Source organism: Promicromonospora sp. NPDC050262, from assembly GCF_040655935.1.
GTDB lineage: Bacteria > Actinomycetota > Actinomycetes > Actinomycetales > Cellulomonadaceae > Promicromonospora.
Map to the genome: position 1 here is coordinate 54,796 of NZ_JBFAKX010000005.1, position 226,895 is coordinate 281,690.

Below are 226,895 nucleotides of genomic sequence, written 5' to 3' on the forward strand. Positions count from 1 at the left end.
ACGCTGGCGGCCATCGCCGCCAAGGCGGTCAAGGAGGTGGACTACCACCTGGACCACGCCACGCTCTGGACCGTGCGCCTGGCGCTGGGCACCGAGGAGTCGCGGCGGCGGATGATCGCGGGGCTGGAGGCGATCTGGCCGTTCGTGGACGAGCTGTTCGCCGCGGATCCCGCCGCCGACGCCGTCCCGGCTGCCGCCGTGGCGCCCGCCGGGCTGCGCGAGCCGTTCGACGCGCTGCTGCTGCCGGTGCTCGACCAGGCCGAGCTTCCCGTACCGGGGATCGCGGCCGTCCGCGGCGGCGGCCGCCTCGGGGTGCACTCCGAGGCGCTGGGCCCGCTGCTCGCGGAGATGCAGGTGCTGGCCCGGCGGCACCCGGGGGCGGTGTGGTGATGAGCGCCGTCGACAGTCCCGTCGAGCACGTCGCCCGCCCCCGCCCGGAGGCAGGGCCGGAGCGCGCCGTGTGGGATGCCGCGGCGACCGTCACCGACCCCGAGGTGCCGGTCCTGACCATCGAGGACCTGGGCGTGCTGCGCGGCGCGCGGATCGTGGACGGGTCGCCCGTCGTGGACATCACGCCCACCTACTCGGGCTGCCCCGCCGTCGACGCGATCCGCGACGACATCGTCGCCGTGCTTCGCGAGCGCGGCTACCCGGGGGCCCGCGTGGACGTGGTGCTCTCCCCCGCGTGGACGACCGACTGGATGAGCGACGCCGGCCGCCGCAAGCTCGTGGAGCACGGCATCGCCCCGCCGGGCCGCCGGGCCGGCGGCGTCGTCGCGCTGGGCCTGGGCGTCCGGTGCCCCCGGTGCGGCTCGCTGCACACGCGCGAGCTCGCACGGTTCGGCTCGACGTCGTGCAAGGCGCTGTACGTCTGCCAGCGCTGCCGGGAGCCTTTCGACCACTTCAAGGAGCACTGATGCCGGTCGCCGACACCGGTGTCCCCGCCGCGCCCGGCACGCGGCGTCGCGCCCGGTTCCACCCGCTCACCGTCGCGGCGGTGCGCACGCTGACCGCGGACGCCGTCGAGGTGACGTTCGACGTCCCGGACGACCTCGCCGACGCCTACTCCTACGCGCCGGGCCAGTACGTCGCGCTGCGCGCGCGGGTCGACGGCGAGGAGGTGCGCCGCACCTACTCGATCTGCCAGGCGCCCGTCCCCGGCTCGCTCAAGGTGGGCATCAAGCGCGACATGGGCGGGCTGTTCTCGCCCTGGGCGATCGACCACCTCGCCCCGGGGATGACGCTCGACGTGATGAGCCCCGAAGGCCTGTTCGTGTCGCACCGCCCGCCCGGCCAGGGCGGGCGCGTGGTCGGGGTCGCGGCGGGCAGCGGCATCACGCCGATGATGTCGCTCGTGGAGCACACGCTCGGCTCGGCGGCGGACAGCACCTTCGACCTGGTCTACTCCAACCGGACCACGACGGACACGATGTTCGTGGACGAGCTGGGCGACCTCAAGGACCGCTACCCCGCCCGGCTGGCCCTGCACCACGTGCTCACCCGCGAGCGCCGGGGCGCCGAGCTGCTCTCGGGCCGCCTCGACGCCGACCGGCTGCGCCGCATCGTGACGGCTCTGATCGGGCCGGACGACGTGGACGAGTGGTTCCTGTGCGGGCCGTTCGAGATGGTGCAGACCTGCCGGGCCGTGCTGGAGGAGCTGGGTGTGCCGCCGGAGCGGGTGCGGCACGAGCTGTTCACCACAGGCCGGCCGGAGCGTCCGACGGCGCCGTCCGGGGCCCCGCCGGCGTCGGGCGCCCCCGACGGCGAGTCGCACTCGATCTCCTTCCGGCTCGACGCCGCGACGTCGACCGTGACCAGTCCGGCCGGGGCGCGCGAGAGCGTGCTGAACGCCGCCCTGCGGGTGCGCGGCGACGTGCCGTTCGCCTGCGCGGGTGGCGTGTGCGGCACATGCCGGGCAAAACTGGTCTCGGGCACGGTGGAGATGGTGGAGAACTACGCGCTGGAGCCCGAGGAGCTGGCGCGTGGCTACGTCCTGACCTGCCAAGCGATCCCCACCAGCGAGGAGATCTTCGTGGACTACGACTCATGATCACGCTCACGATCGAGGACGAGATCGCCGAGGTGGTGCTCGACGCGCCCGGCCGGCTGAACGCCCTGGACGAGGCCGGGCTCGCCGAGCTGGACGACGCCTACCGGCAGGCGGAGGCCGCCGGCGTGCGGGCGCTGCTCCTGCGGGGCGAGGGCCGGGCGTTCTGCGCCGGCCGGGACATCTCGGGGGTCGACCCGGCGACGGACGACGCGCTGGGCTACCTCCGCAACCGGGTGACCCCGCTGCTGTGGCGCATGGCCGCGTTCCCGGCGCCGACGTTCGCCGCGGCGCACGGTGCCTGCCTGGGTGTGGGGCTGGGCCTGCTGATCGCCACCGACGTCGTCTACGTGGCCGACGACGCCAAGGTGGGCTCGCCGTTCGCGAATCTCGGGGCGACGCTCGACTCGGGCGGGCACGCGCTCTTCGTCGAGCGCCTGGGCGCGCACCGCGCGCTCGACCTGGTCTATACGGGCGAGCTGATGAGCGGGGCCGAGGCGGTCGCCGCCGGCCTCTTCTCCCGGGCCGTGCCCGGCCCGGAGCTGCTCGGGTTCACGCGCGACCGGGTCGAGCAGGTCGCGCGCGGGGCGACGAGCGCCTTCCTCGCCTCCAAGCGCCTGGTCACCGAGCTCCGTGACGAACGGATCGCGTTCTGGGCCGCGGTGGCCCACGAGAGCGAGGCGCAGGGCGACCTCAGCCTGACCGACGACTACCGGGAGGGCTTCGCCGCGTTCCAGGAGAAGCGGCGCCCCACGTTCACTGGCCGGTGACCTGGACGTTCCTGGGGCACGGCGTCACAGGCGGACGATCGCCGGGAGCGGGTTCTCGATCGCGTCCGCGACCGTGCGCATGAAGGCCGCCGCCGTGCCGCCGTCGCAGACCCGGTGGTCGAAGACGAAGGACATCTGCGTGATCTTGCGCGGCACGATCTGGCCGTCGACCACCCAGGGCCGGTCGATGATCCGGCCGAAGCCCAGGATCGCGACCTGCGGGTGGTTGATGATCGCGGCGCTGCCGTCGACGCCGAGGCTGCCGTAGTTGTTCAGCGTGAACGTGCCGCCGCTGAGCTCCCCGGGCGTGGACCTCCCGACCCGGGCCCGGGCGGTGAGGTCGCGCAGGGCCGTGTCGAGCTCGCGCGTGGTCATCGAGTCCGCGCCGAGCACGGCCGGGGCGACGAGCCCGGTCTCGCCCTGGACGGCGATGCCGAGGTTGACGGCGTCGGACACGACGATCTCGTCGCGCTCGGTGTCGAGCCGCGCGTTGAGCACCGGGTAGGCCTCCAGGCCGGCGACGACGAACCGCGCGATGTGGGCCAGCAGCCCGGGCCCGGGGTCGTCGGGCGTGCGGGTGGCCTCGCGCAGCTCCCAGAGCGCGGTGGCGTCGACGTCGACCCAGACGGTCGCCTCCGGGATCTCCGCGCGGCTGCGCGAGAGCACCCGGGACGCCGCCCGCCGGAAGCCGCTGAGCGGGATCCGGTGCTCGCCGGGAGCGGCCGGGGCGACGGCGGCAGCCGGGCTCGGTGCCGAGGCGGCCCGTGCCCGCTCGACCGCGGCGCGCACGTCCGACCGGGTGACGGTCCCGCCCGCGCCCGTCGGCGGGATCGCGGCGAGGTCCAGGCCCGCCTCGCGGGCCAGCCGCCGGACGATCGGGGAGATCACGCGGACCGGGCTGCTGTCGTGCGGGGGCTCGGGGTTCGCGACGCCGTCGTCGGCCGGGCCTGCGACCGCGGCAGGCACGGCGAGCGCAGCGGGCCGCGTCCCGCGGGGCCGACGCCGCCGCCCCGCGCCGGGATGCGCGGACGTCCCGTACCCGACCAGCACGTTCCCCGACCCGGCCTGCTCCTCGGTGCGGTAGGCCTCTGCCTGGGGGTCGGGCTGGGGGTCAGGCTCCGGGTCGGGGTCAGGCTCCGGCTCCGGGTCGGCCGAGATCGTGATCAGCGGCCTGCCCACCTCGACGCACTCCCCCTCGGCCGCGTGCAGCACGCCCACCCGGCCGGCGTACGGGCACGGCACCTCGACCACGGACTTGGCGGTCTCGACCTCCACCACCGGCTGGTCCATGGTCACGACGTCACCCTCGGCGACCAGCCACTGCACCACCTCGGCCTCGGTCAGGCCCTCGCCGAGGTCGGGCAGGAGGAAGGTCTGCTCGGTCGTGGTGCTGGTCATGCGTCCTCCCACTGCAGGTCGTCGACGGCGTCGAGGATCCGGTCGACGGACGGGAGCTGGAGGTGCTCCAGCTTGGGCGGCGGGTAGGGGATGTCGAAGCCCGTGACGCGCCGGACGGGCGCTGCCAGCGAGTGGAAGCAGCGCTCGCCCACCCGGGCCGCGATCTCGGAGGCGACGCTGGCGAACCCGGCCGCCTCGGCGATCACGACGGCACGCCCGGTCGACTCCACGGCCGCGCAGACCCCGGCGTCGTCGAACGGGACGATCGAGCGCAGGTCGACGACCTGGAGGCTGCGGCCGTCGCGCGCGGCCGCCTCGGCCGCCTCCAGCGCGACCGGCACGGACGGGCCGTAGGCGATGAGGGTGGCGTCGGTGCCCGGACGGCGCACGACGGCCGTGCCGATGCCCGGCCCGCCGCCGTCCGCCAGGGCCACCTCGCCCTTGGCCCAGTAGAGCTTCTTCGGTTCGAGGAAGACCACGGGGTCGGGCGAGGCGATCGCCTCGCGCAGGAGCCAGTAGGCGTCCGAGGGGTTCGACGGCGCGACGACGTGCAGCCCGGGCGTGTGCGCGTAGTAGGCCTCCGACGAGTCGCTGTGGTGCTCGACGCCGCCCACGCCGCCGGCGTACGGGACCCGGATGACCAGGGGCAGCTCGACGCGGCCGCGGGTCCGGTTCCGCATCTTCGCGATGTGGCTGACCACCTGCTCGAAGGCGGGGTACGCGAAGGCGTCGAACTGCATCTCGATCACCGGCCGCATGCCGTTCATCGCCAGGCCGACGGCGAAGCCGGCGATGCCGGCCTCCGCGAGGGGGGTGTCGAAGCAGCGGTCCTCGCCGAACTCGGCGGTGAGCCCGTCGGTCACCCGGAAGACGCCGCCGAGGGGGCCGACGTCCTCGCCGAGCACGAGCACCGTGGGATCCTCGGCCAGCGCGTCGCGCAGCGCCCGGTTGATCGCCTGGGCGGTGCTGAGCGTCTCGCGCTCCACCGCGGGGCTGGTGGTGGTCATCGGGGCGTCTCCTCTCGGCTCGGCTCGTCACGGCTCGGCTCGTCACGGCTCAGCTCGTCCCGGACCAGGGCGAGCTGCTCCACGAGCTGCGGCGTCGGCGTGGAGTAGACGAAGCGGAACAGGTCCTCGGGGTCCGGCACGACGTCCACGGCGATGCCGTCCCGGGTGTGCCGCGCGAGCCGCTCGGCGGCGTCGGCGTGGGCCGCGGCGCGCGCGTCGTCGAGCAGGCCCGCCCCGCGCAGGTAGGCGTCCAGCCGCAACAGCGGGTCCTTGGCCGCCCAGGCCGCGACCTCGTCGTCACCGCGGTAGCGGGTCGCGTCGTCGGCGTTGGTGTGGGCCTGCATGCGGTAGGTGCGGCCCTCGACGAGCTGCGGTCCCTCCCCGGCCCGCGCCCGCCCGACCGCCGCGGACAGGACGTGCAGCAGGGCCGCGAGGTCGTTGCCGTCCACCTGCTCGCCGGGCACGCCGTAGCCCACGCCCTTGTGCGCCAGCGACGGCGCGACCGTCTGCCGGGACAGCGGCACGGAGATCGCGTACTGGTTGTTCTGCACGAAGAAGACGACCGGTGCCCGGAAGACGGCGGCGAAGTTCAGCGCCTCGTGGAAGTCGCCCTCGCTCGTGGCGCCGTCGCCGCACATCGCCAGCACCACGGTGGACTCCCCGCGCAGCCGCGCCGCGTGCGCCACCCCCACGGCGTGCGGGAGCTGCGTGGCGAGCGGCGTCGCGAGAGGCGCGACGCGGCGCTCGTACGGGTCGTACCCCGAGTGCCAGTCGCCCTTGAGCAGGCCGAGCACCTCGACCGGGTCCACGCCGCGCGTCACGGCGGCCGCGGTGTCACGGTAGGTCGGGAAGAGCCAGTCCTCGTCGTCAAGCACCTGCGCGGCCGCGACCTGGCAGGCCTCCTGCCCGTACGACGACGGGTAGACGGCCAGCCGCCCCTGCCGCACGAGCACCGAGGCCTGCTCGTTGAAGCGGCGGGCGGTGACCATGCCCGCGAGCCCGCGGAGCAGGTCGTCGGCCGCGGGCAGCGCGGCCGTGTCGTCGACCGTGGGCCGGCCGTCCGGGTCGAGGAGCATGACCGGCTCGCGGGACGGCAGCATGAGATCTTCGTTGATCACCATGTAGATATACTGGTCAAAGTTCCATTCGGATTCCATCAACGGCGAGGATCCGAGAACCCGTCCAGTCATGACCGGGTCACACGATCCAAATGTCCAGCACAGAAGGGCCTGAGGGCGTGGTGGCGAGACAAGTGGCAGCGGGCCTCGACGACGTCGACCGGCGCATCATCGACGAGCTGCGCCGGGACGGGCGGATGTCCATGCGGACGCTCGCCGAGAAGCTGCACATCTCGCGGGCCAACGCCTACGTGCGCGTGCAACGCCTGGAGTCCACCGGGGTGATCCGCGGCTACCGCGCGGAGATCGACCCGGTGCTGGCCGGGCTGGGCACGTCGGCCTACGTGACGGTCAACCTGGACCAGGCGCAGTGGCGCTCGGTCCGTGAGGAGCTGCGCACCCTGCGCGGCGTCGAGCACATCGGGCTGGTCGGCGGGGAGTTCGACCTCGTCCTGCTCGTCCGCGCCCGCGACAACGCCGACCTGCGGCACCTGATCCTGGACCAGATCCAGGGCATGAACGGCATCGTGAACACCCACACGCTGCTGGTGTTCGAGGAGCCGGTGCCCGCGGGCCCGGCACCGGCGGCGCCGGCGAGCTGATACGGCCGGTCGCGGCGAGAGGGGACACTGTGTCGATGTCAGCCCGCCAGCCCACCAGCCACGACGTCGCGCGCGCCGCGGGGGTCTCGCAGTCGACGGTCAGCTACGCCCTGTCCGGCAAGGGCACCATCGCGCCCCGGACCCGCGAGCACGTGCTGGCGGTCGCGGCGTCCATGGGCTACCGGCCCAACCTCGCGGCGCGGTCGATGCGCACCCAGCGCTCGGGCCGGCTCGCCGTGGTCACCGGCGTGACGGTGGACAACCGGCTGCGCATGCTCACCGGCGCGGCGGAGGTCGCCGCCGAGGCGGGCTACGCCGTGGACACCCACAGCGTCGACGGGACCGCCGAGGCCCGCACCGAGCGCGTCGTCGACCTGGCCCGGGGCGGCCAGGTCGAGGGGGTGCTGACGTTCCTGCCCGTGGTCCCGGACGCGCTCACCCTCGACGAGGACTCCGCACCGGTCGTGGCCGAGACGGCCCTGGACGAGCAGCTGCGCACCACCGGCGAGCTCGCCGACGCGGGCCTGCTCGGCACCGTGATCTCGGCGCTGGTCGCGGCCGGCCACCGCCGGTTCCTGCACGTGGCCGGACCCGAGCACTTCGCCTCGGCCCGCTCCCGGCGCGACGTCTACCTCGCGGAGGTCGAACGCCTCGGCGTCGAGTCGCTCGGCGTCGTCGGCAGCGCCTGGTCCCCCGAGTCGGGCCGGGAGGCCGTGCTCGCCCTGCCCGACGACGCCCCGCCGCTCGCCGTGATCGCGGCCAACGACTACGTGGCGCTCGGCGTGCTGCGCGGGGCGGCGGAGCGCGGCTGGTCCGTCCCGGGCGACCTGGTCGTCACCGGCTGGGACGACGCCGACTTCAGCGCGTTCACGACGCCCTCGCTCACCACGATCCCCGTGGACTTCGTCGAGGCCGGACGGCGCGCGATGCGCCGGCTCGTCGCGGCGGTGCGGCACGAGGAGCCCCCCGCGCACACGGCGCCGCTCCAGCGCGTCGTGTGGCGGGAGTCGACGGGGGCGCTCACGCCCGCCGTCGTCCCCTGACGGCAGACCGGCCCTTGACATCCCGAGCACCGGACATGACGATGTTGAACCGTTGCATCATACGTATGATGCGGTCTGCGACGTCGCACCGTTCCGCTGGTCGGCGTCGTGACGCCGTCGTCCAACCGGAGGAAGCATGCTCAAGATCGGCATCGTCGGGACCGGCGGTATCGCCGGCGCGCACGCCGAGGGATACCGCCGCTTCGCGCAGGAGTGCGAGGTCGTCGCCGTCTGCGACATCGTCCCGGGCAAGGCCGCCGAGCAGCGCGCGCGGCTCCAGGTGCCCGGTGCGCGGGCCTACGGGAGCATCGAGGAGCTGCTGGCCGCCGAGCCGGACCTCGACCTGGTGAGCATCACGACGCCGCCGTCGACCCACGCGGAGCTGACGGTCACCGCGCTGCGGGCCGGGGTGGACGTGCTGGTCGAGAAGCCGATGGCGCCCTCGCTGGAGGAGTGCGACGCGATGATCGCGGCCGCCGCCGAGCACGGCCGCGTGCTGTCCGTCGTGGCGCAGAACCGCTTCCGGAACGACATGGCCACGCTCAAGGAGGTGCTGGACTCCGGCCTGGCCGGACCGGTCTCGCACGTCCAGGTGAACTCGGCGTGGTGGCGCGGCGCGGCCTACTACGACCTGTGGTGGCGCGGCACGTGGGAGTCCGAGGGCGGCGGCTGCACCCTGAACCACGCGATCCACCACCTCGACCTGACCCAGTGGATGCTCGGCGCGCCCCGCGCCGTCACGGCCGTGCTGACCAATGCCGCGCACGAGAACGCGGAGGTCGAGGACCTGTCCGTCGCCGTGCTCCAGTACGACCGGGCGCTGGCCGAGGTGACGAGCTCCGTGGTGCACCACGGCGAGGAGCAGGCGATCGTCGTGCAGGGCCGGGAGGCGCGCGTCTCGCAACCGTGGAAGGTGGTGGCCTCGGCCGCCTCCCCCAACGGCTTCCCCGCCCCCGGCGGCAACGCCGAGCGCGTCGCGGAGATCGAGGCGCTGGCCGCGGCCCGGGAGCCGCTGCCGCACGAGGGTCACAACGGGCAGATCGGCGACACGCTCGCTGCCGTCCGGGAGCGCCGCGAGCCCGCCGTCACCGGCGCCGACGGCCGCCGCGCCGTGGAGCTGGTGACCGCGATCTACCAGGCCGGGATCGAGCGGCGCACGGTGGACCTGCCGCTGCGGCCCGACGACCCGTACTACCGCACGGGCACACTGGTGGCACGTGCGCCCCACTTCTTCGAGAAGACCGCGTCGGTGGGCGACCTGCCCGGCGCGATCACCGTCGGCAGCAGCCAGGAGGCGATCTGATGAACGCGAGCAGCGGCGCTAGCTACGCACCCGAGCCGGTACCCGACCCCGTGGTGAGCGCGGGCGACTTCCCCTTCGCCGCGGTCCGGCTGGACCACGGCCACATCTACGGCATGGCCGAGGGCCTCCAGGCCGCGGGCGGCACCGTGAAGTGGGTGTACGACCCGGACCCGGCCAAGGTGGAGGCGTTCCGCGCCAAGTTCCCGGACGTGCGCGTGGCGCGCAGCGAGGACGAGGTGTTCGACGACGACGACGTGCGGCTGGTCGCCGGCGCCGCCGTCACCTCCGAGCGCTGCGCCCTGGGACTGCGCGCGATCGAGGCGGGCAAGGACTACTTCACGGACAAGGCCCCGCTGACCACTCTCGACCAGCTCGCGGCGGCCCGGGAGGCCACCGCGCGGACCGGCCGCAAGTACGCCGTCTACTACTCCGAGCGCATCCACGTCGAGGCGGCGGTCCTGGCCGACCAGCTCGTCGAGCGCGGCTCGATCGGCCGCGTGCTGCAGGTCATGGGCCTGGGCCCGCACCGCCTGGGCACCGGCCGCCCCGACTGGTTCTTCGAGAAGGACAAGTACGGCGGCATCCTGTGCGACATCGGCAGCCACAACTTCGAGCAGATGCTGCACTACGCGGGCGCCAAGGACGCGCAGGTGACGCACGCCGCCATCGCGAACTACAACCACCCGGAGCACCCGGAGCTGGACGACTTCGGCGAGGCCAACATCGTCATGGACAACGGCGCGGCGGGCTACTGCCGGGTCGACTGGTTCACCCCCGACGGCCTGAGCACCTGGGGCGACGGGCGCACGTTCATCCTCGGCACCGAGGGCTACATCGAGCTGCGCAAGTACGTGAACGTGGGCACCGACGAGGGCCCCGGGCATGTCTTCCTGGCCAACGGCGAGGGCGAGCACCACCTCGTCGCCAAGGGGAACGTGGGCTACCCGTACTTCGGCCGGCTCATCCTCGACTGCCTCGAGCGCACCGAGAACGCGATGACCCAGGAGCACGCGTTCAAGGCCGCCGAGCTGAGCGTCCAGGCCCAGCTCGCGGCCCGGGTGCTCACCCCGGACGCCGAGGGCGCCGGCATCGGCTGACCCTCCCTGGTGCGCCGGGCCCGGACCTCCGGGCCCGGCGCTCCTTCTGATCCGGCGTGGCGGCCGATCTATGCTGCTCCCGACCGAGAGGAGCAGCCGCGTGGCGACCGACGATCTGCCCGGGCAGGACCGGCTCCGTGCCGAGTGGTCCACGCACCGGCCCGCGGTGTTCGGCGCGGCGTACCGGCTGCTCGGGAGCGTGGCCGACGCCGAGGACGTCACCCAGGACGTCTGGCTGCGCGCAGTCGGCGCGAACCTGGACGAGGTACGCAACCTCCGGGCCTGGCTGATCACCGTCGCGGCCCGCCGGGCCTACGACATCCTCAACAGCGCCCGCCACCGCAGGGAGTCCTACGTGGGGCCGTGGCTCCCCGAACCCCTGCTGACCGGTCCGGACGCGGCCGAACCCGTGCTCGTCGACGAGTCGGTCACCGCGGCGATGCTCCTGGTCATGGAGAAGCTCAGCCCGCCGGAGCGGGTCGCCTTCGTGCTGCACGACGTCTTCGACCTCGAGTTCGCACGGATCGCCGAGATCCTCGACGTCACGGTGCCGGGCGCCCGGCAGCTCGCCTCGCGGGCCCGCCGGCGCGTGGCCGCCGAGAAGGACGCGATGCCACGCACGTCGCGGGTGTCGCGGGCGGAGCGGGAGCGGGTGCTCGATGCCTTCCGCGGCGCCTACGAGACCGGGGACCTGGAAGGACTCGTGCGCCTGCTGGACCCCGACGTCGTCTACGTCACCGACGGCGGCGGCAAGGTCTTCGCGGCGCGCAAGGCCGTTCTGGGTGGTCAGCGGGTGGCCGAGCTCATGGTGCGGGTCGGCCACCAGCGGCGGCCCGACCACATCGACCTGGTGGAGGTCGGGGGCGAGCTCTCGCTGGTGTTCCGTCGCGAGGGCCAGGTGTACTCCGTGGACACGCTGCAGATCGCGGACGGGCGGATCACTGCCTACCGCCGGGTCCTCAACCCGGACAAGCTCACCCGGGTCCGAGTGTGACGTCTCTGACCGTCACGTCCGGGCGGGCCACGTCGTCTCCCTGGCGGCCCCGGTGCCGCTCCGGCGCGCACCGACCCGGGCCGCACGACGACTCAGAGGAGAACCATGACCACCACGCAGCGCGTCGACATCGGCAAGCAGCAGCCGAACGCGTACAAGGCGCTGATCGCCCTGTCCGGGGAGGCCGAGAACAACGCCGTGTCGGCGGGGCTCGACCCGCTCCTGGTCGAGCTGCTGAGGATCCGCACCTCCCAGATCAACGGCTGCGCGTTCTGCCTGCGGCTGCACACGCGCGACGCCCTGAGGAAGGGTGAGAACCCCGACCGGATCGCCGTGCTGCCCGCCTGGCGGGAGACGGGCTACTTCTCCGACACCGACCGGGCTGCGCTCGGCCTGGCCGAGGCCATCACCCTGGTCGCCGACGGGCACGTCGGCGACGCCGACTACGCCGGCGCCGCGGCGGTCCTCACCGACGACCAGGTCGCGGCGGTCTCCTGGATCGTCACGGTGATGAACGCCTTCAACCGCGTGGCGATCACCAGCCGGTACACCGTCGCCTGAGCCTCAGGGCGTCGCGCGGGCGCCGGCCGTCACTCCGGCCGCGCGTCCGCGGCGGGCCGGCTCCGTCGTCCGACGGCGAAGCCGGCCGCGCCGCCGAGCAGGAGCGTGCCGGCGGACGAGAGCAGGGCCACGGTGCCGGGGGACGAGGTGCCGCCCGGCACGTAGGTCGTGTCGGACAACGGCGCGTAGGCGAACCAGCCGAAGGACGCCGGGCGGCTCCCCACCCAGGCCGCGGCGCCCAGCAGCGCGAGGCCGAGCACGACGAGAACCGCGAGGACGAGGCGCGAGGCGCGCTCGGGGCGGGGTGCGGGTGCTGTCATGCGGACCATCGTCCCAGACCCGTAGGCCGATGCCGTCTGGCGCCCGTCGTCGCCGGGACTCAGGTCACGCGGCCCGACCGGTGCTCGACCGCTGGACGTGTCGCAGACGGTCGTGATGCGGCAGCTGTGCGGGCGCGACGGCCTCCAACGCCCTGTCCAGCGTGTCCGATGTCAGGTCTTCCCTGCCGATGCGGGACTGGAGGCTGGTAAGGAACTGATCGGAGGCCGTGCGAAGCGGCACTCCGGCCTCGTTGGCGACGTCGAGCAGCATCTTCTCGGCCGTGCGCTCGTCGATCCCTCGCACCACGGCCACGACGCTCTTGGCTCGTTCGATGGCGACCTCACCGATGACGATCGAACGCGGCCCGTCGCGGGCCCCACGTCGCTCCGGCGACTGCCAGGAGGTGACGGACGATGACATGCGAACCTCCAGGTCCGACGGACCTGGAGCCGCTTCATGACTCCGTTTCCTCACCCTAGGCCTGATACGCACAATCGGGCAATACCCGCATTTCACGCCGACAAGGCGCATATCGGCAGGCCCGCTGGCCCGGAGTCAATCGGTCGTTCGTGAGCGCACCTCCGCGGCGGCCTCACGGCCATGCTCGGCGACCGACCGTGCCGCCTCCTTCGCCGCGTCCCTCACGGCTTCAGCACCCTCCCTCGCCGGCCCCTCCAGATCCTGCGCGATGTCGGACGCAGCCGACCTCACGTCGTCCACCAGCGGAGCCGTCTTCTCCTGGACCGCCGTGGCGGCGCGTTGTTCGCCGCGGCTGGACGGCAGGAGCGACGCGACGATCAGGCCCGCACCGAAGGCGACCAGACCGACCGCGAGAGGGTTGCCCTTCGTCTGCTCCCGGACGAAACGCGGAGCCGATCCGACGGTATCGCCGAGGGACGATGCTGTACGTCGAGCGGAGTCGGCGGCCGATGCGGCCGCCTCCCGTCCCCGGTCGGCCATGTCATGTGCCGCTCCTGGCGCGGTGTCCGCGGTCTCGTGTGACGTGCCCATGACCCGGTCCCGGACGTGCACCATGCCGGAGCGCATGCGGTCGGCCTGGCGCCGTGCCGCGTGGCCCGGGTGCACCTTGTCACCGAGTTCGTCGACGTCACGACTCAGCTCGGAGCGGGTGCGTTCGATGTCTGCTCGGATCTCCTCGGGGTCGCCGGCGCTCATGAGTTCTTCTCCTCGTGCCCTCGTAGGGCGTCTGGGATCTTCTTGACGGATTCGGCCGTCTGCGACAGGCCGTCGATGGCACGCAGCTCGGATCGCCCACGCGCGGCGAGCACCGCCGCGACCACGGCCCACACGGCCGCGACGACCAGAGCGGACCAGCCGCCGCCCATCAGGGTGCCGAGCGCCCACCACAGGGCGAGCGACACGAACAGCAGGACCATGTGGCCCGCCACGCCGGCTCCGCCGAACAGGCCGGCGCCTTTCCCTGCACGCCGTGCCGACTGCGCCGCTTCCGCCTTGGCGAGCTCGATCTCCTGGCGGACGAGCGTCGAGAGGTCGCGGCTGATCTCGCCGACGAGATGACCCAGGCTCGGTGGCGAGCCGTGGCCGGCCGACGCGGCCGCCTGCGACTCGTCCTGGCCTGTCGGCAACCGCGGCGCCGCGCCGGGCGGCGCCATGGGATCAGGGGCGCTCGACAAAGGTCTCACCTCCCGTGGTCTGCGGTGCTGCCGGGTCCGGCACCGACGGCGCGAAGACGGCGGGCGGCGTCCCCCCACCTTCCGTTCGGTCGTGCGCGGCCGGATCAGGCCGTTCCTCCCCCGTGCCACGATCCGAGGCGTCCTTCGCACCGCGCACGAACCGGCCCACCAGCAGGCCCGCTCCGGCCGCGAGCGCGACGAACAGCCCGGGCCGGCGCCTGGCGAAGTCCTCCACCTGGTGCAGGACGTCGACGGGTTCCCGGCCCTCGAACCACTGCGCGGCGCGGCCGGTCGCATCCGCTGCGTGCTGGACCAGGTCGGTCGCGAAGCCGGGGTCCTGGGCTCCGTCGGCCATCTGGCCCAGCTCATCCCCCAGGGCGCGGAGTCCGGTCGCCAGGTGCCGCTGCTGGGAAGCCGCCTGTGACCTGAGCTCGGTCCGTGTGCGGTCGACGAGTCCGCGGGTGCGATCCGTCGCCTCGTGAACCACGTCGCGAGCCCGTTCCTTCGCTTCGTGTGCCGTCTCCCGGCCGGCCTCGCCCACCTGCGAGGCAGCGTCGCCGATTCTCTCCCGGACGCCGGTGCTCCCCGCCTCGGCGTCTGCCGGGGTGCCTCCGGCCGGCCAGGTCTGCTCCGATCCAGCCGCTGTCCCGTGCGGAACGTTCGTCGCGCCCATGGTCGGACTCCTGTCGTCGTCCTCGCTCGGACGGACCGAGCGCAGAGCACCGACCGAGACGGCCCGTGCCCACCAGTGCGGCCGCTTCCTGACCACTCACCAACCTAGGACCGAGGCTGCCACTCGCAACCCGCGGGCACCTGGTCGAGCGCCTGCGAAAGCTCTAGGCACTGTCCTCGGACAGGATCTCCCTGACGTCACCCGGCGGAATGGGGGCCGCCAGGAACTCGTCGATCGCCTCAGTGGTCGGGACCAGCGTGACGTCCGGCGCCGCGAGGAGATGCACCAGCGAGTACGCGATGTCGCGAACCGCGATGTTCGCCTCGTTGGAGGCCCGTCGGAGCAGTTCGAACGCCTCGTCGCTCTCGACGCCGTAGACCATCATGAGGACACCTTTGGCCTGCTCGATCACGGCCCGTCGTTCGGCCGACGCCCGGATGGAGGCCGTCGCCTCGCGTGACGCCGCCTCGCGGTGCGACTCGGTGACGTCGAGGAAGTATCCGAAAAGCTCGGTGACCTGTCCTGTGCCGGGGTCGCGTCTCCCCTGCCCCGTGACCGCAAGCGTTCGAGTATTGCCCTGGGCGTCAAGGATGCGGTGCACCGAGCTGAACGTCTGTCCCGTCTCCGCCGCGCGCCGCAGGACGCCGTCCACACGCCCCCGGTCGTCCGGGTGCTTGTGGGCGAGGATCAGCGAGGTCGTGGGCACGATCTCGCCCGGCCGAAACCCATGCATCTCGTAGATCTCGTCCGACCATGCCCACTCGCCCGTCGCGAGATCAAGCCGGTACCGGCCCACCGGCGGTCGGCCGCCCCCGTCGAGCGCTCGCTCGATCTCATCATCGAGCGCCGGGCCGTCAGGCGTCTGCGCAGAACTCACGAAGCAGCCTCCAGTGCAAGGTCGAGCCGTTGGTGCTGTCTTCACGCTATGCCCGCTCCGCCGAGTCCACTACCCCTGCTGCTCCCGAGGTCGCGTCGAGCACACGTCAGACTGCCGGAGGGCAAGAGACAGGGCGCGTGCACGGCCTGGCGCTGCTCGCACCACCGGGATGCGTCCGTCGTCGGTCGGGGTGGTCGGCATCATGTAGGCCGGCCCGTGTGCTTGCGTCGGGTCAGCAACGGCTCGCGGCTTCGCGGTCGGCCGACAGGACTGACGGCGTCGAGCGCGCGCGCCAGCCCCTCCGGCGTGACTCCGGCTGCCTCCTGGGCTCGCACCGCGGCCATCACCTGGTCGGCGGCCGCGCGCAGCGTGATCCCCACGGCGCCCGCGGTTTCGCGCAATGTGTGCTCCGCAGCAGCCTCGTCCGCACCGCACACAGCCATGATCACGCCCTTGGCCTGCTCGATCACGGCCTGGCTGACAAAGGCCTGGTTCACGATCTCCTTCGACCGGCGGTTCAGAGCCTCCGTCTGGAACGGCGTCACGTCCACCACGTAGCCGGCGACCTCGGGGGAACCACCAGAACCGGTCCGGCGACCCTGCCCGGTGACGACGAGCGAATGAGCGCGCCCGTTCTTGTCCACGATGCGGTGTGCGCATGCGAACGGAATTCCCGTTCGCAGAGCCTCGCTGGCCGCGCGGAGAACCCGTGCCCGGTCGTCAGGATGCTTGCGGGCGAGCAGCACGTCCGGACCGGGCTCGACCTCATGCGGCTTCCAACCGTGCATGGTGTAGATCTCGTCCGACCACCACCAGTCCCCGGACGCCAGGTCGACGCGGTACCGACCGACCAGGAGGCTGGTACCGAGTCCGAGGGCAGCCGTCAGCTCGGCCGCCGAGACCGTCAGTCGTCCTGGCGGTGCCTGGCACCGGGAGTTCTCGACGGGGGCGAGGGGAACACGCGTGTCGAGCGACATGTGAACCTCCAGATCCGATCGGACCTGGAGCCGCTTCATGACTCCGCGGCAACGAGTGTAGATCGCCTCGCACGGATCGGACAGTCGTGCCGGGTGGACGGCGACGAGGCCTAGTCCGAGTCACCGAGGGAGAACTGGAGACGTTGGCCGAGCACGTCCTGCGCCACGGACAGCAGGCTGGTCGATCGCGTGAAGGCGCGTGCTCGGATCACCGCGAACGCATCCTCGGGGGAGATGCGCAGCTGGACGACAACCATCCCTATGGCCCGATGGATCTGGGTCCGCTCCGACCAGTCGAGCGATTCAGCAGCCCCCAGCAGTGCCGCCCCGACGGCATCGGCCACCAGTCCCAGGTCCTCCGCGCTACGTGTCTGTGGTTCAGCGGTCACATAGAGGCTGAGCACACCGACGACCCGGCCGGCCGCGCGCATCGGGGTCGCGTAGAGCGTCGCCTCGTCCACGATCGATCCGGCCAGCTGAGAGAAGACCGGGTAGTCGTCTGCCACCGGGTCGACGTGCATGACGATCAGCCGCTCCTCGGCGAGCGCCTGGTGCAGAGGGCCCACGCCCAGGACCTCCTGGAGCGACTCGAGCTGGTCGAACATCCCAGGTGTGCTGACGGCCAGCCGTTCTCCTGGCGCAGCCGACAGGGTGAGAGCCGCGCCTTCCGCCCGGAGGATGTCGACGCAGGCCTCGCAGAGCCTCATCGCCAACGGGTGGTCGGTATCGACCTTGGCGAGGGACCGCGCGAACAAGCCCAGCAGCTCTGTCCGGTCCAACCGGCCGTCACCACCTTCGCTCGGCTTCGGTCTCGCGCCGCAACCGTGTCCCTGACGGTTTGCTTGCCTGTCGCTCGTCGGTTCCCGGTCCGGATGGCGCGCGCACCACCCTACGACGGTACGGCTGCCGGGCGACGCTCGCACCAGCGCCGTGATCAACCGCTCGACGGACGAAAGCGCACGTCAGACCGGTGCAGCGGACACGTGCCAGGGCTCCGATCACGGACCAGGTGCCGGTCGAAACGTCACCCTGCCGCCCGGTGCGCGAGTCAAATCCGGCGGTGCTAGCCTGAAAATTCGGACCCCCCGCAACGCGACGACGCGCTGCTCGCACCTCCCGGGTCTATAGGGATTCAGCATGGACGACAAGCTCAAGATCGCAGCGGTCCTGCTCACCGGGTACCTGCTGGGACGAACCAAGCGCATGAAGCTGGCGTTGGCCGCAGCCGGCGCTCTCGCAGTCAGAGAACTGCGTGCCAACCCCGACCTCCTCAAGACAGGCAGCTCTGTCCTCGCCTCACCAGCGGTCAAGAAGCTCACCGACGAGCTGTCCGGCCGACTGGTCGACGCAGGAAAGACCGCCGTGGTCGCGGCAGCCGCCAAACGGGTCGACGGGCTCGTCTCCAACCTCGAGAAGCGCACGGGTGCACCACCTTCCGCGCGGGGGCCCGAGGAGGACGAACCCACCGACCAGCCGGACGAGTCCCCCGAGCCGGCTGACGAAGCCGGGGACGAAGTTCCACCTGAGGAGACCGAAGAGGAAGAGCCCTCGGACGAGCCGGACGAGCCAAACGAGCCGGACGACGAGCCGGCAGCGGCAAGGTCAGCTCCCCGGCAGCGGCGGTCGGAACCGAAGGAGACCTCCCGCTCGTCGCGCACATCCGGCGAGGGCGGATCGCGCAAGGCCACGTCCGGTGGGCGCGGCAAGAAGTCGTCGGGAACCGCATCAACCAGGAAATCGACAAGCGGGACCTCGACGAGAAAGCCGAGCTCCCGGTAGTTCGACGAACTCGGCACCGTGCGGCTGCGGCGCCGGGAAGGAGCAACTCCCATGGACAACACGTCGTCCGACACCAAGGCTGACGCCGGTCCGCAACCATTGGCTGCACTCCGGGAATCGGCTGGAAACTACGTCAAGTCACTTGCCAACCATGCAGTCGACAACCTGACGGACAAGGTCGGTGGGTTGACCGACCGCCTCACCCAGTACGCGAACGGGTCCGGCGCAGATGCCGGCGGGGCCAAGGCGGCCGCCGCCGCAAAGGGCGCCGAAGAGCTCGCGCAGGGCGCGTCGCCGGCCAAGGCGGGGCTGTCCGCCGCCGTCGCCGGTGTCAAGGAGAAGGTCACCGGAGTCTTCGGTGGCGGGAACGGCGGCGGAGACGGAGACGGCGGCACGTTCGACTTCAACAACATCGTCGAGTCCATCGACGTCGGAGCCCCGGTCGAGGTCGTCTTCAACGCGTGGACCTCGTACGAGAAGTGGCCCGAGTTCATGAAGAAGGTCGAGCACACGGAGCTCGACGAGGACTCGGGTGAGGTGCAGCTCAGGGGCAAGGTGCTCTGGTCCCATCGCCAGTGGGAGACCGTGATCACGGACCAGGTGCCGGATCGGCGCGTCGCCTGGAGCTCCACCGGGGAGAAGGGGCACCTGAGCGGGGTCGTGACGTTCCACCCGCTCGGCGAAGAGCTCACGCGTCTCGTCATCGTCGTCGCGTACTACCCGGACGGGTTCGTGGAGAAGACCGCGAACATCTGGCGGGCCGTGAACCGGCGGGTACGTCTGGAGCTCAAGTTCTTCGTGCACCACGTCATGACCGAGTCCGTCCTGCATCCCGAGGAAGACGAGGGGTATCGCGCGGAGATCCACGACGAGGAGATCGTTCGGAGCCACGAGGAGGTCGTCGAGGACGAGCGGGCCGACCGCGACGAGCAGGAGGAAGAAGACGGCGAGGAAGAGGCCGAAGAAGGAGAGGGCGAAGAAGAAGAGGGCGAGGACGTGGACGAGGACAAAGAGTCCGGGACCAGGCGGCGATCGCGATGACCACGGTGAGCACCCGGCCCCGGAGCACGGGGTACGTCGAGCGCCCGCCGTCCTCGTCGTTGGCTGACGTCATCACCATCATCCTCGACAAGGGCATGGTGATCGACGCCTTCATCCGGGTGTCGGTCGTCGGCATCGAGCTGATCACCATCGACGCCCGCATCGTCATCGCCAGCGTCGACACCTACCTGCGGTTCGCCGAGGCGACCAACCGTCTCGATCTCGCGCAGTCCGGCGGACGGGACCTGCCCGAGCTCATGGAGGACGTCTCGGAGAGCGGGGCGAAGAGCAAGACCAAGGGCGTGCTGTCGGGCGCCAAGGATGCCATCTTCGGCAAGGACGAGGACGAGGACGCTGACGAAGAGCAGGACCAGGACTTCGACCAGGACGAGTCTCAGGACGAGTCTCAGGACGAGGAAGACGAGGTAGAGGTCCCCGCGCGCAACCGAGAGCACCGTCGGCCCCGCCGGCGCGTGTCAGGGACGCGCAACACCTAGCAGACATCCCTTGTGGCGGACGGAGGAGCCATGCTGTACGTCTACGGGCTGGTCCTTCCCGACACCGACGTGCCCGCCGAGCAGGCGGGGCTCGGCGAAGGCGATGTGCACCTGGTCGGCCTCGGCGAGATCGCCGCGCTCACCTCCGAGGTCCCCGACGCGGAGGTGGTCGGGGTGCCCGCCGAGATACGCGCCTACACCGCGGTCCTCGACGGCGTGGCCGCCGCGCGTCCCGTCCTGCCGATGAGGTTCGGCACGGCCGTACTCGACGAGGAGGCCATGGCTGAGGCGTTCCCCGTCGATCGTCGGGGAGCACTCGCCGAGGACCTGCGCCGTCTGGATGGCCTCGCCCAGCTCACGGTCCGGGCGCGCTACGTCCAGGACGCCGTGCTCGCCGAGCTTGTCGCGGAGGACGCCGAGGTCGCAGAGCTGCGCGCCCTGCTCCAGGACCTCCCCACCGACGCGACGTACGACACCCGCATCCGCCTGGGCGAGCTCGTGGTCCGGGGGTTCGCCCGCAAGCGGGCACACGACGCCGCTCACATTCTCGACGAGCTCACACCGTTCGCGGTGGATGTCCGTGAGCACGAGACCGGACTGGTCGACGACGTGGTGGAGATCGCCGCGCTTGTCCGGCGTACCGGACTGGCGAAGTTCGATGCCGCGCTCGAAGGACTCGCCGCGCGTTCCCACGGCCGCATCACCTTTCGTCTCGTCGGACCGCAGGCTCCGTACGACTTCGTCGGCGAGGAATGACCCATGGGCATCTTCAGCGGTCTGCTGTCGCTCCCACTGGCCCCGGTTCGAGGCACGGCCTGGGTCGCGCAGCAGGTGCTCGACGAGGCCGAGCGTCGCTACTACGACGTCGAGACTCTGCGGCGGCAGCTCGAGGAGGTCGCCATGGCGCGCGAGAACGGCGAGCTCGACGACGACGGAGCCGATGCGCAGGAAGAGGAGCTGACAGCACGCCTCATCGAGGCGAACCGACGCAGCAGGGAGGAGCGCGATGGATGACGCCGACACGCGGGCCGACGAGGCCGAGCGACCGTCGCGCCTCACGGCCACCCGTGCGGCCCGCAAGGCCGTCGAGCAGCTCGCCGGGCTCACCGGCCGCAAGCTCGAGAGTGTCGTGGGGATCCACTCGGAGAACGACGCGTTCACCGTCGTCATCGAAGCCGTCGAGGACCCGCACGTCCCGAGCACGGCGGACGTCATGGCGGAGTACGAGGTACAGCTCGACGAGGACGGCGAGCTGGTCGGCTACCGGCGCCAGGCGCGTTACGTCCGCGGCAGCACCGACGACGGGTGACACTGCTCGACGATGGACCGCCTTTCGGGCCGAGGCGTCGGGGCGAAGGAGGTGACCGGGCATGAGTGTGGTCGGCGGCGGCCATGGCCGCTCGATGGAGCCGCGACGCGACGAGGGGGCGCTCGTCAACGTGATCGAGACCCTGCTCGACAAAGGTCTCGTCGTCAATGCCGACATCATGGTCTCGGTTGCCGGCGTGGAGCTGCTGGGGATCCGGATCCGAGCGGCGCTTGCCTCCTTCGAGACCGCCGCGCGCTACGGGCTGGAGTTCCCGGCCGGGACCAACACCGAGACGCTCGCCTGGCGGCGCGCGATCGAGCAGAAGGAGACGTGCCCGAAGTGCGGCAAGTCGTCCCCACGCTCACAGCTGCTCGAGGACGTCTGCCCGTGGTGCGGCTGGCGCAGCGCCCTCGCCGAGCGCACGCACGACCACGCCGAGCTGAGCAGCACGGAAGAGGACGGCGACGGCGTCATCGAGGAGCAGGACCGCCCGGCCCGCAAACCGGCACGGGCCCCACGGCGGGACTCCGAGGCGACGTCATGACTGCCGACCCTCGGGCGGTCGCCCTCCGCTCGGTCGGGATGCAACCCACGCACGATCTGCGCGCGACCCTGCCGGACCTCCTGGACGTCATGCTCGACAAGGGGGTCTACCTCGATCTCGACCTCGTCATCACCGTGGCGGACGTCCCACTCATCGGCGTCAGCCTGCGGGCCGCCGTCGCCGGGATCGAGACGATGCTCGAGCACGGTCTGATGCAGGACTGGGACGAGCAGACCCGCCTGTCGGCGCGCCACGCGCTCGCGCCCGACGCCATGCTCGCGGACGACGAGGAGGTCGTCGTGCGCATGGCCGGCGGACACCTGCAGGAGGAGCCGTACCGGAGCTGGCGGCCGGGGACCGTCATCCTGACCTCCCGGCGGCTCCTGGTCTGGCGTTCCGACCCGCCCGAGGTGCTCTGGCAGGCCCGGCTGGAGGACGTGTCCGCGGTTGGTCTGCGCACCGAGAAGAGCGTCGGCGGACCGGACCGCACGCGGGTGCACGTGGCCGTCCGTGACGGGTACGCGCGGCTGTCCGCGGCTGACCCGCGGCGGCTCCACGACGCGCTGCGAGCGCAGATCTCCGGGTGGCGGGTCGATGCCGGCCGGCCCGGTCCCACCACTCCGGGAGGCGACGATGCAGGTCGATGAGACGAGCCTCAAGAACGGGCTGCTCACCCTCGTGGTCACCCTGGTGGAGGTCATCGAGGAAGCCTTGGAGAGCCAGGCGATCCGGCGTCTCGAGGGCGGCGAGCTGACCGAGGCCGAGCAGGAGCGACTTGGCCAGGCACTGCTGGACCTCGACAGCGCGATCGAGCAGATCAAGGACGATCACGGGCTCGCGGCGTCGGTCGCGGACCTGAGACGTGGACTGGACGACCTCGTGGGTGACCTCGTCGACCAGCTTGCCAACCCGACACGATGGGTCCGAGAGCCCGGGCGTGAGCCCCCATGACCGCCGACCGGCTCTACCTCTACGGGATCGCGATCGCCGAGCCAGATGATCTGGGCACCGGGATCGCCGGGGCCCCGCTGCGTGCGGTCACCGGTGTCGAGGGCATGACCGCCGTCGTGCACGAGCACGACGGCGGGCCGTTCCAGGGTGCGGACGCCGACGTCGAACGCTGGGTCGTCGAGCACAGCACCGTCGTCGAACGAGTCTGGCGGAGCGTCGGCACGGTGCTCCCCGCCAGCTTCAACGTGATCGTAGCGCCGACCGTGCAGGTGACCGCGCGACAACGACTCCTGGACTGGCTCACATCGCACGCGGACCCGCTGCGCGCCCGTCTTGCGGCCCTGCAGGGGCGGGTCGAGCTGCGCGTCGAGATCGGGCTGGACAATCACCTGGTCGCCGAGAACCACCCGGAGGTCGTCGCGGCGCGGAGCGAGCTGGAGGGACGTTCACCAGGAGTCCAGCGGTTGCTGCGCAAGCGCCTCGATCACCTGGAGCGGGACATCACCGCGGCAACCGCGCGCGACCGGTACGCCGACTACCTCCAGCGTCTGGAGGGAGCCAGCGAAGACCTCGACGAGAACCTGCGAGCACGTCCCGAGCCAGGAACCGCCCTGGTCCTCTCGGTCTCGCTGCTGGTGCCGGCCGACGCGGTGGACGACGTCGGCCTCGTCCTGGCGGCCGTCCAGGACGAGGAGCCGGCGGCACGGATCCGGTTCCTCGGGCCGTGGCCGCCGTACTCCTTCGCCGACGTGCTCGGACTGTCTCCCCTTCTGGCCGGCGACTCAGGCGACGACCAGGCGGGGTAGGTCCGTGGAGGGCACTACTTCTTGAGCGCGTCCTTCGCGTGCTCGGCGGCGTCCTTGAGCTCCGCCTTGGCCTGTTCGGCCTTGCCCTCGGCGACCAGGTCGTCGTCACCGGTGACCTTGCCGGCACCCTCCTTCGCCTTTCCCGCCACCTTCTCGGCTGCGATCTTGGCCTTGTCCTCGGCGCCCATCGTCGTCTTCCTCTCTCTCGAGGTTCCCCCGGTAGGAGGAACCGAGTCTCGGACCCGCTCGGTGGACGCTTCCGCGCCAGGAGCCGGTCGCGCCCCCGCGCTCCTCGATGAACTCCTTGAACCGCTCGGACTGCGTCCACTGGTTGTACGCCGTACGCACCGGGACGTCGACGTCGACGGACTTCATGCTGCCGGCCAGGAGCATCGGCTCTCTCGGGTTCTTCCACCGTGACCCGGACGCCGGTCACTCGCTCGTCGAGCCCGCCCTCCTGGTGAGAGCAGTGCTGAGAATTGTCCTGAAGGTGCGAGTGGGCACGAACGGGGCGAATGTCGAGTTGTGGGTCGGCGCGCACCGCGTCGCCACGACAAGGAGGTTAGGTATGCCGTCCTGGCTCATCCTCATCATCATCGGAGTCGTGCTCGTGATCCTGGGAGTCGCGACCGAGATCGGTCAGTTCTTGATCTGGATCGGCGTGGCCGTTCTTGTGATCAGCCTGATCGTCGGGCTTGCGCGACGTACCAGAACATAACCGCGACCATCGGGGCCCGGCCGACCCTCGACAGGGGTCTCGGCCGGGCCTTGGTCGTGCAGGCTGCGCACGCTACGGCCCGGCACCTGGTTTGTCTCCTCTGCGTTTGCGAGCATCGACGTGGAAGTGGCCGATTCGCTTCGCCGTCAACGGGGGTCGGACCTCGGGATGCGGATGCCGGCGGCGCGGAGTCTGGACTCGAAGAGCGCGGACAGTCGCGCCATGGCCGGTGTCGGCTTGTCTCCGTGGCGGGCGATCATCGCGTACCGGGGCGCGGTGTCGGTCCGTGCCTGCATGCTGGTAACGGTCTTGAGCAGTGCGGGGTCGGCCAGGTAGTGGTCGGCCGCATCGGCGGCGAGACGGTCGATGCGGGGGTCGTCCGCTTCCCAGGTCGCGGCTTCGGCGATGCGCCTGGTCAGGGCGATGAGCCAGGTGTCTTGCAGGGCGTGCTCGAACTGGGCGAGGTAGTCGTCGAAGCCTTCGGGGACCAGAGCCCGTGCCAGCACCCAGCCCTCCCTGGTGGCCGCGACCTCGTCCTCGGAGTATCCGAGGCCGAGCATCCGCTCCAGCAGGGCCACGGCGCGGTCGGGCAGCAGTGCCCGGTCGCCGTCGGCGAGGCGGTGCAGCATGGCGCGCCGCGCGGTCAGTTCCGCAATGTGTTCGTCGAGCTGTCGTTCGACCTGGACGAGCGCGGAGGCGAACAGCGCGGAGTCGGCGTCGAGCAGGGGTCCGATCTCGGCCAGCGGTACCCCGGCGGCGGCCAGGGTCCGGACTTGCACCAGCCTGAGCAGGTCGTCCGATCCGTACCGCCGGTATCCGGAGCCGTCGCGTTGGGGTTCGGTGACAAGGCCGAGCTTGTGGTAGTGCCGGACCGTCTTGATCGTGATGCCAACGAACGCGGCTGCCTGGCCGATCGTGACTCCGTTGTGCATCTGCTCATCCTGCCAAGTGTCCGGGGGCGCTGATCGCGTGTGCCACTGCGGGGTGCGGGGACCGGCCGCGCCGGGCTCGGCGAGCTCGGCGCGGCGACGGTTCTCTTGGTCTACGCGGGCCTGCTGCCGAATACCTCGTTGAGGAGGCGCTGCTGGGCGCCCTGGAACGCCGCGGCGACGGTGAGGTTCGCGTCGTCCACGCAGTTCAGCGCGGCGGTCAGGGTCTTGGACCCGTCGGGGGTGGCGTACATGAGCGCCGCGTGGCCCACCGCGGCGCCGTTGTGGGAGATCACGGTGGCACCGTCGTCGGTGGTCAGCACGAACACCCCCAACCCGTAGTCCATGTTCGGGATGCCCGTCGCACGTGGGGTGAACATCTCCTCGCGCAGTTCGTCCGGGAGGAGCTTGCCGCCGGTGAGCGCGGCGATGAACGTGTGAAGGTCCTCGGTGGTCGAGATCATGTCGCCGCCGGCAGAGACCCAGGAGGGATTCTGGCGGGTGATGTCGACCGTGCGCGGCTCGCCGTCCTCGTCGTACCGGTAGTAGGCGTGGGCGTGCGGCTCAGCGATCTCCGCGTCATCCGGGACCACGGTGTGCGACATGCCGAGCGGGGTCAGGATCAACCGCTGCATCTCCTCGGTAACGGTACGGCCGGTGACCTTCTCGACAAGCAGGCGAGCCAGGACGTAGTTGGTGTTGGAATAGCTCCAGCCCGCTCCGGGCTCGAACCGCGCAGGCTTGGACAGCGCGAGTTCGACCAGTTCCTGTGGCCGGTAGGTCTTGAACCGGTTGTCCAGCCACTCCTTGCCGTTGGGGCCGTAAGGGATGGGGATGCCGAACACGATCGAGCCGTCCTCGTAGACCTCGCCGGTGAAGTTGAACAGGCCGCTGGTCTGCTGGAGCAGCATCCGCACCGTGATCCGCTGGTCGATCCCGAACTCGGGCAGGTGGTCCGAGACCGGGTCGTCCAGGCCGATCCTGTCCTCGGCCACGAGTTGAAGCACGAGGGTCGCGGTGAAGGTCTTGGTGTTGCTGCCGATCCGGATGTGCCCGTCGGCAGGCGGCTTCACGTTCCCGCCCGCCTCGGCCGCCCCGGCGGTGCCGACCCACTCACCCTGCTCGTTGTTGACGCGGACCGACAGCCCGATGATGCCGGGGTCGACGATCTTCTCGATCGCCCGCTGGAGACGGTCGGCGGTCTGGTTGGAAACAGTGGTGGTCATGGTGGTTCGCTCCTTGGAAGCGCTCGATTCCCTTCGGCGCCCTGCCGATGCGAGAACCGTCCACCTTGACCTCAGGTCAGGGTCAATCGTGACGTGCGTCACTCGATTTTCGGAGCCGCGGGTCTCGGCCGGGATGAGTCCAACCATGACCCGATGATCTGACCCCCACGCACCCAGGACCCGCGCATCGAGGGATTCCGCCGCTCCCTGCCCGACCGGGACGGAACCACGATCGACCCCACCAAGGCGGAATCCCGAACCCGGCCAACCGCTCCTGAAACTCACCTCCACAGCAGGAGGGGCTGCTGCACCGATCGGTGACAGGGTTTCTCAGGCGGCGAGTGCGACCTGAGTGGTCATGGTGGCTTCGTACTCGATCGGGGTCAATCGTCCGAGGCGGTCCGGCGGCGCCTGCGGTGGTAGGTCCGTTCGATCCAGGTGATGATCGCAATCCGCAGCTGTTCGCGGGTGGTCCAGCGGCACCGGTCCAGGACGTTCTTCTGCAGCAGGGCGAAGAAGGACTCCATGCGGTGCTCAAGTTCGACAAAACTCTCAGGCCCGGAGATCCGCAGATCTCCGGGCCTGACTTTTGTAGCGGGGGCAGGATTTGAACCTGCGACCTCTGGGAGCCGAAAAGGGCTCCCAAGCCGCTACGACTCGACTTGGGTAAGCCTGGATTCCCTTGGTTTTCCAAGGATTCTCCTTGCTGACAGTCGGAGCATACCCTGGAAGACATCGGGAGGGCAGCGGTTGTTTCTGGAGACTAAGTGGATGCCGGTCGATTCCAGGTCAACACCATCGGCTCCCCCGCAGCGCATCAGCGCTGATCACGCGAAGCCGTGCGCGCGGCAACCCTGGTGGAGCAGGACCGAGCCCACCGCCTTCGGTCAAGATCGTCAGCCGGCTCGCTTCCGAGGCGCGAGCGTACTGATCACGGCGAACAGCTGCCGTTGCCGAACGCTGTCTCGGCGGGCTCCGACATCCGCGCAAGTCTCGCGTCCTCGGCGACCTGGCTGGTCGGATGGGCCGGAACCTCGCATACACCGTCGATGCAGACGGCGGCGGTTGGAACCTGGAGCTCGACGATCCGATCGATCTCGGTCCTGCTCATGCGACCTCTTCGCCCTTCTGCTCGACTAGCTGTCGCAGGACGTCCGCGAACGTCGATGGGTCCTGCGCGCCTGAGACGCCGTACTGACCTTCGAACACGTAGAACGGCACACCCTGGATGCCGAGCTGTCGAGCACGGGCCTGGTCTGCCTGGACATCGTCGACGTGCCGGTCGTCCCTGAGGGCGGCCAGGGCGCCCTCTCGGTCGAGCCCAAGTTCCGCTGCCAGGTCGGCGAGATCCTCGTCCCGGCCGACGTGACGACCTTCTTCGAAGTGCGCGGCCAGGAGCCGTTCGACCATGTCGAGTTGGCGCTCTTGCGTCTTGGCCCAGCGGATGAGCTGGTGGCCCTTGTTCATGTTGGTGTGTAGAAGGATGTCGTAGTCGAAGTGGAGCCCGACCTCGCTGGCCGCTCCGACGATCCGTGCCAGGAGTGGTCGCACCTGGTCCGCGGAGAAGCCGCGGATCTCGAGGTAGTCCTGTTCGCTGCCCTCGAAGTCCTGCGGCAGATCTGGCGCGAGCTCGAAGGCGTGGTACTCCACCTGGACCGGGATACCGGACTGTGCGACGGCTTGTTCGAACTTGCGCTTACCGATGTAGCACCAGGGGCAGGCGATGTCTGACCAGACGTCGACCTTCACGGGCGAGACCTCTGATGTCCGTTCAGTGGTCATGGTGTTCCTCTCTGTTGTGATCCTGGGTGTGCTGCGCTGCTGCTGATAGTCGAGCTAGCACCTTTCAGACGCTGTCGGGGCGAACGAAGTAGGGCCAGCCGCGCAGGTGGTTGATGAATCTCTCGCTGATCCCGCCCTCGCGCAGGAAGCTCGCTTCAACAGGGAGCTTTGGCGTCGCGTACTCCGGGTCGGCCTGAACCTGCTTGGGGCAGTCGCGCTGCAGGATCCCGCCGCGGCCGATCAGGACGAAGTCACAGCCCTCTTCCAGCATTTCTGAGGCGCGTCGGGCGGTGGTGATCTTGCCGGCGGCGCCGATTCGAACTCCTCTCCGTGGGATCTCGGTGAAGACGCTGAGCATGCTGCGTCCACGCATGGGTCCCTCCTGCACGATCTGCGTGGAGTCCCACAGTGCGAGGTCGAGGTAGTCGATGAGCTCTCGATCGAGGATGTCTGCGGTGATGTCTCGGAGTTCTTCGAGCTGGAGCCCGTACCGCTCGATGGACAGACGCCATCCGACCTGGAAGTCGGGGCCGGTTGCGCGCCGGATCCCCTCCATGACCTCGAGGGTGAAGCGTGCGCGGTTCTCGACGTTGCCGCCGTACGCGTCGGTCCGGTCGTTCATTTCGGGCGACATGAACTCCGACAGGATCCAGCCGAACGCGCCGTGGATGCTGACGCCGTCGAAGCCGGCGCGTTGTGCTCGTCGAGCGCCGGCAATGAAGCTGTCGCGAATGCGCTCCACTTCTTCCGTGGTCAGCGCTCTGACGCCCGGCCATGTCTTGTCGGACGCCGGGAGAGGTACGCCGCCGAGATGGGGGTTGGCGCGCCACCCAGCGTGGTGCAGCTGTACGGCGGAGAGCGTGCCGCCTGCGCGGAGGGAGTCTGCCATCTGGGTGAGCCCTGGGAGGTGCTCGTCGGTGTGGATGCCAAGCTGACGGGCGAAGGCAATACCACCAGCTTCGACGTTGGCGGCAGCGGTCTGCACCAGTGCGTAGCCGCCCTGGGCGAGCTGGCTCATCCAGTCCTGGTCGGCTGAAGACGCGAAGCCGTCGGACTCGCTCTGCTGGTTCGTCAGCGGTGCGAGCATGAAGCGGTTTCGCATCGCTGGGCCGTGGAGGAGGGTGAGGGGTTCGAACAGGTCTGCAACGGACATGGGTGTCTCCGTTTCGGGGTAGCGGAACTTGGGACGGTGCAGCGAGTGCGTTAGGTCTGCGTTCGGACATCAGCGCGTCATCGGTCGGCGATCGCATCGAGGTAAGCGTTGAGCGCGTGGAGGTTCTCGGACAGGAACGCGACTCGCTCGGCCATGCGGTTCCGCTCACGGCGGATATTGCCGACGAAGTCGCGGGCGTCGTGTTGAGAGCACGCCGCTTCCGCCAGGCACGGCAGGACGGCTCGTATGATTTCGGTGGTCAGTCCTGCTTCGAGCAGTCCGCGGATCTGCCGGACACGCGCGACGAGTGGTTCGTCGTAGGAGCGGTAACCGTTGTCTTCCCGTCGTGGGCGGAGGAGCCCCTGCTCTTCGTAGTAGCGAAGGAGCCTGGCAGGGACCCCAGTACGCACGGAGAGCTCGTTGATCCTCACTGCATCACCGCCGTAGCGTCAGTTGGTGGTGTCGAGGCGCGGGGGTATCGCGGTATAGCGCCGGAGGCTCGAGCGATGAGGCGGCTGACCATCTCATCGGTCGTGGTGTTTTCGCCGGGCCGGTTCGGTTTGCCCCGGCCGTGGTAGTCACTGGAGCCGGTGACGATCAGGTCGTGCGCCGCCACAATTCGCCGGAGACGCTGCACTGCGTCGGCTGCATTGTCGCGGTGACCGAGTTCGAACCCGCCGAGCCCCGCGGCGATGAGACGTTCAATGTCCGCCGTTGGCATCAGCCCGTCGGCGCCCGATGCCGCGGGATGGGCGATGATTGCGACTCCCCCGGCCTCAGTGATGAGCCTGACCGCGGTCTCCGTTTCCGGCGCGTACAGCGCCTCGTAGTACTGGTGGGTCTCGGCGAGGATGCTCTCGAACGCCTCCGACCGGGTCTGGACGATGCCACGTGCGACCAGCGCATCTGCGATGTGGGGTCTGCCGACGGTTGCGCCCGGGTTGGACTGGGCAACCACATCCGCCCACCCGAGGTCGTAGTCCTTGCTGATGTTGCGGACGATCCGTTCCGCTCGGCGTTTCCGGTCGAGCCGGATCCGCGCTGCTTCGTCCCGCAGGGCCCGGTTCTCGGGATCGAAGAGGTAACCGAGGATGTGCAGCGTGCACGGCCCGTGCTTCGCGGAGAGTTCGATCCCAGGCAGAAACGTCATGCCGAGCGCCACTGCGCTATCACCGGCTTCGCCCCAGCCGCTGGTGCGGTCGTGATCGGTCAGCGCGACAGTTCGGACACCGTGCTCGTAGGCGCGGCGGATCACGTCAGCAGGGGTGTCCGTACCATCAGAATGGTTCGAGTGCAGATGGAGATCGGCCGGGCCTGCGAAACGGCGGAGCGCTGGCGCTTGGTGACGTGCGAACCCGGGGATCGAGTTCATGGCGAACGGTCCTCTCGTCGTCGTTGCAGTTGGCGCGTTCGGGTGGTGGGACAGGCTGATGACCGGCCCCGCCATGGCCGCGGTGGGGGTTACTGAGACATCGTGGAACCTTCACATCAGTGTGAAGGCAAGCGAGGGGACGCCGATCGCGGATCAGGGCATGTCCGAGCGGACACGGTCTCGACACGATTGCTCCGGTCTTGCCTGGAGCAGGGGCGCACTCGTCCACAGCGAGAGGACAACGGCTACCGCGACAGCGACGAGTCGCTGGTACGCAGGGTGCAGCCGATCCGGGCGCTTCTGGACGCGGGCCTGACGACCGGGATCATCGGGGATGTGCTGCCACCCGGGCGACACCGCGGGCTCGAAGTTCGACGCTCGGACTTCGCCCGGCGGACCGCGAACGAGCGGGGCCGCCCACAGGAGCGAGCGTTCGTAATGGCGGAGACTCTGCAAGCACTGGACTATGTGAATCTTGGCAGAGCGGAAGGCCTAGCCGCGCCCACCCGGTACACCTAGCCGGTTCCGCGACAACAGGCTCTGCGACCGTGAGTGCTGCGTGACCTGCTCGGCGCGCGAGAGCCGTCCCGAGCTGAGGCGTGCGGCCCAGCGCCGCCGGAGAAGCGCGCCAGGAATCTGCCAGCAAGGTGCCTCGTTCGCTGTCCCGCGCCCCTACATCTCGCGCGCCGTTGCCCATCGAACTGCCTCGACCGGCAAGAACTCGTCCGTGATCCTGCCGACAGGCACGTGCACAGGCTTGCATTCACATTGATGTGAACGTTGGACGATCTTCCGGTTCCATGATCATGGGGCGTCACTTGAGGCCAAGTGTGCACCTTCGGTTGCGCCACGCCAGAAGAGGAAGAGTCGTATGACCAAGATGCAGGACACTCTGCCGAGTGCTCCACAGAGGGAACGCCTCCCCATAGGGGCACTGATCGCTCTGTTCACCGCGGGATTCATCACCACCCTGACCGAGGCGTTGCCCGCCGGCGTGCTGCCGCAGATGAGCGAGGCGCTGGGGGTATCCGAATCCGTCGCCGGACAGACCGTCACCATCTACGCTGTCGCGACCATGCTCACGGCGATCCCGGTATCTATCGCGACGACCAACTGGCCCCGACGACGACTGCTCGTGCTCGCACTGGCAGGATTCCTCGTGGCCAACCTGGTGACCGCGATCTCGCTCAATTACGCCGTCACCATGGTTGCGCGCTTCATCGCCGGCGCCGCATCCGGGGTGACATGGAGTCTGCTCGGTGGATACGCGCAGCGCATCACACCCGCCGCCCTGAAGGGACGTGCGATGGCCTTCGCCTTCGCAGGAACCCCCGTCGCACTATCCCTGGGCGTGCCCGTAGGGGCCATCCTCGGCCAGCTCGTCGGATGGCAGCTGACGTTTGGCCTCATGACCGTTCTCACCGGCCTGCTCATCCTCTGGACCCTGTGGAAGCTGCCGGACGTTCCTGGACAGCCCGCCGGCGAGCGACTCCCACTCATGCACCTCCTCCGCATCAAGGGCCTCCGCACGATCCTGCTGGTCACCGGTGTGTACGTTCTCGCGCACACCATCCTCTACACCTACATCTCTCCGGTCCTCGCGGGTGTCGGCCTCGAGGATCAGGTCCAGTGGATCCTTCTCGACTTCGGGATCTTGTCGATCGTGAGCATCTGGCTTACGGGCATCTTCGTCGATCGTCATCACCGCCGCCTCGTCATCCTCAGCACTGCGTTCTTCGCTGCAGCCGCGGTCGCCCTGACGCTCTGGTCGGTGAATCCGATCGTGGACTACATCGCCGTCGGTGCGTGGGGCCTGGCCTTCGGCGGGGCGGCCACGCTGTTCCAGGGCGCACTGATGGCGGCGTCGAGAGAGCACGCCGACGCCGCCCAGCCCCTGCAGGTGACGATGTGGAACGGCGGAATCGGACTGGGCGGGCTGATCGGCGGACTACTCCTCGCAGGTCTCGGCTCGGAGTCGCTCATGATCGCCGTCGCCCTGCTCGTCCTCTCCACCGTCGTCGTAGTGGTCTTCGCCCGAAGCCATGCGTTTCCTGGAGACCGGGATCGACGCCAGGCAGGTGAGCAGTAAGTCTTCTCTTCACCCCGGTAGGTGACGCAGGACGGTCGGGCACGCTGGCACTGACCACCCCGCCCCGCACACGACGAGGGCCGCCGATCCCAACGGGACGGCGGCCCTCGTCACCACACTCTGCACATCGCTCCTGCGGCGCCCTCGCGACCCGCCAACGACGGTTGCCGCTCAGGCCCTCACGGTGGACACCTCTCGCCCGAGTAGGCGGTGCGACCTGCCTGCCGCTCGCCAGATCCCCCGCCCTAACCGGCAATGCTAATGTTGTCGGTTAGGCAGCGATGCGCACCATCGAACAACGGGACCGATCGCGGAGGACAGCTCATGCACACACACCAACCGCAAGGTCAGTGGCACCCCGGCGAAGCGGCGATGCACAGCCTTCTCGGGGTGCCCCCGCAGGACAATCCGACGATCCCGGGCCTGCCCAGCGCATACGCACTCTGGATGACGCGCAGCCCGCTTCTCGCACTGGGAACCGTCGATCGAGCCGACCGGATCTGGACGACGGTCCTCGGAGGAAGTGCAGGAGTGATCAGGCCCCTTGCTCAAGGAGTGCTTGCGTTGAGATCGTCCGCACATCTCGAACCCCGAAGTGAGGCAGACGGCTCCGGGTGGACGGGGCTCGATCCCGTCCTGGAGGCACTGTTCACGAGCACCCAGGACGGGAGCGTCGTCGATCACGCCGGAGGGAAGATGGTCGCCGGTCTGGCGATGAACCTGGAAGAGAGGACGCGAGTCAAGCTCGCGGGCCGGATGCTCCGTGGGGTCGTCCTGGCGAACGAGACGGAGACGATCGAGACCGATCCGGAAGATCCGACCCGTGTGGACGTGCAGATGGCCGTGGCCATCGAGGAGACTCTCGGCAACTGCCCGAAATACCTGAACAGGAAGACCGTCTGGACCCACATGGCATCCCCTCGCCTGGTCAGCGACTCGCTCCCGCTGGCCTACGAGGCCGTGGAGCTCATCGGCAGGTCGGACATCTTCTTCCTCTCCAGCCGGCACGGCGCGGAGAGCATGGACACGAACAACCGGGGCGGTGCGCCGGGGTTCGTGCGGGTCTTCAGCAATTCCACCGATGAGGGGGTGAGCCTGGTCTACCCGGAGTACTCGGGAAACCGTCTCTTCCAGACGCTCGGAAATCTGCAGACCGATCCGGCTATAGGAATCACCTTCCCCGACTTCGAGACCGGGAACGTTCTGTACCTCACCGGGCGAGCAGAGGTTCTCGTCGGCGCCGAAGCGACAGCGGTGCTGCCCCACAGCAAGGTCGCCGTCAAGGTCACGGTGGAGGCGGCCCGCTTCGTGAGCGAAGGACTGCCGTTCCGAGGGCGCCTGTTGGACCCCTCTCCGTACAACCCGCCGGTGCGCCAGCTGGCGAAAGAGAGTCGCGCAACAGACGATCTCACCGACGCGATCGACGACGTGGATGGACGGTCCAGGGCAATCGCGATGGCGACCTTGATCCGCTCGTCCCCGATCACTCCTACGGTGTCTCGCCACACCTTTCGGCTGTCGCCCGACCCTTCCTCCTCGCGGGCGAAGGAAGAGTTTTCACGCCTCGCCCTGTGGCGGCCGGGGCAGCATGTCACGCTCGACTTCTCGGCTCACCTCGATCAGGGGTGGTCGCACATGCGCGATCACGACCCCACGTCGCTCAACGACGACTACATCAGGTCCTTCACCATCTCGAGTGCACCCGTGCGCCGATCGGCACAGACGCACGCAGACCGGCCGGGTTCCTTGGACGGAGTCGAGTTCGACATCACGGTCCGAAGGCACGGGCCGGTCACGCGCTTCCTGACGCGATGGGTCCCCGGATCAGAGCTTACGGTTCCCGTCCTCGAGTTCGAAGGAGAAGAGGATCTCCGGGCCCCGGATGAGGACCTCGTCGTGGTGGCAGGCGGCGTCGGGATCACACCCTTTATGGCGCACGTGGGGAGCAAAGCCGAATCCGAAGGGCCCTTGTCGCTCCTGTGGAGTCTGCGAGCCGATGATCTGCCGCTCGCTGTCGACCTCCTCGACCGCACCGGCGGGACGGGGCCGCAGGTCTCTCTGTTCGTGACCGGTGCCGTGGACGCAGGCAGGCAGAGTGATCTGCAGACACTGGCTCGACTCGGCGCCGACATCCACACCAGAAGAATCAGACGGAACGACGTCGTAGGCGCCGGAACCGAGGGGCGCAGGCGATTCCGCGTGTGCACCGGACCAGGGTTGCGAAGGTCACTCCTGGAATGGCTGGACGGCGAACACGTGAGTGTCGTGAACTTCGACTACTAGAGCGCTGTTGCCAGTGGCCCGATCCACCGGCGACACCACCACCCTCACCCAGCACCACCTTCACGGCCGCCGTAGCGCGGGAAGGGTGCGGTGATGAGCCGCACCCTCGCCAGCGGCCCGGCACAAGAAGCGGTTGGAAGTACACGTATCGCGGATCCAAGGTCTCGTCACACGCTTCCGAGCGGCCCCTCACGATCCATCCCGGCCGAGGGCGCCATGCCGAGCGCCACGTTCCTTCATCGTCCGTGCATCTCGGTCTTGCTAAGGTAGAACCTTGACACCCGTGTGAAGGAAGATCCGGGAGGAGCCCGATGAGAATCAAAGAGCTTGCCGACCGCGTCGGAGTCTCCACGCGACTCCTTCGCTACTACGAGGAGCAGGGTCTGCTGTCACCCCGGCGTGAGGAGAACGGGTACCGCGTCTACGACGAGGCGATGGTCGCCCAGGTCGAGCAGATTCGAGGCCTCCTCGGGGCCGGTCTGACGACCGAGATCATCCGCGAGGTGCTGCCATGCCTGGCCGAGGCCGCGTGCTCCAAGTACGACGATCCGGACTTCGTGCGCAGGATCGCCGTCGAACGGGATCGCCTCCAGGAGCGCGTCGCCCTGCTGTCACAGAATCTGCGAGCCCTGGACAGCTATCTGAACGCCGTGGCCGAATCGCGCGTCGCTTGATCGCCTGCCGACCCGTCATCCTGTTCCGTCGTGGAGGAACTCCTCCAGCACGAGGTTAAAGGAGGAGGGCTCCTCGAGGTAGGGCAGATGGCCGCTACAGGGGAAGCGGTGCAGGCGTGGGTGCCTCGCTAGCGCGAGCAACTCTTCGGTGCACGATGCGGGAACGAGGTGATCCCGTTCTCCCACCATGATCTGGACCGGAATGTCGAGCTCGCGCAGCCCCTCCTCCTGCTCGGCGCGATTCACCTGATGGAAGACGGCGTTCACGTGTGCTGGGTCGATCTGCGCGAGCGAGGCCATGAACCCGCGAACGATGCCGGCATGTCCCGTCACCCCCATTCCTTCCAGAAGACTCCTCGCCCACTCGCGATCGCCGCCAGGCTGCCGGAGAAGGTCGTAGAGCTCCACGCGCCGCACGTGGTCGAGCGGGGGAAGCGTGAGGTAGGCATTGACCAGGGTCAGCCTTCTGGCGAGGTCGGGCCGCCGCCCGGCCAGCGCGATCCCCACCCGTGCCCCCATGGCTAACCCCACGGCGGAGACGCACTCGACACCTACGTGGTCGAGCACGGCCGCGGCGGCCGCCCAGTAGTTCTCGAACGCAACGCCCATGCCCGAAGATCGCCCATGACCGGGCAGGTCCAACGCGATCACTCGGTGGTGCAGCGCCAGGGCACGGCGCTGGTGAAGCCAGTTGTTGGCGTTCCCTCCGAGCCCGTGGATGAAGAAGACGGCATCACCCGTTCCCTCGTCCGTGTAGTGCAGGACTTCTTTGCCCCAGTTCAGTTGCACGGCCATCCTTACTTCGGTTGGGAGACGCACCACATCCCGGGGTCGACGCGCGACACCCGGGATGCAGCTCTGTCGTGACTGACCTCAGCTGATCTTGCGCCCTAGGAAGTCGTGGATGAGCGGGAACACCTCGTCGGCACGGTCCTCGAGCAGGAAGTGCCCACTGTCGAACACGTGGAACTCGATGTCCTCCAGGTCGCGCTTGTAGGGGTGGGCGCCCGCCTCGGGGAAGATGACGTCGTTCGAGCCCCAGACGATGAGCGTCGGCGGCTGCTTGTCGCGCAGCCATTCCTGCACCGCAGGGTAGAGGCCCGGGTTGGTGCCGTAGTCGAGGAAGTAGTCGAGCTGGATCTCGTCGTTGCCCGGCCGGTCCATCAGCGCCTGGTCGGTGATCCAGTTGTCCGGCGAGATGCGCGAGGGGTGCGCCATGCCGTCGGTGTACTGGAACTTCGTCGTCTCGATGGTGAGCAGGCTACGCAGGGCGTCGCGGTTCTCGTCGCTCTGGTCGGCCCAGTAGCGCTTGATGGGCGCCCAGAAGTCGTTGTCCAGCCCCTCGTCGTAGGCGTTGCCGTTCTGCACGATCAGTGCGGTGATGGCGTCGGGGTGTGCGAGCGCGAGGCGCCAGGCGGTCGGTGCGCCGTAGTCGAAGACATTCACCGCGTAGCGGGTGATGCCCAGACGGTCCAGGAGCTTCTGCACGTGGTCCGCCGCGTTGTCGAACGTGTACGCGAACTCGGTGTGGTCCGGGGCAGAGCTCTGACCGTAGCCCGGCAGGTCGGGAGCGATCACGCGGAAGCGGCTGGCGAGGTAGGGGATCAGGTTGCGGAACATGTGCGACGAGGTGGGGAAGCCGTGCAGCAGCAGCACGACGGGTGCGTCCTGCGGCCCGGCCTCGCGGTAGAAGATCTCGATGCCGTCGAAGTTCTCGACCTTGTACTCGACGATGGGAACGGGCGATGACGTGGTCACGGTGATTCTCCTTGTGAGAGGGGTCATGGAGGTGAGCTCACAGCGGTGTTACAACCGTCTACATGCCTGTGAACGGTTATGACCGTAGGCATGCCCTGTCTAACCTGTCAACATCACTTAGATGGTAAGATGGACTAATGTTGGAACGACTGCTGGTCGGCGAGACGATCTCGCTCGACCTCGTGAACACCGAATGGATCGCCGACGGCGACCAGGTCGACTTCCTCGCCGCCGAAGGAGCGCCCGAGCTCTGGCTCCGGGAGTACGGGTTCGACCCGGCCGAGGAGGACGTCGATGCTCTGCGGGCCTCAAGGACCGCGATCCGATCGCTCCTGGACTCCCCCGGCACGGAAGCGGATGCCCGCATGAACGCAGTCTTGTCCCACGGGCGCGAGAGCATCACAGTCACGGCTGGACGACCCACGACGACACCCTCCGTGGACCCGGGGTGGGGCGCGGCCTGGCTCACGGCACGAGCATTCACCGATCTTCTCGCGACGCATCCCGACCGGATACGACAGTGCGCCCATCCGGACTGCGTCCTGTACTTCTACGACACCTCGAAGAACGGCCGCAGACGCTGGCACTCGATGGAGACGTGCGGCAACCGGACCAAGTCCGCTCGTCACTACCGTCGCTACGTGAGCGACGAGAAGGCCAAGCAACGCGCCGAGAGCGAGGGGACGAAGTGAAGAACCGAGTACTGCGCAAGGTCGCCGTGACCGGGATCGGCGTCGTGGCGCCCGGCGGTGTCGGGGTCGAGGCGTTCTGGGCGAGTCTCTTCCAGAGCGCGCCGCCGCGCACCGTCCGGACGATCGAAGAGTTCGAAGCCTCCGAGTGGATGGACCATCGCACGGCGAAACGACTCGACAGGGTCTCCCATCTCGCCGTCGCAGCTGCCCACGAAGCCCTCGCCGATGCAGGGCTGCTCGCGGATCCCGCGGCTGCACCCACCTCCACCGAGTCGCAACTCCTGATCGACGGAATCGATCAGACGCGCATCGCGATCACCCTCGGCACCGGCATAGGCGGAGTGGACACGCTCGAGACACAGATGGGCGTGCGAACCGAGCGCGGAGACCGGCTGGTGTCACCGTTCACCGTGCCGATGACGATGCCGAACGCCCCCGCAGCGGCGCTGAGCCTCCGGTACGGCATCCAGGGGCCGGCGCAGACGATCACCACAGCCTGCGCATCAGCCACCGACGCCATCGCTATGGGTGCGCGCCTGATCGCAGAAGGCCGCGCCGACGTCGTCCTCTCCGGTGGCGCCGACCACAGCCTGACTCCGACGTGCGTCGCCGGCTTCCGCAACATGCGGGCCCTGAGCCCCACCGGGTTCTCCCGCCCGTTCGACACTGCCCGAGACGGGCTCGCCGCGTCGGAGACGGCAGGGATCCTCGTACTGGAGTCTCTGGAGTCCGCCCTGGCTCGAGGGGCACGGATCTACATGATCGTGGCCGGATCCGGCTCCACGTCGGACGCGCATCACCTCACCGCGCCCTCCCCCGAGGGCGCAGGGGCGCTGCGGTGCATGACCGAGGCGATCGACGACGCGGAGCTCGTCCCGTCCGACGTCGCGCACGTCAATGCCCACGGGACGTCGACGCCCGCGGGAGATCTCGCTGAAGCCCGCGCCATCGCGACGCTGTTCGGCGCGCACCGCCCACCCGTCACGAGCATCAAGGGCGTCACCGGTCATTCGTTCGGCGCCGCGGGCGCCGTCGAGGCTGTAGCAGTTGCCATGACGTACGCAACCGCCACACTCCCCCCGACGGTCGGGGTCACCGACCCAGATCCCGAGATGGATATCGACATCGTCACGACAGGGCGCGCGTGGGAGCCGGGTCCGGTCATCTCCAACTCGTTCGGATTTGGTGGGCACAACGCATCGGTCGTCTTCACTCCCCCACCGGCCGCCAGCTGAACGAGGTCCGCGATGCGAGTCTGGACCCGGTCGCGACGTAGCCCACTACGGGTTCGGCCGGGGCGCCACATTCCTCTTCATGAAGGTCGGCCAACATAGGGTTAGCCCCGTGCAAGCTCGTGGTCCCGGCTCGCCCTCGGTGCCCTGACGCTCGGCATCTGGCGACGGGCCAGCCGACCTACAACGAGGTCAACTTCCGCGACTACGCCAAGCGGATCAAGAATGCCGGCGCCAACCCGACCATCGCTCGGATCTGCGTCGCCTGAGGTAGCCGCGCCCCCGGGGCGCTTCTTGTGGGCGGACGCTTCTCGTTCACAGCCCAAGGGCCCAGCTCGAGGTGTTCGCCATCGCGTCGATCGGCCGGATGTAGTGCTGTACCAGAGTCGAGACGTCGCGATGCCGGGTCTGTGCTGCGATCCTGTCCAGCGGAGCGCCGGCCATCGCTGCGGTCGTCGCGTGGCCAGCGCGTAGCGAGTGTCCTGTGACCCCCTCACCAGGGATACCGGCGGCCTCAGCGCGGACTCGTATGATCCGGGCGACAGTGTGGCCGCCGATCGGGTCTGTGGTCGTGTGATCGGGGTATCGCATCCGCGTGAACACGCTTCCCGGACGGGTTCCGCGCACGGCGAGCCACGCGAGGAGCGCGGCAACAGGATCGGTGACGGTGTGCTCGCCGGCCGCGACGGCGACGATCTGCCCTTCGCCGTCCTGGTCCCCCTTGGAGCGGCGCACAGTCAGAACCATGCCCCCGGGCCGGAACTCGACGTCGGCGAGGGTCAGTCCGGCGAGCTCCGACCTGCGCAGCGCGGAGGCGAAGCCAACCAGGATCAGGGCACGGTCCCGGGTGCCGGCCGCGGTGCCCGGATCGATCCGGGCGACGATCCGGCGAATGTCCTCGCCGATCAGCGGGCGGGCTCGTCGACGTGGGGCGACACCGACGAGGCGCCGCAGTCCGCGTCGTACGCGCCCGACCATGGCGTCCGTGATCGGGTCCGGCAGCCCGGCGCACTGGTGCTCGTAGGCGATCGCCGCACAGGCGACATTGATGGTGCCGATGGACAGCCCCTGCTCCGCGCGCTCAGCCAGGTAGGCGCACACCGTCGCGGGATCTGCGGGGAAGGTGTCCAGGCCACGCGCGGCGCACCATCGCGTGAACACGCGCCACGCGGAGGCGTACAGGACCAGGGTGGACGGGGCGCGCTCGGCGGCGATGGCGGCGACCACACGGGCGGCGTCGGCAGCCGTGATGCCCGGCGGGGAGAACCGCTCGCCTGGATGGGTGGGTACACGTGTCAAGGAGGTAGTCATGACACCGGTGCTACCGGCTCGGCGGCCTGGAGGCGCGCTGTGTACGGAAAGGCCGCTTTCCCAGTACCCCACCTACGGCGCACATCTCATCGCTGCCGACGCCAGCGGCCTGCCCGGCAGCCGGGACTCGGGTGTGCCGCTGCACCGCCTGATTAATGCGAGCTTGCAGGACCAAAACCGCAACGCCTCCTGCCCGCAATCGCTGCCTCGACCGACCGGGAAGTCGTGCGACGAGTACCCATTCGCTTCGACGCACGAGGGTGCTTTCACTGGAGGTGGGACCGGGCGTACGTTCGCGGGGTGCAGCATCACCGCTTACCCAACCGGCGTCACAGGTCCCACCGGGTTCAGCGCTTGCATGATCGATGAGACAGAGAACAGCAGTGCCGGCGCCACGCTGAACAGTGTGCTCTACTCGCCGTACCGATACCTGGATGGTGACGGATTCTGGGTAGGCATCTCGTAAGCCACAGCTGATCTCAGCAGAACGTAGAGAGGCGGTTGCCATGAGGTACACGACGCGAGTCGATGAGCGGTATCTCGAACTGCGCGACGCCACCTGGCGACCGCCCCTCGATCCCACTGCGGTCAGCCGGCTGATCATCGACGACCATCACGATCATCCGCTGATCATGACAGGCATCAGCATGGGGCCCGTCGAGATCGAGGTCGAAACACCAACCGACCCTCCCAAGCGGGCCGGCGACTCCACCACGTGGGAAGAAATCGTCGAGTTCAGCATCGAAGCCGGTGACGCCCCCGTCCTCGTCGTCGGCGGTCAAGACACCACAAACCCATCGGCCCGGCTCAACCCCGCCGGACCCGGGTGGTATCGCGTCCGAGTACACGCCTCAGGCCGCGACAACTCCCCCGACCTTGTCGTTACCAGCCCCGTCGAGCGCTACCTCGTCCAAGCGTGGCCGCAGGAATACGGCGCTCCCACACCGATCGCCCTTTCCCAGGCGAGTACAGCGCCGTCAGCCACTATCGCCAGGCAGGCGTTCGAGATGCTCGATGTCGAGATCGCACCCGAGATCGCAGCAGACCCCGAACGCGCCGCTCGGGTCAACGCACGCCTTCTGAAGGCCCGCGAAACACTCCAGCGGCTCTCCGAAAGCAACTGACACAACGATCGCCGCGGCCAACAGTGAAGCGAAACCCGACCACACTCGGCGGCCTGGCCCTCGTGGCCGGCGTGCTGCTACTCACGGGCGCCACGAGGTCGATGCTCTGGCTGACCGATCGCCGCGGGAACTCGCCACGTCGACCCGCCTCGTGGGCCGTAGCCGAGTGGGCGGCGGTGATCATGCTGGTCAGTGTCGGCCTGTTCTGGGCAGTAGGAGACTTGTCCGCGGAAGTCGGATCGCAGCGTGCAAAAGAAGTCATCCGCGCGTTGCCTTCCTGGCCGAGCGTGGTCCTATACTCCGATCAGAAGCTCATTCTGGACAACAACGGGGTCATCGAGACCGCGTGTCCCGGAGCCAATGGCGCGTTCGTCTACCGCTACGACGGGCTGACGCTCATCACCCAGGAAGGAGGCCAGTTGCTCCTCCTCCCCCGGACATGGACAGCCAACGAAGGCACCGTAATCGTGATGAGCAAGACCGACTCGCTCCGCCTCGAGTTCAGTACGAATGTCACACTGGAAGCGCCAAAGTGCTAACCGACTCTCTCTCGTCACGTCCGGGATCTGGCGATCACCTTCACCGGTAGTTGTGCGATTTCGGAATGAGTACGCCGCGAAGTGGCCACCGTACTCCGCGAGCTGGTAGTCGATAATGTCCTGGGTTGCATCGAGATCGGTCTCACCGAGAGAGCAAGTTCCAAGTCCCGAGCTCGAAAGTGTCGTCGGGTTCGAACGGGTACGAGCAGAAGACACCCTGCTCCGGCTTCGCCGCCTCTGACGGCGAGACCGGCGCCGGTTTCGGGGTCGCGTCGGTGGACTCATCCGGTGTGGGCGGATCGGCGGCAGAGGTGCACGGTCGCTCCGCGACGACCTCGAGGAACTGTACGGGGATCCGCTCACGATCTGGCGTGCCTGGGCGGACGACCTCGACGGGTTCGGCATCGACTCCGGGCACCATGTGGCCGAGGAGCACCCGGAAGACCTCGTGCATGCCCTGGTCGGTCACTTCCGGCCCACCACACCCGGCCCGTAGGCGTCGTGCGAGTGCCGGGGCGGCGTGCCAGCCTGAGGAGGCCGGTAGCGCGACACCCGACCACCGGCACAGGAGGCGCACCGTGAGCCAGGAGACCCCCGAAACCGCAGGCGGGCAGGAGGGTCCGGGTGTCCTGGCACCGGGACCTCTGCGCGCGGACGTCGTCGTGGTGGGCGCCGGGATCACCGGCGTCGTGACCGCCCTGGCCCTCGCCGACGGCGGCGCCGACGTGGTGGTGCTGGACAAGGCCGCAGCCGGTGCCACCACGACCGCCCGGTCCACCGGCAAGCTCTCCGTGCTCCAGGGCGTGCAGCTCGCGCGCATCGCGCACAACGGCGACGAGGCGGTGGCCAGCTACCTCGCGGCGGGGTTCGCGGGGCTCGGCTGGCTGCGCCGCACCCTGGACGACCTGGGCGTGCCCGTCGAGAACCGCGACGACCTCACCGTCGCCACCACGCCCGCCCAGGTGCCCCAGGTCGAGGCTGTGCTCGAAACCTGCTCCCGGCACGGGCTGGCGGCCGCGTGGGAGGACGAACCGCCCTACCCCGTCCCCACCTTCGGCGCCGTCCGCCTGCCGGGGCAGGGCCAGGTCGACCCCCTGCGGATGCTGTCGGCCCTGCGTTCCCGGCTGCGCGCCCGCGGCGTCCCGGTGCACGACGGCGTCCGGGTGCGGCAGGTGCGCCGGCTGCGGTCGGGCGTCGCGCTGCGCACCACGCGCGGCACGGTGCTCGCCGAGCACGTGGTCCTGGCCACCGGCACCCCACCGGGGCGGCTCGGCGGCCTGTTCATGCGGCTTGAGGCGGGCCGCAGCCTGCTGACCACCTGGGACGTACCCGATCCCGCGGCGCTCCCGGCGGGCTTCGCCGGGACGATGTCGATCACCGCCGGCTCCCCCACCCGCTCGCTGCGCATGGCCGGCGGGCTGCTCATGGTGGGCGGCGAGGGCTACCTCACCGGGCGGGAACCGAACCCGGCCGCGCGGCTGGCGACGCTCGACGAGTGGACCCACACGCACCTGCCCGTCGGGAACGCGCACCACACGTGGGCCGCGCAGGACTACATCAGCGACACCGGGCTGCCGTTCGTCGGCCCGGCGGTGCCGGGCGACGAGCGGGTGCTCGTGGCGACGGGCTACGGCAAGTGGGGCCTGACGACCGGCGCCGGCGCCGGTCTGGCTCTGGCGGGCCGGCTGCTCGGCGATCCGGTCGAGTGGGGCCCGGCCCTGGAGCCGTGGGCGTGGCCGCCCGAGCCCACGGCCCGGTCGGCGGCCACCTTCGGCGAGCAGTCCAAGGGCTGGGCCTGCGCGGTGACCCGGCCCACGGGGGAAGCGCCCGGCGGGGGCGAGGTGTCGCGGGTGTGCCCGCACCTCGGCGGCGTCGTGCGGTGGAACGACCAGGAGAAGTCCTGGGACTGCCCCGTGCACGGCTCGCGCTTCGCCCCGGACGGCACGCTGCTGGAGGGACCGGCCACGGAGAACCTCGCCCAGCGCTAGACGGCACCGACAGGCGCGAGGTCGCGGTGCGAGCGCGTTCGGTCCGGGAACCAGGGGGCCGGTCGAGTCGGTCGTACCGGGTGGTCGTCCGAGCCCCGGCCGTCCGCGGGCAGCACCTTGAGCGCGGGAGCCGTCACCCGACGCCGGTGCGGATGCGGGTGACCGTACGCCGGGTGAGTCTGGCGGTCATGCCCACCCCGCCGCGCTTCCTGGTCGCCCTGCACCGCCGCTGGTCACGCCACCCACGCTGGGCGCTGGCGATCAAGGGCTCGCTCGCGGCGTCGCTGGCATGGATCGTCGCGGTGCTTGCACCGGCGCCGTTCTCCGAGCAGCCGTACTACGCGCCGCTCGGGGCGATCATCGCGATGTCGAGCACGGCGGTCCGTTCGGTGCGGCACTCCGCGCAGGCGACCGGCGCGGTCCTCGTCGGCGCGGTGCTCGCCCACGGGATGGACCTCAGGCTCGGTTCCAGCACGCTGTCCGTCGCCCTTGCCGTCGGGCGCTCGCCCTGCTGCGCTCCGGGTGGCGGCTCTTCGGCGAGATGGGCCGATGGGTGGCGACGTCAGCACTGTTCGTGCTGATGGGAGCACACGGACCCGTGCGGACGTGGCCCTCGGCCCGGAGATCCGCCCGGTCCTGGCCTCGACGCTGCGCTCGTACGCCGCCGCGCTGCAGTCGGACCGGGACGACGAATCCGCTGACGGCGCCGCCGAGGCCGTCTCCGGGCTGGCCGACGCGGTGCGCGCCGCCCACCGGTCCTCGGGAGACGACCTGTTCGTCGCCGCAGCCCTCATCGTCGCCCTGCGGCGCGGCGTCGACGCGCTGGGCGCCGGCGGCTCCACGGCAGCAGCCGGCCGCCCGTGACACCGATGTGGCCACCGGGCTGCCGGCCGCCGCTCGGCGTGCGAGTACCGACGCACGGTGGTCACCATGGCTTTGCCGCTCGCCCCGGTGCATGTCGCGTTCCTCGCCGTCGCGACATGCGCCGGGACGAGCGGACCAAGCGGTACGCCCTGCAAGCGGTCGCCACACAGTCCGGTTCCCCTGGCAACAGTTCTCCGATACGGTCGGTGCGGGTCATGACGCGGCTCGTCTGTGGATGAGGCGAGCGAAGGGCGGCACACATGACCGAACCGATGGAGATCGAGAGCGCACTGGCCCTGGGGCCAACCACGTGGTGGGCCGGTACAGCTACGACCTGGGCCAAACAAGTGTGGTGGTGGTCGGACGAGACCTACCGCATCCACGGCTTCGAACCCGGTGACGTGGTCCCGACCACCGCACTCGTGCTGGCGCACAAGCACCCGCAGGACCGCGCCCGTGTCTCGCAGGTCCTGCAGGCCGCGGCGCTGACCGGCGAGCCGTTCAGCAGCGTCCACCGCATCATGGACGCCCACGGCAACGAGAGGATCATCCAGGCCGGAGCATCCCTCGTCCGATGCGAGCACGCCCGGCCGGACGACGTCGACGACGCATGGTTCCACGCCGCGCGCCCTGGCCGTGGGTCGGCGGTCCGAAGACCGCGCCGGCCAGCCGACGGGGCTCTTGTGCACCGGTGCGCGCGAGTGGTCCATGTCGATCTGTGTTGGGTCGTCGTTGCCACCAGGCCTGCGGATCGTGATGCCGCACCGTCCCCGTGATAGCGAGCACGACGCCGCGTCGCAGCGTGAGGACGGAGAGCCTCTCTCGCATTCACGTGCTGCAGCGAGCGCGCGTCAGGTGCCGTCGGCCCCCGGGTCGAATACCTCCTGGTAGAGCGCCTTCGCTTCGTCGACGACGGCCGGAGTGAGGAACGCCAGCGGCGTGATCTCGACCAGCAGTGGCTCGCAGTCCGGGCCGCGGGCCGAGACCTCGCCGGTCAGCAGCCACGGGAACCGGTCGCGCACCATGAGGTGGGCGTATTGCCTGAGCTGGCGCGCGACCCAGTGCTCGACGGGCCGAGTCCACCACTGCTCGGGCGTCATTGGGTTGACGCTGAGGCCCGGCATCAGGCATCCGCTCTCGTGGTCCCGGCTGACCGTCGCGCGGTCGGTCTCCGGGCCCTCGCTGAACCGCACGTACACAGGCGCCAGTATCTGTGCCAGCTCGGCGACCTCGGCCAGCGAATCCAACCGGGGTAGGCCCGGCTGCAGCTCCGGCCGGGTACTGGTCACGTCCGGGCCGCCGGTCGTGCGAGCGACTCGGGCACCGGCGGGCCAAGCGGTGGAGGACCGCACAGGTCCCGCCGTGCACGTACCCTCATCCTGACCGTCCTGTCGTCGAACTGCCCTCCCCCAGCCTCACCCCCAGCGCCGCCACCCGCATCAGCACGCGTGTGTCACCGGTAGGACCGGCGCGACCGCACTGGACGGCCGGGGAGTTGCGAGCCGGAACGGGCCTGCAATCGTGGAAGAAGGTCCAGAGTCGGGCCGCTCATCTCCGTCGGCTGACGCGTGACGCCTGTCGGCGGAGCCGCCACCTGGAGGATGCATCATGGCAACCGGAGAAACGGGATTCGATGATGTCACGTTCGACCTCATCTCCGTGCAGTACCACTCGCTCAAGGCCGGCCATGACTACGGCCAGTACGTACGCGACGCTCGTAACGCGGGTGCTGACGAGATCGCGGCGTTCTTCGAGCAGGTGATGGCCGTGGACTCGGAACGGGCCCAGAAGTGCCATCATTTCCTGGCTAAGCTCACGGCCGAGGGGACGTCCTCGACGTCGCCGCAAGGCGCAGGCGGGGGCTAAGAACGTCGGGGTCGCGCACCGGGTCCTGTACGAGCGCGGAAGCCCCGCACCCCGAGCGGGTGCGGAGTCTTGGTGCGGATGGCCCCGACTTGGGTCATCCGATAGGGGAGGCTCAGGCCGTGGACTCCGTGTTGACGACCTCCCCACGTCCTGCCACAGGCCGCGCTCCGAGGAACGAAGTCTGGACATCACCGCTTGATGTCGCCCGGATACCGACTGTTGTCGTGCTCGTGCCCCGTCGTCAGCGTTGGTGTCGTAGGTGAGCCACACCGCCCCGGAGTCGGTGGCGATCATGTCAGTCAAGCTCCACAAGGATCCGGGCGTTCTGTCGTCGCAGTAGTGGATGCCGCCGAGGATCGTCGGCGTGACCTGGGTCGCGAGCCGATCGGGTTCGTCGTGCTCAGGCGGTCATTCCGATTCGACGCTGGTGACGGCGTGGGGTGTCCCGACCGGCTTGGACTCGCTCGAACCACGCTGGCGCAGAAAGATCGCGAAAGTCACCATCGCGGCCACGGCAAGGAACTCAGACTGCCAGTTCTGCAAGGTCCGGTTCCAGAAGTCCGGTGATGCCACGTAATGCATCCACGTTTCGACGGGCAGACCGTGCTCGGTGTTCTCTTGGTTCGCCACCACGTGCCCCGCCAGGGACTGAGCAAGCCACGACAGCACGAACACCGCGCCCATCACCAGCAGCAGGGAGTTGGAGTAGGCCCACAGCCGGATGCCGCGAGCCCGCGCCCATGCCGGGGAGTCGGCACGTGCCTGTTGCCCGACGAGTTGTTCCGCGTCCGAACCTCGGCCCTCGTCGCCGGGCTGCTTGGACTCCGGCGACCCGCGCTGGACAAGCCAGACTGTGGCCAGGATGAACATGAAGAACTGCAGGAACTCCGACTGCCAGTTCTCGGCGACGTCCACGACGAAGTTCGACGAGCTCACGAATTCCAGGTAGGGCATAGGCGCGCGCCCGTGTTGCACCAGTTCCTCGTTGGCCTGTGCGTGACCGACGAACGACTGGCCTACCAAGGTGAGCAGGAACAAGGTGATGAAGGCAAGGCTCAGGCCGTTGTCCCGCAGCAACCGGCGCATGCTCAGCGACCCGCCAGGGGCGCGAGGATCATCAGGGTGAGCCCGATGATGACGATCGCCAGCAGCGTCCAGAACATCCCTGCCGGCGCCCTCGCCCCTCGACTGTCCCGACCGGTCGCCATCACTCCTCCTTCTCATCGGCCCCCCACCACATCATGTACCCGGCGCCGACGCGCCGCGTATCTGACGAGGGTGCCTCACCGGGGCTAGTGCGAGTCAACCGCGCGCGTCATAGCTTCGAGGACACCGATAGACCGCAGACCGAAGGAGACACGATGAGCCAGGACGCGCACGGCGACAAGAGGAGTGGCGACTCTGGACCGCAGGACAAAGTGATCTCGAAGGAGGAGGCGGACCGCCTGAAGCAGAACCCCGTGGACACCACGGAGGGCGCCATCCCGGGCGAGGAACCGAAGGACGATCCTGACCGAGAGGGCGAGGACCGGTTCGACGCCGGCTGAACAGGCAAGCGACGGCAGGTCGGACCAGGGCTTCGGTCAGGTGACCCGGCGGACTCTCGGCTGCGGTGCGTGCGCGACGCGCCGTGGACCGGGGGAGGATTCCGGGGCGACCTCGTCCAGCGCACGGTCGAGAGTGTCCTGGGTAAGGCCGTCGCTACCCGCCCGCGTCTGCAGGGTCGCTAGAACCTGGGTGGACGCCGTGCGCAGGGGAACACCGGCTCTGGCCGCGACGTCGCCCAGCACTTCTTCGGCGGCTTGCTCGTCAATGCCCTTTATCACGACGACGACGCTCTTGACCCGCTCGATGGCGACCTCGCCGATGATGACCGAACGGTGCTCAGCGCTTCCTCGGCCTGCCGACGTGGATCGGAAGGTAACGGATGATGACATGCGAGCCTCCAGATCTGGTGGATCTGGAGCCGCTTCATGACACCTGTTCCTCACCGTAAGGGCGTGACGCCCAAACGGGCAATACCCCCGCGGGGTCGGTGCGACCTAGCCTGATGCGTTGGCGCCCTCCGGACCAGTGCGCCAGGAAGGCGCGCGGCTTGTGGGGCATCCGGTTCACAGCGGCCGGCGGTCCAGTACGGGCCGCAGTGCAGGGAAGGGCACATGCGGTAGGACGTGGTACAAGTACGCGGTGGTGCAGACGTCGTCGTTCGAACAGGGCCGTGCCGCCGTGCCGATCTCCTGCAGGGTCACGCGCAGGTCCTCGGCGAAGTGGATCAGGTCTGGCAGGTGCTGTTCCTGGACTTCTTCCACTGAGACGGGATCAGCGACATGCCACACGCCCCGTGTGTCCCGCCCGGGGCGTGTGGTGTTCGCGCCGTGCTAGTGAGCACGGCTGACCGTGGCGTCCACGGACACGGTCCAGTCGGATTTCCGTCGTCGTCCGCGTTAGCCAACAACCGGGCCAGCACCTTGTCCCACATGCCGTCGTCGGTATACCGGCGGTGCCGATTCCAGACCGTCCTCCACGACCCGAAGTGGCCATGGGGCAGGTCCCGCCACTCCTTTCTGCGTGCCGGTGCTTTCAAGGACGATGACTTCGAATGCAGTCGATTGGAACCGGTCATCGCAGTAGGCTGCGATCAGCCCGAGCAGCGTCAGAACTTGCTTCACCGGAGGGCTGTGATCATGAACATCCCCGAGGGCGGCGAAGCACTGACGGTTGCGCGCCTTGACCGTCGCGGGACGACGTCCCACGAGACGTATACCGCGGGTTTCTATGAGAGCGGGTGGGACTTCACGACCCGTTCGATCCTGGGCAAGGCATCGCGTGGGGGTTCCGAACCGGGCGAGGTGCTCGCAACGATCTCGCGGGTGAAGCCCAAGGACCACCAGGCGTGGTTCGCGGCATGGACCGAGCTGGGCCGGCAGGTCGCATCGATCGCACAGTACTGCGCGGACCACGGGCACCGTGTCAGCTCGGCTCGCGCCTTCCTGCGCGCCGCCAACTACCTGGCCGTGGCAGTGAACGCGATCGACGGGCTCGACGGCGACACGAGCGAGCTCCTTCCCACGTTTCGGGCCCACCGGGCCGCCTGGCAGGGCTTCGTCTCTCAGACCCACTGGCCGGCCGAACCTGTGAGCATCCCCTCCGCCGGCACGAGCATGCCGGGGTGGTTCTTTCGGCCTGACGAGACCGGCGAGCGGCGGCCGACCCTGGTGATGAACAACGGCAGCGACGGGTCCGTCAGCGGCCTGTGGTGTCAGGGAGCGGAGGGCGCGCTGGAGCGCGGCTACAACGTCCTCCTGTTCGACGGACCGGGACAGCAGTCGATGCTGTTCGAACGGGGCGTTCCGTTCCGCCCCGACTGGGAGAACGTCCTGACCCCTGTGGTCGACTTTCTCGGCGAGCGCGGCGAGGTCGATGACGGAAAGCTGGCCGTCTACGGGATCAGCCAGGGCGGCTACTGGGTTCCGCGGGCGCTGGCGTTCGAGCACCGTTTCGCCGCAGCCATCGCCGACGGCGGAGTGGTCGACGTCAGCCGGTCGTGGTTCGCCAACATCCCCCATACCGTGCTCAACGACTACCGTAAGGGGGACAAGGAGAAGTTCGACCGCAACATGGCTTTCGCCATGAAGCTCCCCGGCGCCAGGACAACGCGCCAGACATGGACGTTCCGTGCCCGCCCGTACGGGGCCTACGGCTACTCCGCGGTGCTCGACGCAGTCTCCGACTACGTGATCACACCCGAGATCGGCGCCGCGATCTCGACACCGCTCCTGATCACCGACCCCGACGGCGATCAGTTCTTTCCCCAATCAGCCGAGCTGAACGCGATCGTCCCCGGCTCGACTCTCCTGCGTTTCAAGCAGCGCGAGGGAGCCAGTTACCACAATCAGCCCCTCGCCCGTGAACTTACCGAGCAGCGCGTGCTGGACTGGCTGGACGAGACGCTCGCCCACGACGGCTGACCCACCCTCCGGGATCGCTGTCAGGTCGCCTTCCGCGCGTCTCCTGTTGTTCGCGGCGGTGCACTTGCGTGGCCGTGAGGTGGTGTCGCTCTCCCCGGCTTTGGTGGTGCGTGGGCACGGCAACTTTATCGGCGTTAGCCCCGCTGCGTCATGTCCGACGGCGTTGGAGCAGCAGGCACCGACCGCTACGGGCGGAAACGCTGTCGCCGCTGTGGTGCCGCCACAGCCAGGTCGCCACCCAACTCAGCACCAGCGAGCCGACCGTCAGTCCCGCGAACCAGACCAGGTTTACCACCTATCGGATCTGACGGCGGGACTGCTGCACGGATAGGTGACGTTGATGATGTGAGGGTCCGCGCCGTCCGGGCGTGTGGCTCTATCGGTGACTGGCGGCTGATGGCCTGTCTTTGTACTGATCCGTCCACGCTCGGGCGGCGTCGGGTATGGTCCGACGCATGTCGGCCAGAGCCGAGCATGACTTCATACGAGCCTGGTCAGCCCCGTCAACGTCTTGTCTGCTCGACCCTGGCCGACGTGCCCCGGCTATCGAAGGGCACAAGGCCATCATGACAACATCCATCACCAGCGTCATCAGGACGCCCGTCGTGTTCGCAGGCGTCGACACCCATTCCGAGACACATCACGTGGCCGTCGTCTCGGCCATGGGGGACGAAACTCGGAGACATGCCGGTGCCGCCAACGCCGGCTGGCCACCAGAAGCTGCTGACCTTCGTGCGTTCTTTCGGCCACGTGGAACTCATCGGTGTGGAGGGCACCGGCTCCTACGGTGCTGGCCTCGCCCGGCATCTGAGCGCCGAGGGAGTCGCATTCCGAGAGGTCATCCGCCCCCGCCGTGCACAACGCCGCAGGGGCAAGTCCGATCCGATCGACGCCTACGCTGCCTTCGGCGTGGACGAGCGGACTGGGTACCTGGGCGCGTCCTCGGGCAGGGGCGCCAGATGCTCCATCGGGATCATGGGGTTGGTGAAGAACGACCCCGAGTTCCAGCGTTGTGGTCTGGCTCCGCACCGCACGGCGGGTTGGTCGATCAGCATGCCCTTGCCGCCGCGCAGCCCCAGCGCCGTCTCCCGGACGTCCTTCATCGGGGCGCGGTCTCCCACCCCGATTCCGAGCCGGAACTGGAACTGGAAGTTCGGCACTGCTGTGAACCATGCGCGCGACCCAGGTTGGACACTGCCCGCAACGCCGGGGAACAGTGCCGGACGACGGTGGTGCTCATCGTTCTGCGGCGCCTTTAGCGGCGAGACCTAAGCCTCTGACCAAGCCAGAAAGCGGGCCGGCAGGCGGGGAGGTACTGGTTGAGGGTGCCGGTTCTGAAGGCGTGGGTGACGGTGAGGCCGATGGCTCCTGGCTCGACTGCGGCGGTGCCGGTGCCGGTGACGGTGACGGTGACGGTGACGGTGACGGTGACGGTGACGGTGACGGTGACATCGTGGGCTCCGGGCTTGGGGTCGACGGCGACGGGCTCGGCGAGGGGGCGGGGCTGGTCGGTGGCCGCGTCGGCTTGGGCTTGTCCGGCGTCGGCGTGGGCTTGGGGCTGGGCTTGGTTGGCGGCTGCGAAGGTTGGCCGACAGGCTTGTCCGCTGGCTTCTTGCCAGGCTTGCTGGCCTTACCGGCCGCGGGCCGGTCCTTCGGCCGACTGTCGGACGCCTCGTGACGCGCGCCCGTTGCCTTCATGTCTCCAGCCTTGCCCCCGGCCTCCTTGTAGTCGGCCGTGCCCGTGCCGGCCGACGGGCGGCCCCAGGAATTGACGTCGGTCCGGTCAATGGCCCGGTCGGGTACGGGTCCGGCGGCGAAAAACTCGAAGTGCCACGGTTCGGGCTGATACCGTCCGGTCGGGCCCAGGACGGGTTGTCCCACCCGTAGTGCGGGCCGTGCGCCCGCAACCACGTGTACTGCGGGGAGATGCCGCCGGAGATCGGGCCACCCAGGTCCACCGCGAGGCCCCACCCGTGGTTGGACGTGCCGGGGATCGCGGCCAGGTGCGGCTTGGCGTGGGCGACGGCGACCTGAGCCACGTAGGAGCGGTAGGAGTCGGTGATCGGGATCGGGTACCCGAACTCCCGCTCGAACGCTGCGCTGAGCGCGGTCAGGTGCTGCCTGGCGTCGCAGCGCAGCAGGTGTCCGGGTGCGAACGGGAGCGGGCACAGCACAGCGGCCGGGATCCGCCCGTTGGCGTACCCCAGCGTCGACCCACCCAATGCCTGGACGGCGTCCAGAAGACCCGCCCGCAACGGCGAACCCTGCCCCTGCTCGCGGGCGGGCTCGTCGAGCTCACCGCGTTCACGCGGCGTGAGGTCCTGGTGCGGGTCGGTGCGTTGCACGTCCACCTCACCGGTAGGCGTCAGCGCGTCCAGCAGGCCCGCCAACCGCACCGCCGCGACAACCACCTCCTCAAAGGTCACATACCCTGCGTGCGTGGGCGACTCGTCTGTCTCCGGCCCGGCATCGTACGTCTCAGGCTCCTCGACGTCCGGCTTTGCGACCGGTGCGGGCGTGTAGGAGACCTGGACGGCCGTGGCGACATTTGCGCGATCCGCACCACCGTGACCGCTCTCGTCGCGGTTCGTGCCGGCGTACCGCGACCCACGTGCGACCGGCGCGTCCTGGATCCGCAGACCCTCGCCACCGTCGGCGAGTGCCGCCTGCTGGGCCAGGTAGGTGGTGTACAGCATGCCCAGCTCCGCGGCCGCCTGCGCCACCACCGGGCTGAAGTCCGCACCCTGCTCCCGAGCCTGCCGCCCGGCCCGCTTCAGCACGGCCACGATCTGCTCCGGCCCCACCTCCGCCGGGACCCTCTCGGCCTGCCTGACCGGCACTCCCTCGGCCAACCCAGGCGCGGCCACAGGACCAGCGGCCACAGGACTACGGGAATTATCGGAAGCCAGCGGGACCGGAACGCTCGGCATCGCCGCGAGCAGCAGACTCCCTGCGGTCACGGCGGCAACGACGCCCGCCCATGCGGTGCGCACGATCCTGCGCGGGCTCAGGCCGGAGATCCTTGGTGCGGGGTGCTGTGCCAGGTCCTTCACGCTTCGCTCCCTCTGTCGGTGCGTTGCTGGGTGGTACGCGGTACGGGTGGTGCGGGTGGAAGCCCTGCCCGCGAGCTGGGTACCCGCGGGCAGGGCTTCCGGTGTCAGGGCGTCAGCCGATGGTCCGGCGGTGACGCGAGATGACCATCGCGGCGGCACCGAGCAGGATCAGCAGCACTGCTCCCCCGGTGATCCACCCAATGTCGGCGCCCGTCGCCGCGAGGGGCGGCGGGTCGCTCGGCGCGCCCGGGTCCACCGGGCCACCGGGCTCGGCCGGCGTGACGGGCTTGCCGGGCTCCTTCGGGGTGGCACACGCGTCCGCGCTGTCGGTCAGGTCGTTGTGACCGATGCCGGCAGTGTTCGCGAACCCGCCCGGCTTGCCGGATCCGGACGGCGGGCAGGTGAACGTGGACTCGTTGGCGGCGTCGCCGTCAACGGTGGCCTGGACCGTGACCCGGTACGTGTGGGTGGCTCCCGCACGCAGGTTCACGGCGGTGGCGACCACGTTCGCGTCGTCACCCTCGACCCCCTGACCGGTCCACGACTCCGCGGCGGTCACACCCTTGGGCGTCGCCGTCACCTCCGCGGACGTGACGTCGATACCCGCACCGAACCGCAGGCGGTCGGTGAGCGTGTACGTGCCGTCGGCGTCACCGCTGTTGGTGGCCCTGATCTCGTACGTGATCGTCCACGCCCCGTCCTTGCCGGCAACGGGGTCACCGAGCACGGACTTGGTGATGTCGATCGACGGGATCGGCGCACACGCCTGATCGTCCTCGACCTGGCCGACCGGGTCGGACATCGCGGACGTGTTGTTGAACGCCGTGTCAGAGTCGTCACCGTCGGGGCCGCACGCGGTCGGGTCGTCCGCCGTGCCCGCACCGGGCACCTGGAGCGGCACGTCGGCGATCACGGTCAGCTCGTACCGGTGCGGCTCGTAGCCGCCGTCCTCGTTGCCCAGGAGCGGCACCGCGGAGGCGACGGTCAGGTTCTTCTGACCGTCCCAGGCCGGCTCAGCCAGGGTCACCCCGTCCGGCGAGGACGTCACCTTGGCCGAGACGATGGTCGCCGCCTCGGCGAAGTGCAGCTCGTCGTCCAGCGTGTACGACGTCGACATAGTCGACGTGTTGCTCACGTCGATCCCGTACACGATCTCCCACTGACCGTCACCGATCGGGGTGGCCGAGACCAGCTCCTTGCTGTGGGTGGGGTCTCCATCCACCTCCAGCCCTGCCGGGTCGCAGTTGATCGTCGGCGCTACGTCAGAGTCATCGGGGACGTCTGCGGCACCGCACGCCGTGTTCACCACGGTGTCCGGGCTGCCCTCCTCCAGGACGATCTCGAACTCGTGCGTCTCGCTGTCGCCGGGAGCCAGCTCGTCGACCGTGAACGAGCCGTCGGGAAACAGGTCGTCGGTGATCACGAGGTCGGTCAGGGTGCCCTGGCCGGAGTTCTCCACCACGATCCGGTACGGGACCGTGTCACCCAGCCGGTAGGTCGGATAATCCTCCACGGTGTTTGCGTCACGCCACGTGCCCTCGGCATCCTGCACGTACTTCTTCAGCGACGCCGAGTAGTAGTTGGCGACCTCGATCGGCGCCGACGTGCGCATCACAAGCTCGGTGTGGCCGTCGCGCGCCTGGGCACGGTTGACCAGCATGTCCCCGCCCTCGGCGCCGTCGGTCTCGATCTCGACGGTGAAGGCCTGGGTCGCGCCCGGGGCCAGCTCCGGCCCGATCACACGAACAGCGGTCGCCTCGGGGCTGTAGGTCGTGGTCCAGCCGACCGAGTTCCCCGCGATGTCGCCTGCGGCGCCGTTCGACTCGTCGCCTGGGTCGTCGCTGAGCGAGGCCGGGTCCGCTGTCGTGTAGTAGACCGTGGCACCCGCGACAGCGTCCACTCCGGTCAGCGAGTAGTCACCCGCAAAATCAGTCCCGCGGTCGTCACCGTTGAACGGCAGAATGTCGATCGTGTCCGTGAACGACTGCGGCAGCGGATCGAACGACCGCAGCGTCACCGTCCACGAGCCGGCACCCACGCCGTCACCGGCGAGGTTCGGGATGTACGGGGTGTCCGCGGACTTCCCGATCGTCGTGTAGCCGGACGACGACACAGTCACTTGTGCGGTGGCCGAGCGAGTCTGCCCGCCGTACGACGCCGACGCTGTATTGGTGAGAACAGCCCCCGGAGTCACGCTCGGGTCGGCGACCGCCTGGTAGGTCTGCACGTTCTGCGTGTTGGTGGCGACCCCATCGAAGCTCCAACTCAGCACCTGACGCCCCTCGCCGTCAGTCGTGATCGCCGGCTCGGGCGACGCAGAGCCCGGCACGTACGTCAGGCCAAGCGGCAGCGTGTCCACGAGCTCGTAGTTGTCAACGGTCGGCGGAACCTGCCCGGCACCATTCGCGGCGTAAGTCAGCGTGAACGTCGCCGGAACGCCTGGGGTCACGGCGCTGCGGTCGGCAGACTTCACGATCGCCGGCACGGCGTCGATGATGCGGAGCACGTCCCGGAAGCCCGTGGTGCACGGGTACCGCCAGCCGGGCGTGTTCGTGATGCACCCTGCGTAGTCCGGACCGGTCCACGAGTCTGGGACCGGAGCGTCGTGGATCCCGGAGAAGAAGGTCCACACCTCCGTGCCCGGCGGGGTCTCCGGCCGGATCCGGACGAAGGCGACCGGGGTGATGCTCGGGTCGTCGGCGTGCGCCTCGGCTTGTCCCTGCGTCATCACCACGCGCACGGCCCTGACGTCAGCGAGGTTCGCCGGCGGGGTGGTGCTCCATCCGTCGTCGGGCCCGCAGTCGAACGTGTTCGGGTCGTAGCTGCCGCTCGCCGGGTCCAGGTTCGGGCTAGTACCCGTGTAGTACTCGAAAGGCGCGCCGTCGACTCCACCCGGCGGAGTGCCCCAGACGAACGACTCGAGCGTCACATGACGCGTATCGAAAGGCGCGCACATGCCGACGAGACGCTCGTCGGCACGTTCGGACCAGCGCTGCCAGCCCGTGTCGAGGTATTGCCCCACGACGGTACCTGCCGAAACGCGGTAGGTGTCGTCCCACGTCGTACCGCCGCTTCCCGTGTACCCGCGGCCCCAACCAGAGGAGTACGTGCCGAGCGGCTGCCACGACTTGGTCTCGCTGTTGTTCGAGGGGTCGTCCTGCGCGGTCAGCCCGGTCACCGAGGTGTAGGTCGGCGCGTTGGAGGTAAGGGTCGCCGAGCCACCGGGTACGTTGAGAACGCGCACGTAGACCGAGCCGGAGGCCAGCGCCACCTCGGTGGGCAGCAGGTTGCCTGCCGAGTCGCGTGTGGGGACGTTGGTCGGGTCGTAGTCGATGCCGCTCAGCGTCATCTCGAACGTGGTCGGGCCGGTCTGCGTGACCGTGCAGCTGTCCACGAACGACGTCATCCGGTCCGCCGGGTGGTCACCGCCCGACCACGGGTGGCCGTCGGCCGCCACGCCCAGGTCGAACGCCGTACAGCCCTTCGGCGCGATCTGGATCGTGCCACCCTGTGGCGACGCGATGTCGAGCTCGTACGTGACCGTCTGCGGGCCCGCGTCGCTCGCCTTCGCCTTGCTCAGGGTCCACTCGTAGCTGACCTCGAAGTAGTCCGCGCCGCTGGAGACGTAGGCTGCGCCAGTGACCCACCGGATGTCCATCCCGAAGTCGTTGACGATGTCGATCGGACTCAGGTCGACTGTCTGCCCGGCAATCGTGCCCGATGCCGAGAGCTGGCTACCAGTCGGCCCGTCCGCCTCGATCGGCGTCTGGATCACCGCGGCGGTGCCCTGGTCCTTGGTGCCGAGGTTACAAGTGAGCGTCGCGCCGTCCTCGGAGATCGCCGAGACCGGGTCGACGCCGGCCGTGAGGCAGACGTCTGGCAGCTCGGCGAAGATCCCGTTCTCCAGCGTGACGCTGAAGGTCACGTTGTCCACCGGTTCGTTCGACGGCGCGGGGGCATCGTCGTTGACGTTCACGCGCCACACCCCAGTGACGACGTCGCCCGACGTCACGACGGTCGGCGTGTCGGTCTCCCACTCGCCGGTGATCTCGTAGACGGTGTCGGCGAACGCGGCAGGCGTTGCGACGAAGAGTCCTGCGCAGGCCGTCACGACGGCCACGGCGCCACCGATCAGGCGGGTCTGCAACTGGGGCCGGCCATCCCCGGCCCGCTGCGTTCGCAGGGACTGGCGGCCCCTTCTCTTACGGTCGGTTTGGTGACGTTCTGACGGACTGCGCATGGGCTTCCTTTCCTCCTCGCACGCGCCCCTCGCGTGCCCAATGCGCTTCCCATGAGACGGCGATCCAGCCGGCTCTAATCGATGAAACGGCAAAGATCATCAACTCTGTCATCAGTTTTGAGGCAAAATTCACCCGCACTGCTCGGGCGCCCATAACGTTGCAAAGGCATGATCCGAGAGTGCCTATTTCATCCGATGAACCGCACTCGCTCAGTGACGACTTGGTCCATTCAGGCCTGATTTCTGGTGATCTCGACCGGATCGAGGCTTTGTTTGACGCCCGTTGGTATGACCTAGCAAGCAGGTTCAGTCCCGAGGTGCTGCGGACGCTCGAGGAAATCCCCACCAAGGTGTTCGAAAGCCGCCCCCGGCTGTTGCACGCCGCCCTCCTCGCATACCTTCGCGCGGGCTACGCGGAGGGAGACCACCACCGGTTACGCCGGACTCTGCAGTTCTACGTTGTGGTCGGACAGCGCTACGGCATGCGCCTTGGCTCGTTCAGCCGGTCCGGCGACCTTCTCGCGGCTGGCGCTGCCGCCGTCATCTCCGGGCGCATGCGCGGCGACTACAGCGGGTCCGAGCGCATCGGTGCGTGGACCGACGCTCACGTCACGCTCGGCGCGGCGCAGCCCGTACCACCCTGGAAGCCCGCCGCGGCAGCGGCCCGTCCCGGTTGGCTCTCAGCCGAGCGTGGTCTGACAGCGATGCTCGGGGGGTCGCTCGACGAGGCGACGCGGCTGTTCACGCGCGCCCACGCCGAGGCGGGCCAACCACCATACGCTCACTACGCTGGGACGAGCGCAGCGGCAAACCTCGCGCTCCTCAGCGCATGGCGTGGTCATTTCGATCTGGCCCGTAACTGGCTGGAGGCATTCGAACGCTCGGGTTCCCTTCCCGGCTGGATCGAGCACCAGTGCGGCATAGGCGCAGCCACGGCCCGCGCGCTCATCGCGATCGACGAGGGCGATCCGGACACAGCGGCCTACATCCTTCGTCAGATCGGACCCGCGACGGAGAGCGTGGAGCTCTGGCCTTTCATTGCGTTCGCCAAAGCAAGCTATGAGGCGCACTTCGGTGACCCGCACCGGGGTCTTCGTGCCCTCGATGCCGCTCGCCAGAGGCACGCAGCTCTCAGCCCCGATCCGACGACCATGGCCGGAGAACTCATTCTGCGGGCTGAGGCAAAACTGCTCCTGCGCGTTGGGGCTGGAACGCGCGTGCTGCACCTCTCCGACCAGCACGCCGAGATCGGCTCACTGATCCTCTACGCCGCCTGGGCCCATCTACTGGCCGGAGACCATCACGAAGCGATGCGACTCGCCGCAGAAGCGAATCAGTGCGACGAACTACCCCTCAACGATCAGATGGGCCTCCGTCTCGTCGAGGCCACCACCCACCTGAGGACCGGGCATCTCGAGCGAGCCGGGGTCGCGTTCCTGTCGGCGATGCGCCTGCGCGCGAGCCGTGCGCACGTCTCACCGTTCTTGGCCCTGCACGACGTCGAGCTCGAGGAGCTCGCCCGGCTGGCACGCGTGGTCAATCCGCTCCACGGCGGGACCGTCACCGCACGGTACAACGCACCGCCATCGAATCCGCTGGTACACCTCACCCCTCGAGAGCACGAAGTGCTCCGGGCCTTGAGTACCGGCCAGACCGCAAAGAAAACGGCAGCACAATTCGGTGTCTCGGTCACTACGGTCCGCACGCAAATCCGGAGGATCTATCAGAAGCTGCGAGTCTCGCACCGCAAGGAAGCGCTGGCGAAAGCCGAGTCGCTCGGACTTCTTCGCGCGGCCAGGTTGGCTTCCCGCGACCGTGCCGGATAACGCAGGGAAGATGTCCGGTTGTCAGCGTTGTAGCGCTGGCCGCGAGCCTGCCTGGTCGGGCAGTCAAGGACCGCGGAGCAGAGACCCCAGCCCGGGACGATCGGGCTGGGAGTCTAGTCAGACCCCGAGAGTGGTTACCTCATCCAAGCCGGTACCTGGCCCACAGTTGCGCGCCTCGGAGAGGTGCGTCGTACCCGTGCTCGGACGTGAACTGCGTGGTCGAGGTTGGCTCACGCGCCGGACAGCATCGACAGCACGAACATCGCGCACATGACCTTGTCCATCACGGTGGCACCAGGAACACCTCGCTGGCGACCCGCCAGCGATAGATAGGGATGATGGAGGGCCGGCACACGAGCACCTTGTTGCGCCTGCCGACCTCGGAGTGGACGCCATACGAAGCGTTCGGCATGGATGTCTCCATGCTGATGCGGTAGATCAGATCTGCACTGAACCGGTAGCCAGAAGCACGAGGCCGACCACGGCGAAGATGGCGACCACGACGAAGATCACCAAACCGGGCTTGGTGAACACGGCCACGCGCTGTTCCCGGCGCGCGACGTAGTAGAGCCCTGTGGCGGGAGCGAGCAGGAGGCACGCGAGGAACAGGAACACGTACCCGGCAGCCCAGATGAGGAACAGGGTGTAGATCGTGGAAATGATTGCAATGACCAGTTCACGGGTGCGAATGCCGGCGGGGACCTGGTCGTACCCGTCGCGGCGCAGTGCGATCTTGACCGCGTAAGCGCTGGCAAGGGCGAACGGGGCCAGGGCGAGCGCGGCGGTCAGGTCGAGTGTGAAGTCGAGGGCGTCGCTGACGAACTGAACGGCGAACAGGATGAGGGTGACGAAGATCGAGGTCCATAGCACTGCGTTCTGTGGTACCTCGCGTGGGTTCAACCGTGCGAAGTACCGCGGCAGGTCTTCATCCCTGGCGGCCGCGTAGACGACGTCGGCGGCGAGCAGCTGCCAGGCGAGATAGGCGCCGAGCACGGAGACGATGAGGCCGACCCTGATGAGCACCCCGCCCCACGGGCCGACGGCCTCCTCCAGCACGCCGCCGACTGACGGTTGCTGGAGAGCGGCGATCTCGGCCTTGGGCAGGATTCCGTAGGACAGGATCGAGATGCTCGCGAAGAGCGCGAGCACCGAGAGGAAGCCTAGCACCGTGGCACGCCCGACGTCCTTTCGCTTCTTGGCGTACCGGGAGTAGACGCTCGCACCCTCGATGCCCAGGAAGACGAAGACCGTTATGAGCATGGTGCCCTGCACCTGCAGGAACAATGACTCGCCGCCAGGCACGTCGTATCCACCGGTGAGATTCCCGACGAAGACGTCCCAGTCGAAGAAGAAGATGACCAGGACCAGGAAGAGCGCGAGCGGCACGAGCTTGGCAACCGTGACGACGGCGTTGATCGCGGCCGCCTCTTTGACACCCCGGCGGATCAGGAAGTAGAAACCCCACACAGCGGCAGCCGAGATGAGAAACGCCGTCCACGTGTCGCCCTCCCCGAGGACCGGTGCCAGGTCCGGAAAGAGCTGCGACAGGGTGGTCATGATGAGCACCCAGTAGAAAGCGTTGCCGGCACACGCCGAAGCCCAGAAGCCGACGGCCGACAGGAAGCCGGGATAGACACCGAACCCCTCGCGGGCGTATACGTACACGCCGTTGTCCAGGGTGGGCTTACGGACCGCAAGAGACTGGAACACGAAGGCGAGCATGAGCATGCCGAGGCCCGCTATGGCCCACGCGATCAGGGCACCGTAGACGCCCGTCTCGCTCGCGAACCGTGCGGGTAGCTGGAACACTCCGGCCCCGACCATCGAGCCAACCACCATCGCGGTCAAGGCCGGAAGGCTGAGCTTTGCGGTGCCGGTCTCTTCGGCCGTGGAAGTCATTTGTGCCCCTCGTGTCCCCGAATGGCGCCGCACCCGCGAGGTGAGAGCTCGCGCCCCGCTCGGAATTTCACGCCCCGCTCGGTGTTTCTACGGCTATCACGCGCTGTTAGTTACCGCAGCCCGAAGTGACCATCTTGTTGCAGGACTCGAATTGTGGTGGAGCTGGTCGCCCCTCGCCGAGCGCTCGGCGGCAGCCGCCGACGGAGTCTGGCTCCACGGCATGAGCGGACACGGCGAGGCGGGCTCCGGGCCTGGCCGCATCCCGAGAGAGCTGGGCACACCGCACCGTTGCCTGCGTAGAATCGACCGTACCGGACACGACAGCGACCGGGTCCGGCTCAGCCCTAGTGTCAACCGAGTCTCGCGTCTCCGGCCCTACCAATGGCTTCGGCGGCGCCCAAGCACGAGGATCAGGGCGCCGGTCGCGAGCAGTACAGCAGACAGGAGCGTCACCAGACCTACGTTCGCGCCGGTGCTGGACAGCTCACTCGGGGTTGTTGGCCCGGTAGTCGGTTCGTGAGTCACCGGCGGGACCACAGGCGCCACCGCACTGGGGCTCGGCGACGGGCTGGCGGACGGGTCAGGCGACGAGGTAGGCGACAAGCTCGGACTTGGCGAGGGCGTCGGTGCGATGACCGGAACAGTTTCGCTCACCGGGGGCGAGATTGCCCCGCCTCCGTCGCCGGACGCCGTCGCGGTGTTGACCACCTCCCCGGCCTCGATGTCCTCTGCTGTGACGGTGTACACGCCGCGGCACGTCGTCTCGTTGTCGGGGGCGTCGCCGAGGGCGCCGAGCGTCGTGGCGTCGCAGACGACGTCGGGGATGCGGTCGTCGAGCACCTCGAGGTCTGTGACGGGTGCCAGGCCGGAGTTGGTGACGCGGTAGGTGTAGGTGACCGTGTCACCGAGCTGGTACGGGCCTGGGTCGTCGGCCACCTTGGTGAGCGTGAGGATCGGCGAAGGGTCCACGGACTCCAGCACGACGTTGCGAATGAGATGCACGTCCGTGAACTGCCCGGTGGAGGCGGAGAAGCCAAACTTGTACGTCTCCGGTACTGGCTGAGGGGCCGCGATATCGAGTACCTGCTGAAGGTCGCCCTCGGGGCCGGCGACAGACACGGTGACGCGCGGGTCGGGGGCTGGACTGACGACGACTTCGACGGTCCGCCTATCTGGCTCGAGGAGCGCTGCCGCGGCGGCAGCGCTGATCCCGTCGGGCATAGAGGCGGTGTCCCCCTGGAGCGTGACCGGGAGGGTGGAGGGCCACGCCGTCGCCGTCGGGTCATCGAGATTCTCCGCCGTGGAGGTCAGGAAGCAGTACCCCTGCGTGCTGTCGCCGGGCTCTGCCGGCCCGCGCACCGTGATCTTCTCCGGTTCTGGAATACGGAAGCCTGTCCCCGCCGGGGACTGCTGCCCCTCTGGGCATCCGAGCCCGCGGTCCTCCCAGTCCCCGAAGTAGTTGCCGAGCACATCGAGCCCGATTCCCAGGTAGCCGCCCTCGACCCCTGGGATGATCGCGTTGGCGGGGTTCCCGTCTGGCCGCTTCTGCGCGTATCCCAGGCTGCCGCCGAATGCACCGGGAGCGATGAGCTCGGCGTCGCCGTCGACAAGGAAGAAGGCGATGCCGTCGGCCGGGGCGGGGTCGGCAGTCGTCGTGCCGTACTGCCACTGCTCGAATCGAACGGTTAAGCCTTGCCCTGCCGGTATAGGTGTGTCGAAAAGGACGGCGCCTGACTGGTCGTTCGACGCGTCCGTGAGCTGGAGGTACCCGTCCGGAGCGCCCTCAAGGGGCGGCGAGTTCACCGTCCGCGCGGGGTCGCAGCCCCCAAGCGGATGCGCACCCGCCGTGGGCGAACCCGGGGCGGCGCCTGTCAAGCATGCCGAGCCGTAGGCAGAGAACAGCGGGTCCGCCGTGGTACCAGTGAATGTCTCGGTCACGAAGATCGCACCCTGCGCCGCCGCGACTCCGGCTCCCGCACCGACTGTGAGCAAGCACAGTGCGACGACTGATCCGACATTCCTCGGGCGGGCCCAGGACACAGCCTTGGTTGATTCCACCATGGGGCTCAGGATCACACCCGTGCATGCGTGGCGCCACGCGACGGACCACCTGCACCCCGTACAGGATTTCGTCTAGCGAATAGAAGCTCTTCGGCGGCCCGCCCTGGATCCGGCCATTCGCTACAGGCGCAATCCTGAGCACATCTACCAGAGCACATTGAGTTGAACGGGACTGCTGCATGTATGGTCACACACCTTGGTGCCGTGCGGCTCGTCCGGATGAAACGCTTGGAACCGTCGCCTCTGCAAGCACGCTGGTCCCAGCGCCGATGCGCTCGCGAAGGACCGGACCGCTACCACCGCGGGGCACAGTGAACATTCTTCCAGCGATCCCTGTCGGCACCACGAGTCAGTTGTCACTTATCCGTGCAGCAGTCCCTTTGGGACTGCTGCACAGATAGGTGACAGGTTGACCTGCCCTACAGGTTGAGTCGTCACCTATCCGTGCAGCAGTCCACACCGTCGCGAGCCCACATTCACGATTGGGTGGCATGTGAGCTCGACCGACCCTGCTCTGCCGAAGCATGAATCAGCTCGATGACGCGCGACGAACACCTCTGGGATGACACAGCCCAACCGCGCCGAGGACCAGGCCGCCACAGCCACCGTCCCGGCGCCGCCCAGAGAGGTCGACCGTCATGGTCAACGCGCGCCACAACGATCCGCTGTCCGTGATCCTGCAGGAGTCCACCAATCTCATCGGCACCACGCTGGAACAGATGGAGTGGGCCGAGAGCGAGATCGACGCCGCCATCGCCCGACACCCCGACAGAGGCGATCTTCTGTACCACGGGTTCGGACTGCTCGTACCGACGCACGACTTGATGGCTACGGGGTTCGTGAGCCGTTCGCACTACCGGGAGCTCCTCGACCGGCTGGCGACCGGTCAGGACACCCGACCCGGCACAGCGGCCGAAGTGGCTTGCGCGTGCGCGGAAGCCAGCCTGGCCGCCCCGCTGAGCTCGACCGCGGCCGGCCTCTACTTCCGGATGTGGGAATCCGCGTTTCCCGACAAGCCGCCGATCACCGACCGCGGTCAGCACTACGAAGCACTCGAAGGCTCCTCGATCGGTGCTCTGGAAGTCACTAGCCGACGCACCCTGGCGCGCGAGGACCGCGTCGTCGGTGACATCTCCTGCACCGGGGTGCACCACGGGGAAGCCGTGCCATGCACCTTCGCTACGACCGCCAGGCCTTCAAATCCCGCAGGCCAACATCTAGCGGCAAGACAGCCCGCACCCGCCCAGAACTCCAACCCGGCGCCCGCGTTCGCCTCTGAGCGACCCAGGGCTCCGAGCGCGAGGGCCCGAACCTGTGAATTAGAGCAACCCGGAATTCGGTCTGCGTTCTTGTTGCGGGGTTCGAATCTCGCAGGTGTTGCAGGTTGCTATCGGAAAGGTGGGCTTTGGTGCGAAAGATAGCCCCTACGCTGAATCCGACCCGACCGGTGCGGCCGATCTGGATCCACCCGAAGCCGGGAGCACTTCTGCCGACGTCGCCGTCCACCGCCTCTGCATCGGCATGATTGCACACCCACCGGACTGGTCGATGCGTTCGACGCTGTGGGCCGCCCACCGCCGTGCCTGTACTCACCTGACGGCCCGGTCGCCCCCCCACGAGCGTCGATGACGCGATCGCCGCCGTCGTCATCGGCAAGAAAACGGCAGTGCGTGATCGTGCGCGGCTGGTCGCGAGTCTCCCCCACGAGGGTGGCTGGGAGGGTCGTCGGACGACCGGGTGAACGTCTGCTCGCCGTCGTCGCGTGAGTGAGTCAAGAGGGCGGACGTCCGGGACAAGATCGCGACTCACGGCCACCGGTATGGGGGCGAGCCTTCGGGGGAAAGTCCATTCGGGCGTGGCCGAAACATTCGGCCCTGTCCGAATGCGTTGGTAACCACGCGCCTCGCTACGTACCGTCGCTTTTGTAAAACTCTCCAGAGAAGGGGTGTGGCGATGGGTGATCAATCGACAACTTGGCAATTGCGGGGAACCGGGGGACGGTTCGTCGCGGCCATCTTCTGCGTGCTGCTTACCGTGGGAATCGGGATCGTCTCCTCGGGCCCGGCTTCCGCGGAGATCAAGTGGGACCAGTGCGCTTACAACAAGGGCGAATTCGTTTCCAGTCGTGAGAAGATCGCGACCTTGCAAGAAGATGGTCGAGTTTGCCTGAGCCCACGCCTTAACTGGGATAATGCATACTTTGACGTGATGCACAAGTCGATGTGCGGTGACAATTTCTGCGCGATCCAAGCTGACGAGCCATACTATCGAGTGTGGGCTTTTGGTGGTTGCGCGAAAACGCATATAAGCGGGTTTTCTGGCGGTTTCGTGGGTGTTAATCATGGGTCACTAAGAACTGAATTGTGGCTGTACGGATACAACCAGATATTCATCAACGGCGGCGACTCTCGCGGAATTCCATGGGCATCGGCGTACTCTGTCGATACTTGCAAGTGAAAACGCGGCCCGGTCCGCGACGCCAACCGGCGCGGCTTCTCGACTGAGCCGATTGAGCACGACGGCGACCATCGTGAACGGGGTGACCGCCGGGAGCAGCCGAACCATGTATCCACGCCAGGATCGCGGGCCGCGCCGACTAGACCGGTCGGCGCAGGGTCGGCCGGTGCGTGCCGCGTGCGAGAGGTGTCGTCTGGTTCGTGCCCTGCCCGGTCGCCCCCGGCCCGGTCGTGCGGTGTCGTGTGCGGTGTCGGTCACGGGTTCACTGCCGCCGGCCAGGTCACAGCTCGACGGCCGGGGTGGCGTCACGTAGGTCGAGGCGGTCCAGCATGCGGTTGTAGGGCGCGAATGCTGCTTCGGCCTCGGCACGGTCGACGTAACGGGACAGGTCGTACTGGTGGGACGGGGCGCCCTTCGGCTTGGCGATCACCTCGGCCAAGGTTTTCTGGTCGCGGGTGGTCCACCTCGCCCCGATCGCGGCGTACAGCCGGGGAACCTCCGTGAACGGGTCGGCGGACAGCTTGTGGTAAGGCACGTCCACGATCGAGGACGGCGGCAGGTTCATCCGGGTCTGGAGGCCATCGTTGACCTGGTTGACCAGATGGTCCAACGCGGCACGTCCGAGAACTTCAGGGTCCACCTCGTGCTGGACCATGGCCTGCAGGGTCTCCAGGAGGCTGGCGAACGATCCGATGACCGTGACGGGGTCACGGTGCGTCCACACGAACGTCGCGTCCGGGAACACGTGCCGGATCGTGTCCATATCGCTCAGGTGGCCCGGGTACTTCAGCACCCACCGCTTTGGCTCGCGCCCGTGTTGGAGAACCTGCAGCCCCAGCTTCAGGAACTCGTACTCCGGCAGCACGTCGTAGTCGGCGAGCCACGCGCTGTAGGACGGCATCGGCCCGCGCTGCAGCGGCCAGTGGGCCCCGTGCGCGAAGAAGAGCACCGACTCCTCCGGTCGGTCGATATAGGTCGGGTGCTTCTGCTGGAGGCCGGGAGCGACCAGCTCCATCAGGGAAAGTCCTTGCTCGAGTTGCTTGATCACCTTCCGTGCTGCCCGCGGGTCGTGCAGAGTCGTGTGCGACAGCTCCCAGGTCTGCGGGCCACGGTGGTCAGCCGACTCCGCCAGGACCCGGTGGGCAAGCGTCGTCGCTGTGCGCGGCAACCCGCACACGAACACCGGCGCCAGGATCTGCTCGTCGGCGACCTGCGGGTTCTCGGCCAGGACACGGTTGACGCGTAACCGGTTGGCGTACTTGCGCTCGACCTCGTTGGTGATGAGGAACCAGCCCAGCGGTGACAGCCCCGGGATCTCGGCCGCCCCCTCGATGATCCTGCCCAGGTCCGCGGCGAACGGGCGGTCCTGGGTACCCGCCTTCTTCTCGACCTGCGCGGCCGCCTTCGCCCAGGTCCCGGCGGGGTCCCGGTAGCCCGTGACGAAAGGGCCCAGCGCAGCGTTCAGGACTCGGGTGGTAGGTAGGGTACGGCTCACGACTCTCCTCGGTAGTAGATAGATCTGTTGCCGGTGACCACTCGCACGTTCGCACCTAGCGATCGGTGCATAACGGACTATCGGGGCGGCCGGTGGTGGTCAAGAGGTGATGCGCCATGCGGAGCACCTTCACCCCTCCCGCAGGCCCCGACCCTGCGGTCGTTGCCGTGCGGTCGCTGCCCTGTGATCACGGCCCGGTGGTCACAGTCCTGCGCTGATGCCGAGGGTGACCGGCAGGGTGGCCGGACGGCGGAACCGTAGGTCGAGCGCCCAGGTGATCTGGTGGGCGTCGATGCTCAAGGCGGGTTCGACGTGGCGCAGCAGCGTCTCGACCGCGGTGCGGACGATCAACCGGGCTTGTCCTGGTGCGGGGCACCGGTGCGAGCCGGCACCCCAGGCCAGATGGGCACGGTTACCCAGCCCATCCCACGCCCCCGTGCCCCGCACGTGCGGATCGCAGGCGGCCGCCCCGACCGCGAGAAGGAACGCATCGCCGCGCTCGATCCAGGTGGCCTCGCCCAGCAGGTGGCCGTCCTTGAGCGCGAATCGTGGGGCCAGCACACTGACCGGGGAGGCGTCCCACAAGACCGCCTCGAGCGCGTCGTCGGTCCCCAGGCGTCCGCCGGCCAGTCGCCGGGCGAACGCCTGGTCAGTCAGGGCACGCAGCAGTGCCTGCCCCAGCCATGCCTGCAGACCCGCCGACGCACCTGACACCAGGGACAACGTGCCCAGCACCGCCTCGCGGGTACCCCGGTAGTCGCGGTGCCCCGCGAGCAGGCCCGCCGGCGTCATGCCGCCGCCCGCGTCTCGCATCGCCTGCCCACCGATCAGGAAGCTCAGCTCGCCCAGGCCCGCATCATCAAGCCGCGTACCGCCCGGGCCTCCTGGGCTCCCGGGATCTGAGCTGGCTGCGGTGTCGCCGGCGAGCTCGAACAGCTGCCGGCCCGTGACAGGGTCCACCCCCAGGAGCGTGCCGAACCCGAGCCGTGCCACCGGCTCGACATATTCGTGCATCAGGTCGATCTCACCGCCCGGGTCGGACCGGGCCAGGTCCATCAGTTGGGCGACGATCTCCTCGCACACCCTCCTCACGACCCGGCCGATCTCGGCAGCGTCGATCGCGGCCAGCACGTCGTCCAGTGGGGCGCGCAAACGGGCGTGCTCCGTACCGGTGCTCGTCTCAACCTTCTGCCACTCCCCGGCCTGGAACGCCGGTCGGAGATACGCCGGCAGCCCGCCCGAGCCACGGTTCCAGGCGGTGGTCTCGGCCGTGACCATGCTGGAGTCCCGCGCCAGGGCAGCGATGGCCGGGTAGCTGGTCACCAACCACGCCCGTGCCCCGGACCCCAAGCCGACCGGCGCGACGGCCCCCCACTGCTGACGCAGCCAGGACCAGACCGCGACAGGGTCGCGCGCCGAGAGCACGTCGGCCAACAGCGGGACATCGACCGGGTCATGCAATCGCATCGGCGAGCGGCCAGTCTGCGACAGAGCCGCGGAGCCGCTCGCTGCCGGGTACGTCATCTGGCATCTCGCCTGGGCTGGGTGTTCAGCGATCGCCCACGACGCGAAGACCCGGGCCGGTCGAGAGTGTCGTCCTGGGCGGCGCGCGGTGAGGCCAGGGCGGGCCAGGTCACGGTCAGGGTCCCGTGCGGTCGGGCCAAGAGACGCACATTCGGGTGTTCGACGCTCGGGGGCAGGTCGTGCGGGTTCTGGTTGGGCCACCAGTGGAACCCGACGTCGCCGCCGCGGTGGTGGGTGTGGAAGTGGTGCATGGAGTGGGCCACGCGTCGCGTGAGTGCGACGGCGGCGGGGCCTTTGCCGACGGAGCCGACCTCGATGCTGCCGTCGGGGAGCACCCTGCGTGCCAGGATCGCGAACGAGTCGTCCTTGACTGTCCCGACACGGAACGGGCGGTCGTGCCCGGTGTCGGCCGCCTCGTCCAGCGTGATCTCGCAGGCATCGGGCAGGACCAGCAGCAGCCATAACAGCAGGTCGACCCACAGCTCCCCGTCCCGATAGATCACCCCGGACCAGGCCAACGCTGGCTCCTCCTGCAGGGTCTGCTCGGTGATGGCGAACCCGTCCGGGACCTGCTCGGCGAACCGGAACGTCATCTGCCCGCTCGAAGGCCCCGTCACGACCCGGGTGGGGTGGTCGTGCACGTCGGCGCCCTGCATCGGCACGAACCCGCCCAGCACTGTCTCCACACTCGACCACCGCTCCCGGTCGCCGCCGGTCGCCGCGGCCGCGGGGCCAGCGGGGTCACGGCGGAAGGTCAGGATGCGCTGCGCACCGGGCATGAGCCGCACGGGAACGACCAGCAGCCCGTCCGGGGTGAGCTGGTCCAACCAGACGGGTGGGATCGTCCATCCGGCGACGGTCACGATGACCCGGTCGAACAGCCCCCGGCCTAGATGCCGGGCGGCGTCGGCCGTGACCACCTCGACCCGGTCAGCCAGCCCGATGCGTTCCAGTCCTGCCCGGGTTCGGGCGGTGACACCCGGGTCGATGTCGACGGTCACGACCTCGCCGGCGGGTCCGACCAGATGGGTCAGCATCGAGGCCAGCGGTCCACCCGAACCGATCTCCAGGACCCGCATCCCTGGCTCCACGCGCGCCTGTCGCAGGTTGCCTGCCTGCATGTACGGCGCCGACAAGGACGACAGGGCGGTGCCGTCCGCCGCGAACCGGGTCCGCACGACGTCATGCACCTCGTACACCTGCCGCGGGTCCACGTCTGCTGGTGCGAACACCTCCCGAGGCACCGCACGGAACGCGTCCTCGATCGCGGGGTCGACCAGCACGCCCTCCTCCAGGAGCTGGAGGATCATCTGCTCACGCCACTGATCAGGACCGGCCGGCTCGGGACCGAGCTCGGGGCGGTCCGCCCCGATCAGTTCGGGTTCGGTCATGCGCGCCTTCTTCCATGCTTGAGGTCAGCGAGATCATGCTCAGGACGGCCGGACGGCAAGGCTCAGCCGGGGCTCCGGACGCCGGGTTTGGCGGGTTGCTCACGGTGTCGTCAGGGGGCCGAACGGATCGAACAGCGTCGGCGGTGCCTCGTCAGCCAGCCGGGGCCGCGCCCGACCTCCGGCGCGCAGGAGGGCCTCGCGGGTCGCGCCGCCGGGCACCAGGGCCGTTGCGAGGTCGACGAAGAGCCGCGCGGTGACGGTGGCGTCGTAGCCGGCTCTATGGGGCCGCATCCCCTGGGGCGGGCCGCTGTCGAGGCCACGGTGTCGGACCAGGGCGCCCAGGCTGTAAGACGGCAAGCCGAAGGCCTGTCGTGCCAGCCTCAGTGTGTCGATCGTGTCCGGCACGGCCCAGTCCGGCAGAGACCGGCTCAGAACGGCGACATCGACATGGACAGCGTGACCCACCAGGACCGAGTTGCCCAGGGCTTCCAGGACCTCCTCGGCGACCTGCTCGACCGGTGGGGCGCCTGCGACGTCGTCGTCGCTGATCCCGTGGACTCTGCGTGCCTGCCAGGTGATCGGATCCGGTGGGGGAACCAGCCAGGTCCGTGCGGGACCGATGCTGCCATCGTGTATCGCGACGAGTGCGAGCTCGACCAGCTGAGGCGGTTGCGCCCCGTTCCCCTCGACGTCGACCACGACGTAGTCGGCCGTAGCCCAGTCCTGATCGTGAGTCACGCTCCGGTCCTCCAAGAGATGCAGATCCGCCGTGCAGGAGTGGTTGGGCGCGGGAGCAGAGGATCAATTCGACGGCCGTCGAGCAGTTCGATCTGTCGCCTCATCACATTGCATGAATGCGTGACGGAATCCGCCGCCGCTGACTTTACTTCCACAGATCCACAGTGTGGAGGTCGAGTGCGTCGCATTTTTCAGAATGCGACGTCGCACCTTGCCGAATGCGACGCTTTGACCTTGCCAGCGGCATTTCGGTGATGGTGCGGTTACACCTATGACTTCTGAGGCGCCCGCGCGGCACGTTCTGGACCCGACCGGGCAAGATGTGTACGGCGAGATCGACCGGCTCCGCGCCGACGGCCCGGTGGTGCGGGTCGAGATGCCCGGAGGGCTACCCGCATGGGTAGTCCTCGGGTACGCCGAAGCCGTCGAGCTGCTCAAGGTCCGCAACAAGAACCCGTTGGTGTCCAAGGACATCGCGTACTGGGCCGACGCCCTCGCCGGGCTCGTCCCCAACGACTGGCCGCTGCTGATGTGGGCGGTCAAGGCCGGCATGTTCACCGCCGACCCACCCCGGCACCGGGACCTGCGGTCCTGGGCCGCACCGGCGTTCACGCCACGCCGGATCAAACGTCTGGCACCGGTCGTCGAGCAGATCGTCGCCGACCGTCTGGACGCCCTGGCACCGACAGCCTCTGGTGGGCAGGCCGTGGACCTGCGCGCCGAGTTCTGCCTCCCGGTGCCGATCGAGGCCATCGGCGCCCTGCTCGGTGTCCCGGACGATCTGGCCGAGACGTTCCGCCAGGGAGCAGACGCCTTGTTCGACACCTCCATCAGCCCAGACGACGCCCAGGCCAGGTTCGTGGCGTTGTTGGGCGCGATCGAGACGATGGTCGACCGGAAGATCACCGAGCCCGGTGTGGACCTGACCAGCGACATGGTCAAACTCCTCGGCACGAAGGACGACTACACCCGTGAGGTGCTGCTGGAGACGGTGCGGCTGACGATCGTGGCCGGGTACGAGACCACCGGCAACCTGATCGACCAGGCCGTGTACGCGCTGCAGACCCACCCCGAGCACCGGGCCGCGGTGCTGGCCGGGGAGATCTCCTGGGACGCCGTGATCGACGAGACCCTGCGCTGGGCCGGCATCGCCGCCAACCTCCCCCTCCGGTTCACGGTGAAGGACTTCGAGCTCGACGGCGCCCGGATCCACGCCGGTGACGCGATCCTGGTCAACTACGCCGGCGCCGGCCGTGACCCGGCGCGGTTCGACCGGCCCGACGTGTTCGACCCTACCCGCGCATCCCGGGAGCATCTCGGGTTCGGGCACGGCACCCACTACTGCCTCGGCGCACCCCTCGCGGTCCTGGAGGCCAAGACCGCACTCCCGGCCCTCTTCGACCGGTACCCGGACCTGAGCCTGGCCGAGGACCCCGCCACGATCCCGGCCAACCCCGGGTTCATCACCAACGGACACGCCCGCCTCCCGGTCCACCTAGGCACCCCCAGCGCCTGACTCACCAGGTCCTGACAGACCAGCGCCGGGGCCGCCACAGGCGGCGGCCCCGGCCGACAGTTTTACGAGCGCCCGCCCACCGTTGGCCCCGGCGCTGCCATCCCGATTTTCGTCCTGCGTGGCCTTCGTGCGCCCTGAACCCACCCATTGTTCGAGGAGATCCTGCGTTGTACGGCACTTCTGATGTCCGCCTGGACGACCTGGCCGCCAACCCCGTTCCAGGGTTGCCGATGCTGGCCGCGGCGACCATGGCCCCGGACCCGACGGCCGTGTACCGCACGTGGCGGGCGCAGTGGGGGCCGATGGTCCCGGTCGAGCTGTCCGACGGCGTGCTGGCCTGGCTCGTGCTCGACTACGGATCTACTTCGACGGCGACCCGCTGGTCAGCGGCACCATCGAAGGCCCGATCCCGAAGTCCTCGGTCAAGACCACCCAGCTGCACGACGACCCGGCCGACTACCAGGCCCGGGGACTGCAGGTGCCCTACCGCACCCTCACGTTTGACTACGTCCTGCGGCCCGTACCCACCGCGGCGGTCGCGGGGGCGGTCGGGCGATGAGCACCATCCTGATCGCCGGCGGCAACAGCGGCATCGGCCTGCAAGCCGCCCACGACCTGTCCGAACAGGGTCACCGTCTCGTCCTGCTCGGCCGCGACCCGGCCAAGGGCGCCCAGGCCCTGGCCTCCCTGGGGACCGGGGCGTCGTTCCACGCGGTCGACCTGTCCACCCACGCGGGCGTGCGCGACGCGGCCAGGGTAGTCCTGGACCAGTACGACCATCTCGACGCGGCGCTGCACACCACCGGCGTCATGACGCCCGGGGATGTGCGCACCCCCGACGGGCTCAGCCTGTTCTTCGCGGTCAACTACCTCAGCCGCTACCACCTCACCCAGCTCCTGCTGCCCGCCCTGCGCAAGGCCGAGCAGGCGCGCGTGGTGATGATGACCGCACGCATCGCACCCACCACGCCCGTCGACCAGGATCTGTTTCCCCGGTTCGAGCAGTTCGACTTCGCCAGCATGCGGGCACAGGTCCAGGTCGCCAACCACCACTACGCCGCGCACCTGGCCCGCACCGAGCCCGGCGTGCTGGCCGGGGTGGTCAACGCCGGCGCCGCGCAGACCGACATCTTCCGCACCCTGCCCTGGTACATGCGCGCCGTGGCCACCCTCGCGGTGCCCGTGTTCTACGGATCGGTCGGCAAGGCCGCGCACAACGCCGTCCAGGCCGCAGGACGCAACGACTGGCGTGCTCCGACGTACTGGGACAAGCCCGGCCGGTTCGACCAGCGCACCCCCATCGACCTCGACACGGCCACCACCAGCCACGTCATGAACACCTCCGGGGAGCTGACCAGCGCATGAGTCAGCACCCAAACCGGGACACACAGCGAGGCGGGTTCATGCTCGTGCACGGCGGCGGGCACGACGCCCGATGCTGGGCACCCCTGACCGGCCACCTGGACGGACCCTTCCTGGCCGCAGATCTCCCCGGATGCGGCACCCGCCCGGCCGACCTCTCCCAGGTCACGCTCGACGACCTGGTCCTGGCCGCCGTCGCCGACCTGGACGACTTCGACACCGCCGAGAAGGTCGTGCTGATCGGGCACTCGATGGCCGGAATCACCATCCCTGCCGTAGCCGCGGGGCCGAGTACGCATTCCGGGTACGGGCCCTCGACCTGGGTCGAGACCGGCACTCGCCTGGTCGAGTCCGTGCTGAATGCCCCGAAGAACCGGAGCGGGAGCATCAATCCGACCGAGAAGCCGGTCAGCGTCTTGGAGCTGTTGATCAGCTACGCCTGCCCGCCCGGCGGCATAGTGCTGGACGTGTTCGCCGGCTCCGGGTCGACCGCGGTCGCGGCCCGGCACACCGGACGGTCCGCGGTCCTGATCGAGAAGCGCGAGGAGCAGTGCGAGAGCACCGCACGCCGCCTGGCCCAGGGCGTGCTGGACCTGGGCGACTCCCTGCAACCCCGCCACTAGCCCGGCGTCGGACTGGTCTCCTCGATCCATTCGACCGGGCAGCGCCAGTCCTTGTGACGCCTTCGTCGATGTGCGTGTCAGCCGGGGCGGCGGGATTCTGGATCAATGGCGGCGGCGATGCCTCCGGGGCTTGCTGGTCCAGTGCAGGTGGCTCTTGCTCGCGCGGTCGGGCAGATTCCACGAGCCGGCGCGTTGCCTGGAGGGTGCCGGTTCGAGCCGAAGTGGGACGGCTTTCTTCACTGAACTTGTCAAGCACGAGCAGTGCCTCTCCCGGGTTCAAAGATTGGAGTTCATTCGGTCGGGGCGGGACAGATGCTGCCGATGACCTGTTTCAGCGGCCCGTGTGATCACTTCGAGTACCCGGTGGCGATCGAGTGCGACCGCGAAATCCGGCGCATCGGCGGTTCCGTCTCGGAGGTCGGCGGCGAACTGGGCGTAGAGGCGGGCGACCCCCGCTGCGGGTGCGTCGAGTTGCAGGTCGGGAGCCGCATAAGCGGGGGGAACCTGTAGCACTTGGACAGGCTCGCTGCCGCGGCGCAGCGTGATGGTGAAATCGGTGAAATGGATGTAGCCCGACGCCGACTCCACACGCACACTGCCCTCGGTGCCCTGGATCTCCCATACCATCGCCGAGCCGGCAGACTGCCCGGCACTGTAGTGCAGCGAAGTGACGATCCCGCCTTCGAGAACGCCGGCGACGACGATCTCATCCGGCGCGTCCTTCGGCAGCGACGCGCCATCGGAGAGGCGGACGCCGTCACCGCGCTGATTGGCGACGACGGCGGACAGACTCTCGAACGTGCCGAGCACGCGCGCAAGCGGTTCGAGCCCGTGGCCGAGCATGATGCTCAGAAGCGTGGCGCCATGCTTTGCGTGAGCCATGTACTCGACCGGCGGGTCATATCGGCCGACCCACATGTCGTCGGTCAAATGCGCTCGGATGCTCGTGCTGAGCGGCTTGCCAATCACGCCTTGCGCGATGAGGTCGCGAAGGAAGAGGATCGGCGGGTGCAGGCCGCCCTGCAACCCGACAACCGTCCGCAGCCGCCGCTCGCGGGCAAACCCCTCCAGCGCTTCGGCCTCCGATAGGTTTCTTGCGAGCGGCCATTCGCAATAAACCATCTTGCCCGCGGCAAGCGCGTCGGAAACGATCTGCTTGTGGTCCGGCACCTTGACCGCAACCACCACCAGGTCGACCTCGGGTCGCACGACCAGAGCCTCATGTGTGTCGAAGGCGAGATCGGCGCCCAGCCGACGAGCGGTCGCGTTCGCGCTCTCCATACGAGTCGTACTGACGGCGCGGATCTGGAACGCGTCGAGCGCCTGCAGCGCGGGGACGTGAGCAATTCCGCCCCAACCCCGATCGGCACTGGCCCCGATAAGGCCGACGCCGATCCGGGTGTTTGCTGAATTCTTCATGAGGATGCTCCTGCCTTGTGCAGCCCGGCAACGCTCTCCGGGCTGCGTCACGATGATTCGTTTCCGGGCAAATAGTTGGGCCCTCGGGCTCCCCATGGCGAACGGCAATAATTGCTCGCTCGCCATGGTGAGCGAGCAATTATTGCCGTTCGCGTAGCAGCCGCGGGATGTGAGCCCGAGTGACCCAAGCGCAGGTTTTACGTGTGAGCCCAGTGGGCCTCGAGTTCGCGCGCGACATCGGCCGGACGCTCTATCATCGGCCAGTGCGAGCTGCGCAGCTTGAAGACGGCACGTGCGCGTGTGGCATTACCGAGCTCGTCGGCGAAGCGGTGAGGAAGAAACGGATCGTCCAGGCCCCAGATCACGAGCGCTGGTGCGGTCACGTTGCTCAAACCTGGCTTCCACTCCGCCCCGACCTCGATCGCCGAACGGTAGAGGGCGAGAATGCTTGCTCGCATAGTGGCATCGAGATGCCGGACCGATTCGTCTGCTGCGTCGCGCGGCATCTGCGCCTCGTTGAGGCTTGCTGCGAACGCCTCGAGGTCGAGGTCCGCCATCCATTGCTCGCCCTCGCCTGGCGTCTGCCAGATCTTGGCAAGATAGTGCCACGGATACTCCGGATCGATTGGTCCGCTGATGCCTGTCCATGTCCGCACCAGATCTGGTCGGACAGACGCGAGACGGCCCGTGAGCAGAGACCCCCAGTCATGACCGACCAGGTCGACGGGTTCGCCGATTTCTTCGATCTTCTTGATAAGCCAGTCGAGATACTCTTCCTTCGTCGACGTGAATCCCGCTGGTAGGGGTACGCCAAACCCGGGGAGATCGATCGTCACAACATCTTCGCGGTGAAGATAGGAACGGACGGTGTCCCAGAGCCGGTGGGTATCAGGCACACCATGGACGAGGACTGCAGGCATTTCGGATTCTCCAATTGATTGTTGTCGTGGTGGAATGGCCGGTCGGCCGAGTCAGGGAAGAAGGATGACCTTGCCGTGGGTGTGGCCCGTGGCGACGAGGCGATGGGCGTCCGCGGCCTCGTCGAGTGGGAAGCTCCGGCCGATGCGTGCTGTCCAAGCGCCGGCGGCGATCAGGTTCAGGGCTTCCTGGACAGGGCCGTGGTCGCGATTCCCGCTGCCTCCCGGGCTGAATGCGACGCCGTATCGTGCGGCATCGCGGTCGGCGAGCGTCACGATCCGGTCCGGCCCGCCGAGGAGATCGACAAGGGCGGGAAGGAGTCCCTTGCCAGCGGTGTCCAGCGCGGCATCGATACCGTCGGGAGCGGCTTCGCGGATGCGGTCGACCAGGCCCGGGCCGTGGGCGACAGGGATCGCACCGAGACTCCTGACGAAGTCGGCGTTGGTAGCTCCGGCGACGCCGATCACCGTCACACCGCGCTGTCGCGCGAACTGCACGGCGGCGCCGCCCAGAGCACCGCTCGCGCCGGTGACCACGAGAGTGTCACCCGGGCGAAGGCTCAGAAGCCCCAGCGCCCTCGCCGCGTTGTCGGCGCCGATGACAGTAGCCGCGGCTTCCTCGAAGGAAACGCCGTCGGGGATCGTCGCGAAGTTGCTGCTGACCGTGTACTCGGCGTAGGAGCCCTGGGTGGCGGAGTCCGGCCACCCGGCGACGCGGTCGCCGACCACGCCCTCGTCGACGCCCGGGCCGACCGCCTCGACGACGCCGGCGAACTCGAATCCGATGATGGCGGGAGCACGCAGGCCGAACGCTCCGGCGCGCGCCTGGATCTCCGCAGGGTTCACCCCGGCGGCGTGGACCCGCGCCAGTACCTGACCCGGACCCGGCACCGGTCGCGGAGCGTCCGCAACCCGCAACACGGAGGGTTCGCCGAACGAGGTGATGACGGCGGCTTTCATGATGATCTTTCTCCTTCTCATATCGAGCCGGCGGCACTTCCGCGGCGGCGCGCTTCGGCGTGCTCGCTCACGGAGGCCCGGTAGCGAGGTCACGTCCGGAGGTCCAGTACGTCACTTCCGGAACGATCGTTCCACAAAGAACCTACACAGGCAGAGATTTATTCGCAAGCCCTCGACGTGCGGGCAGGCGTCACGGCCCGGGGCGTCAGGCCTGGGTGTTCGCGCCGCCCTCGGCCCACGCGAGCTCGATCGCCCGCGTCATGGCATCGCGCTGCGCGGGGTTGTACAGGCGTCACAATCGCTTTCGTCGCGGGCGACTCGGCGGCGTTCATCACCGAAGCCGTGCTCACCATCGACGGCGGCTTGAACGCCTGATCCTTCGCGTTATCTGGACTGCCTGGTCCGTAAGGGGGCATAATGGTTGCCATGCCCGTATCGCAGACCAAGCTGGGGCGGCCCCGCGAGTTCGATCCCGACTACGCCCTCGAACAAGCCATGAGAGTGTTCTGGGCCAAAGGATACGAAGGGGCGAGCCTGGCGGACCTGACCGAGGCGATGGGCATCACTCGCAGCAGCATGTATGCGGCGTTCGGGAACAAGGACGAGCTGTTCCGCCGAGCGGTCGAGCGCTACACGGAAGGCCCAGCCTCCTACGGAATCCGTGCACTGTCCGAGCCGACCGCACGCGAAGTCGCCGAGTCCATTCTTCGCGGCGCAGCCGCTGCCAGCACGAGTCGCGAGGCACCCCACGGGTGCCTTGGCGTCCAGGCTGCGCTGTCCGCCGGCGACAACGGGCTCACTGCCCAGAAGGTCCTCGTCGACTGGCGCCAGGATGGCGCTGCGCGCCTCGAGTCCCGATTTCTGCGTGCGCGGGCCGAGGGTGATCTGCCGGAGACCGAGGATCCGCGCACGCTGGCGGCTTACATCACGACGGTGGCGTACGGCATCGCCGTTCAGGCGGCGACGGGCAGGAGCGAGGCGGAACTGCGCCGGGTCGCTGATGTGGCGATGAACGCGGTGTCCTGGTCCCACGGCTGAGACAGCGAACTCTGCGATCGTCTTCATCGACGCCTTAGGCGTCACCGCCGAGTCCGCTCGACAGCCGGGTGCGGGCCGCCGCCGTGGCCGCCCGCACCCCTGCTGAGGTGTTCTACTGTCGCTGCCCGCTGCGAGCGGCTTCTTCCACTCGCGCGACGAGCTGACTGTTGTGCAGCGCGTGAGCGAAGCCCGGCGTCGCAAAGGTGTTCTCGTCGATGTCGCGCGCGAGGCTCGCGTACACCTCGCCCACGTTGATGGAGGCACCGGTCCAGATCTCGGCGGCGGCCGGACCGGTTCCCGTGGCGACAGGGCGGTCGGGTGCTTCGAAGTCGACGTTCGAGGTCAGCGTGAGGTCGCCAACCTGGACGCCGGCGGGATGGTTGCCGGTCAGCCTGAGCCAGCCGTCGGCGCCACGGACCTCGAGGCTGAACCGGGCATCGGGTACTGGGACACCGGCCAGGACCTGCACTCCGACAGGAGCTCCGGATGAAGTCTTGAGGATCGCGTCGAGGTGGTCCGGCACTTCGCGCGTGGTGGTTGTGCCGGTATCGACCAGCTTCACCTCCGGCCAGAGCAGCTCCGTGCGCGCATCGATCTCGGTGATGTCGCCGAGGACCGTCTCGATCACGTCCAGGACATGGCCCACGGCGATCGTCATGAAGCCTGCGCCGGCGGCCGCCTTGTCGAAGTACTCGTACGCGCTCACCGACTCTGGGCCGTTCCCGAAGGTCGTCGCGGTCACCCGTGCCGACAGCAGCCGCCCCAGCCGGCCCTCGGCGATGATCTCGGCCGCCCGGCGCACCGACGGGTTGAGGCTACCCTGCAGCCCGATCGCCGTGTGCAGCGAACTGGCGGCCGCGGCCATCTCCTCGGCCTCCGTCACGCTCGCACCCAATGGCGACTCCGAGTACACGGCCTTGCCCGCAGCGAGGGCCGCGAGCACCAGCTCGCGGTGTGCCGGAACCTTGACGGCGACGGTGACGAGGTCGATCGACGGGTCGTTGATCAGCTTGTACGGGTCGGCGTACCAGCGCTCGGCGCCGAACAGCTCGGCGGCCTCTCGTGCGCTCTCCTCCCGCCGGGTCGCCACCGCCGCCAGCACGAGCTGCGGCTGGGCCGCCAGCGCGGGGATATGCGATGCCGCGGCCCAGCTCGCCTTCGTATCCGCGCCGATGATCCCGACACGAATCACACTGCTTGCCATGATCTGCTGCTCCATTCGGTCTGCTGCTCTGTCTGCTGCGGTTGAGGCGCGGTCGTGCCGTGCCGTTCGACTCGTTGCCGAATCGCTCTTCACCGGTCGATGGCGGCCATGCCGTCGCGGTCGTGGCGGTCGCCGGACGCGGGTGCCAGGTTGTTCAGCCGGCCGATCTGGTCCGGGGTGAGTCGGACCCCGTCCGCGGCGATGTTCTCCTCAAGTCGCTCGACGCGTCGGGTGCCGGGAATGGGGGTGATGTCCTCGCCCTGGGCCAGGAGCCAGGCCAGGGCGATCTGAGCGAGGGTGGCTCCGGTCTCCGCCGCCACGGACCGGACCTCGTCCACGATGCGCAGGTTGCGTTCGAGGTTTCCGCCGGTGAAGCGCGGGTTGGTGCGACGCCAGTCGTCGGCGTCCAGGCCGTCCAGGGAGCGGATGTTTCCGGTCAGGAAGCCGTGCCCCAGCGGGGAGTACGGCACGAGACCGATCCCCAGCTCGCGCAGCACCGGGAGCACGTCCGCTTCGGGGTCCCGCGTCCAGAGCGAGTACTCGCTCTGGACCGCGGCCACCGGGTGGACCGCGTGGGCGCGGCGGATGGTGGACGGGCCGGCCTCGGACAGGCCGACGTGCCGGACCTTGCCCTCGGCGACGAGGTCGGCCAGGGCGCCGACGGTGTCCTCGATCGGGGTGTGGGGGTCGACCCGGTGCTGGTAGTACAGGTCGATGTGGTCGGTGCCCAGGCGCCGCAGCGACCCCTCCACCGCGAGCCGGATGTTCGCCGGCGTGCTGTCCGCCCCGGGCCGGCTCGTGTGGGAGATCAGACCGAACTTGGTGGCGAGCACCACCTCGTCCCGACGGCCCTTGATCGCCCGGCCCAACAGGGCTTCGTTGGCGCCTCGCCCGTACACCTCGGCAGTGTCCAGGTGGGTGACGCCCAGGTCCAGAGCGCGCCGGATGGTGCGGATGGAGCCCTCCTCGGACTCGTCCTTGCCTGTGTAGAACGCGGACATGCCCATGACTCCCAGACCGAGGCGCGAGACCTCAAGCCCGCCGAGCGACGTGGTCTGCATCGGATGGTCCTCTCCTGGATCGGTTCGCCAGGCCCACTGCCGGTATGTCGACCCGACAAGAACTTGACGCATCAAGATGAACTTGATGCGTCAAGTTCTACCTCCTGGAACTTGATGCGTCAATAACGATCGCCGTAGGCTGGCCGCATGGCGAAGGCGGCGGATGCTCAGCGGCAGGGCAAGAGGGCCGGGCAAGGCGGCTCGGCATCCCGCGCAACGACGCCATCCGCTGCGGTCACCGAGCCCGGAAGTGGCGCACCCGTTGGATCGGACGCCGAGCCGCGCTGGCTGAACAGCGACGAACTGGCGGCGTGGCTGGCCAACTCTGCAATCATGATCAGCTTGCCTGCCGCCCTGGACGCGCGGATGCAGCGCGAGTCCCAGATGACCTTCTTCGAGTACATGGTGCTGTCGGTCCTCTCCGAGGAGCCGGACCGGACCATGCAGATGAGCGCACTGGCCGTGCGCACATCAGCTTCGCTGTCGCGGTTGTCGCACGTCGTCGGGCGACTGGAGAAGCGAGGGCTGCTTGCCAGGTCCCGGATACCCGGTGCAGGTCGCCGCACCAACACCACCCTGACCGAGGCCGGCTACGACGTCGTGGTCGCGGCTGCGCCGGGACATGTCGCGGCAGTCCGCGAATACCTGATCGACTCGCTCGAACCGCGCGACCTGATTGCCTTGCAGCGCATCGGCGCAGCAGTGGACGCCGCGATCAATCACGGACGAACCACCGCCACAAGTGCGACGACGGCTCACTGACGTTCCCGAGTCGTAGCCGCACTGGTCTGGATGCGTGAGCGCCGCGCAAGCGTTAAGGGCTAGCACCACCGAGAGCGTTAGCGGCCAGCAGCACCGAGAAAGAAGCGAGGCACCATGACGTGGAGCACGCGCGAGATCGCCGAGCTGTCGGGTACGACGGTCAAGACAGTGCGCCACTACCACGAGATCGGCCTGCTCGAGGAGCCCGACCGCGAGCCCAACGGCTACAACAAGCGCTACGAGGTGCGCCACCTGACGCGGCTGCTACAGATCAAGCGGCTGACGGGCCTGGGGCTCTCGTTGGCGCAGGTCGCCGAGCTAGGGACGGCCGCCCACGGGCACCCCTCCGTCTTCCAGGAGATCGACGCCGAGCTGGAGGCGACGGTCGAACGGATCCAAAGCGTCCGGCAAGAGATGGCCGTGCTGTCGCGGCCCGGCGCGACTCCCGACGTGCCCTCCGCGTTCCACGAAGTCGCACAGCCCTTGCGCGACAACGACCGGGCGCTCCTGACGATCTACTCCCAGCTGTTCTCGGAGGAGTCGATGGACGCGTTGCGTCAGCTCCTCGCAACCAATCCCCACGAGGACCTCGACGAAGCGTTTCGCGACCTCCCCGCGGACGCGGACGACGCTACGCGTCAGGCGCTCGCCGAATGGATGGCGCCGTTTGTCGGCGCCAACAGGTCGGTGACCTTGGAGACCCAGGCCGCGACACCCCGCGAGGCCGAGGCGGCGAGGAACGCTGTGGGCCAGGCTCTGCAGGCGCTCTACAACCCGGCTCAGCTGGACGTGCTGAGGCGAGCGCGCGAGCTCAGCCCGGCCATGGGAACCGCGCCTGATCAAGGGGCCAAGGAGGCGCTGGACGGTTCGGACGATGCACCCGAGTGAGTGAGCGAAAGGCTGGCTGACGCCGGGCAAGGTCCCGGCGTCAGCCGTCGTGCGTAGCGCTCCACTCGATAAGCGGGTGCAGCACCCGCATCAGGCTGCTGCCCCGCTCCGTCGGGCGGTAGAGGATCTGGACCGGCATGGACGGCACCACGACCCGCTCGATCCGTTGATCACCTCGAGCTCGCGGAGACGCTGGGACAGCAGCTGGTTCGAGATGCCGGTGATGCGCAAGCGGTAGTCCACGAACCGGCGGGCGCCCTGTGTCCAGGGGCACAGGGCGGAGCGCTTGCGTCTGCCCCGGGGGCACAGTGTCTGCTCGAGAGCGGATCAGTCGATCCCTCTCAAGAAGGGTTCTTCATCGTGTGCACACCAGAGCCGTCGGGAGCCGGACAGTGACGGGCCCGTTGCCCGGGACGATTCCCGAACGTCCTTTCGGCGTCCACTTCCGCATGGCGCCCTGGAAGTCCCTGGTCGTCCTGATCGCGATACCGGTCATGCTGCTCGTGGTCCAGGTCATCGTCTTCCAGGCGGTCGTCCTGATCGAGGGCCCGGCAGACCCGAACAAGCCCGCACTGACACCGCTCACGATCGCCGCGTCAGGCGTCAGTACCGCCATCACCGCTGTGCTCTCAACGATGCTGGTCGCGGGCATGGCGAAAGTGCCGTGGCGGGCGGTGTTCCGGCACAGGCGCGCCTTCGACCCGCGTCGCCTGGGTGTCTATCTCCTGGGGGCTGCGGGCCTGGTCGGCCTTGCCCTCCTCGTGACGGCACTCATCGCGCCGGAGTCGACCGGATGGAGCGCGTTCGAGATCGGGGCACCCACCATCGCCATCCTCGTGGCCACTCTCCTGGCCACCCCGTTGCAGTCGGCGGGTGAGGAAATAGCCTTCCGGGGAGGTGTCGTCCCCGCTGCCGGGTCCTTCTTCCGGAGCACGCGCCTCGCGCTGGCGTTCGGCATCGTTGTCTCCGGGGCGCTGTTCGCGCTGGTCCATGTGTCCCTGGACCCGTGGTTCGTCAGCTACGTGTTCGTCATCTCCGCGTGCACGGCGATCATGGGTCTGATCAGCGGTGGGCTGGAGGCCGCGATGGCCTTCCACGTCTCCAACAACGTGCTCGCGGGCATCGTCAACGCCCTCTTCGCCGGGGGTGGCTCGTCGGTGGTCGACCGTGGTGCCGGCTCGGGGCCTGGCGCCTCCGTCATCATCCTGATGGTGATGAACGTCCTGGTCGTCGTGCTGGTCTGGCGCGTGGAGCGCGCCAAGCGGTCACGCCCGGCTCGGACCGTGCGCACGGGCACGTCGGCCGTCTGACCGACGAGTCGCGCGCACGGGTCGCGCGCTGCCCTGCCCGGCGTGATGCAGGGCAGGGCAGCACGCATGCCAGGACCCGGCCGGGGAGCGGACCGTGGTGTCAGCTCAGGGTGTCGGCCAGCTGCTCTGCGACCTCGGCGGGTGTTGGCAGGGCCTGGATCTGCTGGGCAACGGCGCGGGCCGCGTGGGCGTATGCGGTGTCCGTACGCAGTGTTCCGACGGCCTTGGCGACGGCCTGCGGCATGTCGGGCCCGGGCTGCACGGCGATGCCCGCGCCCGACGCGTCGACCACTGCTGCCTGGAGGAACTGGTCGGCGCCCTGCGGCACGACGACGAGCGGCAGGCCCCGGGCCAGCGCGCCGAGAGTGGTGCCGGCGCCGCCGTGGGTGACCACCAGGTCGACGTCGTGCAGCAGCTCGGCCAGCGGGGCGAAGCCAGTGAATGTGACACCGTCGCCCGCGGCACCGAAGTCTTCGGCCCGTGCGGTCAGGCCGAGCGTGACCACCAGGTCCACGCCCGCGTCCCGCAGCTCGGTGAGGATCGGGATCAGGACCGCGGGGTCCGAGAAGTGGGTGCCGAACGTGACCAGCACCCGGGGTCCGTGGCCGCGCTCGGGAACGGCGGCAGGGACCGCCGTCGGGCCGGGACCCTGGTGCGGTTCCGGCCGCAGCGGCAGCCGGGCCTGCGGGGCGTCCCAGCCGGGCGGCTGGAGCAGGTCCGGGCACGGATCGAGGTACCACCGGGCAGGGACGGGCGTGAGCCCGCGCTCCGTGTAGCGGACGGTGGCCACCCGGCTGATCCCGTCCGTGAACTCCGCGGGGATCGCCGGCCCGAAGGCCAGCGTCGCCAGCGGGACCTCCAGCGCCGCCGCCACCAGGGGCCCGACGAAGTCCATCGCCTCGGCCACGATCAGGTCGGGCGCGAAGGTCCGGGCGGCGGCCAGGGCATCGTCCGCCGTCAGGTCGATCCGGGTGCCGGCGAAGAATTCGGCGACGGCCTCCGGTGTGGGGTCTGCCGCCGCGTCGACGCCGGTACGGCGGGCCGACTCCGCGAAGAGGACGTCCGCGCCGGGGCCGACCGGGAGCAGCTCGATGCCCTCGGGGTCCAGCACCGGAGCGAAGAGACCGGCGGTCATGACCGCTACCTGGTCACCACGGTTCTTGAAGGCGCGCGCCAGCGGAAGCTGGGGCAGCAGGTGACCGTGGGCGGGCGTACTTGAGAAGAGTATCCGCATATTGATTAGCGTACTACTTCATCGAATTTGCCCTGGGCGACTCGTCGGCGACGTCGTCCAGGTCCCCGCACAGCGCGAAGAGCAGCTCGCGCCGGAGCCAGTCCTGGCACGCTGGCCAGCCCCAGCCGAGCCCACGCAGCCGCAACCAGGACTCGGGGCTCAGGTAGTACATCAGGACGTCGGTCGCCCGGGCGGTCGTCATGCCACGGCGCAACGCGCCCACGGTGGCCAGCCGAGCCGCGATGAGACGGAACCGTTCGCGCAGTAACCGGTTCGTGCCGGCGAAGATCTCACCGATCTCGGTGTCGGCCGCGTTGTTGACCAGCACGGCCATGAGGCGTCCGTGCCGCCGGACGACGTCTCCGGTGCTGCGTGCGGCCAGGCCGGCGATCTCGCCGCCGTCCGACGCCTTGGCGATGGCGGAGAGCGCTGAGCTGATGCAGTCGTCCTCCGCTGCGCGCTCGGTGAGCCCGCGCACCAAGGCGAGCTTGTTCCCGAAGGACGCGTAGACAGTGCCCTGTGCCACCCCGGCCTCCTGCGCGATCCGCGCGATGGTCACTCGCGGGTAGCCGTGTTCGGCGAAGAGCGCCTCCGCGGTGTCCAGGATGGCGGCCCGGGTCGATGCGGCGGCTTGCTCTCGTACGGCAGAACGGTAGGTACGTGGCACGCACCCACTGTAGGTGTGCGGCGGCGGGCGGCGGCATCCGCCTGGATGGTCGCGAGCCGGGTGGAGACCGACGGCTCGGGAGCGTCCAACGGACCGTGAGTCATGCCGACCAGTCAGGGCCTGCTGAGGACCGACTGCGGTGCCGGTTCATCGGACAGCCTGGATGACGCCGGTGATGACCAGGGCGGTGAGCGTGGTCCAGGCGATGATGGCGGCGGCCTGCCAGATCAGGATGCGGGCCTTGCCGACGCCGGAGGCGGCGAGCATGGTGGCGGTGAAGTGCGTGGGCAGGAGCAGCGGTCCAAGCAGGCTGACGCCGGGGACGCCATACCGCTCGTAGGCACGCTGGAACTTCGCGCGGCGGGCGGCACTCCGGGAGCCGTCCGCCGCGGCCGGCGCGGTCATCAGGACGGTCTCGTCACCTGCCGGCCCACCAGCCCGCGCGGCCGCCCTCGTCCGGTGCCGCGTGACGACGGCGTTGCGCGCACCGGAGCTGAGCAGCACGAGCGCGGCGACGACGAGGAAGTTGCCGGCCATCGCGGCGATGGCGGCGACGACCGGGTTGATTCCGCCGATGATGCCGATCGCCGCGCCGCCCTCGCCCTCGCCCTCGATGAAGGGGATGGCGCCGGCGACTGCGACGATGAGTGGCTGCACGAACTCGGGCACCTGCCCGAGGAGGTTCTGGAGGGTTTCGACAAGGTCCATGGTGTGCTCCTGCGGTTGTGGACGTTGGGGTGGTTCCCGGTCCTGACTCCAGTCCACCGCTCGCGAGGCCTGCCCAGAAGTGTCTGGCTGTCACTGCTTGTCGGGGCCTTCGCACGCCGCATCCATGACATGTGTCATGCCCGTAGCCTGGGCGAATGAGCAGCCGGTCCGAGCGCTCCGCCGTCGCCGCATCAGCTATCGAGGCCCGTACCGCGCTACGGCTGACCCGGAGCATCAGCGCGACCTGGTGGTACGTCGCGCTGGCAATCGTGGTCTCCCAGCTCGTCATCGTGATCCTCCTGGTGGACACTCTCGTCGAGGGTGGGTTCGGCCGCCTCACGTCCGCAGCCGTCGGCGTTGGCGGGCTGCTGTGGTGGCTCGCGACGCTGCCCCTGCTGCTCGACTACCGGCATCGCACCGTGGATGCGCCGCTGGTGGTCTGGCGGCGCCATCTCCTACCGCTCCTGCTTTCGGCGGCCTATGGGCTCGCGGCTGGGCTCGCCACCGGGGTGTGGGTGGTAGGTGTCCTGCCCCTGATCCAGGTGGCCATGCTGGTGAACTGGCCGCCTGGAGTCCGCTTGCGCGTTGTGCTGGCTGCGACCGCGCTGCTCGTCGCGCTCTGTGTGATCGATGTCCGCCTCACGCTGGGGGAGGTTCCCGCCGCCAACTGGCCCCAGGTGCTCTTCTTGTCCGCCATCCTGCCGATCGTGACCGTCTCGTCGCTGTGGTGGTGGGACGTGCTCGTCGCGCTCGACCGGGCCCGCACCTCGGAGGCCAAGCTCGCCGCGACCCAGGAGCGCCTCCGCCTGGCGACCGACGTGCACGACCTGCAGGGCCACCACCTCCAGGTCGTTGCTCTCCAGCTCGAGCTCGCCGAACGCCTCATGTCCGGCGACCCCGAGGCGGGCATGGAACAGCTGCGCGCGGCACGCGCCAGCGTCGACGACGCCCGGCAGGGCACCCGCGACCTGGCCACGCGGTTCCGGTCCGTGCCCCTGAGCGACGAGCTCGCCAACGCCGTCGACCTGCTGCGCGCCGCTGGCACCGAGGCCGAGGCCACAGTGGCCCCGGACGTGGCGCTGGCTCCGGCGTCCGCCCTGGGACCCGTCATCCGCGAGACGACCACGAACGTGCTGCGCCACGGCGGCGGCCGATGGGCCAGCCTGACTCTCACCCGCTCGGACGGGTCGTGGCGTTATGAGATCTCCAACGACGTCGCCGTCGACGCCCCCGACCTGCCCGGGAGCGCGGGCGGCGCGGGACTGGACGGGATCGCCCGGCGGGCGTCCGAGGTGGACGGCGACCTCGAGGTGCACCGCGACGGCGAGACCTTCACCGTCGTCGTCACCGTCCCCACCGACGACAACCCGACCAGCGACAACCCCACCGGTGACGATCCCGCCGGCGACAATCCGGCCGGGACGCCCCCTGCCGGGGAAAGGACTGCTGGATGATCCGGGTGCTGCTCGCCGACGACGAGGGCATGATCCGGTCCGCCCTGGCCGCGCTGCTGCGCCTGGAGCCGGACATCGACGTCGTCGCCGAGTGCGCCGACGGCGCCGCGGCCGTGGCCGACGCCGAACGCCTGAAGCCGGACGTGTGCCTGCTGGACCTGGAGATGCCGCACCTCGACGGCGTGCAGGTCACCGAGCAGCTGGGCCGCACCCTGGCCACCCGGTGCGTGATCGTCACCCGCCACGCCCGGCCCGGCGTCCTGCGACGCGCACTGGCGTCAGGGGCCGCGGGGTTCCTGCCCAAATCCCGCTCCGCCGACGAGGTCGCGGCCGTCATCCGCCGGGTCGCGGCGGGAGGCCGCTACGTCGACCCGGAGATCGCCGCCGACGCTCTGAGCGACGAACGCTCACCGCTGACCGACCGTGAGCTCGACGTCCTGCGTGCCGGCCGCCGCGGCGAGACGACCGGCCAGATCGCCCGCACCCTCTCCCTCGCACCCGGCACCGTGCGTAACCACATCTCCGCCGTGCTGGGAAAGCTCGCCGTCGACTCCCGCCAGCAGGCCGTGCTGCTCGCGGAGGAACGCGGCTGGATCTGACCTCCGCGAGGTCATGCCCAACGAGTGCCGCCACGTCGCCCGGACGTCGAACAGCACTCGGTGGTGCACACCTACCTGGCCGGCGTGACACATGTCACGGGTCGGTACGACGAACCTCCTGGGCGCCGGTGACGGCTCGTCACTGGGCGACGTGCCGGACCCCGCGAAGACTGGTCGGACCGACCTCGGGGGCTGGTCGACGCTCAGTATCGGCTGCTCCCGGAGTGAAGCCACTCTGTAGAAGGAAAGGCCATGATGCCAGAGCGCGCGAAGCTGTCCCATACCGATGACGGACCTGTCATACCTGTACCGGACGCGTCCGGGGCCCGAGGCCCGAGACGGTGGCTGCCTCGAAGTGGTGCACGTCGCGGAATCGCGGTCACGCTGGCCGTGGGCCTGGTGGCCTCGGTGAGCGCTGCCGCCGGCGTGCCCGCCCTGGCCGACGACCAGTCCGCCACAACCACCTCGGCGGCAGCAACGACCGCGATGACGACGACGGCGGCGGCCAGGACCGCGCAGGCACCTACCCCCGCGCCGGCGGAGTGGGGTACCTGTCCCGCCGACGTGGTCGAGGACGCCTTCCCGTACGTGCTGGACTGCGCGACTGTGCAGGTGGCCCTGGACTACGCCGAGCCCGACGGCGAGCAGATCGACCTCATGATCTCGCGGATGGCCAGTACTGATCCGGAGAAGCGCCGCGGCATCCTGCTGCTGAACCCGGGCGGCCCGTCCGGCTCCGGGCTCACGCTGTCCACAGTGCTGGCGTCCAATGGGCTGCCCAAGAGCGTGCGGGACGCCTACGACATCATCGCGATGGACACCCGCGGTATCGGGCACTCGACGGCCGCGCGCTGCGGCTTCACTGCGGAGACCCCGCACTTCGGCAACCTCCCGCCCTACGCCGTGGACGAGGCTGCCGTCGAGGCGCAGGCGAAGGTCGTCAAGGGCATCGCCGAGCAGTGCGCCGCATCGCCCGACGCCGAGCTGCTGCAGCACCTGAACACGCCCAACACGGCGCGTGACCTGGACCAGATCCGGGCCGCGCTGGGCGAGGAGAAGGCCAGCTACCTGGGCTACTCCTACGGCAGTGGACTGGGCGCCACCTACGATGCGATGTTCCCCGACCGGGCCGACCGCGTCGTGCTGGACAGCAACATCGGTGACACGCACCTGAACCAGGATGTGCTGCGCCTGTGGGGTCCGGGCATGGAGGAGACGTTCCCCGACTTCGCGAAGTGGGCAGCCAAGCGGGACGGCAGCTACGAGCTGGGCCGCACGCCGGCTCAGGTCCGTGCCACGTTCTTCGAGCTTGCCGAGCGGCTCGACGAGAAGCCGATGGCCGGGGTGGACGGCGTGATCTTTCGGATGGCTACCTTCGGGTACCTCTACAGTCCGGGGCAGTACGCAAAGCTCGCCGAGCTCTGGGAGTCGGTCCTGACCGACGACGAGGCGACCGCGGAGCGGCTGGTGGCCGATGTGCCCGCCGGTCCGTTGGTTGGTGCCCCGACGGAGACGGAGGCGGATCGGTCCCGCGCCGCGGCCGGCGCCGAGGAGCCCTGGGATCTCGACAACGCGCTTACGGTGTTCCTCTCGGTGAGCTGCAACGACGCCGAGTGGCCTGAGGACGTGCAGCACTACAAGGACACCGTGGCCGCCGACCGGGCGGAGTACCCGATGTTCGGCGCCGCGGGTGCCAACATCACGCCGTGCGCCTACTGGCCGTACGAGCCCGTCGAGCAGGCCGAGATCTCGCAGGAGGGCAAGCGGAACATCCTGATCGTGCAAAACGAGCGGGACCCGGCCACGCCGCTGCGCGGCGGCCAGCTTGCCAGGGAGAAGTTCGGTGACCGGTCGCGTCTGGTGACTGTCGACCAGAGCGGGCACGGCGCCTACGTGCTGCACGACAACGCCTGCGCCCTGGAGACCACCACGAGGTTCCTGGTGGACGGCACGCTGCCGAGGCGGGACGTGTTCTGCCGGGCAGGCTGATGCTACGACGGTATGTAGGGACCGGTTGTCGGGGTGCGGAATTCAGAACCCTGACAACCGGTCGCTCATACCGTCCACGGCGGCGTCTCGTCGCCGTTCCAGTGATCGCCACCAAGTTCGGCTGGGACATCCAGGGTGGGCAGAGCATCGGGCTGAACAGCCGACCCGATCCGCCGCGTCGCCGACGCGTCCCTCAACTGGCTGCGTACCGACCGGATCGACCTGCTCTACCAGCACCGCGTCGAGGCGCACCAGGACGCCGCCGGACCTCACGCCGCGGCGCTGCTCATGCACAGGTTGCGGCGGCATGCCCGGCTGGCTCAACGGTCCAGCACGACCTCCACCGCCTCGACCACGGTCTGGAACACGGAGTCGGACGCGACTTCGCCTGTGTGGCGGACGGCGCCGGCCCACGCCGTCGAGAGGTCCTCGCCGAGCGAGGTCCGCCGCTTCAGCTCGCCGGAGAACGCGTGCACGGCGAGGCCCGTCGCGGTGTCGTCGTGGATGACCGCTGCGCCTGCCGCTTCGACTGCCCGTACCAGGAGCGCTTGGTCCGCGGCAGCGCCGCTCTCGCACATCTCCCCGAACGCCCCCAGCGCGGCTCGCCACGACCTGTCCTCGCCCTCGACGGCGTACGGGTACCAGGCCCGTGCGGCGGCGCGTAGGGCCTCGCCGGCTCCTGCCCCGATCTCGTCGGCGACGCGCGCCGCGTCGGCGGCTGCCCGCGCACCAGAGCGGAGCGAGACGAACGTCGCATCGTCCAGGGCGTCGGCACGTTCACCCGCAGCGGCAATCGCCTCGTAGGCATTGCGCACGCACCCTGCTTCGAGCTGCGGTGAACCAGGAACCTCGGCGGCCCGAGCGATGTCGGCCCCGAGCCCGTCGTGGCCGAAGGCATCTGGGTCTATCCCACGCGCGAGCCCGTCGGCATGTGCTCGTGCGCTGTCGGGTTCCGTGTTCATGCTGACTCCTCCTGAGGTCGGTGCTGCGACGGTAGGCGAGCAGTTCCGCCACGCGGTTACCGGTGGTTGTCCGAGGGATGAATGGGACGCCGCCGGGCGGGCTCGCGAGGACCGTCGTCGGTTGCGACCACGGCGGCGCGGACGTACGCAAGATCATCGGGACTGCGACACACCACGTTCCACCTGGACGAGTACGTCTACGGCGCGTTCAGCCGCAGGCGTTAGGGGTCGACGACCTCGAGGATTGGCTGAGGATTCGGGGCTCTGCGCGTTCTCGCGTGGACGGTGCGTGGATCGACTTGAACCGCGACCTCTGCAACGCGCCGAGCCTCAGGGGTCCACCTAGGAAAGGCCTGTCGGAGGGCGTGACTCGGCGCTTCGTGCGTTCCTCGCGCAGGGGCAGTACTGCCGTGTCTTCGTTATTCCGGATGTCAACGCCCTGCCCCCACGATCCGAGCTAGGTGCTGCCGCAGGGAGGACCCCTCGGGGTCCACACTGACCCACGCCAACCAATCTCCCGCCACGGCGACTTCTACGATCTTGCCCTCCAGCTGGTACGCCCTGCCGTCGAGAAGCAGGAACCCCGTCCCAACGGTGTCCCGCGAGCTCGTCCAGGCCACCGCCCGGCCGTCGGCGTCGATCCCCGCCACCCCTCCAGCCGAGCCGGCCAGCGTCACCGCCTTCGACCTCCGGTCGAGCACATGGAGGTCACCCGCCACCTCCCACGCCAGCACGGCGTCCGACGACGCCATCTCGGTCACCGTCTCGAGCGGGTACCCACTCGTCGGCGGGAGGGCCATGAGCGTCCGTGGCACGCCGTCGTCCCCACGAGCGGCGAGCTCAATGCCGGTGCGAACGTTTTTTGCCGCCCACTCGACCCCGTCCGACGTGACGGCGAACGCGGTAGAACCAGAGAGCAGGCTCTCGGTCTCCCCTGTCGCCAACCGGACCCGTACCTTCTTGAAGGCTGGCATCACGAGATGCCGCATGTTCCGTTCGTACAGCGCCCGGGTGCTTTCAGCGATCGAGTCCTCCAGGTCCAGATCCTCCAGCCACAGGTCCACCAGATCGGTGAATGAACTGTTGCGGGTCAGTTCACCGAAACCGGAGCGGCTACCCCGCGTCGCGATCGCGGCCTTGAGCGCGATCTTTGCTGCCGTCTCGGTAGGACCGACGGCTCGCACCTGGCGCGACTTTCCGTCGTCGTCGCGGTACCAGGTGCGGGCTTCGACGCTCCCGTTGTCCAGGTCTGCGAGCCAGATCTCGCCGAAGGTGCCCACTGGTGTGCGCGGTCGTCCCATGCCGATCACCGCCCGCCCGTGTGGTCGCCGGGGCGGGTCTCGCGCTGCTGCTCGATCCACGCACGCACGTCGCTCACGGCGTACTTGACGCGGCGGCCGACGATGATGCCGCGCGGACCCTTGTGGTCCACGCGCCAGTCCTGGAGGGTGGCGACGGGTATCCCGAGATAATCCGCCAGGTCCTCGGTGCTCAGCAGCGGCTCCAGGCCCACATCGGGCCGGCCGCTCTCAGATGTGGTGAAGGCGTCCATGCACCGTAGGTGTGGGCCTTCCTCCAGAGTGCTCCAGCGCACTCCGTACTCGAACTCCAGATCCGGCTCGAACAGGCCGGTCAGCGGCCCAATCTGTTGCGTTTCTGTTGCGGTGCTCAAGTTCTACAAACCTCTCAGGCCCGGAGATCCGCAGATCTCCGGGCCTGATTTCGTAGCGGGGGCAGGATTTGAACCTGCGACCTCTGGGTTATGAGCCCAGCGAGCTACCGAGCTGCTCCACCCCGCGTCGGTGATCCCTACTTTACGCACCCCGAGCGACGAAGTGCAAACCGGGCCGCCCGGTCGAGACGCAGGTCACAGCCGGTCGAACCGATCCGGCCGTGGAACCATCGTCCCCATGACGACGGAGCTGAGCGATACCACCCTGTCCGCCGACCGGATCGTCCACCTCACCGACCAGCTTGCCGCACTGCCCCACCTGCGCCCGGACCCCGGCACCAACGCCCTCTTCGGCGACCTGGTCCAGGCGGTCCTCGCGACGCCCGACCGGCAGGCCCGGGACGTCCTGGCGCATCCTGAGATCCACCGCCGCAAGGACGCCATCCGCGACCTCTCGGCACGCGGCGAGACGGAGCTCGAGCACGCGTGGGCGGAGCACATCGCCGGCGCGCCCGACGCCCGGGCCGCGCTCGCCGCGTTCCCCTACCTCGACAACTACCGCCGGCTCACGGCCCTGGAGACCCGGCTGATCGCCCACGCGGGGGGCGGCACGCCGGCGTCGGTCGCCGTCGCCGGGAGCGGACCGCTCCCCCTGAGCGCCCTCGGCTACGCCGACGCGCTCGACGCCCCCGTCGTCGGCCTGGACCGGGACGCCACGGCGGTGGCGCTGGCGCGCCGGGTCGCCGCGCGCCTCGGCTCGACGGCGGTCCGGTTCGAGCAGGCCGACGCCGCCGACGTGGGCCTCGGCGAGCACGACGTCGTGGTGCTCGCGGCGCTGGTGGGCGAGACGCCGTCGGCCAAGGCCGCGATCCTGCGCCGGATGGCCGACGCGATGCGGCCCGGCGCCCTGCTGCTCGCCCGCAGTGCGCGCGGGGCACGCACCCTGCTGTACCCGCCCGTCGACCTGGGGGCCATGCCGGGGTTCGAGGTGCTGGAGGTGGTGCACCCCACCGACGACGTCATCAACTCGGTGGTGGTGGCCCGCTGCCTCGCCTGAAAGAGTCAGACCTGCAGGTCACCGAAGTGACCTGCAGGTCTGACAGGGTGCGTCGGAGCGTCAGCCCTGCTGGGCCTCCTCCGCCGCGATCGCGTCCTCCAGCGCCTGCTGCAGGCGATCCTGCGCCTCGCCGTAGGCGGCCCAGTCGCCGTCGCGCTGGGCGGCGTTGGCGTCCTCCATGGCCTGGCGGGCGTCCTGCAGTGCGGCGTCCAGCTCGGACGACGGCGCCTCGGTGCTGTCCGGCGTGGACTCGCCGCTCGGCTCCTGGCTGGGCTCCTGGCTGGGTTCCGTGCCCGTCTCGCCCTCGCCCGTGGGCGGTGCGGTGGGCGCCTCGTCCTCGGCCGCCGCGCCGGCGTCGCCGGCCTGGGCACCCGAGTCACCGCCGAACACCTGGTCCAGCGCCTCGTCGAGCGTGTCGGCGAACCCGATGTCGTCACCGAACGCGACGAGCACCTTGCGCAGCAGCGGGAACTGCGTGCCACCGGTCGACTGGATGTAGACCGGCTGCACGTACAGCAGACCGCCGCCGACCGGCAGGGTGAGCTGGTTGCCCCGGCGCACCGTGGACGCGCCGATCTGCAGGATGTTCAGCTGCTCGGAGATGGTCGGGTTCGAGTCGAAGTTGTTCTGCACCTGGCCGGGGCCGGGCACGGTGGTGTCCCGTGGCAGCTCCAGCAGGCGTAGCTTCCCGTAGTCCTCGGACTTGGCACCCGCCTCACTGCCGGCGTCGGCATCCACCGCGAGGAACCCGGTGAGCACCTCACGGTCGGTGTTACCACCAGGGATGAAGGTCGACGTCAGCGAGAACGTGGACTCGTCCTGGCCGGGCATCTGCAGCGTCAGGTAGTACGGCGGCTGCAGCGGGGCGGTGGTCGCCTCCGACGTCGGGTCCGTCGGGTTGTTCCAGAAGTCCTGGCCCGAGAAGAACTCCGCGGAGTCCGTCACGTGGTACTGGCTGAGCAGGGTGCGCTGCACCTTGAACAGGTCCTCCGGGTACCGCAGGTGGCTCATCAGGTCGCCGGAGATCTCGTCCATCGGCTTGACCGCGCCCGGGAAGACGTTGCTCCACGCCTTCAGGATCGGGTCGTCGGCGTCCCACGCGTACAGGTCGACCGAACCGTCGTAGGCGTCGACCGTGGCCTTCACCGAGTTCCGGATGTAGTTGACCTCCTCCGGCAGCGCGACGGTGCCGCCGGCCTGCTGGGTGGTGAGCGTGTCCGCCACCGCCTCGTCGAGCGGGGTCGACGTCGAGTACGGCACGGCGTCGCTCGTGGTGTAGGCGTCGACGATCCACTTGACGCGGCCGTCCACGACCGCCGGGTAGACCCGGTTGTCGAGCGTCAGCCACGGCGCGACCTTGCTGACGCGCTGCTGCGGGTCCCGGTCGTAGAGGATCTGCGACTCGCTGGTGACGCGGTCGGAGAACAGCAGCTGCTCCTCGCCGAACTTCAGCGCGTACAGCAGCTTGCTGCCGAACGAGCCGACGTCGGGGCCGGCGTCGCCGGTGAACGTCGTGTTGACCTGGCCGCCGTCGTCCGCGTCGTCGGCCTGGTAGTCGAGCTCCCACGCCTTGGTGCCCTCGGGCGCGCCCACGATCGAGTACGTGGTGGTGCTCGGGCTGAAGTAGATGCGCGGCTCGTACTCGCCCTCGAGGTCGCTGATCGCGCCCTGGGACGGGATGCCGCCCTCGAAGAAGGCCGGACGCCCGTCCGGGCCCGGCTGGTTGCCGTACGCGGCGACGACGCCGTAGCCGTGCGTGTACACGGTGTGGTCGTTGACCCAGTTGCGCTGGTCCTGGCCCAGACCGTCGAGGTTCAGCTCGCGCACCGCGATCACGGTGTCGCGGGACTCGCCGTCGATCTCGTACTTGTCGACCGACAGGGAGTCGTTGAAGTTGTAGTACTGCTTGTTCTGCTGCAGCTGGCGGAACGACGGCGAGACGATCTGCGGGTCCAGGAGCCGGATCGACGCGGCGGTGTCCGCGTCGGAGCGCAGGGCGCCCTCCTCCGCCTCGGTCGTGGCGTCGTACGGTTCCTTCTCGACGTCGTCGATGCCGAAGGCCGACAGGGTCGCGTCGATGTTGCGCTGGATGTACTCGCTCTCGAGCTCCTGCGCGTTCGGGTTCACCTGGAAGCGCTGGACGACGGCGGGGTAGATGCCGCCGATCGCGATGGCGGAGACGACCATGAGGCCGACGCCGATCGCGGGCAGACGCCAGTCGCCGCGGAACGCGGTGACGATGAACAGCGCGGCCACGAAGATCGCGACCACCGTGAGGATGCCCTTGGCGGGGATCACGGCGTGCACGTCGGAGTACGAGGCGCCGTCGAACCGGTCGCCCGCGTTGGTCAGGATCGAGTACCGGTCGAGCCAGTAGTTGGCGCCGATCAGCAGCAGGAGCACCGCGCCGATCACGGCCAGGTGGATGCGCGCGGCGGGGGTGGTGCGGGGGCCGCCGGCCGCGGCCGGGCCGACCCGGAGCCCGCCGTACAGGTAGTGCGTGATCACTCCGGCGATACCGGCGATCACCACCACCGAGATGAGGAACCCGACACCGAACCGCAGCGCGGGGAGCAGGAAGACGAAGAACCCGAGGTCCATGCCGAACTGCGGGTCCGTCTCACCGAAGGGCTCGCTGTTGAACGCCAGGAGGACGGTACGCCACTGCGCCGACGCCGCGACGCCCGCGAAGAAGCCGATCAGCACCGGGGCCGCGATCATCACGACCCGGCGCAGCGGCTCGACCGCCTCGCGGTACTGGTCGAGCGTGGCCTGCTCGGGGGTGCTCGGCGCGTACACGGGGCGCGAGCGGTAGGCCGCGGTGAACGACCAGAACACGGCTCCGGCCATGACCAGGAAGCCGACGGCGAACAGCGCGCCGCGCATGCCCCACTCGGTCCAGATCACCCGGGAGAACCCGAGCTGCCCGAACCACATCACCTCGGTCCAGAACTGCGCTAGGAGAAGCAGGGCCGCGACGACGACGGCGACCGCGACGACCGCCACCCCCAGGGGACTGCGTCGTCGGGCTCGGGGTGCGCCGCCGGATGGGCGACGAGGTGCTGCGGCGAAGGACACTTCTGCGTTACCTCACGTCATGAATGGTTGGGCCGTACGCAGTTGGAACGGCCAGGCTCTGGTCAAGGTTCCCACCACAAGGTTCCCACATCCTCCAGATGTGCAACATGCGGTCAACACCCGGGATCCCGCCCGCGAGCGTCAGGAGCACGTCGGCAGGTCGGCTCCCTCGCCACGCCCGATCTGCTCCACGGCGTCGCGCGCCTCCGCCAGCGTCGCCACCCTCACCACGCGCAGCCCGTCGGGCACGTTGCCCACCACCTGGTCACAGTTGTCGGCGGGCGCGAGGAACCACTCGGCGTCGTCGCGTACGGCGCCGTACAGCTTCTGCTCGATGCCGCCGATGGGACCCACCGTGCCCTCCGGGCTCATGGTCCCGGTACCAGCGATGATCTCGCCGTTCGCCTCGTCCTCGGGGGTGAGCTTGTCGATGATGCCGAGGGCGAACATGGTGCCCGCGCTCGGCCCGCCGATGTCCTCGATCTCGATGGAGACGTCCACGGGGAAGTCGTAGTGCGGGTCGATGAAGACACCGAGCACGGCCCGCTGGCCGTTGTCGGCGGTCGTGATGGTCACGTCCATGGTCCGCTCGCCCCGTTGCACGCCGAGCGTCACGTCCGCCCCCGGGGTCGTGCCGGCGAGCCCGTCGATGAGGTCGGCGTAGGTGCCCACGGGTTCACCCTGGAACTCCGTGATGACGTCGCCCTCCTTCAGCTTGCCCTCGGCCCCGGAGCCAGGCTCCGTGCCGGCGACGTCCAGCACGGCGGGCACGTCGTAACCGAGCTCCGTGAGCGCCGCGGCCGTGGCCGACTCCTGCGACGAGACCATCTCCGCCTGGCTGACCTCCTGCTGCTCCTCCTTGGTGGTGGCCTCCGGGAAGATCGCCTCCACCGGCAGCACCGAGCGCCGCGGGTCCAGCCAGCCCTGGATCACCTGGCCGGCCATCATCGGGTAGCCCGGCCCGCCCAGCACCGACACCGTGGTCAGGCGCAGCTGCCCCGTCGACTCGTACGTGCGGGCGCCCTCGATCTGGATGAGGTTGCGCTCCAGGGTGTCCTCGGTGGGCCCCGGCGAGCGCATCGCGTAGGGCGTGGGCACGACCAGCGCCAGCGCGGCCAGGACGGCCGTGAGCAGCAAGGACACCCCGAGGGTGACCGTGCGGCGCGTGATCGGCGCAGGGGTCACCGCCAAGTCGTCGAACGGTGACGGCTCGGGCTGCGGAGCGTGCTGAAGGTCGCGCATGTCGGTCACCGGCCCATCATTCCTCACTTGCCTGGGGGTTCCGTGAATCGCACCCGAGCACAACCCCGTAGGCAAAGTTTTTCCACTTGAACGGTGTGTTATACCCCACCTTGACGCCGATAACCGGTACGGTCGTCCCGTGGCCCACGACGCCCTGACGTCCGTGGAGGTGCGCCGGAGCCGCCGTCGCACCGCCACGGTGAGCGCATACCGCGACGGTGGACGGACCATCGTCGCCATTCCTGCGCGCTTCTCTCGGGCTCAGGAACGAGAGTGGGTGGCGAAGATGGTGGCCCGGCTCGAGGACAAGGAGCGGCGGCGTCGCCCCTCCGACCAGGAGCTCATGGACCGCGCCGGCGAGCTCTCCGCCAAGTACCTCGGCGGCAGGGCCCGGCCCTCCAGCGTCCGGTGGTCGGCCAACCAGGGCAGGCGCTGGGGATCGTGCACGCTGCTGGACGGCTCCATCCGGATCTCCACCCGGCTGCAAGGCATGCCGTCCTGGGTTCTCGACTACGTGCTGCTGCACGAGCTGGCGCACCTGCTGCACGCCGGCCACGGCCCCGAGTTCTGGAAGATCCTCGAGGTCTACCCCCGGACGGACCGCGCACGCGGCTTCCTGGAGGGCGCCTCGTTCACCCAGGACGACAACGGCCAGGCCACCCCGGACGACGAGGAGGACTGAGCTCCTCCGCCGGGTTACTTGTCGGCGTCGTCCTGGTTCTGCCCCTCGTCGCCGAAGATCTCCTTGAGCGCCGCGTCGACGTCGGCATGCTCGTTCTCCGCCGCCTCGCGGCGCACCAGGTAGCCCGACGGGTCGTCCAGGTCCTCGGTGCCGGGCAGCAGGTCCGGGTGGTCCCACACCGCGTCCCGCCCGGCGGGCCCCTGGGCGCGGGCCACGATCGAGAACAGGGTCGCGGCGTCGCGCGACCGGCGCGGCCGCAGCTCCAGGCCGACCAGCGTCGAGAACGTCTGCTCGGCGGGCCCGCCGGCGGCACGCCGGCGGCGGATCATCTCCCGCAGCGGGATGGCGTGCGGCAGGTGCGGCAGCGCGGCCATGGCGCTGACCTCGTCCACCCAGCCCTCGACCAGCGCGAGCGTCGTCTCCAGGTTCAGGAGCACGGCCTTCTGCTCGTCCGTGTTCTGCAGGCCGAAGACCCCGCCCGACAGCGCGCTGCGCAGCGCGTCGGAGTCGGCGAGGTCGATGTCGCGCACCTGGGCCTCGAGCGCGTCGAGGTCGATGGTGATGCCGCGCGCGTACCGCTCCACGATCGACAGCAGGTGCGAGCGGAGCCACGGGACGTGGGTGAACAGGCGCGCGTGGGCCGCCTCGCGCACCGCGAGGAACTGCCGCACCTCCTCCAGCGGGGCATCCAGGCCGTCCGCGAACTCGGCCACGTTGGTGGGGAGCAGCACGGTGTCGGGGCTGTCGAGCAGCGGCAGGCCGACGTCGGTGGCGCCGAACACCTCGCGCGAGAGCGTGCCCGCGGCCTGGCCCACCTGCATGCCGAACACGGCGGAGCCGAGCCGGCGCATCATCTGGGCCGGGTCGATCGAGCCGCCCAGACCGTGCAGCACGCCGGCGGGCATGCCGGGCACGGCCTCGCCGTCGTCCACGCCCTCCGGGAGCTGGTCGCGCAGCACCGTGGCGAGCGCCTCCGAGACGGAGGACGCCACGGGCGCGGCGAGCTCGTTCCACACCGGGAGCGTGGCCTCGACCCACTCGGACCGGTTCCACGCGCGTCGCGTGCCGCCCGCCGGCGGGAGGTCGGTCACGGCGTCGAGCCAGAGCTCGGCCACGCCGAGCGCGTCCGTCGCGTCCTTGGCCTGCTTGCCGGTCAGGGACGGGTCGCCCTCGCTGACCGCGACCTGCCGCGCGACGTCGTGCGCGACGTCGGCGTTGACCGGTCCGGTGCCCTCGGCCGAGAGCATCTTCTGCACCTGGGCCAGGGCGTACTGCATCATCACCGGGTCCGGTGCGCCACCGAGCGCCGTCGGGTCGATGCCGCGTTCGCGCATCTCCGCCATGACCTCGTCTGCGCCGTCGCCGAGCATGGAGCGCAGCATCTCCTCCCACGACTGGGGAGTATCGCCGGGCTGGTGCTGGTCGCTCATAGTGTTCACCGTAACCGGGTCCGCAAGGGTTGCGCCGTCCATTTGGCTCTGGGCGCAGCCGGGAACTTCCGGACCGCTCGATGCTTTGGATATGCCTCCGGGCCTGTGGACAACGGCCCCGGCGCGCCGCCGTCAGGCATCGTGGTGGGCATGAAGCGCACCCCCGCCCTGCGGCTCCGGCCCGGCACGCCCGTGCTCACCCGCGGCGGCGGTCAGGTGCAGTGCGGCTCGGACCCGCGCTGGTCGTTCGTGCTGTCCGGGCTCACGCCGGCCGAGGAATCGTGGCTGGAGGAGATCGCGGAGCGGCGGCACGTGACGGTCGAGCAGTCGGCCGCGCGGTGCGGCGTGCCCGCCGAGCGGCGGGACGAGATCATGGGCGCCCTGGTCCGGGCGGGCGTGCTCGTCCCCGTCCCGGGAGCGGTCGGCGTGGTGACCGCCCCGGCCGACGGGGCGGCGGACGCGACCGCGCTCGGCATGCTGCGGCCCGACGGCGCCGGGCTCGCCACGCTCGCGGAGCGCGCCGGGCGGGTCGTCGGCGTCGTCGGGCTCGGGCGGCTGGGTACGGCGGTCGCGCTGCACCTCGCGACGGCGGGGGTGGGCGGCCTCGTGCTGTGCGACCCGCTGCCGGTGCAGACCACCGACGTCGGGCTGGGCGGCCTACGGGCGGCCGACGTGGGCGAGGCGCGCGACCTGGCCGTCCAGGCCCTGCTCGCGGACCGTTCCCCGCGCGTCGGGGTCCGGGTGGACGTCGACGCCAGGGGCGGCACGGGGCTGGACCCTGCGGCGCTCGACGTCGTCGTGGTCACCGAGCCGCACGCGGCGCACCCGGCGCGGTACCAGCGGCTGCTGGGCCTCGGGGTACCGCACCTGCCGGTCGTGGTGCGTGAGGCCGACGTCGTGGTGGGCCCGCTGGTGCGGCCTGGCCGGTCAGCCTGCGTGAGCTGCGTGGACCTCGCCCACGCGGACGCCGACCGGGAGTGGCCGGCGCTGGCGGCCCAGCTCCGCAAGACGCCGGAGCCGACGCACGAGGCGACGCTCGCCGCCGTGGCAGCGGCGACGGCCGCGGGCCAGGTGCTCGCCCAGCTGGACGGGCACCGGCCGGCGGCCGTCGGTGCGTGCCTGGAGATCTCGCTCCCGGCGGGGATCCCCCGCGCCCGGCCGGCGGAGCCGCACCCGCGGTGCGGGTGCGTGGTCCTGCCGGTCCGGGCGGCCTGACCCGCGGGTCATGCGGCGGCGACGTTCTCCGACTTGCGGGGCCGGCCACGGCCGCGCTTGCGGGCTACGACGGCGCCGTCCACGAAGACCTCGCCGCCCCAGACGCCCCACGGCTCGTTACGGTCGAGGGCGCCCGCGAGGCAGCCCTCGATGAGGGGGCACGTCCGGCAGAGGGCCTTGGCCTGCTCCACCTGGGTGCTGTGCTCGGCGAACCACAGCTCCGGGTCGTTGGTACGGCACGGCAGCAGTGTGTCCATGAGCCGGTTGAACTCCGCCGAGTCCGAACCGGTCCCGCTCGTGGCGGGGTGTTGAGGCGGGTCCCAGGGGCCCGAGCCGCCCTGGGGAAGAGTGTCGAGGAGCGCAGTGAGGCGCACGGTTGTCTCCTGTGTCCTGAAGGAACGTCGTCGATGAACGTTGGTGGTGCAGGACCCAGGGGCTAGATCCTTGCCGGGCCGGCCGAGGTGGGGCCGGGTCTCCGGGCAAGAATTAAGGCCGCGGGTCCTAGGTGGACTCCGCGGCCTGGAACTCTTCGGTCGTCAGACCGGTGAGTCTCCTGGAGATGCGGAGTCGGGTGCGAGAGCGGACGGCTTGACGCCTCCGCGGTGAGTGCGCGCGCGGAAAGGCAGAGCTGCGCCAGTGGCCGGGACGGGCTCGTAGCCGAGCACGTGCTTGCACACCTGCAGATCCGTCTGCGGAATCATGTTCATCTCCAATGCACCCACCTCCTCACTCGAATCCGGGCCAAGCCTCTCGGCCTCGCCCACTGCTGTCAGGGACATGTGAACACTATGCCGGGCCGCCTTGGCGAGCCAACTCTTTTTCCAAACTTTCTTGAGAAGTTTTTCGGACCACCCCGGGAGGGGCCCGAAACGGCTCAAGAAGCCGGTGCGTTCGCCACGATCGCGAGGATCGTGGGGCCGTACCTGTCGATCTTCGCAGGACCGATCCCGTTCACGCGAGCAAGTTCGGTCGTGCCCGAAGGTCGGATCTCCGCGATGGCCGCCAGGGTCGCGTCCGTGAGCACCGTGTAGGCGGGCTTGTCGGTCTCCCGGGCCACCTCTCGGCGCCACTCGCGCAGCGCGTCGAAGAGCGCGGCGTCGTGCTCGCCGGTGAGCTGCGTGCGGGCCTGGCCCTTCGGCGCCGTCCGGGCGCGAGCCGCGCGCGGCGCGCGCGGCTCGTCCGGCCAGAGCCCGTCGAGGAACCGCGTGCGCTTGCGTGTGGCCCGCCCGCCCGGGTTGCGCGAGCGGGCGAACGACACGTCCAGGTGCTCGCGGGCCCGGGTGATCCCCACGTACAGCAGCCGGCGCTCCTCGTGCACCGCGTCGTCGGTCTCCGCCAGCGAGATGGGCATGAGGCCCTCGCTCATCCCCGCGAGGAACACCGCGTCCCACTCCAGGCCCTTCGCCGCGTGCAGCGAGGCGAGCGTGACGCCCTCGACCGTCGGCGCGTGCTGCGCGGAGGCCCGCTCGTCGAGCTCCGCCACGAGCCCGGAGACGGTCGCGGGGCTCTCCGGCGTCGCGGCCGCCGCCAGGTCGTCGGCCAGCGAGACGAGCGCCTGCATCGCGTCCCAGCGCTCCCGGGCCGCGCCGCGGGCCGACGGCGGCTGGTCGGCCCAGCCGGCGGCGGCGAGGATGTCGCGCACCTGGTCCGGCATGGACGCCGCCGGGTCGGCCGACCGGGCCGCGCCCCGGAGCAGCACCAGCGCGTCCCGCACCTCCTTGCGCTGGAAGAACCGCTGGCCGCCGCGCACGAGGTAGCCCACCCCGGCGTCGGCGAACGCGGCCTCGAACGCCTCGGACTGCGCGTTGGTGCGGTACAGCACGGCGATCTCGCTGGGCTTCACGCCCGACCCGATCAGGCGCGCGGCCCGGGTGGCGATGCCCTTCGCCTCGGCCTCGTCGTCGTCGTACGCCGTGAAGGCGACCGCCGGGCCCGGCTCGCGCTGCGCGATCAGCTCGAGCGCCTGGTGCGCGCCGCCCGCCCGGCCCGCCCGCTTGAGCACCTCGTTGGCGAGGTTCACCACCTGGGGCGTGGAGCGGTAGTCACGCACGAGGCGCACCTCCTGCGCCTCCGGGAAGGTGCGCCGGAAGTCGAGGAGGTGCCGCGGGGTGGCGCCGGTGAAGGAGTAGATGGTCTGCGACGGGTCGCCCACGACGCACAGCTCCCTGCGCCCGCCCAGCCACTGGTCCAGCAGGAACTGCTGCAGGGGCGAGACGTCCTGGTACTCGTCGACCACGAAGTGCTTGTACTGCGAGCGCACCTCGTCCGCCACGATCTTGTGGCTGTTGAGCATGTCCGCGAGCATGAGCAGGACGTCCTCGAAGTCGATGACCTCGCGCTCGGTCTTCACGTCCTCGTACGCCGTGATGAGGCGGGCCACGGCCTGCGCGTCGTAGCCCGACGGCGCCTCGCGGCCGGTCCGGTACGCCGCCTTCTCGTAGTCGTCCGCGGCGACCAGCGAGACCTTGGCCCACTCCACCTCGCTGCTCAGGTCGCGGACCGCCACGCGGTCCACGCTGAGGCCGACGCGCCGCGCGGCCTCGGCGACGATCGGGGCCTTGAACTCCTGCAGCCGCGGCGGGGCGCCGCCGACCACCCGCGGCCAGAAGTAGCCGAGCTGCCGCAGCGCCGCGGAGTGGAACGTCCGGGCCTGCACCCCCTGGACGCCCAGGCCCCGCAGACGGGTGCGCATCTCCCCCGCGGCACGCGCCGTGAACGTCACCGCCAGCACGCTGGTCGGCTTGTACGCGCCGATGCGGACGCCGTACGCGATGCGGTGCGTGATGGCGCGGGTCTTGCCCGTACCCGCCCCCGCCAGCACGACCACGGGCCCGTTGAGCGCGAGAGCGACCTCGCGCTGCTCGGGATCGAGCGCGGTCAGGATCGCGTCGGGGCTCATCGGTCCAGGATGATTCGAACCGTCGGCGGAGTTGGTCTGGGTGAGCATCGTCTGCGATTCTCGCAGCAACCACCGACAAGGAGAACAGATGTCCGAGACGACCACGCCGATTCCCGAGGACGGGACCGTCCTCATGTACTCGACCACCTGGTGCGGGTACTGCCGGCGGCTGCGCACGCAGCTCGACTCCGAGGGCATCGGCTACACCGTCATCGACATCGAGGAGCAGCCCGAGGCCGCCGCGTTCGTGGAGCAGGTCAACGGCGGCAACCAGACCGTGCCCACGGTGGTCTACCCGGACGGCTCCGCCGCGACCAACCCGAGCCTCGCCCAGGTGAAGCAGGCCCTCGCGGCCTGACGCCGGTCAGGCCTCGTCGAGGGTCGCCTCGTCCAGGTCCTCCAGCATCGACGTCGCGTCCTCGACAACCTCGGGCAGCCGGTGCCGCACGCCGTGCAGGAGCCAGCGTGCGAGCGCCAGCTCGCCCACGAGCATCGCGCGCTCGGCGAGGCGCGAGTCGCTCAGCTCGGTGCGGCGCAGCTGGTAGGCCTCCATGATCGAGTCCACGGCCTCCATCGGCGCCGCGGCGATGAGCCACGCGAGGTCGTCCGCGGGGTCCGCGACCCGGGCCTCCGCCCAGCCCGAGACCGCAACGACCCGCTGCCGGTCCACGAGGAGCTGGTCGGGGGCCAGGTCGCCGTGCGTGACGACGGGCTTGAACCGCCACAGCGACACGTCCTCCAGGGCGGTCTCCCAGCGGCGCAGCAGGGTGGGCGGGACGCGGCCGGTCTTCGCGGCCTCGTCCACCTCGGTGAGCCGACGCTCGCGGTACTCGGACGCGGTGTAGCTGGGCAGCCCGCACGTCTCGACGACCGACGTCGGCAGCTCGTGGATGGCCGCGATGGCCCGGCCCAGGTCGGCGGCCAGCCCGGGGCCCTGCTCCAGGACCTCGACGTCGAGGTTGTCGCCGATGATCCTGCGGTGCACGACGGCGCGGCCGCCCTCCGGCAGGAGGGCGTACCCCGCGACCTGCGGCACCACGAACGGGAGCACGCCCGTGTCGATGTAGAGCCGGAGCGCATCGAGCAGCTCGATCTCGGCCTCCAGCGCGGCCCCGGCCACCGTCGTGCGGGGCGCGCGCACCACCCACTCCTGGTCGTCCGCGCCGGTCACGACGGCGACGTCGTAGTCGCCGGCGAGGTCTCCGACGCGCACCGACCGGGCGTCGAGACCCGGCACTGCGGCGGTCGAGAGGGCGGCGAGAGCGAGGGGCGTGCGGGACACGTGCTCACCCTAGAGCAGCGCCCGGCGCTCGACGGGGCAGGACCGTGGCGTGTCCGGCGTCTCCGCCCGAGACGTCTGGCATCGCGCGCTCCCGCGGGCGACTAACGTCGTCCCGTGCGTTCTCTCGACCTCCCCTTCGCCCGCGCCGCCCACGACCGCGCCGCGCACCGGCGCGCCGAGCCCGGTCTCCTCGACGACCTGCTCAAGGAACCGGCCACGCGGGTGCTGGTGGTGCGCGGCACCCGCGTCGCCACGGTGGAGCAGCGACTCGCCTTCTTCGCGCCCGACGACGTCGCGCACCTGGCCGTCCGGACGCACCTCTTTCTCGGGGAGGCCGACGGCGTCGCCCACCTCGCCGCGCTGCTGGACGACCCGGACCGCCGGGCCGGGGCCGAGCCCGTGCCGGAACCCGACCTCGACGCCGGGTGGACGGGCATCCGCTCGCTCGACGCGTCCGACCTGGAGGTGGGGCTGGTGGTCGAGGCGGTCGCCCTCGCCCAGTGGCACGCGGTCTACACGCACTGCCCGCTGTGCGGCACGCGGACCGAGGTGCGGCAGGGCGGCTGGGTGCGGCACTGCCCGGCGGACGAGTCCAACCACTTCCCGCGCACCGACCCCGCGGTGATCATGGCGATCACCGACGCGGACGACCGCCTGCTGCTGGCCCGCGGCCCGCAGTGGGACCTGGGCCGCCGTTCGGTGCTGGCCGGCTTCGTGGAACCCGGGGAGGGCCTGGAGCAGGCGGTGGCGCGCGAGACGGCGGAGGAGGTCGGCGTCGCCGTCGACCCGGCGTCCATCGAGTACCGTGGCAGCCAGTCGTGGCCGTTCCCGGCCTCGCTCATGCTGGGCTTCCGTGCCCGCGCGACCACCACGGGGCTGGTACGGCAGGAGGACGAGATCGCCGAGGCCGACTGGTTCACCCGCGACGAGGTCGCCACCGCGGTCGCGGACGGGCACCTGGGCCTGCCCGGGCACACCTCGATCGCGCGTTCCCTGATCGAGGAGTGGTTCGGCGGGCCGATCGAGGACTGACTCCGCCGTCGCCGGTGGTCAGGCGCCCCGGATCAGCGCCTCGAGCTCGGCCTCGTCGAGGAGCCTGTCCGGGCGCACCGTGGTGTCCGAACCCACGTAGTAGAAGGCCGCGCTCACCTGTTCCAGCGGCAGCCCCGTCCAGCGGGACCACGCCAGCCGGTACACGGCGAGCTGCACCTCGCGCGCGGCGCGCGCCGTCGCGTCGAGCGGCTCGCGGCCCGTCTTCCAGTCGACCACCACGACGGCGTCCGGACCCGTCGCCGGGTCCTTGAAGACGGCGTCCATGCGGCAGCGCAGCATGACGCCGGCGACCGGCGTCTCGACGTCGACCTCGACCGCGACGGGCATCCGCGCCGACCACTCCGAGCCCAGGAAGGTGTCGCGCAGCTTGTCGAGGTCGGTGTCCTCCGGGAGGTCGTCGTCCTCGGCGCTGGGCAGGTCGTCGACGTCGAGCAGCGTGGCGGACGTGAAGAACTGCTCCACCCACTCGTGGAACCGGGTGCCGCGCCGGGCGTGCACGGTGGGCTGCACCGGCACGGGCCGGCGGAGCTGGAGGGCGAACGCGTCGCGGTCCGCGGCGAGCCGCACCAGCCCCGAGGCCGAGACGTGCGCCGGGAACGCGACCTCGCGGTCCGCGTGCCGGTTCCGCTCGGCCAGGAGCATCCGGGCCAGGTCGACCAGGTCGTGGCCGGCCGCGTCGGCGAGGACGCCCTGCGGCGCGGTCAGCGCGTCCGCCGGGAGGCGCATGGCGGCGAGCGCGACCAGGCGCTCGTCGGCCGCCTCGTCCACGAGTGCGGCCGTGGCGCGCAGGACGTCGCGGGCGGTGGGCTGCTGGTCAGGCCGTCGTTCGTCCGAACCCCCGTCCGGGGCCGGCCACACGGCCGTGATCTCCTCCGCGTTGCGCGGGTTCTCGGCGTCGGGCTCCGGCATCGGGGCCCACAGGTCCGCCTTGACCAGCTCGGCGTCGGCCAGCTCGGCGAGGAACGGGGAGACGCCGCGCGGGCGGCTCGCCGTGCCCCACCAGGAGGCGGTGAGGAAGAGCTCGCGCCGGGCCCGCGTGAACGCGACGTAGGCCAGCCGGCGCTCCTCGGCGAGGCGGTGCTCGCCGCACTCGGCCTTGAACTCGTCCCGCAGCGCGACGAGATCCTTGGTGTCGGAGGCGTGCTCCCAGTCGAAGCGGGGCAGGTCGTCCGCGTCCCCGCGCAGGTGGTAGGGCAGCTCGCCGAGGTCGGACAGCCAGCCGGACGACGACTCGCCCGACCTGGAGCCGCGGTCCCAGGTGGGGAACGCGCCGTCGGCCAGGCCGGCCACGGCCACGGCGTCCCACTCCAGACCCTTCGCGGCGTGCGCCGTGATGACCTGGACGGCGTCCGGGTCGGGCTCGTGCACCGGCATGTCGAGCCCGCGCTCCCGCTCGCCCGCGACGCCGAGCCAGGCGAGGAAGGCGCCGAGCGTCGCCGTGTCCGAGGACTGCGCGAACGACGCCGCGACGTCCCGGAACGCGTCGAGGTGCTCGCGCCCGCGGTCGCTCACCGCGCCGCCCACCCCGGCGCCGGCCAGCGCGAGGGCGGTGGCCGCCTCGACGTCGAGGCCGAGCGCGCGCTCGGCCTGGACGACCAGCTCAGGGAGCGAGAGGTAGGTGAGGCCGCGCAGGTCGCGCAGCAGCCGGGCGAGCGCCGCCAGCCGGCGGTGCGCGTCCTCCGACAGCACGCGGCCGTCGCGCGCCGGTTCGCCCGCCGGCGGGAGGTCGTCGAGCGCGTCCACGATCGAGCGGTGGTCGGAGATGTCGCCCTCGACCACGCGCAGGTCGTCGTCCGGCACGGGCTCGGCCGAGGCGGCCGCTGCCCGGCGCGGGTCGTCCAGCCGGGCCAGGTCGGCCGCCCAGGACCCGAGCGCGTGCAGGTCGGCCGCGCCGAGGTTGAGGCGCGGGCCGGTAAGCAGGCGCAGCAGGGAGTCGCCGCGCGACGGGTCGTGCGCGGCCTGCAGCAGCGCCACGACGTCGACCACCTCGGGCGTGGACAGCAGGCCGCCCAGGCCGACCACCTCGACCGGGAGGCCGCGGCGGCGCAGCGCCACCTCGATCGCGGGGAACTGGGCCCGCGCGCGGCAGAGCACGGCGGCCGTGGCCCGCCCGTCCGGGTGGGCGCCGGAACGCCACCGCTCGGCCACCCACTCGGCGACTGCCTCGGCCTCCTCCTCCAGAGTGGCCGCGACGTGCGCCGTCACCACGCCCTCGCCGGCGCCGGGCCGCAGGTCCAGCGGCGGTACCTCGACGGTCGCGGCCGCGCCGGTCCGCGAGCGCAGCGGCCCGGACACGATGTTCGCGGCGGTGAGGACGGCGGCGTCGTTGCGCCAGGACGTGGAGAGGTAGTGCACGGCGGCGGGGACGCCGTCGTCGCGCTGGAAGCGGTCGGGGAAGCGTGCGAGGCCCGCGGCGGAGGCGCCGCGCCACCCGTAGATGGACTGGTGCGGGTCGCCGACAGCGGTGACCGGGTGCCCGCCGCCGAACAGGCCGGAGAGCAGCTCGACCTGGGCGTAGGAGGTGTCCTGGTACTCGTCGAGCAGCACCACCTCGAACCGGGCCCGTTCGGCGGCGCCCACCATGGGCACCTCGCGGGCGAGCTGCGCGGCGAACGACACCTGGTCGCCGAAGTCGAGCGCCTCGGCGATGCGCTTGCGACGGCGGTACTCGACCACGAGGTCCACGAACCGGGCCCGCTCGGCGATCGAGCCGATGAGCTTGTCCACGTCCTTGGTGCGCCTCTTCTGCCGCGGGCCGAGCGGCACGGACTCGAGGTGCTCGGCCATGTCGGCGAGCCGGGCGCGGGCGTCCGCGGGGTCCACGAGGTGCTCGCCCAGCGCGTCGGACAGCGCCACGACGGCCGCGGTCACGGTGCTGACGGCCCGGTCGGTGGCGAGGTCCTCGTCCCAGGACTCCACCACCTGCGACGCGAGCTGCCACTGCTCGGCCTGACCGAGGAGGCGGGCGCTCGGCTCGACGCCGAGGCGGAGGCCGTGGTCGGCCACGAGGGAGGCGGCGTAGGCGTTGTAGGTCGCGACGGTGGGGCGGTCGAGGTCCAGGCCCGCCAGCGCCTCGCCCGACTCCTCGCCGAGCGCACGGTTGAGCTGGGCGAGCCGGGTCTGGACGCGTTGGGTGAGCTCGCCCGCGGCCTTGCGCGTGAAGGTGAGGCCGAGCACCTGCTCGGGGTGGACCAGCTTGTTGGCGATCAGCCACACCACGCGCGCGGCCATGGTCTCCGTCTTGCCGGAGCCCGCGCCCGCGACGACGAGGGCGGGCTCCAGCGGGGACTCGATGACGCGGACCTGCTCGTCGGTGGGCTCGTGCCGCCCCAGCAGCCGTGCGATGGCCCGGGCCGACAGGCGGATCTCCGGCTCGTGCCCGGTCACTCGACCACCTTCCGTCCCTCGGGCTGCAGCGGGCAGGACCGCCGCACCGCGCACATCTCGCACAGGTCGTTGTTCCGGGCCGCGAACCGGGCGGCGGCCATGGTGTCGGCGGCGCCCTCGACGGTGTCGCGCGCCCAGCTGTTGCCCTCGGCGTCGGGGGCGAGCGCCGGCTGGTTCCGCACGCTCGCCGAGACCGTCTCGGTGCCGACGTAGACGAGGCTCGCGCCCTTGCTGACCGTGCCCTCGGGCAGGTCGAGCGCACCCTCCTCGACGGCGAGCTGGTAGGCGCCGAGCTGCGGGTTCTCCGCCGCCTTGTCCTTGCTGGCCGCGGTCTTGCCGGTCTTGAGGTCGGCCACGGTCACGCCGCCGTCGCCGGCGTCCTCGACACGGTCCACCTGGCCGCGCAGCCGGGCGCGCCCCACCCGCAGGTCGAAGTCGGCCTCGACGAGCAGCGGCTCCCCCGAGTCCCCCAGGTACTCCGCCAGCCGTTCCACCATGCGCTCGGCACGCTTGCGCAGCTGCAGCGACGGCCAGCCGTCGGGCAGGGCGAGCTCGGGCCAGCGGCGGTCCAGCTCCGTCCTCAGGTCGGTGAGCGAACCCTTCGGGTGGCTCTGCGCGATCGAGTGGAGCAGCGTGCCGAGGGTCTGGTGCGTGGCGTCCGGCTTGGTGCCGCCCGCCGACTCGAACGCCCACCGCAGGGCGCAGGTGGTCACCGTCTCGACCTTGGAGGGCGACACGGTCACCGTGTCCCGGGCGCCCCACAGCGGCACCTCGCTCGAGACGCCGGCCACGCCGTACCAGGTGCTCGGGTCCGCCTCGGCCACGCCGGCCGCAGCGAGGTCGGCGAGCAGCGCCGCCGCGGGCTGCGCACCGCGTGCCGGCTCAGGTCCGGCCGCCGTCCGCACGAGCTCCGAGCGCGCCGCGGCCACGACCCCGCGCAGGTCGAGCGGCGGGCCGACCGGGACCCGCCGCGGGTCCGGCCCGTCGCCGCCGTCGTCCCGGGGGGACACGAGGTCGCAGAACACGCTCGGGGACTCCTCGGTGTCCTCCACCGCGGTCACGAGCAGCCGCCGCCGGGGGCGCGAGACCGCCACGGCGAAGGCGCGCAGCTCGTCGGTGAGCACCTGGCGGCGGGCCTCGGCGCCCACCACCCGGCCATCCTCGGACCGGCCCGCGATGAGCTCGACGAGCGCCTGGGAGCCGAGCAGGGAGTCGCGCAGCCGCAGGTCGGGCCACACGCCGTCCTGCACGCCGGCGACGACGACCACGTCCCACTCCCGCCCCGCCGCGCCGGGCGGCGTGAGCGCCTCCACGGCGCCCGTGCCCTGCGCGGAGGCCGCCAGGGAGTCGGCCGGCAGGTCCTGCGACGCCAGGTAGTCGACGAAGGCGCCGACCGGCGCACCCGGCATCCGGTCAACGAACGTCTCGGCCGCACGGAACAGCGCGAGCACGGCGTCGAGGTCCCGGTCGGCCCGCAGGCCCGCGGGGCCGCCGGCCAGGGCCGCGGCACTCCACCGTTCGGCCAGGCCGGTCGCGGCCCAGGCCGCCCAGAGCACGGTCTGCGCCGTGGCGCCCGGCTCCCCCGCCGCCTCCCGGCCCGCGGCGAGCACCCGGGCCACCGCGAGCGGTCCGCGCCGGACCTGCGTGGGCAGCAGGGCCGCGCGTGCCGGGTCCGCGAGCACCTCGACGAGCAGCGCGTCCGAGGTGCGGCCGCCACCCGCGGAGAGCTCCTCCGCCCGCAGGGCGCGCCGCAGGCGCCGGAGAGCCACCGCGTCGAGCCCGCCGATCGGCGAGATGAGCAGCAGCGCCGCCGTCTCCGGGTCCAGCACGGGCTCGTCGCCGTCGAGCTCCTCGGCGATCAGTGCCTCCAGGCTCCCGCGCGGCGCGCCCGCGCACGTCTTCACGGCGGCCAGGAGCGGCGCCACGGCGGGCTCGTCGCGCAGCGGCAGGTCCGACCCGAGCAGCGCCACGGGCACCGACGCCGAGACCAGCTCGCGCCGCAGTGCCCCCAGCCGCGTGCCGCTGCGCGCGATCACCGCCATGCGCTCCCAGGGCGTGCCCCGCAGCAGGTGCTCCGCACGCAGCTCGCGCGCGATCCACGCCGCCTCCTGAGCGGCGCCCGCGAGCACCGCCACCTGGACGGCCGGCGGCGCGTCCTCGGCGGCGGGCTTCTCGTCCGCACGCGCCGTCGCGCGGCGGTGCAGCGCACTCGCCGACACCGGGATCCGGTTCGTCACCGCGCGGGTCACGGCACGCAGCTCCGGCCGCTGACGCCAGACCGTCCCGAGCACCACCGTCTCGGCGTCGAACGCGCCGAAGGCACGCCCGGGGCCGGCGGGCGCGGCGGCGCGGCCGGTGAGCCCCGGCGCGGCGCCGCGGAACGTCTGGACGGCGGAGTCCGGGTCGGACAGCAGGACCAGCCGCGCGCCGTCGTCGTGCAGCACGCGCAGGAGGCGGACCGTCGCGGCCGTCGCCTCCTGGTAGTCGTCCACCACGACCAGGTCCCAGGTCGGCCGCGGCGCGCCCGGCACCTCGTCCTCCCAGGAGCGCAGGGACTCCGCGGCCTCGTCGATCACGACGGCGGGGTCGTACCGCGGCCCGGCGTCGGGCGTGGCGAGCCGCAGCGCCATCGTGTCGAGGTACTCCTCGTAGAGCTGCGCGGCCATGATCCACTCAGGGCGGTCGTGGGCACGCCCCATCTCGTCGAGCTCGACCGGCCCGAGGCCACGCTCGGCGGCCCGCATCAGCAGGTCCCGCAGCTCCTGGCGCAGGCCGCGCAGGCCCAGCGACTCCTCCGGCAGCCCGACCGGCAGCCGCAGGGGCCGCCCCTCGCCCGCGACGTGCCCGGCGAGCAGCTCAGCCAGCACGAGGTCCTGCTCGGGGCCGGAGACCAGGGTCGGCGTGGGCTGCCCGAGCGCCGCGGCGCGCGTGTGCAGCACCGCGAACGCGGCCGACGACGCCGTGCGCACCATCGGGGCGCCGACCGTGCGGCCGGCCTGGGCCGCCACCTCGTCCCGCAGCCGCGCCGCCGCACGACGCGACGACGCCAGGACCAGGACCCGCTCCGGCTGCACCCCGGACATCAGCGCCCGGACCGCCACCTCGCAGGCCACCGTCGTCCGGCCCGACCCCGGGGCCCCCAGGACCAGCGTCGCGGGCCGGCTCAGTGCGGACTCGACGGCGGCCGCCTGGCTGTCGTCGAGCCGCACGGAGGTGGCGCCGGCGGGACGGGTCCCGGGCGGCGCCAGCCGAGGTGCGAGGGTGAGGGTCGGTGTCACGCGGACGATCGAACCACGAGCCACTGACACTCCCCGACGCCCCGCGCGGAGGCGTCGCGAATGTCCGGTTCACCCCCGGTGGGGGCGCAGTGATCCCGGTCTCAGCCCGCGTCCGGGGCGGGCCACGGCTGCGGGATGCAGCCGCTCGTCGTTCTGGTCTGCTGCACCATCACGGTGGCGTGCTCGCCCTTGCCCCGGCACAGGTCGTGGTGGTACCCGATCACGTGCCCCACCTCGTGGTTCACCAGGTAGTGCCGGTAGTTCCCGACGTTCTTCCACGCCTCGGACCCCGTGGCCCAGCGCTTGAAGTTGAGCACGGCGGTCTCCTCGATGCCGCACGAGAGCTCGCCGATCGTGTCCAGCGGGAGGCAGAGCCGGTCGGTCGTGCCGGGGCTCGCGAGCACGACGCGCACGTCGTAGCGGTCCGAGTCGGTCCAGGCGAAGGTCGACCCGTCCGCGCCGTTCCAGCCGCGCGGGTCGTTCAGCGTCGCCAGCACGGCCTCGGCGAACGCCTCCGGATCCACCGGCAGGCCCTTCTCGACCGCGATCTGGACCCGCCAGACCTTGCCCTCTGCCGGCGCCGCGCGCGACCCGCTCGCCACCACGAGCTTGCCGGACAGCTCCGGCTTCACGCTCACCCGCGTACCGAGCAGACCGGAGCCGGGCTCCGGCGTCGGCTCGGGGACGGTGGCGGGCGCCGGCGGGGCCGACTTGCCGGCGGACGGCGCGTCCGCCGAGGGCAGGCCGGACGCCGCGGGTGACGGAAGGCCGGTCGCGTCGGCGGCGTCCAGCTCCGGCGCGGCCTCGGCCTCGACGGCCGCGCCGGCGTCCAGGGGGACGGCCGGGACCGGCGGCGCCGTGCGGTCGCCCGACCTGGCCGCCTCGTACGCGTCCCGGATCGCGTCGCCCGCCTCGACGCCGAGGTTGTCCTCGACCACTCCGGCCACGGCGGCCGCGGACGCCTCGGGCTCGGTGCTCATCGTCACGGCGACGCCCGCGCCGAGGCCGAGCGCCAGGCAGAGACCGAGCGCGAGCATGGCGCGCCGAGGGTCCTGCCGCGGGCTCTTCACGCCGACCATGGTGCCACGCACCGGCTCGCGGGCCCACGATGTCGTCCACAGGATGTGGACACGTATCGGCTCACGGCGAAACCGCGGGCCGACCGCCCCGGTGCGTGACTAGGATCGTCAGGCCGGGTACCCGGACCACCGGGCACACGGCGCAATCCCCGACCGAACTGGAGTAAACGTGGACGTCACCATCGGTGTGCAGCACCTGCCGCGCGAGGTCGTGGTCGAGACCGACGAGAGCGCGGACGCCGTCGCGACGGCCGTCAAGAAGGCCCTGGCCGGCGGCCCCCTCGAGCTCACCGACTCCCGCGGCCGCCAGGTGATCATCCCTGGCAGCGCCATCGGCTACGTCGAGATCGGCTCCGAGGAGCAGCGCAAGGTCGGCTTCGGCGCCGTCTGATCCCTGCGGTATCCGACGCCACGTGGCGGACGGGGCCCGCGAGGGCCCTCCGCCACGTGGCGTTCGTTACTAACGGGGTGCGGGAGGCGTTTCGCTAACCACACGGAAACATCCTGCGCGTACCATGAACGACGTACATCGGTTGCCCGGTCGTCACGTTCCGACCCCCGAGCCTGTGCTCCGACCTCCTCCGTGAGGCCGCCGACAGGACGCGCAGCCTGGGCCTCCCCGCCCGGCGCGCGATGATTTTCACGATCGGCTGCCGCACGAAGGCGCGATCGCCGGGCCATGAGGGCCCACCGCGCCGCGAGAAGATGAAGGCGCCAGTGACTACCACCGACACCCCGGCCGCGAGCGCGGCCACCGTGACCGACCCCGAGCCCACCGTGGCCTCGGGGCCCGACTACTCCTCCCCGTCCGCCATCCAGGCGCAGAACGTGACGTTCGCGGACTTCGGCGTCCGCCCCGAGATCGTCGCCGCGCTGCTGGACTCGGGCATCACCCACCCGTTCCCCATCCAGGCCATGACGCTGCCCGTCGCGATGAGCGGGCACGACATCATCGGCCAGGCCAAGACCGGTACCGGCAAGACGCTCGGTTTCGGCGTCCCGCTGCTGCACCGCGTCGTGGCCCCGGGCGAGCCCGGCTACGACGAGCTCGTCGCCCCCGGCAAGCCGCAGGCCGTCGTCGTGGTCCCGACCCGCGAGCTCGCGGTCCAGGTCGCGAACGACCTGGCCACCGCGTCCGCCAAGCGCAGCGTCCGCATCGTGCAGGTCTACGGCGGCCGCGCGTACGAGCCGCAGATCGACGCGCTGAAGTCCGGCGTCGACGTCGTGGTGGGCACGCCCGGTCGCATGATCGACCTCCTCAACCAGGGGCACCTCACGCTGCTGCGCGCCGCGACCGTGGTCCTCGACGAGGCCGACGAGATGCTCGACCTCGGGTTCCTGCCCGACGTCGAGAAGATCCTCGCCCGCACCCCCGCGCAGCGGCACACCATGCTGTTCAGCGCGACCATGCCGGGCGCCGTCGTCTCGATGGCCCGCCGCTACATGAAGCAGCCCACGCACATCCGCGCCGCCGAGCCGGACGACGAGGGCGCGACCGTCAAGAACATCAAGCAGGTCGTGTACCGGGCCCACGCCCTGGACAAGGTCGAGGTGCTGGCGCGTCTGCTCCAGTCCGAGGGCCGCGGCCGCAGCATCGTGTTCGCGCGCACCAAGCGCACGGCCGCCAAGGTCGCGGAGGAGCTGCAGTCCCGTGGCTTCGCCGCCGGCGCGATCCACGGCGACCTGGGCCAGGGCGCCCGCGAGCAGGCGCTGCGCGCGTTCCGCAACGGCAAGATCGACGTGCTCGTCGCGACCGACGTCGCCGCCCGCGGCATCGACGTCGAGGACGTGACCCACGTGGTCAACTACCAGTGCCCCGAGGACGAGCGCACCTACCTGCACCGCGTGGGCCGCACCGGCCGCGCCGGCAACACGGGTACCGCCGTCACGTTCGTCGACTGGGACGACGTGCCGCGCTGGTCGCTCATCGACAAGGCACTCGAGGTCGGCTTCCCGGAGCCGGTCGAGACCTACTCGACGTCGCCGCACCTGTACGCGGACCTGAACATCCCCGAGGGCACCAAGGGCCGCCTGCCGCGGTCCGCGCAGCACCTCGCCGGCCTGGACGCCGAGGAGCTCGAGGACCTGGGCGAGACGGGCAAGCGCAACAGCGGCTCGCGCTCGGGCGGCGGTCGCCCCGGCGGCAGCCGTTCGGGCGGTCGTCAGGGCGGCGGCTCGCACGGCGGTTCCCGCTCGGCCTCCCGCACCGACGCCGGCCCGGCAGCCGGCTCCGAGGGCGCCCCCGCCGACCGCCCGGCGTCGGGCGGCGAGGACGACGGTCAGCGCCGCCGCCGGAGCCGCAGCCGTCGCCGCACGCGCGGCGGGCGCCCGGCCGAAGGAACCCAGGCCGACTCCTGATCTGGAGCCGTTGAACGTGTCAGACCCACAGGTCACCCCGGTGACCTGTGGGTCTGACAGTTTCCCGGGTTTCTGACAGGCTCAGCAGCGTGCAGATCGAGTTCGCCGCCCCCTTGTGGCAGTGGCAGGTGCGTACCGACTCCTGGTGGTTCGTGACCGTGCCCCCGGAGCACTCCGACGAGCTGGCCGACCTCCCGCTGCCGCCGCGCGGGTTCGGCTCGATCCGGGTACGGGTCACGGTCGGGGCGACCACCTGGACCACGTCGGTCTTCCCGAGCGACAGCAACGGCGGCTACGTGCTGCCGATGAAGAAGAAGGTGCGGCAGGCCGAGAAGCTCGTCCCGGAGAAGCCGGTACGGGTCACCCTGGAGACGATCGACGTCTGAGCCGCACCCCAGCCGGACGAGGTCAGACCGTGCGCACGAACTCGATCACGCCGTTCGCGATCATCTGCGTGGCGATCGCCGCGAGCAGCACGCCCGCGATCCGGGTGACCAGGGTGACGCCGGAGTCCTTGAGCACGCGGTGCACCAGCCCCGCGAACCGCATCGCGGCCCAGGTGCAGATGCACACCGCGACGATGCCGACCCCGATCGAGGCGTAGTGCCCCACCGGCGACTCGCCGGCGCTCACGCCCTGCTGCACGAACACCATGGTGGCGACGATCGTGCCCGGCCCGGCCAGCAGCGGCGTCGCCAGCGGCACCAGGGCCACGTTCTTGGTGGACCCGCCGGAGTCGGTCTCGCCCGCGTCCATCTTGCCCATGAGCAGCTCCAGCGCCACGAGCAGCAGGAGCAGGCCGCCCGACGCCTGCAGCGCCGCGAGCGAGATGCCCATGTGCTCCAGCAGGAGCTGGCCGAACAGCGCGAACACCACGATCACGCCGAACGCCACGAAGATCGCGGTACGCGCCGCCCGCTTGCGGTCCTGCGCCGTCATCCGCGAGGTGAGCGCGAGGAACACCGGCACCGTCCCGGGCGGGTCCATGATCACGAACAGCGTCACGAACACCTCGGTGAACAGCGCGACGTCGAACCAGCTCACCCGAGCACCTCCAGCGCCCCCTGGTCCGCGATGGCCTCGAGCACGGCGGGCGCCGTGGTGTTCTCGCCGATCCGGTTCTGCTTGCCCGCCCCGTGGAAGTCGCTCGACCCCGTGACCAGCAGGCCCAGCGACTCGGCGAGGTCGCGCAGGCGCCGGCGCGTGTCGGGCGTGTGGTCGCGGTGGTCCACCTCGAGCCCCGCCAGCCCCGCCGCGGCGAGCTCCTCGATCGTCGAGTCCGGCACGATCCGGCCGCGGGCGTCCGCCCCGGGGTGCGCGAGCACCGGCACACCGCCCGCCGCGCGGACGGCCCGGACTGCGGCGACGGCGTCGGGCGCGTAGTGGCCCACGTAGTAGCGGGTGCCAGGGCGCAGGATGGTGGCGAACGCCTCGTCCCGGTCGCGGACGACGCCCGCCACCACCAGCGCGTCCGCGAGGTGCGGGCGGCCCAGCGTGGTGCCGGGCTTCGTCTGGGCGAGCAGGTCGTCCCAGGTGATCGGGAAGTCCTCGGCCAGCAGGTCCACCATGCGCCGGGCCCGCGACTCGCGGTCCGCGCGGGTGCGCTCGGTCTCGCCCAGCAGGTCGGGGTGCGTCGGGTCGTGCAGGTAGGCCAGCAGGTGGACGCCGGTGCCCCAGCCCGGTGTCCGGGCGATCGCGGAGATCTCGGCGCCGCGGACCAGGCTCACCTGGAACCGGCCGGCGGCCTCGGCCGCCTCGGCCCAGCCCGACGTCGTGTCGTGGTCCGTGATGGCCAGCGTGCCGATGCCGGCGCGGGCGGCGACCTCCACCAGGCGCGCTGGCGAGTCGGTGCCGTCGGACGCGGTGGAGTGCGTGTGGAGGTCGATCACCCCACAAGGGTAGAGATCCCCGGGCCCCGGGGACGCACCGGGACGTGGTGAGGTGCAGCACGCCGCGGGCGGCGCGACAGCAAGCCCACACAGCACGTTCACGCCGTGTTCCGCCGTCGTACGCCGCGTGCCCAAGCCGATCCCGCATCATCGAAGGCGATGAGCAGCAACCACGAGCCTGAGCACACCACCCCTACGAGCGTGGTCTTCGTGCACGGCATGCGCAGCTCCGGTGCGATCTGGGAGAACCAGGTCGAGCACCTGCGCGCGGCCGGCCACGAGGCCGTCGCGGTCGACCTGCCGGCGCACGGGTCGCGCCGCCACGACCGGTTCACCATGGACGGCGCCTTCGAGGCCGTGGACGACGCCGTCGCCTCCCTCCCGTCCGGGCCCGTGGCCCTGGTCGGCCTGTCGCTGGGCGGCTACACGTCGCTCGCCTGGGCCGCGCGGCCGGAGGCCACCGACCGCCTGGTGGGCGTGCTGGCCGCGGGCTGCACGTCCGACCCGAAGGGCAAGCCCGTGCGGCTCTACCGGGACGTCGCGAGGACCGTGGCGAACGCCGCCTACCTCTCCCGCCGCCTGACCGGCCGTGTCGTGCACCCGACCGTGCACCGCGCACGTCTCTCGGTGCCCACGCTGCCGTTCCGCCCGCTGCGGAGCGCCCCGGGTGGCGCAGACCTGGCGCAGATCGAGATCGCGCCGCTGCAGACCGCCGAGATGTACCGGCCCACCTGGGACGTCGTCACGGACGCGCTGACGCACCTCGCCGGACGCTCCTCGATCGCGAACGTGCGCGCCGCGCAGGTGCCGGTCTGGTTCGTCAACGGTGCGCGCGACGCGATGCGCATCGGGGAGCAGCGACACCTCGCCGCCGCCCGCGACGGTGCACTCGTCGTCGTCCCCGGCGCGGGGCACGACGTGAACACGGAGGCCCCCTCCGCGTTCAACCGGGTGCTCACCCGGGCGCTTGCCGACTTCGGTCGGCGTGCGTGAAACACTGGGCGCATGAGCGAGCCCACGACCACTTCTCAGCCTGACGAGCAGGGGACCGCGGACCGCGGCTCCAACCGCTCGCACCGCCCCGCCTCGACCGCGTTCAAGAACTTCGTGATGTCGCAGTGGGCCCCGCGCGCCGAGCTCGGCCTGACGCCGTCGGACGCCGCGCCGTTCACCGTCGCCCGCCGCTCCGCGCTCTCCGAGCGTCTGCCCGGCGCGCGTCTCGTGATCCCGGCGGGCTCGCTCAAGCCCCGGTCGAACGACACCGACTACCGGTTCCGGCCGCACTCGGCGTTCGCGCACCTCACGGGCCTGGGCACCGACCGCGAGCCCGACGCCGTGCTGGTGCTGCACCCCGTGGAGGACGGCGCCGGCGACGCCGGTTCCAACCACCACGCCGTGCTCTACGTGCGCCCCCTCGCCCCGCGCGACAACGAGGAGTTCTACGCCGACGCGCGGTACGGCGAGTTCTGGGTGGGCGCCCGCCCGTCGCTGGCCGACATCGAGACCCTGACCGGCATCGAGGCCCGCCACATCGACGAGCTGGGCGACGCCCTGGCCAAGGACGTGGGCGACGGCGGTGTCCGCCTGCTCGTGGTGACCGGCGCGGACGACGCGATCGAGGCGCTCGTCGAGGAGCTCCGGCTGGAGGCCGGCGAGACCGAGGACGAGCAGCTCCTGTCCGACGACGTGCTCGTCGAGGCCACGTCCGAGCTTCGGCTGATCAAGGACGAGTACGAGATCCAGCAGATGCGCGAGGCCGTGGCCCGCACCATCGAGGGCTTCGAGGCCGTCGTCCGCGCGCTGCCCGCCGCCAAGGAGCACCGCCGCGGCGAGCGCGTCGTCGAGACCACCTTCGACGGGCACGCGCGCCTCGAGGGCAACGCCGTGGGCTACGAGACCATCGCGGCCTCGGGCGAGCACGCCACGACCCTGCACTGGATCCGGAACGACGGCGAGGTCCGGTCGGGCGACGTGCTGCTGCTCGACGGCGGCGTCGAGGTCGACTCCCTCTACACCGCCGACGTCACGCGCTCCCTGCCCGTGGACGGCGAGTACACCGACGTGCAGCGCAAGATCTACCAGGCGGTGCTGGACGCGGCCGATGCCGCGTTCGCCGTAGCCACGCCGGGCACCAAGTTCCGCGACATCCACGCGGCGGCCATGGAGGTCATCGCGGCCCGCCTCGAGGAGTGGGGCTTCCTGCCCGACGGCGTGACGGCCGCCGAGGCGCTGGACGAGGACGGCCAGCAGCACCGCCGCTGGATGGTGCACGGCACGTCGCACCACCTCGGCCTCGACGTGCACGACTGCGCGCAGGCGCGCCGCGAGCTCTACCTCGACGGCACCCTGGAGCCGGGCATGGTGTTCACCATCGAGCCGGGCCTCTACTTCAAGGCCGACGACCTCGCCGTCCCCGAGGAGTTCCGCGGCATCGGCGTGCGCATCGAGGACGACGTGCTGGTCACCGAGGACGGCAACGAGAACCTCTCGGCGGCGCTGCCCCGCCGGCCGGAGGACGTCGAGGCCTGGATGGCCTCGCTGCGCTGACCTACTTCTGGTCGTCGGTCGGCGGCGCGTACGGGTTGCCCTGCTGGGGCGTCGTGCGCGACGTCGGGGCGTCGTCCGGCTCGCCGGCCTCGGCCGGCGGGTCGGAGGGGTCGTCCGAAGGCGGGACCGGCGCGTCGGCCGGCGCGGCACCGGCGGCACCTGGCCGCATCGCGCCGTACCGGGGCTCGCCCGAGGGCGTGACCCAGCGCGGGTCCGGGGTCCGGGGCGTCGCCGGCGCGGCGGGCGCCGTCGGCGCGACACCGGGGGCCGGAGCCGCGGGCGCGGGCGCCGCCGGGGCCGGGACCCCGACCGAGGCGGCGCCGCGGGCCTTGCCCAGGCCGCCCGGCGACTGCACGAGCAGCGCCCGTGCGTCGCTCGCGTGCTCGTGGCCGCAGAGGATCGCGTAGGCGGCGGCCACGATCTGCGACGACGACGTGAAGTCGCGCCGTCCGCCCGTGAACGAGTACGACAGGATCGAGAACAGCAGGCCGAAGCCCGCACCGAGCGCGATACCGGCGAACATCACCTGGAACCCTGAGGATCCCGCGAAGAGCGTGAGCAGCAGGCCCACGAAGAAACCGAACCACGCGCCGGAGAGGGCGCCCGCGAGCGCCACCCGGCCGTAGGTGAGCCGCCCCGTGACACGCTCGACCATGCGCAGGTCGGTGCCCACGATGGTGACGTTCTCGACGGGGAACTTGTTGTCGGAGAGGTAGTCGACCGCTTTCTGCGCCTCCAGGTAGGTGGAGTACGCGGCAACCTCGTCACCGGCCGGCAGGGTCGGGACCTTCGGGACGGCACCCGGGCGAGACATGCTCATACCCCATAGTCTCCCCTACCCGGACGATAGTGGCGAGGAGCGACGCCCCGACACGGGTCGTAGGCTGACCAGCGTGAGCGCCAGCACCAGGGTTTTCGTCGCACGTCTGGCAGGCACCGCCGTCTTCGATCCCATCGGCGACCAGGTGGGCCGGGTCCGTGATGTCGTCGTGCTGGTCCGGGCGAAGGGCGCGCCGCGGGCGGTGGGTCTGGTGGTCGAGGTCCCGGGCCGGCGGCGGGTCTTCCTCCCGCTGACGCGGGTGACGAGCATCGACGCGGGCCAGGTGATCAGCACGGGCCTGGTGAACATGCGGCGGTTCGAGCAGCGGGCCATGGAGTCGGTGGTGCTGGGCGAGCTCCTGGACCGCCGGGTCCAGCTCAAGGACGGTTCGGGCGAGGTGACGATCGAGGACGTCTCGATCGCGCAGCAGCGCACCGGTGACTGGCTGGTGGACCAGCTCTTCGTCCGGCGGCGGTCGACGCGCGGGGCGGCCCCGTTCCGGCGGGGCTCGACCCTGACCGTGCCGGTGGACGCCGTGCAGGACCTCACCAGCCGGTCGGCCGAGCAGGGTGCCGCCCGGCTGCTGGAGGCGTACGAGGACATGCGTGCGGCCGACCTCGCGGACGTGATCCGCGACCTGGGGGCGGCGCGCCGGCTGGAGATCGCCGTCGCGCTGGACGACGAGCGCCTCGCCGACGTGCTGGAGGAGCTCCCGGAGGACGCGCAGGTGTCGATCCTGTCGGGCCTGGACCGCGACCGCGCGGCCGACGTGCTGGAGGTCATGGAGCCGGACGACGCCGCCGACCTGCTGAACGAGCTGCCCGGCGAGCAGGCCGCCCAGCTCCTGAACCTGATGGAGCCGGACGAGGCGGCCGACGTCCGCCGCCTGCTGGAGTACGCCGAGGACACGGCGGGCGGTCTGATGACCACGGAGCCCGTGATCCTGGGCGCGGACGACACCATCGCCACCGCTCTGGCCCAGATCCGGCGCTCCGAGCTGCCGCCCGCGCTCGCCTCCCTGGTGTTCGTGGTGCGGCCGCCGCTGGAGACGCCGACGGGGCGGTTCCTCGGCGTCGCACACTTCCAGCGGCTGCTGCGGGAGCCTCCGCACGCGGCGGTGGCGTCGGTGCTGGACACGGAGACGGAGTGGCTGACCCACGACGCGTCGGTGGGCCAGGTGACGCGCCTGCTCGCGGCGTACGACCTGCTCGCGCTCCCGGTGCTCGACGCCCAGCGGCGGCTGCTGGGCGTGGTCACGGTCGACGACGTGCTGGACCACATCCTCCCGGACAACTGGCGCGGCAGCGACGACGAGCGCATGGAGGCGATCGCCGCGCAGTCGGCCCCGGCGGCACGCCCCGCACGACGGAGGGGCGACCGTGCCTGACCGTCTCGACACCCCCCTCGCGCAGCGGCGCAGCCTGGTCCCCCGCTTCCGGCTGGACGACGACGCCGTCGGCAAGGCCACGGAGGCCATCGCCCGGTTCCTGGGCACGCCACGGTTCCTCATCTACCTCACGGTGTTCTGCCTGCTCTGGCTCGCGTGGAACATCTGGGCCCCGGAGCACCTGCGCTTCGACAGCGCGGCCAACGGGTTCACGGCGCTGACCCTGATGCTGTCGCTGCAGGCCAGCTACGCCGCGCCCTTGATCCTGCTGGCGCAGAACCGGCAGGACGACCGCGACCGCGTCACGGCGGAGCAGGACCGGCAGCGCGGCGAGCGCAACCTCGCCGACACGGAGTACCTGGCCCGCGAGATGGCGGCGCTGCGTCTCGCCCTCTCGGAGGTCGCGACGCGCGACTTCGTGCGGTCGGAGATCCGCAACCTGCTGGAGGAGCTGGACGAGAAGGACCGCGGTCAGGGCTCCACGTCGTCATGGAGCACCACGCGCGACAGCTCGTAGGCGCCGCCCGGCAGCTTCCAGTAGTGCAGCCTGCGGGCCGACGGCGTGTTGACCTGCAGCGACACCCGCCAACACACAGCGCCGTCGTCCCGGTGCCGGAACGGGTCGTCGCCGCCGGCGCCCGTGCGGAGGCGGTGCACCTGCAGGCCGTTCATGTCGAGCGCGAGCCCGGTCAGCACCATGACGAGCGTCCAGACCACGCGGTCGCGGCTCACGCCCTCGACCTCGGTCAGGGAGGCGAGGAACCGCGGGCCGAGCGTGTAGTCGGCCAGGGGGCGCCCGGCCTTCTCCGCCGCGGGGATCGCGCGGGCCCACTCGGTGAGCACCTCGAACCGGAGCTGCTCCTCGTCGTCGGCGAAGTACCGCTCCTCGGGTACCTCCACGCCGGCGTCGCCGAGCCGGCGGCGGAGGCGCGCGGCCTCCTGCCGGGCCTTGCGCAGGGCCGTGGCCTGCTGCTCCGCCCGGCGTTCGCTGCGGTCGAGCCGTTCGGTGAGCTCGCCGACACGCCCCAGCAGGCGGTCGACCTCCAGCTCGACCTGGCGCCGTCGGACCTTGTCGTCCAGCAGCTCCTTCTCCAGCGCGCCCACCCGGGATCGCGCCGCGTCGAGGGACAGGCTGAGGTCACGGGCGGCCTTGCCGGCCGGCTCCGGCGACGCCTCGGCCGCCGTGGGCGAGGGCAGGGCGTCGTGCCCGCCGGCGTGCCAGGCGGCCACGTCGCCCGGGGTCGGCTTGCGCTGGCCGCCGGCCGGCGTCGGCACCGGTCCGACGTCGGCGGGGCGCAGGCCGAACAGGTCGGCAGGGGTGGGCGGGCCGGTGGACCTGGCCGGTCTGGTCCCGCCGAGGTCGACGGGCTCGTGGGGCTCGGCCAGCGAACCCACCACCAGCGGGCCGTCGAGCCGGGGCAGCTCGGGCTCCGGCTCCGGGGGTTCGAGCCACGGCGGCCCGCCGTCGAGCAGCGCGATGGCGGGGACGGGCCGGTCCTCGGACTCGTCGACGTCGTCCAGCCGCAGCGCCAGGCCGTCCAGGGGCGCCGGCACCCGGCGGGCCAGGATCACCTCGCCCACCGTGAAGAGGTCGCTCAGGAGGTCCAGGTCGTTGCCTGTGATGTCGGCGCGGCGCACGCGCACGTGGACACCGGGCGCCAGCGCGATGCGCACCGCCTCGTCCTCGACGCTCTCCACCCGGCCCAGCACCACCTGGCCCACGCGGTAGGCGAGGTGCACCGCCCGGCGCAACGCGTCGCCGTCGGGCAGCATGCCGCGCACGTCGAGGAGCCGGCGGACCGGGTCGAGCACACCGGTGACACGCATGCCGGGCGCGAGGACGCGGGCGAGCGGCACGTCGGCCAGGACGAGCTCCTCCGCGACGGTGACCTGGCCGCCGTCGTCCGTGCTGACCAGGGCTCGCGTACCGAGCACGCCCAGCACCCGGCCCTCGATGGTCGTCGCGTCCGGGGCGGACCGCGCCGCGCCGACGATCCCGGCACGCACCGCGAACCGCATGACGTCGCCGACCAGGCGTTCGCGCACGTGGGCGTCCTCGTCCGGCGAGTACGCGAAGTGCAACGGCGAGCGGCGGGGCTGGTGCACCCACTCCAGCTCGGTGCCGTAGACGCGGGACGCACCGCCGTAGACCTGCGTGTCGGGCGGCATGCCCGACGAGAACTCCCACGACACGTCGCCCGTGGGGATGACGACGACCTCGGCGAGCCCGGCGACGTCGTCGAGCACCCGCTGCGGGTCCACGAAGGGCACGGAGTGCCCGGCCGGGGTCGAGATGACCACCACGGGCCAGCGGCGACCCTGGCGCTGCAGCTCGGCGGCGAGCTCGCGTGCCTGGTCCTCGGAGGCGACACGCCGAACTCGCGCCGGCACGCGTGGCTCAGTCATCGGGCCTCCTCACCCCTGGTGGTGAGGCAGCGTACCGCCACCAACTGACGGGCACTGCAAAGACCCCGCCGACATCCGCCGATACGGGAGCGTCCGGGCCCCGCCTAAGATCGATTCATGACCGCAGTCGACTCCCCCGCGCTCGAGGCTCGTGTCCGCGACGCACTGACCGGCGTGCTCGACCCCGAGATCCGGCGCCCCATCACCGACCTGGGCATGGTCCGGTCGGTCGACGTCTCCGCGGGCGGGCACGTCGCCGTCGGCGTGGATCTCACCGTCGCGGGCTGTCCGATGAAGTCGACGCTGGTCAAGGACGTGACGGCGGCCGCGACGGCGGTCGAGGGCGTGTCCGGCGTCGACGTCGAGCTGGGCGTGATGACGCCCGAGCAGCGGTCCTCGCTGCGCTCGATGCTGCGCGGCGGTGTGGGCGACCCCGTCATCCCGTTCTCGCAGCCGGGCTCGATGACCAAGGTGTTCGCGGTGGCGTCGGGCAAGGGCGGCGTCGGCAAGTCGTCCGTCACGGCGAACCTCGCGGTGGCCCTGGCCGCCGACGGCCTGTCGGTCGGCGTGATCGACGCCGACATCTACGGCTTCTCGATCCCCCGGATGCTCGGCGTGGACCGGCAGCCGACCCGGGTCGACAACATGCTGCTGCCGCCCATCGCCCACGGGGTCAAGGTGGTCTCGATCGGCATGTTCGTGCCGCAGGGCCAGCCGGTGGTCTGGCGCGGCCCGATGCTGCACCGCGCGCTGGAGCAGTTCCTTGCGGACGTGTTCTGGGGCGACCTCGACGTGCTGCTGCTCGACCTGCCCCCCGGCACGGGCGACATCGCCATCTCCGTGGCGCAGCTGCTGCCGTCGTCCGAGATCCTCGTGGTCACCACGCCGCAGGCCGCGGCCGCGGAGGTGGCCGAGCGCGCCGGGTCGGTGGCGACCCAGACGTCGCAGGGCGTGGTGGGCGTGGTCGAGAACATGTCGTGGCTGGAGCAGCCCGACGGCACCCGCCTGCCGATCTTCGGCGAGGGCGGCGGCGAGCAGGTCTCGGCGCGGCTCACCCAGGTGATCGGCAAGGAGGTGCCGCTGCTCGGGCAGGTGCCGCTCGACGTCGCCGTCCGCGAGGGCGGGGACAGCGGCACCCCCGTGGTCCTGACGGCGCCGGACTCGCCCGGGGCGAAGGTGCTGCGCGAGGTCGCCTCCGCGCTGGCCACCCGCAAGCGGGGGCTGGCGGGGATGCAGCTGGGGATCAACCCGGCGTGACTCAGCGGCGTCGGCCGTAGGCGAGCCTCCGCACGAACACCTCGGAGGGGCCCGCCCCCGGGTGAACACCGGGCGGGCCGCTCGCCTCGGCCGGCTCCTCCTTCGAGGCCCAAGTTTTCTTCGCTTTGGGGCGGCTCAAAGCGAAGAAACTTAGGCTTCGAAGGGGATGCGCCAGGGAGCGCGGTCGGTCGTACACCCGTCGAAGATTCGCCAGCAGCAGATCCGCGTGCCCCGCCGCCCCCGATGCGGTTCGGTGGGCACTATGCGAATCCTGGTGCTCGGCGGAACTGTCTTCCTGTCCCGTGCGGTGGCGGAGGCCGCCCTGGCCCACGGCCACGACGTCGTGTGCGCGGCGCGCGGCGTGAGCGGCACGGTGCCGGACGGCGCCACGCTGGTGCGCTGGGACCGCGCCGAGGCGGTACCCGCCGAGCTGACGGACACGGAGTTCGACGCCGTCGTCGACGTCTCCCGGATCCCGTCGCACGTGCGCGGCGCCGTGGCGGCCTTCCCGGACGCCCACTGGACCTTCGTCTCGACCGTCAACGTCTACGCCGACACCGCCACGGTCGGCGGCACGCCGGCCACGCTGCCCCTGCTCGACCCGGTCGAGACCGACGAGGACCCGAGCGCCGGCCCCGAGCTGTACGGCGCCATGAAGGTGGCCTGCGAGAACATCGTCCGCACGGGCACGGCGGCGGCCCTCGTGATCCGGCCAGGCCTGATCGTCGGGCCAGGCGACCCGAGCGGCCGGTTCACCTACTGGCCGGCCCGGTTCGCCCAGGCCGCCCAGGACGGCCTGCCGGTACTGGTCCCCGAGCCCGTGGACGACCCGGTCCAGCTCGTCGACGTCCGCGACCTCGCCGAGTGGATCGTCACGGCCGCGGAACAGGGCACCACCGGCGACTTCGACGCCGTCTGCCCGCCGCTGCCCCGCGCCGAGCTGCTCGCGCAGGTGGCCGAGGGCACAGGAGCGGACCCGGAGCTGGTCGCCGTCGCCCCGGAGGTCCTCGCCGAGCACGAGGTGGCGCAGTGGTCGGGGCCGCGGTCCATCCCGTTCTGGGCGGGCGACCTGGTCGACGGCGGGTTCATGACGCACGACGTCACGTCCTCGCTGGCTGCAGGCCTGACGATCCGGCCGATCGACCAGACCGCGCGGGACACCCTCGTCTGGCTCCAGGCCACGCCGGACGCCAAGGTCACGGGTCTGACCCGTGCCGAGGAGCAGGAGGTGCTGGCCGCCGTCCGGCCCTGAGCGGATCGCCCAGGCAAGCGTATTCCCACCCGCGCGCCGAGGACCTACCGTTGTCTCCGGGTACTCCGGACGAACGATCCGACCGGGACCGTTCCCGACCTGGACAAGGAAGTCCTCATGACGCAGAGCACACACCGGCGGCGCGCCCTCGCGGGCAGCGCCGCCCTCGCCGTCGCGCTGACGACGGCGGGCCTCGCCGTCGGACCGCCGGCGGCGGGCTACGGCGAGGCCGTGATCGAGCCCGTCGAGACCGACCTGGCCGGCAAGGACTGGGTCACGACCCACGCCACCAGCAACGATGCGGCGGCAGGCCGCGCGGTCGACGGGGACGAGAGCACCGCGTGGACGCCGTCGGCCAGCACCCGGAAGGGCAAGAAGGACCAGGCCCTCACCCTCGACCTGGGCGGCGCCTACGACGGTCTGCACAAGATCGAGGTCGTGCTCGCGGAGGCGACACCCGCCCGCTACGTCGTCGAGACCTCGGCCGACCACAGACGATGGACCACCGTCGCCGACCACCGCGACGGCCGCAGCGGAGCGGCCGGGGTCACCGCCCTGGTCGACCGCGACGGCACCCGCTACGTGCGCGTCCGGTTCACGGACGCCGGCCGAGCACCCGGCGTCGCCGAGATCCACGCCTACAACTATCTGCGCGACGACCTGAGGCTCGGCGCCGACCTGTCCTACGCCGACCAGGAACGCGACCAGCCGTACTACCTCGACGCGGAGGCGGCCCTGGCGGGCGAGCCGGACCCCGGCCCGCACCTGCTCGACGTCGTCCAGGACCGCGGCATGGAGCACCTGCGCCTGCGCATCTGGAACGACCCGCGCGACGAGACCACCGGCGTCGAGACGGACCCGGCCTACCAGGGGCCGGAGCGGTCGCTCACGGTCGCCCGCGAGATCGTCGACCGCGACATGAGCCTCGGCATCGACTTCCACTACGCCGACAGCTGGGCCGACCCGAGCAAGCAGCCCAAGCCGCGGGCCTGGGCCGAGCTGCCGTTCGACGAGCTGACCGCTCAGGTCCACGACTTCACCGCGGACTACCTGACCCGCCTCAAGGAGCAGGGCACCACCCCGGCCAAGGTCGCGGTGGGCAACGAGGTGATCAACGGGTTCCTGTACGGCAGCGAGGCGCGGATCATCGGCACCACCGCCCCGCAGTACTTCACCGACGAGGCCGACGTCTACCAGTCCCAGCCCGGCGGCGGCCTGCTGTGGGACTACTGGCGCAGCGACGACCCCGCCGAGCAGCGGCTCTACACCGAGCAGTGGGACCGGTTCGCCACGCTGATGGCGTCCGGCATCGAGGCGGTGCGCGAGTCGTCCCCGGAGTCCGAGGTCGAGATCCACGCGATCGTCGACACCGGCCGGCTCGACAAGACCATGGAGTTCTGGACCCAGCTCCTGACCCGGCTCGAGGCCGCCGACGCCGCCCCGGACGTGCTGGCCCTGTCCTACTACCCGGAGTGGCACGGCAGCCCCGAGGAGCTGGAGCACAACCTGCACACCATCGCCGACGCGTTCCCGCGGTACGCGCTCGACGTCGCCGAGACGGCCTACCCGGCGGAGAGCTGGCCGCCCGGCGACCCGACGCCGCTGCCCAACTCGCCGTTCCCCGTGACCGTCCAGGGCCAGGCCGACGCGATCCAGCGCGTCTTCCAGGTCGCCAACGACGTGCCCGGCAACCGGGTCCAGGGCGTGCTGGTGTGGGAGCCCGCGAACTGGCAGCCCATGTTCACCTGGGTCGAGACCGGCTCGGGCTGGTTCCCCGAGGCCAACGCGTCGCTCGACGTCTTCCGCGAGAGCGACGTCACGCACGTGCTGCAGGACGACGTCCGCGTGGTCACCCGGGTGGACGACGACGTGCGGCTGCCCCGCACCGTGGACGTGCTGTCGCCGGGCGACCGCCGGACGGCGCGCACCGCCGTCGTCTGGCAGGCCGTGCCCGACGACGCGACCGCCGCCCCGGGCACGTTCACCGTCGCCGGGACGACGGAGTACGGTCCGGTCACGGCGACGGTTCACGTGCTGCCCGGCCGTTGACCGAGTTCCACCAGATACACCCCTGAAAGGATCCTCATGCCTGAGACCTCCAGCTTCGCCCCCGGACCGCGCTTCGACGGCTGGCTGACCGACGTCGAGCGGATCGGCTACGGCGGCGACTACAACCCCGAGCAGTGGCCCGAGGAGGTCTGGGCCGAGGACGTGCGGCTCATGAACGAGGCAGGGGTGAACCTGGTCAGCCTCGGCATCTTCAGCTGGGCGCTGCTGGAGCCGCGCCCGGGCGAGTTCGACTTCGGCTGGCTGGACCGCATCATCGGGCTGCTGCACGACGGCGGTGTACGGATCCTGCTCGCCACGCCGACGGCGGCCCCGCCCGCCTGGCTGTACGCGGCCCACCCGGACGCCCGGGTGGTCGACCGGGACGGCACGCCGATGGGCCCGGGCGGCCGCGGGCTCATGGCGCCGACCGCTCCTGCCTACCGGGAGGCCGCGCTGCGCATCACCACGGCCCTGGCGGAGCGGTACGGCACCCACCCGGCCCTGGCCGGCTGGCACGTGCACAACGAGTACGGCGCGCCCGTGGCCCTGGACTACTCGGTCCACGCCCAGCGCGCGTTCCGCGTGTGGCTGCGCGAGCGGTACGGCTCGCTCGACGCGCTCAACGCCGCCTGGGGCACCGCCTTCTGGGGCCAGCACTACGCCGACTGGGAGCACGTCCAGGTACCGGCGGCCGCCCCCGAGGCGGTGAACCCCGCGCAGCAGCTCGACTTCGCGCGGTTCTCCGACGCCGCCCTGCGCGCCTGCTTCATCGCGGAGCGTGACGCCGTCCGCGAGCACTCCTCCGCCCCGGTGACCACCAACTTCATGGCCGCGAGCTGCCCGGCTACCGACCTGTTCGCGTGGGGCAAGGAGGTCGACCTCGTCTCCAACGACCACTACCTCCGGGCGGCCGACCCGCGCGGCTACGTGGGGCTCTCGCTGGCGGCTGACCTCACGCGGTCGGTCGCGGGCGGCAAGCCGTGGCTCCTGCTGGAGCACTCGACGTCGGCCGTGAACTGGCAGCCGCGCAACGTCGCCAAGCGGCCCGGGGAGCTGGCCCGCAACTCGTTCGCGCACCTGGGCCGCGGCGCTGACGCGATCATGTTCTTCCAGTGGCGCGCCTCCCGATCCGGCGCGGAGAAGTTCCACTCCGCGATGCTGCCGCACGCCGGCACGGGCTCGCGGGTGTGGCGGGAGGTGACCGAGCTCGGGGCGAACCTCGGCAGGCTGACCGAGCTGCGCGGCTCGACGGTGCGGGCCGACGTGGCCCTGGTCTGGGACTACGAGTCGTTCTGGGCGCAGGACCTGGAGTTCCGGCCCAGCGAGGGCGCGCGTCACCGCGAGCGCGTGGACGCCTACTACGACCGGCTCTGGCGGGACGGCCACACGGTCGACCTGGTCCGTCCGGGGCAGGACCTGTCGGGGTACAAGCTGGTCGTCGCCCCGGCGTCGTACCTGCTCAGGGCAGAGGACGCCGCGAACCTCACCGCCTACGTGGAGGGTGGCGGCTCGCTGCTGGTGAGCTACTTCAGCGGCATCGTCGACGAGCACGACGCCGTGCACCCGGGCGGCTTCATGGCCCCGCTGCGCGACGCGCTCGGCGTGTGGGTGGAGGAGTTCCTGCCGCTGCGCGCGGACGACTCGCTCACGGTCGCGTACCGGGCGGGGGCGGCGGGAGCCGGGGCCGCGAGCACCGGCACCACCGACCTCAACGGCACGGTCTGGGCCGACGACCTGGTCCTCGACGGCGCCGAGCCGGTGGGCACCTACGTCGACGGCCCCAAGCCGGGCGGCGCGGCGATCACCCGGCACCGGCACGGCGCGGGCACGGGCTGGTACGTGTCCACCGCCCTCGACGTCGACACGCTGGCCACGGTCATGACCGACGTCTACGCGGGCGCGGGCCTGGCGCAGTCGGGCACCGTGGACGGGCTGGAGGTGGTGCGCCGCCACGGCGACGCCGCCACCTTCACCGTGGCGATCAACCACACCGACGGCGACGTGAAGCTGCCCCTGGAGGCGCCCGCCACCGATCTGCTCACCGGGCAGGAGGTCGCGGGCGACGCGGACGTGCCCGCCGGGGCGGTCCGGGTGCTGCGCCAGGGCGCCTGACACGGCGTCCCGATGGCGAGCGCGCCGGTCTCGCTGCCTGACCGGCGGTCGGCCCGGCGCGCTCAACGGGCAATAATCAGGTACGTGACCACCATCAACTGGCTCGAGGCCTGGACCGCTGAGGACGGCGCGCACCGGGTCGACGAGCTCTTCACCCGTTCGTTCGACGGCTCCCCCGAGGGCGTCTGGTCCGCCCCCGGGCGGGTCAACCTCATCGGCGAGCACACCGACTACAACGCCGGTCTCTGCCTGCCGACGGCGCTGCCGCACCGCACCTACATCGCGCTGCGGCCGCGCGAGGACGACCTGGTCCGGCTGGTGTCGGCGCAGGCCGAGGGCGTCTGGGAGGCTCGCCTGTCCGACGTCGCGCCCGGCGCGGTGCAGGGCTGGGGCGCCTACGTCGCCGGCGTCGCCTGGGCCCTGGCGGAGGCCGGGCACAAGGTCGGCGGCTTCGACGCCGCCGTCGACTCGTGCGTGCCGTTCGGCGCCGGCCTGAGCTCCTCGGCGGCCCTGGAGGCCGCCGTCGCGGTGGCCCTCGACGCCGTGGCGGGCCTCGGCCTCACGGCGTCCGACGCCGGGCGCGCCGAGCTGGTCGACGCCACCCGCCGCGCCGAGAACGAGATCGCCGGCGCTCCCACGGGCGGGCTCGACCAGTCGGCGTCGCTGCGCTGCCGCGAGGGCTACGCCCTGCTGCTCGACTTCCGGCCGGGCCTGACGCCGCTGGAGTCGGGCGTGCCCGTACCGTTCGACCTCGACACCGCCGGGCTCACGCTCCTGGTCGTCGACACCAAGGCCGAGCACTCGCACGTCTCCGGCGAGTACGGCGCCCGCCGCGCCTCGTGCGAGCAGGCCGCGGAGCTGCTGGGCCTGGAGTCGCTGCGCGAGATCGCGCCGACGCTCGGCGGCATGGGCATCGACCGCGCGCTGGCCGAGCTCGAGCCCCACGACCCCGACGGCGTGCTGCGCCGCCGCGTGCGCCACGTCGTCTCGGAGATCGACCGCACCGCGCGGTTCGCCGACCTGGTGCGCGAGGGCCGCGCGACCGACGTCGGCCCGTTCATGGTCGCCTCGCACGTCTCGCTGCGGGACGACTACGAGGTCTCCTGCCGCGAGCTCGACCTCGTCGTCGACTCCGCCATGGCCGCCGGCGCGCTCGGCGCGCGCATGACGGGCGGCGGGTTCGGCGGCAGCGCCATCGCGCTGGTCCGCCTGTCCGACGTCGACACGGTCGCCCAGGCGGTCGCGGACGCGTTCGCCGACGCCGGACTGACGGCCCCCGCGTTCCTGCTGGCACCGCCGTCGGCCCCCGCCGGCTGAGCACGGCCGCACCGCCAGGGCCCCGCACCGTCAGGTGCGGGGCCCTCGTCCGCAAAGGCTTGGCTTCACCCCGTACTTTCATCCCCTTCCGGCCGGTACCTGCACTAGTGTCCAGCGGGCTGCCCTCTCACCGTCCCCGCCGCGAGGAGCCCCCATGGGTGCTGTCCGCCAGTACGTCTTCCCCACCGCCCGGATCATCATCTGGGCCGTGATCGCCGCCGCGCTCGTGGTCCTGGCGCTCAAGGGCGCCGAGCTCGACCCGCCGGACGCGCTGCAGCCCACGGGCGAGATCACCGAGGCGGTGATCCCCGTCGAGAAGGGCTCCGTCACCAACGCGGTCACGGTGCCGGCGTCCGTGGTCACCGACCCGCCGGTCGAGATCAAGGCCACCGCGAACGGCGTCATCGCCGAGATCCAGGTCGACGACGCCAAGGTCGACAAGGGCACCCGCGTCCTGTGGATCAAGAGCGAGGAGCCCGTCGAGCCCGTGGTCGAGGTCGACGACGAGACCGGCGAGGAGACCGTCACCGAGCAGGAGCCCAAGGTCACCTGGACCTCGGCCCTCGCGCCCGTGTCCGGCACCGTGGACGTCACGACGCTCAAGGACCAGGCGGTGGCCGTGGGCGAGGTCATCGGCACGATCTCGCCCGGGACCCTCTCGGTCTCCGGCACGCTGACCGCCGACCAGCAGTACCGGCTGGTCGGCGCCAAGGGCTCCGCGCAGGTGACGCTCAAGGGTGGGCCGGCGCCGTTCACGTGCACCGGGCTGACGATCGGCGAGGCGCCCGGCGGCGCGGCCGCGGCGGGCGGCGAGGAGGCGGCGGGCGCGCCCGAGGCGGCCACCGGCGCCGTCCACTGCTCCATCCCGCCCAAGGTCACGGCGTTCTCCGGCCTGGGCGCCGAGATCGAGATCACCAACGGCAACGCCAAGGACGTCGTCGTGGTGCCGGTCAGCGCGGTGCTCGGCACCTCCCAGACCGGCCGGGTGTGGACCGTCAAGGAGGAGGGCGCGGAGCCCGAGCCCCGCGACGTGACCCTGGGGCTGACCGACGGGCTGCAGGTCGAGGTCACCAAGGGCCTGAAGGCCGGCGAGCAGATCCTGGAGTTCACGCCCGTCGACGACGGCACGGAGGGCGGTGTCGACTGCGAGGACATGGCCGCCTACGACCAGGCGGCGATGGAGGGCGACATGGAGACCACGCAGGCGTTCGAGGAGGAGTGCTTCGGATGACCGCAACCCCGCTCGTCGACCTGCAGGGCGTCACCCGGCACGTGGAGCTCCCGGACGGGAGCACGCTGGAGATCCTCCGCGGGGTGGACCTGACGGTCGGCCCCGGTGAGCACGTGGCGATCGTCGGCCGCTCTGGCACCGGCAAGTCCACGCTGCTGAACATCCTGGGCCTGCTCGACTCACCCACCTCCGGCGAGTACCTCCTGGAGGGCGAGCCCGTCGGCCGGCTGCGGAGCCGGGCCCTGGCCCGCCGCCGGGGCGACGACTTCGGCTTCGTGTTCCAGCAGTTCAACCTGCTGCAGGGCCGGACGGCGCTCGAGAACGTCGCCGCGCCCCTGCTGTACGCGCGCGGCAAGCAGTTCTGGAACCGCACCAGGCTCGCCACGCGGTCCCTCGAACGCGTCGGGCTGGGCGCACGCCTCGACACCCGGCCCGAGAAGCTCTCGGGCGGCGAGCAGCAGCGGGTCGCCATCGCCCGCGCGCTCGTGCGCGGGCCGCGCGTCATCCTCGCCGACGAGCCCACGGGCGCGCTCGACGTCGAGACCGGGCAGGCGATCATGACCCTCCTGGACGACGCCGCGAGCGAGACCGGGGCTGCCCTGGTGACCATCACGCACGACCTGGCGATCGCGGCGCGCGCCGACCGCCAGTTCCGGCTGGCCGACGGCGTGCTGGTGCCCATCCACCTCGACGCTCCCGCGGCCGTGGCCGAGTCAACGCCGATGTCCGAGTCCGAGTCCGAGTCTGCTGGGATTCCCGCATGACCGGCGTCGTGGGCGCGATCGTCGAGGCCTGGGACGAGCTGCGGATCCACCGGGTCCGCGTGCTGCTCGCGCTGGTCGGCGTCGCCTGCGCCGTCACCGCGATCACCGGTATCACGGCCGCCGTGACGATGTTCGGCCAGGCCATGCAGGAGCAGAACGAGCGCATGTCGGGCCGCGACACCACGCTGGAGGCCTGGTCGATGGGTCCGGCCGAGGCCGGGACGACGCCGGCCGAGGTGGACGCGATCGTCGACGCCGTGGCCGAGCGGCACAAGATCTCGTACCACTCCGTGCGCGCGACCACCGACCTCGCGGTACGCGGCGGGGAGAGCGGGACCTACGTCGAGTGGTCGGCCGTCGACGTCGACAGCGGGATCATCACCCGTCAGGACCTCGAGGCGGGCCGCTGGTTCACCGAGTCCGACGCCGAGCGGCTGGCCCCCGTGCTCGTGGTGAACCAAGCCTTCCTGGACGCCTACGCCGACGGCGCCCCCGTGACCACGCACCCGAAGGTGGTGCTCGAGGGCGAGTCGCCCGTGGCCGCCACCGTGATCGGCGTGGTGCCCGTGCAGTGGAACGACGAGGGACCGCGCGCCCTGATGCTGTTCGACCAGGCGGTGCGCTGGTTCCCCGACCGGGTGATGGCCGACAGCTACCGGTTCTGGGTCCCGCCGGAGCTCGCCGACCGGTTCGCCGAGGTGCTGCCCCGCGACCTGGCGGCGGCGGGCGTCCCGTTCGACGTGCAGAAGCCGATGGCGGACGCGCTGGTGGTCGACCGCGTGCTGCAGTACCTGGTGCTCGGGGTCGGCGGGTTCGCGCTGCTCCTGGGCGGGCTCGGGCTGCTCAACATCGCGCTGGTCACCGTGCGCTACCGCATCCGGGAGATCGGCATCCGGCGGTCCTTCGGGGCCACCAGCGGGCGGGTGTTCTTCGGCGTGCTCATGGAGTCGGTGGTCGCCACCACCGTGGCGGGTGTGGTCGGCGTGGTGATCGCGGTGGCCGTGATCAAGAACATCCCGATCGACCGCATCTTCGGCCGGCCGCTCGACGACCTGCCGGGCTTCCCGTTCGACGCCGCCCTGGTCGGCATGGCGTGCGCCGTCGGGATCGGGGCGCTGGCCGGCCTGATCCCGGCGATCTACGCGGTGCGGGTCAAGGTGATCGACGCGATCCGCTACTAGAGCTCGTAGGTCGCCACGACCGGGGCGTGGTCGCTCCAGCGCTCGGCGTAGGTGGGCGCCCGGTCGACCTCGACCTTGCGGCAGGCGCCCGCGAGGGCCGGGTTGGCGAGCTGGTAGTCGATGCGCCAGCCGGAGTCGTTGTCGAACGCCGCGCCGCGCCACGACCACCACGTGTACGGGCCGGGGCCGTCACCCGCGTGGGAGCGGCCCAGGTCCGTCCACCGGTGCTCATCGAGCCAGCGGGTCACGTACGCTCGCTCCTCGGGGAGGAAGCCGGCGCTTTTCTGGTTGCCCTTCCAGTTCTTGATGTCCACGTTCTGGTGGGCGATGTTGAGGTCGCCCGCCACGACCGCCGGGACCTGCGCCGCGGAGAGCTCGGCGAGCCGCGCCGTCACCTTCTCCAGGTAGGCGTACTTGGCCACCATCGTGTGCTCCTGGCCCGGGTTGGTGGACCCGGAGTGCAGGTAGGCGGAGACGGCCGTGAGCGTGCCGCCGTCGGGCAGGCGCACGTCGGCCTCGACCCAGCGGCCGGTGTCGGCGCCGGTCTCCGCGGCGCCGTCGGGCCCGTGGGTCGCGAGCCCCGTGCGGACGTCGCCGAGCGGCAGCCGGGACGCGACGAGCACCCCGGCGCGGCCCTTGACCTCGCTCTCCGCGTGCGCGACGTGCCAGCCGTCGAGCACCTCACGGACCAGCTTGTCGGGCGCCCGCACCTCCTGCAGCAGCAGGACGTCCGGCGTGCGGGTGGCGATCCAGGACTCGATGCCGCGGCGGACGGCGGCACGGATCCCGTTGACATTGGCGGTGGCGACGATCAGGGGCACCGGGAGAGCCTAACGGCCACCTCTGACAGAGGCGGATCACGCGCCCCGCCGGCGTCTGCTCATCGGCGAACTCTTGCTCGGCCATCCGGCATGCAATATATTGGATGCCGGATGCGTTACGCGGGGGGAACGAAGACACCAGGTCTTCGACCAAGCAGGACCGATCCCAGAGAGAGGGCATCATGAACACCACCGCCACGAAGCAGACCATCGTCCTGGTCCACGGCGCCTACGCCGACTCGTCGAGCTGGAACGGCTCGATCACGGCACTTCGCCAGGCCGGCCACCGCGTGATCACGGTCGCCAACCCGCTCCGCGAGCTGGAGCAGGACGCGCAGTACCTGCGTGACGTGCTCGCGACGATCGACGGACCCGTCGTCATCGCCGGCCACTCCTACGGCGGGCACGTGATGAGCCACGCGGCCGAGGGCAACCCGAACGTGACCGCCCTGGTCTACGTCGCAAGCTTCCTCGCGGAGCCCGGTGAGAGCCTGGTCGACCTCGTCGAGAAGTTCCCCGGGGCCAGGCTCGGCGGCGCGGCGCAGCCGTTCCCGTACACCACGCCCGAGGGCACGACGGCCACGGAGCTCTACATCGACCCCGCGCAGTTCCACGAGCTGTTCGCGGGTGACGTCGACGCGACCACGGCGGAGCACATGGCCGCCACGCAGCGTCCGCTCGGGCTCGCCGCCTTCGAGGCGCCGGCCAGTACCGCCGCCTGGAAGTCGATCCCGTCGTGGGTGCTCTCGGCGACGAAGGACCTCGCCGTCCCCGCGGAGCTCTCGCGCTTCATGGCCGAGCGCGCGGGCGCCACGCTCGTCGAGGTCGACGCCTCGCACGCCGTGACGGTCTCCCAGCCGGAGTCCGTGACGGACGTGATCCTCGAGGCCGCGCGGACCACCGCCCGCTGAACCCGTTCCGCCGCGCACCATGCGGTGCGCGGCGAGCACGGAGAACGAGCACCCGCATGGACACGATCATCCCCTTCGGCATCCCGCTCTGGGCCGAGCTCGCGGCGGTGGCACTGGGCGCGCTCCAGGGCGCGCTGTTCGCCGGCGCGTTCACCGACCGCCGCATCGACGTGCTGGGCACGGTGCTCGTCGGCATCGGGGTGGCGCTCGGCGGCAGCCTGCTGCGCGACATCCTGCTCGGCGAGCCGCCCGTGGTGATCTACGGGCCCTGGTACGTGCTCGTCGCGGCTGTCGCGGCCCTGGTCGGGCTGTCGCTGCGGCGGCTGTTCGACCGCCTCGACCCCGTCATCATCCCGCTGGACGCCGTCGTCATCGGCCTGTTCGGCGCGATCGGCACCTCGAAGGCCCTCGCCCTCGGGGTGCCTGCCGTCCCGGCGGTGTTCGTCGGCGCGGCGGCGGCCGTCGGCGGCTCCGTGCTCCGCGACGTGACCCTCAACCTCCCGGTCGCCCTGCTGCACGTCGGGTCGCTCTACGCGGTCGCTGCCGCGAGCGGCGCCGCACTGCTCGTGGCGCTCGTGGCGCTCGGGGTCCCCGCGCTCTGGGCCGCCGTCGCCGCCGTGGTGCTCACCGCTCTGGTGCGGCTGCTCGCCGTGCGTTACGACTGGAGGTTCCCCGAGCAGCAGGCCCTGGTCGTGCGACGCCGGCCGCGCTGAGCCTCCTACGCGGCGTCGTGCGCGGCCTGCAGCGCGGCGACGTCGATCTTGCCCATCGTCAGCATCGCGTTCATCGTGGCGATCTCGGCCGGCGTCGCGTACGAGCCGCTGAGCCGTTCGAGCTCCTTGGGGATCACCTGCCACGACACCCCGAACTTGTCCTTGCACCAGCCGCAGGCACCGGGTTCGCCGCCGTCGGCGGTCAGCACGTCCCAGTAGTGGTCGACCTCGTCCTGCCCCTCGACGGACAGGTAGAACGAGAACGCCTCGTCGAGCGTGAAGTGCGGTCCGGCGTTCAGCCCGATCACAGGCTGGCCCGCCACCGTGAACTCCACGACGAAGTCCGTGCCCGCCTCGGCACCCGGAGCGTTCTCCGGCGCCTTGACCACCCGCTCGACCGACGAGCCCGGGATGTGCTCGGCGTAGAACGCGGCCGCCTCGCCCGCCCTGTTGTTCCCGAACCAGAGATGGGTCCGCACACTCACCATGATGTCCTCCTGAGTCGGTCGGGGCCGTCCTCGGCCCCAGCATCAACTCTTCAGACGCCGCGGCAACCCGCAACTCATCGCCGCGGGCAGCCCGGGTCGCCGAGAACAGCGGTTGCTGCCAGTGAGCGGGCCCGCCTGGCAGCAACCGCTGTGGTCAACCCGAGCTCAGGCCAGCGAGCGCTCCGCCGACTCCACCACGTTCGCCAGCAGCATCGCCCGCGTCATGGGACCGACGCCGCCCGGGTTGGGCGACACCCAGCCCGCGATCTCGGCGGCCTCGGGCGAGACGTCGCCGACGACCCGCGACTTGCCCGTCTCCGGGTTGATCTCGCGGGAGACGCCGACGTCGATGAGCACGGCGCCCGGCTTGACCATGTCACCGGACACGATGCCCTTGACGCCCGCGGCGGCCACGACGACGTCGGCCCGCCGGACCAGGGCGGCGAGGTCCTGCGTGCCGGTGTGCGTCAGGGTGACCGTCGCGTTGACGGCGCGCCGCGTGAGCAGCAGGCCGATCGGGCGGCCCACGGTGACGCCGCGGCCCAGCACCACGATCTCCTTGCCGGCGAGCTTGATGCCGTGCCGCTCCACCAGCTCGATGATGCCGCGCGGCGTGCAGGGCAGCGAGGACGTGATCTCCTCGTTGACCCGCAGCACCAGGCGCCCCAGGTTCGTGGGGTGCAGGCCGTCGGCGTCCTTGTCGGGGTCGACGAGCTCCAGCACGCGGTTGGTGTCGATGCCCTGGGGCAGCGGGAGCTGGACGATGTACCCGGTGCAGGCCGGGTCCTCGTTCAGCCGGCGTACCGCGGCCTCGATCTCCTCCTGCGTGGCCGTGGCCGGGAGGTCCTCCCGGATCGACGCGATGCCGACCTCGGCGCAGTCGCGGTGCTTGCCCGCCACGTACCACTGCGAGCCGGGGTCCTCGCCGACCAGCAGCGTGCCGAGCCCCGGCACGACGCCGCGCTCGCGCAGTGCCGTGACGCGGTCCTTGAGCTCCGCCTTGATCGCGGCGGCCGTGGCCTTCCCGTCCAGGATCTGTGCGGTCATCGGCTCAGAGCCCCGGGTAGAGCGGGAACGCGGCGGTGAGCTTCTCGACCCGCGCCGAGAGGGCGTCGACGTCGGTCGCGGCGCCGTCCTTCAGGGCCGTCGCGATGATGTCGGCGACCTCGGTGAACTCGGCGTCGCCGAACCCGCGGGTGGCGAGCGCCGGCGTGCCGATCCGCAGGCCCGAGGTGACGCGCGGGGGGCGCGGGTCGAACGGGACGGCGTTGCGGTTCACGGTGATCCCGGCGTCGTGCAGGAGGTCCTCGGCCTGCTGCCCGTCGAGCTGGGAGTTGCGCAGGTCCACGAGCACCAGGTGCACGTCGGTGCCGCCGGTGAGCACGGACGCTCCGGCCGCGGCGACGTCGGGCTGCGAGAGGCGCTCGGCGATGATCGACGCACCCCGCAGCGTGCGCTCCTGGCGGTCCTTGAAGGACTCGGTCGCGGCGACCTTGAACGAGACGGCCTTGGCGGCGATCACGTGCATGAGCGGGCCGCCCTGCTGGCCCGGGAACACCGCGGAGTCGATCTTCTTGGCGTACTCCTCCTTGGAGAGGATGAAGCCGGAGCGCGGCCCGCCGATCGTCTTGTGCACGGTCGAGGAGACGACGTCGGCGTACGGCACCGGGGACGGGTGCAGACCCGCCGCGACGAGACCGGCGAAGTGCGCCATGTCGACCCAGAGCTTGGCGCCGACCTCGTCCGCGACCTCGCGGAACGCGGCGAAGTCGAGGTGACGCGGGTACGCGGACCAGCCGGCGATGATGACGTCGGGGCGGTGCTCCAGCGCCTTCTTGCGCACCTCGTCCATCTCGATGCGGTAGGACTGCGGGTCCACGCCGTAGGCGCCGACGTCGTACAGCTTGCCGCTGAAGTTGATCCGCATGCCGTGCGTGAGGTGGCCGCCGTGGGCCAGCTCGAGGCCGAGGATCTTGTCGCCCGCGTTGATCAGGGCGTGCAGCACCGCGGCGTTGGCCTGGGCACCGGAGTGCGGCTGGACGTTGGCGTGCTCGGCGCCGAACAGGTCCTTGGCACGGGCGATCGCCAGGTTCTCGGCGATGTCCACCTGCTCGCAGCCGCCGTAGTAGCGGCGCCCCGGGTAGCCCTCGGCGTACTTGTTGGTCAGGACCGAGCCCTGGGCCTCCAGGACGGCGCGCGGCACGAAGTTCTCGGACGCGATCATCTCGAGCGTGTCGCGCTGGCGGGCCAGCTCACCGGTCAGGACGGCGGCGATCTCGGGGTCGAGCTCGGCGAGCGGGGTGGCGAGCGGGTCGGGGGTCGATGCGCTCATGGCTCCTCGATTCATGCGGGACGGGGAATGGTCGGACGGCGGTGGAGGGCACACGCGCCGCGACACGACTGGACCGGGCGTGCACCTCTCACAAGGTGACCCAGGGCCCAGGCGAACGACCCGTCGTCGGCATGACTCGTCGCTCCCCGGTGGTGATCCACCTGACGCCAGTCGCGACCCGAAGATCGTAGCAGCGGCGGCCGGAGCCCGTCCCGCGCGGCCACCACGCGCCCACCGTGCACCCGCCAGGCGTCCGGCCACCGGCCAGGAACCGCGGGATTGCAGCGAAAGTACCTGAGACCCTTTTGCGATTCACCCCGACGTCGCTACTGTGCGGCCATGCCCTCCCCCGTGTCACCGGACGCAGGCGTTCCGGAGCACCAGCCAGACCCGCGCCGCCGCTCCGGCCAGTTCGAGCCGGTCCAGCGCTCCAGCCAGTTCCAGCCCGTCCAGCGCTCCAGCCAGTTCCAGCCGCGGACCGGTCAGTTCCCGGCCCGGACCGGCGCGACCCCGCTGCCGCCCGGCCGGACCCAGCCGCCCGGCCCGGACGTGCCGTCCGGCGGGGGCGGCGTGGCCGACGGCAAGAAAGGCCGGCGCAAGGGCGGAGGTCGGCGGGACTGGATCTGGTCCGTCGTCGCCTTCCTCGTCGCCGCCGGCGTGATCGTCGCCGTGGGCGTGCACTTCTTCGGGCCCGACGGCACGGACGACGCCGCCGCCGCGTGGGCGGTCGACGCCTGTGCCGGACCCGACCCGTCGCCCTCGGCCACAGCAGGGGCCGACACCTACCGCCCCCTGCTGTGCGACGACCCCGACGCCACGGTCTCGATCCTCGAGATCCAGGACGCGGTGTCGCTGGCGCAGCTGCACTGCCCGGCCGGCACCGACGTCGTCTTCCAGAAGGACGGCCAGGCCGGCGGCGAGACGCAGGCGGTGTGCGCGCGCAACCTGGCCGACGACCACCCCGGGGACCCGGGCAAGGGCGGCGGACAGCTCGTGAGCGGCGACTGCGTGGACGGCAACGGCGGCGAGCTCGCCTGCTCGTCGGACGGCGCGCGCAAGGTCACGGCGCTCATCGTCAGCGGGATGGAGTGCCCCGAGGGCACCCAGGACAAGCTCGAGCTCGGGTACGACGCAGCCCGCAGCTTCGAGACGGTCTGCCTCGCCGGCTGAGCTCTGACCGGCGGCGTCATCCAGTGCTCACCCAGCCGAAACCAGCATTCATCGGGCATTGGCTAGATTTGCGACATGGGGCACCGGCGGCAGACTGTCTTCGAGCGTAACGTTCCGGCCAGGTCTGTCGTCGACCATGCCCTGGCCAGGACACGTCAAGCGGTGTTCTGGCAGGACGACCTGGGTGAGCCCGCGGCCTACCCTGCCCTGTCGGCCCGGGTGCGGGCCGACGTCGCCGTGGTCGGCGCCGGGTACGCCGGGCTGTGGGCGGCGCTGCGGGCCAGGCAGCGCCATCCCGGCGCGCGCGTGGTGCTGATCGAGGGCAGGTCCGTCGGCTGGGCCGCGTCGGGCCGCGGCCCCGGGTTCTGCGGGGCACGCCTCACGCACGGCGGACGGCCCGACGCCGACGAGCGCGCCGCGCTGACCCGGCTCGGCCAGGAGCACCTGGCGGCCGTCGGCTCCGCCGTGGCCGAGCTGGGCCTGGACTGCCCGTGGGAGCGCACCGGCGTGGTCGACCTGGCCGTGGAGCCCCACCAGATCGACTGGCTGCAGGACGCAGCGGGCGCCGCCGCCCGGGCCGGCGCACCGCACACCCTGCTCGACCGGGCCAAGGTGCGCGCCGAGATCGCCAGCCCCACCTACGAGGCCGGCCTGGTCCGCCCCGACGCCGTCGCGCTCACGCACCCCGCGCGGCTGGCCGCCGAGCTGGCGCGGGCGGCGAGCGCGCTCGGCGTCGAGATCTTCGAGCACACGCGGGTGACCCGGCTGGTGCCGCCGGGCCGGGGCGCGCACGGCGACGTCGTCCTGCGCACCACCTCGCCCGCGGGCGAGGCCGCCGTGCGGGCGGACCGCGTGGTGCTCGGGACGGGCGCGTTCCCGGCCCTGCTGCGGCGCTACCGCCGGCACACCGTGCCGGTGTACGACTACGCGATAGCGACGGAGCCGCTGTCCGCCGAGCTGCTGGGCGCCATCGGCTGGCGCGGCCGGCAGGGGCTGCGGGACCTGGCCCACCGGGCCCACCGCTACCGGCTCACGGCCGACGACCGGATCGTGTTCGGCGGGCACGACGCCGTCTACCACTACGGCGGCCGCGTGCGCCGCGCGTACGAGAACCGGCCGGAGGCCTCCCGGCGTCTCGCCGAGCACCTGCTGACGACGTTCCCCCAGCTCGAGGGCGTCCGCCTCACGCACCGCTGGGCCGGCGCGGCCGGCGTCACCACCGGTTGCGGCCCGTTCCTCGGTCAGGCCGCAGGCGGCCGCGTGCAGCACGTGGCGGGGTTCGCCGGACTCGGCGTCGTCGCGACGCACTTCGCGGCGGAGGTGGCGCTGGACCGGTTCGACGTGCTCGACGGCGCCGCGGAGACCGAGCGCTCCGCGCTCCGCACCCTGCGGCAGGTCCCGGCCCCGTTCCCGCCGGAACCGGTCACGGCGGCCGGGCTCCGCGCCGTGGGCCGGTCGCTGGACGGCGCCGACCACGGCCACGGACGCCGCGACGTGCTGCTCCGGTCCCTGGACGCGCTTGGCCTGGGCCGCGATACCTGATTGGCTGCGGCGAACACCCGACGTCGAAGGAGCACGAAGTGGCCAAGCCCCCGGTCCCCGAGCACATCGCGAAGGTCCTCGAACGCCCGAACCACGCGGTCATGGCGACCGTCCGGCCCGACGGCGCGCCCGTGTCGGTGGCCACCTGGTACCTGTACGAGGACGGCCGGGTGCTGCTGAACCTCGACGGCACGCGCAAGCGCCTGGACCACCTGCGGATGGACCCGCGCGTGTCCCTCACGGTGCTGGACTCCGAGAACTGGTACCGGCACGTGAGCCTCCAGGGCCGCGTGACTATCACGCCCGACGAGGGCCTGGCCGGCATCGACCGGCTCTCCGTCCACTACGGCGGCAAGCCCTACCCGAACCGCGAGAACCCGCGGTTCGACGCGTGGATGGAGATCGAGTCCTTCCACGCGTGGGGCTTCTGACCTACTTCTCCTGCGGCACGGGCTGCGTGCCCGCGGCGCCGAGCACACGGCGCAGGTAGGTGTAGGTCAGGTCGCCCGCGGACTTGTCGTACTGCTCCTCGTACCCGTGCTTGGTGTACAGCGCGAGGTTCTGCTTGGAGTCCTTGCCGGTGAAGACCCAGATCTCCGTGGTCTGCTCCGGCAGGTAAGGGAGCACGGCGAACAGCATCTCGGTGCCGATGCCGCGGGCCTGCTTGTCCGGGGCCACGGCGAGGCGGCCGAGGGTCGCCTTCTCGCCCTCGATCTCGACGCGCACCGAGCCGATCATCCGGTGGCCCTCCCACGCGCCGATCGTCACCACGTCGTCCCGCGCCAGGTCCTCGCGCAGCTCGGCGAGCGTCTGGGTCAGCGGGGGGATGTTCGGGTCGTCGTACAGCTGGGCCTCGGTGACGAACGCGGCACGGCGCAGCGTGAGGAGCTCGCCCGCATGGTCGTCCTCGACCAGGGCGATCGTCGTGGTGGAGTTGCTCATGGGTCCATGGTGGCAGAGGTGACACGCCCCGGTCGACGGCGACCACGGTCCGGTCGGGCGTGTCGGTGACCCGGCGTAGGTTCGGGGGCATGGAGCACATCGAGGTGCGGCCCGCCCTCGGGCGGTACGACGACTTCTACGAGGTGGTCGGCGTCAAGAAGCCGGGCGGCAAGGGCTGCTGGTGCATGGCCTACCGGGACAGCCGCGTCGCGCAGGAGGACCGCCCCGGTTACATGCGGGACCAGTGCGCCACCGAGCCCGGCCCCGGCGTCCTGGTGTACGTGGACGACGTCGTCGCGGGCTGGTGCTCGGTCGCGCCCCGCTCCACGTACCGGCGGCTCATGAACACGCGCACCATCCCGTTCGTCGACGACCGCGACGCCTGGGTGGCGGTGTGCTTCGTGGTCCGCGCGGGGTTCCGGAGACGTGGGCTGATGCACCACCTCCTGGCCGGGGCCGTCGAGCACGCCCGGGCCCACGGCGCCGAGGTGGTCGAGGGGTACCCGGTCGACGCCGGCGCGGAGCGGGTCGACGTGATCAGCGGGTACGTCGGCACGGTGCGCATGTTCGAGGCGGCGGGCTTCGAGCGGGCGGCCGAGACCGGCGGCGTGAGCGGCGGCCGACGGCGCTGGGTGATGCGCCGCGAGCTCTCACGGGACGACATCCCGCCGGTCGCCGCGCCGGGTTAGCCTGACCGCGTGAACGACGCGACCGCTGCCACCCACTGGATCCTGACCCTGTCCTGCCCGGACCAGCCGGGAATCGTGCACGCGGTGGCCGGGATGCTCGCGGAGCACGGCGGCAACATCACGGAGTCGCAGCAGTTCGGCGACCCGGCGTCGGGCCTCTTCTTCATGCGCGTACAGGTCGAGTCGACGGCGTCGCGCGACGAGCTCACCGCCGCGATGACGCAGGTGGCGGGCCGGTTCCAGATGACGTGGACGCTCGACGTCGTGGGCCGGCGGATCCGCACGCTCGTCATGGTCTCCAAGGCCGCGCACTGCCTCGTGGACCTGCTGTACCGGGAGCGGTCGCAGCGCATGCCGATCGACGTGGTCGGCGTGGTGGGCAACCACCGCGACCTGGAGGACATCGCCGCGTTCTACGGCAAGCCGTTCCACCACGTGCCCGTCACCAAGGACACCAAGGCCGAGGCGGAGGCCACGCTGCGCGGCCTGGTCAAGGAGACCGACGCCGAGCTCGTGGTGCTGGCCCGGTACATGCAGATCCTGTCCGACGAGCTGTGCCGCGACCTCAGCGGGCAGGTCATCAACATCCACCACTCGTTCCTGCCGTCGTTCAAGGGCGCGGGGCCGTACCGGCAGGCGCACGACCGCGGCGTCAAGATCATCGGCGCCACGTCGCACTACGTGACCGGCGACCTCGACGAGGGCCCGATCATCGAGCAGGACGTCGAGCGCGTGGACCACTCCCGCACGGTCGAGGACCTGGTGGGCATCGGCGAGGACGTCGAGCGCCGCACCCTGGCCCGCGCCGTCCGCTGGCACGCGGAGCGCCGGGTGCTGCTGGACGGCCGCCGCACGGTCGTCTTCCGCTGACCGGGCGGCGGCCGTCCCGTCAGCCCTTGACCGCGCCCGCCAAGGCGAAGGCCGAGCCCGAGATGCGGGTGACCAGCACGTACAGGCCGAGCACTGGCGCGGCGTACAGCAGCGAGTACGCGGCGAGCTGTCCGTAGGCGACCGACCCGTACTGGCCGAAGAACGCGAAGATGCTCACGGCCGCCGGCTGCTTCTCCGGGGAGAGCAGCAGCACGAACGGGACGAAGAAGTTCCCCCACGCCTGCACGAACACGAAGATGAACACCACCGCGATGCCCGGCCGCATGAGCGGCAGCACCACGCGGCGCAGCGCCTGCATCGCGGACGCCCCCTCGGTCCACGCCGCCTCCTCCAGCGAGATCGGCACCGAGTCCATGAAGTTCTTGGTCATCCAGATCGCCATGGGCAGCGACGTCGCCGCCATGAAGAAGATGGTTCCCGGCAGCGAGTCGAGCAGGTTGAGCTGCACGAACAGCGCGTACACGGGGACCATGATCGCCGTGATCGGCAGGCAGGTGCCGAACAGCACCGAGTACAGGAAGTACTTGCCGAATCGCATGCGGTACCGCGACAAGGGGTAGGCCGCGAGCACCGCGACCACCACCGTGATGGCCCCCGACCCCGCGGACAGCACGAACGCGTTCCACAGCGGCAGCCAGGTGAGCTCCGGCGTCATGATCGCCGCGAAGTTCGCGGTGGTCACGGCGTCGGGCAGCCCGAAGGAGAGCGTGGCCTGGGCGTCGAACGACGCGACCACCACCCACGCCATCGGGAGCACGAAGCACAGGGCGATCACCAGCAGCACCACGTTGGCGGCCACCTTGGTCGCCGTGCCGCGGGGCGCGGCCAGCGTGCCGAGGCCGCTCCGGGCCGGCGCGGCGGGCCTCGTCATCGTGTCCGTCATCAGTCCACCTCCGGTCGGAGCGCGCGGATGTAGATCACGGAGAAGATCCCGCCCACGATGATCATCACGGTCGCGATGGCCGTGCCGTAGCCGACCTGCGCGAACTTGAACGCCTCCTGGTAGGCCAGGATCGGCAGGGTCGAGCTGTCGGTGCCGGGTCCGCCGCCCGTCATCACGTAGATGAGCGTGAACACGGACAGGGTCTGCAGCGTGGTGAGCATCAGGTTGGTCGAGATGCTCCGCCTGATGACCGGGAGAGTCACCCAGGCGAGCCGCTGCAGCCCGTTGGCGCCGTCGAGCTGGGCGGCCTCGGTGAGCTCGGGCGGTACCTCCGCGAGCGCGGCCGAGTAGACCATCATCGAGAAGGCCGTGCCGCGCCAGATGTTGGCGAGGATCACCGCGAGCATCGGGGTGGAGTAGAGCCAGTCCGGCCCCGTGATCCCGATGCCGCCGAGCAGCGTGTTGAGCGTGCCCTCGGAGTGGAAGAACGCGTACGCGGCGAACGCCGCGACGATCTCGGGCAGCACCCACGCGGCCACGACGACCGTCGAGGCGATCGAGCGCACCGGCTTGACCGCCGAGCGGAGCAGGCCGGCCAGGGCGATGCCCATGACGTTCTGCCCCACCACGGCGGAGAGGAACACGAACACGACGGTGAGCCACAGCGACTTGGGGAAGTCGGGGTCGCCGATCAGCGCCACGTAGTTGTCGAACCCGATCCACTCCGGGTTCAGGGCGGTGGGCCCGGTGAGCGCGGTGTTCGTGAACGAGCCGTAGAACGACCAGATCACGGGGCCGAGCATGAAGAGCGCGAGCAGGACGACGGCGGGCGCGAGCGGAACCACCCGCGCCACGCCGCGGGACGAGACGGCCATCAGGTCAGCCCTGGACCGTGTTCTCTTCGCCGACGATGCCCGTCACCGCTTCGTCGTACGCAGCCGCCGCCTCCTCCGGTGTCTGCTGGCCGGTCATCACGGCCTCCATCGCGACCATGATCTCGTTGGAGACCTTCGGGTAGTCCGACGTCGCGGGCCGGAAGTTGGTCACGTCGACGAGGCCGGTGAAGAACTCGGTGGTCGGGTTCGTCGCGGTGTACTCCGGGTCCTCGGCGACGTCCGTCCGCACCGCGATCTGGCTGTTCGCGACATCGAACCAGAGGGAGTTTTCGCGGTTCAGCGCCATCGAGATGAACTCGAACGCGGCGTCCGGGTTCTTGGAGCCGGAGCCCATCGCGAGGGTCCAGCCGCCCGACATGCTCACGGCGCCCGGGTCGGCGCCGTCCTGGGTGGGCATCGGGGCGGTGCCCATCTTCTCGGACCACTCGGGCCACGGCGCGACGCCGGACTCGAGCCAGTTGCCCGCCACCCACGAGCCGTCGAGCGCGATGCCGACCTTGCCCTCGGGCAGCCACTCGGCCTGCACGGTGTTGCCGATGTTGGTGTCGAGCGCCTGCTGCGGCGTCGGCGCGAGCCCCTCGGTGAACACGGTGGTGATGAAGTCGAGGCTGTCGACGAAGCCCTGGGAGCCGAGCACCCACTTGCCGTCCTCGTAGAGGGTGTCGCCGGTGCCGTACAGCAGCATCTCGAAGCCCTGCATCACCGCGGCCTCGCCCTGGGGCTTGCCGGAGTACATGTTGAACGGGACCACGTCGGGGTCGGACTCCTTGATGGCCCGGGCCGCCTCCAGCAGCTCGTCCCACGACTTCGGCGCCCAGTCCTCGGGCAGGCCCGCCTTGGCGAGCACGTCCTTGTTGAACCAGAGACCGCGCGTGTCGGTGCCCATGGAGACGCCGTAGGTCTTGCCGTCGTCGCCCGCGCCCGCCTCCTTGGCGCTGTCGACGAACTGGTCCCACTCGTCCCACTCGGCCAGGTAGTCGTCCAGCGGCGCCAGGTACCCGGCCTCGACGTCGGACTTGATCATGTACGTGTCCTCGTACATGACGTCCGGCGCGGTGCTGGGCGACCGGTTCATCAGGGCGAGCTTGGTGAAGTAGTCGTTCTGCTGCGCCTCGATGGGCACCAGCTCGACGGTGATGCCGGGGTTGGCCTTCTCGTAGTCGGCCTTGACGTCCTTGAACAGCTCGTCGGCCTGCGTGAAGTTGCCGAACTTCTGGTAGGCCACCTTGATCGTGGAGGAGTCCGAGCCGCCTCCGCCGGAGCCGCAGGCACCGAGCGAGAGGGCGAGTGCCGCTGCAGTGACGGGTGCGATGAGGAATCGTGCCGTGCGCATGAAGCTCCCTTGCGTCGTGCGAACCCGGCAACGCCGCCGGGCCAACTGACGCACACGATTCACCCCTGGCGGGCCCGAGTCAAGGGACTCCGCCGAAGAGATGTCAGCGCTGTCACCGACCGCTGCCGAGAGGAGGCGCTGAGCAGCCGCTCACCAGGCGGGCGACGACCGTGACTTCAGGCGTCACGGTCGCCGCCCGCCTGGTGAGCGGCTGCTCAGTGGTCGGTCAGCGGCCCCGGGGGTCCGTCAGGACCGCCACCGTGCGGGGCGGCACCGTGACGGTGCCCGTCGCGGCGTCCCAGCCGGTCGCCCGCACCACCGGGTCCGCACCCCGCGCCTGGACGCGGGACAGCGCGTAGTCCCGCCCCGCCAGCTCGGGCACCGCGACGGCCGCCTCGTCCGGCGACGCGTTGAACACCACCAGCACGCCGTCCAGCTTCCGGTCGACGTCGGTCCGGCCCGCGCGGTCGTCGACCGACATGGTGATCACGCCGGGCACGGCGTCCGGCCCGGAACCGGGGAACGTCACCTTCTGCTGGATCAGCTCGGCCGAGCCCAGGCGGAACAGCTCGGTCGAGTGCCGCAGCTCCAGCAGCTCGCGCGCCTGGGCCGCGGAGAACCCGATGTCGTCGGCGTCCGGCTTGAGCGCCGCGTCGGCGAGCAGGGGCCGCTGGTACGGCCACTTGTCCTCGTTGTCGGCCGCCATCGGCAGACCCCGGCCGAACCCGTTGTCCTGCCCCGACCAGTCGATCGTGTTGAACCAGTCGCCGGAGTCGAACGAGTTGCGGTCCAAGGACTTGGAGCGCAGCAGGTCGGTGCCCGCGTGCCAGAACGAGGGCGACTGCGACAGCGCCGCCGTGGCCAGCGAGACCGTGTTCATCCGCACGCGGTCCGCCATCGGAGTGTCCGCCGGCAGCTTGAGCGCGAGCAGGTCGAACAGCGTCTCGTTGTCGTGCGCGTCCACGTACGTGACGACCTCCTCGGGCGAGTCGGCGTAGCCCGCGGGCGCGCCCCGGTAGTCCAGCTCGTCGCCCCGGACCCGCTCCCCGGACGAGGTGGTGACCTCGTAGGCGCGCAGGTTGCCGGCCAGCCCGAGCTTGACCCGGTCGGTCTGGTGCGCCAGGTCGGCCGCCTCGTCGGCGCCGCCGTCGTTGACCGACGCCGGGTCCTCCAGCCGGGCCTCGTTGCCGTTCGGGTCGGTGAACAGGCCGGTGCCGAAGCCCTGCGTGAACAGGGACGACCCGTCCACGGGCGAGCCGCCGTGCACGGCGTCGCGCAGCCGGTCGCTGAACGTGCCGATCCCCGTGCCGCCGAGCTGGCCCTGCGTGGCCTGCTCGAACCGGGCGTTGCCCGCGACCTCGCCGAAGTCCCAGCCCTCGCCGTACAGGTACACGCTCTTGCCGTCCACCCCGTCGCGCCGCAGCGTGAGCCCGTCGAGCCCCGCCCGCACGGCCTCCATGTTCGCGCGGGAGTGGTGCCCCATGAGGTCGAACCGGAACCCGTCCACGTGGTAGTCGCGGGCCCAGGTGACCACGGAGTCCACCATCAGCTTCTGGGCCATGGCGTGCTCGGTGGCGACGTTCTGGCAGCAGGTGCTCGTCTCGACGGCGCCGGTGGTCGCGTTCTGGCGGTGGTAGTAGCCCGGCACCACGCGGTCCAGCACCGACCTCGGGTCCTGGCCCGACGCCGCCGTGTGGTTGAACACCTGGTCCAGCACCACCTGGAGCCCGGCACCGTGCAGGTTGCCGACCATGGAGCGGAACTCGGCCACGCGTGCCCCGCCGTCGGCCTCGACCGCGTAGGAACCTTCCGGCGCCATGAAGTGGTACGGGTCGTAGCCCCAGTTGAAGGCGTCGCGCCCCTGCACCTCGGCGACGGCGGCCTGCTGCTCCGTGCCGTCGGGCGCGAGGCCGGACAGGTCGCCCGTGGTGGCCTGGTCGGCGCGGTTCTCGGGGATCGTCGCGATGTCGAACGTGGGCAGCAGGTGGACGGTCGTGAGCCCGGCGTCGGCCAGCGAGCGCAGGTGCTTCATGCCGTCCGAGCCCTTGACCCCGAACGCGCCGTAGGTGCCGCGCAGGCGGGCGGGCACGGTCTCGTCGGAGCTGGAGAAGTCACGCACGTGCAGCTCGTAGATCGTCTGGTCCACGGCCCGCTCCACCCGCGGCGCGGGCGTGGTGCGCCACACCTTGGGCCGCCAGGCGGCGGCGTCGAGGTCGACGGCGACCGAGTGGGTCGAGTCGAGCGTGAGGCCCACCGAGTAGGGGTCGGTCACGACGTTGGTCTCGACCTGGCCGGTGCTCGGCACGTACACCTCGACGGCGTAGCGGTACCGGGTGCCCTGCCAGTCGAGCCGGCGGTCGGTACGACCGCCGTCGAGCGTCCAGGCGCCGTCCTGCTGCCGGGTCATGGCGAAGGTGCGCGGCGCGGCGTCCAGCGCCGTGCCCGCGGGCCAGGCCTGCAGCGTCACGGCGCGGGCGGTGGGGGCCCACAGCGCGAAGGAGGCGTTCCTGCTGCCGTTCCACGTCACGCCGAGGGTACGGTCGGTCGCGAACAGGTCGTCCAGCACGCCGGGAATCTGCACGCCGGTCACGGCGGTCAGGGTCTCGCCGTCGTGCCGGGTCAGGCGCAGCGCCCCCGTCAGGGCCGACGTCGCCGCGGCCCGGCTCAGGCCCTCGGCCTCCAGGGCGAGGTACCCGGCCAGGTGGGGGAAGTCCTCGGCCACGTCGGCGGGCACGTCGCCCGTGCCGCCGGCCGGGACCAGCGGGTAGGACGCCGCCTCCGTCTCCAGCGCCCAGGTGTCGCCGGAACCGAAGTCGTCCGCCGGGACCAGGACGAGGCCCTGGCCGACCCAGTGCGCGGCCTGCTGCCCCTCCCCCGGGGTGCCGGGCGTACCGACCTGGACGGAGGGCACCTTGGTCTCCGGGTCCCAGGTGAAGGTGACGGGCCCGCCGCCGGTGGAGTAGGCGACGTTGGCGCCGTCCCGCACGCCGTCGGCCCCGTAGTTCTCGGCCCAGGAGCCGTTGACGGCCACCTTGAACTCGTGGGACCCGGCAGGCAGCTCGAACATGCCGGTGTACGTGCCGTCGTCCGCGAGCGTGAGGCGCGCGGCCTCGCAGTCCGGGGTCCAGTCGCCGGCGCAGCCCATCTCGCTGTTGTGCGAGCCGGGCACGGTGACCAGGTCGATGTCGGGGTCGGTGGGGTCGTCGACGACGCCGCTGACGTCCACGCCCACCGACGCGTACGAGCTGGCGGCGGACCGGTCGCCGTCGGCGTCCCGCGTGACCGCGCGGTACTCGACCAGCGTGCCCTCGGGCAGGTCGGCGCCGTTCGCCGACACGTCGTGGAAGACGCGTGGGGAGGTGTCCTCGGCGGTGCCCAGGTGGTGCCACTCGTCGGTGCCGACGGCGCGCCAGGCGAAGGAGGTCTCCGCCCAGGCGTCGGCGACCCCGGCCGCCACGGGGGCCACCCCGGTCACTGCGGCGCCCGGCCGGGCGCTCGTCCCGGGGACGACGGCGGCGACGCCGGCCGAGTCGGCGACCACGGTCCGGTCCGCGACCAGCACGACCGCGGAGCGGGCCGGGACGGTGAGCGTCACCGCGCCGTCGGCGTCGGCCGTGACCGTCGCGTCGGTGCCGTAGAGCGGCGCGTAGGCGGCACCCGGGGTGAGCGTGTCGAACGTGACCGTGCGCTGCTGCGCGGCGTTGTTCGCGGCGACGAGGTGCTCGACCTTCTCCTCGCGGTCGACGCGGGAGAAGGCGTAGACGCCCGCGCCGTCCTCCGCGTAGCGCTCGACCTGGGCGCCGGTCGCCAGGGCCGGGTGCTCCTCGCGCAGGTCGGCCAGGGCGGCGATGTGCTCGTAGAGCGGCGCGTCGGTGCCGTAGCGGTCCACGCTGCCGGCCTGCTCGCCGGTCACCAGGGGCTGGTCGGCGTACTCGTCGACCTGCGTGGCGAAGAGGGTCTGGCGGGCGTCCTTGTCGCCCCCGGTGCCCGCGAAGCCCTGCTCGTCGCCGTAGTAGACGACGGGCTGGCCGCGGGTCAGGTACATGAGTTCGTGCGCCAGCTCGTCGCGCTCCAGCGGGTTCTCGGCGCCCGCCAGCATGTAGCCGACGCGGCCCATGTCGTGGTTGCCGAGGAACGTCGGCAGAGCGGACGGGCTGCTGTGCGGCGTGGTGTAGAGGTCGTCGGAGGCGTACAGGTCCGCGAGCCGCTGCGCGCTGTTGCCGCTGGCGTAGCTGGTGGCGGCGGACTGGAACGAGAAGTCGAGCACGGAGCTCATGTCGGTGCGGCGCACGTACGGGGACGTCTTGGCGGCGTCGGCGTCGTACACCTCGCCGAAGGTGAAGAACTCGTCCTTGCCCCGGTCCCGGGCGTATTCGGCGATCTCGGTGGACCACTCCTCCCAGAACTCGAAGTTCACGTGCTTGACCGTGTCGATGCGGAACCCGTCGATGCCCAGGTCGATCCACGCCTTGTAGATCTCCTCGAAGCCGTCCACCACGGTGGGGTGCTCGGTCATGAGGTCGTCCAGGCCGCTGAAGTCGCCGTACGTGACCGACTCGCCCTCCCACGTCGAGTTGCCGCGGTTGTGGTACAGCGTGGGGTCGTTGAGCCAGGCCGGGACCTTGACGTCCTGGTCGGCCGGGTCGACGACGGGCGTGTACGGGAAGCTCGTGGCCGCGTCGAGCGCGGGGAAGTCGCCCGTGCCGGCGTGGTCGGCGGGGTCGAACGGGTTGCCGGCGGCATCCGTGTACGGGGCGGTGGCCTGGTCCACGTAGTCGTAGGTGCCCTCGGCGTAGTCGACGACGTCGGCCGTGTGGTTGGTGATGATGTCGAAGTAGACCTTGAGCCCGCGCGCGTGGGCGTCGTCGATCAGCGCCTCGAGCTCGGCGTTGGTGCCCAGGTGCGGGTCGATCCGCGTGAAGTCGGTGATCCAGTAGCCGTGGTACCCGGCGCTGACGTCGCTGCCCGAGCCCTGCACCGGGCGGTTGAGGAAGCTCGGGGTGAGCCAGATGGCGGTGGTGCCCAGGTCCTCGATGTAGTCGAGGTTCTGCCGCAGGCCCGCGAGGTCGCCGCCCTGGTAGAAGCCCTTGTCGGTCGGGTCGAAACCGGTCGTGAGCCGGTCGCCGTCCAGGCCGCCGGTGTCGTTGGCCGGGTCGCCGTTGGCGAACCGGTCGGTCATCACGAAGTAGAAGCGCTCGTCGCCGCCGGCCTGGCGCACGGGGTCGTGGACGAGGGTGTCGTCCGCCTCCGTGTAGTCCCCGGCCAGGGTGAGCGGGGTCAGGGCGGTGCGGTGGGTCGTGTCGTCGTAGGAGACGCGGACGCGGGCCGGGCCGTCGAGGTGGAGCGGGGCGTTCTCGGCGCCGCCGTCGCGCCCGTAGGACTCGTCCCACGTGTCGTCCAGGGCGACCTTGTACTCGTAGGTGCCCGCCGGGATCGCGAACTCCGCCACGAACGTGCCGTCGCCCTGGGCCACCAGCTCCGTGTCCGCGCAGGCCGGGTCCCAGTCGGCGGCGCAGCCGAGCTCGTCCTGGAGGCTGCCGACGAGGGCCGCGGTGCGGTCCTGGGCGGCCTGCGGCACGGCCCCGGCCGCGGCGGCCGACGTCGAGGCCGCGAGCCCGAGGGAGGCCAGCAGGGCGACGGCGGCCAGCCCCGCCCCCGCGCGCTGCCGCGCGCCAAGCCCACGGGCCAGTCGAGGATGAGCCGAGCGCGGGCGCGCGGTGCGAGACATGGATGACCCCTTCGTCGTCCGGAACCCGTGTGGTCCGAGCGCGACTGTAACGCTTGCAGAACCTTGCAGCAAGCGTCCGGAGTGACCGATTCGTGCGGCCCGCGAAATGTCCGCCGCTGTCAGAGCGGAAGCTTGAACCCCTCGTGCGACTGCGCGTAGCCGAGGTTCCGGTAGAAGCGGTGGGCCTCGGGCCGCTGCTTGTCCGACGTGAGCTGGGCCAGCACGCAGCCGCGTTCCCGGCCGCGCTCGTGGGCGTGCTCCATCATCCGGCGGCCGATGCCCTGGCCGCGCTGCGCCTTGTCCACCCGCACCGCCTCGACGAGGAGCCGGGAGGCGCCGTTGCGGGAGATCCCGGGGATGAACGTCAGCTGCATGACGCCGATCACCTCGCCGCCGGCCTCGGCGACGACCAGCTCGTTGTCCGGGCTTGCGCTCACGGCCTCGAATCCCGCGACGTGCGCCGCGCCGTAGGTGCCGGTCCGGGTGGCCGCGACGGCGTCGTCGGCGATGAGCTCGACGATCCGCTCGAGGTCGTCCCGCTCGGCTTCACGAAAGGTCAGTTCCATGGCGCCACCCTAGGCTCTTGTCTGTGACCACCTCCCCAGTGCCCGCGGCCGCGGACGACGCCTCCGGCGCACCCCCGCGCAGCTCCTGGCTCGCCCTCGCGGTGCTCATCCTCGGCGTCTCCATGGCCCTGCTGGACACGACCATCGTCAACGTCGCGCTGCCGACCATCCGCACCTCCCTGGACGCGTCGGAGGGCACGCTCTCCTGGATCATCTCGGGATACGCGCTGGCCTACGGCCTGGCCCTGATCCCCGCCGGGCGGGTGGGCGACCGCGTGGGCCACAAGTGGGTGTTCGTCGTGGGCCTGGCCGGGTTCACGCTCGCCAGCCTCTGGTGCGGCCTGGCCAACGGGGCCACCGAGCTGATCGTGGCGCGCGTGGTCCAGGGCCTGTGCGGCGGCATCTTCTTCCCGGCCGTCACGGCGCTGATCCAGCTCATGTTCACCGGCCGCACCCGCGGCAGGGCGTTCGCGGTGATGGGCGCGGCCATCGGCTTCTCGACCGCGCTCGGGCCGATCATCGGCGGACTGCTCATCGAGGCATTCGGTGAGAACGAGGGCTGGCGCTCGATCTTCTTCGTCAACCTGCCGATCGGCGTGATCGCGGTGGCCGCGGCGATCGCGCTGCTGCCCCGGATCGTCGTCGGCGGCGCCGCGCGGGGCGTCGACGTCGTCGGGCTGCTGCTGATCTCGGTGGCGCTCGTCGCGATCCTGGTGCCGCTCATCGAGGGCGAGGACGCCGGCTGGCCGTGGTGGACCTTCACGTCGCTGGTGGGCGGCCTGCTGCTGCTCGTCGCGTTCGCGTTCTGGGAGCGCCGGGTGGCGGCCCGCAGCGGCAGCCCGCTGGTGCCGCCGCACCTGTTCTCCCACGCCGCGTTCACCGGCGGCGTGATTCTCGCGCTGGTCTACTTCGCGGCGTTCACCAGCATCTTCTTCACCATCTCGATCTTCTGGCAGTCCGGGCTGGGGCACTCGGCGCTGGCCTCCGGCCTGGTGTCGGTGCCGTTCGCCATCGGCTCGATCCTGGGCGCGTCGCAGAGCGAGCGCCTGTCCCACCGCCTGGGCCGGACCGTGCTCGTGATCGGCACGGGCATGGTCGCCGCGGGCCTGGTCTCGGTGTGGCTCGTGCTCTGGCTGGTTCCGACCGGCGACCTGACTCACTGGCACCTGGCGGCGCCGCTGCTGGTCGGCGGCATCGGCAGCGGCCTGTTCATCGCGCCGAACGCCCAGTTCATCGTCGCGACGGTGGACCGCGACGAGGCCGGCGCGGCGTCCGGCGTGATCGGCACCATGCAGCGGATCGGCTCGGCGGCGGGGATCGCCGTGGTCGGCTCGGTGCTCTTCGGCGCGCTGACGTTCCCGCCCGGGCGCCCGACACCGGAGGTCGTCGCCGAGGTCTTCGCGCACGGCGCGACCCTGGCCATGGCGACCAGCGCGAGCCTCGCCGTGGTGGCGTTCCTGCTGGTGTTCGTGCTGCCGCACCGGGTGGAGCCGGCGCACTGACGCGGGCTCCCTGCCGTCACTCGTCGGGGAGCTGGCCCACGGCCTCCTCGTAGCCGCCCGTCGGCGGGTTCGGGTCCGGCGTGTAGACCAGGTGCAGCAGGCCGGTGCGGAACGGTGTGGCCGACAGGAGCTTCATGGGCCGGGACGGGTCGCCGTCCTGGAAGAGCCGCAGGCCGCCGCCCGCCGTGGCCGGGTGCACGAACAGGTGCAGCTCGTCGAGCAGGCCGGCGTCGAGGAGCTGGCGCACCACCGAGATCGAGCCGGACAGGCCGATCTTCTGGATCGAAGGGTCGTTCTTCAGCGCGGTGACGGCCTCGACCAGATCGCCCTGGAGCTGCTCGGAGTTGCGCCAGGTGAGGTCGAGCGGGCTGCGGGACGCGACGATCTTGCGGATGTCGCCCAGCCGCTTGGCGAACCCGGCGTCCTCGCCGCCGGCCTCCTCGCGCTCCGGCCAGGCGCCCGCGAACGAGTCGTAGGTGACCCGCCCGAACAGGAAGACGTCGGTGTTGTGCGTGTTGTCGACAGCCGCGCCGAGCTCGTCGTTGAAGTACGGGAAGTGCCAGTTGCCCTTGTCCGGCTCGACGACGCCGTCGAGCGCCATGAACAGGCTGGACACGATCTTCGCCATGGGGGGTCTCCTCGTTCGGTGCCGCGCTGCTCACTGGCGGGCTGCGGCTCTCCCCCTCCGACGACGACGGCCCGGCAAACTCATCGCCGGCACCCCGAGGGATGCCGGCGACGAGCTCACCGGGCCGGATCAGCCCGCGACGTCAGCCCGCCAGGTGGCTCCAGCGCGGGGCGAGGCCCGCCCACGGGCCGACGTCGGCCACCGCGCCGTCGACCAGCACCACCACGCGGTCGGCGCGGGCGAGCGCCGCGCGCTTGGAGGTGGCGCCGACCACCGTGGTGCCCCGCTCCCGCAGGGCGGCCCACAGCTCGATCTCGGTCGAGGCGTCCAGGGCGCTGGAGACGTCGTCCGCCAGCAGCAGCTCCGTGTCCGCCGCCAGGGCCCGCGCGAGCGCGAGCCGCTGCACCTGGCCGCCGGACAGCCGCACGCCACGGTGCCCGACGAGGGCATGCGGACCGCCGGCGTCGCGCATGTCCTGCTCCAGGCGCGCGCCCTGGACCGGACCGTCGATCTCGCGCGCGTGGTCGAGCTGCACGTTGTCGGAGAACGATCCGGACAGCACCCGCGGCACCTGGGCCACGTGCGCCACCTGGCCGGGGCGCAGGAACGCCTGGGCGTCGGTCACCTCGGTGCCGTTCCAGCGGACGTGGCCGGTGTGCTCCATGAGCCCCGCCAGCGCCGACAGCAGGGACGACTTGCCCGACCCGACCTGACCGAGCAGCAGCACCAGCTCGCCCCGGCGGATCTCCAGGTCGACGTCGGAGACGCCGATCGTGCCGTCGTCGTGCACCGCGGTCAGGTTGCGCAGCTCCAGGCGGTCGAGGGGCTCGCGCTCCGTCGGCTCCGGCGCGGGCGCGACACCCGTCACGAGGTCCACGCCCTGCTGGCGTGAGACGAGGTCGGTGCCGCCGGCGAACCGGGCGGTCGCGACCTGCCAGGCGCGGGTGCCGGGCGCCTCGGTGACCACGGCGCCCGCCACGACCCCGAACCACGCGAAGCCGGTCACGGCGTTCGCGACGAGCAGCGTCGTGGCCAGGTCCCAGGTGCCCACCAGCAGGAACCCCCAGGCGACGACGACGCCGATGTAGAGGGTCACCAGCGGCACCGAGTCGAGCACCGCCTGCACCCGGTGCTCGAAGATCGCGGCCTTGACCCGCCCGGAGTCCACCTCGCCGAGGTGCCGGCGCACGTCGGGCGTGCGGGCGGCGAGCTTCACCGTGCGCGCCGAGTCCAGGGCCGAGACGAGGGCGCGGCCGAACCGCGCACGGGCCGCCGAGGACCCGGCGGCGGAGCGGCCGGCGATCGGTCGGCCGATGGCCGAGGCCGCCGCGGAGACCACCATGACCGCGAGCAGCACGGCACCGGCGGTCCAGGTGCCGCTGATCAGGGCCGTGACCGCCACGATCGCGAGGCCGTTGACGAAGTCGACCCAGCGGTCGGCGTACCGCACGAAGCGGTCGGCGTCCATGGACCGGGCCACCACCTCGCCGGGCGGCGTGGCGGGCAGCCGGTACTGCCGGGTCTGCCCGTGCATGACCGACATCCGGATGCGCAGCAGCACCTCGACCCACCAGCGCGGGTACACGCCCAGCGCCCTGGAGATGAACAGCGGCTGCAGGAGCAGCAGCACGGCGAGCGCGACCAGCAGGCCGACAGGGAGCTCGCCGGTACCGACGATCTCGACCGTGCGGCCCCACAGGAACCCGCTGACCGCGCCCTGGGCCGCGACCAGGCTCGCCAGGAGGAACAGGACCGCACCGAACAGGCCCCACCTGGGGCGCACGAACAGCGCGTGCAGCACGCCGCGCGCGAGGCTCGGTCCGTCCCCGGGCGGGGTCAGGTCGGGCGGCGTCCCGGTCCGCCGGCGGCCGCCGACCGCGTCGGGCTCGGCGGTGTCGGGCTCAGCGGTGTCGGGCTCGGCCGTGCGGGGCTCGGCGGTGTCGGGCGCGGCGGTGCGGGGGTCGACGGCCGCGGAAGCCGTGACCGTCTGGGCACGCGCCTCGGCCGCGGTGGCCGGCGTGGGCTCGGCTGCCGTCTCGTCCAGCGACCCGTCGCTCGCGCCGGCCTCCAGCAGCAAGCGGAACGGGCCGGGCGTGCGGGCGAGCCTGGCCCGGGGGCCCTGCTGCACCACGCGACCGCGATCGAGGACCGCCACCAGGCCGGCGCGCTCGATCGTGCCGAGCCGGTGCGCGATGAGCACACCGGTACGACCGCTGAGCAGCCGGTCGGACGCGGCGACGACGCGCGCCTCCGTCAAGGGGTCCATCCGCGCGGTCGCCTCGTCGAGCACGACGAGCTGGACGTGCCGCACGAGGAGCCGGGCGAACGCGACGAGCTGCTCCTCGCCCGCCGACAGCGTGGTGCCGCCCGGGCCGAGGAGCGTGTCGAGACCGTCGGGCAGACCGGCTGTCCAGTCGGTCAGGCCGAGCTCGCGGACCGCGGCCTCGATGTCGGCGCGCGGCACGTCGGCGAACAGCGCGATGTTCTCCGCGAGCGTGCCGGCGATGATCTCCGTGCGCTGGGTGACCACGCCCACGGCGCCGCGCAGCTTCTGCAGGTCCAGGTCGCGCACGTCGGCGCCGCCGAGGAACACCGACCCCCGCTCGGGCTCGACCGCGCGCGACAGCAGCGCGGCCAGCGTCGACTTGCCGGAGCCCGTGCGGCCCACGAGGGCCACGGTCTCGCCGGCGGGCACCATGAGGTCCACGCCGGTCAGGGCGAACGTGCCCTCGTCGTAGGCGAAGGTCAGGTCGCGCAGCTCGAGGCCCAGCTGCCCCTCGGGAAGGTCGTCACCGCCCTCGGGCTCGGGCTCGACCTCCAGCATCTGCCGGATGCGCAGCACCGCGCCGAGGCCCTCCTGGATGTCCGGCAGGTGGTGCACCAGGTTGTCCATCTGCCCCACGAACATCGCGGTGACCAGGAACAGCGTGACGAGCTGCTGCACCGACAGGCCACCCCCGGCGGCCACGACCGCGCAGGTGACCGCGGTGCCGGCGAGCAGCGCGTACATGACGAGGCCGGCCCGCCGCAGCAGGCGCTCCTCGACGCGCACCACCGCGCGGAACTTCTCGTGGACGATCGCCGAGAGCTGCGCGACGCGCCGCACGGCGAACGCCTGGCCGAGGCTGGTGCGCAGGTCGTTCCGCGCGGCGACCGCCTCCTCGAAGGCGGCGGCGTGGTCGGTCCAGGCGGCCTCCTCGATCACCTTGCGGCGCGCGATCTCGCCGAGCAGGGGCCGGGTGAGCAGGGCGACGATGCCGCCCAGCACCGGGAAGAGCAGCCAGGCCGGCCACCAGGTGATACCGGCGATGATCCACATGGGAACGACGCCGACCACCGTGCGGCCGGCGCCCCAGAGCTGGCGGCGCACGAGGGTGCCGACGGCGTGCGTGTCGTCGTCGACCCGGTCGAGCACCTCGCCGACCGCCTGCTCGGAGAGCGTGGCAAGCGGCTGCCGCAGGGCCGCGCTGAGCAGGTCGCTGCGGAGCTTGCCCTCGGCCCGGTCCACGACGCTCGCCCAGGTCACCTGGCCGACGCCGTCGAACACCGCACCGCCGACGACGCACGCGGCGAGCAGGACCAGCCCGACCACCGTCGCGTCGGCGGCCAGCCGGCCGGCCGCGACCGTGCCCAGCGCCAGGCCGACGGCACCCGCGGTGAGCGCGAGCAGCGCCACGACCGCGGCCGGGCCGCGCAGCCGCCGCCAGTCGAGCCGGCGGGCCGGGTCGGTCGGCGGCGTCGGCGCAGGACGAGGCGACGCCTCAGGAACGGGCGTGGTCTCGGGGGTGCGGGGTGCGTCGATCATCGTTTCCCGAGGCTACGACGAGACACCGACAGTCCCCGCCTCTTTTTCGGGCGGAGCGACCAAGGTCACGGTGGAGCGGACCCGGGTGCCGCCGGGGGCTTACCTGGCCGGCAACCGTTCACACGGGCCGATGTGCCGACTACTGCAACGCGGTGCAGGCGTCGTCCTCCGGCGCACAGATGGAGACCTGATACAGGTAGGAGAACGTTCCGCTTCTGCTGCCCGCTACCCAGTCCACGTCGAATCCCTCAAGCGTGCGGCTCTGGTCGACCTCACGTTCCAGCTCCACGAGGAGCGTCGAGACACCGTCGAGCCCGGCACTGCCGCACTGGCTGCTCACTACATGATGGGACACGTCGTATCCGGATCGTGTCAGCGAACCACGGTCCGCCGCGTCGTCCGCCGCACCCGGGACCACGGTGAACGAGGTCACCGTCACCCCGGTGGCGTCGATGGCCCGCACCTCGGTGACCGTCCCGTCGTCCGCCCCGGCCACGCAGATGCTCATGAGCCCCACGAACATCGGCTCACCACGCTTCATGTCAGCCATCGCGCTCGACATGACCCCGTTCGAGTCCGGTCCGCCTGCGCGCCGGACCTCCACGGCGTTGGCCGAGCATGCGGCGGCGAGGCAGAGCACCAGCCCGACCGTGCCCACGGCGAGCCTGATCCTCGTCGAGCGCGCGAGCAGGGGGCGGGTGGAAGTCCGAGTCCGGACTCCCACCCACCCCCTCATCACAGCCCTCCAGCTCTCGGCGAGCGTCAGAGAGACGCGAGGGCCTCGTTGAAGGTAGCGCTCGGGCGCATCACCGCGGACGCCTTGGCGTCGTCCGGACGGTAGTAGCCGCCGATGTCGGCCGGCTTGCCCTGGACCGCGACGAGCTCCTCCACGATCGCCTGCTCGCTCGTGGCCAGCGCCTCGGCGAGCGGCTTGAACGTGGCGGCCAGCTCGGCGTCGTCCGACTGCCCGGCCAGCTCCTGCGCCCAGTACAGGGCAAGGTAGAAGTGCGAGCCGCGGTTGTCGATGGTGCCCAGCCGGCGGCCCGGCGAACGGTCCTCGTTGAGGAACGTGCCGGTGGCCCGGTCGAGGGTGTCGGCCAGGACCTGGGCCCGGGCGTTGCCCTCGGTCACCGCGAGGTGCTCGAAGGACGCGGCGAGCGCGAAGAACTCACCGAGCGAGTCCCAGCGCAGGTAGTCCTCCTCGACGAGCTGCTGCACGTGCTTCGGCGCGGAGCCGCCGGCGCCCGTCTCGAACAGGCCGCCGCCGTTCATCAGCGGCACGATCGAGAGCATCTTGGCCGACGTGCCGACCTCGAGGATCGGGAACAGGTCGGTGTTGTAGTCGCGCAGCACGTTGCCGGTCACCGAGATGGTGTCCAGGCCCTCGCGGATGCGCGCGAGCGAGAACGCCGTGGCCTCCGCCGGGTCCATGACGTGGATCTCGAGGCCCTCGGTGTCGTGCTCCGGCAGGTACTGCTCGATCTTGCGGATCAGGTTGGCGTCGTGCGCGCGCCGCGAGTTCAGCCAGAACACGGCGGGCGTCTCCGACAGGCGGGCCCGCGTGACGGCCAGCTTGATCCAGTCGCGGATCGAGGCGTCCTTGGTCTGGCAGGCGCGCCAGATGTCACCGGCGTGGACGGCGTGCTCGATGAGCACGGCGCCGGAGCCGTCGACGACGCGGACGGTGCCGTCCGTCGCGATCTCGAACGTCTTGTCGTGCGAGCCGTACTCCTCGGCCGCCTTCGCCATGAGGCCGACGTTGGGCACGGAGCCCATCGTGGCCGGGTCGAGGGCGCCGTTGACGCGGCAGTCGTCGATGACGGTCTGGTAGATCCCGGCGTAGGAGGAGTCGGGGATCACCGCGAGGGTGTCCGCCTCCTCGCCGTCGGGCCCCCACATGTGGCCGCCGATGCGGATCATGGCGGGCATCGAGGCGTCGACGATGACGTCGGACGGGACGTGCAGGTTGGTGATGCCCTTGTCGGAGTTCACCATGGCCATCTTCGGGCCGTCGGCCAGCGCGGCGTCGAACGCGGCGCGGATCTCGGCGCCGTTCGGCAGCGACTCGAGGCCGGCGAAGATGCCGCCCAGGCCGTCGTTCGCCGACAGTCCGGCGGCGGCCAGGTCCTGGCCGTACTTCTCGAAGACCGGCTTGAAGAAGGCCTTGACCACGTGGCCGAAGATGATCGGGTCGGAGACCTTCATCATCGTGGCCTTGAGGTGCACCGAGAAGAGGACGCCCTCGGCCTTGGCCCGCTCGATCGACTCGGCGAGGAACGCGTCCAGCGCGGCGGCGTCGAGGAACGTGCCGTCCACGACCTCCCCGGCCAGCACCGGCAGCGACTCCTTGAGCACGGTCACGGTGCCGTCGGCCGCGACGTGCTCGATGCGCAGCGTGTCGTCGGCCTCGACGATCACAGACTTCTCGTTGGAGAAGAAGTCGTCGTGGCCCATGGTCGCGACGTTGGTCTTGGAGTCGGCCGACCACGCGCCCATGCGGTGCGGGTGCGCCTTCGCGTAGTTCTTGACCGAGGCGGGGGCGCGGCGGTCCGAGTTGCCCTGGCGCAGCACCGGGTTCACGGCGGAACCCATGACGCGGCCGTAGCGCTCGCGCGCGTCCTTCTGCTCGTCGGTCTCGACGCTCTCCGGGAAGTCCGGCAGGTCGTAGCCGAGGCCCTGGAGCTCGGCGACGGCCGCCTTGAGCTGCGGCACCGACGCCGAGATGTTCGGCAGCTTGATGATGTTGGCCGCCGGGTCGTTCGCCAGCTCGCCCAGCTCGGCGAGCGCGTCCTCCTGGCGCTGCTCCTCCGTGAGCCGCTCCGGGAACTGGGCGATGATCCGGCCGGCGAGCGAGATGTCGCGGGTCTCGACGTCCACACCGGCCTTGGCCGCGTACGCCGAGACGATCGGCAGGAACGAGTACGTCGCCAGAAGCGGGGCCTCGTCCGTGTGGGTATAGATGATCTTGGACATGGGTGTGGCTGACTCCCCGGGATGTTGGAATGTGCCGATCTCTCGATATCAAGATACCTGAGGGTCCTGCGCACTCCTCAATTGCGAGACACACCTCACGCACTGATGTGTCAGACGTACAGGTCACTCGCGTGACCTGTACGTCTGACACGTCAGATCAGACCGAGCGCCCGGACCGCGTCGCGCTCCTCCACGAGCTCGGCGACGCTCGCGTCGATCCGGCCGCGGGAGAACTCGTCGATCTCGAGGCCCTCGACGATCTTCCACTCGCCGGTGCCGTCGGACGTGACCGGGAACGAGGAGACGAGCCCCTCCGGCACGCCGTACTCGCCGGAGGACCACAGGCCCGCCGAGGTCCAGTCGCCCTCGGGGGTGCCGAGCGTCCAGTCGCGCACGTGCGCGATCGCCGCGTTGGCCGCCGACGCCGCCGAGGAGGCCCCGCGCGCCTGGATGATCGCGGCCCCGCGCTTGGCGACCGTCGGGATGAAGTCGTCGGTGAGCCAGGCGGTGTCGGCCGCGACGTCGGCGCCGGGACGGCCGCCGACGTCGGCGCGGAACAGGTCCGGGTACTGCGACGCGGAGTGGTTGCCCCAGATGGTGAGCCTGCGGATCTCGCTGACGGGGGTCCCGGTCTTGGCCGCGACCTGCGAGAGCGCCCGGTTGTGGTCGAGCCGCGTCATCGCGGTGAACCGCGTCGCCGGCACGTCGGGGGCGTTCGACGCCGCGATGAGGGCGTTGGTGTTGGCGGGGTTGCCGACCACGAGCACCCGGACGTCGTCCGCGGCGCCGTCGTTGATCGCCCGGCCCTGCGGGCCGAAGATGCCGCCGTTGGCCTCCAGCAGGTCGGCGCGCTCCATGCCCGCACCGCGGGGGCGGGCGCCGACGAGGAGGGCGACGTTGACGCCGTCGAAGGCCTTGACCGGGTCGTCGAAGATCTCGACGCCGGCCAGGTTCGGGAAGGCGCAGTCGTCGAGCTCCATGGCGGTGCCCTCCGCGGCCGCGACGGCCTGCGGGATCTCGAGGAGTCGGAGCCGTACTGGCGTGTCCGCGCCGAGCATCTCGCCCGCAGCTATGCGAAAGAGGAGCGCATACCCGATCTGGCCAGCGGCTCCGGTGACGGTGACATTCACGGGTTCAGTCATGACCCCACTCTTGCATCGACCGACCCGCCTCGCCCAGCCCCTGGCCCGATCCGTGTCCCGCCTGGTACCGAGCGCGGGTACGGTGAAGAAAATGCCCGCGCGTATTCAGGTTTTGTTCAGGCGGGTAATGGCAGGATGTGCGCGACATCGCACTGCACGCCGCCATGACGCGCACCGAACGGTGTGCCACCGAAAGGATCTGACTTCATGTCCCAGGACCTCGCCGCGACCAGCGGCGTCACCGAGGTCGAGGAGCGGTCGCCCAGCCTGCTCTCCCGCCTGCTCGCCGAGACCTTCGGCACGTTCCTGCTGACGCTCGTGATCGTGGGTGTGCTCGTCTACAGCCCGCTGAACACGGTCGGCGGGCTCGGCGTGGCGCTCGGTGGAGGCTTCGCCTACATCGCGGGTGCTGCTGCCGTCGGCCGCGTCTCCGGTGCGCACTTCAACCCGGCGATCTCGCTGGGCGCCTGGCTCAGCGGCCGCATCTCGCTCGGCAACATGTTCAGCTACTGGGGCGCCCAGCTCGTGGGCGCGATCCTGGCGGCCGCCGTGCTGTTCGCGACCGTGCCCCAGCCGCTGCTCGCGCTGCTCGGCAAGGAGAACACCTCCGACACGTTCGACTCGGCCGTCAACGGCTTCTCGCAGCACTCCCCGCTCTACCTGCAGACGCAGGGCCAGGCCCAGTTCGACTGGCTCCCGGCGCTGCTCGTCGAGGTCATCATCTCCGCGATCCTCGTGGGCGTGTACCTCGGCGTGCACGACCGCCGCAGCAAGATCGGCTACGCCCCCGTCGCCGTGGGCAGCGCCATCGCCGCGCTGACCCTGGTCTCGTGGTTCGTCACCAACACCGGGATGAACCCGGCCCGCTCCACGGCCGCCGCGCTCTTCGCGAACAACTGGGGCGGCGACGGCTCCGGCCGCCAGCTCTGGCTGTTCTGGCTCGCCCCGCTGGTCGGTGCCGCGCTCGCCGCGCTCTTCTACCGCGCGTTCGCCTCGGTCGAGCCCGAGGGGCTCGAGCTCGACGAGGAGGAGGACGACGAGGACGAGGACGACGAGACGGCCGAGCCCGTCACGGCGCAGTCCGCCCCCGCGGCCGAGGCCTCGGAGGAGACCCCCGAGACCCCGGAGAAGACCGCCGAGGGCGAGACCGAGTCGGAGAAGAAGGCCGACGACAAGGCCTGATCCCTCGTAGCACCGCACGACGCCGGGGCCGCACTTCCGTACGGGAGGTGCGGCCCCGGCGTCGTACCGGCCGCGGACCCACCGGATGAAACCGTCGCTTCCGGGACACAGCGTGCACCGCTACGATCCCGGATCATGGCCGACACCACGCAGACGTCCCGCGGCGCGACGGAACCGGCCGACACCGAACCGGAGGCCGTGGCCGAGACGGAGGCCCCGGACAAGGACGTGAGCTCGGGCGAGAAGCCGGGCGACGAGGCGCCCTCCGACGGCGAGAAGCCCGACGAAGACGCGCCGTCCGACCCGAAGCCCGACGGCGGCGAGCACGACGGCGAAGAGCCGGACGACGACACGAAGACCGGCGACGGCGAGCAGGACGACCACGAGACGCCCGGCGACTCCGAGAACATCGGCGACACCGCCGACCCGAACGAGCTGCCCTACCCGACCCGCGCGGGCTGGGTGGTCGCCGCGTTCCTGTTCTTCTGGCCGCTCGCGATCCCCGCGCTCGTGCAGTCGATGCGCACCGCCGAGGCGAACGGCACGGGCAACGTGCGCCGCGCGAAGAAGTCGTCGGTGCGCACCCTCGACTTCTCCCTTGCCGCGGTCACGGTGGGCGTGCTCGGGATCGCGGGCCTGTGGATCGCCATCGCCGCGGCGCCCACCTACGCGTCGGCGCTCCCGCCCGGCTTCGTCTCGGCGGCCCGGGCGTTCGTCCCGCCGGCCCTGGCGGGCCCGCTCGGCATCGAGCCCGACGACGGCGCCGTGCTCGCCGAGCCGACGCCGTCCCCCACGCCGACCGGCGACCCGTACGCGACGGCCGACCCGTACGCGGACCCCTACGCCGACCCGTACGCCGAGGACCCGGACACCCTGCCCACGCCGGAGGCCGGCGGCGAGCTGGAGCCGAGCGAGGCGCCCACGCCGGACGCCGACACCGAGGCGACCGCAGGGGCGGAGATCCCGGACCTGCAGGTGGGCGACTGCATCGACACGTCGGCGACGTCGGGCCAGACCACGCTGTACCGGATCCCGGTGGTGCCCTGCACCACGGCGCACGGCGGCGAGATCTACGCGGAGACAGCGGCGGCCGACAGCCTCGCCGAGAACGGCGCGACCCCCACGCAGCAGGCGCTGTGGGACGCCGCGGACGCGTACTGCTACCCGGAGTTCACCAGGTACGTCGGCCTGCGGTGGGCCAAGTCGGAGCTGCTCTACTGGCCGATCGCGCCGTCGGAGGAGAGCTGGGCCGAGGGCGACCGCCGCATCCTCTGCGTCGTGGAGTCGGAGCAGCCGGTGACGGGCTCGCTCGAGGGCGCCGACCGCTAGGTCGGGCCCGGCCGGGCCGGGAACGGCCGCCGCCGGATCAGGCCCGGCGTCCGGTCAGGTGCTCGACGTCAGATGCTCGGCGTCGCGACGGCGAGGGCGCCGATCAGCACGGCGGTCGCGCCGTACAGGATGATGTCGATCGTCCGGGTCCGGATGACAAGGCCCACAGGGCTGTCGAGCACCGCGCGGAAGATCGCGCAGACCACGAGGACCACCCCGATGCCGATCGCCCCGGCACGCGCGCCGGCGACCAACCCGAGCAGCACGGAGATGCCGACACCCGCGAGGACGAGCCAGATCGCGAGGTTGCTCCGCTGCGGCTCCGCCGGACTCACGTCCGAGTCCTCGCCGCTGGCTGGCTCACTGCGGTCGAGCTCCTGGCTGGTCGTCGTGGTGGCCGTCATCAGGTCGGCCCGTCCGGTGCGTTCGAGCGTAGCCGTTCCGGCCGAGCCCGGCTCGAGGAGGCTCGTGGCGCCGGGGGCAGTCCGCATCTCACTGAGATCCACGGGACGAGGGTACAACCGAAACGTCGCGATTCTGCAGGACCGTGACCTGCTTGCAACCTGACGCAAAGCACATTCCCAGGTTGGCGGCCTGCGAGCTACCGTGAGGTCCATGCCGTCCCCTTCAGGTCAGGTCCCCAGCAGCGTGGTCGTCGTGGGTGCGGGCCTGGCGGGCGCACAGACCTCCGCCGCGCTGCGGAAGCACGGGTTCGAGGGGCACCTGACGGTGCTCGGCGCGGAGGGCCTGCCGCCCTACGACCGCCCGCCGCTGTCCAAGGAGCTGCTCAAGCGCACGGAGCCGGTCTGGCTCGCCGACGACCTCGGGATCGACCTCACCGCCCTCGCCGACGACCTGCGGCTCGCCGACCCGGCGACCCGCCTCGAGGTGGACCAGGAGCGGGTGGTGGTCCGGACGGCGTCGGGCGACGACGTCGTGGCCGACGCCGTGGTGCTCGCCACCGGCAGCGCGCCGCTGCGCCCCGCCGGCTGGGACGCCGCCATGACCCTGCACACGGCCCCGGACGCCGAGCGGCTGCGCGCCGCCGTCGTGCCCGGGATGCGGCTCGTGGTGGTCGGCGCGGGGTGGATCGGCGCGGAGGTGGCGGGTGTCGCCGCGGGCGCGGGAGCCCGCGTCACGGTCGTGGAGGCGGGTCCGGTCCCGCTGGAGCGACAGCTCGGCCACAAGCTGGGCGGCCTGCTCGCCCCCTGGTACGACGACGCCGGGGTCACCCTGGTCACGGGCGTCGCCGTCGAGAAGGTGCTGCCCGGACCGGCCGGCGGTGCGCCCGGCGGCGGGAGCGTGGTGCTCGCCGACGGCCGGGTGCTGGAGGCCGACCTGGTCCTGGCCGCCGTGGGAGCTCGCCCCGCGACGGGCTGGCTCGCGGGCTCCCTGCCGCTGGAGGGGAACGGCGGGCTGCGGGTCAACCGCGCCGGCCGGTTCATGGGCATGCACTCCCCCACCGACCCGGCGGGGCGCCTGCACCTCGACGCGCTGCGCCGCATCTGGGCGGTGGGCGACATCGCGACCCGCGAGCACCCGGTGTTCGGGCCGGTGCCGGGCGGGCACTGGTCGGCCGCCCTGCACGACCCCGAGATCACCGTCCGGGCCCTGCTCGGGCTCGACGAGCGCGCCGCCGAGCCCGAGCACGTGCGCGAACGGCTCGGCCTCGCCCCGATCCATGCCCACGCACCGTACGTGTTCTCGCAGCAGCTCGGGCACGACCTGGCGCTGTTCGGGGTGCCGTCCCCGTTCGACGACGTGGTGCTGCGCGGCACGCCCGCGGCGTCGGGCGGCTGGGGCGCCCTCTACCTGGAGAACGCGCTGGACCGGCATCCGCGCCGCACCCCGGACGGGCACCGCGTGGCGACCGTCCGGGCGATGCTGCTGGTCGACTCCCCGCGCGAGGTGGGGCAGGTGCGCAAGCTGATGAACCGCGGGGTGCCGTTGGAGGTCGACCTGGACCGAGCGCTGGACCCGACGGTCAAGCTGAAGGATGCCGTCGTCTGAACCTGATCTGAGCCTGGGTGCGCCGACGACCGCCGCGGGGTAAGCACGACCCAGCCGGGTGGGTAACGGAGAGGTAGCACTGCTGGCTCTCCGTTACCCACCCGGCTGAGTGACGTCCGCCCTGGGGGCACCACCTCGGATCAGTGCGCGAAGTGGCGTGTGTCCGTCAGGTACATCGTGACGCCGGCCGCCTCTGCGGCCTTGATGACCTCCTCGTCGCGGATCGAGCCGCCGGGCTGCACCACGGCGGTGACCCCGGCGTCGAGCAGCACCTGGAGGCCGTCCGCGAACGGGAAGAACGCGTCGGAGGCCGCGACGGCGCCGCGGGCGCGCTCGACGGGACCGGACTCGCCCTCGGCCAGGGTGTTGGCACGCTCGACCGAGAGGCGGCACGAGTCCACGCGGTTCACCTGGCCCATGCCGATGCCGACGGCCGCGCCGTCCTTGGCCAGCAGGATCGCGTTCGACTTGGCGGCGCGCACGGCCTTCCAGGCGAATGCGAGGTCGGCGAGCACCTCGGGCGACGCCGCCTCGCCGGTCGCGAGGGTCCAGTTCTCGGGCAAGTCGCCGTCGGCCTGGAACCGGTCCGTGGCCTGCATGAGCAGTCCGCCCGAGATGGGCCGGGTCTCCACGGCGCCGGCCGGCGCCTGCGGCACCACCAGGAGCCGGATGTTCTTCTTGGCCTGGAGGATCTCCAGCGCCTCCGGCTCGAAGCCGGGGGCCACGACCACCTCGGTGAACACCGGGGCGATCTGCCGCGCCGCGTCGGCCGTGACGGTGCGGTTGGCCGCGATCACGCCGCCGTAGGCGCTGACCGGGTCGGTCGCGTGCGCCCGGGCGTGGGCCTGCGCGATGTCCTCGCCCACGGCGATGCCGCAGGGGTTCGCGTGCTTGATGATCGCGACGGCAGGGCCCTCGTGGTCCCAGGCGGCGCGCCACGCGGCGTCGGCGTCGACGTAGTTGTTGTAGCTCATGGCCTTGCCGTGCAGCTGCTCGGCCTGGGCCAGGCCCGTGACGCCGTCGCCGCGGGTGTACAGGGCGGCGCGCTGGTGCGGGTTCTCGCCGTAGCGGAGCACGTCGGCGCGCTCCCAGGTACCGCCGACCCAGGCCGGGAATCCGGTCGAGACGGGCCCGTCGGCGCCGTCCACGGCGTCCGTCGGGGAGACGACGGAGCCCATCCAGGACGCCACGGCGACGTCGTAGGTCGCGGTGTGCACGAACGCGGCGGCGGCGAGCGCCTTCCTCTCGGCATAGGTGAAGCCGCCGGCGCGGACCGCGCGAGCGACGTCGTCGTACCGCGCGGGGTCCACGACCACCGCGACGGACGGGTGGTTCTTGGCCGCGGCGCGCACCATGGACGGCCCGCCGATGTCGATCTGCTCGACGACGGCGTCGGGCCCGGCGCCCGACGCGACGGTGGCCGCGAACGGGTAGAGGTTCACGACGACGAGCTCGAACGGCGAGATCTCGAGCTGGGCGAGCTGGTCGAGGTGGTCCTGCTTGCGGGTGTCGGCCAGGATGCCGGCGTGCACGCGGGGGTGCAGCGTCTTGACGCGGCCCTCCAGGCACTCGGGGAAGCCCGTGAGCTCCTCGACCGGGGTGACGGGGATACCCGCGTCGGCGATCGTGGACGCGGTGGAGCCGGTCGAGACCAGCTCGACGCCGGCGTCGTGCAGCGCGGTGGCGAGCTCGATCAGGCCGGTCTTGTCGTAGACGCTCAGCAGCGCACGCCGGACGGGGCGCTGCGAGTCGTCGGTGAGCTGGACGTCAGGGGTGGACGGGGCGCCGGACATGGCGGTTCTCCTCGGAAGTAGCCTCGTGGAAAACCCTGGCACCCAGGCGGGCGGCGCGCATCACGGGTCGCTCGGCCGCTCCCCGGTGGTGACCCACCCTCGCCAGTCACGGCCAGGTGCAGTCTAGCGGTGGCCGGGCCGTGCCGGTCCGGCCCCGGGGTCTTGCGGCCCTCCGGGGGGACGGGAGTAGGTTGTGTCGCAACCGGACAACGTCGTCCGGTAAGGAGCCGGAGGGATCCGCGATGGCGCAGGAAGAAGCGATGGCGCAGCAGGAAGTGGTCGACGTGCTGGTGGCCGGGACGGGCGCGGCCGGGCTCAGCGCGGCGATCGCCGCGGCGGACGCCGGGGCGAAGGTGCTGGTCGTGGAGTCGGCGGACCGCTGGGGCGGCACCACGATGCGCAGCGGCGGCGGGCTGTGGCTGCCGGACAACCCGGTGATGCGGCGCGCGGGGATCGCCGACTCCCGCGAGGAGGCGCTGACGTACCTGAAGGCGGCGATCGGCGACGCGGGCCCCGCGAGCTCGACCGCTCGCCGGGAGGCGTTCGTCGACACCGTGGACGAGCTGGTCACGGCCCTGGAGCGGCACGGGGTGCGCTGGGCGGCCGCGAAGAAGTACCCCGACTACTACCCGGAGCGGCCCGGCGGCAAGATCGGGCGCTCCATCGAGCCCCGGCCGTACGACACGAGGCGGCTCGGCGACTGGATCGAGCGGTCCCGCGTCAAGGACGGCGTGCCGCTCGCCGTGATGAACGACGACTTCTACGAGCTGGGCCGGGCCTGGTCCACGCCGTCCGGCTTCGTCCGCGGGGCCCGGCTGGTGTTCCGGGTGCTGGGCGGCCTGCTCACCGGCAAGCGGCAGGTCGGCATGGGTGCCGCGCTGGCCTGTTCCCTGATGGAGATCGTGCAGGCGCAGGGCACGGAGGTGCGGCTCGGCACCCCGCTGACGGAGCTCCTGGTGGAGGACGGCGCCGTGGTCGGGGCCGTCGTCGGCCCGCCCCAGGCTCGCCGCACCGTGCGCGCACGGGGCGGCGTCGTGCTCGGCGCGGGCGGGTTCGCGCACCGGACCGAGTGGCGCCAGGAGCACCACGGCGTGCCCGGCTGGAGCGCCGCCTCCCGGGACGACCTGGGCACGGCCATCGAGGCCGGGGCCGACGCCGGCGGCGCGCTCGCCCTCATGGACGACGCCTGGTGGGGCGCCGGCGTGGACAACGGCGACGAGGGGATGCACGGCTTCGTGCTGTCCGAGCGGTCCATGCCGTACTCGATCGTGGTGGACTCCTCCGGCGCGCGCTTCGTCAACGAGTCCACGAGCTACATCGACTTCGGCCACGCGGTGCTGGAGCGGGACAGTGAGGTCCCGGCGATCCCGTCGTGGCTGGTCATGGACGTCCGGGCGCGACGGCGCTATCTCAACACGTCACTCCTGGGCGGCCGCCGGCGCTACGTGGAGAACGGCACGCTCGTGTACGCGGACACGCTCGCGGAGCTGGCGGACAGGCTCGGCCTGGACCCCGCGACGTTCCGGGACACCGTCGCGCGGTTCAACGGGTTCGCCCGGACGGGCAAGGACACCGACTACGGCCGCGGCGACTCCGCGTACGACCGCTACTACTCCGACCCGACGGTCCGGCCCAACCCGAACCTCGGCCCGATCGAGCGCGGCCCCTTCTCGGCGCTCCGGATCGTGCCCGGCGACCTGGGCACCAAGGGCGGGCTGCTCACCGACGAGCACGCCCGCGTGCTGCGGGACGACGGCAGCGCGATCCCCGGCCTGTACGCGGCCGGCAACACGACGGCGTCGGTGATGGGGCGCACCTATCCAGGGCCGGGCTCGACGATCGGCCCGGCGGCCGTCTTCGGCTGGATCGGCGGGCAGCAGGCGGCAGGGCGGCGCGGCTAGACGCCGTCCGGGATCCGGACCTCGAGGCCCAGCAGCTCCCAGGCCCGGCGCGCCCGGCGCTCTCGCTCCTCGCCCTCGGCCTGCGACAGCCCGCCGGCCATCATGGCCACCGCGAGCAGCAGATCGTCCGACGTCGTCCCGGCCGGGACGTCACCGGACTCGACAGCGCCCGCCAGCCGGGTGCCCAGCGCGACGGCGACCCGCTCCCCCAGGGCGACGACCCGCTCGTCCGCGGGCACCCGCGAGCGCACGAGGTCCACGAACCCCACCGAGTCGAGGGCGTGCCGCGTGACCAGGCCGAGCAGGTCCGCCAGCCCTGCGTCGGGGGTCGCGGCCCGCTCCTCGACGGCGACGACCTGCTCCTCGAACACCGCGACCACGAGGTCCATGCGGTCCGGGAAGTGCCGGTACAGGCTCCCCTGCCCGACGCCGGCGCGCTTGGCGACCGCGCTGAGCGGCGCGCCGGTCCCGGCGGACCCGAAGACCTCGCGGGCCGCTGCCAGCAGCGCCGCCCGGTTCCCCGCCGCGGCGCGGGGACCGAGGTTGGGTGCCCCGCCGCGGCGCGTCGTGCCGTGAGGAACGGCACCGGGTCGGGGGTCGCGAAGTACGCCGGTCATAGCGGTATTCTAGATACCGGACAGTGTTGTCCGGTACCAACCCCGTTCGAGGAGCACACCATGGCACTGACCGTCCGTTCCACCGTCGGCGACTGGCTCGACCACCCCGTCGGCGGCCGCGTCCTCGCGGCGTTCCTCGCCGAGGGCGGGGCGACGCCCGACTCGCTCGCACCCGCCCGCGGCCTGCCACTGGAGCAGCTCGTGGCGCTGTCAGGCGGCACGTTCCCGGCCGAGGCGCTCGACGCGCTGGTCGCCGCGTACCGGGAGGCCGCACCCGAGGAGGCCGCCGCGGCCGATGCCGCTGCCGCCGGAGACACGCAGACCGTCACCGGCTGGGCCGAGCAGATCACCCCCGGCCGCTTCGCCGGCCAGACCGTCGTGGTCACGGGCGCGGCCTCCGGCATCGGCCGGGCCGTCGCCTCACGCGTGGCGCGCGAGGGCGGGCGCGTGATCGCCGCCGACATCTCCGCGGAGAAGCTCGACGAGCTCGCCGCCGCGCTGACCGGCCTCCCGGCCGGCGCCGAGATCGTCCCCGTGGCGGGCGACATCTCCGCCCAGGACGACGTGGACCGCATCGTGGCCGCCGCGGGCGACCGCGTGGACGCGCTGGCCAACGTCGCCGGGATCATGGACGACATGTCGGCGATCCACGAGGTGAGCGACGCCCTGTGGGAGCGGGTGCTGCGCGTGAACCTGGAGGGCACGATGCGGCTCACCCGCGCCGTCGTGCCCGGGATGCTGGCCGCGAAGGAGGGCCGCATCGTCAACGTCGCCTCCGAGGCGGGGCTGCGCGGCTCGGCTGCCGGCGTCGCCTACACGGCCTCCAAGCACGCGGTGGTCGGCCTGACCAAGTCGACCGCCGTGATGTACGCGAAGAGCGGCATCCGCACCAACGCCGTCGCGCCCGGTGGCGTGGCCACGGGCATCCCGGTGCCCGGGCAGGCCGAGTTCGGGGCGCCGGTGCTGCGGCCCCACCAGGTCAACATCCTCAGCCTCGCCATGGCGGAGGAGCTGGCCGCGACCATCACCTTCCTGCTGTCGAAGGACTCGGTGAACCTCAACGGGGCGATCATCGCGGCGGACGGCGGCTGGTCCGCCGTCTGACACGTGGACGCGGCCGACGCCGGCGGTCAGGGGGCCGACGGCGTGCGCGTCGTCGGCGACTCGACGACGTCGGCCGCCCAGGTGTCCGGGAGGCCGACCCGCCACAGCGGGCGCACCAGGAACATCGCGAGGAACAGCACGGTCCACGCGGCGGCGAAGCACCACATGGCGGCGCTGATCCCGGCGCCGTCGAGCAGCATGCTGCCGACGAGCGGCGCCGCAGGCCCGGCCACCAGGCCGGTCAGCCCCATCGTCGCGGCCATCCGCCCCTGCATCCGGCCCGGCGTGATGGCGGTGACGTAGGAGAGCATCCCGGCGTTGAGGGCGGGCGCGAACAGCATCATCCCGGTGAGCGCGGCGACGAACCCCCAGTAGGTGGGGAACAGCGCCATCACCACGACGGCGGCGCCGGAGACGCCGAGCGCCAGCACGGTCAGGACGCTCACGCGCACGCGCCGGACGAGCGCGCCCGCGAGGATCGAGCCCGTCAGCACGCCCACCCCGACCGCCGTGTTGATCAGGCCGATGAGCGCGGGCGCCGTCCCGGTACTGACCAGGTGCAGGTTGATCGCGACCATCATGGCGTTCAGAACCACGTTGACCAGCATGAACAGCCAGATCGTGGCGCGCAGCAGCGGCACGCCGAACACGTACCTGAGCCCGTCCCGGAGCGCGGCGACCGGATGCTCGGCACGCGCGGCGCCGAGGTCGCCGTTGAGCGGTTCGCGCACCAGGGAGGTGGCGACGACGGCGACGAGCCGGCCCGCCGCCGAGACCACGAACGGCAGCACGGTGCTCATGCCGTAGAGCAGCCCGCCGAGCGGGCCCTGGAGCAGGGTGGCCGCGGCGTCGCGCCCCTGCGCCACCGACATGGCCTGACCCAGGTGCTCGGTGCGGACGACGGCGTGCAGGGCGGCCGCGCCCGCGGGGTCCATCAGGGAGCCGACCGCGGACGACACGAACAGCGCCGCGGCCAGGTGTGGGGCGGTGATCGAGAGGCCGTCCGCCAGACCCGCGACCACCACGCTCGCCCAGGCCAGTGCCGCGACCGCGCCGCCGGCCATGATGAGCCGACGGCGGTCCACGCGGTCCACGACCACGCCGGCCGGGAGCGTCATGAGCACCGACCCGAGCTGGCCGACGAACGAGATCACCCCGGCCTGGACCACGGACCCGGTGACGGCGAACGCGGCGAGCGGCACCGCGAACGCGCCGACGGCGGCGCCCACGTCCTCGGCCGTCGCGCCCATCAGGAGCAGGCGGTAGGAGGCGTTCTTCCAGAGGCTTGCGGCCTGCTCCCCCGTGGCCGTCGTCTCATCCGTCGTCATGCGCACACCGTACGGTCCGCAACAACTATTGCGCAATAGTAGTTGCGCATCTTGTGTTGCGGGATCTTGTTAGCCTGGCGCGATGGCATCGAAGGAGCCCTTCCGCATCACCGATCCGGAGACGATGCGCACGCTCGCCCACCCGCTGCGGCAGCGCATCATGGTGGAGCTCAACGTCCGCGAGCACGCGCGCGCGGTCGACCTCGCCAAGGCGCTGCGGGAGCCGGCGAACTCGATCAGCTTCCACCTGCGGGTGCTGGCCAGGCACCACTTCATCGAGGAGGCGCCGGAGCTGGCCAAGGACAAGCGCGACCGGGTGTGGCGGCCGCTCGTCGAACGCTTTCTCGTCGACGGCAACGTCGGCCACGAGGAGCAGATGCTCGACCCGATCCTGCGCTGGGTGCGCGACGAGTTCCTGCGCGACCGGTCGGCCCCGGGAGCGAAGGACGACTTCCACGAGGGCATGGCCAGCGGCGCGTTCCTGACCCGCGAGGAGGCCGAGCAGATGACGGCGGAGATCGTCGCCGTCCTGGAGAAGTGGTGGGACCGGACGGGCGCCGCCAAGCGGGCCGACCCCGACGACCCGGAGCGGCGGTACTACCAGATCCTCTACACCATCGGCCCCCGGGACCTGGCAGGCGAACCGGAGCCAGGGGCCTGACCGGCGCGCCGGTTCCGGGGCCGTCCCGGGGCTGTCCCGGCGCTACTCCAGCGCGTCGGCCGCCCAGGCGCTCGGGCGCCCGATCCGCATCAGCGGGCGGGTGCACGCGAGCGCCACGAGGACGGCCGCCATGGCGCACACCATGACCCACAGGGTGACGCCGATGCCCCAGCCCTCCAGGAGCGCGCTGCCCAGCACGGGCGCGGCGGGCGCGGCGATCAGTCCGGTGAGCCCGAGCAGCGACGTGGCGCGGCCCATCATGCGGTCCGGGATGATCACCGTGAGGTAGCCCGTAAAGCCCGCGTTGAGCGCCGGGTAGAGGAAGACGCCGACCGCGAGCATCGACACGAACACCCAGTACGACGGCGCCAGCGCCATGACGACCAGCGCCACGGCGAGCGTCCCGATCGCGAGGAGCCCGAGCCGGCCGACCCGGGTGCGTCGCACGATCGGGCCCGCGACGATCGCGCCGGCCAGCATGCTGACGCCGGCGCACGCGTCCACGAGCCCGATGAGCCGCGGGTCGGTGCCGATGCGCACCAGCTCCAGGTTGATCGCCACGACGAGCGCGATCGAGGTCAGGTTGAGCAGCGTGATGAGCACGAGCACCGCGCGGAAGAGTGGCACCGCGCCGACGAAGGCCAAGCCGTCGCGCAGGTCGGCGAGCGGATGGATCTGCTGGGTCCGCCGGCCGTTGAGCGGCTTGCGCACGAACGACACGGCGACCACCTCGATCAGGTGCCCCAGCACGGACGCGACGAACGGCAGCACGTGCGCCATGCCGTACAGGAATCCGCCGACAGGTCCCGCGAACAGCGCGACCGCCGCCATCCGCCCCTGGTTCACGGCCATCGCGTTCGCCATCTGGGCGGGCGGGACGACCGCGCGCAGCGCGCCGCCCGACGCCGGGTTCACGAACGCGCTCACCATCGAGGAGCCGAACAGCACCGCGGCCAGGTGCCACGCGCCGAGGGTCCCCGCCAGCCCGGCGGCGACAACGGTCGCCCACAGGGCGGTACCTGTCGCGGCGGCCACCACCAGGAGGCGGCGCCGGTCGACCCGGTCGGCGACGACACCCGCCGGCAGCGTCGCCAGCAGCGCGCCCGCCTGGCCGATGCCGCTGATCAGCCCCGCCTGCCCCACCGAGCCCGTGACCTCGAACGCCAGCAGCGGGATGGCGAACGTGCCGACGCCGGCGCCGATCGCCTGCGCGAAACGCCCGGTGGTGAGCAGCAGGTACGCGGCGTTGCGCCGCAGCGGCGGCTCGGGGGCGACCGAGTCGGGCGCTGTCGGCCCGGACGGGGTCGGCCCGCCGACGGCGAGCGACGACCCGGACCCACGCCCGGCCTCCGATGTCGTGGATGTCGGGGTCTCGGGCGTCGGGGTCTCAGCGCTCACGCCGCACAACGTACCGGGTGAAATGTCCGCCTCATGACGCAGCGAGGTCAGGCGCCGTCGCCCCACTCCCCTTCGAGGCCTAAGTTTCTTCGCTTTGGGCGGCCGCAAAGCGAAGAAACTTAGGCCTCGAAGGGGACTGGCGAAGCGGCATCAGCGACCGCGCGACCGAGGATCGTCGGCTGACCGATGTCGTCGTAGTTACCAGGCGTCCAGCCGGCCTCGCGCAGCAAGGCGGTCAAGATCTTCGGCATCCGGCCCCGGAGGTCCTTGGCCGTGAAGCGCAGCAGGCGCGAGCCGCCCGCCGACGCCAGCGCGTTCTGCCGCGTGCGGTCACGGAACACCGCACCCGGCGCACCGTGCACCTCGACACCGTCGACCTCGACGAGCAGCCAGGTGCCGTCCGGCAGCCGCCAGGCAAGGTCGATCCGGCCGAGGTGGGCGCCGTCCACCCCCAGGACCACGAGCTGCAGGGTGTCCGGCGGGATCTCCGCGTCGAGGCAGGCCAGCCGCGCGACGGACTCGAGGGGCGACTCCGAACGGCCGTCCGCCAGGCGCCACCAGGGATGTGTCGCCTCGACGTCGCGATGCCCTCGCGCCAGGTCGTGGGCCCGGGCCAGGTCGTCCGCCGTGGCGGACCGCGTGTGCAGCAGGTCGTCCATCGCGGCGACGGCGTCGTCGCGGCACATCTGGCCGACACCGAGGGCGAGGGCGTCCGTGACGCTCGCGATCCTGAAGTCGCCGGCGAACCGGCCGGTCACCATGTCGCCGGACTTGCGGAACGCGATCCCGTCCCGCGCGGGCCGCCACCGTCCGTCGGGCGCGACCACCTCGGGCCGGATGGTGCGCGGCAGGCCCTTGACCTTGTACAGCGCCAGTGCGCACAGGCCGACGGCGGTCGATCCGGGGCCGGCCGCGAGCAGGCCGATCCACGCGGGACGACGCCGGAGGTGGTCCAGCAGGTCAGGACGTGACCGCTGCGCGGGCGGTACGACGTCGGTGTCGTACACGCCCTGGGTGACGCGGATCAGCCGGCCCTGCCGGACGAGCCGGTACCGCCACGGCGCGTCGACGCCGATGCCGTCGAGCTGCGTGGCGGAGATCAGCCCCTCCTGCCGGGGAGCGATGACATCCAGCTGCACAGGCAGGGGCCGCAGAGGTCGCATGAGGCAATATCAGCATGCAATCCACATCATTGCTGATGATTCAGCGTCATCCTGTGGACAACCGGTCGCCGCCTCCAACTTTTGAGGTGCCAGTACGACCGGGCGGACAACGGACCGACAGCGGGCGGTCGACGGGCGGCTGGCCGCGGAGCCGGCTGGGTCAGCGGCCGATCGTGGCCTTGCGGCCCGTGAGGTGCAGGCCCTCGCGGGCCAGGCGGCCCACCGTCTCGACCAGGAGTGCGCGCTCGGCGACCTTGATCCGCTCGGTCAGGGTGGGCTCGTCGTCGGCGTCCTGCACGGGCACGGCCGTCTGGGCGATGATCGGGCCGGTGTCGACGCCGTCGTCCACCAGGTGCACGGTGCACCCGGTGATCTTGACGCCGTGGGTGAGCGTGTCACGCACGGGGTGCGCACCGGGGAAGCTGGGCAGCAGGGCCGGGTGCGTGTTGATCATCCGGCCCTCGAACTTGCGCACGACGCCCGGCGCCAGGATGCGCATGAACCCGGCCAGGATCACGTAGTCGGGCTGGAACACCGAGATGGCCTCGAGCACGCCGTCGTTCCAGGCCGCGCGGTCCTCGAAGTCCTTCAGCGCGACGACGGCGGAGGCCACCCCGGCGTCCCGCGCCAGGTCGAGCGCTCCCGCCGTCGGCCGGTCCGTGACGACGCCGACCACGCGCGCGCCGTACGCCGCGTCGTCGTGCGCCGCGAGGAGCGCGGCAAGGTTGGATCCGCCGCCCGAGGCGAGCACCACCAGGCGCTTGGCGGAAGTGGACTCGACGGGGTGACCGGAGGGCGTCTGCACGGGCCCCAGCCTACTTTCCCGGGCCTGCCTCGGGAGCCTCGGCGTCATCGGCCGGACGGGCCGCCGGCCGCTCGGCGTCCGGCTCGGGAGCTGGTTCGGGATCCGAGACGGCGTATGCCGCTGTGCGTGCCCAGTCGCCGGACGGCGCAGTGCCCTCCTCGGGCGCGTCCGCCTCCTCGTCGGACGGCGCAGTGCCCTCGTGGGGCGCGCCGCCACCGCTCCCGCCCGGAGCGTCGCCGAACCCGAGCTCCGCCGCGAGATCCGGGTCGCCTTCCGTCGCGTCTTCCGAGGACTCCCCGCCCACCGGGGCCGGACGGCGCAGCCACGCCACCAGGTCCTCCCCGATCTCGCCGCGCCGCGCCACCACGTCGAGCTTGGCGCCCAGGAGCACGGCTGCCGCTCCCCCGCCGACCTCGGCGGCCACGAGGCCGGCGGTCACGAGCGGGTCGGCGCCGATCTCGGAGAGCCGTCCCGGGCCGACCGCGCCCGCGGCCGCCAGCTCGCCCAGCAGCACGAACACCCCGGGCACCGCGACGATGCCGCCCAGCACCCAGCCGGTGTCCGACCACCGGACCAGCGACGGCTCCAGCCGGCGCCACACGAACAGGGCCGCCACGACGCCGCACGCGACCACGAGCAGGGGCGCCCAGGCGCTGACGGCGTTGGCCCAGTCCTGGCCGGGCAGCGCCCCGAGGAGCGGCACCGCGGGCAGCGGCCCCGACGTCGTGCCGTAGGGCGTGAAACCGGTGCCCTCGCCGACGGCGAAGCCGGACCCCGCGAGCCAGGCGACCGCCCACAGCAGGAGGTTGGGCAGCAGCGCGAGCTGCGCCACGGCGAACACGATCCCGCCGGTCCAGCCCGGTTCGAGGGCGGTGACGATGTCCGACGACGTGGCCCGGCCCGCCAGCGCCCACGCCACGACCAGGAGCGCGGCCCCGCCCGTCAGCAGCGCGACCACCACCGCGCCCCCGCGCAGCCCGAGGCGCAGCGTGGCGGGGACCAGGTCGAAGCCGGTGAGCCGCTGGGCCAGGCCCTCGGCCCGTTCACCGAGCTCGGCCGGGGTCGGCGCGTCCGGCCGAGCCAGGATGCCGAGCGCCATGCCGAGCCCGCCCATGACCAGGCCGGCCGGCAGCGCCAGGGCGAGCGACCAGCCCGGGGCGCTGCCCGCGAAGGCGGCGACCGCCGTCGTGCACAGGCCGTAGGTGGCGGTGCCTGCCGCCCAGGCCGGGACCGAGGTCGCGGCGAACCGCTTGGCGGAGGCGTAGGTGGCGAACAGCGCGAGGGCCGCGATGCCGAGCGGCGCGAGGGTGACGGTCACGTCGTCGGCGGTCAGCGGGACGCCGTGCCCCAGCAGCCAAAGCCCGGTCGCGACGTCGATGGCGGAGCGGACCTGGACGCCGTCGTCCGGGGCGTCCGTCGCGGAGGTCAGCGTTGCCGCGCCCACGAGGTAGGCGACCACCGCCGGGAGCACCACGACGGCAAGGGACAGGACCAGGGCCTGGGCGGCCGAGAGCACGCCCGCGACGACGTGGGACAGCGCGAACGACCGCTCCTCGGGGGCGGGTGGCTGCTCGACGAGGCGTCCGCGGCGAGCCGTCGGACGGTTGCCGGCCGGGCGGGTCGTGCGGGCACCCGAGGTGCGGCTGGCCGTGCTCGGGCGGGGTGGTGCGCTCACCCGGCAATCTTCACCCGCGCCGCGGCGTCAGCCCGGGGACCTCCCTCGGCGTGGCCCGGGTGAACTTCGGGAAAAATCACTGCCGAGTATGGAGTTCACCGGGGGATCTGGTGTAGGAACGCCCGCTTTGCGAAGCGAACGCACCGACGGGGCGGCGACCCGGAAAGCAGCGACCCCCGCCGACCGGTCTGCCTGGTCGACGGGGGTCTCGCTGTCTCAGGGACGGGCGGGCGTCAGAGCGTCTGCAGGATCTCCCGCATGAGGTCGGCGGTCTCGGACGGCGTCTTGCCGGATCGACCGTGAACACGACGCCTGCCGTCAGGTCCACCAGCTGAGCGCTGCCACGACCAGGCCTCCGAGCACGACGGCACAGCCCAGGACCAAGAGTGAGGCCCGTCGCCGCCTCAACAGCATGGGCCCAGCCACCCCCAGGGCGATGAGTCCGGTCAGACCGGTCCCGAAAACCCCCCAGGGGACGAGGTATCGCCATTCGGGCAGGCTTTCAGCACTTGCGTCAGCGCTGAACCCCACCTCCAGGAGAAGCGCAATCCCGAGAATTGTCATTACGCCCGCGGCTGCGATGGATCCCCAGTACGGATGAACCCGAAGCTTCGACGCCCTGTTGTTCACGGTCTCACCGTTGTTCACGATCTCACCCCGGTCAGTTGCAGGCATGCGTCACGTATGAAAGATATGAAGTCCGGTAGCGCCACGTGTCGAGGTTCCAGGACGTCTTCCAAGGAGCCGCCTGCACGTGACAGGCAAGTTGCCACCACAACTGGGTCGTCTCGTACCTGGCCGCCACCTTCGACTTGTACTCGTACCAAAGGTTGTTGACGACGGTCGGGTTGTTGTAGTTCGCGCGCATCCAGAGCGTGGGATAGACGAACAACGTGGTGCCGCCAGACCGCTGTCCGATCGTGACCTTGCTGATCAGAGCCTTGCCCAGATAGGGGTCGGCAGCGACAGGGTACACAACTCCGTCACTGTCATGGTCAACAGTCTGAACAAGTTTCACTGTCGTCGCGCTGACGGGGACCAGCCCATAGTGCGTCGGGACATCGTTGCCAGCAGCATCCCGCGCCCAAGGCGCCGCAACCGCACCGACGAGAGCGCCGGCGGCGTCTGTGACCGTGACCGAATCCCCGTCTGGACCGAGCGCCGCCACGCCGCCACTTGGCACAGTCAGCAGATAAGAAAAAGTGGTCGGCGCCGACGCATCTTCAATGACATTGACGTAACGAACCGAGCCGTCCTCGACGAACTGCACGGATGTATTGACCGCAGAATAAGCGCCGGTCTCCTCGAAGACGAGCGATCCGTCACTCGCCTCACCGATGTACTGCGGCTGATCACCATCCCGTAGCGGCGACATCGTGAGCGGCACCGCGCTGGCCGCCTCGGCGGCGGCCGGAGCGGCTGGCTCGGTGTCGGCAGGTCCGTCCTCTACGGGGTTGTCGCCGGCAGGCTCGTCGTCGACCGGCAGGTCGCCGGGCGCGACTTCTTCAGCTGGAATGTTCTCGACCGTCTGGATCTTCGCCGCCATGGTCGCGGTGTTGACCCCCACCTGCATGCCGTTCGCCTCATAGATGACCTCGAGGGCGTTGATTCCCAGATCCCCCTGGACGACCGGCACGGACTGCGGAGCCATGGCCGCGATCGTCGATGCGGTCTCCTCGACCTGGGTCTGGTCACTCGGACTTGCGAACGCGTTGGACGGGCCTGTCACGAGAGCAGAGGACAGGAGCACTGCCATGAGGCTCTTTCGGGATGTGTTCTGCACTGACTTCCTTCGCTCATGGTTCGACTAGTGGCTGCGCACCGGCCGACCGACCTGACGTGGGCCGGCACGAAGCCCGGACGAGGCGTCTCACCTGCAGCAACGCACGCTCCGACGGGTGGACGAGACCACGCTAGGACTGCTTACGAATCGGCGTCCAGAGTGCTTCCCTGAGTTCCACGAGACGTGGTACTCACAGCACTGTTCAGCCAGTGAGTGGGCCAGCCCTGAACGCTTCGCCTGACGTGGTTCTTGGGGCGGCTGGGCATGGGGGCTGTCCGCGTGCCGTCGCGTGGGCACCAGTTCCGGCCCAGGGTCTTGCTCCAGCCGCACATCGGCGGGTTGGGAGCAGACGAGCTCGCGCATCGTGGCGGGTCGACCTTGGAAAGCCGAGGGGTGGTTCACGAAGCCGCACAGGCGAGTGCACTTGCGCTGTGAGCTCTACGGTCTGTCATTGGCGATCGGGTCCAGGTTCCCGGGACCCGCCGGCACCGTCGATCCGACCAGGATCTTGGCCAGCGGCACCGTGCTAGCGTCCGGCCATCGTCAGTTGGTCCCGCCCGCCCCAGGAGCGCTCTGATGCCCACCATCCCAGAACTCATGTCCTTCGATGCGGTCATCCGTCTCGGTCTGATGCGCACCGCCGCGCAGGAGCTTCGCATCGACGAGCGCACCGTGAGCAAGCACGTCAACGCGCTGGAGAGGAAATCAGGGAGCCGACTGCTGGAGCGCGTCAGCGGGCGCTACATGCCTACCGCGAAGGGCGAGGAAGTGGCTAGACACGCCAGGCATTGCCTGAACGCCCATCGCAAGGTCGTCCTCGCGATCCTCCCAGCGCCCTACCCCTACGAATCCTGAGCAAAGAAGCTTTCCACCAGCGCCGAGGACAACGGTGGCGTCCGGACCCCGTGCGATCACCGGATCGAGGCGGTGCCCCCGTCCGGCCGCGAACTGGAGCCGGCTCGGGCAGGTTGGTCGCTCGCACGGCCGTCTTCAACCGGGCGGGTCGGAGACAGAGACATCGAGGTCCAGCCGCCGGGAGTGACGACGACGGCGGCTCCCCGTGCGAGGGAACCGCCGTCGTCGATCAGGATCAGAGCGCCTGCAGGATCTCCCGCATGAGGTCGGCGGTCTCGGACGGCGTCTTGCCGACCTTCACGCCGACGGCCTCGAGGGCCTCCTTCTTCGCCGCGGCGGTGCCGGACGAGCCGGACACGATCGCACCGGCGTGGCCCATCGTCTTGCCCTCGGGGGCGGTGAAGCCCGCGACGTAGCCGACGACCGGCTTGGTGACGTGCTCCTTGATGTACGCGGCCGCGCGCTCCTCGGCGTCGCCGCCGATCTCGCCGATCATCACGATCGCCTTGGTCTCCGGGTCGTTCTCGAAGGCCTCGAGCGCGTCGATGTGCGTGGTGCCGACGATCGGGTCGCCGCCGATGCCGATGGCGGTCGAGAAGCCGAAGTCCTTCAGCTCGTACATCATCTGGTAGGTCAGCGTGCCCGACTTCGACACGAGGCCGATGGGGCCCTTGCCCGTGATGGTGTGCGGGGTGATGCCGGCGAGCGACTCGCCCGGGGTGATGATGCCGGGGCAGTTCGGCCCGATCATCCGGGTCTCCTTGCCCTGCAGGTACGACCACACCTCGGCGGTGTCCTGCACCGGCACGCCCTCGGTGATGACCACGAGCAGGCCGATGCCGGCGTCGATGGCCTCGATGGCCGCGTCCTTGGTGAAGGCCGGGGGCACGAAGACGACGGAGACGTCCGCGCCGGTCTCGGCCATGGCCTCCTTGACGGTGCCGAACACCGGGAGGGTCACGTCGGCGCCGGAGGCGTCCTTGTGGGTCACCGTGGTGCCGGCCTTGCGAGCGTTCACGCCGCCGACGATCGTCGCGCCGGAGTCCAGCATCAGGGCGGTGTGCTTGGCACCCATGCCGCCCGTGATGCCCTGGACGATGATCTTCGAGTCCTGGTTCAGGTAGATCGACATTGTCTTCTTGTCTCTGCTTTCGAAGTCTTCAGCGGGCGATCAGGCGGCGGCAGCCTTGGCGGCGGCGAGGTCGGCGCCACCGTCCATGGTGTCGGCGAGGGTGACGAGCGGGTGGTTGCGCTCGTTCAGGATCTGGCGGCCGAGCTCGACGTTGTTGCCGTCGAGGCGGACGACCAGCGGCTTCGACGCCTCGTCGCCGAGGATGTCGAGCGCGCCCACGATGCCGTTGGCGACCTCGTCGCAGGCGGTGATGCCGCCGAAGACGTTCACGAACACCGACTTGACCTGCTCGTCGTTCAGGATCACGTCGAGACCGTTGGCCATGACCTGCGCGTTGGCGCCGCCGCCGATGTCGAGGAAGTTGGCGGGCTTGACGCCGCCGTGCTTCTCGCCCGCGTAGGCGACGACGTCGAGGGTGGACATGACCAGACCCGCGCCGTTGCCGATGATGCCGACCTCGCCGTCGAGCTTCACGTAGTTGAGGTCGTTCTCCTTGGCCTTCGCCTCCAGCGGGTCGGCCGCGGCGGAGTCCTCGAGCTCGGCGTGGTCCGCGTGGCGGAAGCCGGCGTTCTCGTCGAGCGTGACCTTGCCGTCGAGGGCGACGATCTCGCCGTCCTCCGTCTTGACCAGCGGGTTCACCTCGACCAGCGTGGCGTCCTCGGCCTTGAACACGGTCCACAGGCCCTGGATGACCTCGGCGACCTTGCCCTTGATGTCGTCGGCGAAGCCGGCGGCGTCCACGATCTCGGCGGCCTTGGCCTCGTCGATGCCGACGGCGGGGTCGACGGCGACGCGGGCCAGCGCCTCGGGGCGCTCGACGGCGAGCTGCTCGATCTCCATGCCGCCCTCGACGGAGCACATGGCGAGGTAGTTGCGGTTGGACCGGTCCAGGAGCACGGAGAAGTAGAACTCCTCGGCGATCTTGGCACCCTGGGCGATCATCACGCGGTGCACGGTGTGACCCTTGATGTCCATGCCGAGGATCTCGCCGGCCTTCTCGGCGGCCTCTTCCGGCGAGTGCGCCAGCTTGACGCCGCCCGCCTTGCCGCGACCGCCGGTCTTGACCTGGGCCTTCACGACGACAGTGCCGCCGCCCAGCTTCTCGGCGCCTTCGCGAGCCTCCTCGGGGGTCGTCGCGACAACCCCGCCCAGCACGGGCACGCCGTGCTTCTCGAAGATGTCGCGCGCCTGGTATTCGAACAGGTCCACCCTGCTGCGTCCTTCCATCGGGATGCGGCCCTCGGACGTCGTAGTCGCCCGGAGCCCGGCTGAAGCGATGTCTCGACGTCAAGACATCCCCGTACAGGGTAGCCCTGGATCGCCCGTGGTTCCGAACGAGAGCGGCGGTATTCCGGGCTTCTTCGGCACGGGTGTGTGGTACACGTCTCGATCCGCGAATTCTGTCAACCAGGGTTGACAGTCGGCCCACTTGTCAACCATAGTTGACACATGACCCAGCAAGCACTCGCCGCATCCGCCGCCGGGGACGACCCCGCCGAAGGACTGCGCGCCGTCCGAGCCATGCGCGAGCTGGCCGACCGTCTCGAGACGCTCCAGGTGGAGCGGGCGCGGCGCCTCGGCTGGTCGTGGCAGGAGATCGCCGACGCGCTCGGCGTCAGCCGGCAGGCCGTGCACAAGAAGCACAACAGGAGGATCTGATGTTCGAGAGGTTCACGAAGGACGCCCGCTCCGCCGTCGTCGACGCCCAGCAGGTCGCCCGCGACGCGCACAGCGACCAGATCGACAGCCGCCACCTGCTCGTCGCCCTCGCCGGGAGCGTCGGCCCGGCCCGGACCGCCCTGACCGACGGCGGGGTGGACACCGCCGCCCTGGTCGAGAGTGCCCGGGCCCGGATCGAGGCGGGCGACGCGCTCGACCCGGCCGCGCTGGCCGCCGTCGGCATCGACCTGGACGAGGTGACGCGGCGCACTGAGGCCACGTTCGGCGAGGGCGCCCTGGCCCGCGCCGGCCGCACCCTGCGCGGGCGCCGCAAGCACATCCCGTTCACCCCGGACGCCAAGAAGTCGCTGGAGCTCGCGCTCCGCGAGGCGCTCCGCCTGGGCTCCAAGGAGATCCACGGCGGGCACCTCCTGCTCGGCCTCACCCGGGCCGAGTCCCCGGCACGCGGCATCCTGTCCGACGCCGGGGCGGACCTCGACCGGGTCCGTCGCCTGGCGGAGGGGTCGGGCAAGGCGGCCTGAACCACGGCTCGCGACACGCCCCGCGCCCCCTTCCCGGGGCGCGGGGCGTGGCCGTTGCCTGCCACCTGACCGGAGTTGGCCAGGAAATGGCGGTGCCGTTACACGGGCGAAACCCAGCGCGCCGCGTCCGAGGGTTAGGAAATGGGCACACCACTGTCGAAAGGGACAACTGTGTTCACCATCTCCACCCGCGCCAGGGCGCTGGTCGCCACCGGCGTGGCCGCAGCCCTCGCGGTCGGGGCCGCGTCGGCGTCTGCCGCGAGCCCCGCCGGCCCGGCGGTCCCGCCGGGCGGTTCCGCCACCGCTCTCCCGCCATCGGCGGCGGGATCGCGCAGCGTCACCCTGATCACCGGTGACACGGTCACCATCACCACGGCGGCGGACGGCACGAGCGTCACCAACGTCACCGGCCCCGGCGGGACGACGTCGTCCTACCACCGCACCGAGCGCGACGGCAGCACCTTTGTCTACCCGGACGCCGCACTGCCCTACGTGACGGCCGGTACCCTCGACGACCGCCTGTTCGACGTCACGCGGCTCCTCGCCAACGGCTACGACGACGCGAGCACGGACACGCTGCCGCTGATCGTCCGCTACACGGACGCCGCCGCCCGGTCGCGCGGCACCACGCCGCTCGATGGGTCCGACGTCGTGCGCGCGCTGCCCAGCGTGGACGGCGCCGCCGTGACGCAGGACCGCGACGAGGCGGCTGCCTTCTGGACCGCCCTGACGGGAGACTCGGCGACGGCCGGGGCTCACGACGCCGCCCGCACCACCGGCGGCGCCCCCACGTTCGCCGGCGGCATCGAGAAGATCTGGCTCGACGGCCCGGTCACGGCCGACCTCGCCGAGTCGACCGCCCAGATCGGCGCGCCCGACGTCTGGGCCGACGGCAACACCGGCGAGGGAGTGGACGTCGCGGTGCTCGACACGGGCATCGACACGACCCACCCCGACCTGGCGGACCAGGTCGCCGAGGCGGCCAACTTCGTCACCACCGAGGACTACGTCGAGGACTACCAGGGGCACGGGACGCACGTCGCCTCGACGATCGCCGGCACCGGCGCGGCCTCCGACGGGCTGGAGCGGGGCGTCGCCCCCGGCGCCCGGCTGCACGTCGGCCGGGTGCTCGACAGCAACGGCCAGGGCCTGGAGTCCTGGATCATCGCGGGCATGGAGTGGGCCGCGCGCGACCAGGACGCCCGCATCGTCAGCATGAGCCTGGGCGGCGAGCCCGCCGGCGCCGACGACCCGATGGCGACCGCCGTGGACGAGCTCACCGCCGAGACGGGTGCGCTGTTCGTGACCGCCGCCGGCAACGGCGGCCCCCGCACCATCAGCACGCCCGCCCTGGCGGACTCGGCCCTCGCCGTGGGCGCGGTCGACGCGACCGACACGCTGGCCGACTTCTCCAGCACCGGCCCCGCCGTCGACGGCGGGGTCAAGCCCGAGATCACCGCCCCCGGCGTCGACGTGCTCGCGGCCCGCTCGCAGCTCGTGCGCGGTTCCGGGATGTACACGACGATGAGCGGCACCTCGATGGCGACCCCGCACGTGGCGGGCACCGCGGCGCTCGTCGCGGCGGCCCACCCGGACTGGACGGCGGAGCAGATCAAGGAGGCGATCGTCAGCACCGCCGTGCCGACCCCTGCCTACACCGCCTACGAGGCCGGCAGCGGCCGTCTCGACGCGCCCGCGGCCGTGGCCGCGACCGTGTTCGGCACCGCGAGCGCCGGGTTCGGCTTCCACACGTTCGACGACGGTACGGGCGAGCCGGCGTCGAAGCCGATCACGTACACGAACCTGGGTGACGCCCCGGTCGACCTGCACCTCGCGGTCGACGGCGCGGTCCCGGCGGGCTTCCTCACCCTGTCCTCCGACACGGTGACCGTGCCCGCCCAGGGCACGGCGTCCGTGGATCTCGTGGCCGACCTCTCGCTCCTGCCGGCGGAGGCCGACCTGAGCGCCACGGTCGTGGCGACGGACGGCACCGGGGCCGTGCGGGCCCGCACCCTGACGGGCGCGACCCGCGAGGGGCAGCGCCAGAGGCTGACCGTCACCGTCACGGGTGACGACGGCCGTCCCGCGACGGGCAAGCTGCTGGTGACGTCGGACCAGATCTTCGCCGGGGCGGACCTGGACGAGAACGGCACCGCCGTGCTGCGGATGCCGGTGGGCAGCTACAGCGGCTGGCTGTCGGTCGACGTCGAGGGCGCGAACGGGCCGGGCTCGCTCGGCACGGCGCTGCTGAGCTTCGTGGACGTGGACCTGAGCCAGGACCGGTCGGTGACGCTGGACGCCCGCAAGGCGGTCCAGGTCCGTGCGGAGGTGCCGCAGAGTACCGATCCGGCCGCCATGCGCCTGGACGTGATCCGGCAGTTCCCGAACGGCGGCTACACGGCGAGCTCCATGTTCCCGCCGGGTGAGTACGACAGCCTGTGGGCGCTGCCCACGGGGAAGAAGGTCACCGCGGGTCTGTTCGAGTTCGGGGCGCAGTTCCGGCTGGAGCAGCCGGCGCTCACGGTCACGAAGGGCCGCGGCGGATTCGACGGCCTGGACGACCTGCGGGTCAAGCGGGGCGCGACGCCGCTGCCGGAGGGCACCCGCACGCTGCGTGTGGTCGAGGCCGAGGGTCCGTCGGACCTGGCGCGGCACGGGAGCGGGCACGGCCTGAAGGACACCGCCGTCGTCGTGCGTGCCGCCGACTCGGACGAGATCGCGCCGCTGGCGCAGGCCGCGGCCGACGCCGGTGCACGCCTGCTGTTCGTGGTGCACGACGGCGCCGGGCGGCTGGCACCGTGGGACGAGTCCCCGTGGATCCCGGGCGAGCCCGCACCGCTCACCGTCGCCACGCTGACGTCCGGCCAGGGTGAGGAGCTGCTGCGGTCGCTGGACGGGCGCCGGCCGGAGGTCACGGTCTCGTCGCACCCCACGACCGAGTACACCTACGACGTGGTGCACCACTGGACCGGCGCCGTGCCGGCCCGGCCCACGTGGACCTCGGCCAAGGGCGACCTGGCGCGGGTGGACATGTCGTTCCGCAACTACCGCCAGGGTCCCGCGATGGAGGCCCGGTTCGACGTCTGGCACGGCTGGACGGCGGGCAACCAGCTCGCCGCTCCCGCGCAGGGCGAGCGGACCGACTGGGTCGCGGCCGGTGTGCCGTGGACGCAGAGCGCGCACATGTCCGGCGAGATGGGGCAGTCGAACGTCGACGTGCTGGAGTACAAGGCCCGCACGACCAGCGACGTGACGTGGTTCGGGCCGGTGCTGCGCCCGCGCATGTCGGCGCTGGGCTACCAGCCCATCCGTTACCTGGACCAGATGTACGTGCCGGTGCCCGGCTGGGGCGACTCGGGCAGCGGGCACGTCGGTGCCACGGGCGGCGGCAACTTCGACGTCCGCAACCGGGCGACGCTCTACCAGGGCGACACCGAGCTCCTGTGGGGCAACGCCGAGTTCCTGCCCGTGAACGGCGGCCTGCCCGCGGAGCGGCTGCCGTACCGCGTCGTGGCCGACAACGACCGTGCCGACTGGGCCGGTCCGTACTCGACGCACACGCTCACCCAGTGGGACTTCACGTCGGAGGCGAGCGGGCCGGACGCCGTCGAGCCGCTGCCGCTGATCCAGCTCGACTACGGCGTGGACACCGACACGGCGGGACGTGCGTCGCGCACGGCCCGGCTGACGGTGACGCCGTCGCACCTGCCCGGGATCGAGGCCCGGGTGGGGCGGCCCACGGTCGAGGTGTCGTACGACGACGGCGCCACGTGGCGGCGGCTCGACCTCACGCGGGACCGGCAGACGGACGGGCCGGACGCCTGGTCGGCCCGGCTGTCGGCGCCGCGGGGCGCGCAGTTCGCGACCCTGCGGACCGTCGTCGAGGACAGTGACGACAACCGGGTGTCGCAGACGCTGACCAGGGCGTTCGGCCTGCGCTGACCCGCGAGGCTCGTCCACGAGGTGCGCTTCTACCCAGCGATCTGGCCCGGAAACCGCGTGTCTCCGGGCCAGATCGCTGGGTAGGCGGACGGCGCGGCCGAGCCCCGCCGAACCCCGTGGACTTTCGCCCGGTTGGTCCGTGATGCACCGCTACGATCGTGCGCCATGAAGCATGCCCGCAACGGCGGCCCCGACATCGCGTTCCGGCTCGGCCGCCGCGTGGTCTCGGCCGTCGCCGACGACATGTCGACGATGCAGCGCGTCGGCGCCGGCGTCGTCGCCGCCCTCGTGGCCGTCTCCCCGTTCGGGGCGTGGAACAAGGTGGAGGCGCAGGCCGACCCGATCGTGGCGGGGACGGCGGTCGAGGTGGGCCCGTTCGACGTGACGGTGCTGCGGGCCGTGATGGCCGACGAGCTCGGCTACCTCGTGCCCGCGCCGGGGAACCACATGCTCGCCGTGGTCGCGGACGTGGTGAACACCAGCGACGTGCCCGAGCTGAGCTCGACGCTCGGCAGCGCCGTCCCCGCGCCCGAGGGCGTGGGCATCGTGGCGGTGGACCCGTTCGCCGGCCTCGACACGGACCAGGGCACCGACCCGGGTGCCGAGGCCGGAGCCGACGCCGGTGTCGCACCCTCCGCGGACCCCTCCGCCGACGCGGACCCCTCCGCGAGCGCTTCCCCCGGCGAGTCCGGGGAACCCGAGCTGCCGTCCGCGACCATCCTCCACGTCAAGGACGCGACCAGCACCAGCGTGCTCAACCCCGGCGTCACCTACCAGATCGCGCTGATCTGGGAGCAGAGCGGCGAGTGGACGGGCGACGAGATCCCGCTCCGGATGCTGGAGCTGTCCTGGATCGACGAGAGCCGCCTGACCCTGGACAACGGGTACTGGCTGCCCGCGGACCTCGCCTTCGAAGGCGCGATCCGGGTCAAGGACAACCGGGGCATGGCCGAGGCCGAGGAGGGTCAGGCGTGAGGCACGGGCGCCGCCGGATCACGTGGCAGGGCTCGGCCCTGGTCGTCGGCGGCGTGGTCGCGGGCTGCGCGCTCGTCACCGCCGTGCCGCAGGAGACCGTCGTGGAGACGCCGTTCGTGGTCGAGGGCGCGGTGGGCGAGACGCTCGACCTGACCTACGCGGAGCTGACCGTGACCGACGTCCGGGTCGCCGACACCCTGGAGAGCTTCTCGGAGACCGCCGTCGCGAACGGGACGTTCGTGGTGGTGGACGCGACCTGGCGGGCCACGCAGGGTGCGACCGTCTTCGGCGGCGCCGAGATCACCGATGCCGAGGGCCGGCGGTTCTGGCCCACCAACCAGGCCGGCTGCTCGACGTCGGCCAACGCCCAGCCGGGCTACGCGTGGCACACGACCTACTGCTTCGACGTACCCCAGGACGCGCTCGCCGGAGCGACGGTGCGGCTGGCGCGCGGAAGCCAGACCGAGGACTACGCCGGCCAGCGGCGCGACGCCGCCGGGGTGGTCGACCTGGGCATCTCCGCGCAGCAGGCGAAGGAGCTGTGGGCGGCGACCGACACGGTGCAGACGGAGGCGCCGGGCTACGCCACGGCGAGTGCGGGAGGGAGTGCGGGATGACGACGCTGGTGACCCCGGCGGTGCCGGGGCCGGGTTCGTACGAGGGCCCCGGTCAGGGCGCGTACCCGGGCGGGGCGCCGAGCCTGCGGCCAGGCCTGCTGCCCGGTTCCGTGCCGCCCGACGTCCCGCAGGCCGGGCGGCCCCGGGGCTGGTGGCGGCGCAACGCCGTGTGGCTGGTGCTGCTGCCGCTCGCGCTCGCGGTGGCCACGGGGGCGTCGTCGTTCCGGGTGTGGGCCTACTGGTGGCCGGACGGCCTGCACTACGAGTCCCAGCGGGTCGCCCTGGGCGAGCAGGCGCACCTGGAGAGCGAGTACCTCGACACGGGGTACGACGTGCCGGAGCGCGCGGACACCTGGGTGGTGCGCGAGCTCGACGCGACGGTGACGGGCGTCGAGCGGGTGGACGAGCTGCCCGCGCCGGCCTACGGCGACCCGGTCCCGATCCCCGAGGGGTCGGTCGCGTACGAGGTGCGGCTGCACTTCGCGGCCGAGCCGCAGACCGACCTGTCGCTGTGCCAGATCGCCCTCGTGGCCGACGACGGCACGCGGTACGGGGAGTCGTCGCCGGACGTGCTGGGCAACTCCAACCGCTGCTCGTTGCCGGACGCCGAGGGCTTCGTGAGCGAGCAGCCCGAGTGGGACGTCAGCTCGTTCGTGCTGGTGGACCCCGACGCGACGATCACGCAGGCCCGGCTGTCGTTCGGCGGCCCGGACTACCTGACGGTCGAGCTGCCCTAGCGGGCGGCCGTCGCCGGGGCGGGGACCGCGCGGTTCCCGGCCACGGGGGTGGCGTCGTCGTCCAGGTCGCGGACCGCCAGGCCCCGCTCGACCAGCACCTCGACCGTCGCGGCGATCAGCGCGGCGGCCAGCGCCAGGGACACCACGAGCCCCGTGGCCGCCTCGAAGGGGCTGAACGCGATCCATGCGTTGGTCTCGACCGGTCCGGTGACGGCTCGCACGAGCCAGCCGACGGCGTACGGGGCCCGCATGACCACGAGGTAGCCCAGGCAGAAGACCAGCATGGGGCCGAGGCCGCCGCGCACGATCAGCTTCAGGCCGTTCCACAGGGCGGAGAAGCGGGCGCGCAGGTCCTCGGTGAGCGACTCCAGGAGCGACCGCAGCCCGGCCGGGATCCACGTCATCCGGTCGAGCCAGCGGTGCTCGCTCGACGGCGGCTCCATGAGCTTGTGCCCCAGGACCACGGCGCCGATGGCGAGCCAGGCCAGGGGCGCGACGAGGACGACGTCGAGCGACTCGAGGACGGTGACGAAGCCGTCGGCCACCAAGGCCGCGGCGTCGTTGCCGGCCTCCCCCACGCTCTCCTGCGCCGCGCCGACGGTGCCGACGGCGGCCGCCACGAGCTGCCGGTCCGCGGCGAGGTCCCACAGCCCGAGCTCGATCGACTCGACCTGCTTGGCGACCTGGCTGGTCCAGTAGATCTCGAGGCAGCCGCCGAGCACCGCGATGCCGAGGAGCTGGAGCTTGCCCTCGAGCCGGCCGAGCAGCCAGCGCAGCACGAACGCGCCGGCCACGATGGCGACGACCGTCCAGCCCGACCAGACGCCGAGGCGGGACATGAAGTCGACGCCCTCCGCGCTGAACGTGTCGTTGAACAGCTCGTCGGCCGCCGCCTCGTTGGTGAACCTCGTCTGGTCGGCGTCCATGAGGCCCTCGACCTCGTAGACCACCAGGAACGGCACCAGCACGGACAGCGCGATGTCGATGAGGCGACGCTCGCGCCGCTCCGAGGGCATCATCGGGGCCCGGCGGGTGGGCAGCATGCCGGGGATCGCCGCCTGCGCCGCGCGCTCCCGGCGGCCGAGGTCGGCGCCGCCCAGGCTCGGCAGGCTGTGCCGGCAGACCCACAGCATCCCGACCACCGGCACGAGGTACCCGAGCGGGCTGAGGATCAGCAGGAGCTGCGCCACGAACGAGTTCCACTGGCTCAGCTCGACCGCGCCCCACATCGCGCCGTTCCGGACGGCGACGCCGAGCAGGCCGAGCGTCAGGAGCGCGGGCCAGTGCGCCACGAACAGGCGACCCGCGGAGACCAGGATCCTCATGGCGACACATAGTGGCCTAAACCGGGCGCGGCGCGCCAAGCCGTGTCATGCCGGCCGGCCCTCCGGCCGGCACGTGTCACTCCAGCGCCGCGAACGACCGCTCCACCAGGTCGGTGTAGGCCTCGACGCCGTCCAGGTTCGGGTGCGTCGCGTCGGCGTGCAGCAGGCCGGGATGCTCGTCGACCAGCGTGTGCCAGTCGGCCACCTCGACGTTCTCGCGGCCCGCGGCGATCCGGTCGAGGGTCTTGTTCGCGTCGGGCACCCAGTAGCTGATCCCCACGCTGTTGACGAGCACCACGCGGCGGTCGGGCCCGATCATGTCGAGCACGTGCTTCGCGGCGTCGGCCGAGCCCTCGAGCTGGAAGCCCGCGTTGGTGCCGAAGTTCAGCAGCACCGTCTCGCGCAGGCGGCCCTCGCGCTTGGCCGTGCGGATCATCCGCTCGGCGTCGAGCCAGTCCGTGCTCACCACGCCCTCGACCTGGGCACGCGGGTAGCGGGCGAGGATCGCGGGTGCGGCGGCCGCCAGCACGGAGTCACCGAAGGCGGAGACCTGGGTGCCCTGCCGCGCCCCGAAGGGCAGGCGGTCCGACGCCGGCCCGCCGGCGCGCGACGTCGGGGCGGGCGCGCCGGCGCCGTCGGCCGCAGGGGTCGCGGTGTTCGGTCCGGCGGCGGCCTGCGCCGCCGCCTGCCCTGCCGCGGCCTGGACCCCGGCGGCGATGGCGAGCTCGGTCGCCGTCCGGGACGGGGCCGACGTGACCGCCGCCCCCGTCCCGACCAGGGCGAGCACCGCGACCACCACGGCCGCCTTGGGCACGACGGCGGCGGTGCGCACCGCGCCGAGCAGCGCCCGGAGCGCACCCCGGAAGCCGAGCCGGCGCACCGGCAGCTCCACCCACCGGTACGACGCCGCCGCGAGCACGACCGTCAGCGCCACGGTGAGGCCGGTGCCGACGCCCCACCACACGGTCCCCGGCTGCGCCCCGACCGCCGCCGTGACCACGCAGGCGACCGGCCAGTGCCACAGGTAGATCCCGTACGACCGCTCCCCCACCCAGCGCAGCGCGGGAGCCTCCAGCGCGGTGGTGAACCAGGTGGGCTCGACCCGGGCCGCGCCGCACGCCTGCACGAGGACGAGGGCCAGCAGCGAGGCGGCCAGCAGCCCGAGCGGGTAGGTGAGGGGCGAGTCGCTGCGCAGCAGCAGGAACAGGGCGACCAGGCCGGCCAGGGCGAGCGGCGGCAGCACGCGGGCCCGCGCGCCCCACAGCGCCGGACCGGCCTTGGCCCAGCGCAGCGTCACCGCGGCCCCGAGGAGCAGCCCGAACGCGTGGGTGTCGGTGCCGTAGTAGACGCGGGTGGGGTCCACGCCGGTCCCGTACGCGGGCATGAGCAGGAGCGCCATGGCCGCCGCCGAGACGAGCGCGCCCGCGGCCACGATCCGCACCCGCCAGGCGGCTGAACGCACGGTGATCAGCAGGAGCACGAGCAGCACCGGCCACGCCAGGTAGAACTGCTCCTCGATGGCCAGCGACCACAGGATCCGCAGGAGCTCCGGCTGGGACTCGTCGAAGTAGTCGGTGCCCGCGGCGATCTCCACCCAGTTGGTGCTGAACGTCACCGCCCCGAGGAGCTGGCGCCCGATGCCGACCGTGAGGTCCGGCTCGACCAGCCGCGCCACCGGGATGCTCGTGACCAGCACCAGCGCGAGGGCGGGCAGCAGCCGGCGGGCGCGGCGCACCCAGAACCGCGGCAGCCGGATCCAGCTCGTGCCCGCGACCTCGCGCAGCAGCAGGGTGGTGATGAGAAACCCGCTGACCACGAAGAAGACGTCCACGCCCAGGAACCCGCCCGGTACCCACGCCGGCGCCAGGTGGAACGCGACGACCGCGACCACCGCGACAGCTCGCAGACCGTCGAGGCCGGGGATCCGGGGGCCGTGTGCTGTCGCGGACCGCGGGTCACCGCTCGGGGTCGGGCTCCCCGCCGGGGCCGCGGGGGATCCCGCGGACGGCGAGCCCGGGGCCGATGGCGTGGTTGCGGCCGGGGCGGGCCCGGCGACCAGGCCGGGCCGGGCGTCGTCGGTCAGGACCATGGGCGGACGGTACCGAACCTCCGTGGACCGAAAAAGTCCGGAATGTGAAGCCCGGCCCGCCAGCAGTCCCCTTCGAGGCCTAAGTTTCTTCGCTTTGAGCCCCTCCAAAGCGAAGAAACTTAGGCCCCGAAGGAGAGGATGGGCCGCGACCGAGCCGAGGCCGGCTGGATCAGCCGGTCCCGGCCCCCGCCAGGACCCGGCCCCTCAGAGCTTGGTGACCGCCGTGTACTTCAGCGCGATGCGCTTGGTCCCGTTGGTGCCGAAGTCGATCTTGACCACGGCGTTGGCCTCGACGTCGACCACGGTGCCCAGACCGTAGGAGTCGTGCGTCACGCGGTCCCCGATCTCCAGGCTGGGGATGTCCTTCTGCACGTTGATGCCGCCGAACCCGCCCGTGGCACCCGCCTTCTTCTGCGGGGAGAACGGGTTGGCCTGCCCGCCGCCCGACGACGACGTGGTGCCGGTGCGCGAGGCCCCCGACCGGCCCGAGGACCACGAGGAGCCCGAGCCCTGGCCGCGCCCGCCCGAACCCGAACGCCCGCCGGAGCCGTAGCCGCCCGACCCGTACCCGCCGCTCCAGCCGCCCCGGCCCGAGCGGATCGCGGCCGTCGACGACTCGCGCCGCCGCCAGTCCCACAGCTCCTCGGGGACCTCCTGCAGGAACCGGCTCTCGGGGAACTCGTTGGCCATGCCGAACGCCGCGCGCACCGACGACCGCGTGATGTAGAGCCGCTCGCGCGCCCGCGTGATCCCCACGTAGGCGAGGCGGCGCTCCTCGGCGAGCTCCGTGTCGTCGTGCAGCGAGCGCATGTGCGGGAACGTGCCGTCCTCCATGCCGGTGAGGAAGACGACCGGGAACTCCAGGCCCTTGGCGGTGTGCAGCGTCATGAGCGTGACGACGCCCTGGTTCTCCTTGGGCGCCTCCTCCGCGGCGCCGTCGGCCACGTCCTCGTCGGGGATCTGGTCGCTGTCCGCGACCAGCGAGACCCGCTCCAGGAAGTCCGCGAGCGAGCCCTCCGGGTCGGTCTCCCCGAAGTCGACGGCCACGGCGTGCAGCTCGGCCAGGTTCTCGACGCGTCCCTCGTCCTGCGGGTCCTCGCTCGCGCGCAGCTCGGCGAGGTAGCCGGTGCGGTCGAGCACCGCGCCGAGCACCACGGCCGGCGCCGCGCCGTCGTCGACCAGGCCGCGCAGCTCCCGCATGAGGTCGCGGAAGGCGAGCAGCGGCTTGAGCGAGCGGTTGGTCATGCCCGGGATCTCGTCGGCCCGCTCCAGGGCGGCGCCGAAGGAGATCCGCTCGCGCTCCGCGAACGAGGCGACGAGCGACTCCGCGCGGTCGCCCAGCCCTCGCTTGGGCACGTTGAGGATGCGGCGCAGGTTCACGTCGTCGTCCTCGTTGGCCAGCGCGCGCAGGTAGGCGACGGCGTCCTTGACCTCGCGGCGCTCGTAGAACCGCGTGCCGCCCACCACCTTGTACGGCAGGCCGACGCGGACCAGCACCTCCTCCAGCGCACGCGACTGAGCGTTGGTGCGGTAGAAGATCGCGACGTCGCCGGGGCGCACGTCGTCGCTGTCACCGAGCTTGTCGATCTCGTCGGCGACGAACCGGGCCTCCTGGTGCTCGTCGTCCGCGACATAGCCCACGATCTTGGCCCCGGCGCCCGAGTCCGTCCACAGGCGCTTGGGCGTGCGGCCGGCGTTGCGGGAGATCACCGCGTTGGCGGCGCTCAGGATGTTCTGCGTGGAGCGGTAGTTCTGCTCCAGCAGGATCGTGGTGGCGTCCGGGTAGTCCTTCTCGAACTCCAGGATGTTGCGGATCGTGGCGCCGCGGAACGCGTAGATGGACTGGTCGGAGTCGCCCACGACGGTGAGCTCGGCCGGGTCGAGACCCGAGTCGTCGTCCGCGCCCACGCCCGCCAGCTCCCGGACCAGGGTGTACTGCGCGTGGTTGGTGTCCTGGTACTCGTCCACCATGATGTGCCGGAACCGGCGCCGGTAGTGCTCCGCGACGTTCGGGAACGCCTGGAGCAGGTTCACCGTGGTCATGATGATGTCGTCGAAGTCCAGGGCGTTCGCCTGGGCCAGGCGCGCCTGGTACCGGGTGTAGACGTCGGCCAGGACCTGGTCGAACGTGGGCGTGGTGGTGTTGCGCTCGTCGGCCGACTGCCCGCCCCACGGCCGCCGGATGCCGCCCGCCGCGGCGGACGCGGCCTCCGCCTGCGCCTCCTGCTCCGCGTACGTCACGGCCTGCCGCGCGTAGGTCTCGGGGTCGATCAGCTCGTTCTTCAGGTCGCTGATCTTGTTCGACAGCCCGCGCGCCGGGTACTTCTTGGGGTCGAGGTTGAGCTCGCGCGTCACCAGCGTGATGAGGCGCTGGCTGTCCGCGGCGTCGTAGATGCTGAAGCTCGACCGCAGCCCGAGCGTGGTCGCCTCCCGGCGCAGGATCCGGACGCACGCCGAGTGGAACGTGGACACCCACATGCGGTTCGCGGCCGGGCCGACCAGGCCCTCGACACGCTCGCGCATCTCGGCGGCGGCCTTGTTGGTGAACGTGATCGCCAGGATCTCGCCCGCCCGCGCCCGGCCCGTGGCCAGCAGGTAGGCGATGCGGTGTGTGAGCACGCGCGTCTTGCCCGACCCGGCGCCGGCCACGATGAGCAGCTGCCCGCCCTCGTGCACCACGGCGGCCCGCTGCTGCGGGTTGAGCCCGTCCAGCAGCTCGTCGGGGTCGAGGTGCGCGTACGCCCCGCGGGCGCGTGGTGCCTCCGACTCGTGCGGCAGGCCGGCCAGCCAGTCCGGTTCAGCGGGCACGGCCGACTCGCCGGGGTCGCCGCCGTCCGGCGCGTCGTCCCACCGCGGGGCGGTGCGCGGCAGGCGCGCCTCGTCACCCGGCGCCGCCGGGTCGAGGCCGGGCAGGGAGAGGCTGTCGAAGAGGGAAGTCATCGCCCCTAAGCCTAGGCGGGCTCACCGACACTGCCGACGGGCCGCGCGGTCCGGGTCGTCACAGACTGGAGGTGTTCCCGGTCATATGGGTGGACAAGTGTGTGGACGGGGCAGTCCGTCGGATCAGCAAGGAGTCGCCGCAATGAGGTTCGCACCGGATCAGCCGGCCGATCCGCCCCGGGGCCTGCGTGGCCTCCCCCACCCCGTCGCCGCGGTGGTGGGCGGCGGCGGGGTGTACGGGGCCACCCAGGTCGGCGTCGGCTACGCGCTGGAGCAGCACGGGTTCGTGCCCGACCTGATCGTGGGCACGTCCGTGGGCGCGTTCAACGGCGCGGTGGCCGCCGCGCACCCCGGCAGCGCCGCGCGGTCGCTGGCCCTAACCTGGACGGGGCTGCGGCGCCGGGAGGTGTTCCCCTTCGGCCTGCGCTCGTTCCGGGCGGGCCTGTTCGCCGACGCCGGGCTGCGCCGGCTGATCCGGCGCGCGGGGCTACCGCCCCGGATCGAGGACCTGCCCGTCCGCTTCATCGCCGTCGCCACCGACCTCGCCAGCGGCGAGCAGGTGCTGCTGGACCACGGCGACCTGGAGTCGGCCCTGCTGGCCAGCGCCGCCATCCCGGGCGTCCTGCCCGCGGTGGTCCGCGACGGGCAGACGCTGGTCGACGGCGGCGCCGTGGCGCACGTGCCGGTCCTCGCCGCCCGGCAGGCCGGGGCCGCGAGCGTCGTGGTCGTGGTGACCGGGCGGGAGGCGCTGCCGCTGAGCACCACGACCCCGCCGCGGCGGGCCGAGGCCGTCGCCGCCCGCGCCGGGCTGTTGATGATGCACCACCAGATCGAGCGCGACCTGCGGGACGTGGCGCGGGAGATCCCGACCGTCGTGCTGCCGACCGGTGTGGCGGCCTGGCCGGCGATGTGGGACTTCAGCCACTCCCGGCGGCTGATCGACGCCGCGCTGGACTCGGCGAGCCGGTTCCTCGACGAGCTGGTCATCACCGGCCCGGGCCTGTACCGGCGCGAGCCCGTCGCGGCCGCGCCCGGCGGCGTCCCCGAGCGACGGGCCGGAGGCGGTCGATGAGCACCGTCGCCTTCCTGAACATCGGCATGCACGGGTACGTCAACCCGACGCTCCCGGTCGTGGCCGAGCTGGTCCGCCGGGGCCACACGGTGACGTACCACACGACCCCCGCGTTCGCGGCGCAGATCGAGGCCGCGGGCGCCCGGGTCCATCTCTACCCCGGGGGCGACCTGCCCCTGCCGGACCCGCCCATCCCGCTGGCCATGATGGCGGGGTTGGCGCACGCCGCCGTCGGCCTGCTGCCCTCGGTGCTCACCGACCTCCGCGCCGCCCGGCCCGACCTCGTGGTGCACGGCGCGGCCTGCCCGTGGGGCGCCGTCGCCGCGCGCGAGCTCGGGGTGCCCGCGGCCGCGACGTTCACCACGTTCGCGTTCAACCGGCAGGTACCCAGCCCCGGACGGATGTCCACGGAGCTGCTGGCCGCGGCCGCGGCGCACCCCGGCATCGCCGGCGGCTACGCCCGGGCCCGCTGGGCCCTGAACCGCGGCTACGACACCAGCGGGCTGCCGCTGACCGACCTGATGGACGCGCGCGAGCCGCTCAACCTCGTCTTCACCTCCCGCGCGTTCCAGCCGGGCGCCGACGCCTTCGACGCGTCCTTCCGGTTCGTCGGGGCGAGCGTGGGCTCCCGGCTGCCGGACCCGGCGTTCGCGGCGGACCGGCTCGAGAGCCCGGTCCTGTACGCGTCCCTGGGCACGGTGTTCGACGCCGGCCCGGGGCTGCTGCGCACCTTCGCCACCGCGCTGGCGCCGCTGGGCGGCACCGTCGTGGTCTCCACCGGGCACACGGACCCCGCCGACCTGGGCGAGCTGCCGGCCAACGTGCTCGCCCGCCCGTCGGTGCCGCAGCTCCAGGTGCTGGCCCAGGCCGCGCTCTTCGTCACCCACGGCGGCATGAACAGCGTGAACGAGGCGATGCTGGCCGGCGTCCCGACGCTCGTGGTGCCGCAGGGCGCCGACCAGCCGCTCGTGGCCCAGCGGGTGGTCGAGCTCGGCGCGGGCCTGGCCCTCGGCACGCAGGACGCGACGCCCGAGTCCGTGTACACGCTGGCCCGGCGGCTGCTCCGGGAGCCCCGCTTCCGGGCGGCGGCCGGTGTGCAGCGGGACGCCCAGGAGGAGGCGGGCGGCGCGCTGCGGGCCGCGGACGAGCTCGAGCGGTACCTCGCCGGGGCACGCGGGGGCGCGCCCGCCGGCCCAGGACGGGAGGGCTGAGGCGTGTCGACCGCCGTCGTCGCGCTGCTCGTGCTCGCCGGTCTGTCGGAGAGCGCCGGGCGTGTGCTGCCCCTGGTGGCTCGCCGGCCCCGGCTCTCCCCGCGGCTCCTGGTCGCACTGATGACCACCGGCACGGTGGTCGAGGGAGCGGTCGTCGCCCTGTGGCCGCCGGCCGCGTGGGCGCTGGCCGGCTGGGTCCAGCCGGGCACGCTGCCCGGGCCCACCCTGACCTGGACGCCCGCGCTGGTCGCACCGATGCTGCTGGCCGCGATCCTCGCGTTCCCCCTCCTCGGGCCGTTCCTGCACCTCCTGCTCGTGGTCGGGGTCGGCGCGGGCCTGGCCGGCCCGCTCGCCGAGGCGTCCGGGCTCGGCTGGTGGGCCGCCGCCGCGTGCGTCGCCGGGGCCGGGCTGGGCCTCGCCGCCACCGTCGAGGTGGTCCGGCGGCTGACCGCGCGGCTCATGGCCGGCGCGCGGGAGGTGCCCGCATGACCGAGCTGCTCCCCCTACTCCTCGTGCTGGCGATCGGCCCGTTCCTGCTCGCCGAGGGCCTGCTCGCCCGCTACGAGCTGATGGTCTACACGGTCGGCTGGCGCACGCAGGTCCCGGCGCTGCCCGCGAACCTGCCCTACGCGCGGGGCGCGGAACCGGGCCGCCCGCCCGACGCCTACCTGGTCTACCTCGACGGCATCGGCAAGCGTCGCTTCACCGACACGCGCGACGGCGGCCAGCTCGTCCAGGCCGTGATCGCCGGGGCACCCGAGCTGCGGGTGCTGGGCCAGGTCCAGCCGTACTCCCCGCTGGCGGACCCGCTGGTCGGGCGGCCGGTGTGGGACTGGCTGCGGCGACACATCGGCATCACGCTGTTCCTGCACAACGTGATGCAGACCTTCGTGGCGGCCGACCGCCGCTACCGCCCGCTCTACAACCGCGCCGTGGGCGGGCAGACCGCCGAGCAGCTCCGGCTCGCCGGCTACGAGCCCGGCAGCGGCATCCCGGTGGTGCTGCTCGGCTACAGCGGCGGCGCCCAGGTGGCGCTCGGCGCCGTCGAGGAGCTCTGGACCCAGCTGCGCGCCCCGGTGTGGCTGATCACGCTCGGCGGGTTCCACAACGGCGCCAACGACCTCACCCATGCGGCCGGGCTGCACCGGCTCACCAGCGGCAACGACTGGATCGAGCAGGTGAGCACCTGGCTGTTCCCCGAGCGGTGGCGGCTGCTGCGCCGCAGCCCCTGGAACCGGGCCCTGGCGGCCGGGAAGGTGCGCGTGCACCGGCTCGACCCCGCGACCCACGTCGGGCCGCTGAGCTACATCAGCCCGACGGCGAAGCTCGAGGACGGCAGCAGCCACCTCGACCGCACCACCGAGACGGTCGTCGAGATCATCCGCGAGGAGTGCCGAAAGGCCCGCCGAACCACCGGATGAAAATGCCCGGAACGATTGTGTGCGACGTTCCTGCACCCATCCGGAAAAGGTCACGGATATCAACCTCGGGGTGGGGTGATGTTCGGGTGATGTTTCGCGTCGGAGGTATCGTCCGGCGCCGCGGGTGAATCGCCGTGTTCACCCGCTCCCCGGGTTTCTGGCGCGCGCTGCGGGAGCAAGACTTTCCTCATGCATTCCGACGCTCCACACGTTCTGGTGATCATCCAGAACCTGCCGTTCAGGATCGACCGCAGGGTCCGGTCCGAGTGCCGCGCGCTGACCGACGCCGGGTACCGCGTGAGCGTCGTCTGCCCGCAGGAGAACCCCGACGAGCCCGCCCGGTCCCAGGTGGACGACACGACCGTCTACTCGTACGCCCCGCCCCCGGACTCCCGCGGCGTCATGGGCTATGTCCGCGAGTTCGTCGTCTGCTGGTGGCGGACGGCGCGGGCCTCGGCCCGCGTGCACCGCGACGCGCCGTTCCAGGTGATCCAGGCGTGCAACCCGCCGGACACCTACTGGCTGCTCGCCCTGTTGTGGCGCCTGCGGCGCGGGGTGCGCTTCGTCTACGACCAGCACGACCTGTGCCCCGAGGTGTACATCGCGAAGTTCGGCCGGCAGGACCTGCTGTACAAGGCGCTGCTGCTCCTGGAGCGCGCGACGTACCGCACCGCCGACCACGTGATCTCGACGAACGGCTCGTACCGGCAGATCGCGCTGGAGCGCGGCAGGGTCGACCTGAGCCGCAGCTCGGTGGTGCTCAGCACGCCCGACGCCGACCTGATGCGCAAGGGCGACCCCGAGCCGGGGGCTCGTGACCTCGGCAAGCACCTCGTGTGCTACGTGGGGATCATGGGCTCGCAGGACGGCGTGGACCGGCTGCTGGCCGCCGTCGAGCACGTGGTGCGCGTGCGCGGCCGCACCGACGTGCGCTTCGCGCTGCTCGGGTTCGGGGACGCGCTGGAGGAGCTGCGCGCGGACTGCACGCGCCGCGGGCTGGACCTCTGGGTGCACTTCACCGGCCGGGTCGACCACGAGGCCATCGGGCGATGGCTGTCCAGCGCGGACCTGGGCGTCACGCCGGACCCGCCGAGCGAGTTCAACGACCGCTCCACCATGAACAAGACGCTCGAGTACATGGCGCACGAGCTGCCCGTGGTGGCGACGGACCTGACCGAGACCCGCCGCAGCGCGGGCGACGCGGGCCGGTACGTCGCCGGGAGCGACCCCGCGGCGTTCGGCGACGCGATCCTCGAGATCCTCGACGACCCCGACCGCGCCCGGACGATGGGCCTGGCCGGGCGCGCCCGGATCGAGGGCGAGCTGTCCTGGCGCCGGCAGGCGGAGACCTACGTGCGGGTGTTCGACACGGTGACGGGCCACGCGCGCGCATTGTCCGAGAAGCGCGGATGAATGCCGGTCGCGGCATTTCCGGCGCCCTTCGCGCATTTCTTTTTCACCCCTGGGTGAAACCCGCTCCGGGTGAATAAACGTCGAGCACGGGTGATTTCGAAAGGCCCCGGCCAGTTCGCCGCGAGGCCGGGACGTACATTGATCGAAGCCAGGATGACAACACTCCGGGCCGATCCGAGCTGATACCGGAAGAAGGCAGCATGGACCAGAGACTCTTGCGGGCGGCCGTGGTGGGCGCCGGCTACTGGGGACCCAACCTGGCACGCAACTTCGCGGCGTCCGACCGCTGGGAGCTGGCCGCCGTCTGCGACCTCGACGCGGACCGCGCCTCCCGGGTGGCCCGCGCGAACGGCCGGGCCGACGTCGAGACGTCGCTCGACGCGCTGCTCGCCCGGGACGACATCGACGCGGTGGCCATCGCCACGCCCGCCCGGACGCACCACGCGATCGCGCTGGCCGCGCTGCGCGCCGGCAAACACGTGGTGGTCGAGAAGCCGATCGCCGACCGCGCGGCGGCGGCCACCGAGATGGTCGCCGCGGCGCGGGACCGCGGCCTGGTGCTCATGACCGACCACACCTACTGCTACACCCCGGCGGTCCGGAAGATCCGCGAGCTCGTGGCGAACGGAGACCTGGGTGAGATCCTCTACATCGACTCCGTACGGATCAACCTCGGCCTGGTCCAGCCCGACGTCGACGTGTTCTGGGACCTGGCGCCGCACGACCTCTCGGTGATCGACTTCATCCTGCCCGGCGGGCTGCAGCCCGAGTCGGTGGCGGCGCACGGCGCCGACCCGATCGGCGCGGGCAAGTCCTGCGTGGGCTACCTGGTGCTGCCCCTGCCGGGCGGCGCCGTCGCGAGCGTGCACGTGAACTGGCTCAGTCCCACCAAGGTGCGGCGGATGACCATCGGCGGGTCGCGCCGCACGCTCGTGTGGGACGACCTGAACCCGCAGCAGCGGATCAGCGTCTACGACCGCGGCGTGGACCTGGAGACCCAGGCGTTCGACAGCCTGGAGCGCCGGGCCGCCACGATCTCCTACCGCCTGGGCGACACCTGGTCGCCGGCCCTGGAGGAGCGCGAGGCGCTCGGGTCCATGGTGGGCGAGCTCGCCGAGGCGATCCAGGGCGAGCGCCCGGCCCTGACCGACGGCGCCGCGGGCCTGCGCGTGCTCGACGTGCTGGAGGCCGCGGACCGCAGCCTCGCCACGGGCGGCGGCGTGACGCGGGTCGAGACCGGCGCACGCACGCCGGTGCTCGCGGGCGGGCCGACCAAGGACGGAGCGGCCGCATGAGCGCGCTGAGCGGGGCGCGGGTGCTGGTCACGGGCGGCGCGGGATTCATCGGCAGCCACCTGGTCGACGAGCTGGTGCGCCGGGGCGCGGCGTCGGTCACCGTGGTCGACAACCTGGTCAACGGCCGGCGCGAGAACCTGGCCCACCACCTGGGAGACACCGACGGGCACGGCCCGGTACGGCTCGCCGCCGACGACATCCGGAGTGAGGCCGCGCTCGCGCTGGTCGACGACGCGGACGTCGTCTTCCACCTGGCCTGCCTGGGGGTGCGGCACAGCCTGCACGACCCGCGGGAGAACCACGAGGTCAACGCGACCGCCACGCTGGAGCTGCTCGAACGGGCCCGCGCGGCGGGCGTGGGCCGCTTCGTCCACGTGAGCTCCAGCGAGGTGTTCGGCACCGCGCAGTACGCCCCGATGGACGAGCGGCACCCGACCTGGCCCGAGACGGTCTACGGCGGGTCCAAGCTCGCCGGGGAGGCGTACGCGCGTGCCGCGTTCCGCACCCACGGCATGCCCGTCGTGGTGGTCCGGCCGTTCAACACCTTCGGCCCGCGCAGCCACTTCGAGGGCGACAGCGGCGAGGTGCTGCCCCGCACCATCGTGCGCGCCCTGTGCGGCCTGCCCGCGTTCGTCTACGGCGACGGCGAGCAGACGCGCGACTTCCTGCACGTGAGCGACACCGCGCGGGGCCTGGCGGACATCGCCGAGTGCGACGCCGCCGTGGGCCGCACCGTGAACGTGGGCTCGGGCGCCGAGGTGACCGTCAACGAGCTGGTGACCACGGTCGCGCGGCTCGCCGGGCGGCCCGACCTGGAGCCGGAGCGGCTGGAGGCCCGCCCGGGCGACGTCCGCCGCCTGCTGGTGGACAACACGCTGGTCCGGGAGCTGACCGGGTTCGAGCCGCGGACCACCTTCGAGCAGGGGGTCGCCGACCTGGTCGACTGGTTCCGCAGCCGGCCCGAGAGCCCGCAGGAGATGCTGAGCCGGATCGAGGACCGCAACTGGGTCGCGCCCGCGAGCGCCACGACCGCCCCCGCGGGGGTGGTCGCATGACCGCCGTGGAGGAGGGCCTGCACCGCGTCGACGTCATGAAGCCGTGGCTGGGCGCCGAGGAGATCGCCGCGGTCACCGAGGTGATCGAGTCCGGCTGGGTGGCCCAGGGCCCGCGGGTCGCCGCGTTCGAGACGGCGTTCGCCGACGCGATGCGCGCCCGCGCCGCCGTCGCGACGTCGAGCTGCACCACGGCGCTGCACCTCGCCCTGGTCGTCGCGGGCATCCGGCCCGGCGACGACGTCGTGGTGCCGTCGTTCTCGTTCGTCGCCACCGCGAACGCGCCCACGTACGTGGGCGCGCGCCCCGTCTTCGCGGACGTGGACGCCGCCACCGGCAACCTCACCGCCGAGACGGTGGCGGCCGCCCTCACGCCCGCCACCCGCGCGGTGATCGCGGTGGACCAGGCCGGCGTGCCGGTCGACCTCGCCGCGATCCGCGAGCTGTGCGACCCGCTCGGCATCGTGGTGGTCGAGGACGCCGCGTGCGGCGCCGGCTCGACCTACCACGACCGTCCGGTCGGGGCGGGTGCCGAGATCGTCGCCTGGTCCTTCCACCCCCGCAAGATCCTCACCACCGGCGAGGGCGGGATGATCACCACCAGCCGCCCGGACTGGGCCGCCCGCGCGCGACGCCTGCGCGAGCACGCCATGAGCGTCTCCGCGGCGGACCGGCACGCCGCCCTCGTCTCCCCGCCGGAGGAGTACGACGAGGTCGGGTTCAACTTCCGGATGACCGACCTGCAGGCCGCCGTCGGCCTGGTGCAGCTCGGCCGTCTCCCCGAGATCGTCGCCCGGCGGCGCGAGCTCGCCGCCCGCTACCGTGCCGAGCTGGCGGACGTGCCCGGCCTGCGCCTGGTCGAGGACCCGGCCTGGGGCCGGGCCAACGTGCAGTCCCTGTGGGCCGAGGTGCTGCCCGGGTACCGCCTGGACCGGGAGGGGCTGCTCCTGGCCCTCGCCTCGGCGGGCATCTCGGCGCGCCGCGGCATCATGGCCGCGCACCGGCAGCCGGCCCACGCGGGCCGCGGCCACGTGCCGCTGCCCGTGACCGAGCGGCTCACGGACCGCACGCTGATCCTGCCCCTGTTCCACCAGATGACGGACGCCGAGCTGGGCCGCGTGGTCGAGGTGCTCCGCGGGTACGGGGGGCAGTGAGGTGGCGGCGAGCTGGGGCGGGCCGCTGCTGCTGGTGGGGGCGAGCGGGCTGGCCCGCGAGGTGCTTCCCGTCGTCGCCGAGGCCGGGCACGACGTGCTCGGCGTGCTCGACGACCGCTACGCCGACCTGCCGCCCACCGTCGGCGGGGCGCCGGTGCTGGGGCCGGTGAGCTCCGCCGCGGAGCACCCCGGCGCCCGCCTGCTGCTGTGCGTCGGCCCGAGCCGCACCCGCGCCGCCGTGCACGCGCGGCTCGACGCGGGCGCCACGTACGCGCGGGTGGTCGATCCGTCGGTGCGCAACCCCGCCGGCTGCCCGGTCGGGGAGGGCTCCGTGCTGCTGGCCGGCGTCACGATCACCGCGGACGCCGTGCTCGGCGCGCACGTGGTCGCGATGCCCGGGGTGACGGTCACGCACGACTGCGTGCTGGACGACTTCGCGACGCTCGCCGCCGGGGTCTCCCTCGGCGGGGGCGTGCGCGTGGGCCGTGCCGCCTACCTGGGCATGAACGCCTCGGTGCACCCCGGCGTCCGGATCGGCGCGGGCGCCGTGGTCGGCATGGGGGCCGTGGTCCTGACCGACGTGCCGGACGGCGAGACCTGGGCCGGCGTGCCGGCCCGGCGGCTGGTCCGCGAGGTGGCGCGATGACCACGGTCCGGACCCCGCTCCCCCTGCGCACCCGCCCGCTCGTCTCGGTGGTGGTGCCGCACTACAACTACGGGCAGTACCTCCCGACCTCCGTCGGCTCCGTGCTCGCCCAGGAGGGCGTGGACGTCGAGGTGATCGTGGTCGACGACACCTCGACCGACGGGAGCGTCGCCGTCGCGCGCGAGATCGCCGCGTCGGACCCGCGCGTGACGCTGGTCGAGCACGAGCGGAACATGCGGCACATCCGCACCTACAACGACGGGCTCGGCCGGGCCCGCGGCGACTACGTGGTGCTCCTGTCCGCCGACGACGCCCTCGCGCCCGGCGCGCTCGCCCGTGCCGCCGCCCTGCTGGAGCACGACCGGCGGATCTCGCTCGTCTACGGCCTCGTGACCGACTTCGACGGCGCGCCGCCCGCGTTCACGCCCACCCGGAGCTGGTGGACCGTCTGGGAGGGCGAGCAGTGGGTGGGCCACGTCGCCCGCCGCGGACGCAACATCCCGACCAACCCCGAGGTCGTGATGCGCCGGTCCGTCTACGACGCGATCGGCGGCTACGAGGCCGCGCTGCCGCAGGCGGCGGACATGTACATGTGGCTGCAGGCCGCCGCGCGCGGCCGGATCGGCCGCGTCAACGGGCCGGTCCAGGCCTACTACCGGCAGCACGACGCGAACATGCACAACGTCCAGTTCGGCGGGAACCTCGACAACTGGCGCTCCGTGCTCGAGACCTTCGACCTGTTCTTCCGCGAGGACGGGCACCTGCTGCGCCGGCCCGACCGGCTGCGCGCGCGGGCCGACGCCGCCGTCGCGCGCGAGGTGGTGCTCGCCTCCACGCTGCTGCCCCCGGGGCCCGACGGCGCCGAGCACCGCGCGCAGCTCCTGAAGCTCGCCCAGGAGGCCGATCCCGGCGTCGTCCGGTCGCCCGCCTGGCAGTGGGCCCGCCTGGCCGGGCGCGCCGCGCACCGGTCCCGGCTCGGTGTCGAGGCCGTCGAGTCGCTGCGCTGGAAGGTCCGCGGCCAGCTCCTCGCGAGGTTCGGGACATGAGCGAGGGCGCCACCCTGAGCGGCCGTGTCGGGAACGCCCTGCGCTGGAGCACCACCGGCACGGTCGTGGTGCGGCTGGGCAACCTCGGCCTGGGCATCGTCATCGCCCGCATCGTGTCGCCGGAGGAGTTCGGCCTGTACGCGATCGCCCTGACGGTGCAGAGCGTGGTCATGGCCCTGGCGGACCTCGGTCTGAGCGCCGACCTCGTGCGCAGCCCCGACTTCGAGCGGCGCACCGGCCCCGTCGCGGTGCTCGGCCTGGTGACCGGCGGCACGCTCACCCTGGTCACCGCGCTGTCCGCGCCCGCGCTCGCGTCGGCGATGGGCGGCCCCGGCGCGGCCGGTCCCATCGCGATCCTGGCCGCGACGTTCCTGCTGGCCGGGGTCGGCGTCGTCCCGTTCGCCACGCTCCAGCGGCGCCTCGACCAGCAGGGGTTGTTCCGCTCGAACGCCGTCGACTTCGGCGTGGGCGCCGTCGTGACCCTCGTGCTGGCGGTGCTCGGCTACGGCCTGGTCGGCCTGGCGGTGGGCCGGGTCGTCGGCCAGGCCTGCGGCGTGGCCGTGCAGTTCTGGCTCACCCGCACCCGGCTGCGCTTCTCGTGGGACCCGACGGTCGCCCGGTCGGTGCTCGCGTTCGGGCTGCCCGTCGCGGCCGCGAACCTGCTGTCCTGGGTGCTGCTGTCGGTCGACCGCGTGGTGCTCGGCAACACGGCCGGCGCCGTCGAGCTCGGGTACTACGTGCTCGCCGCGAACATCTCGACGTGGCCCATGACGCTGGTGGGCCAGGCCCTGCGGTCGGTCACGCTGCCCGCCTTCTCGCAGGTGCGCGAGCGTGCCCGCGCCGCGCTCGTGCCGCTGCTCGGGCCCGTCTGGTGGGCCGTCGTGCTGGCGGCGGCCATGCTCGCCGCGCTGGCCCACCCCGTGGTCGTGCTCGTCTACGGCGCCCGGTGGGAGCCGGCCGCGCAGATCCTGGTGCCGCTGGCCGTGGTCGGCGCCGTGCGCGTCGTCTCGGACGTCCTGGCCGGCTACCTCTACGCCCTGGGCCGCTCGCGCGGGGTCCTCGCGGTGCAGGTGGTCTGGCTGGTGGCGCTGGTGCCCGCCGTCGTGCTCGGCGCGCGAGCGGCCGGGAGCATCGGCGTCGCCGTCGCGCAGGCCGCCGTCTCCGTGGGCGTGCTGGTGCCCGCCTACCTGGTGCTGCTGCGCCGGTCGCGGGACGAGGTCGGCGCGTTGGCCTGGGCCCTGGCCGTGCCGGGGCTGGCCGGGGCGGCCGCCGTGGCCGCGGGCCTGCTGGCCGCCGGCCAGGTCGACGACCCGCTGCTCGGCGGCCTGCTCGCCGGCGCGGTCACGTTCGCCCTCTACACGGCCGCCACGCTCGCCTGGGTGCGCCCGCGCTGGCGCGCCGCCCGCACGGCCCTCGACGGTCCGGACGAGGCGGCCGACGCAGCGCCGGACACCGCGCCCGACGAGACACCGGACGAGGTGCCGGACCTTCTGCCGGACGCCGTCCCGGCTGCCCGACCGAGAGGAACGACCCGATGACCGAGACCACGACAACGACCTCCCCCGCGCCGTCGCGGGAGCCCGTGCCCTTCCTGGACCTGGGCGCCCAGACCGCCGAGGTGGAGGGCGACGTCCGCGAGCGCTGGGACGAGATCCTGCGCACGTCCGGCTTCGTGCTGGGACCGGACGTCGAGCGGTTCGAGCGCGAGTTCGCCGCCTACAGCGGGGCGCAGCACGCCGTCGGCGTGGGCAACGGCACGGACGCCCTGGAGATCGGCCTGCGGGCTGCCGGGATCGGCCCGGGCGACGAGGTGATCGTGCCGGCCAACACGTTCTTCGCGACGGCGGAGGCGGTGCTGCGCTGCGGCGCCCTGCTGGTGCCCGCCGACGTCGACGACGACTTCCTGCTGGACCCCGAGGACGTTGCCGGCCGGCTGTCGGCACGCACCCGGGCCGTCGTCGGCGTGCACCTGTACGGGCAGATGGCGCCGGTGACGCAGCTGCGCGAGCTGGTGGGCCCCGACGTCCTCCTGGTCGAGGACGCCGCCCAGTCCCAGGGCGCGAGCCGGGACGGGTTCCGCTCGGGCGGCGCGGGCGACGTGGCCGCGACCAGCTTCTACCCGGGCAAGAACCTGGGCGCGTTCGGCGACGGCGGCGCGGTGCTGACGTCGTCCGACGACGTGGCCGAGCGGGCCCGCCGACTGCGCAACCACGGCGGCGTCAACCGCTACGAGCACCTGGAGGTCGGCGCCAACTCGCGCCTCGACTCCCTCCAGGCCGCCGTGCTGTCCGCGAAGCTGACGCGGCTCGACGCGTGGAACCTGCGGCGGTCGGAGGCCGCGGCGCGGTACGGGGCCCTGCTCGCCGACGCGTTCGCCGACGTGCCGGAGCTCGTGGCGCCGCGCGAGCTGCCGGGGGCCACGCACGTGTGGCACCTGTACGTGGTGCGCACGCCGCACCGGCCCGCGGTGTCCGCGGCGCTGTCGGCGGCCGGCATCGGGCACGGCATCCACTACCCCGCCCCGGTCCACCTCCTGCCCGCGACGGCGCACCTGGGCTTCCGCCCCGGCACCGCCCCGCGGGCCGAGGCGCACGCCGGGCAGATCCTCTCGCTGCCGATGTTCCCGGGGATCACCGCCGACCAGCAGGAGCACGTGGTGCGCACGCTGCGCGACGCCGTGACGGGGCGGACCGCACGCCCGGGGGTGGCCTGATGAGCGCCGGCGGGGCCGGGCGCCTCGACCACGCGGCCGCCGCGTGGCGCGCCCGGGTGGACCGCGACGCCACGGGCGGGCCGGGGCTCGGCGCCCGGGCCGTGCGCACGCTCGCGTCCTGGGTCCGGTCGCCGCTGGCGCCCAGGTCGTACCGGCGGCGGCCGCCGTCGGCCCCGCAGCTGCGCCCCCGGGTCTCGGTGGTGGTGCCCTGCTACGACTACGGCCGGTTCCTGCCGCAGACGGTGGGCAGCCTCGTGACCCAGGAGGGGGTCGACGTCGAGGTGATCCTCGTCGACGACGCCTCCACGGACGACAGCCTCGCCGTCGCGCGCGCCCTGGCGGCCGAGCACCCGGGCGTGACGGTGCTGGCGAACGAGCGCAACCTGGGCCAGGTCGAGTCGTTCAACCGGGGCTGGGAGCACAGCACGGGCGAGTTCGTGGTGCGGCTGGACGCCGACGACATGCTGCCGCCCGGCGCGCTCGCACGGGCGACGGCGCTGCTGGAGCAGCACCCGGAGGTGGGGCTCGTCTACGGCCACCCGCAGCACTTCGACGACGGCACGCCGCCCGTCCCGGCGCTGGGCGAGCTGTCCTGGACCGTGTGGGACGGCCGCGCGTGGCTGGCGGAGCGCTGTCGCACCGGCGTCAGCTGCATCACCTCCCCCGAGGTGGTCATGCGCGCCGACCTGCTCAAGGACGTCGGGCCGCTGGACCCGCACCTCAGGTTCACGATGGACGTCGAGATGTGGCTGCGGCTCGCCGCCGTCGCCGACGTCGGCTACGTGGGCGGTGCCGACCAGGCGCTGCACCGCGAGCACGCGGGGAGCCTGAGCGTGAACGAGGGCTCCGGCGCGCTGCTGGACCTGCGCGCCCGCGCGGACGCGTACGACCGGCTGTTCGCCAACGTCGGCGACCGGCTCGCCGGCGCCCACGGGCTGCACGACCGGGCCCGGTCCGCCCTCGCCCAGGACGCGCTGCGGTACGCGGCGGCGGCCGCCGACCGGGCGGAGCCGCCCGCGCCCTACCTGGAGCTCGCGGTCGAGGTCTGGCCGGGCTCCCGGGAGTGGCCCTCGGCCGCGCGGATCGCCCGCCGGGCGGCGCGGGCCGAGCGGACGGGACGGGCCGGGTACGGCGCCGTCGTCCGCCGCATCACCCGCCGAGCCCGGACCGAGCTGATGTACCTGCGCTGGGCCACGTCCGGCCTGTGACGGCGCCCGACGACGCGCCCGCGCCCGTGAACGACGAGGGGGACCACCGATGAACCGGCTGACCAAGGCCACCGCACGGCTCCGCCGCCTGCGCCGCGTGGGCGCGCGCGGGCTGGCCCAGCGCGTCGCCGCGCGCGCCTACCGGACGACGGACGCCGCGGCGCTCGGCTTCCAGCTCTCCGCGGCCGACATCGCCGCCGACGTCCCTCGGGCGCTCCCGACGCCGGAGCCCGTGGCCGGCGACCGCCCGCTGACCGTGGGCTGGGTGACGTCGCCGCCCGCGGCGGGCTCCGGCGGCCACACCACCCTGTTCCGCATGGTCGAGGGGCTGGAGGCGCGGGGGCACAAGTGCGTCGTGTTCCTCTACGACCGGCACGGCCTGGACATCGTCCAGCGAACCGCCGAGCTGCGGCACGGCTGGCCCGGCGTGCGGGCCGAGGTCCGGGACGCACGCGCGGGCATCACCGGCATGGACGCCGTGGTGGCGTCCTCCTGGGAGTCCGCGCACGTCATCGTGGCCCGGAGCCACCGGCCCACCCACCGCCTGTACTTCATCCAGGACTACGAGCCGTACTTCTACCCGCGCGGGTCGGAGTACGAGCTGGCGGCGATGACCTACCGGTTCCCGTTCCGGCGCATCGCGCTGGGCGACATGGTGGCCGGCTGCCTCACGTCCGAGCTGGGCCAGACCAGCGACGTGGTCCCGTTCGGGTGCGACACCGACACGTACCACCTCCCCGAGGTCGAGTCCCCCCGGTCCGGGGTGGTGCTCTACGCCAAGCCCGACGTCGGACGCCGGGGCTACCTGCTCGCCCGGCTCGCCCTCGAACGCTTCCACCGGGAGCACCCCGAGCAGGAGATCCACGTCTACGGCTCGCGCCCGGCGGACCTGACGTTCCCGGTGACGTACCACGGCCGCCTCACCCCGGCGGAGCTGAACGTCCTGTACGGGCGGGTCGTGGCGGGGCTCGCGATGTCGTTCACCAACATCTCCCTCGTGGCCGAGGAGATGCTGGCCGCCGGCGTCGTGCCCGTCGTCAACGACTCGCCGCTGGCCCGCGCCGACCTGCCCAACCCGTACGTGGGATGGGCCGAGCCGACGCCGGCGGGGATCGCCGCCGGGCTCGCCGCCGCCGTCGAGCGGCCCGACGCCGCCGCGTACGCGGCGAAGGCCGCCGCCAGCGTCGTGGGCCGGTCCTGGGGCCCGGCGCAGGAGGCGGTGGCCCGCATCGTGGAGGACGAGGTCCGTGGCGCGGCGCACGGCTGACGGCCGGCGGCCCGGGTCAGCGGCGCCGGGCGCGCGTCTCGAGCACGGCGATGAGCGCGAACGTGGCGCTCGCGCCGAGCAGGCCCGCCATCCCGGCGGCCCGCACGGTCGAGCCCCCCACCTGGTGCACGACCAGGGACTCCGGGGCGACCGTCACGGTGATGTCGTTGACGGGCACCACCCCGGCGTCGCGCTGCAGGCGGTCCAGCTCGTCGGCGATCTGCGCGACGATCTCGTCCTGCCGGGCCCCGACCTCCTCGGCGGTGGCGGCGACGACCTCGACGTACAGCACCTGCTGGGCGAAGTTGGGGGCCCACTGGCCGCCCGTGTCGGGCAGCCGGATCGACCAGCCGTCGCGCAGCCCCTCGCCCACCAGGGTCGCGTCGGGCGAGGCGTACTTGGTGACCTCGTCGGGCCCGGCCACGGCCTTGGCGACCGCGCCGGCCGTGATGATCAGGTCCTCGGACGTGGTGCGCAGCGCGTTCGGGTAGGTCTTGCTCGCGGGTGCGAGGAAGACGACCTGGGTACGGCTCCAGTACACGCCGTCGTCCAGCGTGGTGGTGTACACGAGCCCGAGCGTGACCGCGGCCCCCGCGAGCAGGACGGGCCAGCGCCGCAGCGCCGCACGTATCAGGTCCCACAACGTCATAGCTTCTCCGCGATTTCCTGGAGCGGGCGAAATTCGCGCCGGAGTTCCGCGACTCGTTCCTTTACCCGCCCTCGGCACGATACCTTTGTCGAGCGCGGCGTGATACGCCCGGAAAGGGTGAACAAATGTCATTCCTCGACGTGATTGCAGCTTTGGGCCGGCGGTGGATCGTCACCGTCGTGGGCCTGCTCGCGACCGCCGGCCTCGTGTACGGCGCGAGCACCATCGAGCCGCCGGTCTACACCGCCCGCGCGCTGGTCCTGCTGGTGCCGTCCGAGCAGGTCGTCGGCGAGGGCGGCAACCCGTTCCTGGCCCTCGGCGGGCTCGACCTGCCCGCCCGCGTGGTGGTCGCGTACTACGAGAGCGACGTGGCCAAGGAGCGGTTCAGCTCGGGCTCGGCCGACGCCGAGTACGTCGTGGCCATCGAGGAGTCGACCCGCGGCCCGGTGATCTCGGTCGACGTGACCGACGTCAGCCCCGCGGCCACCCTCGAGACCCTGGAGCTGCTCACCTCGTCGATCCCCGTCGAGCTGGAGCGCCTCCAGGAGGAGGTCGACGCCCCGAAGAACACCGTCGTCTCGACGCTGGTCCTCGCCAAGGACGAGCGGGCGAAGACGGACAACAGCGGCACGGTGCGCATGGTCATCGCCGCCGGCGGCATCGGGCTCGTGGCGACCGTGGTCGCGGCCGTGGCGGTCGACGGGCTGGTCCGCAGCCGGACGCGGGGACGCAGGCAGGCCGCTCCGGAGGGCCCCGGCGCGGACCCGGCCGCGCCGGCGCCGTCCGCAGCCGGTTCGTCGAGCTCGGGGCCCAAGCCGGCCGGGCCGAACCCGGACGCCAAGGCCGACGCCAAGCCGGCCAGGCCCGCGACCGTGCGGCTGCCCGCCGTGCGGCCGCCGTCGGTGCAGCCGCCGGCGAGCCGGCCGGCGGACGACCGTGCCCTGCCGTCCTGGCCCAACCTCCCGCTCGACTCACGGGACCGCCGCAGGGACGACGCGTCCGCCCGGGCCTCCTCCGCGGAGTCCCGGTGACCCAGGCCCGGCCTGCCGCCGTCCAGCGGCATGCCTCGCCGCCGCGGCCGGTGCCCCGGCGGCCGGTGCGGTTCGACGTCGTCACCTGGCTCTCGGTCTACCTGCTCCTGCTGTTCGCCGTGCCCTCCAAGCTGGTGATCGGGCCGCTCGGCAGCGCGGGCGCACCGTCGATGGCCGTCGGCCTCGCCAGCCTGCTGCTGTGGGTGCTCACCGGCGTCGGGGCCGCCCGCCCGAGGCTGAGCGGGCCTCGGCTGATCCGGGTCTCGCTCGCCCTGTTCCTGTTCAGCGTCGGGGTCACGTACGTCATCGCCATGTCCCGGCCCGTGGTGTCCAACGAGATGAGCCCCGCCGACGTCGCGATCCTGGCGCTGCTCGCCTGGTCCGGCGTGCTCCTGCTGGCGCACGACGGCATCACGTCGGCCGCCCGGCGCGACACGCTCGTGTGGCGGCTGGCCCTCGCGAGCGGAGCCCTGGCCGTGCTCGGGCTGGCACAGTTCGTGCTCGGCGAGCTGCTCGTGGACCGGCTCGCCCTGCCGGGCCTGACCCTCACGGCGCCCTACGAGCTCGGCGAGCGCAACGGCCTGATCCGCCCGCAGGGCACCGCGACCCACGCGATCGAGTACGGCGTGCTCGTGACCATGCTGCTGCCGCTGACCCTGCACGTCGGCTTCGAGCACACCGAGCGCAGGCCGCTGGTGCGGTGGGCACCCGCCGCGGCGACGCTCGTGCTGGTGCCCCTGTCGGGCTCCCGGTCCGCCTACGTGGGCGCCGCCATCGGCCTGGTCATCCTGCTCCTCGGCTGGAAGGGCTCCCGGCGCCGGATCATGCTCGGCGTGACCGCCGTCGGCGCCCTGGCGGGCCTGGTGGTCGCGCCGGGCATGCTGTCCTCGATCCTCGGCCTGTTCACCGGCGCGTCCGAGGACCCGAGCGTCACCTCCCGGACCGGCTCGTTCGACCTGGCGGGCGAGTTCATCGCGCGCGACCCCCTGTTCGGGCGTGGGCTCGGCACGTTCCTGCCCACCTATCGGATCTTCGACAACCAGTACCTCCTGCTGCTGGTGACCGTCGGGCTGGTGGGGACCGTCCTGTTCGTCGGCATCGGCGCGGCCACGGTCCGGGTGCTGGTGCGGGTCCGCAGGCGCAGCAGGGGCACCGACGCCCGGACCTACGACCTCGCCCTGGCCCTGATGGCCTCGGTGGTCGTCGGGTTCGTCAGCCTGCTCTTCTTCGACGCCTTCGCGTTCCCGATGACGATGGGTGCGCTCTTTCTCCTGGTCGGTGTCGCGGGTTCGCTGCGCGCCCAGGCATAGGTATGCCGCATACCGCGGGAATCACCCGGAGAATCACCCGGTAATGCATTCCGCGTCCGGGGGTCGTCGTTCACGATAAACAAATGATCAATCTCTGCTTTCACGGCATCGGGACGCCGCCGCACGACGCCCCGGCCGAGGAGGCCGCCTACTGGATCGGCACCGACACGTTCCGGCGCGTCCTCGACGTGGTCGCCGTCCGGCCGGACGTGCGGCTCAGCTTCGACGACGGCAACGAGTCCGACGTCGAGGTGGCGCTCCCGGAGCTGGTGGGGCGCGGGCGGACAGCCGACTTCTTCGTCATCGCCGGCCGCCTGGGCCACCCGGGCTCGCTGTCCGCCGGCGACGTGCGCGCGCTGCGCCGGTCCGGGATGGGCGTGGGGTCGCACGGCATGCACCACCGGGTCTGGCGCCGGCTGCGCCCGCCGGAGCTGCGGGAGGAGCTCGTCCTGGCCCGCGAACGCCTGGAGGACGTGCTGGAGGAGCCGGTGCGCACGGCTGCCTGCCCGCTGGGCCGCTACGACCGGACCACCCTGACCGCGCTGCGCAGGCTGGGCTACACGCGGGTCTACACCAGCGACCGGGCGCTGGCCCGGCCGGGGTCCTGGCGGCAGGCCCGGTTCAGCCTCCGCGCGACCGACACGGCCGACGACGTCGCCGCCTGGCTGCGGCACGGGGACCGCTACACCGTCCGCGCGGCGGACCGGGCCCGGACGTTCGTCAAGGGGCTGCGCTGATGGGGGCCGAGGTCGCCGCGGTGGTCGTGACCTACAACAGCGCACGGCACGTGGACGCGCTGCTCGACAGCCTGCCCGCGGCCTTCGGCGACGTCCCGTACACCACGGTGGTGGTCGACAACGGGTCCACGGACGAGACGCTCACGCTGCTGCGGCGCCGGGGCGACTGCTCCGTCGTGGAGAGCGTCAACGACGGCTACGGGGCGGGGATGAACAAGGCGGTGCGGTACGCGCCGGAGTCGGCCGCGATCCTCGTGCTCAACCCGGACGTGGAGCTCGACGCCGACGCCGTCCCGCGGATGCTCGGCGTGCTGCACCGGCCGGGCGTCGGCATCGTGGTGCCGCGCACGCGCGAGGAGGACGGGAGCCTGTCCCGGACCCTGCGCCGCACGCCCACCGTGGCCCGGGCCGGCGGGCTGAGCTTCACGCGCCTGCCGGCCTTCGCCGAGCGGATCGAGGACCCGCGGGCCTACACCACCGAGCACCCGGTGGACTGGGCCGTCGGCGCGATCTGGCTCGTGGACCGGGAGTGCTTCGACACCCTGGGCGGGTTCGACGAGTCGTTCTTCCTCTACTCCGAGGAGACGGACTTCGCGCTCCGCGCGCGGGACCGTGGCTGGCGTTCCGTCTACACGCCGACGGCGGGCGGCATGCACATCGGCGGCGGCTCGGGCACGAGCCACGAGACGCACACCATGCTGATGCTGAACCGGGTGCGCCTGATCCGGCGCCGGCGCGGCACGCGCGCGGCCTGGATGTACTACGGGGTGACCCTGCTCGTGGAGCTCCGGCGCGGCCTGCTGGGCCACCGGGCGTCGTGGCCCACGCTGCGGGCGCTGGTCCGTCCGGCCCGGCGCCCGGCGGCGCTCGGCGCGAGCGACGAGGTGCTGCCGCGATGAGCGGGCCGGTGGCGTCCGTCGTCGTGCCCGCGCACGACGAGGAGCGCACGATCGGCCGTCTCCTGGACGCGCTGTGCGCCGAGCCGGGGCTGCTGGAGGTGGTGGTGGCCTGCAACGGGTGCACGGACGGGACGGCGGGCGTGGCCGCGGGGTATCCCGTGACCGTCCTCGACCTGCCCGAGCCCTCGAAGGCCCGCGCCCTGCGCGCGGCCGACCGGGTGGCCGGCACGTTCCCGCGGGTGTACCTGGACGCCGACGTCGAGATCACCGCCGACGGCGTGGCCCGGCTCGCGGCCGCGGTGGGCCCCGGGGGTGCCGCCGTCGCGGCGCCGTCGCGCACGATGCCCCGCACGGGGGTCGCGCTGCTCGCGCGCTGGTACTACGACGTCTGGGAGGCGCTGCCCACCGTGCGCTCGGGCCTGTTCGGGCGCGGGGTGCTGGCCGTTTCCCGGGCCGCCGCCGGCCGGATCGCCCGACTGCCCGAGGTGATGGCCGACGACCTGGTGCTGTCCGAGGCGTTCGACCCGCACGAGCGCGTCGTGGTGGCGGACGTCGCCGTCGTCGTGCACCCGGCGCGCACCCTGCGCGACCTGGTGCGCCGCCGGGCGCGCGTGACCACCGGGAACGTCCAGGCGGACCGGGCTGGTCTCCGCGGCGCCGAGGCACGGACCTCGCTCGGCGACCTCCGGCGGGTGGTCCGGGAGCGGCCGGGCCTGGCGCTCAAGGTGCCCGTGTTCCTCGGCGTGGTGCTGGCCGGGCGGCTGCGTGCCCGCGCGGCGGTGCGCGCGGGCGACTTCACCACGTGGGAGCGGGACGCGAGCTCCCGGGTCTGACGAGGGTCTGACGGGCGGAGGGTCTGACGGCGGAGCTGCTCAGTTGCCGCTGCCGCCGCACTCGATCGGGTCCACCGGCGTGGTGCGGCCCTCCTCGTCGGCCGTCACGGTGTGCGCCTGCCAGGTCGTCAGGGCGGGGCACAGGACGTCGACGGGCCCGTAGCCCCAGGTGTCCTGCACCACCTGCAGGTTGCGCACGCTGCCCTCGGTGCCGGCGCGGAATGCGTAGCCGCCGCCCTCGACCAGGAGCCCGTCGACGGTCAGCGACGTGTTGCCCTGGCCGCTCGGGTAGAAGAACGGCGCCGTGCCGTAGCACTCGGCGGTCTCGCGCATGATGATCCGGGTGTTCCGGACGGTCACGCTGCCGCCGCCGTAGCCCTGGATGCCGTCGCCGTGCCAGTCGTTGCAGACGTCGGGCGGCACCACCCGGATGAACGAGTCCTCCACGACGACGTCGCCGCACTGCTTGGCGCCCACGCGGATGCCCTCGGGCACGCCGTCGATCACCACGTCGCGCACCGTGAACCCGCCGTTGCCGATCACCTGCAGGTCGCCGTCCCCCGTCCGGACGTCGCTCCGGACGAACTCGGACGACTCGACCACGAGGCCCGACCCGCACACCGGGCCGGCGTCGTTGACCACCCGGGAGCCGACGGCCTGCACGCGCCGCAGGGTCACGTTCTCGGCCTCGACGGAGATGATGCCATCCGTGATCCGCAGGTCGCTGACGACCTCGCCCGGCTCGGTCAGGTGGAGGTCCCCCGTGTGGGTGCGCCGCGGCGTCCAGCCCTCGGGCAGACCCGCGGTCCCGGGCCCGGGGAACGTGGTGGGGACGGCGTCGTCGGCCGAGGTGGTGCCGTCGCCCACGGGTCCCCCCATGGCGGACGGCGCGGCCTGCCCCGCCGTCGGCCCGGACCCGGCAGGGTCGCGGTCCGGCGCCGTGGCGACGGTGGTGAGGACGGCGGCGACCAGCGCTCCGACTGCCCATCGGAGCGGAACCCACCAGGACGATCGGCCCATGCGAGTCATCCTGGCACGCCCGTCGTCCTCGCTCATCCTGTGGCCTGTGCCCCGGCCGCGGGCCGCGCCGCGGCGACCTGCTCGTAGAGCTCCACCATCCGGTCGACCCGCCGGTCCCACAGGTGCTCGGACACCGCGTGCTCGCGGGCTGCCTCGCCCATGCGCAGCCTCAGGTCCGGCTCCGTGACCAGCCGGCGCACCGCGGCTGCGACGTCGCGGGCGAGCTGCTCCGGCGAGTCGGCGGGCAGCAGGAACGCGCAGGCGTCGGTCACGTTCGCGCCCGGGCCGCCGCGGTCGCACACCACGAGCGGCAGCCCGTGCGACATCGCCTCGAGCGCGACGGCGCCGCCCGGCTCCCGGTAGCTCGGGAAGACGAAGACGTCGGCCCGCTCGTAGAAGCGGTCGACCTCGGCGCGCGGCACCGCCCCGTGCAGCGTCACCCGATCGGTCAGCCCCAGCTCGCGCACCAGGTCGGCGCACGCCTCCCGGTCGTTGCCGTCCCCGACCACGTCGAGCACCACCGGCAGGTCGCGCAGCGCGGCCATGGCACGGATCACGTCGCGGGCGCCCTTGGTACGCACCAGCCGGCCGACGTGCAGCAGCCGCACCGGGCCGGAACGGCCCCTGCGGTCGATCGGCGGCCGGACCGCGTGGAGGGCCACCTCGCGGAGGGTCTCGAACCGCCGCAGCCGCACGTCGCCGAGGACCTCCTGGACGTAGGGGGCGATCCCCACCACGCAGTCGGCGGACTCGTAGGTGGAGCGCAGGAGCGGGTCGTACCGCAGCCGCAGCCGGTCCAGCGCGCGCAGCCGCTGGTACCACGGGACCACCTCCTCCCGGGCGAACGCGGGCGGGGACTCCAGGCTGCCGCCGACCGGCCCGACCACCAGCGGGATGCCGAGCCCGACGACAGGGCACGGGTAGCGCATCGCCACGGGCGCCGGCTGGTGCGCCACGTCGAACCGTTCGCCCGCCGCGAGGCGGCCGCGGACCCAGCGCCGGGCCCGCACGTAGAACGGCACGTAGGCCGGCTGGAGCAGGCTGTTGAGCCGCTCCGCGCGGTGCACCAGCGGCGGCTCCGGCCACTCGACGACGCGCACGCCGGGAAGCTGCCGCGACGGCGGCACGTGGCCCTTCTTGTACGTGGACAGGAGCGTCACCGCGAACCGCTCGGACAGCAGC

At 71.6% G+C, this 226,895-nt stretch carries 203 protein-coding genes, 1 tRNA gene, 3 pseudogenes and 2 riboswitches (2 of these 209 only partly in view); of the genes and pseudogenes, 110 read left to right on the forward strand and 97 right to left on the reverse strand.

Going from position 1 to position 226,895, the window contains the following annotated elements; translation table 11 throughout:
* The 4 genes in view from paaC to AB0I29_RS09560 are tightly spaced (each overlapping or abutting the next) and all read left to right on the forward strand, a layout consistent with a single transcriptional unit that may run on beyond the window.
* On the forward strand, positions 1-390 hold the 3' end of the coding sequence (gene paaC / locus AB0I29_RS09545) for a 1,2-phenylacetyl-CoA epoxidase subunit PaaC (protein WP_357480842.1). 438 nt of this gene lie to the left of the window's left edge; only the last 390 of its 828 coding nucleotides appear in the window; the start codon falls outside the window, past its left edge; the stop codon is at positions 388-390.
* A complete protein-coding gene (gene paaD, locus AB0I29_RS09550) occupies positions 390-917 on the forward strand; it encodes a 1,2-phenylacetyl-CoA epoxidase subunit PaaD (RefSeq protein ID WP_357480845.1) in 528 nt (175 codons plus the stop codon). Before paaC ends, paaD begins: the two co-directional genes overlap by 1 nt.
* The gene (paaE, locus tag AB0I29_RS09555; protein ID WP_357480848.1) at positions 917-2,050 is read left to right on the forward strand and encodes a 1,2-phenylacetyl-CoA epoxidase subunit PaaE; all 1,134 of its coding nucleotides are present in this window, start codon (positions 917-919) and stop codon (positions 2,048-2,050) included. Before paaD ends, paaE begins: the two co-directional genes overlap by 1 nt.
* Entirely contained in the window at positions 2,047-2,817 is a 771-nt protein-coding gene (locus AB0I29_RS09560) for an enoyl-CoA hydratase-related protein (protein ID WP_285103351.1), read from the forward strand. The genes paaE and AB0I29_RS09560 overlap by 4 nt, the downstream gene beginning before the upstream one ends.
* A gap of 24 nt (positions 2,818-2,841) precedes the next feature.
* On the opposite strand, the gene AB0I29_RS09565 is transcribed toward AB0I29_RS09560, so the two are convergent.
* The 3 genes from AB0I29_RS09565 to AB0I29_RS09575 are packed head-to-tail and all read right to left on the reverse strand — an operon-like array spanning position 2,842 to position 6,343.
* Positions 2,842-4,215, reverse strand: coding sequence for a dihydrolipoamide acetyltransferase family protein (locus tag AB0I29_RS09565; RefSeq protein WP_357480852.1), 1,374 nt, complete (start codon positions 4,213-4,215; stop codon positions 2,842-2,844).
* Entirely contained in the window at positions 4,212-5,222 is a 1,011-nt protein-coding gene (locus tag AB0I29_RS09570; RefSeq protein ID WP_285103347.1) for an alpha-ketoacid dehydrogenase subunit beta, read from the reverse strand. The genes AB0I29_RS09565 and AB0I29_RS09570 overlap by 4 nt, the downstream gene beginning before the upstream one ends.
* A complete protein-coding gene (locus AB0I29_RS09575) occupies positions 5,219-6,343 on the reverse strand; it encodes a thiamine pyrophosphate-dependent dehydrogenase E1 component subunit alpha (protein ID WP_357480856.1) in 1,125 nt (374 codons plus the stop codon). Before AB0I29_RS09575 ends, AB0I29_RS09570 begins: the two co-directional genes overlap by 4 nt.
* Before the next feature lie 89 nt (positions 6,344-6,432).
* On the opposite strand from AB0I29_RS09575, the gene AB0I29_RS09580 reads away from it, so the two are divergent.
* The 6 genes from AB0I29_RS09580 (at position 6,433) to AB0I29_RS09605 (ending at position 11,940) form a co-directional block, all read left to right on the forward strand.
* Positions 6,433-6,942 carry an Lrp/AsnC family transcriptional regulator gene (locus tag AB0I29_RS09580; protein ID WP_285103345.1) on the forward strand — a complete coding sequence of 170 codons (510 nt, stop codon included), beginning with the start codon at positions 6,433-6,435 and terminating at the stop codon, positions 6,940-6,942.
* 35 nt (positions 6,943-6,977) lie between these two features.
* Positions 6,978-7,985 (forward strand): LacI family DNA-binding transcriptional regulator, encoded by a 1,008-nt coding sequence (locus AB0I29_RS09585; protein ID WP_357480859.1) that lies wholly within the window; start codon positions 6,978-6,980, stop codon positions 7,983-7,985.
* 136 nt (positions 7,986-8,121) lie between these two features.
* Positions 8,122-9,288 (forward strand): Gfo/Idh/MocA family oxidoreductase, encoded by a 1,167-nt coding sequence (locus AB0I29_RS09590; RefSeq protein ID WP_357480862.1) that lies wholly within the window; start codon positions 8,122-8,124, stop codon positions 9,286-9,288.
* Entirely contained in the window at positions 9,288-10,385 is a 1,098-nt protein-coding gene (locus AB0I29_RS09595; protein WP_357480865.1) for a Gfo/Idh/MocA family oxidoreductase, read from the forward strand. Before AB0I29_RS09590 ends, AB0I29_RS09595 begins: the two co-directional genes overlap by 1 nt.
* A gap of 100 nt (positions 10,386-10,485) precedes the next feature.
* Entirely contained in the window at positions 10,486-11,379 is an 894-nt protein-coding gene (gene sigJ / locus AB0I29_RS09600; protein WP_285103337.1) for an RNA polymerase sigma factor SigJ, read from the forward strand.
* A gap of 105 nt (positions 11,380-11,484) precedes the next feature.
* On the forward strand, positions 11,485-11,940 hold the full coding sequence (locus AB0I29_RS09605; protein ID WP_357480868.1) for a carboxymuconolactone decarboxylase family protein: 456 nt from the start codon (positions 11,485-11,487) through the stop codon (positions 11,938-11,940).
* A 29-nt stretch (positions 11,941-11,969) separates the two neighbouring features.
* Here the strand turns inward: AB0I29_RS09605 and AB0I29_RS09610 are convergent, their stop codons facing one another.
* The 8 genes from AB0I29_RS09610 to AB0I29_RS09645 form a co-directional block, all read right to left on the reverse strand.
* Positions 11,970-12,260, reverse strand: coding sequence for a hypothetical protein (locus AB0I29_RS09610; RefSeq protein ID WP_357480871.1), 291 nt, complete (start codon positions 12,258-12,260; stop codon positions 11,970-11,972).
* A gap of 64 nt (positions 12,261-12,324) precedes the next feature.
* Positions 12,325-12,681 (reverse strand): hypothetical protein, encoded by a 357-nt coding sequence (locus tag AB0I29_RS09615; protein ID WP_357480874.1) that lies wholly within the window; start codon positions 12,679-12,681, stop codon positions 12,325-12,327.
* A 135-nt stretch (positions 12,682-12,816) separates the two neighbouring features.
* Positions 12,817-13,437 (reverse strand): DUF3618 domain-containing protein, encoded by a 621-nt coding sequence (locus AB0I29_RS09620; protein WP_357480877.1) that lies wholly within the window; start codon positions 13,435-13,437, stop codon positions 12,817-12,819.
* Positions 13,434-13,895: a phage holin family protein gene (locus tag AB0I29_RS09625; RefSeq protein WP_285103332.1), complete on the reverse strand. Its 462-nt coding sequence runs from the start codon at positions 13,893-13,895 to the stop codon at positions 13,434-13,436. The genes AB0I29_RS09620 and AB0I29_RS09625 overlap by 4 nt, the downstream gene beginning before the upstream one ends.
* Before the next feature lie 4 nt (positions 13,896-13,899).
* Positions 13,900-14,271: a hypothetical protein gene (locus AB0I29_RS09630; protein ID WP_357480880.1), complete on the reverse strand. Its 372-nt coding sequence runs from the start codon at positions 14,269-14,271 to the stop codon at positions 13,900-13,902.
* A gap of 481 nt (positions 14,272-14,752) precedes the next feature.
* Positions 14,753-15,511 (reverse strand): PAS and ANTAR domain-containing protein, encoded by a 759-nt coding sequence (locus AB0I29_RS09635; protein WP_357480883.1) that lies wholly within the window; start codon positions 15,509-15,511, stop codon positions 14,753-14,755.
* Between the two features lie 155 nt (positions 15,512-15,666).
* On the reverse strand, positions 15,667-16,443 hold the full coding sequence (locus AB0I29_RS09640; RefSeq protein ID WP_357480885.1) for a PAS and ANTAR domain-containing protein: 777 nt from the start codon (positions 16,441-16,443) through the stop codon (positions 15,667-15,669).
* A gap of 110 nt (positions 16,444-16,553) precedes the next feature.
* Positions 16,554-17,222 (reverse strand): GAF and ANTAR domain-containing protein, encoded by a 669-nt coding sequence (locus AB0I29_RS09645; protein ID WP_357480888.1) that lies wholly within the window; start codon positions 17,220-17,222, stop codon positions 16,554-16,556.
* Between the two features lie 358 nt (positions 17,223-17,580).
* Between AB0I29_RS09645 and AB0I29_RS09650 the strand changes: the two genes are divergently transcribed.
* The 10 genes from AB0I29_RS09650 to AB0I29_RS09695 all read left to right on the forward strand — a co-directional run bounded on the left by AB0I29_RS09650 (position 17,581) and on the right by AB0I29_RS09695 (position 23,370).
* Positions 17,581-18,222: a hypothetical protein gene (locus tag AB0I29_RS09650; protein ID WP_357480891.1), complete on the forward strand. Its 642-nt coding sequence runs from the start codon at positions 17,581-17,583 to the stop codon at positions 18,220-18,222.
* Between the two features lie 51 nt (positions 18,223-18,273).
* Positions 18,274-19,263, forward strand: a complete 990-nt coding sequence (locus AB0I29_RS09655; protein ID WP_357480894.1) for an SRPBCC family protein — start codon at positions 18,274-18,276, stop codon at positions 19,261-19,263.
* Positions 19,260-19,760: a gas vesicle protein GvpJ gene (gene gvpJ / locus AB0I29_RS09660; protein WP_357480897.1), complete on the forward strand. Its 501-nt coding sequence runs from the start codon at positions 19,260-19,262 to the stop codon at positions 19,758-19,760. Before AB0I29_RS09655 ends, gvpJ (AB0I29_RS09660) begins: the two co-directional genes overlap by 4 nt.
* 30 nt (positions 19,761-19,790) lie before the next feature.
* Positions 19,791-20,516 carry a GvpL/GvpF family gas vesicle protein gene (locus tag AB0I29_RS09665; RefSeq protein ID WP_285103319.1) on the forward strand — a complete coding sequence of 242 codons (726 nt, stop codon included), beginning with the start codon at positions 19,791-19,793 and terminating at the stop codon, positions 20,514-20,516.
* 3 nt (positions 20,517-20,519) lie between these two features.
* Complete coding sequence (gene ccmI, locus AB0I29_RS09670; RefSeq protein ID WP_357480900.1) at positions 20,520-20,774, forward strand: c-type cytochrome biogenesis protein CcmI; 255 nt, start codon at positions 20,520-20,522, stop codon at positions 20,772-20,774.
* Positions 20,767-21,069, forward strand: coding sequence for a gas vesicle protein (locus AB0I29_RS09675; protein WP_285103316.1), 303 nt, complete (start codon positions 20,767-20,769; stop codon positions 21,067-21,069). The genes ccmI and AB0I29_RS09675 overlap by 8 nt, the downstream gene beginning before the upstream one ends.
* A 61-nt stretch (positions 21,070-21,130) precedes the next feature.
* Positions 21,131-21,613 carry a gas vesicle protein gene (locus tag AB0I29_RS09680; protein WP_357480903.1) on the forward strand — a complete coding sequence of 161 codons (483 nt, stop codon included), beginning with the start codon at positions 21,131-21,133 and terminating at the stop codon, positions 21,611-21,613.
* Positions 21,610-22,260, forward strand: coding sequence for a gas vesicle protein GvpJ (gene gvpJ, locus AB0I29_RS09685; RefSeq protein WP_357480906.1), 651 nt, complete (start codon positions 21,610-21,612; stop codon positions 22,258-22,260). Before AB0I29_RS09680 ends, gvpJ (AB0I29_RS09685) begins: the two co-directional genes overlap by 4 nt.
* Positions 22,247-22,564, forward strand: a complete 318-nt coding sequence (locus AB0I29_RS09690) for a gas vesicle protein K (protein WP_285103310.1) — start codon at positions 22,247-22,249, stop codon at positions 22,562-22,564. Before gvpJ (AB0I29_RS09685) ends, AB0I29_RS09690 begins: the two co-directional genes overlap by 14 nt.
* The gene (locus AB0I29_RS09695; protein ID WP_357480910.1) at positions 22,561-23,370 is read left to right on the forward strand and encodes a GvpL/GvpF family gas vesicle protein; all 810 of its coding nucleotides are present in this window, start codon (positions 22,561-22,563) and stop codon (positions 23,368-23,370) included. The genes AB0I29_RS09690 and AB0I29_RS09695 overlap by 4 nt, the downstream gene beginning before the upstream one ends.
* A gap of 14 nt (positions 23,371-23,384) precedes the next feature.
* On the opposite strand, the gene AB0I29_RS09700 is transcribed toward AB0I29_RS09695, so the two are convergent.
* Complete coding sequence (locus AB0I29_RS09700) at positions 23,385-23,558, reverse strand: CsbD family protein (protein ID WP_357480913.1); 174 nt, start codon at positions 23,556-23,558, stop codon at positions 23,385-23,387.
* 116 nt (positions 23,559-23,674) lie between these two features.
* Here AB0I29_RS09700 and AB0I29_RS09705 point away from each other — a divergent pair, with 116 nt between their 5' ends.
* A complete protein-coding gene (locus AB0I29_RS09705; RefSeq protein WP_357481481.1) occupies positions 23,675-24,088 on the forward strand; it encodes a hypothetical protein in 414 nt (137 codons plus the stop codon).
* 146 nt (positions 24,089-24,234) lie between these two features.
* Here AB0I29_RS09705 and AB0I29_RS09710 read toward each other — a convergent pair whose 3' ends face one another.
* The 8 genes and pseudogenes from AB0I29_RS09710 to AB0I29_RS09745 form a co-directional block, all read right to left on the reverse strand.
* Positions 24,235-25,020 carry a MerR family transcriptional regulator gene (locus AB0I29_RS09710; RefSeq protein WP_357480915.1) on the reverse strand — a complete coding sequence of 262 codons (786 nt, stop codon included), beginning with the start codon at positions 25,018-25,020 and terminating at the stop codon, positions 24,235-24,237.
* A gap of 110 nt (positions 25,021-25,130) precedes the next feature.
* Entirely contained in the window at positions 25,131-26,243 is a 1,113-nt protein-coding gene (locus AB0I29_RS09715) for a serine hydrolase domain-containing protein (RefSeq protein WP_357480918.1), read from the reverse strand.
* A gap of 330 nt (positions 26,244-26,573) precedes the next feature.
* A pseudogene (locus AB0I29_RS09720) lies at positions 26,574-26,770 on the reverse strand (IS3 family transposase); the annotation flags it as partial.
* A gap of 404 nt (positions 26,771-27,174) precedes the next feature.
* The gene (locus AB0I29_RS09725) at positions 27,175-27,354 is read right to left on the reverse strand and encodes a hypothetical protein (protein ID WP_357480921.1); all 180 of its coding nucleotides are present in this window, start codon (positions 27,352-27,354) and stop codon (positions 27,175-27,177) included.
* Positions 27,351-27,992, reverse strand: a complete 642-nt coding sequence (locus AB0I29_RS09730) for a DsbA family oxidoreductase (protein WP_357480924.1) — start codon at positions 27,990-27,992, stop codon at positions 27,351-27,353. The genes AB0I29_RS09725 and AB0I29_RS09730 overlap by 4 nt, the downstream gene beginning before the upstream one ends.
* A gap of 97 nt (positions 27,993-28,089) precedes the next feature.
* A complete protein-coding gene (locus AB0I29_RS09735; RefSeq protein WP_357480927.1) occupies positions 28,090-29,178 on the reverse strand; it encodes an NADH:flavin oxidoreductase in 1,089 nt (362 codons plus the stop codon).
* Between the two features lie 77 nt (positions 29,179-29,255).
* Positions 29,256-29,609, reverse strand: coding sequence for a MerR family transcriptional regulator (locus AB0I29_RS09740; protein WP_357480930.1), 354 nt, complete (start codon positions 29,607-29,609; stop codon positions 29,256-29,258).
* Positions 29,606-30,550 (reverse strand): PHP domain-containing protein, encoded by a 945-nt coding sequence (locus AB0I29_RS09745; protein WP_357480933.1) that lies wholly within the window; start codon positions 30,548-30,550, stop codon positions 29,606-29,608. Before AB0I29_RS09745 ends, AB0I29_RS09740 begins: the two co-directional genes overlap by 4 nt.
* A gap of 871 nt (positions 30,551-31,421) precedes the next feature.
* On the opposite strand from AB0I29_RS09745, the gene AB0I29_RS09750 reads away from it, so the two are divergent.
* The 3 genes from AB0I29_RS09750 to AB0I29_RS09760 all read left to right on the forward strand — a co-directional run bounded on the left by AB0I29_RS09750 (position 31,422) and on the right by AB0I29_RS09760 (position 35,596).
* Complete coding sequence (locus AB0I29_RS09750) at positions 31,422-32,639, forward strand: MFS transporter (protein WP_357480936.1); 1,218 nt, start codon at positions 31,422-31,424, stop codon at positions 32,637-32,639.
* Between the two features lie 447 nt (positions 32,640-33,086).
* Positions 33,087-34,922 carry a pyridoxamine 5'-phosphate oxidase family protein gene (locus tag AB0I29_RS09755; RefSeq protein WP_357480939.1) on the forward strand — a complete coding sequence of 612 codons (1,836 nt, stop codon included), beginning with the start codon at positions 33,087-33,089 and terminating at the stop codon, positions 34,920-34,922.
* A 311-nt stretch (positions 34,923-35,233) separates the two neighbouring features.
* Positions 35,234-35,596 (forward strand): MerR family transcriptional regulator, encoded by a 363-nt coding sequence (locus tag AB0I29_RS09760; protein WP_357480942.1) that lies wholly within the window; start codon positions 35,234-35,236, stop codon positions 35,594-35,596.
* 15 nt (positions 35,597-35,611) lie between these two features.
* Here AB0I29_RS09760 and AB0I29_RS09765 read toward each other — a convergent pair whose 3' ends face one another.
* Together AB0I29_RS09765 and AB0I29_RS09770 are read right to left on the reverse strand one after the other, a co-directional pair.
* Positions 35,612-36,385, reverse strand: coding sequence for an alpha/beta hydrolase (locus tag AB0I29_RS09765; protein WP_357480945.1), 774 nt, complete (start codon positions 36,383-36,385; stop codon positions 35,612-35,614).
* A gap of 84 nt (positions 36,386-36,469) precedes the next feature.
* Complete coding sequence (locus tag AB0I29_RS09770) at positions 36,470-37,354, reverse strand: alpha/beta hydrolase (RefSeq protein WP_357480948.1); 885 nt, start codon at positions 37,352-37,354, stop codon at positions 36,470-36,472.
* Between the two features lie 137 nt (positions 37,355-37,491).
* Between AB0I29_RS09770 and AB0I29_RS09775 the strand changes: the two genes are divergently transcribed.
* Positions 37,492-38,046: a CGNR zinc finger domain-containing protein gene (locus AB0I29_RS09775; protein ID WP_357480951.1), complete on the forward strand. Its 555-nt coding sequence runs from the start codon at positions 37,492-37,494 to the stop codon at positions 38,044-38,046.
* Positions 38,043-39,281: a beta-ketoacyl-[acyl-carrier-protein] synthase family protein gene (locus AB0I29_RS09780; RefSeq protein ID WP_357480955.1), complete on the forward strand. Its 1,239-nt coding sequence runs from the start codon at positions 38,043-38,045 to the stop codon at positions 39,279-39,281. The genes AB0I29_RS09775 and AB0I29_RS09780 overlap by 4 nt, the downstream gene beginning before the upstream one ends.
* 312 nt (positions 39,282-39,593) lie before the next feature.
* Here the strand turns inward: AB0I29_RS09780 and AB0I29_RS09785 are convergent, their stop codons facing one another.
* Entirely contained in the window at positions 39,594-40,505 is a 912-nt protein-coding gene (locus tag AB0I29_RS09785; protein WP_357480958.1) for a site-specific integrase, read from the reverse strand.
* 590 nt (positions 40,506-41,095) lie between these two features.
* Here AB0I29_RS09785 and AB0I29_RS09790 point away from each other — a divergent pair.
* A complete protein-coding gene (locus tag AB0I29_RS09790) occupies positions 41,096-41,713 on the forward strand; it encodes a hypothetical protein (protein WP_357480961.1) in 618 nt (205 codons plus the stop codon).
* 101 nt (positions 41,714-41,814) lie between these two features.
* A complete protein-coding gene (locus tag AB0I29_RS09795; protein WP_357480964.1) occupies positions 41,815-42,252 on the forward strand; it encodes a hypothetical protein in 438 nt (145 codons plus the stop codon).
* A 142-nt stretch (positions 42,253-42,394) separates the two neighbouring features.
* Here AB0I29_RS09795 and AB0I29_RS09800 read toward each other — a convergent pair whose 3' ends face one another.
* Positions 42,395-42,721, reverse strand: coding sequence for a hypothetical protein (locus AB0I29_RS09800; protein WP_357480966.1), 327 nt, complete (start codon positions 42,719-42,721; stop codon positions 42,395-42,397).
* Positions 42,722-42,830: 109 nt separating this feature from the next.
* Between AB0I29_RS09800 and AB0I29_RS09805 the strand changes: the two genes are divergently transcribed.
* From AB0I29_RS09805 to AB0I29_RS09820, 4 genes are all read left to right on the forward strand, one after another.
* Positions 42,831-44,240, forward strand: a complete 1,410-nt coding sequence (locus tag AB0I29_RS09805) for an FAD-dependent oxidoreductase (protein WP_357480969.1) — start codon at positions 42,831-42,833, stop codon at positions 44,238-44,240.
* Positions 44,241-44,428: 188 nt separating this feature from the next.
* Positions 44,429-44,821, forward strand: a complete 393-nt coding sequence (locus tag AB0I29_RS09810) for a hypothetical protein (RefSeq protein WP_357480972.1) — start codon at positions 44,429-44,431, stop codon at positions 44,819-44,821.
* A 25-nt stretch (positions 44,822-44,846) separates the two neighbouring features.
* Entirely contained in the window at positions 44,847-45,104 is a 258-nt protein-coding gene (locus tag AB0I29_RS09815) for a hypothetical protein (protein WP_357480975.1), read from the forward strand.
* Positions 45,105-45,364: 260 nt separating this feature from the next.
* The gene (locus AB0I29_RS09820; protein WP_357480978.1) at positions 45,365-45,880 is read left to right on the forward strand and encodes a PAS domain-containing protein; all 516 of its coding nucleotides are present in this window, start codon (positions 45,365-45,367) and stop codon (positions 45,878-45,880) included.
* A 75-nt stretch (positions 45,881-45,955) separates the two neighbouring features.
* Here the strand turns inward: AB0I29_RS09820 and AB0I29_RS09825 are convergent, their stop codons facing one another.
* Complete coding sequence (locus tag AB0I29_RS09825; RefSeq protein ID WP_357480981.1) at positions 45,956-46,393, reverse strand: DUF6098 family protein; 438 nt, start codon at positions 46,391-46,393, stop codon at positions 45,956-45,958.
* 319 nt (positions 46,394-46,712) lie between these two features.
* On the opposite strand from AB0I29_RS09825, the gene AB0I29_RS09830 reads away from it, so the two are divergent.
* Positions 46,713-46,970 carry an acyl carrier protein gene (locus AB0I29_RS09830; RefSeq protein ID WP_357480984.1) on the forward strand — a complete coding sequence of 86 codons (258 nt, stop codon included), beginning with the start codon at positions 46,713-46,715 and terminating at the stop codon, positions 46,968-46,970.
* 408 nt (positions 46,971-47,378) lie between these two features.
* On the opposite strand, the gene AB0I29_RS09835 is transcribed toward AB0I29_RS09830, so the two are convergent.
* The gene (locus AB0I29_RS09835; protein WP_357480987.1) at positions 47,379-48,056 is read right to left on the reverse strand and encodes a DUF6766 family protein; all 678 of its coding nucleotides are present in this window, start codon (positions 48,054-48,056) and stop codon (positions 47,379-47,381) included.
* Between the two features lie 275 nt (positions 48,057-48,331).
* Here AB0I29_RS09835 and AB0I29_RS09840 point away from each other — a divergent pair, with 275 nt between their 5' ends.
* Positions 48,332-48,517 (forward strand): hypothetical protein, encoded by a 186-nt coding sequence (locus AB0I29_RS09840; RefSeq protein ID WP_357480990.1) that lies wholly within the window; start codon positions 48,332-48,334, stop codon positions 48,515-48,517.
* Between the two features lie 36 nt (positions 48,518-48,553).
* Here AB0I29_RS09840 and AB0I29_RS09845 read toward each other — a convergent pair whose 3' ends face one another.
* The 3 genes from AB0I29_RS09845 to AB0I29_RS09855 all read right to left on the reverse strand — a co-directional run bounded on the left by AB0I29_RS09845 (position 48,554) and on the right by AB0I29_RS09855 (position 49,593).
* Positions 48,554-48,907: a hypothetical protein gene (locus tag AB0I29_RS09845; RefSeq protein ID WP_357480993.1), complete on the reverse strand. Its 354-nt coding sequence runs from the start codon at positions 48,905-48,907 to the stop codon at positions 48,554-48,556.
* A 174-nt stretch (positions 48,908-49,081) separates the two neighbouring features.
* Entirely contained in the window at positions 49,082-49,279 is a 198-nt protein-coding gene (locus tag AB0I29_RS09850) for a hypothetical protein (RefSeq protein ID WP_357481483.1), read from the reverse strand.
* Positions 49,243-49,593, reverse strand: coding sequence for a transposase (locus tag AB0I29_RS09855; RefSeq protein WP_357480996.1), 351 nt, complete (start codon positions 49,591-49,593; stop codon positions 49,243-49,245). Before AB0I29_RS09855 ends, AB0I29_RS09850 begins: the two co-directional genes overlap by 37 nt.
* A 61-nt stretch (positions 49,594-49,654) precedes the next feature.
* On the opposite strand from AB0I29_RS09855, the gene AB0I29_RS09860 reads away from it, so the two are divergent.
* Positions 49,655-50,938, forward strand: a complete 1,284-nt coding sequence (locus AB0I29_RS09860; RefSeq protein WP_357480999.1) for a prolyl oligopeptidase family serine peptidase — start codon at positions 49,655-49,657, stop codon at positions 50,936-50,938.
* Between the two features lie 893 nt (positions 50,939-51,831).
* Here AB0I29_RS09860 and AB0I29_RS09865 read toward each other — a convergent pair.
* The 3 genes from AB0I29_RS09865 to AB0I29_RS09875 all read right to left on the reverse strand — a co-directional run bounded on the left by AB0I29_RS09865 (position 51,832) and on the right by AB0I29_RS09875 (position 58,138).
* Positions 51,832-52,098 (reverse strand): hypothetical protein, encoded by a 267-nt coding sequence (locus AB0I29_RS09865; RefSeq protein ID WP_357481003.1) that lies wholly within the window; start codon positions 52,096-52,098, stop codon positions 51,832-51,834.
* Between the two features lie 534 nt (positions 52,099-52,632).
* Positions 52,633-53,724 (reverse strand): M15 family metallopeptidase, encoded by a 1,092-nt coding sequence (locus AB0I29_RS09870; protein ID WP_357481006.1) that lies wholly within the window; start codon positions 53,722-53,724, stop codon positions 52,633-52,635.
* 379 nt (positions 53,725-54,103) lie between these two features.
* A complete protein-coding gene (locus AB0I29_RS09875) occupies positions 54,104-58,138 on the reverse strand; it encodes a hypothetical protein (RefSeq protein ID WP_357481010.1) in 4,035 nt (1,344 codons plus the stop codon).
* 272 nt (positions 58,139-58,410) lie between these two features.
* On the opposite strand from AB0I29_RS09875, the gene AB0I29_RS09880 reads away from it, so the two are divergent.
* Entirely contained in the window at positions 58,411-60,057 is a 1,647-nt protein-coding gene (locus AB0I29_RS09880) for a LuxR C-terminal-related transcriptional regulator (RefSeq protein ID WP_357481013.1), read from the forward strand.
* 438 nt (positions 60,058-60,495) lie between these two features.
* Here AB0I29_RS09880 and AB0I29_RS09885 read toward each other — a convergent pair whose 3' ends face one another.
* The gene (locus AB0I29_RS09885) at positions 60,496-61,956 is read right to left on the reverse strand and encodes a basic amino acid/polyamine antiporter (RefSeq protein ID WP_357481016.1); all 1,461 of its coding nucleotides are present in this window, start codon (positions 61,954-61,956) and stop codon (positions 60,496-60,498) included.
* Between the two features lie 375 nt (positions 61,957-62,331).
* Positions 62,332-63,894, reverse strand: coding sequence for a hypothetical protein (locus tag AB0I29_RS09890; RefSeq protein WP_357481021.1), 1,563 nt, complete (start codon positions 63,892-63,894; stop codon positions 62,332-62,334).
* Positions 63,895-64,655: 761 nt separating this feature from the next.
* Here AB0I29_RS09890 and AB0I29_RS09895 point away from each other — a divergent pair.
* Complete coding sequence (locus AB0I29_RS09895) at positions 64,656-65,438, forward strand: hypothetical protein (RefSeq protein WP_357481025.1); 783 nt, start codon at positions 64,656-64,658, stop codon at positions 65,436-65,438.
* Between the two features lie 532 nt (positions 65,439-65,970).
* On the forward strand, positions 65,971-66,474 hold the full coding sequence (locus AB0I29_RS09900; RefSeq protein ID WP_357481028.1) for a hypothetical protein: 504 nt from the start codon (positions 65,971-65,973) through the stop codon (positions 66,472-66,474).
* A gap of 280 nt (positions 66,475-66,754) precedes the next feature.
* On the opposite strand, the gene AB0I29_RS09905 is transcribed toward AB0I29_RS09900, so the two are convergent.
* The 4 genes from AB0I29_RS09905 to AB0I29_RS09920 all read right to left on the reverse strand — a co-directional run bounded on the left by AB0I29_RS09905 (position 66,755) and on the right by AB0I29_RS09920 (position 71,622).
* Positions 66,755-67,969, reverse strand: coding sequence for a sulfotransferase (locus AB0I29_RS09905; protein WP_357481031.1), 1,215 nt, complete (start codon positions 67,967-67,969; stop codon positions 66,755-66,757).
* 201 nt (positions 67,970-68,170) lie between these two features.
* The gene (locus AB0I29_RS09910) at positions 68,171-69,493 is read right to left on the reverse strand and encodes a hypothetical protein (RefSeq protein ID WP_357481035.1); all 1,323 of its coding nucleotides are present in this window, start codon (positions 69,491-69,493) and stop codon (positions 68,171-68,173) included.
* Complete coding sequence (locus AB0I29_RS09915) at positions 69,490-70,884, reverse strand: hypothetical protein (protein ID WP_357481039.1); 1,395 nt, start codon at positions 70,882-70,884, stop codon at positions 69,490-69,492. Before AB0I29_RS09915 ends, AB0I29_RS09910 begins: the two co-directional genes overlap by 4 nt.
* Before the next feature lie 99 nt (positions 70,885-70,983).
* Entirely contained in the window at positions 70,984-71,622 is a 639-nt protein-coding gene (locus AB0I29_RS09920; protein ID WP_357481042.1) for a 3'-5' exonuclease, read from the reverse strand.
* A 271-nt stretch (positions 71,623-71,893) separates the two neighbouring features.
* Here AB0I29_RS09920 and AB0I29_RS09925 point away from each other — a divergent pair, with 271 nt between their 5' ends.
* The 4 genes from AB0I29_RS09925 (at position 71,894) to AB0I29_RS09940 (ending at position 75,123) form a co-directional block, all read left to right on the forward strand.
* Complete coding sequence (locus AB0I29_RS09925) at positions 71,894-73,138, forward strand: cytochrome P450 (RefSeq protein WP_357481045.1); 1,245 nt, start codon at positions 71,894-71,896, stop codon at positions 73,136-73,138.
* A 280-nt stretch (positions 73,139-73,418) separates the two neighbouring features.
* The gene (locus tag AB0I29_RS09930) at positions 73,419-73,697 is read left to right on the forward strand and encodes a hypothetical protein (RefSeq protein WP_357481047.1); all 279 of its coding nucleotides are present in this window, start codon (positions 73,419-73,421) and stop codon (positions 73,695-73,697) included.
* Positions 73,694-74,503 (forward strand): SDR family NAD(P)-dependent oxidoreductase, encoded by an 810-nt coding sequence (locus tag AB0I29_RS09935; protein WP_357481049.1) that lies wholly within the window; start codon positions 73,694-73,696, stop codon positions 74,501-74,503. The genes AB0I29_RS09930 and AB0I29_RS09935 overlap by 4 nt, the downstream gene beginning before the upstream one ends.
* Positions 74,500-75,123, forward strand: a complete 624-nt coding sequence (locus tag AB0I29_RS09940; RefSeq protein WP_357481052.1) for an alpha/beta fold hydrolase — start codon at positions 74,500-74,502, stop codon at positions 75,121-75,123. Before AB0I29_RS09935 ends, AB0I29_RS09940 begins: the two co-directional genes overlap by 4 nt.
* A gap of 276 nt (positions 75,124-75,399) precedes the next feature.
* Here the strand turns inward: AB0I29_RS09940 and AB0I29_RS09945 are convergent, their stop codons facing one another.
* From AB0I29_RS09945 to AB0I29_RS09955, 3 genes are all read right to left on the reverse strand, one after another.
* Positions 75,400-76,542 (reverse strand): Gfo/Idh/MocA family oxidoreductase, encoded by a 1,143-nt coding sequence (locus AB0I29_RS09945; RefSeq protein ID WP_357481055.1) that lies wholly within the window; start codon positions 76,540-76,542, stop codon positions 75,400-75,402.
* Between the two features lie 197 nt (positions 76,543-76,739).
* Positions 76,740-77,462, reverse strand: a complete 723-nt coding sequence (locus AB0I29_RS09950) for an alpha/beta hydrolase (protein WP_357481058.1) — start codon at positions 77,460-77,462, stop codon at positions 76,740-76,742.
* 51 nt (positions 77,463-77,513) lie between these two features.
* Positions 77,514-78,419, reverse strand: coding sequence for an NADP-dependent oxidoreductase (locus tag AB0I29_RS09955; protein ID WP_357481061.1), 906 nt, complete (start codon positions 78,417-78,419; stop codon positions 77,514-77,516).
* A gap of 426 nt (positions 78,420-78,845) precedes the next feature.
* Here AB0I29_RS09955 and AB0I29_RS09960 point away from each other — a divergent pair, with 426 nt between their 5' ends.
* Positions 78,846-79,457: a TetR/AcrR family transcriptional regulator gene (locus AB0I29_RS09960; RefSeq protein ID WP_357481064.1), complete on the forward strand. Its 612-nt coding sequence runs from the start codon at positions 78,846-78,848 to the stop codon at positions 79,455-79,457.
* A gap of 112 nt (positions 79,458-79,569) precedes the next feature.
* Here the strand turns inward: AB0I29_RS09960 and AB0I29_RS09965 are convergent, their stop codons facing one another.
* On the reverse strand, positions 79,570-80,676 hold the full coding sequence (locus tag AB0I29_RS09965) for a Gfo/Idh/MocA family oxidoreductase (RefSeq protein ID WP_357481067.1): 1,107 nt from the start codon (positions 80,674-80,676) through the stop codon (positions 79,570-79,572).
* Positions 80,677-80,750: 74 nt separating this feature from the next.
* A complete protein-coding gene (locus AB0I29_RS09970) occupies positions 80,751-81,722 on the reverse strand; it encodes an aldo/keto reductase (protein WP_357481070.1) in 972 nt (323 codons plus the stop codon).
* 147 nt (positions 81,723-81,869) lie between these two features.
* Between AB0I29_RS09970 and AB0I29_RS09975 the strand changes: the two genes are divergently transcribed.
* Together AB0I29_RS09975 and AB0I29_RS09980 are read left to right on the forward strand one after the other, a co-directional pair.
* Positions 81,870-82,484, forward strand: coding sequence for a MarR family transcriptional regulator (locus tag AB0I29_RS09975; protein ID WP_357481073.1), 615 nt, complete (start codon positions 81,870-81,872; stop codon positions 82,482-82,484).
* Positions 82,485-82,598: 114 nt separating this feature from the next.
* Positions 82,599-83,372, forward strand: a complete 774-nt coding sequence (locus AB0I29_RS09980; RefSeq protein ID WP_357481076.1) for a MerR family transcriptional regulator — start codon at positions 82,599-82,601, stop codon at positions 83,370-83,372.
* 40 nt (positions 83,373-83,412) lie between these two features.
* Here the strand turns inward: AB0I29_RS09980 and AB0I29_RS09985 are convergent, their stop codons facing one another.
* Both AB0I29_RS09985 and AB0I29_RS09990 read right to left on the reverse strand, forming a co-directional pair.
* A complete protein-coding gene (locus AB0I29_RS09985) occupies positions 83,413-83,535 on the reverse strand; it encodes a winged helix-turn-helix transcriptional regulator (RefSeq protein WP_357481475.1) in 123 nt (40 codons plus the stop codon).
* 23 nt (positions 83,536-83,558) lie between these two features.
* Positions 83,559-83,681: pseudogene (locus tag AB0I29_RS09990) on the reverse strand (hypothetical protein); the annotation flags it as partial.
* A 140-nt stretch (positions 83,682-83,821) separates the two neighbouring features.
* Between AB0I29_RS09990 and AB0I29_RS09995 the strand changes: the two are divergent.
* A complete protein-coding gene (locus AB0I29_RS09995) occupies positions 83,822-84,682 on the forward strand; it encodes a type II CAAX endopeptidase family protein (protein WP_357481079.1) in 861 nt (286 codons plus the stop codon).
* A 100-nt stretch (positions 84,683-84,782) separates the two neighbouring features.
* On the opposite strand, the gene AB0I29_RS10000 is transcribed toward AB0I29_RS09995, so the two are convergent.
* The 3 genes from AB0I29_RS10000 to AB0I29_RS10010 all read right to left on the reverse strand — a co-directional run bounded on the left by AB0I29_RS10000 (position 84,783) and on the right by AB0I29_RS10010 (position 87,291).
* Positions 84,783-85,916: a glycosyltransferase gene (locus AB0I29_RS10000; RefSeq protein WP_357481082.1), complete on the reverse strand. Its 1,134-nt coding sequence runs from the start codon at positions 85,914-85,916 to the stop codon at positions 84,783-84,785.
* 13 nt (positions 85,917-85,929) lie between these two features.
* Complete coding sequence (locus tag AB0I29_RS10005; protein ID WP_357481086.1) at positions 85,930-86,583, reverse strand: helix-turn-helix domain-containing protein; 654 nt, start codon at positions 86,581-86,583, stop codon at positions 85,930-85,932.
* A gap of 147 nt (positions 86,584-86,730) precedes the next feature.
* A complete protein-coding gene (locus tag AB0I29_RS10010; RefSeq protein ID WP_357481089.1) occupies positions 86,731-87,291 on the reverse strand; it encodes a small multidrug efflux protein in 561 nt (186 codons plus the stop codon).
* A 155-nt stretch (positions 87,292-87,446) separates the two neighbouring features.
* Between AB0I29_RS10010 and AB0I29_RS10015 the strand changes: the two genes are divergently transcribed.
* The 4 genes and pseudogenes from AB0I29_RS10015 to AB0I29_RS10030 all read left to right on the forward strand — a co-directional run.
* The gene (locus AB0I29_RS10015; protein ID WP_357481092.1) at positions 87,447-88,745 is read left to right on the forward strand and encodes a histidine kinase; all 1,299 of its coding nucleotides are present in this window, start codon (positions 87,447-87,449) and stop codon (positions 88,743-88,745) included.
* Positions 88,742-89,344 (forward strand): response regulator transcription factor, encoded by a 603-nt coding sequence (locus AB0I29_RS10020; RefSeq protein ID WP_357481095.1) that lies wholly within the window; start codon positions 88,742-88,744, stop codon positions 89,342-89,344. The genes AB0I29_RS10015 and AB0I29_RS10020 overlap by 4 nt, the downstream gene beginning before the upstream one ends.
* Before the next feature lie 408 nt (positions 89,345-89,752).
* Positions 89,753-91,333 (forward strand): alpha/beta hydrolase, encoded by a 1,581-nt coding sequence (locus tag AB0I29_RS10025; RefSeq protein ID WP_357481097.1) that lies wholly within the window; start codon positions 89,753-89,755, stop codon positions 91,331-91,333.
* A 101-nt stretch (positions 91,334-91,434) separates the two neighbouring features.
* Positions 91,435-91,579 (forward strand): annotated as a pseudogene (locus tag AB0I29_RS10030) (aldo/keto reductase); the annotation flags it as partial.
* Between the two features lie 74 nt (positions 91,580-91,653).
* Here AB0I29_RS10030 and AB0I29_RS10035 read toward each other — a convergent pair.
* From AB0I29_RS10035 to AB0I29_RS10050, 4 genes are all read right to left on the reverse strand, one after another.
* Positions 91,654-92,295, reverse strand: a complete 642-nt coding sequence (locus AB0I29_RS10035; protein ID WP_357481485.1) for a hypothetical protein — start codon at positions 92,293-92,295, stop codon at positions 91,654-91,656.
* Positions 92,296-92,726: 431 nt separating this feature from the next.
* Complete coding sequence (locus AB0I29_RS10040; RefSeq protein WP_357481100.1) at positions 92,727-93,596, reverse strand: hypothetical protein; 870 nt, start codon at positions 93,594-93,596, stop codon at positions 92,727-92,729.
* A gap of 5 nt (positions 93,597-93,601) precedes the next feature.
* On the reverse strand, positions 93,602-93,967 hold the full coding sequence (locus AB0I29_RS10045) for a helix-turn-helix domain-containing protein (RefSeq protein ID WP_357481103.1): 366 nt from the start codon (positions 93,965-93,967) through the stop codon (positions 93,602-93,604).
* A 53-nt stretch (positions 93,968-94,020) separates the two neighbouring features.
* A tRNA-Met gene (locus AB0I29_RS10050) sits at positions 94,021-94,094 on the reverse strand.
* A 111-nt stretch (positions 94,095-94,205) separates the two neighbouring features.
* On the opposite strand from AB0I29_RS10050, the gene AB0I29_RS10055 reads away from it, so the two are divergent.
* Positions 94,206-95,024, forward strand: a complete 819-nt coding sequence (locus AB0I29_RS10055) for a nicotianamine synthase family protein (RefSeq protein ID WP_357481106.1) — start codon at positions 94,206-94,208, stop codon at positions 95,022-95,024.
* Positions 95,025-95,084: 60 nt separating this feature from the next.
* Here the strand turns inward: AB0I29_RS10055 and AB0I29_RS10060 are convergent, their stop codons facing one another.
* Both AB0I29_RS10060 and AB0I29_RS10065 read right to left on the reverse strand, forming a co-directional pair.
* Entirely contained in the window at positions 95,085-98,102 is a 3,018-nt protein-coding gene (locus AB0I29_RS10060) for a UPF0182 family protein (protein ID WP_357481109.1), read from the reverse strand.
* Positions 98,103-98,243: 141 nt separating this feature from the next.
* Positions 98,244-99,344 (reverse strand): PDZ domain-containing protein, encoded by a 1,101-nt coding sequence (locus AB0I29_RS10065; RefSeq protein WP_357481477.1) that lies wholly within the window; start codon positions 99,342-99,344, stop codon positions 98,244-98,246.
* Between the two features lie 139 nt (positions 99,345-99,483).
* On the opposite strand from AB0I29_RS10065, the gene AB0I29_RS10070 reads away from it, so the two are divergent.
* Complete coding sequence (locus tag AB0I29_RS10070) at positions 99,484-100,026, forward strand: SprT-like domain-containing protein (RefSeq protein WP_285103261.1); 543 nt, start codon at positions 99,484-99,486, stop codon at positions 100,024-100,026.
* Positions 100,027-100,040: 14 nt separating this feature from the next.
* Here AB0I29_RS10070 and AB0I29_RS10075 read toward each other — a convergent pair whose 3' ends face one another.
* Positions 100,041-101,456: a zinc-dependent metalloprotease gene (locus AB0I29_RS10075; protein WP_285103259.1), complete on the reverse strand. Its 1,416-nt coding sequence runs from the start codon at positions 101,454-101,456 to the stop codon at positions 100,041-100,043.
* Between the two features lie 150 nt (positions 101,457-101,606).
* Here AB0I29_RS10075 and AB0I29_RS10080 point away from each other — a divergent pair, with 150 nt between their 5' ends.
* A complete protein-coding gene (locus AB0I29_RS10080) occupies positions 101,607-102,671 on the forward strand; it encodes a ThiF family adenylyltransferase (protein ID WP_285103257.1) in 1,065 nt (354 codons plus the stop codon).
* 8 nt (positions 102,672-102,679) lie between these two features.
* Here the strand turns inward: AB0I29_RS10080 and AB0I29_RS10085 are convergent, their stop codons facing one another.
* Positions 102,680-103,045, reverse strand: coding sequence for a WhiB family transcriptional regulator (locus AB0I29_RS10085; RefSeq protein WP_285103255.1), 366 nt, complete (start codon positions 103,043-103,045; stop codon positions 102,680-102,682).
* A gap of 500 nt (positions 103,046-103,545) precedes the next feature.
* On the reverse strand, positions 103,546-105,570 hold the full coding sequence (locus AB0I29_RS10090; protein WP_357481115.1) for an ATP-dependent DNA helicase UvrD2: 2,025 nt from the start codon (positions 105,568-105,570) through the stop codon (positions 103,546-103,548).
* Between the two features lie 88 nt (positions 105,571-105,658).
* Here AB0I29_RS10090 and AB0I29_RS10095 point away from each other — a divergent pair, with 88 nt between their 5' ends.
* Positions 105,659-105,928, forward strand: a complete 270-nt coding sequence (locus AB0I29_RS10095) for a mycoredoxin (protein WP_285103251.1) — start codon at positions 105,659-105,661, stop codon at positions 105,926-105,928.
* Positions 105,929-105,934: 6 nt separating this feature from the next.
* Here AB0I29_RS10095 and AB0I29_RS10100 read toward each other — a convergent pair whose 3' ends face one another.
* Positions 105,935-106,852: a phosphotransferase gene (locus tag AB0I29_RS10100; protein ID WP_285103249.1), complete on the reverse strand. Its 918-nt coding sequence runs from the start codon at positions 106,850-106,852 to the stop codon at positions 105,935-105,937.
* Between the two features lie 114 nt (positions 106,853-106,966).
* Between AB0I29_RS10100 and nudC the strand changes: the two genes are divergently transcribed.
* The gene (nudC, locus tag AB0I29_RS10105) at positions 106,967-107,884 is read left to right on the forward strand and encodes an NAD(+) diphosphatase (protein ID WP_285103247.1); all 918 of its coding nucleotides are present in this window, start codon (positions 106,967-106,969) and stop codon (positions 107,882-107,884) included.
* An 18-nt stretch (positions 107,885-107,902) separates the two neighbouring features.
* On the opposite strand, the gene AB0I29_RS10110 is transcribed toward nudC, so the two are convergent.
* The 3 genes from AB0I29_RS10110 to AB0I29_RS10120 all read right to left on the reverse strand — a co-directional run bounded on the left by AB0I29_RS10110 (position 107,903) and on the right by AB0I29_RS10120 (position 115,640).
* A complete protein-coding gene (locus AB0I29_RS10110) occupies positions 107,903-111,292 on the reverse strand; it encodes an ATP-dependent DNA helicase (RefSeq protein WP_357481120.1) in 3,390 nt (1,129 codons plus the stop codon).
* On the reverse strand, positions 111,289-114,570 hold the full coding sequence (locus AB0I29_RS10115; RefSeq protein WP_357481123.1) for an ATP-dependent DNA helicase: 3,282 nt from the start codon (positions 114,568-114,570) through the stop codon (positions 111,289-111,291). The genes AB0I29_RS10110 and AB0I29_RS10115 overlap by 4 nt, the downstream gene beginning before the upstream one ends.
* A gap of 101 nt (positions 114,571-114,671) precedes the next feature.
* Positions 114,672-115,640 carry a DUF3152 domain-containing protein gene (locus tag AB0I29_RS10120; RefSeq protein WP_357481126.1) on the reverse strand — a complete coding sequence of 323 codons (969 nt, stop codon included), beginning with the start codon at positions 115,638-115,640 and terminating at the stop codon, positions 114,672-114,674.
* Positions 115,641-115,818: 178 nt separating this feature from the next.
* On the opposite strand from AB0I29_RS10120, the gene AB0I29_RS10125 reads away from it, so the two are divergent.
* The 3 genes from AB0I29_RS10125 to AB0I29_RS10135 all read left to right on the forward strand — a co-directional run bounded on the left by AB0I29_RS10125 (position 115,819) and on the right by AB0I29_RS10135 (position 118,393).
* A complete protein-coding gene (locus AB0I29_RS10125; protein ID WP_285103239.1) occupies positions 115,819-116,040 on the forward strand; it encodes a DUF3107 domain-containing protein in 222 nt (73 codons plus the stop codon).
* A 326-nt stretch (positions 116,041-116,366) separates the two neighbouring features.
* Positions 116,367-118,007, forward strand: a complete 1,641-nt coding sequence (locus AB0I29_RS10130; RefSeq protein WP_357481129.1) for a DEAD/DEAH box helicase — start codon at positions 116,367-116,369, stop codon at positions 118,005-118,007.
* An 89-nt stretch (positions 118,008-118,096) separates the two neighbouring features.
* Complete coding sequence (locus AB0I29_RS10135; protein WP_285103237.1) at positions 118,097-118,393, forward strand: DUF1905 domain-containing protein; 297 nt, start codon at positions 118,097-118,099, stop codon at positions 118,391-118,393.
* 22 nt (positions 118,394-118,415) lie between these two features.
* Here the strand turns inward: AB0I29_RS10135 and AB0I29_RS10140 are convergent, their stop codons facing one another.
* Positions 118,416-119,051: a MarC family protein gene (locus tag AB0I29_RS10140; RefSeq protein WP_285103234.1), complete on the reverse strand. Its 636-nt coding sequence runs from the start codon at positions 119,049-119,051 to the stop codon at positions 118,416-118,418.
* A complete protein-coding gene (locus AB0I29_RS10145; RefSeq protein ID WP_357481133.1) occupies positions 119,048-119,896 on the reverse strand; it encodes a PHP domain-containing protein in 849 nt (282 codons plus the stop codon). Before AB0I29_RS10145 ends, AB0I29_RS10140 begins: the two co-directional genes overlap by 4 nt.
* Positions 119,897-120,055: 159 nt before the next feature.
* Between AB0I29_RS10145 and AB0I29_RS10150 the strand changes: the two genes are divergently transcribed.
* The gene (locus AB0I29_RS10150; protein WP_285103230.1) at positions 120,056-120,889 is read left to right on the forward strand and encodes an alpha/beta hydrolase; all 834 of its coding nucleotides are present in this window, start codon (positions 120,056-120,058) and stop codon (positions 120,887-120,889) included.
* Between the two features lie 12 nt (positions 120,890-120,901).
* Entirely contained in the window at positions 120,902-122,443 is a 1,542-nt protein-coding gene (locus AB0I29_RS10155) for an aminopeptidase P family protein (RefSeq protein WP_285103228.1), read from the forward strand.
* Position 122,444: 1 nt separating this feature from the next.
* Here the strand turns inward: AB0I29_RS10155 and AB0I29_RS10160 are convergent, their stop codons facing one another.
* Positions 122,445-123,263, reverse strand: a complete 819-nt coding sequence (locus AB0I29_RS10160) for a general stress protein (protein ID WP_357481137.1) — start codon at positions 123,261-123,263, stop codon at positions 122,445-122,447.
* A 73-nt stretch (positions 123,264-123,336) separates the two neighbouring features.
* Between AB0I29_RS10160 and AB0I29_RS10165 the strand changes: the two genes are divergently transcribed.
* Positions 123,337-124,650, forward strand: a complete 1,314-nt coding sequence (locus tag AB0I29_RS10165; protein ID WP_285103224.1) for a CBS domain-containing protein — start codon at positions 123,337-123,339, stop codon at positions 124,648-124,650.
* A complete protein-coding gene (locus AB0I29_RS10170; RefSeq protein WP_285103222.1) occupies positions 124,643-125,167 on the forward strand; it encodes a DUF1003 domain-containing protein in 525 nt (174 codons plus the stop codon). Before AB0I29_RS10165 ends, AB0I29_RS10170 begins: the two co-directional genes overlap by 8 nt.
* On the opposite strand, the gene AB0I29_RS10175 is transcribed toward AB0I29_RS10170, so the two are convergent.
* Positions 125,122-127,056: a hypothetical protein gene (locus AB0I29_RS10175; RefSeq protein ID WP_285103220.1), complete on the reverse strand. Its 1,935-nt coding sequence runs from the start codon at positions 127,054-127,056 to the stop codon at positions 125,122-125,124. The two genes, AB0I29_RS10170 and AB0I29_RS10175, sit on opposite strands and share 46 nt — an antisense overlap.
* A gap of 117 nt (positions 127,057-127,173) precedes the next feature.
* Here AB0I29_RS10175 and AB0I29_RS10180 point away from each other — a divergent pair, with 117 nt between their 5' ends.
* The 8 genes from AB0I29_RS10180 to AB0I29_RS10215 all read left to right on the forward strand — a co-directional run bounded on the left by AB0I29_RS10180 (position 127,174) and on the right by AB0I29_RS10215 (position 138,219).
* Positions 127,174-128,313 carry a P-loop NTPase gene (locus AB0I29_RS10180; RefSeq protein ID WP_285103218.1) on the forward strand — a complete coding sequence of 380 codons (1,140 nt, stop codon included), beginning with the start codon at positions 127,174-127,176 and terminating at the stop codon, positions 128,311-128,313.
* A gap of 262 nt (positions 128,314-128,575) precedes the next feature.
* Positions 128,576-129,565, forward strand: a complete 990-nt coding sequence (locus AB0I29_RS10185; RefSeq protein WP_357481142.1) for an NAD-dependent epimerase/dehydratase family protein — start codon at positions 128,576-128,578, stop codon at positions 129,563-129,565.
* Between the two features lie 117 nt (positions 129,566-129,682).
* Positions 129,683-131,614, forward strand: coding sequence for a glycosyl hydrolase 53 family protein (locus AB0I29_RS10190; RefSeq protein ID WP_357481145.1), 1,932 nt, complete (start codon positions 129,683-129,685; stop codon positions 131,612-131,614).
* Between the two features lie 36 nt (positions 131,615-131,650).
* On the forward strand, positions 131,651-133,726 hold the full coding sequence (locus AB0I29_RS10195; protein ID WP_357481148.1) for a beta-galactosidase: 2,076 nt from the start codon (positions 131,651-131,653) through the stop codon (positions 133,724-133,726).
* Between the two features lie 84 nt (positions 133,727-133,810).
* Positions 133,811-135,043 (forward strand): galactokinase, encoded by a 1,233-nt coding sequence (gene galK, locus AB0I29_RS10200; protein WP_357481151.1) that lies wholly within the window; start codon positions 133,811-133,813, stop codon positions 135,041-135,043.
* 154 nt (positions 135,044-135,197) lie between these two features.
* Positions 135,198-136,274, forward strand: a complete 1,077-nt coding sequence (locus AB0I29_RS10205) for a secretion protein HlyD (protein WP_357481154.1) — start codon at positions 135,198-135,200, stop codon at positions 136,272-136,274.
* A complete protein-coding gene (locus tag AB0I29_RS10210; protein WP_357481157.1) occupies positions 136,271-137,038 on the forward strand; it encodes an ABC transporter ATP-binding protein in 768 nt (255 codons plus the stop codon). Before AB0I29_RS10205 ends, AB0I29_RS10210 begins: the two co-directional genes overlap by 4 nt.
* On the forward strand, positions 137,035-138,219 hold the full coding sequence (locus tag AB0I29_RS10215; RefSeq protein WP_357481160.1) for an ABC transporter permease: 1,185 nt from the start codon (positions 137,035-137,037) through the stop codon (positions 138,217-138,219). The genes AB0I29_RS10210 and AB0I29_RS10215 overlap by 4 nt, the downstream gene beginning before the upstream one ends.
* Here the strand turns inward: AB0I29_RS10215 and AB0I29_RS10220 are convergent.
* Positions 138,216-139,040 carry an exodeoxyribonuclease III gene (locus AB0I29_RS10220; RefSeq protein ID WP_285103203.1) on the reverse strand — a complete coding sequence of 275 codons (825 nt, stop codon included), beginning with the start codon at positions 139,038-139,040 and terminating at the stop codon, positions 138,216-138,218. The genes AB0I29_RS10215 and AB0I29_RS10220 overlap by 4 nt on opposite strands.
* A 182-nt stretch (positions 139,041-139,222) precedes the next feature.
* On the opposite strand from AB0I29_RS10220, the gene AB0I29_RS10225 reads away from it, so the two are divergent.
* Both AB0I29_RS10225 and AB0I29_RS10230 read left to right on the forward strand, forming a co-directional pair.
* The gene (locus AB0I29_RS10225) at positions 139,223-139,951 is read left to right on the forward strand and encodes an alpha/beta hydrolase (protein ID WP_357481164.1); all 729 of its coding nucleotides are present in this window, start codon (positions 139,223-139,225) and stop codon (positions 139,949-139,951) included.
* 56 nt (positions 139,952-140,007) lie between these two features.
* Positions 140,008-140,664 (forward strand): TRIC cation channel family protein, encoded by a 657-nt coding sequence (locus AB0I29_RS10230; RefSeq protein WP_357481167.1) that lies wholly within the window; start codon positions 140,008-140,010, stop codon positions 140,662-140,664.
* A gap of 5 nt (positions 140,665-140,669) precedes the next feature.
* On the opposite strand, the gene AB0I29_RS10235 is transcribed toward AB0I29_RS10230, so the two are convergent.
* The 3 genes from AB0I29_RS10235 to glyA all read right to left on the reverse strand — a co-directional run bounded on the left by AB0I29_RS10235 (position 140,670) and on the right by glyA (position 143,484).
* Complete coding sequence (locus AB0I29_RS10235) at positions 140,670-141,152, reverse strand: VOC family protein (RefSeq protein ID WP_285103197.1); 483 nt, start codon at positions 141,150-141,152, stop codon at positions 140,670-140,672.
* A 165-nt stretch (positions 141,153-141,317) separates the two neighbouring features.
* The gene (locus AB0I29_RS10240) at positions 141,318-142,199 is read right to left on the reverse strand and encodes a bifunctional methylenetetrahydrofolate dehydrogenase/methenyltetrahydrofolate cyclohydrolase (protein WP_285103195.1); all 882 of its coding nucleotides are present in this window, start codon (positions 142,197-142,199) and stop codon (positions 141,318-141,320) included.
* A 4-nt stretch (positions 142,200-142,203) separates the two neighbouring features.
* Entirely contained in the window at positions 142,204-143,484 is a 1,281-nt protein-coding gene (gene glyA, locus AB0I29_RS10245; protein WP_285103193.1) for a serine hydroxymethyltransferase, read from the reverse strand.
* A gap of 98 nt (positions 143,485-143,582) precedes the next feature.
* Positions 143,583-143,669, reverse strand: a riboswitch (ZMP/ZTP riboswitch).
* A gap of 154 nt (positions 143,670-143,823) precedes the next feature.
* On the opposite strand from glyA, the gene AB0I29_RS10250 reads away from it, so the two are divergent.
* The 3 genes from AB0I29_RS10250 to AB0I29_RS10260 all read left to right on the forward strand — a co-directional run bounded on the left by AB0I29_RS10250 (position 143,824) and on the right by AB0I29_RS10260 (position 146,627).
* A complete protein-coding gene (locus tag AB0I29_RS10250; protein WP_357481172.1) occupies positions 143,824-144,654 on the forward strand; it encodes a hypothetical protein in 831 nt (276 codons plus the stop codon).
* A 162-nt stretch (positions 144,655-144,816) separates the two neighbouring features.
* A complete protein-coding gene (locus AB0I29_RS10255; RefSeq protein ID WP_357481175.1) occupies positions 144,817-146,196 on the forward strand; it encodes an FAD-dependent oxidoreductase in 1,380 nt (459 codons plus the stop codon).
* A 38-nt stretch (positions 146,197-146,234) separates the two neighbouring features.
* The gene (locus AB0I29_RS10260; protein WP_357481177.1) at positions 146,235-146,627 is read left to right on the forward strand and encodes a PPOX class F420-dependent oxidoreductase; all 393 of its coding nucleotides are present in this window, start codon (positions 146,235-146,237) and stop codon (positions 146,625-146,627) included.
* Position 146,628: 1 nt separating this feature from the next.
* Here AB0I29_RS10260 and AB0I29_RS10265 read toward each other — a convergent pair whose 3' ends face one another.
* Positions 146,629-147,138 (reverse strand): GNAT family N-acetyltransferase, encoded by a 510-nt coding sequence (locus AB0I29_RS10265; RefSeq protein ID WP_357481180.1) that lies wholly within the window; start codon positions 147,136-147,138, stop codon positions 146,629-146,631.
* A gap of 89 nt (positions 147,139-147,227) precedes the next feature.
* Here AB0I29_RS10265 and AB0I29_RS10270 point away from each other — a divergent pair, with 89 nt between their 5' ends.
* Positions 147,228-147,827 (forward strand): GNAT family N-acetyltransferase, encoded by a 600-nt coding sequence (locus tag AB0I29_RS10270; RefSeq protein ID WP_285103186.1) that lies wholly within the window; start codon positions 147,228-147,230, stop codon positions 147,825-147,827.
* A 9-nt stretch (positions 147,828-147,836) separates the two neighbouring features.
* A complete protein-coding gene (gene purU, locus AB0I29_RS10275) occupies positions 147,837-148,697 on the forward strand; it encodes a formyltetrahydrofolate deformylase (RefSeq protein ID WP_285103185.1) in 861 nt (286 codons plus the stop codon).
* 19 nt (positions 148,698-148,716) lie between these two features.
* On the opposite strand, the gene AB0I29_RS10280 is transcribed toward purU, so the two are convergent.
* The 5 genes from AB0I29_RS10280 to AB0I29_RS10300 all read right to left on the reverse strand — a co-directional run bounded on the left by AB0I29_RS10280 (position 148,717) and on the right by AB0I29_RS10300 (position 158,124).
* Positions 148,717-149,601 carry a carbohydrate ABC transporter permease gene (locus tag AB0I29_RS10280; protein WP_285103184.1) on the reverse strand — a complete coding sequence of 295 codons (885 nt, stop codon included), beginning with the start codon at positions 149,599-149,601 and terminating at the stop codon, positions 148,717-148,719.
* Positions 149,601-150,476, reverse strand: coding sequence for a sugar ABC transporter permease (locus AB0I29_RS10285; RefSeq protein WP_285103182.1), 876 nt, complete (start codon positions 150,474-150,476; stop codon positions 149,601-149,603). The genes AB0I29_RS10280 and AB0I29_RS10285 overlap by 1 nt, the downstream gene beginning before the upstream one ends.
* A 4-nt stretch (positions 150,477-150,480) precedes the next feature.
* Positions 150,481-151,830, reverse strand: coding sequence for an extracellular solute-binding protein (locus AB0I29_RS10290; protein ID WP_285103180.1), 1,350 nt, complete (start codon positions 151,828-151,830; stop codon positions 150,481-150,483).
* 226 nt (positions 151,831-152,056) lie between these two features.
* Complete coding sequence (gene pulA / locus AB0I29_RS10295; RefSeq protein ID WP_357481185.1) at positions 152,057-157,558, reverse strand: pullulanase-type alpha-1,6-glucosidase; 5,502 nt, start codon at positions 157,556-157,558, stop codon at positions 152,057-152,059.
* Positions 157,559-157,677: 119 nt separating this feature from the next.
* Positions 157,678-158,124 (reverse strand): GNAT family N-acetyltransferase, encoded by a 447-nt coding sequence (locus AB0I29_RS10300; protein WP_357481188.1) that lies wholly within the window; start codon positions 158,122-158,124, stop codon positions 157,678-157,680.
* Positions 158,125-158,147: 23 nt separating this feature from the next.
* On the opposite strand from AB0I29_RS10300, the gene AB0I29_RS10305 reads away from it, so the two are divergent.
* Positions 158,148-159,626: an MFS transporter gene (locus AB0I29_RS10305; RefSeq protein WP_357481191.1), complete on the forward strand. Its 1,479-nt coding sequence runs from the start codon at positions 158,148-158,150 to the stop codon at positions 159,624-159,626.
* A 16-nt stretch (positions 159,627-159,642) separates the two neighbouring features.
* On the opposite strand, the gene AB0I29_RS10310 is transcribed toward AB0I29_RS10305, so the two are convergent.
* The 5 genes from AB0I29_RS10310 to AB0I29_RS10330 form a co-directional block, all read right to left on the reverse strand.
* Positions 159,643-160,254 (reverse strand): dihydrofolate reductase family protein, encoded by a 612-nt coding sequence (locus AB0I29_RS10310; protein ID WP_357481193.1) that lies wholly within the window; start codon positions 160,252-160,254, stop codon positions 159,643-159,645.
* A gap of 142 nt (positions 160,255-160,396) precedes the next feature.
* A complete protein-coding gene (locus AB0I29_RS10315; protein WP_357481197.1) occupies positions 160,397-164,059 on the reverse strand; it encodes an ABC transporter ATP-binding protein in 3,663 nt (1,220 codons plus the stop codon).
* A gap of 139 nt (positions 164,060-164,198) precedes the next feature.
* Positions 164,199-164,717 carry a hypothetical protein gene (locus AB0I29_RS10320; RefSeq protein ID WP_357481200.1) on the reverse strand — a complete coding sequence of 173 codons (519 nt, stop codon included), beginning with the start codon at positions 164,715-164,717 and terminating at the stop codon, positions 164,199-164,201.
* Positions 164,718-164,821: 104 nt separating this feature from the next.
* On the reverse strand, positions 164,822-167,032 hold the full coding sequence (locus tag AB0I29_RS10325; RefSeq protein WP_357481203.1) for an NADP-dependent isocitrate dehydrogenase: 2,211 nt from the start codon (positions 167,030-167,032) through the stop codon (positions 164,822-164,824).
* A gap of 152 nt (positions 167,033-167,184) precedes the next feature.
* Complete coding sequence (locus tag AB0I29_RS10330) at positions 167,185-168,174, reverse strand: malate dehydrogenase (protein ID WP_357481206.1); 990 nt, start codon at positions 168,172-168,174, stop codon at positions 167,185-167,187.
* 207 nt (positions 168,175-168,381) lie between these two features.
* Here AB0I29_RS10330 and AB0I29_RS10335 point away from each other — a divergent pair, with 207 nt between their 5' ends.
* Positions 168,382-169,356: an aquaporin gene (locus tag AB0I29_RS10335; protein ID WP_285101240.1), complete on the forward strand. Its 975-nt coding sequence runs from the start codon at positions 168,382-168,384 to the stop codon at positions 169,354-169,356.
* A gap of 135 nt (positions 169,357-169,491) precedes the next feature.
* The gene (locus AB0I29_RS10340; RefSeq protein WP_357481210.1) at positions 169,492-170,685 is read left to right on the forward strand and encodes a septum formation family protein; all 1,194 of its coding nucleotides are present in this window, start codon (positions 169,492-169,494) and stop codon (positions 170,683-170,685) included.
* Positions 170,686-170,753: 68 nt separating this feature from the next.
* Here AB0I29_RS10340 and AB0I29_RS10345 read toward each other — a convergent pair whose 3' ends face one another.
* Positions 170,754-171,191: a DUF3017 domain-containing protein gene (locus tag AB0I29_RS10345; RefSeq protein ID WP_285101236.1), complete on the reverse strand. Its 438-nt coding sequence runs from the start codon at positions 171,189-171,191 to the stop codon at positions 170,754-170,756.
* A gap of 109 nt (positions 171,192-171,300) precedes the next feature.
* Here AB0I29_RS10345 and AB0I29_RS10350 point away from each other — a divergent pair, with 109 nt between their 5' ends.
* Positions 171,301-172,695: an FAD-dependent oxidoreductase gene (locus AB0I29_RS10350; RefSeq protein WP_357481214.1), complete on the forward strand. Its 1,395-nt coding sequence runs from the start codon at positions 171,301-171,303 to the stop codon at positions 172,693-172,695.
* A gap of 140 nt (positions 172,696-172,835) precedes the next feature.
* On the opposite strand, the gene purH is transcribed toward AB0I29_RS10350, so the two are convergent.
* On the reverse strand, positions 172,836-174,488 hold the full coding sequence (gene purH / locus AB0I29_RS10355; RefSeq protein ID WP_357481217.1) for a bifunctional phosphoribosylaminoimidazolecarboxamide formyltransferase/IMP cyclohydrolase: 1,653 nt from the start codon (positions 174,486-174,488) through the stop codon (positions 172,836-172,838).
* A gap of 33 nt (positions 174,489-174,521) precedes the next feature.
* A riboswitch (ZMP/ZTP riboswitch) is annotated at positions 174,522-174,608 on the reverse strand.
* 140 nt (positions 174,609-174,748) lie between these two features.
* Between purH and AB0I29_RS10360 the strand changes: the two genes are divergently transcribed.
* Positions 174,749-176,389: an FAD-dependent oxidoreductase gene (locus AB0I29_RS10360; protein ID WP_357481220.1), complete on the forward strand. Its 1,641-nt coding sequence runs from the start codon at positions 174,749-174,751 to the stop codon at positions 176,387-176,389.
* Here the strand turns inward: AB0I29_RS10360 and AB0I29_RS10365 are convergent.
* The gene (locus tag AB0I29_RS10365) at positions 176,386-177,006 is read right to left on the reverse strand and encodes a TetR/AcrR family transcriptional regulator (RefSeq protein WP_285101228.1); all 621 of its coding nucleotides are present in this window, start codon (positions 177,004-177,006) and stop codon (positions 176,386-176,388) included. The two genes, AB0I29_RS10360 and AB0I29_RS10365, sit on opposite strands and share 4 nt — an antisense overlap.
* Positions 177,007-177,066: 60 nt before the next feature.
* Here AB0I29_RS10365 and AB0I29_RS10370 point away from each other — a divergent pair, with 60 nt between their 5' ends.
* Positions 177,067-178,110 carry an SDR family NAD(P)-dependent oxidoreductase gene (locus AB0I29_RS10370; RefSeq protein WP_357481224.1) on the forward strand — a complete coding sequence of 348 codons (1,044 nt, stop codon included), beginning with the start codon at positions 177,067-177,069 and terminating at the stop codon, positions 178,108-178,110.
* Positions 178,111-178,136: 26 nt separating this feature from the next.
* Here AB0I29_RS10370 and AB0I29_RS10375 read toward each other — a convergent pair whose 3' ends face one another.
* Positions 178,137-179,438 carry an MFS transporter gene (locus tag AB0I29_RS10375; RefSeq protein WP_357481227.1) on the reverse strand — a complete coding sequence of 434 codons (1,302 nt, stop codon included), beginning with the start codon at positions 179,436-179,438 and terminating at the stop codon, positions 178,137-178,139.
* 82 nt (positions 179,439-179,520) lie between these two features.
* On the opposite strand from AB0I29_RS10375, the gene AB0I29_RS10380 reads away from it, so the two are divergent.
* Positions 179,521-180,099, forward strand: a complete 579-nt coding sequence (locus AB0I29_RS10380; RefSeq protein ID WP_357481230.1) for a helix-turn-helix domain-containing protein — start codon at positions 179,521-179,523, stop codon at positions 180,097-180,099.
* Positions 180,100-180,141: 42 nt separating this feature from the next.
* Here AB0I29_RS10380 and AB0I29_RS10385 read toward each other — a convergent pair whose 3' ends face one another.
* The 5 genes from AB0I29_RS10385 to AB0I29_RS10405 all read right to left on the reverse strand — a co-directional run bounded on the left by AB0I29_RS10385 (position 180,142) and on the right by AB0I29_RS10405 (position 186,923).
* Positions 180,142-181,497 carry an MFS transporter gene (locus tag AB0I29_RS10385; RefSeq protein WP_357481233.1) on the reverse strand — a complete coding sequence of 452 codons (1,356 nt, stop codon included), beginning with the start codon at positions 181,495-181,497 and terminating at the stop codon, positions 180,142-180,144.
* Between the two features lie 119 nt (positions 181,498-181,616).
* Positions 181,617-182,660, reverse strand: a complete 1,044-nt coding sequence (locus AB0I29_RS10390) for a hypothetical protein (RefSeq protein ID WP_357481236.1) — start codon at positions 182,658-182,660, stop codon at positions 181,617-181,619.
* Positions 182,661-182,820: 160 nt separating this feature from the next.
* Positions 182,821-183,465 (reverse strand): phosphoribosylglycinamide formyltransferase, encoded by a 645-nt coding sequence (purN, locus tag AB0I29_RS10395; protein ID WP_357481239.1) that lies wholly within the window; start codon positions 183,463-183,465, stop codon positions 182,821-182,823.
* Positions 183,466-183,475: 10 nt separating this feature from the next.
* The gene (locus AB0I29_RS10400; protein WP_357481242.1) at positions 183,476-185,140 is read right to left on the reverse strand and encodes a DUF6350 family protein; all 1,665 of its coding nucleotides are present in this window, start codon (positions 185,138-185,140) and stop codon (positions 183,476-183,478) included.
* Positions 185,141-185,801: 661 nt separating this feature from the next.
* Positions 185,802-186,923 carry a DUF2599 domain-containing protein gene (locus AB0I29_RS10405; protein ID WP_357481245.1) on the reverse strand — a complete coding sequence of 374 codons (1,122 nt, stop codon included), beginning with the start codon at positions 186,921-186,923 and terminating at the stop codon, positions 185,802-185,804.
* Positions 186,924-187,499: 576 nt separating this feature from the next.
* Here AB0I29_RS10405 and AB0I29_RS10410 point away from each other — a divergent pair.
* Positions 187,500-187,778, forward strand: a complete 279-nt coding sequence (locus AB0I29_RS10410; RefSeq protein WP_357481248.1) for a LysR family transcriptional regulator — start codon at positions 187,500-187,502, stop codon at positions 187,776-187,778.
* A gap of 235 nt (positions 187,779-188,013) precedes the next feature.
* Here AB0I29_RS10410 and sucD read toward each other — a convergent pair whose 3' ends face one another.
* Complete coding sequence (gene sucD, locus AB0I29_RS10415; protein ID WP_285101215.1) at positions 188,014-188,910, reverse strand: succinate--CoA ligase subunit alpha; 897 nt, start codon at positions 188,908-188,910, stop codon at positions 188,014-188,016.
* A gap of 39 nt (positions 188,911-188,949) precedes the next feature.
* On the reverse strand, positions 188,950-190,119 hold the full coding sequence (sucC, locus tag AB0I29_RS10420) for an ADP-forming succinate--CoA ligase subunit beta (protein ID WP_285101214.1): 1,170 nt from the start codon (positions 190,117-190,119) through the stop codon (positions 188,950-188,952).
* Positions 190,120-190,359: 240 nt separating this feature from the next.
* On the opposite strand from sucC, the gene AB0I29_RS10425 reads away from it, so the two are divergent.
* From AB0I29_RS10425 to AB0I29_RS10450, 6 genes are all read left to right on the forward strand, one after another.
* Positions 190,360-190,569, forward strand: coding sequence for a helix-turn-helix domain-containing protein (locus AB0I29_RS10425; RefSeq protein ID WP_285101212.1), 210 nt, complete (start codon positions 190,360-190,362; stop codon positions 190,567-190,569).
* On the forward strand, positions 190,569-191,111 hold the full coding sequence (locus AB0I29_RS10430; protein WP_357481253.1) for a Clp protease N-terminal domain-containing protein: 543 nt from the start codon (positions 190,569-190,571) through the stop codon (positions 191,109-191,111). The genes AB0I29_RS10425 and AB0I29_RS10430 overlap by 1 nt, the downstream gene beginning before the upstream one ends.
* 171 nt (positions 191,112-191,282) lie before the next feature.
* Complete coding sequence (locus tag AB0I29_RS10435) at positions 191,283-195,053, forward strand: S8 family serine peptidase (RefSeq protein ID WP_357481257.1); 3,771 nt, start codon at positions 191,283-191,285, stop codon at positions 195,051-195,053.
* 165 nt (positions 195,054-195,218) lie between these two features.
* Positions 195,219-196,028, forward strand: coding sequence for a hypothetical protein (locus AB0I29_RS10440; protein ID WP_357481260.1), 810 nt, complete (start codon positions 195,219-195,221; stop codon positions 196,026-196,028).
* Positions 196,025-196,645 (forward strand): hypothetical protein, encoded by a 621-nt coding sequence (locus AB0I29_RS10445; protein ID WP_285101204.1) that lies wholly within the window; start codon positions 196,025-196,027, stop codon positions 196,643-196,645. Before AB0I29_RS10440 ends, AB0I29_RS10445 begins: the two co-directional genes overlap by 4 nt.
* Positions 196,642-197,382: a hypothetical protein gene (locus AB0I29_RS10450; RefSeq protein ID WP_285101202.1), complete on the forward strand. Its 741-nt coding sequence runs from the start codon at positions 196,642-196,644 to the stop codon at positions 197,380-197,382. Before AB0I29_RS10445 ends, AB0I29_RS10450 begins: the two co-directional genes overlap by 4 nt.
* On the opposite strand, the gene AB0I29_RS10455 is transcribed toward AB0I29_RS10450, so the two are convergent.
* From AB0I29_RS10455 to AB0I29_RS10465, 3 genes are all read right to left on the reverse strand, one after another.
* Entirely contained in the window at positions 197,379-198,707 is a 1,329-nt protein-coding gene (locus tag AB0I29_RS10455; RefSeq protein ID WP_357481263.1) for a hypothetical protein, read from the reverse strand. The genes AB0I29_RS10450 and AB0I29_RS10455 overlap by 4 nt on opposite strands.
* A 76-nt stretch (positions 198,708-198,783) precedes the next feature.
* Positions 198,784-200,796: an acyltransferase family protein gene (locus AB0I29_RS10460; protein ID WP_357481266.1), complete on the reverse strand. Its 2,013-nt coding sequence runs from the start codon at positions 200,794-200,796 to the stop codon at positions 198,784-198,786.
* Positions 200,797-201,000: 204 nt separating this feature from the next.
* Positions 201,001-203,736, reverse strand: coding sequence for a UvrD-helicase domain-containing protein (locus AB0I29_RS10465; protein ID WP_285101199.1), 2,736 nt, complete (start codon positions 203,734-203,736; stop codon positions 201,001-201,003).
* 142 nt (positions 203,737-203,878) lie between these two features.
* Here AB0I29_RS10465 and AB0I29_RS10470 point away from each other — a divergent pair, with 142 nt between their 5' ends.
* From AB0I29_RS10470 to AB0I29_RS10535, 14 genes are all read left to right on the forward strand, one after another.
* Positions 203,879-204,808 carry a patatin-like phospholipase family protein gene (locus AB0I29_RS10470; RefSeq protein WP_285101197.1) on the forward strand — a complete coding sequence of 310 codons (930 nt, stop codon included), beginning with the start codon at positions 203,879-203,881 and terminating at the stop codon, positions 204,806-204,808.
* Positions 204,805-206,019: a macrolide family glycosyltransferase gene (locus tag AB0I29_RS10475; RefSeq protein WP_357481271.1), complete on the forward strand. Its 1,215-nt coding sequence runs from the start codon at positions 204,805-204,807 to the stop codon at positions 206,017-206,019. Before AB0I29_RS10470 ends, AB0I29_RS10475 begins: the two co-directional genes overlap by 4 nt.
* A gap of 3 nt (positions 206,020-206,022) precedes the next feature.
* On the forward strand, positions 206,023-206,508 hold the full coding sequence (locus tag AB0I29_RS10480) for a hypothetical protein (RefSeq protein WP_285101193.1): 486 nt from the start codon (positions 206,023-206,025) through the stop codon (positions 206,506-206,508).
* Positions 206,505-207,440, forward strand: a complete 936-nt coding sequence (locus AB0I29_RS10485; RefSeq protein WP_285101191.1) for a hypothetical protein — start codon at positions 206,505-206,507, stop codon at positions 207,438-207,440. The genes AB0I29_RS10480 and AB0I29_RS10485 overlap by 4 nt, the downstream gene beginning before the upstream one ends.
* A gap of 216 nt (positions 207,441-207,656) precedes the next feature.
* The gene (locus tag AB0I29_RS10490; protein WP_357481275.1) at positions 207,657-208,853 is read left to right on the forward strand and encodes a glycosyltransferase family 4 protein; all 1,197 of its coding nucleotides are present in this window, start codon (positions 207,657-207,659) and stop codon (positions 208,851-208,853) included.
* Positions 208,854-209,053: 200 nt separating this feature from the next.
* A complete protein-coding gene (locus AB0I29_RS10495) occupies positions 209,054-210,148 on the forward strand; it encodes a Gfo/Idh/MocA family oxidoreductase (RefSeq protein ID WP_285101188.1) in 1,095 nt (364 codons plus the stop codon).
* Entirely contained in the window at positions 210,145-211,203 is a 1,059-nt protein-coding gene (locus AB0I29_RS10500; protein ID WP_357481278.1) for a GDP-mannose 4,6-dehydratase, read from the forward strand. Before AB0I29_RS10495 ends, AB0I29_RS10500 begins: the two co-directional genes overlap by 4 nt.
* Positions 211,200-212,354, forward strand: a complete 1,155-nt coding sequence (locus AB0I29_RS10505) for a DegT/DnrJ/EryC1/StrS family aminotransferase (protein WP_285101184.1) — start codon at positions 211,200-211,202, stop codon at positions 212,352-212,354. The genes AB0I29_RS10500 and AB0I29_RS10505 overlap by 4 nt, the downstream gene beginning before the upstream one ends.
* A 1-nt stretch (position 212,355) precedes the next feature.
* The gene (locus AB0I29_RS10510; protein WP_285101182.1) at positions 212,356-213,000 is read left to right on the forward strand and encodes an acetyltransferase; all 645 of its coding nucleotides are present in this window, start codon (positions 212,356-212,358) and stop codon (positions 212,998-213,000) included.
* The gene (locus tag AB0I29_RS10515; protein ID WP_357481281.1) at positions 212,997-214,046 is read left to right on the forward strand and encodes a glycosyltransferase; all 1,050 of its coding nucleotides are present in this window, start codon (positions 212,997-212,999) and stop codon (positions 214,044-214,046) included. The genes AB0I29_RS10510 and AB0I29_RS10515 overlap by 4 nt, the downstream gene beginning before the upstream one ends.
* Positions 214,043-215,584, forward strand: a complete 1,542-nt coding sequence (locus AB0I29_RS10520; RefSeq protein WP_357481284.1) for an oligosaccharide flippase family protein — start codon at positions 214,043-214,045, stop codon at positions 215,582-215,584. The genes AB0I29_RS10515 and AB0I29_RS10520 overlap by 4 nt, the downstream gene beginning before the upstream one ends.
* A complete protein-coding gene (locus AB0I29_RS10525) occupies positions 215,581-216,759 on the forward strand; it encodes a DegT/DnrJ/EryC1/StrS family aminotransferase (RefSeq protein WP_357481287.1) in 1,179 nt (392 codons plus the stop codon). Before AB0I29_RS10520 ends, AB0I29_RS10525 begins: the two co-directional genes overlap by 4 nt.
* Positions 216,759-217,967: a glycosyltransferase gene (locus tag AB0I29_RS10530; protein ID WP_357481289.1), complete on the forward strand. Its 1,209-nt coding sequence runs from the start codon at positions 216,759-216,761 to the stop codon at positions 217,965-217,967. Before AB0I29_RS10525 ends, AB0I29_RS10530 begins: the two co-directional genes overlap by 1 nt.
* A 49-nt stretch (positions 217,968-218,016) precedes the next feature.
* Positions 218,017-219,234, forward strand: coding sequence for a glycosyltransferase family 1 protein (locus tag AB0I29_RS10535; protein ID WP_357481292.1), 1,218 nt, complete (start codon positions 218,017-218,019; stop codon positions 219,232-219,234).
* A 16-nt stretch (positions 219,235-219,250) separates the two neighbouring features.
* Here the strand turns inward: AB0I29_RS10535 and AB0I29_RS10540 are convergent, their stop codons facing one another.
* Positions 219,251-219,883: a hypothetical protein gene (locus AB0I29_RS10540; RefSeq protein ID WP_285101172.1), complete on the reverse strand. Its 633-nt coding sequence runs from the start codon at positions 219,881-219,883 to the stop codon at positions 219,251-219,253.
* 125 nt (positions 219,884-220,008) lie between these two features.
* Here AB0I29_RS10540 and AB0I29_RS10545 point away from each other — a divergent pair, with 125 nt between their 5' ends.
* From AB0I29_RS10545 to AB0I29_RS10565, 5 genes are all read left to right on the forward strand, one after another.
* The gene (locus AB0I29_RS10545) at positions 220,009-220,914 is read left to right on the forward strand and encodes a hypothetical protein (protein WP_357481295.1); all 906 of its coding nucleotides are present in this window, start codon (positions 220,009-220,011) and stop codon (positions 220,912-220,914) included.
* Positions 220,911-222,224, forward strand: a complete 1,314-nt coding sequence (locus AB0I29_RS10550; protein WP_285101168.1) for an O-antigen ligase family protein — start codon at positions 220,911-220,913, stop codon at positions 222,222-222,224. Before AB0I29_RS10545 ends, AB0I29_RS10550 begins: the two co-directional genes overlap by 4 nt.
* An 83-nt stretch (positions 222,225-222,307) precedes the next feature.
* Entirely contained in the window at positions 222,308-222,961 is a 654-nt protein-coding gene (locus AB0I29_RS10555) for a polysaccharide deacetylase family protein (protein ID WP_357481299.1), read from the forward strand.
* Positions 222,961-223,860: a glycosyltransferase family 2 protein gene (locus tag AB0I29_RS10560; RefSeq protein WP_285101165.1), complete on the forward strand. Its 900-nt coding sequence runs from the start codon at positions 222,961-222,963 to the stop codon at positions 223,858-223,860. The genes AB0I29_RS10555 and AB0I29_RS10560 overlap by 1 nt, the downstream gene beginning before the upstream one ends.
* Positions 223,857-224,693: a glycosyltransferase gene (locus tag AB0I29_RS10565; RefSeq protein WP_357481303.1), complete on the forward strand. Its 837-nt coding sequence runs from the start codon at positions 223,857-223,859 to the stop codon at positions 224,691-224,693. The genes AB0I29_RS10560 and AB0I29_RS10565 overlap by 4 nt, the downstream gene beginning before the upstream one ends.
* A 39-nt stretch (positions 224,694-224,732) precedes the next feature.
* Here AB0I29_RS10565 and AB0I29_RS10570 read toward each other — a convergent pair whose 3' ends face one another.
* Both AB0I29_RS10570 and AB0I29_RS10575 read right to left on the reverse strand, forming a co-directional pair.
* On the reverse strand, positions 224,733-225,713 hold the full coding sequence (locus AB0I29_RS10570) for a hypothetical protein (protein ID WP_357481306.1): 981 nt from the start codon (positions 225,711-225,713) through the stop codon (positions 224,733-224,735).
* A 32-nt stretch (positions 225,714-225,745) separates the two neighbouring features.
* Positions 225,746-226,895, reverse strand: the 3' portion of a protein-coding gene (locus tag AB0I29_RS10575; protein ID WP_357481309.1) for a glycosyltransferase family 4 protein. It continues 113 nt past the right edge of the window; the window shows 1,150 of its 1,263 coding nt (coding positions 114-1,263); the start codon falls outside the window, past its right edge; the stop codon is at positions 225,746-225,748.

Bases quoted from the DNA above. Each gene is read 5' to 3' on its own strand.
- paaD (WP_357480845.1), top strand. From the start codon at position 390: ATGAGCGCCGTCGACAGTCCCGTCGAGCACGTCGCCCGCCCCCGCCCG.
- paaE (WP_357480848.1), top strand. From the start codon at position 917: ATGCCGGTCGCCGACACCGGTGTCCCCGCCGCGCCCGGCACGCGGCGT.
- AB0I29_RS09560 (WP_285103351.1), top strand. From the start codon at position 2,047: ATGATCACGCTCACGATCGAGGACGAGATCGCCGAGGTGGTGCTCGAC.
- AB0I29_RS09565 (WP_357480852.1), bottom strand. From the start codon at position 4,215: ATGACCAGCACCACGACCGAGCAGACCTTCCTCCTGCCCGACCTCGGC.
- AB0I29_RS09570 (WP_285103347.1), bottom strand. From the start codon at position 5,222: ATGACCACCACCAGCCCCGCGGTGGAGCGCGAGACGCTCAGCACCGCC.
- AB0I29_RS09575 (WP_357480856.1), bottom strand. From the start codon at position 6,343: ATGGTGATCAACGAAGATCTCATGCTGCCGTCCCGCGAGCCGGTCATG.
- AB0I29_RS09580 (WP_285103345.1), top strand. From the start codon at position 6,433: ATGTCCAGCACAGAAGGGCCTGAGGGCGTGGTGGCGAGACAAGTGGCA.
- AB0I29_RS09585 (WP_357480859.1), top strand. From the start codon at position 6,978: ATGTCAGCCCGCCAGCCCACCAGCCACGACGTCGCGCGCGCCGCGGGG.
- AB0I29_RS09590 (WP_357480862.1), top strand. From the start codon at position 8,122: ATGCTCAAGATCGGCATCGTCGGGACCGGCGGTATCGCCGGCGCGCAC.
- AB0I29_RS09595 (WP_357480865.1), top strand. From the start codon at position 9,288: ATGAACGCGAGCAGCGGCGCTAGCTACGCACCCGAGCCGGTACCCGAC.
- AB0I29_RS09605 (WP_357480868.1), top strand. From the start codon at position 11,485: ATGACCACCACGCAGCGCGTCGACATCGGCAAGCAGCAGCCGAACGCG.
- AB0I29_RS09610 (WP_357480871.1), bottom strand. From the start codon at position 12,260: ATGACAGCACCCGCACCCCGCCCCGAGCGCGCCTCGCGCCTCGTCCTC.
- AB0I29_RS09615 (WP_357480874.1), bottom strand. From the start codon at position 12,681: ATGTCATCGTCCGTCACCTCCTGGCAGTCGCCGGAGCGACGTGGGGCC.
- AB0I29_RS09620 (WP_357480877.1), bottom strand. From the start codon at position 13,437: ATGAGCGCCGGCGACCCCGAGGAGATCCGAGCAGACATCGAACGCACC.
- AB0I29_RS09625 (WP_285103332.1), bottom strand. From the start codon at position 13,895: ATGGCGCCGCCCGGCGCGGCGCCGCGGTTGCCGACAGGCCAGGACGAG.
- AB0I29_RS09630 (WP_357480880.1), bottom strand. From the start codon at position 14,271: ATGGCCGACGGAGCCCAGGACCCCGGCTTCGCGACCGACCTGGTCCAG.
- AB0I29_RS09640 (WP_357480885.1), bottom strand. From the start codon at position 16,443: ATGTCGCTCGACACGCGTGTTCCCCTCGCCCCCGTCGAGAACTCCCGG.
- AB0I29_RS09650 (WP_357480891.1), top strand. From the start codon at position 17,581: ATGGACGACAAGCTCAAGATCGCAGCGGTCCTGCTCACCGGGTACCTG.
- AB0I29_RS09655 (WP_357480894.1), top strand. From the start codon at position 18,274: ATGGACAACACGTCGTCCGACACCAAGGCTGACGCCGGTCCGCAACCA.
- gvpJ (WP_357480897.1), top strand. From the start codon at position 19,260: ATGACCACGGTGAGCACCCGGCCCCGGAGCACGGGGTACGTCGAGCGC.
- AB0I29_RS09665 (WP_285103319.1), top strand. From the start codon at position 19,791: ATGCTGTACGTCTACGGGCTGGTCCTTCCCGACACCGACGTGCCCGCC.
- ccmI (WP_357480900.1), top strand. From the start codon at position 20,520: ATGGGCATCTTCAGCGGTCTGCTGTCGCTCCCACTGGCCCCGGTTCGA.
- AB0I29_RS09675 (WP_285103316.1), top strand. From the start codon at position 20,767: ATGGATGACGCCGACACGCGGGCCGACGAGGCCGAGCGACCGTCGCGC.
- AB0I29_RS09680 (WP_357480903.1), top strand. From the start codon at position 21,131: ATGAGTGTGGTCGGCGGCGGCCATGGCCGCTCGATGGAGCCGCGACGC.
- gvpJ (WP_357480906.1), top strand. From the start codon at position 21,610: ATGACTGCCGACCCTCGGGCGGTCGCCCTCCGCTCGGTCGGGATGCAA.
- AB0I29_RS09690 (WP_285103310.1), top strand. From the start codon at position 22,247: ATGCAGGTCGATGAGACGAGCCTCAAGAACGGGCTGCTCACCCTCGTG.
- AB0I29_RS09695 (WP_357480910.1), top strand. From the start codon at position 22,561: ATGACCGCCGACCGGCTCTACCTCTACGGGATCGCGATCGCCGAGCCA.
- AB0I29_RS09700 (WP_357480913.1), bottom strand. From the start codon at position 23,558: ATGGGCGCCGAGGACAAGGCCAAGATCGCAGCCGAGAAGGTGGCGGGA.
- AB0I29_RS09710 (WP_357480915.1), bottom strand. From the start codon at position 25,020: ATGCACAACGGAGTCACGATCGGCCAGGCAGCCGCGTTCGTTGGCATC.
- AB0I29_RS09715 (WP_357480918.1), bottom strand. From the start codon at position 26,243: ATGACCACCACTGTTTCCAACCAGACCGCCGACCGTCTCCAGCGGGCG.
- AB0I29_RS09725 (WP_357480921.1), bottom strand. From the start codon at position 27,354: ATGAGCAGGACCGAGATCGATCGGATCGTCGAGCTCCAGGTTCCAACC.
- AB0I29_RS09735 (WP_357480927.1), bottom strand. From the start codon at position 29,178: ATGTCCGTTGCAGACCTGTTCGAACCCCTCACCCTCCTCCACGGCCCA.
- AB0I29_RS09745 (WP_357480933.1), bottom strand. From the start codon at position 30,550: ATGAACTCGATCCCCGGGTTCGCACGTCACCAAGCGCCAGCGCTCCGC.
- AB0I29_RS09750 (WP_357480936.1), top strand. From the start codon at position 31,422: ATGACCAAGATGCAGGACACTCTGCCGAGTGCTCCACAGAGGGAACGC.
- AB0I29_RS09755 (WP_357480939.1), top strand. From the start codon at position 33,087: ATGACGCGCAGCCCGCTTCTCGCACTGGGAACCGTCGATCGAGCCGAC.
- AB0I29_RS09760 (WP_357480942.1), top strand. From the start codon at position 35,234: ATGAGAATCAAAGAGCTTGCCGACCGCGTCGGAGTCTCCACGCGACTC.
- AB0I29_RS09775 (WP_357480951.1), top strand. From the start codon at position 37,492: ATGTTGGAACGACTGCTGGTCGGCGAGACGATCTCGCTCGACCTCGTG.
- AB0I29_RS09790 (WP_357480961.1), top strand. From the start codon at position 41,096: ATGAGGTACACGACGCGAGTCGATGAGCGGTATCTCGAACTGCGCGAC.
- AB0I29_RS09795 (WP_357480964.1), top strand. From the start codon at position 41,815: ATGCTCTGGCTGACCGATCGCCGCGGGAACTCGCCACGTCGACCCGCC.
- AB0I29_RS09810 (WP_357480972.1), top strand. From the start codon at position 44,429: ATGCCCACCCCGCCGCGCTTCCTGGTCGCCCTGCACCGCCGCTGGTCA.
- AB0I29_RS09820 (WP_357480978.1), top strand. From the start codon at position 45,365: ATGACCGAACCGATGGAGATCGAGAGCGCACTGGCCCTGGGGCCAACC.
- AB0I29_RS09830 (WP_357480984.1), top strand. From the start codon at position 46,713: ATGGCAACCGGAGAAACGGGATTCGATGATGTCACGTTCGACCTCATC.
- AB0I29_RS09835 (WP_357480987.1), bottom strand. From the start codon at position 48,056: ATGCGCCGGTTGCTGCGGGACAACGGCCTGAGCCTTGCCTTCATCACC.
- AB0I29_RS09840 (WP_357480990.1), top strand. From the start codon at position 48,332: ATGAGCCAGGACGCGCACGGCGACAAGAGGAGTGGCGACTCTGGACCG.
- AB0I29_RS09845 (WP_357480993.1), bottom strand. From the start codon at position 48,907: ATGTCATCATCCGTTACCTTCCGATCCACGTCGGCAGGCCGAGGAAGC.
- AB0I29_RS09855 (WP_357480996.1), bottom strand. From the start codon at position 49,593: ATGACCGGTTCCAATCGACTGCATTCGAAGTCATCGTCCTTGAAAGCA.
- AB0I29_RS09860 (WP_357480999.1), top strand. From the start codon at position 49,655: ATGAACATCCCCGAGGGCGGCGAAGCACTGACGGTTGCGCGCCTTGAC.
- AB0I29_RS09885 (WP_357481016.1), bottom strand. From the start codon at position 61,956: ATGACTTCCACGGCCGAAGAGACCGGCACCGCAAAGCTCAGCCTTCCG.
- AB0I29_RS09895 (WP_357481025.1), top strand. From the start codon at position 64,656: ATGGTCAACGCGCGCCACAACGATCCGCTGTCCGTGATCCTGCAGGAG.
- AB0I29_RS09900 (WP_357481028.1), top strand. From the start codon at position 65,971: ATGGGTGATCAATCGACAACTTGGCAATTGCGGGGAACCGGGGGACGG.
- AB0I29_RS09910 (WP_357481035.1), bottom strand. From the start codon at position 69,493: ATGACGTACCCGGCAGCGAGCGGCTCCGCGGCTCTGTCGCAGACTGGC.
- AB0I29_RS09915 (WP_357481039.1), bottom strand. From the start codon at position 70,884: ATGACCGAACCCGAACTGATCGGGGCGGACCGCCCCGAGCTCGGTCCC.
- AB0I29_RS09925 (WP_357481045.1), top strand. From the start codon at position 71,894: ATGACTTCTGAGGCGCCCGCGCGGCACGTTCTGGACCCGACCGGGCAA.
- AB0I29_RS09935 (WP_357481049.1), top strand. From the start codon at position 73,694: ATGAGCACCATCCTGATCGCCGGCGGCAACAGCGGCATCGGCCTGCAA.
- AB0I29_RS09940 (WP_357481052.1), top strand. From the start codon at position 74,500: ATGAGTCAGCACCCAAACCGGGACACACAGCGAGGCGGGTTCATGCTC.
- AB0I29_RS09945 (WP_357481055.1), bottom strand. From the start codon at position 76,542: ATGAAGAATTCAGCAAACACCCGGATCGGCGTCGGCCTTATCGGGGCC.
- AB0I29_RS09950 (WP_357481058.1), bottom strand. From the start codon at position 77,462: ATGCCTGCAGTCCTCGTCCATGGTGTGCCTGATACCCACCGGCTCTGG.
- AB0I29_RS09955 (WP_357481061.1), bottom strand. From the start codon at position 78,419: ATGAAAGCCGCCGTCATCACCTCGTTCGGCGAACCCTCCGTGTTGCGG.
- AB0I29_RS09960 (WP_357481064.1), top strand. From the start codon at position 78,846: ATGCCCGTATCGCAGACCAAGCTGGGGCGGCCCCGCGAGTTCGATCCC.
- AB0I29_RS09965 (WP_357481067.1), bottom strand. From the start codon at position 80,676: ATGGAGCAGCAGATCATGGCAAGCAGTGTGATTCGTGTCGGGATCATC.
- AB0I29_RS09970 (WP_357481070.1), bottom strand. From the start codon at position 81,722: ATGCAGACCACGTCGCTCGGCGGGCTTGAGGTCTCGCGCCTCGGTCTG.
- AB0I29_RS09975 (WP_357481073.1), top strand. From the start codon at position 81,870: ATGGCGAAGGCGGCGGATGCTCAGCGGCAGGGCAAGAGGGCCGGGCAA.
- AB0I29_RS09980 (WP_357481076.1), top strand. From the start codon at position 82,599: ATGACGTGGAGCACGCGCGAGATCGCCGAGCTGTCGGGTACGACGGTC.
- AB0I29_RS09995 (WP_357481079.1), top strand. From the start codon at position 83,822: ATGGCGCCCTGGAAGTCCCTGGTCGTCCTGATCGCGATACCGGTCATG.
- AB0I29_RS10000 (WP_357481082.1), bottom strand. From the start codon at position 85,916: ATGCGGATACTCTTCTCAAGTACGCCCGCCCACGGTCACCTGCTGCCC.
- AB0I29_RS10010 (WP_357481089.1), bottom strand. From the start codon at position 87,291: ATGGACCTTGTCGAAACCCTCCAGAACCTCCTCGGGCAGGTGCCCGAG.
- AB0I29_RS10015 (WP_357481092.1), top strand. From the start codon at position 87,447: ATGAGCAGCCGGTCCGAGCGCTCCGCCGTCGCCGCATCAGCTATCGAG.
- AB0I29_RS10020 (WP_357481095.1), top strand. From the start codon at position 88,742: ATGATCCGGGTGCTGCTCGCCGACGACGAGGGCATGATCCGGTCCGCC.
- AB0I29_RS10035 (WP_357481485.1), bottom strand. From the start codon at position 92,295: ATGAACACGGAACCCGACAGCGCACGAGCACATGCCGACGGGCTCGCG.
- AB0I29_RS10040 (WP_357481100.1), bottom strand. From the start codon at position 93,596: ATGGGACGACCGCGCACACCAGTGGGCACCTTCGGCGAGATCTGGCTC.
- AB0I29_RS10055 (WP_357481106.1), top strand. From the start codon at position 94,206: ATGACGACGGAGCTGAGCGATACCACCCTGTCCGCCGACCGGATCGTC.
- AB0I29_RS10065 (WP_357481477.1), bottom strand. From the start codon at position 99,344: ATGCGCGACCTTCAGCACGCTCCGCAGCCCGAGCCGTCACCGTTCGAC.
- AB0I29_RS10075 (WP_285103259.1), bottom strand. From the start codon at position 101,456: ATGAGCGACCAGCACCAGCCCGGCGATACTCCCCAGTCGTGGGAGGAG.
- AB0I29_RS10080 (WP_285103257.1), top strand. From the start codon at position 101,607: ATGAAGCGCACCCCCGCCCTGCGGCTCCGGCCCGGCACGCCCGTGCTC.
- AB0I29_RS10090 (WP_357481115.1), bottom strand. From the start codon at position 105,570: ATGAGCCCCGACGCGATCCTGACCGCGCTCGATCCCGAGCAGCGCGAG.
- AB0I29_RS10095 (WP_285103251.1), top strand. From the start codon at position 105,659: ATGTCCGAGACGACCACGCCGATTCCCGAGGACGGGACCGTCCTCATG.
- AB0I29_RS10150 (WP_285103230.1), top strand. From the start codon at position 120,056: ATGAGCAGCAACCACGAGCCTGAGCACACCACCCCTACGAGCGTGGTC.
- AB0I29_RS10155 (WP_285103228.1), top strand. From the start codon at position 120,902: ATGAGCGAGCCCACGACCACTTCTCAGCCTGACGAGCAGGGGACCGCG.
- AB0I29_RS10160 (WP_357481137.1), bottom strand. From the start codon at position 123,263: ATGAGCATGTCTCGCCCGGGTGCCGTCCCGAAGGTCCCGACCCTGCCG.
- AB0I29_RS10175 (WP_285103220.1), bottom strand. From the start codon at position 127,056: ATGACTGAGCCACGCGTGCCGGCGCGAGTTCGGCGTGTCGCCTCCGAG.
- AB0I29_RS10180 (WP_285103218.1), top strand. From the start codon at position 127,174: ATGACCGCAGTCGACTCCCCCGCGCTCGAGGCTCGTGTCCGCGACGCA.
- AB0I29_RS10185 (WP_357481142.1), top strand. From the start codon at position 128,576: ATGCGAATCCTGGTGCTCGGCGGAACTGTCTTCCTGTCCCGTGCGGTG.
- AB0I29_RS10190 (WP_357481145.1), top strand. From the start codon at position 129,683: ATGACGCAGAGCACACACCGGCGGCGCGCCCTCGCGGGCAGCGCCGCC.
- AB0I29_RS10195 (WP_357481148.1), top strand. From the start codon at position 131,651: ATGCCTGAGACCTCCAGCTTCGCCCCCGGACCGCGCTTCGACGGCTGG.
- AB0I29_RS10205 (WP_357481154.1), top strand. From the start codon at position 135,198: ATGGGTGCTGTCCGCCAGTACGTCTTCCCCACCGCCCGGATCATCATC.
- AB0I29_RS10210 (WP_357481157.1), top strand. From the start codon at position 136,271: ATGACCGCAACCCCGCTCGTCGACCTGCAGGGCGTCACCCGGCACGTG.
- AB0I29_RS10215 (WP_357481160.1), top strand. From the start codon at position 137,035: ATGACCGGCGTCGTGGGCGCGATCGTCGAGGCCTGGGACGAGCTGCGG.
- AB0I29_RS10225 (WP_357481164.1), top strand. From the start codon at position 139,223: ATGAACACCACCGCCACGAAGCAGACCATCGTCCTGGTCCACGGCGCC.
- AB0I29_RS10230 (WP_357481167.1), top strand. From the start codon at position 140,008: ATGGACACGATCATCCCCTTCGGCATCCCGCTCTGGGCCGAGCTCGCG.
- AB0I29_RS10235 (WP_285103197.1), bottom strand. From the start codon at position 141,152: ATGGTGAGTGTGCGGACCCATCTCTGGTTCGGGAACAACAGGGCGGGC.
- AB0I29_RS10240 (WP_285103195.1), bottom strand. From the start codon at position 142,199: ATGACCGCACAGATCCTGGACGGGAAGGCCACGGCCGCCGCGATCAAG.
- glyA (WP_285103193.1), bottom strand. From the start codon at position 143,484: ATGAGCGCATCGACCCCCGACCCGCTCGCCACCCCGCTCGCCGAGCTC.
- AB0I29_RS10250 (WP_357481172.1), top strand. From the start codon at position 143,824: ATGCCCTCCCCCGTGTCACCGGACGCAGGCGTTCCGGAGCACCAGCCA.
- AB0I29_RS10265 (WP_357481180.1), bottom strand. From the start codon at position 147,138: ATGAGCAACTCCACCACGACGATCGCCCTGGTCGAGGACGACCATGCG.
- AB0I29_RS10270 (WP_285103186.1), top strand. From the start codon at position 147,228: ATGGAGCACATCGAGGTGCGGCCCGCCCTCGGGCGGTACGACGACTTC.
- AB0I29_RS10280 (WP_285103184.1), bottom strand. From the start codon at position 149,601: ATGACGGACACGATGACGAGGCCCGCCGCGCCGGCCCGGAGCGGCCTC.
- AB0I29_RS10285 (WP_285103182.1), bottom strand. From the start codon at position 150,476: ATGGCCGTCTCGTCCCGCGGCGTGGCGCGGGTGGTTCCGCTCGCGCCC.
- AB0I29_RS10290 (WP_285103180.1), bottom strand. From the start codon at position 151,830: ATGCGCACGGCACGATTCCTCATCGCACCCGTCACTGCAGCGGCACTC.
- pulA (WP_357481185.1), bottom strand. From the start codon at position 157,558: ATGTCTCGCACCGCGCGCCCGCGCTCGGCTCATCCTCGACTGGCCCGT.
- AB0I29_RS10300 (WP_357481188.1), bottom strand. From the start codon at position 158,124: ATGGAACTGACCTTTCGTGAAGCCGAGCGGGACGACCTCGAGCGGATC.
- AB0I29_RS10310 (WP_357481193.1), bottom strand. From the start codon at position 160,254: ATGGCGAAGATCGTGTCCAGCCTGTTCATGGCGCTCGACGGCGTCGTC.
- AB0I29_RS10315 (WP_357481197.1), bottom strand. From the start codon at position 164,059: ATGATCGACGCACCCCGCACCCCCGAGACCACGCCCGTTCCTGAGGCG.
- AB0I29_RS10325 (WP_357481203.1), bottom strand. From the start codon at position 167,032: ATGTCCAAGATCATCTATACCCACACGGACGAGGCCCCGCTTCTGGCG.
- AB0I29_RS10330 (WP_357481206.1), bottom strand. From the start codon at position 168,174: ATGACTGAACCCGTGAATGTCACCGTCACCGGAGCCGCTGGCCAGATC.
- AB0I29_RS10335 (WP_285101240.1), top strand. From the start codon at position 168,382: ATGTCCCAGGACCTCGCCGCGACCAGCGGCGTCACCGAGGTCGAGGAG.
- AB0I29_RS10340 (WP_357481210.1), top strand. From the start codon at position 169,492: ATGGCCGACACCACGCAGACGTCCCGCGGCGCGACGGAACCGGCCGAC.
- AB0I29_RS10350 (WP_357481214.1), top strand. From the start codon at position 171,301: ATGCCGTCCCCTTCAGGTCAGGTCCCCAGCAGCGTGGTCGTCGTGGGT.
- purH (WP_357481217.1), bottom strand. From the start codon at position 174,488: ATGTCCGGCGCCCCGTCCACCCCTGACGTCCAGCTCACCGACGACTCG.
- AB0I29_RS10360 (WP_357481220.1), top strand. From the start codon at position 174,749: ATGGCGCAGCAGGAAGTGGTCGACGTGCTGGTGGCCGGGACGGGCGCG.
- AB0I29_RS10365 (WP_285101228.1), bottom strand. From the start codon at position 177,006: ATGACCGGCGTACTTCGCGACCCCCGACCCGGTGCCGTTCCTCACGGC.
- AB0I29_RS10370 (WP_357481224.1), top strand. From the start codon at position 177,067: ATGGCACTGACCGTCCGTTCCACCGTCGGCGACTGGCTCGACCACCCC.
- AB0I29_RS10375 (WP_357481227.1), bottom strand. From the start codon at position 179,438: ATGACGACGGATGAGACGACGGCCACGGGGGAGCAGGCCGCAAGCCTC.
- AB0I29_RS10380 (WP_357481230.1), top strand. From the start codon at position 179,521: ATGGCATCGAAGGAGCCCTTCCGCATCACCGATCCGGAGACGATGCGC.
- AB0I29_RS10390 (WP_357481236.1), bottom strand. From the start codon at position 182,660: ATGCGACCTCTGCGGCCCCTGCCTGTGCAGCTGGATGTCATCGCTCCC.
- AB0I29_RS10410 (WP_357481248.1), top strand. From the start codon at position 187,500: ATGCCCACCATCCCAGAACTCATGTCCTTCGATGCGGTCATCCGTCTC.
- sucD (WP_285101215.1), bottom strand. From the start codon at position 188,910: ATGTCGATCTACCTGAACCAGGACTCGAAGATCATCGTCCAGGGCATC.
- AB0I29_RS10425 (WP_285101212.1), top strand. From the start codon at position 190,360: ATGACCCAGCAAGCACTCGCCGCATCCGCCGCCGGGGACGACCCCGCC.
- AB0I29_RS10430 (WP_357481253.1), top strand. From the start codon at position 190,569: ATGTTCGAGAGGTTCACGAAGGACGCCCGCTCCGCCGTCGTCGACGCC.
- AB0I29_RS10440 (WP_357481260.1), top strand. From the start codon at position 195,219: ATGAAGCATGCCCGCAACGGCGGCCCCGACATCGCGTTCCGGCTCGGC.
- AB0I29_RS10450 (WP_285101202.1), top strand. From the start codon at position 196,642: ATGACGACGCTGGTGACCCCGGCGGTGCCGGGGCCGGGTTCGTACGAG.
- AB0I29_RS10455 (WP_357481263.1), bottom strand. From the start codon at position 198,707: ATGAGGATCCTGGTCTCCGCGGGTCGCCTGTTCGTGGCGCACTGGCCC.
- AB0I29_RS10460 (WP_357481266.1), bottom strand. From the start codon at position 200,796: ATGGTCCTGACCGACGACGCCCGGCCCGGCCTGGTCGCCGGGCCCGCC.
- AB0I29_RS10465 (WP_285101199.1), bottom strand. From the start codon at position 203,736: ATGACTTCCCTCTTCGACAGCCTCTCCCTGCCCGGCCTCGACCCGGCG.
- AB0I29_RS10470 (WP_285101197.1), top strand. From the start codon at position 203,879: ATGAGGTTCGCACCGGATCAGCCGGCCGATCCGCCCCGGGGCCTGCGT.
- AB0I29_RS10475 (WP_357481271.1), top strand. From the start codon at position 204,805: ATGAGCACCGTCGCCTTCCTGAACATCGGCATGCACGGGTACGTCAAC.
- AB0I29_RS10485 (WP_285101191.1), top strand. From the start codon at position 206,505: ATGACCGAGCTGCTCCCCCTACTCCTCGTGCTGGCGATCGGCCCGTTC.
- AB0I29_RS10495 (WP_285101188.1), top strand. From the start codon at position 209,054: ATGGACCAGAGACTCTTGCGGGCGGCCGTGGTGGGCGCCGGCTACTGG.
- AB0I29_RS10500 (WP_357481278.1), top strand. From the start codon at position 210,145: ATGAGCGCGCTGAGCGGGGCGCGGGTGCTGGTCACGGGCGGCGCGGGA.
- AB0I29_RS10505 (WP_285101184.1), top strand. From the start codon at position 211,200: ATGACCGCCGTGGAGGAGGGCCTGCACCGCGTCGACGTCATGAAGCCG.
- AB0I29_RS10515 (WP_357481281.1), top strand. From the start codon at position 212,997: ATGACCACGGTCCGGACCCCGCTCCCCCTGCGCACCCGCCCGCTCGTC.
- AB0I29_RS10520 (WP_357481284.1), top strand. From the start codon at position 214,043: ATGAGCGAGGGCGCCACCCTGAGCGGCCGTGTCGGGAACGCCCTGCGC.
- AB0I29_RS10525 (WP_357481287.1), top strand. From the start codon at position 215,581: ATGACCGAGACCACGACAACGACCTCCCCCGCGCCGTCGCGGGAGCCC.
- AB0I29_RS10530 (WP_357481289.1), top strand. From the start codon at position 216,759: ATGAGCGCCGGCGGGGCCGGGCGCCTCGACCACGCGGCCGCCGCGTGG.
- AB0I29_RS10535 (WP_357481292.1), top strand. From the start codon at position 218,017: ATGAACCGGCTGACCAAGGCCACCGCACGGCTCCGCCGCCTGCGCCGC.
- AB0I29_RS10540 (WP_285101172.1), bottom strand. From the start codon at position 219,883: ATGACGTTGTGGGACCTGATACGTGCGGCGCTGCGGCGCTGGCCCGTC.
- AB0I29_RS10545 (WP_357481295.1), top strand. From the start codon at position 220,009: ATGTCATTCCTCGACGTGATTGCAGCTTTGGGCCGGCGGTGGATCGTC.
- AB0I29_RS10555 (WP_357481299.1), top strand. From the start codon at position 222,308: ATGATCAATCTCTGCTTTCACGGCATCGGGACGCCGCCGCACGACGCC.
- AB0I29_RS10560 (WP_285101165.1), top strand. From the start codon at position 222,961: ATGGGGGCCGAGGTCGCCGCGGTGGTCGTGACCTACAACAGCGCACGG.
- AB0I29_RS10565 (WP_357481303.1), top strand. From the start codon at position 223,857: ATGAGCGGGCCGGTGGCGTCCGTCGTCGTGCCCGCGCACGACGAGGAG.
- AB0I29_RS10570 (WP_357481306.1), bottom strand. From the start codon at position 225,713: ATGGGCCGATCGTCCTGGTGGGTTCCGCTCCGATGGGCAGTCGGAGCG.